The organism is Pseudomonas sp. JV449, assembly GCF_032424295.1.
Taxonomy (GTDB): Bacteria; Pseudomonadota; Gammaproteobacteria; order Pseudomonadales; family Pseudomonadaceae; genus Aquipseudomonas; species Aquipseudomonas marginalis.
Window position 1 is genome coordinate 57,520 of record NZ_VYKD01000034.1, and the last position, 210,845, is coordinate 268,364.

Annotated in this window: 204 protein-coding genes and 1 riboswitch (1 of these 205 running past the window's edge); of the genes, 112 read left to right on the plus strand and 92 right to left on the minus strand. The window is 62.0% G+C overall.

The genetic code is table 11. The annotated features are described in order from the left end of the window. The 10 genes from F6S08_RS29370 to pqqE all read left to right on the plus strand — a co-directional run. Positions 1-14, plus strand: partial view of a LysR family transcriptional regulator gene (locus F6S08_RS29370; protein ID WP_315872682.1) — the 3' portion only. The gene continues 856 nt to the left of window position 1, outside the view; 14 of the gene's 870 nt are visible here — the last part of the coding sequence; the start codon falls outside the window, past its left edge; the stop codon is at positions 12-14. A 36-nt stretch (positions 15-50) separates the two neighbouring features. After that, the gene (locus F6S08_RS29375) at positions 51-497 is read left to right on the plus strand and encodes an Lrp/AsnC family transcriptional regulator (protein ID WP_032883895.1); all 447 of its coding nucleotides are present in this window, start codon (positions 51-53) and stop codon (positions 495-497) included. A gap of 168 nt (positions 498-665) precedes the next feature. Then, positions 666-2,348 (plus strand): flavin monoamine oxidase family protein, encoded by a 1,683-nt coding sequence (locus F6S08_RS29380; RefSeq protein WP_065925505.1) that lies wholly within the window; start codon positions 666-668, stop codon positions 2,346-2,348. A gap of 10 nt (positions 2,349-2,358) precedes the next feature. Continuing rightward, positions 2,359-3,153: a carbon-nitrogen hydrolase family protein gene (locus tag F6S08_RS29385; protein ID WP_065947461.1), complete on the plus strand. Its 795-nt coding sequence runs from the start codon at positions 2,359-2,361 to the stop codon at positions 3,151-3,153. Positions 3,154-3,200: 47 nt separating this feature from the next. Then, positions 3,201-5,570, plus strand: coding sequence for a pyrroloquinoline quinone biosynthesis protein PqqF (gene pqqF, locus F6S08_RS29390; protein ID WP_315872683.1), 2,370 nt, complete (start codon positions 3,201-3,203; stop codon positions 5,568-5,570). 159 nt (positions 5,571-5,729) lie between these two features. Next, on the plus strand, positions 5,730-5,804 hold the full coding sequence (gene pqqA / locus F6S08_RS29395) for a pyrroloquinoline quinone precursor peptide PqqA (protein WP_003194766.1): 75 nt from the start codon (positions 5,730-5,732) through the stop codon (positions 5,802-5,804). A 71-nt stretch (positions 5,805-5,875) separates the two neighbouring features. After that, positions 5,876-6,787: a pyrroloquinoline quinone biosynthesis protein PqqB gene (pqqB, locus tag F6S08_RS29400; protein WP_010207003.1), complete on the plus strand. Its 912-nt coding sequence runs from the start codon at positions 5,876-5,878 to the stop codon at positions 6,785-6,787. 106 nt (positions 6,788-6,893) lie between these two features. Then, entirely contained in the window at positions 6,894-7,646 is a 753-nt protein-coding gene (gene pqqC, locus F6S08_RS29405) for a pyrroloquinoline-quinone synthase PqqC (RefSeq protein ID WP_315872684.1), read from the plus strand. Further along, positions 7,643-7,918 (plus strand): pyrroloquinoline quinone biosynthesis peptide chaperone PqqD, encoded by a 276-nt coding sequence (pqqD, locus tag F6S08_RS29410; protein WP_065925404.1) that lies wholly within the window; start codon positions 7,643-7,645, stop codon positions 7,916-7,918. The genes pqqC and pqqD overlap by 4 nt, the downstream gene beginning before the upstream one ends. Then, positions 7,911-9,041 carry a pyrroloquinoline quinone biosynthesis protein PqqE gene (gene pqqE / locus F6S08_RS29415; protein ID WP_065938222.1) on the plus strand — a complete coding sequence of 377 codons (1,131 nt, stop codon included), beginning with the start codon at positions 7,911-7,913 and terminating at the stop codon, positions 9,039-9,041. The genes pqqD and pqqE overlap by 8 nt, the downstream gene beginning before the upstream one ends. A 5-nt stretch (positions 9,042-9,046) precedes the next feature. On the opposite strand, the gene F6S08_RS29420 is transcribed toward pqqE, so the two are convergent. The 4 genes from F6S08_RS29420 to F6S08_RS29435 form a co-directional block, all read right to left on the minus strand. Next, positions 9,047-9,205, minus strand: a complete 159-nt coding sequence (locus tag F6S08_RS29420) for a YqaE/Pmp3 family membrane protein (RefSeq protein WP_010207008.1) — start codon at positions 9,203-9,205, stop codon at positions 9,047-9,049. A 95-nt stretch (positions 9,206-9,300) separates the two neighbouring features. Beyond that, positions 9,301-9,621 (minus strand): helix-turn-helix domain-containing protein, encoded by a 321-nt coding sequence (locus F6S08_RS29425; RefSeq protein WP_065947463.1) that lies wholly within the window; start codon positions 9,619-9,621, stop codon positions 9,301-9,303. Beyond that, complete coding sequence (locus F6S08_RS29430; protein ID WP_065947464.1) at positions 9,605-9,970, minus strand: type II toxin-antitoxin system RelE/ParE family toxin; 366 nt, start codon at positions 9,968-9,970, stop codon at positions 9,605-9,607. The genes F6S08_RS29425 and F6S08_RS29430 overlap by 17 nt, the downstream gene beginning before the upstream one ends. Before the next feature lie 224 nt (positions 9,971-10,194). Next, complete coding sequence (locus F6S08_RS29435; RefSeq protein WP_315872685.1) at positions 10,195-11,463, minus strand: aspartate aminotransferase family protein; 1,269 nt, start codon at positions 11,461-11,463, stop codon at positions 10,195-10,197. 209 nt (positions 11,464-11,672) lie between these two features. Here F6S08_RS29435 and F6S08_RS29440 point away from each other — a divergent pair, with 209 nt between their 5' ends. Then, on the plus strand, positions 11,673-12,572 hold the full coding sequence (locus F6S08_RS29440; RefSeq protein ID WP_065947466.1) for a LysR family transcriptional regulator: 900 nt from the start codon (positions 11,673-11,675) through the stop codon (positions 12,570-12,572). A gap of 240 nt (positions 12,573-12,812) precedes the next feature. Here the strand turns inward: F6S08_RS29440 and F6S08_RS29445 are convergent, their stop codons facing one another. The 10 genes from F6S08_RS29445 to bioB form a co-directional block, all read right to left on the minus strand. Continuing rightward, positions 12,813-14,591, minus strand: coding sequence for an acyl-CoA dehydrogenase C-terminal domain-containing protein (locus tag F6S08_RS29445; RefSeq protein ID WP_065925409.1), 1,779 nt, complete (start codon positions 14,589-14,591; stop codon positions 12,813-12,815). 122 nt (positions 14,592-14,713) lie between these two features. Next, on the minus strand, positions 14,714-16,483 hold the full coding sequence (locus F6S08_RS29450; protein ID WP_065947467.1) for an acyl-CoA dehydrogenase C-terminal domain-containing protein: 1,770 nt from the start codon (positions 16,481-16,483) through the stop codon (positions 14,714-14,716). A gap of 90 nt (positions 16,484-16,573) precedes the next feature. Beyond that, entirely contained in the window at positions 16,574-17,863 is a 1,290-nt protein-coding gene (locus F6S08_RS29455) for a sensor domain-containing diguanylate cyclase (RefSeq protein ID WP_065925411.1), read from the minus strand. 204 nt (positions 17,864-18,067) lie between these two features. Then, a complete protein-coding gene (locus tag F6S08_RS29460) occupies positions 18,068-19,873 on the minus strand; it encodes a phenylacyl-CoA dehydrogenase (RefSeq protein ID WP_027605944.1) in 1,806 nt (601 codons plus the stop codon). Positions 19,874-20,125: 252 nt separating this feature from the next. Then, complete coding sequence (locus F6S08_RS29465) at positions 20,126-20,407, minus strand: pyrroloquinoline quinone biosynthesis protein PqqE (RefSeq protein WP_065925412.1); 282 nt, start codon at positions 20,405-20,407, stop codon at positions 20,126-20,128. A 106-nt stretch (positions 20,408-20,513) separates the two neighbouring features. Continuing rightward, positions 20,514-21,194, minus strand: a complete 681-nt coding sequence (bioD, locus tag F6S08_RS29470; protein ID WP_065925413.1) for a dethiobiotin synthase — start codon at positions 21,192-21,194, stop codon at positions 20,514-20,516. Next, positions 21,191-22,003, minus strand: a complete 813-nt coding sequence (gene bioC, locus F6S08_RS29475) for a malonyl-ACP O-methyltransferase BioC (RefSeq protein WP_065925414.1) — start codon at positions 22,001-22,003, stop codon at positions 21,191-21,193. The genes bioD and bioC overlap by 4 nt, the downstream gene beginning before the upstream one ends. Continuing rightward, entirely contained in the window at positions 21,996-22,727 is a 732-nt protein-coding gene (locus tag F6S08_RS29480; protein WP_065925415.1) for an alpha/beta fold hydrolase, read from the minus strand. Before F6S08_RS29480 ends, bioC begins: the two co-directional genes overlap by 8 nt. After that, on the minus strand, positions 22,720-23,901 hold the full coding sequence (bioF, locus tag F6S08_RS29485; RefSeq protein ID WP_065925416.1) for an 8-amino-7-oxononanoate synthase: 1,182 nt from the start codon (positions 23,899-23,901) through the stop codon (positions 22,720-22,722). The genes F6S08_RS29480 and bioF overlap by 8 nt, the downstream gene beginning before the upstream one ends. A gap of 46 nt (positions 23,902-23,947) precedes the next feature. After that, positions 23,948-25,003 carry a biotin synthase BioB gene (gene bioB, locus F6S08_RS29490; protein ID WP_065925417.1) on the minus strand — a complete coding sequence of 352 codons (1,056 nt, stop codon included), beginning with the start codon at positions 25,001-25,003 and terminating at the stop codon, positions 23,948-23,950. Positions 25,004-25,096: 93 nt separating this feature from the next. Here bioB and F6S08_RS29495 point away from each other — a divergent pair, with 93 nt between their 5' ends. The 5 genes from F6S08_RS29495 (at position 25,097) to rarD (ending at position 30,842) form a co-directional block, all read left to right on the plus strand. After that, a complete protein-coding gene (locus tag F6S08_RS29495) occupies positions 25,097-25,834 on the plus strand; it encodes a ComF family protein (protein WP_065925418.1) in 738 nt (245 codons plus the stop codon). A gap of 52 nt (positions 25,835-25,886) precedes the next feature. Continuing rightward, positions 25,887-26,651, plus strand: coding sequence for a TOBE domain-containing protein (locus F6S08_RS29500; RefSeq protein WP_065925419.1), 765 nt, complete (start codon positions 25,887-25,889; stop codon positions 26,649-26,651). A 79-nt stretch (positions 26,652-26,730) separates the two neighbouring features. After that, positions 26,731-28,629 carry a PhoX family protein gene (locus F6S08_RS29505; RefSeq protein ID WP_065947470.1) on the plus strand — a complete coding sequence of 633 codons (1,899 nt, stop codon included), beginning with the start codon at positions 26,731-26,733 and terminating at the stop codon, positions 28,627-28,629. Between the two features lie 165 nt (positions 28,630-28,794). After that, positions 28,795-29,769: a serine/threonine protein kinase gene (locus F6S08_RS29510; RefSeq protein WP_065925421.1), complete on the plus strand. Its 975-nt coding sequence runs from the start codon at positions 28,795-28,797 to the stop codon at positions 29,767-29,769. Between the two features lie 188 nt (positions 29,770-29,957). Further along, on the plus strand, positions 29,958-30,842 hold the full coding sequence (gene rarD / locus F6S08_RS29520) for an EamA family transporter RarD (RefSeq protein ID WP_065925422.1): 885 nt from the start codon (positions 29,958-29,960) through the stop codon (positions 30,840-30,842). Between the two features lie 222 nt (positions 30,843-31,064). On the opposite strand, the gene F6S08_RS29525 is transcribed toward rarD, so the two are convergent. Beyond that, positions 31,065-31,577, minus strand: a complete 513-nt coding sequence (locus F6S08_RS29525; RefSeq protein WP_027605957.1) for a glycine cleavage system protein R — start codon at positions 31,575-31,577, stop codon at positions 31,065-31,067. Between the two features lie 266 nt (positions 31,578-31,843). Between F6S08_RS29525 and F6S08_RS29530 the strand changes: the two genes are divergently transcribed. After that, on the plus strand, positions 31,844-34,021 hold the full coding sequence (locus tag F6S08_RS29530) for a malate synthase G (RefSeq protein ID WP_065947472.1): 2,178 nt from the start codon (positions 31,844-31,846) through the stop codon (positions 34,019-34,021). Positions 34,022-34,139: 118 nt separating this feature from the next. Here F6S08_RS29530 and F6S08_RS29535 read toward each other — a convergent pair whose 3' ends face one another. Next, complete coding sequence (locus tag F6S08_RS29535) at positions 34,140-34,586, minus strand: response regulator (RefSeq protein WP_065925425.1); 447 nt, start codon at positions 34,584-34,586, stop codon at positions 34,140-34,142. 246 nt (positions 34,587-34,832) lie between these two features. Here F6S08_RS29535 and F6S08_RS29540 point away from each other — a divergent pair, with 246 nt between their 5' ends. From F6S08_RS29540 to F6S08_RS29575, 8 genes are all read left to right on the plus strand, one after another. Continuing rightward, on the plus strand, positions 34,833-36,755 hold the full coding sequence (locus F6S08_RS29540; RefSeq protein ID WP_174562751.1) for a putative nucleotidyltransferase substrate binding domain-containing protein: 1,923 nt from the start codon (positions 34,833-34,835) through the stop codon (positions 36,753-36,755). After that, positions 36,752-37,459: a PolC-type DNA polymerase III gene (locus F6S08_RS29545; protein ID WP_065925427.1), complete on the plus strand. Its 708-nt coding sequence runs from the start codon at positions 36,752-36,754 to the stop codon at positions 37,457-37,459. Before F6S08_RS29540 ends, F6S08_RS29545 begins: the two co-directional genes overlap by 4 nt. Before the next feature lie 100 nt (positions 37,460-37,559). After that, positions 37,560-38,078: an RNA polymerase sigma factor gene (locus tag F6S08_RS29550; RefSeq protein ID WP_027605963.1), complete on the plus strand. Its 519-nt coding sequence runs from the start codon at positions 37,560-37,562 to the stop codon at positions 38,076-38,078. Continuing rightward, positions 38,075-39,055 (plus strand): FecR domain-containing protein, encoded by a 981-nt coding sequence (locus tag F6S08_RS29555; RefSeq protein ID WP_065947474.1) that lies wholly within the window; start codon positions 38,075-38,077, stop codon positions 39,053-39,055. Before F6S08_RS29550 ends, F6S08_RS29555 begins: the two co-directional genes overlap by 4 nt. Positions 39,056-39,141: 86 nt before the next feature. Beyond that, on the plus strand, positions 39,142-41,574 hold the full coding sequence (locus tag F6S08_RS29560) for a TonB-dependent siderophore receptor (RefSeq protein WP_065947475.1): 2,433 nt from the start codon (positions 39,142-39,144) through the stop codon (positions 41,572-41,574). 171 nt (positions 41,575-41,745) lie between these two features. Next, complete coding sequence (locus tag F6S08_RS29565) at positions 41,746-42,849, plus strand: PepSY-associated TM helix domain-containing protein (RefSeq protein WP_315872686.1); 1,104 nt, start codon at positions 41,746-41,748, stop codon at positions 42,847-42,849. Further along, positions 42,846-43,016, plus strand: a complete 171-nt coding sequence (locus tag F6S08_RS29570) for a DUF4175 domain-containing protein (RefSeq protein ID WP_137212390.1) — start codon at positions 42,846-42,848, stop codon at positions 43,014-43,016. Before F6S08_RS29565 ends, F6S08_RS29570 begins: the two co-directional genes overlap by 4 nt. 106 nt (positions 43,017-43,122) lie before the next feature. Further along, positions 43,123-43,752 carry a glutathione S-transferase gene (locus tag F6S08_RS29575; RefSeq protein WP_065947477.1) on the plus strand — a complete coding sequence of 210 codons (630 nt, stop codon included), beginning with the start codon at positions 43,123-43,125 and terminating at the stop codon, positions 43,750-43,752. Between the two features lie 85 nt (positions 43,753-43,837). Here F6S08_RS29575 and F6S08_RS29580 read toward each other — a convergent pair whose 3' ends face one another. From F6S08_RS29580 to F6S08_RS29600, 5 genes are read right to left on the minus strand one after another with little or no spacing between them, the layout of a single operon-like run. Continuing rightward, positions 43,838-43,981 (minus strand): hypothetical protein, encoded by a 144-nt coding sequence (locus tag F6S08_RS29580; protein ID WP_159440258.1) that lies wholly within the window; start codon positions 43,979-43,981, stop codon positions 43,838-43,840. Next, positions 43,978-45,351 (minus strand): cell envelope integrity protein CreD, encoded by a 1,374-nt coding sequence (gene creD, locus F6S08_RS29585; RefSeq protein WP_065925432.1) that lies wholly within the window; start codon positions 45,349-45,351, stop codon positions 43,978-43,980. Before creD ends, F6S08_RS29580 begins: the two co-directional genes overlap by 4 nt. Positions 45,352-45,402: 51 nt before the next feature. Continuing rightward, on the minus strand, positions 45,403-46,842 hold the full coding sequence (gene creC / locus F6S08_RS29590) for a two-component system sensor histidine kinase CreC (RefSeq protein WP_065925433.1): 1,440 nt from the start codon (positions 46,840-46,842) through the stop codon (positions 45,403-45,405). Continuing rightward, entirely contained in the window at positions 46,842-47,510 is a 669-nt protein-coding gene (gene creB, locus F6S08_RS29595) for a two-component system response regulator CreB (protein ID WP_027605971.1), read from the minus strand. The genes creC and creB overlap by 1 nt, the downstream gene beginning before the upstream one ends. A gap of 9 nt (positions 47,511-47,519) precedes the next feature. Beyond that, complete coding sequence (locus F6S08_RS29600; RefSeq protein ID WP_065925434.1) at positions 47,520-48,020, minus strand: ATP-dependent zinc protease; 501 nt, start codon at positions 48,018-48,020, stop codon at positions 47,520-47,522. A gap of 173 nt (positions 48,021-48,193) precedes the next feature. On the opposite strand from F6S08_RS29600, the gene F6S08_RS29605 reads away from it, so the two are divergent. Next, entirely contained in the window at positions 48,194-49,081 is an 888-nt protein-coding gene (locus F6S08_RS29605) for an acyltransferase (protein WP_065947479.1), read from the plus strand. Here the strand turns inward: F6S08_RS29605 and F6S08_RS29610 are convergent. Next, the gene (locus tag F6S08_RS29610) at positions 49,078-49,650 is read right to left on the minus strand and encodes a DUF2780 domain-containing protein (RefSeq protein ID WP_315872687.1); all 573 of its coding nucleotides are present in this window, start codon (positions 49,648-49,650) and stop codon (positions 49,078-49,080) included. The two genes, F6S08_RS29605 and F6S08_RS29610, sit on opposite strands and share 4 nt — an antisense overlap. Positions 49,651-49,788: 138 nt before the next feature. Here F6S08_RS29610 and F6S08_RS29615 point away from each other — a divergent pair, with 138 nt between their 5' ends. Continuing rightward, positions 49,789-50,247 (plus strand): anti-sigma factor domain-containing protein, encoded by a 459-nt coding sequence (locus tag F6S08_RS29615; RefSeq protein ID WP_065925437.1) that lies wholly within the window; start codon positions 49,789-49,791, stop codon positions 50,245-50,247. 135 nt (positions 50,248-50,382) lie between these two features. On the opposite strand, the gene fdhA is transcribed toward F6S08_RS29615, so the two are convergent. The 8 genes from fdhA to F6S08_RS29655 all read right to left on the minus strand — a co-directional run bounded on the left by fdhA (position 50,383) and on the right by F6S08_RS29655 (position 60,237). Further along, a complete protein-coding gene (fdhA, locus tag F6S08_RS29620) occupies positions 50,383-51,582 on the minus strand; it encodes a formaldehyde dehydrogenase, glutathione-independent (RefSeq protein WP_053130983.1) in 1,200 nt (399 codons plus the stop codon). Between the two features lie 119 nt (positions 51,583-51,701). Further along, positions 51,702-52,559 carry a formyltetrahydrofolate deformylase gene (gene purU, locus F6S08_RS29625; RefSeq protein WP_065925438.1) on the minus strand — a complete coding sequence of 286 codons (858 nt, stop codon included), beginning with the start codon at positions 52,557-52,559 and terminating at the stop codon, positions 51,702-51,704. A gap of 142 nt (positions 52,560-52,701) precedes the next feature. Beyond that, positions 52,702-53,334 (minus strand): sarcosine oxidase subunit gamma, encoded by a 633-nt coding sequence (locus F6S08_RS29630; protein ID WP_223015441.1) that lies wholly within the window; start codon positions 53,332-53,334, stop codon positions 52,702-52,704. 145 nt (positions 53,335-53,479) lie between these two features. Then, a complete protein-coding gene (locus F6S08_RS29635) occupies positions 53,480-56,497 on the minus strand; it encodes a sarcosine oxidase subunit alpha (protein WP_065925439.1) in 3,018 nt (1,005 codons plus the stop codon). Further along, on the minus strand, positions 56,494-56,796 hold the full coding sequence (locus tag F6S08_RS29640; protein ID WP_003194855.1) for a sarcosine oxidase subunit delta: 303 nt from the start codon (positions 56,794-56,796) through the stop codon (positions 56,494-56,496). Before F6S08_RS29640 ends, F6S08_RS29635 begins: the two co-directional genes overlap by 4 nt. Before the next feature lie 15 nt (positions 56,797-56,811). Next, entirely contained in the window at positions 56,812-58,062 is a 1,251-nt protein-coding gene (locus F6S08_RS29645) for a sarcosine oxidase subunit beta (protein WP_010207084.1), read from the minus strand. A 22-nt stretch (positions 58,063-58,084) separates the two neighbouring features. Then, complete coding sequence (gene glyA / locus F6S08_RS29650; protein WP_065947481.1) at positions 58,085-59,338, minus strand: serine hydroxymethyltransferase; 1,254 nt, start codon at positions 59,336-59,338, stop codon at positions 58,085-58,087. 170 nt (positions 59,339-59,508) lie between these two features. Continuing rightward, complete coding sequence (locus tag F6S08_RS29655; protein ID WP_065925441.1) at positions 59,509-60,237, minus strand: TraX family protein; 729 nt, start codon at positions 60,235-60,237, stop codon at positions 59,509-59,511. A gap of 90 nt (positions 60,238-60,327) precedes the next feature. On the opposite strand from F6S08_RS29655, the gene F6S08_RS29660 reads away from it, so the two are divergent. After that, positions 60,328-61,368 (plus strand): threonine aldolase family protein, encoded by a 1,041-nt coding sequence (locus tag F6S08_RS29660; protein ID WP_027605982.1) that lies wholly within the window; start codon positions 60,328-60,330, stop codon positions 61,366-61,368. 86 nt (positions 61,369-61,454) lie between these two features. Here F6S08_RS29660 and gbcB read toward each other — a convergent pair whose 3' ends face one another. After that, positions 61,455-62,555, minus strand: a complete 1,101-nt coding sequence (gene gbcB, locus F6S08_RS29665; protein ID WP_065925442.1) for a glycine-betaine demethylase subunit GbcB — start codon at positions 62,553-62,555, stop codon at positions 61,455-61,457. Between the two features lie 281 nt (positions 62,556-62,836). Here gbcB and gbcA point away from each other — a divergent pair, with 281 nt between their 5' ends. The 14 genes from gbcA to F6S08_RS29735 all read left to right on the plus strand — a co-directional run bounded on the left by gbcA (position 62,837) and on the right by F6S08_RS29735 (position 76,153). Continuing rightward, on the plus strand, positions 62,837-64,132 hold the full coding sequence (gbcA, locus tag F6S08_RS29670) for a glycine-betaine demethylase subunit GbcA (RefSeq protein ID WP_065925443.1): 1,296 nt from the start codon (positions 62,837-62,839) through the stop codon (positions 64,130-64,132). A gap of 927 nt (positions 64,133-65,059) precedes the next feature. After that, positions 65,060-65,554, plus strand: a complete 495-nt coding sequence (locus F6S08_RS29675) for a type II secretion system protein (RefSeq protein ID WP_074847786.1) — start codon at positions 65,060-65,062, stop codon at positions 65,552-65,554. After that, positions 65,529-65,909, plus strand: coding sequence for a type II secretion system protein (locus tag F6S08_RS29680; protein ID WP_065925445.1), 381 nt, complete (start codon positions 65,529-65,531; stop codon positions 65,907-65,909). Before F6S08_RS29675 ends, F6S08_RS29680 begins: the two co-directional genes overlap by 26 nt. Next, positions 65,896-66,411, plus strand: coding sequence for a type II secretion system protein (locus tag F6S08_RS29685; RefSeq protein WP_256097731.1), 516 nt, complete (start codon positions 65,896-65,898; stop codon positions 66,409-66,411). The genes F6S08_RS29680 and F6S08_RS29685 overlap by 14 nt, the downstream gene beginning before the upstream one ends. 62 nt (positions 66,412-66,473) lie before the next feature. Further along, positions 66,474-67,985 (plus strand): lytic polysaccharide monooxygenase, encoded by a 1,512-nt coding sequence (locus F6S08_RS29690; RefSeq protein WP_065925446.1) that lies wholly within the window; start codon positions 66,474-66,476, stop codon positions 67,983-67,985. A gap of 212 nt (positions 67,986-68,197) precedes the next feature. Next, positions 68,198-68,629, plus strand: coding sequence for a type II secretion system major pseudopilin GspG (gene gspG / locus F6S08_RS29695; RefSeq protein ID WP_065925447.1), 432 nt, complete (start codon positions 68,198-68,200; stop codon positions 68,627-68,629). A 1-nt stretch (position 68,630) separates the two neighbouring features. Beyond that, complete coding sequence (locus F6S08_RS29700) at positions 68,631-69,095, plus strand: transglycosylase SLT domain-containing protein (RefSeq protein ID WP_315872688.1); 465 nt, start codon at positions 68,631-68,633, stop codon at positions 69,093-69,095. Then, positions 69,092-70,276 carry a type II secretion system F family protein gene (locus F6S08_RS29705; protein ID WP_315872689.1) on the plus strand — a complete coding sequence of 395 codons (1,185 nt, stop codon included), beginning with the start codon at positions 69,092-69,094 and terminating at the stop codon, positions 70,274-70,276. The genes F6S08_RS29700 and F6S08_RS29705 overlap by 4 nt, the downstream gene beginning before the upstream one ends. Before the next feature lie 4 nt (positions 70,277-70,280). Then, positions 70,281-71,918 (plus strand): GspE/PulE family protein, encoded by a 1,638-nt coding sequence (locus F6S08_RS29710; protein WP_315872690.1) that lies wholly within the window; start codon positions 70,281-70,283, stop codon positions 71,916-71,918. Beyond that, positions 71,899-72,624: a hypothetical protein gene (locus tag F6S08_RS29715; RefSeq protein ID WP_315872691.1), complete on the plus strand. Its 726-nt coding sequence runs from the start codon at positions 71,899-71,901 to the stop codon at positions 72,622-72,624. Before F6S08_RS29710 ends, F6S08_RS29715 begins: the two co-directional genes overlap by 20 nt. Continuing rightward, positions 72,621-73,178: a hypothetical protein gene (locus tag F6S08_RS29720; protein WP_065925452.1), complete on the plus strand. Its 558-nt coding sequence runs from the start codon at positions 72,621-72,623 to the stop codon at positions 73,176-73,178. The genes F6S08_RS29715 and F6S08_RS29720 overlap by 4 nt, the downstream gene beginning before the upstream one ends. A 6-nt stretch (positions 73,179-73,184) precedes the next feature. After that, positions 73,185-73,721: a hypothetical protein gene (locus tag F6S08_RS29725; protein WP_027605995.1), complete on the plus strand. Its 537-nt coding sequence runs from the start codon at positions 73,185-73,187 to the stop codon at positions 73,719-73,721. Then, positions 73,718-74,209: a hypothetical protein gene (locus tag F6S08_RS29730; protein WP_315872692.1), complete on the plus strand. Its 492-nt coding sequence runs from the start codon at positions 73,718-73,720 to the stop codon at positions 74,207-74,209. Before F6S08_RS29725 ends, F6S08_RS29730 begins: the two co-directional genes overlap by 4 nt. An 18-nt stretch (positions 74,210-74,227) precedes the next feature. Then, the gene (locus tag F6S08_RS29735; RefSeq protein WP_315872693.1) at positions 74,228-76,153 is read left to right on the plus strand and encodes a secretin N-terminal domain-containing protein; all 1,926 of its coding nucleotides are present in this window, start codon (positions 74,228-74,230) and stop codon (positions 76,151-76,153) included. A 117-nt stretch (positions 76,154-76,270) separates the two neighbouring features. Here F6S08_RS29735 and F6S08_RS29740 read toward each other — a convergent pair whose 3' ends face one another. The 6 genes from F6S08_RS29740 to F6S08_RS29765 form a co-directional block, all read right to left on the minus strand. Next, positions 76,271-77,041, minus strand: coding sequence for an electron transfer flavoprotein subunit beta (locus tag F6S08_RS29740; RefSeq protein ID WP_065925455.1), 771 nt, complete (start codon positions 77,039-77,041; stop codon positions 76,271-76,273). Positions 77,042-77,051: 10 nt separating this feature from the next. Continuing rightward, complete coding sequence (locus tag F6S08_RS29745) at positions 77,052-78,272, minus strand: electron transfer flavoprotein subunit alpha/FixB family protein (RefSeq protein ID WP_065947491.1); 1,221 nt, start codon at positions 78,270-78,272, stop codon at positions 77,052-77,054. Beyond that, positions 78,272-80,215 carry a dimethylglycine demethylation protein DgcB gene (gene dgcB / locus F6S08_RS29750; RefSeq protein WP_315872694.1) on the minus strand — a complete coding sequence of 648 codons (1,944 nt, stop codon included), beginning with the start codon at positions 80,213-80,215 and terminating at the stop codon, positions 78,272-78,274. The genes F6S08_RS29745 and dgcB overlap by 1 nt, the downstream gene beginning before the upstream one ends. Before the next feature lie 156 nt (positions 80,216-80,371). After that, positions 80,372-82,432, minus strand: coding sequence for a dimethylglycine demethylation protein DgcA (gene dgcA, locus F6S08_RS29755; protein WP_065925458.1), 2,061 nt, complete (start codon positions 82,430-82,432; stop codon positions 80,372-80,374). A gap of 15 nt (positions 82,433-82,447) precedes the next feature. Then, entirely contained in the window at positions 82,448-82,978 is a 531-nt protein-coding gene (locus F6S08_RS29760; RefSeq protein WP_065925459.1) for a DUF5943 domain-containing protein, read from the minus strand. A 52-nt stretch (positions 82,979-83,030) separates the two neighbouring features. Continuing rightward, positions 83,031-84,008: a dipeptidase gene (locus tag F6S08_RS29765; protein WP_010207105.1), complete on the minus strand. Its 978-nt coding sequence runs from the start codon at positions 84,006-84,008 to the stop codon at positions 83,031-83,033. Between the two features lie 221 nt (positions 84,009-84,229). On the opposite strand from F6S08_RS29765, the gene F6S08_RS29770 reads away from it, so the two are divergent. Beyond that, complete coding sequence (locus tag F6S08_RS29770; protein WP_027606004.1) at positions 84,230-84,631, plus strand: lysozyme inhibitor LprI family protein; 402 nt, start codon at positions 84,230-84,232, stop codon at positions 84,629-84,631. Between the two features lie 41 nt (positions 84,632-84,672). Continuing rightward, positions 84,673-85,089, plus strand: a complete 417-nt coding sequence (locus F6S08_RS29775; protein WP_065947493.1) for a DUF3010 family protein — start codon at positions 84,673-84,675, stop codon at positions 85,087-85,089. 6 nt (positions 85,090-85,095) lie between these two features. Here the strand turns inward: F6S08_RS29775 and F6S08_RS29780 are convergent, their stop codons facing one another. The 3 genes from F6S08_RS29780 to F6S08_RS29790 form a co-directional block, all read right to left on the minus strand. Then, positions 85,096-85,524 (minus strand): hypothetical protein, encoded by a 429-nt coding sequence (locus tag F6S08_RS29780; protein WP_065925461.1) that lies wholly within the window; start codon positions 85,522-85,524, stop codon positions 85,096-85,098. Positions 85,525-85,754: 230 nt separating this feature from the next. Next, entirely contained in the window at positions 85,755-86,930 is a 1,176-nt protein-coding gene (locus tag F6S08_RS29785; RefSeq protein ID WP_065925462.1) for an AAA family ATPase, read from the minus strand. 68 nt (positions 86,931-86,998) lie between these two features. Further along, complete coding sequence (locus F6S08_RS29790) at positions 86,999-87,943, minus strand: GlxA family transcriptional regulator (RefSeq protein ID WP_027606007.1); 945 nt, start codon at positions 87,941-87,943, stop codon at positions 86,999-87,001. 193 nt (positions 87,944-88,136) lie between these two features. Here F6S08_RS29790 and F6S08_RS29795 point away from each other — a divergent pair, with 193 nt between their 5' ends. From F6S08_RS29795 to F6S08_RS29820, 6 genes are all read left to right on the plus strand, one after another. Continuing rightward, the gene (locus tag F6S08_RS29795; protein WP_027606008.1) at positions 88,137-89,081 is read left to right on the plus strand and encodes a choline ABC transporter substrate-binding protein; all 945 of its coding nucleotides are present in this window, start codon (positions 88,137-88,139) and stop codon (positions 89,079-89,081) included. Positions 89,082-89,168: 87 nt separating this feature from the next. Continuing rightward, positions 89,169-90,056 (plus strand): 3-keto-5-aminohexanoate cleavage protein, encoded by an 888-nt coding sequence (locus F6S08_RS29800; protein WP_065925463.1) that lies wholly within the window; start codon positions 89,169-89,171, stop codon positions 90,054-90,056. An 83-nt stretch (positions 90,057-90,139) separates the two neighbouring features. Then, the gene (locus F6S08_RS29805; protein WP_065947496.1) at positions 90,140-91,105 is read left to right on the plus strand and encodes an L-carnitine dehydrogenase; all 966 of its coding nucleotides are present in this window, start codon (positions 90,140-90,142) and stop codon (positions 91,103-91,105) included. A gap of 13 nt (positions 91,106-91,118) precedes the next feature. Next, positions 91,119-91,595, plus strand: a complete 477-nt coding sequence (locus F6S08_RS29810; RefSeq protein ID WP_137212377.1) for a thioesterase family protein — start codon at positions 91,119-91,121, stop codon at positions 91,593-91,595. Between the two features lie 9 nt (positions 91,596-91,604). Continuing rightward, positions 91,605-92,765: a gamma-butyrobetaine dioxygenase gene (locus tag F6S08_RS29815; protein WP_315872695.1), complete on the plus strand. Its 1,161-nt coding sequence runs from the start codon at positions 91,605-91,607 to the stop codon at positions 92,763-92,765. A gap of 468 nt (positions 92,766-93,233) precedes the next feature. Then, on the plus strand, positions 93,234-93,497 hold the full coding sequence (locus F6S08_RS29820; RefSeq protein WP_065925467.1) for a hypothetical protein: 264 nt from the start codon (positions 93,234-93,236) through the stop codon (positions 93,495-93,497). Positions 93,498-93,540: 43 nt separating this feature from the next. Here the strand turns inward: F6S08_RS29820 and F6S08_RS29825 are convergent, their stop codons facing one another. Together F6S08_RS29825 and F6S08_RS29830 are read right to left on the minus strand one after the other, a co-directional pair. Then, a complete protein-coding gene (locus tag F6S08_RS29825) occupies positions 93,541-94,644 on the minus strand; it encodes a GlxA family transcriptional regulator (protein WP_065925468.1) in 1,104 nt (367 codons plus the stop codon). A 451-nt stretch (positions 94,645-95,095) separates the two neighbouring features. Next, positions 95,096-96,472 (minus strand): L-serine ammonia-lyase, encoded by a 1,377-nt coding sequence (locus tag F6S08_RS29830; protein WP_065925469.1) that lies wholly within the window; start codon positions 96,470-96,472, stop codon positions 95,096-95,098. Between the two features lie 415 nt (positions 96,473-96,887). On the opposite strand from F6S08_RS29830, the gene F6S08_RS29835 reads away from it, so the two are divergent. From F6S08_RS29835 to choV, 3 genes are all read left to right on the plus strand, one after another. Continuing rightward, entirely contained in the window at positions 96,888-97,835 is a 948-nt protein-coding gene (locus tag F6S08_RS29835; protein ID WP_027606017.1) for a choline ABC transporter substrate-binding protein, read from the plus strand. A 69-nt stretch (positions 97,836-97,904) separates the two neighbouring features. Next, complete coding sequence (gene choW, locus F6S08_RS29840) at positions 97,905-98,750, plus strand: choline ABC transporter permease subunit (protein ID WP_065925470.1); 846 nt, start codon at positions 97,905-97,907, stop codon at positions 98,748-98,750. Beyond that, the gene (gene choV, locus F6S08_RS29845) at positions 98,747-99,925 is read left to right on the plus strand and encodes a choline ABC transporter ATP-binding protein (protein ID WP_065925471.1); all 1,179 of its coding nucleotides are present in this window, start codon (positions 98,747-98,749) and stop codon (positions 99,923-99,925) included. The genes choW and choV overlap by 4 nt, the downstream gene beginning before the upstream one ends. A 110-nt stretch (positions 99,926-100,035) precedes the next feature. Here choV and F6S08_RS29850 read toward each other — a convergent pair whose 3' ends face one another. Then, positions 100,036-101,970 (minus strand): BCCT family transporter, encoded by a 1,935-nt coding sequence (locus tag F6S08_RS29850; protein ID WP_242001078.1) that lies wholly within the window; start codon positions 101,968-101,970, stop codon positions 100,036-100,038. A gap of 390 nt (positions 101,971-102,360) precedes the next feature. On the opposite strand from F6S08_RS29850, the gene betI reads away from it, so the two are divergent. The 10 genes from betI to yccS all read left to right on the plus strand — a co-directional run bounded on the left by betI (position 102,361) and on the right by yccS (position 117,216). After that, positions 102,361-102,954, plus strand: coding sequence for a transcriptional regulator BetI (betI, locus tag F6S08_RS29855; RefSeq protein ID WP_053128113.1), 594 nt, complete (start codon positions 102,361-102,363; stop codon positions 102,952-102,954). 110 nt (positions 102,955-103,064) lie between these two features. After that, positions 103,065-104,537 (plus strand): betaine-aldehyde dehydrogenase, encoded by a 1,473-nt coding sequence (gene betB / locus F6S08_RS29860; protein ID WP_065925473.1) that lies wholly within the window; start codon positions 103,065-103,067, stop codon positions 104,535-104,537. Positions 104,538-104,700: 163 nt separating this feature from the next. Continuing rightward, positions 104,701-106,404 (plus strand): choline dehydrogenase, encoded by a 1,704-nt coding sequence (gene betA / locus F6S08_RS29865; RefSeq protein ID WP_065925474.1) that lies wholly within the window; start codon positions 104,701-104,703, stop codon positions 106,402-106,404. A 206-nt stretch (positions 106,405-106,610) separates the two neighbouring features. After that, positions 106,611-108,053, plus strand: a complete 1,443-nt coding sequence (locus tag F6S08_RS29870) for a TldD/PmbA family protein (protein ID WP_315872696.1) — start codon at positions 106,611-106,613, stop codon at positions 108,051-108,053. Continuing rightward, positions 108,053-109,369 carry a TldD/PmbA family protein gene (locus tag F6S08_RS29875; protein WP_315872697.1) on the plus strand — a complete coding sequence of 439 codons (1,317 nt, stop codon included), beginning with the start codon at positions 108,053-108,055 and terminating at the stop codon, positions 109,367-109,369. The genes F6S08_RS29870 and F6S08_RS29875 overlap by 1 nt, the downstream gene beginning before the upstream one ends. Positions 109,370-109,592: 223 nt before the next feature. Further along, positions 109,593-110,483, plus strand: coding sequence for an alpha/beta fold hydrolase (locus tag F6S08_RS29880; RefSeq protein WP_065925477.1), 891 nt, complete (start codon positions 109,593-109,595; stop codon positions 110,481-110,483). A gap of 36 nt (positions 110,484-110,519) precedes the next feature. Then, positions 110,520-111,947: a multidrug transporter subunit MdtD gene (mdtD, locus tag F6S08_RS29885; RefSeq protein ID WP_065938168.1), complete on the plus strand. Its 1,428-nt coding sequence runs from the start codon at positions 110,520-110,522 to the stop codon at positions 111,945-111,947. Between the two features lie 130 nt (positions 111,948-112,077). Then, positions 112,078-113,415, plus strand: a complete 1,338-nt coding sequence (dbpA, locus tag F6S08_RS29890) for an ATP-dependent RNA helicase DbpA (RefSeq protein ID WP_235865629.1) — start codon at positions 112,078-112,080, stop codon at positions 113,413-113,415. A 219-nt stretch (positions 113,416-113,634) separates the two neighbouring features. Beyond that, positions 113,635-114,813, plus strand: a complete 1,179-nt coding sequence (locus F6S08_RS29895; protein WP_065938167.1) for an NAD(P)/FAD-dependent oxidoreductase — start codon at positions 113,635-113,637, stop codon at positions 114,811-114,813. Positions 114,814-115,032: 219 nt separating this feature from the next. Next, positions 115,033-117,216 (plus strand): YccS family putative transporter, encoded by a 2,184-nt coding sequence (gene yccS, locus F6S08_RS29900; protein ID WP_065947504.1) that lies wholly within the window; start codon positions 115,033-115,035, stop codon positions 117,214-117,216. A 26-nt stretch (positions 117,217-117,242) separates the two neighbouring features. Here the strand turns inward: yccS and F6S08_RS29905 are convergent, their stop codons facing one another. Next, on the minus strand, positions 117,243-117,980 hold the full coding sequence (locus F6S08_RS29905; protein ID WP_065947505.1) for a substrate-binding periplasmic protein: 738 nt from the start codon (positions 117,978-117,980) through the stop codon (positions 117,243-117,245). Positions 117,981-118,180: 200 nt separating this feature from the next. On the opposite strand from F6S08_RS29905, the gene F6S08_RS29910 reads away from it, so the two are divergent. Next, complete coding sequence (locus tag F6S08_RS29910) at positions 118,181-118,633, plus strand: GNAT family N-acetyltransferase (protein WP_065925482.1); 453 nt, start codon at positions 118,181-118,183, stop codon at positions 118,631-118,633. Positions 118,634-118,655: 22 nt separating this feature from the next. On the opposite strand, the gene F6S08_RS29915 is transcribed toward F6S08_RS29910, so the two are convergent. Genes F6S08_RS29915 through F6S08_RS29925 form a run of 3 tightly spaced genes read right to left on the minus strand, consistent with a single transcriptional unit; the run spans position 118,656 to position 121,621 of the window. After that, positions 118,656-118,952 carry a helix-turn-helix domain-containing protein gene (locus F6S08_RS29915; RefSeq protein ID WP_065925483.1) on the minus strand — a complete coding sequence of 99 codons (297 nt, stop codon included), beginning with the start codon at positions 118,950-118,952 and terminating at the stop codon, positions 118,656-118,658. Positions 118,953-118,971: 19 nt separating this feature from the next. After that, positions 118,972-119,472, minus strand: a complete 501-nt coding sequence (locus tag F6S08_RS29920) for a M48 family metallopeptidase (RefSeq protein ID WP_065925484.1) — start codon at positions 119,470-119,472, stop codon at positions 118,972-118,974. Positions 119,473-119,515: 43 nt separating this feature from the next. Next, entirely contained in the window at positions 119,516-121,621 is a 2,106-nt protein-coding gene (locus F6S08_RS29925; protein ID WP_065925485.1) for a putative bifunctional diguanylate cyclase/phosphodiesterase, read from the minus strand. 308 nt (positions 121,622-121,929) lie between these two features. On the opposite strand from F6S08_RS29925, the gene F6S08_RS29930 reads away from it, so the two are divergent. Next, complete coding sequence (locus tag F6S08_RS29930; protein ID WP_065925486.1) at positions 121,930-122,595, plus strand: polysaccharide lyase family 7 protein; 666 nt, start codon at positions 121,930-121,932, stop codon at positions 122,593-122,595. Positions 122,596-122,700: 105 nt separating this feature from the next. On the opposite strand, the gene fba is transcribed toward F6S08_RS29930, so the two are convergent. The 6 genes from fba to tkt all read right to left on the minus strand — a co-directional run bounded on the left by fba (position 122,701) and on the right by tkt (position 129,077). Beyond that, positions 122,701-123,765 (minus strand): class II fructose-bisphosphate aldolase, encoded by a 1,065-nt coding sequence (gene fba, locus F6S08_RS29935; protein ID WP_003177554.1) that lies wholly within the window; start codon positions 123,763-123,765, stop codon positions 122,701-122,703. A 258-nt stretch (positions 123,766-124,023) separates the two neighbouring features. Further along, entirely contained in the window at positions 124,024-124,356 is a 333-nt protein-coding gene (locus F6S08_RS29940; protein WP_027606036.1) for an MliC family protein, read from the minus strand. 60 nt (positions 124,357-124,416) lie between these two features. Continuing rightward, positions 124,417-124,644 carry a hypothetical protein gene (locus F6S08_RS29945; RefSeq protein WP_027606037.1) on the minus strand — a complete coding sequence of 76 codons (228 nt, stop codon included), beginning with the start codon at positions 124,642-124,644 and terminating at the stop codon, positions 124,417-124,419. Between the two features lie 29 nt (positions 124,645-124,673). After that, positions 124,674-125,837: a phosphoglycerate kinase gene (locus tag F6S08_RS29950; protein WP_027606038.1), complete on the minus strand. Its 1,164-nt coding sequence runs from the start codon at positions 125,835-125,837 to the stop codon at positions 124,674-124,676. A gap of 17 nt (positions 125,838-125,854) precedes the next feature. Next, positions 125,855-126,910: an erythrose-4-phosphate dehydrogenase gene (epd, locus tag F6S08_RS29955; RefSeq protein ID WP_315872698.1), complete on the minus strand. Its 1,056-nt coding sequence runs from the start codon at positions 126,908-126,910 to the stop codon at positions 125,855-125,857. Positions 126,911-127,079: 169 nt separating this feature from the next. Beyond that, on the minus strand, positions 127,080-129,077 hold the full coding sequence (tkt, locus tag F6S08_RS29960) for a transketolase (protein WP_315872699.1): 1,998 nt from the start codon (positions 129,075-129,077) through the stop codon (positions 127,080-127,082). Positions 129,078-129,349: 272 nt separating this feature from the next. On the opposite strand from tkt, the gene F6S08_RS29965 reads away from it, so the two are divergent. From F6S08_RS29965 to F6S08_RS29985, 5 genes are all read left to right on the plus strand, one after another. Then, a complete protein-coding gene (locus F6S08_RS29965; RefSeq protein ID WP_027606041.1) occupies positions 129,350-130,345 on the plus strand; it encodes an ArsR/SmtB family transcription factor in 996 nt (331 codons plus the stop codon). A gap of 19 nt (positions 130,346-130,364) precedes the next feature. Next, positions 130,365-131,555 carry a methionine adenosyltransferase gene (gene metK, locus F6S08_RS29970; RefSeq protein ID WP_065925490.1) on the plus strand — a complete coding sequence of 397 codons (1,191 nt, stop codon included), beginning with the start codon at positions 130,365-130,367 and terminating at the stop codon, positions 131,553-131,555. Between the two features lie 213 nt (positions 131,556-131,768). Beyond that, positions 131,769-132,119 carry a hypothetical protein gene (locus F6S08_RS29975; RefSeq protein ID WP_065925491.1) on the plus strand — a complete coding sequence of 117 codons (351 nt, stop codon included), beginning with the start codon at positions 131,769-131,771 and terminating at the stop codon, positions 132,117-132,119. Between the two features lie 95 nt (positions 132,120-132,214). Further along, complete coding sequence (ligB, locus tag F6S08_RS29980; RefSeq protein WP_315872700.1) at positions 132,215-133,876, plus strand: NAD-dependent DNA ligase LigB; 1,662 nt, start codon at positions 132,215-132,217, stop codon at positions 133,874-133,876. A 66-nt stretch (positions 133,877-133,942) separates the two neighbouring features. Beyond that, positions 133,943-134,338 carry a DUF1090 domain-containing protein gene (locus F6S08_RS29985; protein WP_065925493.1) on the plus strand — a complete coding sequence of 132 codons (396 nt, stop codon included), beginning with the start codon at positions 133,943-133,945 and terminating at the stop codon, positions 134,336-134,338. A gap of 6 nt (positions 134,339-134,344) precedes the next feature. Here F6S08_RS29985 and F6S08_RS29990 read toward each other — a convergent pair whose 3' ends face one another. Next, complete coding sequence (locus F6S08_RS29990; RefSeq protein WP_315872701.1) at positions 134,345-134,794, minus strand: cytochrome c; 450 nt, start codon at positions 134,792-134,794, stop codon at positions 134,345-134,347. Positions 134,795-134,921: 127 nt separating this feature from the next. Here F6S08_RS29990 and F6S08_RS29995 point away from each other — a divergent pair, with 127 nt between their 5' ends. Beyond that, positions 134,922-136,118, plus strand: coding sequence for a murein transglycosylase A (locus F6S08_RS29995; protein ID WP_065925495.1), 1,197 nt, complete (start codon positions 134,922-134,924; stop codon positions 136,116-136,118). 128 nt (positions 136,119-136,246) lie between these two features. Here the strand turns inward: F6S08_RS29995 and F6S08_RS30000 are convergent, their stop codons facing one another. Beyond that, the gene (locus F6S08_RS30000; protein WP_065925496.1) at positions 136,247-136,633 is read right to left on the minus strand and encodes an MAPEG family protein; all 387 of its coding nucleotides are present in this window, start codon (positions 136,631-136,633) and stop codon (positions 136,247-136,249) included. A gap of 189 nt (positions 136,634-136,822) precedes the next feature. Between F6S08_RS30000 and F6S08_RS30005 the strand changes: the two genes are divergently transcribed. Then, on the plus strand, positions 136,823-138,058 hold the full coding sequence (locus tag F6S08_RS30005) for a cation:proton antiporter (RefSeq protein WP_065925497.1): 1,236 nt from the start codon (positions 136,823-136,825) through the stop codon (positions 138,056-138,058). Positions 138,059-138,078: 20 nt separating this feature from the next. Here the strand turns inward: F6S08_RS30005 and F6S08_RS30010 are convergent, their stop codons facing one another. Further along, positions 138,079-138,966 (minus strand): LysR family transcriptional regulator, encoded by an 888-nt coding sequence (locus tag F6S08_RS30010; protein WP_137212373.1) that lies wholly within the window; start codon positions 138,964-138,966, stop codon positions 138,079-138,081. A 93-nt stretch (positions 138,967-139,059) separates the two neighbouring features. On the opposite strand from F6S08_RS30010, the gene F6S08_RS30015 reads away from it, so the two are divergent. Next, positions 139,060-139,473 (plus strand): VOC family protein, encoded by a 414-nt coding sequence (locus F6S08_RS30015; RefSeq protein WP_065925499.1) that lies wholly within the window; start codon positions 139,060-139,062, stop codon positions 139,471-139,473. A gap of 34 nt (positions 139,474-139,507) precedes the next feature. Continuing rightward, a complete protein-coding gene (locus F6S08_RS30020) occupies positions 139,508-140,797 on the plus strand; it encodes a cation:dicarboxylate symporter family transporter (RefSeq protein WP_235865614.1) in 1,290 nt (429 codons plus the stop codon). A 55-nt stretch (positions 140,798-140,852) separates the two neighbouring features. On the opposite strand, the gene F6S08_RS30025 is transcribed toward F6S08_RS30020, so the two are convergent. Then, positions 140,853-141,743: a formate/nitrite transporter family protein gene (locus tag F6S08_RS30025; protein ID WP_065925500.1), complete on the minus strand. Its 891-nt coding sequence runs from the start codon at positions 141,741-141,743 to the stop codon at positions 140,853-140,855. Positions 141,744-141,819: 76 nt separating this feature from the next. Then, positions 141,820-142,224: an acyl-CoA thioesterase gene (locus tag F6S08_RS30030; protein WP_065925501.1), complete on the minus strand. Its 405-nt coding sequence runs from the start codon at positions 142,222-142,224 to the stop codon at positions 141,820-141,822. Positions 142,225-142,422: 198 nt separating this feature from the next. Then, positions 142,423-142,529: riboswitch (S-adenosyl-L-homocysteine riboswitch) on the plus strand. A gap of 21 nt (positions 142,530-142,550) precedes the next feature. Here F6S08_RS30030 and ahcY point away from each other — a divergent pair. The 5 genes from ahcY to F6S08_RS30055 all read left to right on the plus strand — a co-directional run bounded on the left by ahcY (position 142,551) and on the right by F6S08_RS30055 (position 149,114). Then, a complete protein-coding gene (ahcY, locus tag F6S08_RS30035; RefSeq protein WP_053128057.1) occupies positions 142,551-143,960 on the plus strand; it encodes an adenosylhomocysteinase in 1,410 nt (469 codons plus the stop codon). Between the two features lie 172 nt (positions 143,961-144,132). Beyond that, on the plus strand, positions 144,133-144,978 hold the full coding sequence (gene metF / locus F6S08_RS30040; RefSeq protein WP_315872702.1) for a methylenetetrahydrofolate reductase [NAD(P)H]: 846 nt from the start codon (positions 144,133-144,135) through the stop codon (positions 144,976-144,978). Between the two features lie 84 nt (positions 144,979-145,062). Then, on the plus strand, positions 145,063-146,145 hold the full coding sequence (locus F6S08_RS30045; RefSeq protein ID WP_065925502.1) for a hypothetical protein: 1,083 nt from the start codon (positions 145,063-145,065) through the stop codon (positions 146,143-146,145). Between the two features lie 63 nt (positions 146,146-146,208). Continuing rightward, positions 146,209-147,000, plus strand: coding sequence for a substrate-binding periplasmic protein (locus F6S08_RS30050; protein WP_315872703.1), 792 nt, complete (start codon positions 146,209-146,211; stop codon positions 146,998-147,000). Positions 147,001-147,221: 221 nt separating this feature from the next. Then, positions 147,222-149,114: a DEAD/DEAH box helicase gene (locus tag F6S08_RS30055; RefSeq protein ID WP_137212369.1), complete on the plus strand. Its 1,893-nt coding sequence runs from the start codon at positions 147,222-147,224 to the stop codon at positions 149,112-149,114. Positions 149,115-149,403: 289 nt separating this feature from the next. On the opposite strand, the gene F6S08_RS30060 is transcribed toward F6S08_RS30055, so the two are convergent. Both F6S08_RS30060 and F6S08_RS30065 read right to left on the minus strand, forming a co-directional pair. Continuing rightward, complete coding sequence (locus F6S08_RS30060; protein ID WP_027606057.1) at positions 149,404-149,982, minus strand: YceI family protein; 579 nt, start codon at positions 149,980-149,982, stop codon at positions 149,404-149,406. Between the two features lie 32 nt (positions 149,983-150,014). After that, the gene (locus F6S08_RS30065; RefSeq protein WP_065923822.1) at positions 150,015-150,566 is read right to left on the minus strand and encodes a cytochrome b; all 552 of its coding nucleotides are present in this window, start codon (positions 150,564-150,566) and stop codon (positions 150,015-150,017) included. Between the two features lie 272 nt (positions 150,567-150,838). Here F6S08_RS30065 and F6S08_RS30070 point away from each other — a divergent pair, with 272 nt between their 5' ends. Then, a complete protein-coding gene (locus F6S08_RS30070; RefSeq protein WP_315872704.1) occupies positions 150,839-152,245 on the plus strand; it encodes an adenosylmethionine--8-amino-7-oxononanoate transaminase in 1,407 nt (468 codons plus the stop codon). A gap of 37 nt (positions 152,246-152,282) precedes the next feature. Beyond that, on the plus strand, positions 152,283-153,002 hold the full coding sequence (locus tag F6S08_RS30075; RefSeq protein ID WP_315872705.1) for a 16S rRNA (uracil(1498)-N(3))-methyltransferase: 720 nt from the start codon (positions 152,283-152,285) through the stop codon (positions 153,000-153,002). 44 nt (positions 153,003-153,046) lie between these two features. Here F6S08_RS30075 and F6S08_RS30080 read toward each other — a convergent pair whose 3' ends face one another. The 3 genes from F6S08_RS30080 to F6S08_RS30090 are packed head-to-tail and all read right to left on the minus strand — an operon-like array spanning position 153,047 to position 155,583. Then, complete coding sequence (locus F6S08_RS30080) at positions 153,047-153,949, minus strand: transporter substrate-binding domain-containing protein (RefSeq protein ID WP_315872706.1); 903 nt, start codon at positions 153,947-153,949, stop codon at positions 153,047-153,049. Positions 153,950-153,974: 25 nt separating this feature from the next. After that, a complete protein-coding gene (locus F6S08_RS30085; RefSeq protein WP_065947838.1) occupies positions 153,975-154,325 on the minus strand; it encodes a RidA family protein in 351 nt (116 codons plus the stop codon). Positions 154,326-154,335: 10 nt separating this feature from the next. Beyond that, positions 154,336-155,583 (minus strand): D-amino acid dehydrogenase, encoded by a 1,248-nt coding sequence (locus F6S08_RS30090; protein WP_065947839.1) that lies wholly within the window; start codon positions 155,581-155,583, stop codon positions 154,336-154,338. Between the two features lie 109 nt (positions 155,584-155,692). On the opposite strand from F6S08_RS30090, the gene F6S08_RS30095 reads away from it, so the two are divergent. Then, on the plus strand, positions 155,693-156,595 hold the full coding sequence (locus F6S08_RS30095; protein WP_315872707.1) for a LysR family transcriptional regulator: 903 nt from the start codon (positions 155,693-155,695) through the stop codon (positions 156,593-156,595). On the opposite strand, the gene trhA is transcribed toward F6S08_RS30095, so the two are convergent. Next, the gene (gene trhA, locus F6S08_RS30100; protein WP_027606065.1) at positions 156,590-157,207 is read right to left on the minus strand and encodes a PAQR family membrane homeostasis protein TrhA; all 618 of its coding nucleotides are present in this window, start codon (positions 157,205-157,207) and stop codon (positions 156,590-156,592) included. The two genes, F6S08_RS30095 and trhA, sit on opposite strands and share 6 nt — an antisense overlap. 144 nt (positions 157,208-157,351) lie before the next feature. Here trhA and F6S08_RS30105 point away from each other — a divergent pair, with 144 nt between their 5' ends. Beyond that, entirely contained in the window at positions 157,352-158,272 is a 921-nt protein-coding gene (locus tag F6S08_RS30105; RefSeq protein ID WP_065923829.1) for a LysR substrate-binding domain-containing protein, read from the plus strand. A gap of 19 nt (positions 158,273-158,291) precedes the next feature. On the opposite strand, the gene madM is transcribed toward F6S08_RS30105, so the two are convergent. The 10 genes from madM to F6S08_RS30155 all read right to left on the minus strand — a co-directional run bounded on the left by madM (position 158,292) and on the right by F6S08_RS30155 (position 165,853). Beyond that, entirely contained in the window at positions 158,292-159,056 is a 765-nt protein-coding gene (madM, locus tag F6S08_RS30110; RefSeq protein ID WP_027606067.1) for a malonate transporter subunit MadM, read from the minus strand. 1 nt (position 159,057) lies between these two features. Next, a complete protein-coding gene (gene madL, locus F6S08_RS30115) occupies positions 159,058-159,462 on the minus strand; it encodes a malonate transporter subunit MadL (RefSeq protein ID WP_027606068.1) in 405 nt (134 codons plus the stop codon). Positions 159,463-159,529: 67 nt separating this feature from the next. After that, complete coding sequence (mdcH, locus tag F6S08_RS30120) at positions 159,530-160,429, minus strand: malonate decarboxylase subunit epsilon (RefSeq protein WP_065923831.1); 900 nt, start codon at positions 160,427-160,429, stop codon at positions 159,530-159,532. Next, positions 160,426-161,022, minus strand: a complete 597-nt coding sequence (locus F6S08_RS30125; protein WP_074847814.1) for a malonate decarboxylase holo-ACP synthase — start codon at positions 161,020-161,022, stop codon at positions 160,426-160,428. The genes mdcH and F6S08_RS30125 overlap by 4 nt, the downstream gene beginning before the upstream one ends. Further along, positions 161,016-161,786: a biotin-independent malonate decarboxylase subunit gamma gene (gene mdcE, locus F6S08_RS30130; RefSeq protein ID WP_065923833.1), complete on the minus strand. Its 771-nt coding sequence runs from the start codon at positions 161,784-161,786 to the stop codon at positions 161,016-161,018. Before mdcE ends, F6S08_RS30125 begins: the two co-directional genes overlap by 7 nt. Then, a complete protein-coding gene (locus F6S08_RS30135; protein WP_065923834.1) occupies positions 161,783-162,625 on the minus strand; it encodes a biotin-independent malonate decarboxylase subunit beta in 843 nt (280 codons plus the stop codon). The genes mdcE and F6S08_RS30135 overlap by 4 nt, the downstream gene beginning before the upstream one ends. Then, positions 162,618-162,917, minus strand: a complete 300-nt coding sequence (locus F6S08_RS30140; RefSeq protein ID WP_065923835.1) for a malonate decarboxylase subunit delta — start codon at positions 162,915-162,917, stop codon at positions 162,618-162,620. The genes F6S08_RS30135 and F6S08_RS30140 overlap by 8 nt, the downstream gene beginning before the upstream one ends. Continuing rightward, positions 162,917-163,750: a triphosphoribosyl-dephospho-CoA synthase gene (locus tag F6S08_RS30145; protein ID WP_065923836.1), complete on the minus strand. Its 834-nt coding sequence runs from the start codon at positions 163,748-163,750 to the stop codon at positions 162,917-162,919. Before F6S08_RS30145 ends, F6S08_RS30140 begins: the two co-directional genes overlap by 1 nt. Next, positions 163,751-165,421: a malonate decarboxylase subunit alpha gene (gene mdcA, locus F6S08_RS30150; RefSeq protein WP_065946510.1), complete on the minus strand. Its 1,671-nt coding sequence runs from the start codon at positions 165,419-165,421 to the stop codon at positions 163,751-163,753. It abuts the gene before it with no gap. 171 nt (positions 165,422-165,592) lie between these two features. Beyond that, positions 165,593-165,853, minus strand: coding sequence for a DUF6124 family protein (locus F6S08_RS30155; RefSeq protein ID WP_065923838.1), 261 nt, complete (start codon positions 165,851-165,853; stop codon positions 165,593-165,595). Between the two features lie 560 nt (positions 165,854-166,413). Between F6S08_RS30155 and F6S08_RS30160 the strand changes: the two genes are divergently transcribed. Together F6S08_RS30160 and F6S08_RS30165 are read left to right on the plus strand one after the other, a co-directional pair. Next, positions 166,414-166,692 carry a type II toxin-antitoxin system RelE/ParE family toxin gene (locus F6S08_RS30160; RefSeq protein WP_065923839.1) on the plus strand — a complete coding sequence of 93 codons (279 nt, stop codon included), beginning with the start codon at positions 166,414-166,416 and terminating at the stop codon, positions 166,690-166,692. A 14-nt stretch (positions 166,693-166,706) separates the two neighbouring features. Continuing rightward, positions 166,707-166,994, plus strand: a complete 288-nt coding sequence (locus F6S08_RS30165; RefSeq protein WP_065923840.1) for a HigA family addiction module antitoxin — start codon at positions 166,707-166,709, stop codon at positions 166,992-166,994. A gap of 164 nt (positions 166,995-167,158) precedes the next feature. On the opposite strand, the gene F6S08_RS30170 is transcribed toward F6S08_RS30165, so the two are convergent. From F6S08_RS30170 to pilG, 6 genes are all read right to left on the minus strand, one after another. Next, positions 167,159-167,614, minus strand: coding sequence for a chemotaxis protein CheW (locus tag F6S08_RS30170; RefSeq protein ID WP_027606077.1), 456 nt, complete (start codon positions 167,612-167,614; stop codon positions 167,159-167,161). Then, positions 167,607-173,426 carry an Hpt domain-containing protein gene (locus F6S08_RS30175; RefSeq protein ID WP_315872708.1) on the minus strand — a complete coding sequence of 1,940 codons (5,820 nt, stop codon included), beginning with the start codon at positions 173,424-173,426 and terminating at the stop codon, positions 167,607-167,609. Before F6S08_RS30175 ends, F6S08_RS30170 begins: the two co-directional genes overlap by 8 nt. 97 nt (positions 173,427-173,523) lie before the next feature. Further along, positions 173,524-175,575 (minus strand): methyl-accepting chemotaxis protein, encoded by a 2,052-nt coding sequence (locus tag F6S08_RS30180; RefSeq protein WP_065923843.1) that lies wholly within the window; start codon positions 175,573-175,575, stop codon positions 173,524-173,526. After that, positions 175,572-176,096: a chemotaxis protein CheW gene (locus tag F6S08_RS30185; RefSeq protein ID WP_315872709.1), complete on the minus strand. Its 525-nt coding sequence runs from the start codon at positions 176,094-176,096 to the stop codon at positions 175,572-175,574. Before F6S08_RS30185 ends, F6S08_RS30180 begins: the two co-directional genes overlap by 4 nt. Positions 176,097-176,108: 12 nt before the next feature. Then, positions 176,109-176,474, minus strand: a complete 366-nt coding sequence (pilH, locus tag F6S08_RS30190; RefSeq protein ID WP_014720320.1) for a twitching motility response regulator PilH — start codon at positions 176,472-176,474, stop codon at positions 176,109-176,111. Between the two features lie 46 nt (positions 176,475-176,520). After that, positions 176,521-176,928 (minus strand): twitching motility response regulator PilG, encoded by a 408-nt coding sequence (gene pilG / locus F6S08_RS30195; RefSeq protein ID WP_027606081.1) that lies wholly within the window; start codon positions 176,926-176,928, stop codon positions 176,521-176,523. Positions 176,929-177,168: 240 nt separating this feature from the next. Here pilG and gshB point away from each other — a divergent pair, with 240 nt between their 5' ends. The 7 genes from gshB to F6S08_RS30230 all read left to right on the plus strand — a co-directional run bounded on the left by gshB (position 177,169) and on the right by F6S08_RS30230 (position 183,157). Then, positions 177,169-178,122: a glutathione synthase gene (gene gshB, locus F6S08_RS30200; RefSeq protein ID WP_315872710.1), complete on the plus strand. Its 954-nt coding sequence runs from the start codon at positions 177,169-177,171 to the stop codon at positions 178,120-178,122. Between the two features lie 77 nt (positions 178,123-178,199). Next, positions 178,200-179,105 (plus strand): energy transducer TonB, encoded by a 906-nt coding sequence (locus F6S08_RS30205; RefSeq protein WP_065923846.1) that lies wholly within the window; start codon positions 178,200-178,202, stop codon positions 179,103-179,105. Between the two features lie 88 nt (positions 179,106-179,193). Next, complete coding sequence (locus tag F6S08_RS30210; RefSeq protein ID WP_027606084.1) at positions 179,194-179,763, plus strand: YqgE/AlgH family protein; 570 nt, start codon at positions 179,194-179,196, stop codon at positions 179,761-179,763. Further along, entirely contained in the window at positions 179,763-180,200 is a 438-nt protein-coding gene (ruvX, locus tag F6S08_RS30215; RefSeq protein WP_005792259.1) for a Holliday junction resolvase RuvX, read from the plus strand. The genes F6S08_RS30210 and ruvX overlap by 1 nt, the downstream gene beginning before the upstream one ends. Before the next feature lie 153 nt (positions 180,201-180,353). Continuing rightward, a complete protein-coding gene (gene pyrR / locus F6S08_RS30220) occupies positions 180,354-180,860 on the plus strand; it encodes a bifunctional pyr operon transcriptional regulator/uracil phosphoribosyltransferase PyrR (protein ID WP_065923847.1) in 507 nt (168 codons plus the stop codon). A gap of 24 nt (positions 180,861-180,884) precedes the next feature. Further along, the gene (locus tag F6S08_RS30225) at positions 180,885-181,889 is read left to right on the plus strand and encodes an aspartate carbamoyltransferase catalytic subunit (protein ID WP_027606086.1); all 1,005 of its coding nucleotides are present in this window, start codon (positions 180,885-180,887) and stop codon (positions 181,887-181,889) included. Next, positions 181,886-183,157, plus strand: coding sequence for a dihydroorotase (locus F6S08_RS30230; protein ID WP_065923848.1), 1,272 nt, complete (start codon positions 181,886-181,888; stop codon positions 183,155-183,157). The genes F6S08_RS30225 and F6S08_RS30230 overlap by 4 nt, the downstream gene beginning before the upstream one ends. A gap of 126 nt (positions 183,158-183,283) precedes the next feature. Here F6S08_RS30230 and F6S08_RS30235 read toward each other — a convergent pair whose 3' ends face one another. Next, a complete protein-coding gene (locus F6S08_RS30235; RefSeq protein WP_027606088.1) occupies positions 183,284-183,712 on the minus strand; it encodes an NINE protein in 429 nt (142 codons plus the stop codon). Between the two features lie 250 nt (positions 183,713-183,962). Between F6S08_RS30235 and F6S08_RS30240 the strand changes: the two genes are divergently transcribed. Then, a complete protein-coding gene (locus F6S08_RS30240; RefSeq protein ID WP_027606089.1) occupies positions 183,963-184,598 on the plus strand; it encodes a C40 family peptidase in 636 nt (211 codons plus the stop codon). A 78-nt stretch (positions 184,599-184,676) separates the two neighbouring features. Here F6S08_RS30240 and F6S08_RS30245 read toward each other — a convergent pair whose 3' ends face one another. Continuing rightward, on the minus strand, positions 184,677-185,711 hold the full coding sequence (locus tag F6S08_RS30245) for a type IV pilus twitching motility protein PilT (protein WP_065923849.1): 1,035 nt from the start codon (positions 185,709-185,711) through the stop codon (positions 184,677-184,679). A 57-nt stretch (positions 185,712-185,768) separates the two neighbouring features. Between F6S08_RS30245 and F6S08_RS30250 the strand changes: the two genes are divergently transcribed. From F6S08_RS30250 to F6S08_RS30290, 9 genes are all read left to right on the plus strand, one after another. After that, positions 185,769-186,455, plus strand: a complete 687-nt coding sequence (locus F6S08_RS30250; protein WP_065923850.1) for a YggS family pyridoxal phosphate-dependent enzyme — start codon at positions 185,769-185,771, stop codon at positions 186,453-186,455. 33 nt (positions 186,456-186,488) lie between these two features. Next, positions 186,489-187,307 (plus strand): pyrroline-5-carboxylate reductase, encoded by an 819-nt coding sequence (proC, locus tag F6S08_RS30255; protein WP_027606092.1) that lies wholly within the window; start codon positions 186,489-186,491, stop codon positions 187,305-187,307. Between the two features lie 25 nt (positions 187,308-187,332). Beyond that, a complete protein-coding gene (locus F6S08_RS30260; protein WP_065923851.1) occupies positions 187,333-187,920 on the plus strand; it encodes a YggT family protein in 588 nt (195 codons plus the stop codon). 126 nt (positions 187,921-188,046) lie between these two features. Beyond that, positions 188,047-189,186, plus strand: a complete 1,140-nt coding sequence (locus F6S08_RS30265; RefSeq protein WP_027606094.1) for a homoserine O-acetyltransferase — start codon at positions 188,047-188,049, stop codon at positions 189,184-189,186. Between the two features lie 7 nt (positions 189,187-189,193). Continuing rightward, positions 189,194-189,814, plus strand: coding sequence for a methionine biosynthesis protein MetW (metW, locus tag F6S08_RS30270; protein WP_017735309.1), 621 nt, complete (start codon positions 189,194-189,196; stop codon positions 189,812-189,814). Between the two features lie 21 nt (positions 189,815-189,835). Continuing rightward, entirely contained in the window at positions 189,836-190,270 is a 435-nt protein-coding gene (locus F6S08_RS30275; RefSeq protein ID WP_027606095.1) for a DUF4426 domain-containing protein, read from the plus strand. Next, the gene (gene rdgB, locus F6S08_RS30280; RefSeq protein WP_027606096.1) at positions 190,267-190,863 is read left to right on the plus strand and encodes an RdgB/HAM1 family non-canonical purine NTP pyrophosphatase; all 597 of its coding nucleotides are present in this window, start codon (positions 190,267-190,269) and stop codon (positions 190,861-190,863) included. Before F6S08_RS30275 ends, rdgB begins: the two co-directional genes overlap by 4 nt. Beyond that, positions 190,860-192,062, plus strand: a complete 1,203-nt coding sequence (gene hemW, locus F6S08_RS30285; RefSeq protein ID WP_074847824.1) for a radical SAM family heme chaperone HemW — start codon at positions 190,860-190,862, stop codon at positions 192,060-192,062. Before rdgB ends, hemW begins: the two co-directional genes overlap by 4 nt. A gap of 18 nt (positions 192,063-192,080) precedes the next feature. After that, on the plus strand, positions 192,081-192,404 hold the full coding sequence (locus F6S08_RS30290; protein ID WP_010207241.1) for a DUF3392 domain-containing protein: 324 nt from the start codon (positions 192,081-192,083) through the stop codon (positions 192,402-192,404). Between the two features lie 81 nt (positions 192,405-192,485). Here the strand turns inward: F6S08_RS30290 and trmB are convergent, their stop codons facing one another. The 4 genes from trmB to F6S08_RS30310 form a co-directional block, all read right to left on the minus strand. Beyond that, positions 192,486-193,211, minus strand: coding sequence for a tRNA (guanosine(46)-N7)-methyltransferase TrmB (gene trmB, locus F6S08_RS30295; RefSeq protein WP_065946517.1), 726 nt, complete (start codon positions 193,209-193,211; stop codon positions 192,486-192,488). Between the two features lie 9 nt (positions 193,212-193,220). Beyond that, positions 193,221-194,015: a thiazole synthase gene (locus tag F6S08_RS30300; RefSeq protein ID WP_065946518.1), complete on the minus strand. Its 795-nt coding sequence runs from the start codon at positions 194,013-194,015 to the stop codon at positions 193,221-193,223. Between the two features lie 60 nt (positions 194,016-194,075). Beyond that, complete coding sequence (gene thiS / locus F6S08_RS30305) at positions 194,076-194,276, minus strand: sulfur carrier protein ThiS (RefSeq protein WP_049711100.1); 201 nt, start codon at positions 194,274-194,276, stop codon at positions 194,076-194,078. A 79-nt stretch (positions 194,277-194,355) separates the two neighbouring features. Then, the gene (locus tag F6S08_RS30310) at positions 194,356-194,730 is read right to left on the minus strand and encodes a DUF423 domain-containing protein (protein WP_065923855.1); all 375 of its coding nucleotides are present in this window, start codon (positions 194,728-194,730) and stop codon (positions 194,356-194,358) included. Between the two features lie 74 nt (positions 194,731-194,804). Between F6S08_RS30310 and mtgA the strand changes: the two genes are divergently transcribed. Beyond that, a complete protein-coding gene (gene mtgA / locus F6S08_RS30315; protein ID WP_065923856.1) occupies positions 194,805-195,527 on the plus strand; it encodes a monofunctional biosynthetic peptidoglycan transglycosylase in 723 nt (240 codons plus the stop codon). A 46-nt stretch (positions 195,528-195,573) separates the two neighbouring features. On the opposite strand, the gene rpoH is transcribed toward mtgA, so the two are convergent. The 4 genes from rpoH to ftsY all read right to left on the minus strand — a co-directional run bounded on the left by rpoH (position 195,574) and on the right by ftsY (position 199,624). After that, positions 195,574-196,428, minus strand: coding sequence for an RNA polymerase sigma factor RpoH (gene rpoH, locus F6S08_RS30320; protein WP_003176698.1), 855 nt, complete (start codon positions 196,426-196,428; stop codon positions 195,574-195,576). A gap of 129 nt (positions 196,429-196,557) precedes the next feature. Further along, positions 196,558-197,580 (minus strand): permease-like cell division protein FtsX, encoded by a 1,023-nt coding sequence (gene ftsX, locus F6S08_RS30325; RefSeq protein WP_065923857.1) that lies wholly within the window; start codon positions 197,578-197,580, stop codon positions 196,558-196,560. Next, on the minus strand, positions 197,577-198,248 hold the full coding sequence (gene ftsE / locus F6S08_RS30330) for a cell division ATP-binding protein FtsE (RefSeq protein ID WP_003213784.1): 672 nt from the start codon (positions 198,246-198,248) through the stop codon (positions 197,577-197,579). Before ftsE ends, ftsX begins: the two co-directional genes overlap by 4 nt. Next, on the minus strand, positions 198,245-199,624 hold the full coding sequence (ftsY, locus tag F6S08_RS30335; RefSeq protein WP_315872711.1) for a signal recognition particle-docking protein FtsY: 1,380 nt from the start codon (positions 199,622-199,624) through the stop codon (positions 198,245-198,247). The genes ftsE and ftsY overlap by 4 nt, the downstream gene beginning before the upstream one ends. A gap of 232 nt (positions 199,625-199,856) precedes the next feature. On the opposite strand from ftsY, the gene F6S08_RS30340 reads away from it, so the two are divergent. The 4 genes from F6S08_RS30340 (at position 199,857) to F6S08_RS30355 (ending at position 204,369) form a co-directional block, all read left to right on the plus strand. Continuing rightward, positions 199,857-201,212 (plus strand): M16 family metallopeptidase, encoded by a 1,356-nt coding sequence (locus F6S08_RS30340; protein WP_065923859.1) that lies wholly within the window; start codon positions 199,857-199,859, stop codon positions 201,210-201,212. Continuing rightward, positions 201,205-202,695 (plus strand): M16 family metallopeptidase, encoded by a 1,491-nt coding sequence (locus F6S08_RS30345; protein ID WP_092489427.1) that lies wholly within the window; start codon positions 201,205-201,207, stop codon positions 202,693-202,695. The genes F6S08_RS30340 and F6S08_RS30345 overlap by 8 nt, the downstream gene beginning before the upstream one ends. Next, positions 202,695-203,312: a 16S rRNA (guanine(966)-N(2))-methyltransferase RsmD gene (gene rsmD, locus F6S08_RS30350; protein WP_027606107.1), complete on the plus strand. Its 618-nt coding sequence runs from the start codon at positions 202,695-202,697 to the stop codon at positions 203,310-203,312. Before F6S08_RS30345 ends, rsmD begins: the two co-directional genes overlap by 1 nt. 61 nt (positions 203,313-203,373) lie before the next feature. Then, entirely contained in the window at positions 203,374-204,369 is a 996-nt protein-coding gene (locus tag F6S08_RS30355; RefSeq protein ID WP_065923861.1) for a hydrolase, read from the plus strand. Positions 204,370-204,426: 57 nt separating this feature from the next. Here F6S08_RS30355 and F6S08_RS30360 read toward each other — a convergent pair whose 3' ends face one another. Together F6S08_RS30360 and F6S08_RS30365 are read right to left on the minus strand one after the other, a co-directional pair. Then, entirely contained in the window at positions 204,427-205,281 is an 855-nt protein-coding gene (locus tag F6S08_RS30360) for a sulfurtransferase (RefSeq protein WP_074847832.1), read from the minus strand. Positions 205,282-205,314: 33 nt separating this feature from the next. Beyond that, positions 205,315-205,986, minus strand: a complete 672-nt coding sequence (locus tag F6S08_RS30365) for a TetR/AcrR family transcriptional regulator (protein WP_115485567.1) — start codon at positions 205,984-205,986, stop codon at positions 205,315-205,317. 146 nt (positions 205,987-206,132) lie between these two features. On the opposite strand from F6S08_RS30365, the gene F6S08_RS30370 reads away from it, so the two are divergent. The 5 genes from F6S08_RS30370 to F6S08_RS30390 all read left to right on the plus strand — a co-directional run bounded on the left by F6S08_RS30370 (position 206,133) and on the right by F6S08_RS30390 (position 210,727). Then, positions 206,133-207,560 (plus strand): coniferyl aldehyde dehydrogenase, encoded by a 1,428-nt coding sequence (locus F6S08_RS30370; RefSeq protein ID WP_065923863.1) that lies wholly within the window; start codon positions 206,133-206,135, stop codon positions 207,558-207,560. A gap of 28 nt (positions 207,561-207,588) precedes the next feature. Next, the gene (locus F6S08_RS30375; RefSeq protein ID WP_315872712.1) at positions 207,589-208,134 is read left to right on the plus strand and encodes a twin-arginine translocation pathway signal protein; all 546 of its coding nucleotides are present in this window, start codon (positions 207,589-207,591) and stop codon (positions 208,132-208,134) included. A gap of 37 nt (positions 208,135-208,171) precedes the next feature. Beyond that, positions 208,172-209,767 (plus strand): GMC family oxidoreductase, encoded by a 1,596-nt coding sequence (locus F6S08_RS30380; RefSeq protein ID WP_065923865.1) that lies wholly within the window; start codon positions 208,172-208,174, stop codon positions 209,765-209,767. 114 nt (positions 209,768-209,881) lie between these two features. Continuing rightward, a complete protein-coding gene (gene coaD / locus F6S08_RS30385) occupies positions 209,882-210,361 on the plus strand; it encodes a pantetheine-phosphate adenylyltransferase (RefSeq protein WP_003176711.1) in 480 nt (159 codons plus the stop codon). Positions 210,362-210,475: 114 nt separating this feature from the next. Continuing rightward, complete coding sequence (locus tag F6S08_RS30390) at positions 210,476-210,727, plus strand: YfhL family 4Fe-4S dicluster ferredoxin (protein WP_003195146.1); 252 nt, start codon at positions 210,476-210,478, stop codon at positions 210,725-210,727. Positions 210,728-210,845: the final 118 nt, after the last annotated feature.

The window sequence follows — 210,845 nt, forward strand, 5'->3', positions numbered from 1 at the left end:
ATCCAAGCCTGTAACATGCGTTCCCATTGCCGCCCGTCACGGAGCCCCACGTGCCTGTTCTAGATGAAATCGATCGCCAGTTGATCGCCGCCTTGCAGATCAACGCCCGCGAAAGCGTGGCCATGCTTGCCCGGCAGTTGGGCATTGCGCGCACCACGGTGACGTCGCGCCTTGCGCGCCTGGAGAAAACCCAGGTGATCACCGGTTATGGTGTGCGCCTGGGTCAACGCGTGGCAGATGGCGGCTTGCAGGCCTATGTGGGGATCACCGTGCAACCGCGCTCGGGCAAAGAAGTGCTGCGCAGGCTGAGCGCCATGGCCCAGGTTCAACAATTGTGCGCGGTCAGCGGCGAGTTCGATTACGTGGCCTGGTTGCGCACCGATTCGCCGGAACAGCTCGATCAATTACTGGACCAGATCGGCAGTGTCGATGGCGTGGAGAAAACCACCACATCGATCATCCTCAGTAACAAATTGGATCGCGGCCAACCAATCTGACCACCTAATTCGTCACTATGACTAAAAACAATTCATTCCGACGACACTTTGCGTCTTATTAACGAACGCAACGCTCCCTAAACTGGCTGCCATCTTTTCCTATACTCAGCGGGTCACTTCCCGCCGAGTCGTCAGCAAGGGCCCGCCATGAGCATTCCGTCCAGCACTATCAGCAAGACCCATCGCCACCCTGCCGACGGTAAAAAACCCATCACCATCTTTGGCCCGGATTTCCCGTTCGCCTTCGATGACTGGATCGAACACCCCGCCGGACTCGGCAGTATCCCCGCCGCCAATCATGGCGCCGAAGTGGCCATCGTCGGCGCCGGTATCGCCGGGCTGGTCGCCGCCTACGAGCTGATGAAGCTGGGCCTCAAGCCCGTGGTGTATGAGGCCTCGAAGATGGGCGGCCGTTTGCGTTCCCAGGCCTTCGAAGGCGCCGAAGGCATCATCGCCGAGTTGGGCGGCATGCGTTTTCCGGTGTCCTCTACCGCGTTCTATCACTACGTCGACAAGCTGGGTCTGGAAACCAAACCCTTCCCCAACCCGCTGACGCCGGCTTCCGGCAGTACGGTGATCGATCTCGAAGGCCAGACCCACTACGCACAAAAGCTGTCCGATCTGCCTGCGCTGTTCCAGGAAGTGGCTGACGCCTGGGCCGACGCCCTGGAAGCCGGCTCGCAGTTCGGCGATATCCAGCAAGCCATCCGCGACCGTGATGTGCCGCGCCTCAAAGCGCTGTGGAACAAGTTGGTGCCCTTGTGGGACGACCGCACCTTCTACGACTTCGTAGCCACCTCCAAGGCCTTCGCCAAGTTGTCGTTCCACCACCGCGAGGTGTTTGGCCAGGTAGGTTTCGGCACCGGTGGCTGGGACTCGGATTTCCCCAACTCCATGCTGGAAATATTCCGCGTGGTCATGACCAACTGTGACGATCACCAGCACCTGGTGGTCGGCGGCGTAGCCCAGGTGCCGATGGGCATCTGGCGCCATGTGCCGGAGCGTTGCGCCCATTGGCCCGCCGGTACCAGCCTGAGCTCGCTGCACCGCGGTGCACCACGGGCCGGGGTAAAACGCATCGCCCATGCTGCCGATGGCCGTTTCGCGGTGACCGACAACTACGGCGATACCCGCGAATACGCGGCCGTGCTCACCACCTGCCAAAGCTGGCTGCTGACCACCCAGATCGAGTGCGATGAAACACTGTTCTCGCAAAAGATGTGGATGGCCCTCGACCGCACGCGCTACATGCAATCGTCAAAGACCTTCGTGATGGTCGACCGCCCGTTCTGGAAAGACAAAGACCCGGAGACCGGCCGCGACCTGATGAGCATGACCCTCACCGATCGCCTCACGCGCGGCACTTACCTTTTCGACAACGGCGACGACAAGCCAGGGGTGATCTGCCTGTCGTACTCGTGGATGAGCGACGCGCTGAAAATGCTCCCGCAGCCCATCGACAAACGGGTGAAACTGGCGCTGGACGCCTTGAACAAGATCTACCCGAAAGTCGACATCAAGGCGCGCATCATCGGCGACCCGATCACCGTGTCCTGGGAAGCCGACCCGCATTTCCTCGGGGCCTTCAAAGGCGCGCTGCCGGGTCACTACCGCTACAACCAACGTATGTATGCGCACTTCATGCAGAAGGACATGCCCGCTGAACAGCGTGGGATTTTTATCGCCGGTGACGACGTGTCCTGGACTCCAGCATGGGTGGAGGGCGCGGTACAAACCTCATTGAACGCGGTGTGGGGCATCATGACCCACTTTGGTGGCAGCACTCACCCCGAGAACCCGGGGCCGGGTGATGTGTTCGATGAGATCGGGCCGATTGCCCTGGCTGACTAAGGAGTTGAACATGCGCGTCGCCCTGTACCAATGCCCACCGCTGCCGCTGGATGTCGCAGGCAACCTCAAGCGTCTGCACCAACTGGCGCATGAAGCGTCCGGTGCCGATGTGCTGGTGCTGCCGGAGATGTTCCTCACCGGTTACAACATCGGTGCCGAAGCCGTGGGTGCCTTGGCCGAAGCCCAGGACGGGGAGTCTGCCCAAGCCGTTGCCGAAATCGCGCAGAGCGCCGGGCTGGCGATTCTGTACGGCTATCCGGAGCGGGCCGAAGACGGGCAGATCTACAACGCCGTGCAGTTGATCGACGCCCACGGCCAGCGCCTGTGCAACTACCGCAAGACCCATCTGTTCGGCGATCTGGATCACTCGATGTTCAGTGCCGGCGACGATGATTTCCCGCTGGTGGAACTCAACGGATGGAAGTTGGGGTTCCTGATCTGCTATGACCTGGAGTTCCCGGAAAACACCCGACGCCTGGCCCTGGCCGGTGCCGAGCTGATCCTGGTGCCCACCGCCAATATGGTGCCGTTCGACTTCGTCGCCGATGTCACCGTGCGGGCGCGGGCCTTCGAGAACCAGTGCTACGTGGCCTACGCCAATTACTGCGGGCACGAAGGCGATATCCAGTACTGCGGGCAAAGCAGCATTGCCGCACCAGATGGCCAGCGAATCGCCCAGGCCGGCCTGGATGAAGCCTTGATTGTCGGGACAGTGGACCGGCAATCGATCCTCGACGCCCGCGCCGCCAACCATTACCTGCAAGACCGGCGTCCCGAGCTTTACGGCCCGCTGTACAAGCCCTGACTGAATGGGTTTGTTAGCATAGGCACTTGCCCGTTCTGGAAGTGCCCATGCCCGCCCCGGCCCACCTTTATCCCGTTCACCTGACCCTGGCCAATGGCCTGCGGGTTTCCCTGCGCCATGCACCGCGCTTAAAACGTTGCGCGGCGGCGCTGCGGGTGGCTGCCGGTAGCCACGACGTGCCGTTGGCCTGGCCGGGGCTGGCGCATTTTCTTGAGCATTTGTTGTTTCTGGGAACCGAGCGATTTCCTGCAGGCGAAGGGCTGATGGCCTACGTACAGCGCCACGGCGGCCAAGTGAATGCAAGCACCCGCGAACGCACCACGGACTTCTTCTTTGAACTACCGGTTTCAGTCTATGCGCACGGGCTGGAGCGACTGGCGGACATGCTGACCCATCCGCGCCTGACCCTGGAAGATCAACGGCGCGAGCGCGAAGTGCTGCACGCCGAGTACGTCGCCTGGTCCCAGGATGCCAAGGCACAGCAGCAGGTGGCGCTGCTAGAAGGCTTGGCAGCGGATCATCCACTGCGCGGCTTTCACGCGGGCAACCGCGACAGCCTGCCGGTGGAGCGCGAGGCGTTTCAGCAAGCACTGCGGGAATTCCACACGCATTTCTATCAAAGCGGACAGATGACGCTGAGCCTCGCCGGCCCGGAGCCGCTGCAAGAACTGGAAGCCCTGGCGCAGCGTTTCAGCGCGCAACTGATCGCTGGCCCCTTGCATCCGCAGGCCTCACCACCGGCCTTGATGCAAGGCCAGGCTCGGCGCTATCAACACATCGACAACAACCACTTGCACCACGTCATCACCTGTGACGCGCCCCGTGAAGCCCTGGATTTCCTCTGCACCTGGCTCAATGCCTCTGCGCCGGGCGGGCTGCTCGCCGAGTTGAAAACCCGACACTTGGCCAGCGTCCTGCAGGCATCGGTGCTGTACCACTTCGCCGGTCAAGCCGTGCTGGACATCGACTTTACACTCGACAGCAAGGACGAACCGCCCACACACATTGAGACGCTGCTGCACGACTGGCTGAGCTTTTTCGCCCACAGCGATTGGACGCCACTGCGCGAAGAGTTCGCCCTGCTGAACGCTCGCCAACAACAGGTCCAGGGCGCCCTGGCATTGGCTCGAAACGACAGCGAAGACCTCAGTGAACAGGGCGTCGCCGCGCTCAAGGCCCTGCTTGATTCACTGCACTTGCCGCCCGCCGAACACCGTTGGCAACTGCCGCCGAACAACCCGTTCCTGCGCCCACCGGCCAAAGAAGAACGCGCCGGCCTGATCCGTGGCCAAACCAGCGCTCACCGAGGCTTGCGCACGTTTGCCCAGGATCGTTCACGGGGGCGAAGGGACGTATCGCCGCTGACCTTCAGCCAGGCCTTGGCGGATGACGGCGATGAAGGCGCGCTGTACGTGCAGTGGCGCTTCGACGCGCCAGCGCCTGCCGGGCTGGAAAACACCTTGCAGCCGTTGCGTGAACATGCGCGCCAGGCGGGCGTCGAATTATCTCTCGAAGCCACCGGCCATGATTGGCTGGTGAAGATGACCGGGCTGCACGAGCCGATGCCGGCCGTGCTGGAGGCGTTGGCGCAACACCTCAACCTGCCGCAGGAAACTGCCCCGGCACCTGCGCCCATGATCGCTATCCGGGAACTGCTCCAGGCCCTGCCCACGTGCTGCGCCACCGGCCATGCCGACGCCAGCGAACAGCCTGGATCCTGGGCCACTGCCCGCTGGCACGGCCTGGGGCTGAGTCTGCCCGCCGCATGTGAAACGTTGATAAAGGCCGCCGCCGCCCGTCTGCCTGGGCAACCTGCACACTTCGAACCGTCTCTTCAACACCTCGGTGGTCAACGTGTGTGGCATACGGTTAAAACCCACTCAACCGAAGCCGCCGTGCTGCTGTTTTGCCCGGCACCCAGCCAATCCCTGGCCGATGAAGCCTCATGGCGGCTGCTTGGGCACCTGCTCCAAGGGCCGTTCTACCAACGCCTGAGGGTCGAGTTGCAATTGGGCTACGCCGTATTCAGCGGTGTCCGACAGATCAACGGGCAAACCGGCCTGCTGTTAGGTGTGCAATCACCCAGCGTTTCACTGGCAGGTATCGTCGATCACCTGAAAGCCTTCCTGAAACACCTACCGGTGTTGATCGACGGCACCAGTGACGTGGGCAATCACGCCTTGGCACAGCAGTTCTGCGCCGCGACGTTACCGATCACCCAAAGCGCCGAACTGCTTTGGCACGCGCGCCTGGCGGGCCATCCGTCGGATTATCTGTACCGGCTTCAACAGCTGATCCAGGCCCGCACACGGGAGGACCTGCAACACGCGGCCCAACAGCTGCACGACGCGACCGGCGGCTGGCGCTGCATCGCCAACGGCCCACCTGTCGACGAGAGCTGGCAACCGGCGAGCTGATCATTGCCAACCCTGCAACAGGCTTTTTCCACCAAGACAGCGCTAACTTGAGAAGAATTGCGTAACATTCCCACGCACACATCTGAACATCTCCGACTGGAGGTGGACTATATGTATTACTTGGTAGTAAACGTCCCATCCCTTCGTAGGAGTAAGAATATGACCTGGTCCAAACCTGCTTACACTGATCTGCGTATCGGCTTCGAAGTCACCATGTACTTCGCCAGCCGCTAAGCCGCTGGGTAATACAACGCCTCGGTTCGCCCGGGGCGTTTTTGTTTTGAGCTTTGCTTGATGGAGCGGCCATGTTTGTCCAGATTCTAGGTTCCGCCGCTGGCGGCGGCTTCCCGCAGTGGAACTGCAACTGCGTGAACTGCGCAGGTTTTCGTGACGGCAGCCTGCGGGCGCAGGCGCGGACCCAGTCGTCCATCGCCATTTCCGACGATGGCGTGAACTGGGTACTGTGCAATGCCTCACCGGATATCCGCGCGCAACTCCAGGGTTTTGCGCCGATGCAGCCCGGCCGCGCACTGCGCGACACCGGCATCAGTGCCATCATCCTGATGGACAGCCAGATCGACCACACCACCGGCCTGTTGAGCCTGCGCGAAGGTTGCCCGCACCAGGTGTGGTGCACCGACATGGTCCATGAAGACCTGAGCACCGGCTTCCCGCTGTTCACCATGCTCACCCACTGGAACGGCGGCCTGGCCTGGAACCGCATCGAGCTGGATGCCAGCTTCACCATCCCGGCCTGCCCCAACCTGCGCTTCACCCCGTTGCCCCTGCGTAGCGCCGCCCCACCGTACTCGCCGCACCGCTTCGACCCGCACCCAGGCGATAACATCGGCCTGATCGTCGAAGACCTGCGCACCGGCGGCAAACTGTTCTACGCCCCGGGCCTGGGCAAGGTCGACGCGCCGTTGCTGGAGATCATGGCCGGCAGCGATTGCCTGCTGGTGGACGGTACGATGTGGGACGACGATGAAATGCAGCGCCGTGGCGTCGGCACCCGCACCGGCCGCGAGATGGGCCACCTGGCGCAAAATGGCCCCGGCGGCATGCTCGAAGTGCTGGAGCAGTTGCCCAAGCAGCGCAAGGTGCTTATCCACATCAACAACACCAACCCGATCCTCGATGAAGATTCTCCCGAGCGCGCGGAACTGGTGCGGCGCAATGTCGAAGTCGCTTACGACGGCATGAGCATCGAACTGTAGGAGCGGGCTTGCCCGCGAAAAACCCAAGGGCACCGTGCTCATTCAGAACGCCCACGTCATCGTTAACGACCTTCGCGAGCAAGCTCGCTCCTACAGGAGACCTCTTATGACTGATAGACCGATGAACACCGCCGAATTCGAAGCCGCCTTGCGGGCCAAAGGCGCCTTCTACCATATCCATCACCCGTACCACGTGGCGATGTATGAAGGCCGTGCCACCCGCGAGCAGATCCAGAGCTGGGTCGCCAACCGTTTCTATTACCAGGTGAACATCCCGCTGAAAGACGCGGCGATCCTGGCCAACTGCCCGGACCGCGAGATCCGTCGCGAGTGGATTCAGCGCCTGCTCGACCACGATGGCGCACCGGGTGAGGACGGCGGTATCGAAGCCTGGCTGCGTTTGGGCCAAGCGGTCGGCCTCGACCCCGACCAGTTGCGCTCCCAGGAACTGGTATTGCCCGGCGTACGCTTTGCGGTAGACGCCTACGTCAACTTTGCGCGCCGCGCCAGCTGGCAGGAAGCCGCCAGCAGCTCGCTCACCGAGCTGTTCGCGCCGCAGATCCACCAGTCGCGCCTCGACAGCTGGCCGCAGCACTACCCGTGGATCGACCCCACCGGCTACGAATATTTCCGCACCCGCCTGGGCCAGGCGCGGCGCGACGTGGAGCATGGGCTGGCAATCACCTTGCAGCACTACACCACCCGTGAAGGCCAGGAGCGCATGCTGGAAATCCTCCAGTTCAAACTCGACATCCTGTGGAGCATGCTGGATGCCATGAGCATGGCCTACGAACTGAAACGCCCGCCGTATCACAGCGTGACCGAGCAGCGGGTCTGGCATAAAGGGATCACCCTATGAGCTTTGATCGCAGCAGAAAACCGACCTGGCGCCAGGGCTACCGCTACCAGTACGAACCCGCGCAAAAAGGCCATGTGTTGCTCTACCCCGAAGGCATGATCAAGCTCAACGACAGCGCCGCGCTGATTGGTGGCCTGATTGACGGTGAGCGCGACGTGGCGGCGATCATTACCGCCCTCGAAGAACAGTTCCCCGGCGTACCTGAGCTGGGTGACGACATCGAGCAATTCATGGAGGTCGCCCGTGCTGAGCACTGGATCACCCTTGCCTGAAAAACCCGCCATCGGCCTGCCGCTGTGGTTGCTCGCCGAGCTGACCTATCGCTGCCCGCTGCAATGCCCGTATTGCTCCAACCCGCTGGACTTTGCCGAGCAGGGCAAGGAGCTGAGCACCGAGCAGTGGATCAAGGTATTTCGTGAGGCCCGTGAGATGGGCGCGGCGCAGTTGGGGTTTTCCGGCGGTGAGCCGCTGGTGCGCCAGGACCTCGCCGAGTTGATCGCCGAGGCGCGCAAGCTGGGGTTCTACACCAACCTGATCACCTCGGGCATCGGCCTGACCGAGCAGAAGATCAGCGACTTCAAGAAAGCCGGCCTGGACCATATCCAGATCAGCTTCCAGGCCAGCGACGAACAGGTGAACAACCTGCTGGCCGGTTCGAAAAAAGCCTTCGCGCAAAAGCTGGAAATGGCCCGCGCAGTCAAGGCGCATGGCTACCCGATGGTGCTGAACTTCGTCACCCATCGGCACAATATCGACAAGATCGACCGCATCATCGAGCTGTGTATTGCGCTGGAAGCGGATTTTGTCGAGCTTGCCACCTGCCAGTTCTATGGCTGGGCGCAACTCAATCGCGTGGGTTTATTGCCGACGAAGGAACAACTGGTGCGCGCCGAACGCATCACCAACGAATACCGCGCCAAGCTCGAAGCCGAAGGCCATCCGTGCAAGCTGATCTTCGTGACACCGGACTACTACGAGGAGCGCCCGAAGGCCTGTATGAACGGCTGGGGCAGTATCTTTCTGACCGTGACGCCGGACGGCACCGCCCTGCCCTGCCACGGCGCCCGACAGATGCCGGTGCAGTTTCCCAATGTGCGCGACCACAGCATGCAGCACATCTGGTACGACTCTTTCGGGTTCAACCGCTTTCGCGGCTACGACTGGATGCCCGAGCCGTGTCGTTCGTGCGATGAAAAGGAAAAGGATTTCGGTGGCTGCCGTTGCCAGGCCTTCATGCTCACGGGGGATGCGAGCAATGCCGACCCGGTGTGCAGCAAGTCCGAGCAGCACGGCATCATCCTCAAGGCTCGGGAAGAAGCCGAGCACGCTACCCAGACCATCGAGCAACTGGCCTTTCGCAATGAGCGCAATTCACGGCTCATCGCAAAAGGCTGACGGGCTCAGCGCTTGGCGATGATGTATACGGCGTGAATGATGCCTGGGAAGTAACCGCACAAGGTCAGCAGAATATTCAGCCAGAACGCGCCAGCGAAACCCACTTGCAGGAACACCCCCAGTGGCGGCAGCAGAATGGCGATGATGATACGAATGATGTCCATGGGTCAGCTCCAGAAAATCGGCTCGTGTGAGCCGTGTAGCTAATCGACCTTGGGCGTTCGTGAGGGTTCAGTGGGATCTGGCACCGGGCCATCCTTCAGGCCAGAATTTCTAACCCATGCTTTTGCACGATGCTAAGAAGTTTGAGCGCCATGCCGCTGGGTTGCTTCTCGCCAGATTCCCATTTCTTCACCGTGGAGGCGCTGGTATTCAGGTAACGAGCAAACACCGGTTGGCTGACATGGCTACTTTCACGTAGCTGCTTGATCTGTTCGGCAGGGATTTGCGCCGGGATCTTTGCAAGGCATGCCTCGTCGAACTCACGAAGAGTAGTTTTGTTGATGGCGCCAATTGCATAAAGCGCTTTGGCAGATTGGTGAACAGACTCAAGAATTTCGCTTTCATATTTTTTGGGCATGGTGCATCTCCACAAATTCCCCACTATCCAGAAGGTGTTGAACCTGTACCTCGTTTAACCCTTCATAAACCTTAGCCAGTGCTCGCAACGCGCTGAGTTCCTTATGGCTGATATTGCTTCGCCTCTGCTTGTCAAAAAGAGAGTTATAAACCCAGTAATGCCTGGCCTTGGCCAAGACAATAGATCGATGTCGGTTCTCTTTGAGGCGTTTCTTCCAGACACCACCTCCCAAATTGTCAGCTTGCCCCCTGAGCAATTGGCCGAACGCCTCCCTCAACTCCGAATCACAGATCCACGCCTTTCTGGCCGCCTCAGCAAAATTCCTGGTTTTAAACAACCTAAGCCTCATGGATATCCCTTCCCATAAACATACCACTCAGTGGCATAGATTAGAAGTGGAGCAACCAATGCTCCGTCGACAGTCCTTATCGACGCACGCTAAAAAGCCATTGTTTTCACAGACGATCAATCAACGCTTTCAATCCAAAAATTTCACACGCAAAAAAACGCCCCCAGCCGAAAAAATCAGGCTGGAGGCGCCGCGTATACCGCGAGACGGTTCAGGAATGTGGGTTAAACAGCGATGCCCTTGCGGCATTGCAACTGGGCGGTGCGCACCCGGGAAAAAGCGCGGGCCAGGCGCAGGAGCATTTCGTCGATGTTGCTTTTGCTCACCGTAAGCGCCGGGGTGAAGCGCAGGCAGTCAGGTTGCGGGGCGTTGAGGATCAGGCCTTCGTGCAGGGCGGCTTTTACCACTGCATCTGCAGAATCATCCGCCAACGTCAGGCCCCACATCAGGCCGTGGCCGCGCAATGGGCCCTGGTCGTAGCGGTAGGCCAGTCGGGCAAGGCCTTCGCCCAGGTAAAGGCCGGATTCACGTACGTGTTCCAGGAAGCCGTGCTCCAGCACCGTATCGAGTACCGCCTGCCCGGCCGATGCCATCAATGCGTTGCCATGATGGGTACCTTCCAGCTCACCCACGCCGAAGCAACAGGCGTTGCCGCGCGCCAGCAGCGCAGCCAATGGCACGCCGCCGCCCAGGCCTTTGCCGAGGGTGATGATGTCGGCTCGCACGCCGTATTGCTGTTCGGCAAGCAAGGTGCCGCAACGGCCAAGGCCGGTTTGTACTTCGTCGAGGATCAGCAGGATCCCCAGTTCGCGGCACAGCCGTTCAACCCCCTTGAGGTAATGCTCCGTCGCGGGGATCACACCGGCCTCGCTCTGGACCGGCTCCAGCAGGATGGCGACTGTCTGTGCATCGACCGCTGCATGCAGGGCCGGCAGATCGTTGAACGGCACATGGCTGAAGCCGGGCAATTGCGGTTCAAAGCGGTTTTCCAGCGCTCCCCCCGACGCCGCCAGTGCCGCGAAACTGCGACCATGGCAACCATTGCTCGCACTGATAATGCGATAGGCCCCGCCGCGATGCAGTTGGCCCCACTTGCGCGCCAGCTTGATCGCCGCTTCGCAGGCCTCGGCGCCACTGTTGAGCAGGTAGGCCTGGTCGCTGCCGGTACGATGGCACAGGCGGTCGACAAGATTGAGTTGAGCGCGGTTATGCAGACCCAGGCCTGGATTGATCAGGGCCTGGGTCTGGTCGGCAAGGGCTTTGATCAAGACCTGCGGGCTGTGGCCGAGGCTGTTGGCAGCGTTGCCCTGGCTGAAATCCAGGTAGGCACGCTCGTCGCTGTCCCACAGCCACGAGCCCTGGCCACGAACGAAAACCTGAGGCGGCCTCGCCACGGTGGGCATCAGCGCCTCACTGGACAGCGTATCGGGTGAAGCCTCCAGCACCAGGTCGTCCAGGCTGGGCACGGGGCGACGCATATTGAAGAGATTCACAGCTTGCCCCCAGTGGCAACCGGACCTTGGTCGATTTTCCCTGCAATCACTGTCTGAGGGTGTGTTGCCTTGCCTATGTAAACGCCATCAACATAAACGCTGTTCATTGCCCGATCCGGCCCTGTAAGCCCTGCGAATAGGCGCTAGACTAGGCGCCTCGGGGGCCACCGGCCATTTCGTTTTTCCAGCTTTTTCGATAAGCAAACCTTATGGATTTTAAGCAACTGCGTTATTTCGTCGCGGTGTATGAAGAAGGCCATGTGGGCCGTGCCGCTGAACGCCTGTCGATCTCCCAGCCAGCGCTCTCACAACAGATCCGCCAGTTGGAGCGCAACCTCGATGTGAGCCTGTTCGAACGCAGCAGCAAACGCCTGCTGCCCACCCTGGCCGCCCATACGCTGTACAACCATGCCTTGCCGCTGATCGATGGCATGCAGCAAGCCGTCGAAGCCTTGCGTAACTTCAAGGGCCAGGCCATGCGCACCCTGGCCATCGGCGTGCTGCAAACCGTGCACACCAGCCTGGTCCCGCAAATGCTCGAGCGCGTGCGCAAGGCCCAGCCGCACCTGGTGGTGCAGATCTACGAATTGACCGGGATCGAGATTGAACGGCGGTTGCTTAACGGCTCGCTGGACATCGGCATCAGCTATCTGCCACCACGCCAGCCGGGGCTGCACGGTGTGTTGTTGTACGAAGATGAATTGAAGATAGTCATCCCCGAGGGCCATCCCCTGCGCGAATTCAAGAAAGTCTCGCTGAAACAGGCCGCCGAACTGCCGATGTTGTTGCTGGGGGAAGAGTTCCAGGTTCGACAGATCTGGCAGGGTCAGTTATCCAACCTCGGACGCCGGCCGCAGGTACAGGCGGAGTTGAATACCATGGTGGGGATTCTCGACAGCTTGCCTAACACCAAATTGGCCACGGTGCTGCCGGGACGCTCCCAGGACGAACACAACAGCCAGTCGCTGCTCTGGAAACCCTTGAGTGAACCCAGGGTGCCGTTAAAGGTAGGTTTGGTGTGTCGCGATGTACAGCGCCAGCAGGCAACCATGGCGCTGCTGCGCACCTTGCTGGAAGACGTGATGAATGCGCCGCAGGCCCTGCCCTGAAATTCGGCGCCTGACTTTTTCGCGGGCAAAAGAAAACCCCGCCGAAGCGGGGCTTTGCAGACTGTTTCCCTGACATCCATTTCACTCCGCCATCCTGGCAGAATCCTACGTGTCCGTGTTGTTGCTTTGCGCTTCCTGCGCGACGTCCATGTGAAGTAGATTATCCGTGGATCCAATTTGGCGATAGAGGACGATTAGCAGTACGTCATGTAAGAGAATGCTTACACGCCCTCCAAGCCGTTAGAACAGTGCCTCATCCAGCAAAAACAGTGATTCGCTACCGGCTTTTACCGACGCACTCAGCGAGTGAATACGTGGCAACAGACGCGCAAAGTAGAAGCGCGCGGTGCCCAGCTTGCTGGCGTAGAAGTCTTCCTCAGTCTCTTTGCCCAACGCGGCCTTGGCCATGCGCGCCCACATATAGGCGTAGGCCATGTAACCAAATGCATGCAAATACTCCACCGAGGCTGCGCCGATCTCGTTCGGATTGGTCCTGGCACGATCCAGCACCCAGGCGGTCAATTCGTCCAGGTTATCCACCGCTGCGCCCAGTGGCTGGGTGAACTCCGCCAATTCGGGCCCCGCCGAGGCGATGAACTGGCGAATCTCGTCGGCGAACAAGGTGTAGAACGCACCGCCGCTGCCGACGATCTTGCGTCCCATCAAATCCAGTGCCTGGATGCCGTTGGTGCCTTCGTAGATCTGGGTGATACGTACATCACGCACCAGTTGCTCCTGGCCCCACTCACGAATGTAACCGTGGCCACCAAACACTTGCTGGCCGAGCACGGTGGTTTCCAGGCCCAGGTCGCTGAGGAACGCCTTGGCGACCGGCGTCAACAAGGCCACCAGGTTATCGGCCCGCTCGCGGGCAGCGGCATCTTCACTGAACTTGGCGATGTCCAGCTGCGTCGCCACATAGGTGGAAAACGCGCGTCCGCCTTCGTTGGAGGCTTTCATGGTCAACAGCATACGGCGCACGTCGGGGTGGACGATGATCGGGTCGGCCACTTTGTCTTTGGCCTGGGCACCGGTCGGCGCACGGCTTTGCAGGCGGTCCCGCGCATATTCAATCGCGTTCTGGTAGGAGCGCTCGCCGGACGCCAGGCCCTGGATACCCACGCCAAGGCGCTCATAGTTCATCATGGTGAACATCGCCGCCAACCCACGGTTGGGTTCGCCCACCAGGTAGCCAACGGCTTCGTCGAAGTTCATCACGCAGGTGGCGGATGCCTGGATACCCATCTTGTGTTCGATGGAGCCGCAGCTCACCGGGTTGCGCGCGCCCAGGCTGCCGTCGGCGTTGACCATGAACTTCGGCACCAGGAACAGCGAAATCCCCTTGGGACCGGCCGGTGCGTCCGGCAGTTTGGCCAGCACCAGGTGAATGATGTTCTCGGTGAGGTCGTGTTCACCGCCAGTGATAAAGATCTTGGTTCCGCTGATTCTGTAGGAACCGTCTGCCTGCGGCTCGGCCTTGGTGCGGATAATCCCCAGGTCGGTACCCGCGTGTGCTTCCGTCAGGCACATGGAGCCTGCCCACTCGCCGGAATACATCTTCGGCAGGTAGATGGCCTTGAGTTCCTCGCTGGCATGGGTGTTGATCGACACGCAGGCGCCGGAGGTCAGCATCGGGTACAGGCCGAACGCCAGGCTTGACGAGTTGATCATCTCCTCGACCTGGGCCGATACCGCCTTGGGCATGCCCATGCCGCCAAACACGGGGTCGCCGCCTACGCCGACCCAGCCACCTTCAGCGTAGGTCTTGTAGGCCTGTGGATAACCATCCGGAGTAAACACCGCCGTGTTATCCCAGCGGCAGCCCTGTTCGTCGCCGCCACGGCTGAGCGGGGCGATGGATTTGGCGGTGACCTTGCCGGCTTCTTCGAGGATGGCCTCTACGGTTTCGGCGTCAACGCTGTCTGCCAATGCCGGCAATTGGGCCCAAGTGGTGGCGACCTCAAAGACTTCGTTGAGGACGAAGCGCATATCACGCAGCGGCGCTTTGTAATCAGCCATGGCAAACCTCGTGAGAACGTGAAAAGTGATTCGATAGGATCGGTTTTACAGGCTCCGAGTGTACCCGAACAACTTTTCAGACACATAGGGTCCACTTGTGACTGACTGGTATTTTTAAGTCATCACAGCGCAAACGACTCCGCAGGCAGACTCATCAGGCATTCGCTGCCCGCTTCCACGGCGGCGCGGTGGGTTGCGGTACGTGGCAACAGGCGCTTGAAGTAAAAGTCGCAGGTCGCCAGCTTGGCCTTGGCGAAGTCAGTGTCATCGTGCGCCAGCGCTGCAATGGCCATCCGAAGCCACAGGTAGGCGAGGATGATGTAACCGCTGTACATCAAGTAATCCACCGCCGCTGCGCCCACCTCATCCGGGTTTTTCATCGCGGCCATACCGACCTGGGTAGTCAGCTCGCCCCATTCCTGATTCAGTTGATTAAGCTGCACCACATAGCCCTTGAGCTGCGCATGTTCGGCATTCGCCGCGCAAAACTTATGCACGATTTTGGTAAAGCCGCGCAGCAGCTTGCCCTGGCTGCCCAACACCTTGCGCCCCAGCAGGTCGAGGGCCTGGATGCCGTTGGTGCCTTCGTAGATCGGCGCAATCCGCGCATCGCGCGCCAGTTGTTCCATGCCCCACTCACGAATGTAGCCATGGCCGCCGAATATCTGCATGCCGTGGTTGGTCACCTCCAGCCCGGTGTCGGTCATAAAGGCTTTGCAGATGGGAGTGAGGAACGCCAACAGGTCTTCGGCCTCCTGGCGCTGGCCGGCGTCGCTGCAAAGGTGCGCGGTGTCGAGCAACTGCGCGGTGAAATAGGTCAGTGCGCGGTTGCCTTCGTTGAAGGCTTTCATGGTCAGCAGCATACGGCGCACATCGGGATGCACGATGATCGGGTCGGCGGCTTTCTCCGGGGCCTTGGCGCCGGTCAGCGCGCGCATTTGCAGGCGGTCGTTGGCGTACTTGATCGCGCCCTGGAAGCTCGCCTCGCCATTGCATAGGCCCTGCATGCCGGTGCCCAGGCGGGCGTGGTTCATCATGGTGAACATGCAGTTGAGGCCCTTGTTCGCCTCGCCAATCAAAAAGCCCTTGGCGCCGTCGAAGTTGAGCACGCACGTGGCCGAGGCCTTGATGCCCATCTTGTGCTCGATAGAGCCGCAGTGCACCGCATTGCGCTCAGCCGAATCCACATGGAACTTGGGCACGATAAACAACGAGATACCCTTGGTGCCCGCCGGCGCATCCGGCAGCTTGGCCAGCACCAGATGGATGATATTGGCGCTCATGTCGTGCTCACCGGCCGAGATGAAGATCTTGCTCCCGGTGATCGCGTAGCTGCCATCCGCCTGGGGCACGGCACGGGTCTTGATCAGGCCCAGGTCGGTGCCGCAATGGGCTTCGGTCAGGCACATGGTGCCGGTCCATTCGCCTGCGGTGAGTTTGCTCAGGAACGTGGCCTTCTGCTCTTCGGTGCCGTGGGCGTGGATCGCCGACATCGCGCCGTGGGTCAGGCCCGGATACATGCCCCACGAGGTGTTGCTGGAGCCGATCATCTCGCTGAGCACCAGGCCCAACGATTGCGGCAGGCCCTGGCCGCCGTAGGCCGGGTCTGCCGCCACACCGTGCCAGCCGCCCTCGACGTACTGGGCGAAGGCTTCCTTGAAGCCCTTGGGCGTCGTCACCACGCCGTTGTCGAAATGGCAGCCCTCCTCATCACCACTGCGGTTGAGTGGCGAAAGCACGTTCTCGCAGAATTTGGCACCTTCTTCCAGGATTGCACTGACCATGTCCGGACTGGCGTCCGTGGCGCCCAGGGCAGCGTAGTGGCCGTGGAAATCAAACACGTTGTCGATCAGAAAGCGCATGTCGCGCAGGGGAGCTTTGTACTCAGGCATGGCGATGTCTCCGGCAGCAGATCCTTTCAACCTACTGCCGGCCAGCGCCTCGGACAATCATTGTAGAACCGCTGAATACAGCGCCATCACTCAACCGGCAGCGCTCTGCATGCGCACCGCGCCACGGCGGGTCTGCCCGGCCGCAACCACACAGTTACGCCCCGCGCCCTTGGCGGCGTACAGCGCCTGGTCGGCGGACTTGAGCACTTCTTCCGCCGTGCGCTGGTCGATCTGGCGTTCGGCCACGCCGATGCTGACCGTCACAGACACACTCGACGCGCCGCTGCCCGCCCGGCGTTGACGGCCTTGTTGATCATCCTGGGGCCGGTCCGAATTACGCAGCTTGATGTCATAGTTGGCGACAATCTCGCGGATTTCCTCCAGGTGCGGCATGCACTCATCCAGGGTCTTGCCGGCGAACACCACGGCGAACTCTTCACCGCCGTAGCGGTAGGCACGCCCACCCCCATTGACCTTGGACAACTTGCTCGCGACCAGGCGCAGCACCTGGTCGCCCACATCGTGACCATGGGTGTCATTGAAGCGCTTGAAGTGATCGACGTCGGTCATCGCCAGCACATAGTTGCGCCCCAGCCGCTGCATGCGTTCGTTCAGGGCACGGCGCCCCGGCAGGCCGGTCAGTTCGTCGCGGAACGCCATTTGATAAGCCTCGTGGGCCACGCCGGCGGCGATCATCAGCATGACCTGGCTGCACATGATATTCAGCGTGAACGGCAGGATGAAGGTCTGCGGCAACATCCAGAACATCCCCAGCAAGCCCACCAGTTGCGCTGCATGCAGCGGGCGCGGCTGGTACCAGTATTGCGCCGCCAGGGCGAGGAAGCCGACCAGGAACATCGGGTAAGACAACTGGATCAGGCTCATCCAGGTCCCATGCAGAGCGGGCCAGCGGATCTCCGCCAGCCAGTTCAGCAGTGCCTGGGGATAACTTTGCTCCAGGGCCAGGGCCACGCTGCCGATTGCCAGCAGCACCGCACAACGGGCAACGAAGTCGCGAAACAGGTGGGTCTTCTCCTGCCACAGCGCGTAGATGCTGAACAGCAACGGCAATAACAGGCAACACAGGTGAAACACCACGGCCGCGTCTTCGCGCACGCGGCCATTGTCGCGATAGAAATCGGTCTGGGTATCGAGCAGGAAGTAGGCGATGTACACCGTGATCATCAGGAACAATTCACGCTGACGGCGATAAACCGCGCAGTACGAACCGCCCAGCAACAGCACCAGGGTCGGCAACACATTGAACAGCGAGGTGAAGAAGACGCTGAGGTCCTTGACGTACGCAGCCGAGAGCCCGGCCAGCAACAGCAGCAACGAAGGAAGAAAGTGACTGAAACGTAAAGCAGACACGCGTGACAAGGGTAAAACTCCGACCCGCAAAAAGTAGTGGCACTGTGCCTTGATGCGAACAGTTAAGCACACCCTGCCCGTCATGTATCACATTGCCATCACTGTAACGGCAGCCGGAGAAAATCCCTGAGCGCTGCACTGTGTTTTTTATCCCCCAATGAAAAAACCGCCGCTCCCAAGGGAAGCGACGGTTTCAAATGAACCCGGTAAGGCTTAGTAAGCCAGGCCGAAGTCTTCTTCTTTCATGTCCATCAGGTTACTGGCGCCCGACAGCATGGTGGCCACGTGGGTACGGGTCCGCGGCAGGATGCGCTGGAAGTAGAAGCGCGCGGTTTGCAGCTTGGCGGTGTAGAACGCTTCTTCGCTGGTACCGGCGGCGAGTTTTTCGGCAGCCAGGCGCGCCATGTCGGCCCAGAAGTAAGCCAGGCATGCGTAACCGGAGTACATCAGGTAATCCACCGAAGCGGCCCCCACCTCTTCGCGGTCTTTCATCGCGGCCATGCCGACCTTCATGGTCAACTCGCCCCACTCTTTGTTCAGCGCAGCCAGCGGTGCCACGAATTCCTTGACCGCGTCGTTGCCTTCGTTGGCCTGGCAGAACTTGTGCACGATCTTGGTGAAGCCCTTGAGCGCTTCGCCCTGGGTCATCAGCACTTTACGGCCGAGCAGGTCCAGTGCCTGGATGCCGGTGGTGCCTTCGTACAGCATGGAGATACGGCTGTCGCGAACGTTCTGCTCCATGCCCCACTCGGCGATAAAGCCGTGGCCGCCATAGATCTGCACGCCGTGGTTGGCGGATTCAAAACCGACTTCGGTCATGAACGCCTTGGCAATCGGAGTCATGAATGCCAGCAGGCCGTCGGCCTGTTTCTTGGCCTCGTCGTCGGTGCCGTACTTGACGATGTCCACTTGCTTGGCGGTGAAGTACACCATCGCACGGTTACCTTCGGCGAAGGCTTTCATGGTCAGCAGCATGCGGCGCACGTCAGGGTGCACGATGATCGGGTCAGCGGCCTTTTCCGGCGCTTTCGGGCCAGTCAGGGAACGCATCTGCAAGCGATCGCGGGCGTATTTCAGGCCGCCCTGGAAGCCGATCTCGGCGTGGGCCAGGCCTTGCAGCGCGGTGCCCAGGCGAGCGGTGTTCATAAAGGTGAACATGCAGTTCAGGCCTTTGTTCGCCGGGCCGATCAGGAAACCGGTGGCCGCATCGAAGTTCATCACACAGGTGGCGTTACCGTGGATACCCATCTTGTGTTCCAGGGAACCACAGCTCACGGCGTTGCGCGCACCGATCGAGCCGTCGGCGTTGGGCAGGAACTTGGGCACGATGAACAGCGAGATGCCTTTGGTACCCGCCGGTGCGTCCGGCAGGCGGGCCAGCACGATGTGGACGATGTTGTCGGCCATGTCGTGTTCACCGGCCGAGATGAAGATCTTGGTACCGGAGACTTTGTAGGAACCATCGGCCTGAGGCTCGGCCTTGGTGCGCAGCATGCCCAGGTCGGTACCGCAGTGTGGCTCGGTCAGGCACATGGTGCCGGTCCACTCGCCCGACACCAGCTTGGTCAGGTAAGCCTCTTGCTGCTCGGGGGTGCCATGCTCGGAAATGGTGTTCATCGCACCATGGGACAGGCCCGGGTACATGCCCCACGACCAGTTGGCTTCGCCGACCATTTCGCTCACGGCCAGGCCCAGGGATTCCGGCAGGCCTTGGCCACCGTGCTCCACGTCGTGGGCCAGGCTTGGCCAGCCGCCTTCGACGAATTGTTTGTAGGCTTCTTTGAACCCAGCAGGGGTTTTAACGCCAGACTCACTCCAGGTGCACCCTTCGATGTCTCCCACGCGGTTCAACGGTGCCAGCACTTGCTCACAAAACTTGGCGCCTTCTTCGAGAATGGCGTCAACCATGTCCGGGGTAGCGTCCTGGCAAGCCGGCAGGCTTTGATAGTGCGCTTCATAGCCGAGCAGTTCGTCACGAACGAAGCGAATATCACGCAAGGGGGCCTTGTAGTCAGGCATAGCGATAAACCTCTGCTGATGTATCTGGAATGAACAACCGCGTGGATTTGTTATGGCGGTCAAACAGGTGTTTGAAACATACGTTTACGACCTGGGGATGTCAAGCGTCGTCCAGACACCGTTTGTCATGACGCGGGTCAATGGCAGGCATGGCGAGGCCTGCGGCGGGTTGCCACAAGGTGTTCAGAAGAAAATGGAGGATTGCGCAAAGGCGACCAGCCCCAGGAAGAAGCCGGTCGTACGAAAGAGGGGTTAAGCGAAGGTGTCGATCAGGGTACCGAGCATTTCGTCTGAAGCCTTGGCGACCTTGGCGCCCAACTCCACTTGAAACTTGCCTTGGGCCATTTCAACCATATTGCTCGCCGAGTTCGTCGGCTGGGCGCGGTCATTGGCTTGCAACCGGTCGCGCTGTGCGTCCGACGGCTGGGTGGTCGCGGCGCTGGCAATCCTGCCGGCGGCCTGGTCGACACGGCTCTGCCCGGCCTGAATGGTGCTCAGCCCCGAGTAAAACGCGCTGCTGCCAGAGATGTCCATGGCTTCAACCTGCCTTTAGAGAATCGTGAAGTTGAATTGAAGCAGACATACTGGCAAAAAGCCCGTTAAAAACACTAATGGCATAATGCCTTGCCGATAGCCAGAATCAGTCAAGCAGGTCCAGTTGCAGGTACTCAGCTACCGCCTCGGCGCCGGCGTGCTTGAGCTTGGGCACTCGTCCAAGGCATGGCGCGGGCAAACGCTCGGCCAGGGTGGCGAGGTTTTCTTCCAGACGAGAGGTCTTGGGGTCGATGATATTCGCCACCCAACCGGCCAAGGGCAAACCGTCCCGGGCGATGGCTTCGGCGGTGAGCAAGGCATGGCTGATGCATCCCAGGCGCACGCCCACCACCAGGATCACCGGCAGTTGCAGCGCCATGGCCAGGTCCGACAGGTTGTCCTGGTCAGCCAACGGCACACGCCAACCGCCTGCGCCTTCGATGAGGGTGAAATCCGCCTGACGCGCCAGAATCTGCTGCATGGGTTTCAACAACGACTGCACCGTCAGCGCGACGCCGGCCTCCCGCGCGGCCAGATGGGGCGCGATGGCGGGTTCGAACGCCACCGGGTTGACCTCGGCATAACTCAACGGCAATGAACATTCGGCCAGCAGCGCCAGGGCATCGGCGTTGCGCAAGCCCTTGGCCGTGACCTGGCAGCCGGAAGCCACGGGTTTTCCCGCGGCAGTACTTTTGCCGGCTAGCCGAGCGGCGTGCAACAGGCCGGCGGCGATAGTGGTCTTGCCGACATCCGTATCGGTGCCGGTGATGAAATAGGCGGCGCTCATAGGGGCTTCTCCAGGACGGCGTACACCACTTGATAAGTGGCCGGCAGTCCCTCGGCCTGACGGAACTGCTCGTAGGCGTCTACCAGTGCAACAATCCGCGCACGGCCCGTCAACCCTCCCGGGCGGCCCGGATTGAGATTGTGCGCACCGAGCGCCTTGAGCTCATGGGTCAGGCTGCGCACATCCGGATAATGCAGCACATGGGCACGTCGCTCCAGGCTGACCACGCGCAAACCGCTGGCCGCGCACAACTGCTGGTACGCCTCGAAAGTGCGGAAGCGATTGACGTGCACCAGGCCATCCGCCGCCCGCCAGCTTTCGCGCAACTCATCCAGCGTCCCGACGCACAAACTGGCGAACGCCAGCACGCCACCCGGCTGCAGCACGCGATAGGCCTCGCTGAGCACCGCCTCGAAGTTCGCACACCACTGCACCGCCAGGCTGGAGAAGAGCAGCTCGAAGCTCTCGGCTTTCAGCGGCAAGCGTTCTGCATCACCCGCGACAAAATGATGTGCGCCACCCAAAGGCCGGGCATGGTTAAGCATGCCCTCGGCAATATCCAGCGCCACACCTTGGCTGGCGGGCAACAACTCGCCCAGCACACGGCTGAAATAACCCGTGCCGCAGCCCATATCCAGCCAGTGCCGTGGCGCACACGCTGATGGCAGCCGGGCCAGCAGCCCATGCCCTACGGCGCGCTGCAACTCGGCGACGCTGTCGTAACTGGCCGCCGCACGGGAAAACGACGCCGCCACCTGACGTTTGTCCGGCAAGGCGCCCGGCAGGGAGGGATGGGATAAATCAGTCATCGACGCACTCATGCAAAAAAGCCTGGATGGCCCCCGCCACACCGTGGGGGTCTTCCAGAAGAAAAGCGTGACCAGCCTGTTCAATCAGGCCGATTTCCACATCCGGCAGCAGCCTCAGCAGGTCGCTGGCGGCTTCGGCGGGCACCAATCCGTCCATGCCGGCGAACAGGTGCAACTGTGGGCCGCGATAAGCCAGCAAGGCTTCGCGGGTATCCAGTTGGGCCAGCAGTTCCAGACCGGGCATCAACACGCTGGACGCTGAATGCGGCGCGCCACTGACCAGCAGGCGCGACAGCCCCCGCGGGTCCTCGGCGCCCTTGGCGCACAACAGGCCGAAGCGCTTGAGGGTGACTTGGGAGTCGGCATGGCAGCCGGCCAGGAACGCATCGAAGGTCGCGGCGGGCATCCCATGGGGCCAGCCGTCGTGTGCGACGAAGCACGGGTTGCTCGCCAGGGTCAGCAAGCCGCAGCAACGCTCGCCGCGCCGCGCCGCCAGTTCGGCAGCGAGCATGCCGCCCAGGGACCAGCCGCCCAGCCAGGCGTTGTCGGGCAGGGTAGCGTCGAGTTCGTCGAGCCATTCATCGAGGTCGCTGGAAGCAAGCGCCGGCAATGGCTCGACCTGCACCTGCAGGTGTGCGTCCAGGCCACGCAAGGCGGCGGCCAAAGGCTCCAGCGGCGATACGCCGAGACCCCAGCCGGGCAGCAGGATCAGTCGATCACGCATGGTCGGGCTCCGTGGCACCAGACAAGCGGAAACACTCTTCCAATGCGTTTAACAATAGCTGTACCTGCGCCTCGCTGTGGGCTGCGGTCAAGGTCACGCGCAAACGCGCGCTGCCGGCGGGTACGGTGGGCGGGCGGATCGCCGTGACCATCAGGCCCCGCTCACGCAGCATCTGCGACAGGCGCACGGCCTTGGCACTGTCGCCGATCAGGATCGGCTGGATCGGTGTAAAGCTGTCCATCAAGTCCAGGCCAAGCTGCTCGGCGCCCTGGCGAAACTGACGAATCAGGCGGTCGAGGTGCTCGCGCCGCCAATGTTCGGTGCGTAGCAGCTCCAGGCTTTTCAGGGTGGCGCAGGCCAGCGCCGGCGGTTGGCTGGTGGTGTAGATATACGGCCGGGCAAACTGGATCAGGCTTTCGATCAGGTCCTCACTGCCCGCGACAAACGCGCCCGCCGTGCCGAACGCTTTGCCCAGGGTGCCGACCAATACCGGCACGTCGTCCTGGCTCAAGCCGAAATGCTCGACGATCCCGCCGCCATTAGCGCCGAGCGGACCAAAGCCATGGGCATCATCCACCATCAACCAGGCGCCTTTGGCCCTGGCTGCACGGGCCAGTGCCGGCAGGTCGGCCAGGTCGCCGTCCATGCTGAACACACCATCGGTGACCACCAGCGTATTACCGGTGGCTTTCTCCAGGCGCTTGGCCAGGCTGATCGCGTCGTTGTGCAGGTAGCGATTGAAGCGCGCACCGGACAGCAAGCCGGCATCCAGCAGCGAGGCATGGTTGAGACGGTCTTCCAGCACCGTATCGCCCTGCCCCACCAACGCCGTGACCGCACCGAGGTTGGCCATGTAGCCGGTGGTAAACAGCAGCGCACGCGGGCGGCCAGTGAGATCGGCCAGCGCCTCCTCCAGTTCATGGTGCGGCGTGGAATGGCCCACCACCAAGTGCGAGGCACCGCCGCCCACGCCCCAATGGGACGCCCCGGCGCGCCAGGCCTCGATCACTTGCGGGTGATTGGCCAGGCCCAGGTAATCGTTATTGCAGAATGCCAGGAGGGGTTGACCGTCAACCACCACCGCCGGGCCTTGGGGGCTCTGGAGCAGCGGGCGTTGACGGTAAAGGTGTTCGGCACGGCGGGCAGCGAGGCGCGCGGAGAGATCAAAAGACATGCAGGCCTCGGGGTGGCAGGTGCAACTCGGTCAAAACATATGGGAATCAAACAACGGCGTTATAGAACTGCTCGCTGCTCTTCTGCTCCACCAACGCCTGTTCGATGGCCGCCTGGTGCACTTCATCCGCATGCTCTTCACGGGCTTCCGGCAGGATGCCCAGGCGCGAGAACAGTTGCATGTCCTTGTCGGCCTGAGGGTTGGCGGTGGTCAGCAGTTTGTCGCCGTAGAAGATCGAGTTGGCACCGGCAAAGAACGCCAGGGCCTGCATCTGCTCGTTCATCGCTTCGCGCCCCGCCGACAGGCGCACATGGGATTGCGGCATCAGGATGCGCGCCACGGCCAGCATGCGGATGAAATCGAACGGGTCGATGTCCTCGGCATTTTCCAACGGTGTGCCGGCGACTTTCACCAGCATGTTGATCGGCACCGACTCCGGATGCTCCGGCAGGTTGGCCAACTGGATCAGCAGGTTGGCGCGGTCATCAAGGGACTCGCCCATGCCAAGGATGCCGCCGGAGCAGATCTTCATCCCCGACTCACGCACATAGGCCAGGGTTTGCAGGCGCTCGCTGTAGGTACGGGTGGTGATGATACTGCCGTAGAACTCCGGCGACGTATCCAGGTTGTGGTTGTAGTAATCCAGGCCGGCCTGGGCCAGGGCTGCCGTCTGGTCCTGGTCGAGACGGCCGAGGGTCATGCAGGTTTCCAGGCCCATGGCCTTCACGCCTTTGACCATCTGCAGCACATAAGGCATGTCTTTGGCCGACGGGTGTTTCCAGGCGGCGCCCATGCAGAAACGGGTCGAACCGATGGCCTTGGCGCGAGCGGCCTCTTCGAGGACCTTCTGCACCTCCATCAGCTTTTCTTTTTCCAGGCCCGTGTTGTAGTGGCCCGACTGCGGACAATATTTGCAATCTTCCGGGCAGGCACCGGTCTTGATCGACAGCAGGGTCGACACCTGTACACGGTTGGCATCGAAATGCGCGCGGTGCACGGTCTGCGCCTGGAACAACAGGTCATTGAACGGCTGCACGAACAACGCTTTGACTTCGGCTAAGGACCAATCGTGACGCAAGGTGGCGGTGGTGCTGGCGCTCATGGGCGATTCCTTGATTATGCTTTGGCAAGCGCTGCGGGAAGGGGCAATACCCACAGACACGACACGGATGCTCGGCATATTTAAGGAAGATTCATGCACTGTCAACCAAGCTACAAACACGAAGTTTACATCTGGTCAAAAAACATACAGACATGTTTAATCTGCGACGAGACGACTGAAACCGCCGACTGTGTCTGCAACGTCTGCGAAACCGAGCTGCCCTGGCTGATGGAGCATTGCGAAATCTGCGCCCTGCCTTTGGCGATGGACGGCCTGGTCTGCGGCCAGTGCCTGAGACAACCGCCCGCCTTTAAACACGTGATCGCCCCCTGGACCTACAGCTTTCCGGTGGACACCCTGATCAGTCGCTTCAAGCACCAGGCACGCTGGCCCCTCGGGCATATGCTGGGGCGCTTGCTGGGGCACTACTTGCAACATCGCTTCGACAACCACTCACTCACCCGCCCGGACATGCTGCTGCCAGTGCCCATGGCCCGCAGGCGCCTGCGTGAACGGGGCTATAACCAGGCGCTGATGCTGGCGCGCTGGCTCAGCGTCGACCTCGACCTCCCCCACGATGAACATCTATTGCTACGCCCTTATGAAACCGTCGCGCAGCAAGCCCTCGACGCCAAGACGCGCAAGCGCAACCTGCTCAACGCCTTCGCCCTGGCCCCGGGTGCCGAGGTGCGCGGCCGCCACCTGGCACTGGTGGACGACGTGCTCACCACCGGCGCCACCGCCCACAGCCTGGCGCGGTTATTGATCAACGCCGGCGCGCGACAGGTAGACGTGTACTGCCTGGCCCGCACGCCAAAGCCTGGCACTTGACTCTCATGCCTCGCGGCCGCAACGTCCGCTCATCCCACCACAGCGAATGCCCATGTCCCTACCGACGCTGCTCAGCCAACATATTGTCCGCCGCCCCCAGCGTATCGCCCTGCTGGGGCATATCGCCGAGCAGGGCTCCATCACCCGCGCCGCCAAAAGTGCGGGCTTGAGCTACAAGGCCGCCTGGGACGCCATCGACGAGCTGAACAACCTGGCGCAAAAACCCTTGGTCGAACGCAGTGTCGGCGGCAAGGGCGGCGGCGGCGCCAAACTCACGGCCGAGGGTGAACGGGTGTTGCGCCTCTACCAGCGCCTGCAAGTGTTGCAGGCCGAAGTGCTCGGCTCGGACGAGGCCGCCAGCGACTTCAACCTGCTCGGCCGCTTGATGCTGCGCACCAGCGCCCGTAACCAGTTGCATGGTCAGGTCATTGCGATTGAACAGCGTGGCCGCAACGACCTGATTCACTTGCAGCTCGCCGGAGGGCTGACCCTGGCGGCGCAAATCACCCATGACAGTACGCAACGGCTGGAGCTGGAAGTCGGCGTGGAAGTCGTTGCGCTGATCAAGGCCGGCTGGCTGGAATTGCTGGCGCCCGACAAACCTGCAACACCTGGACACAATTGCATGAGCGGGACCGTAGACGCGATTCTCGCCGCCGAGGACGGCCCCAGCGAAGTGCGCATCGCCCTGCCCAATGGCCAGGTTTTATGCGCCTTGGCGCAGCCCGCCGCGCTCGAGGCCCTGGGCGCCGCCGCTGGCAGGACGCTCCAAGTGCAATTTGCCGCCAGCAATGTGCTGCTCGGCACGCCGGTCTGAGCCGAGTAGCTCTTCAAACTGCAACAATTTCGTCACGCCCGCTCCTTATGGTGTCTGCAAAAACCGCAGGGAGCCTGACATGAACCTATTAGAAGAAAACCAAGCCACCGACCTCGAACAGATGGTCGGCCTCACCCGCCGCCGCTTCATCGGTGCCGGCGCCCTGTGCGGTGCCGCGATGTTCCTCGGTGGCAACCTGCTGAGCCGCAGCGCCCTGGCCGTCAACGCCGCCTCCGCCAGCCCGCTGCTGGGCTTTACCAGCATCGCTGCGGCCACCAGCGACACCATCACCCTGCCGCCGGGCTACAGCGCTTCGGTGCTGATCAGCTGGGGCCAGCCGCTGCACAAGAGCGCGCCGGCCTTCGACCCGTCCGGCAACGGCACCGCCAAAGCCCAGGAACAACAGTTCGGCGACAACAACGACGGCATGAGCCTGTTCGCCTTCCCCGGCGACGACAACCGCGCGCTGATGGCAATCAACAACGAATACACCAACTACCGCTACCTCTTCGCCCACGGCGGCGCGCCGCAATCGGCCGAAGACGTGCACAAGGCCCAGGCCAGTGAAGGTGTGTCGGTGATCGAAGTGCGGCGCAAGGGCGATACCTGGCAGTTCGTCCAGGACTCGCGCTACAACCGGCGCATCCACGGCAACTCGCCGATCCGCCTGAGCGGCCCCGCCGCCGGCCACGAATGGTTGAAAACCAGCGCCGACAAGTCCGGCAAAAAAGCCCTCGGCACCTTCCAGAACTGCGCCAACGGCCAGACCCCATGGGGCACTTACCTGACCTGCGAAGAGAACTTCACCGACTGCTTTGGCAGCAGCAACCCCCAGCAAGCGTTCGATGCCGGGCAGAAACGCTACGGCGTGGTGGCCGCCAGCAAAGAGATCAACTGGCACCTGCACGACCCGCGCTTCGACCTGGCCAAGAACCCCAATGAACTCAACCGCCACGGCTGGGTCGTGGAAATCGACCCGTTCGACCCGCAATCCACCCCGGCAAAACGCACCGCCCTGGGCCGCTTCAAGCACGAGAACGCCGCCCTGGCGCAAACCCGTGACGGCCGCGCCGTGGTGTACATGGGCGACGACGAGCGCGGCGAGTTCATCTACAAGTTCGTCAGCCGCGACAAGATCAACCACAAGAGCCCCAAGGCCAACAAAGACCTGCTCGACCACGGCACCTTGTACGTGGCTATCTTCGATGCGGGCGATGGCAACGCCGATCATCCGAAGGGCAAAGGGCAATGGGTCGAGCTGACCCATGGCAAAAACGGCATCGACGCCAGCACCGGCTTCGCCAGCCAGGCCGAAGTGCTGATCCACGCGCGCCTGGCCGCCAGTGTGGTCAAAGCCACGCGCATGGACCGCCCGGAATGGATCGTGGTCAGCCCCACCGACGGCCAGGTCTACTGCACCCTGACCAACAACGCCAAGCGCGGCGAAGACGGCCAACCGGTGGGCGGGCCCAACCCGCGTGAGAAAAACGTCTACGGCCAGATCCTGCGCTGGAAGGCCAACGCCGATGACCATGGCGCCGCGGACTTCAGCTGGGACCTGTTTGTGGTGGCCGGCAACCCTGGCGTGCACGCCGGCAAGCCCAAGGGCGGATCGTCCAACATCAACCCGCAGAACATGTTCAACAGCCCCGATGGCCTGGGTTTCGACAAGGCCGGGCGCCTGTGGATCCTCACCGACGGCGACTACAGCAACGCGGGCGACTTCGCCGGCATGGGCAATAACCAGATGCTCTGCGCCGACCCGGCGACCGGCGAAATCCGCCGCTTCATGGTTGGGCCGGTGGCCTGTGAAGTGACGGGGATCAGCTTTTCGCCGGATCAGAAAACCCTGTTTGTGGGGATCCAGCACCCGGGTGAAACCGGGGGTTCGACCTGGCCGGAGCATCTGCCGAATGGCAAGCCGCGCTCCTCGGTGATGGCGATTCGGCGGGATGATGGCGGGATTGTCGGTGCCTGATAGACCGCCCCACTGTAGGAGCGGGCTTGCCCGCGAAGATCGTCAGCGATAACGCAGCGGAACCTGACACTCCACTGCGCGCTCAGGTTTTTCGCGAGCAAGCTCGCTCCTACAGCGGTACCATACTCGGCCGGAAGCGGCGCCCTGCTGCCCGCAGGAGTTCCCATGGCCCATCCGTTTGAAACCCTCACCCCTGATCTGGTGCTCGATGCCGTCGAAAGCATCGGTTTCCTCAGCGATGCTCGCGTCCTGGCGCTCAACAGCTACGAAAACCGCGTGTATCAGGTGGGCATCGAAGACTCAGAGCCGCTGATCGCCAAGTTCTATCGCCCCCAGCGCTGGACCAACGACGCGATCCTTGAAGAACACCGCTTCACCTTCGAACTGGCCGAATGCGAAGTGCCGGTCGTCGCGCCGATGATTCATAACGGCAAAAGCCTGTTCGAACACGAAGGTTTCCGCTTCACCCTGTTCCCCCGCCGTGGCGGCCGTGCGCCGGAGCCGGGCAACCTTGACCAGCTGTATCGTCTGGGTCAGCTACTCGGCCGTTTGCACGCCGTGGGGTCTACCCGCCCGTTCGAACACCGCGAAGCCTTGGGTGTGAAGAACTTCGGCCACGACTCCCTCACTACCCTGCTCGAAGGCAATTTCATTCCCAAGAGCCTGCTGCCAGCCTACGAGTCCGTGGCCCGCGACCTGCTCAAGCGCGTGGAAGAGGTGTACAAAGCCACGCCGCACAAGAACATCCGCATGCACGGCGATTGCCACCCCGGCAACATGATGTGCCGCGATGAGATGTTCCACATCGTCGACCTCGACGACTGCCGCATGGGCCCGGCGGTGCAGGACTTATGGATGATGCTCGCCGGTGATCGCCAGGAATGCCTGGGCCAGCTGTCGGAACTGATGGACGGCTACCAGGAATTCCACGACTTCGACCCGCGTGAACTGGCGCTGATCGAGCCGCTGCGCGCGTTGCGCCTGATGCACTACAGCGCGTGGCTGGCACGGCGCTGGGATGACCCGGCGTTCCCCCACAGCTTCCCGTGGTTCGGCAGCGAGCGGTATTGGGGCGACCAGGTGCTGGCGCTGCGCGAGCAACTCTCAGCGCTCAACGAAGAACCCCTCAAACTCTTCTGAAATCGCCGCTCGCTCCTGTAGGAGCGAGCTTGCTCGCGAAAACCCTGAGGGCGCCGCGTGCAGTCAGGATGCCCGCGTTATCGTTAACGATCTTCGCGAGCAAGCTCGCTCCTACAGAAGGGTAATCCCATTGGTTGACAAATATCCTTACAATCGCGCTTTGTTAGCTGCCTAAGCAAGGATTACGCATGCAAGCCGCCAACCCCCGCAAGGGGTACATCCTGGGCCTGAGCGCCTATGTCATCTGGGGTCTGTTCCCGCTCTACTTCAAAGCCATCGCCAGTGTGCCCGCCGCCGAAATCATCGTGCACCGGGTGCTGTGGTCGGCGCTGTTCGGTGGTTTGCTGCTGATGGTGTGGAAGCACCCCGGCTGGTTTCGCGAACTGCGCGACAACCCCCAGCGCCTGGCAATCCTGGCCCTCAGCGGTTCGTTGATCGCCGGTAACTGGCTGACCTATGTGTGGTCGGTGAACAGCGGGCGAATGCTTGAAGCCAGCCTGGGTTACTACATCAACCCACTGGTGAATGTGCTGCTGGGCATGCTGCTCCTCGGCGAACGCCTGCGTCGCCTGCAATGGGTGGCCGTGGGGCTGGCCGCGGTGGGTGTGGCGCAACAGGTCTGGCAGGTGGGCAGCTTGCCGTGGGTATCGTTGGTACTGGCGCTGACCTTCGGTTTCTACGGCCTGATCCGCAAGCAGGCGCCGGTCAAGGCGCTGCCGGGGCTGGTGGTGGAGACCTGGATGCTGGTGCCGATTGCGGTGGCCTGGTTGTTGTTCAACCCGTCGGCCCACAGTGCGCAACTGGCGTTCTGGAGCACATCCGAAGCCTGGTGGCTGGTGGCGGCCGGTCCGGTGACGTTGATCCCGTTGGTGTGCTTCAACGCCGCCGCACGGCATTTGCCTTACACCGCCTTGGGCTTTTTACAGTATGTGGCACCGACCCTGGTGTTGCTGGAAGCGGTGCTGCTGTTCGGTGAGCACCTGGCATCGAGCACGCTGATCGCCTTTGCCTTTATCTGGGCCGGGCTGGTGGTCTACAGCGTCGACGCCTGGTTGAGCGTGCGCAAACGCTGATCAAATAACGTACAAACCTCTGCAAGCCCCAGCCGGCCTGGCTTGCAGAGATCCACCCCAAGGTTACCCACAACCTGGTCCCCGTCATTTGTGCACAAGCCCTTGAAACTGCTCGTTTTTTGCTCAGCTGGCGGAGAAGCCCGGTGGACGTGGCCTGGCGCCGGGTCTCTACAGGTTATCCACAGGTCCATGCAAGATTTCCATGCATAACCTTGAGGGTGGTTATTCCTCGCTGTGCAGTTCCACCATCAGATCATCCGCCAGGGTTTCCAGGGACTCCTGCAACGCCTCCAAGGACAAGCTCGATGGCACCTGCAACAACGCCTCGGCGCTGAACAGCGGATCACCGCTCATCGGTGCCGGGCGTACATCGGTGCTCAAGCGCTCCAGGTTGACACCCTGTTTGCTCAACAGCGCCGTGATCTCGCGCACGATGCCCGAACGGTCGTTGCCCAGCAGCGTCATCACAATCGACTTGGACGCCGATGCCTGGCCACTGCTGCCCTCGCCCACCAGCACGCGAATACCGTGTGTGGATAAATCCTCCAAAGCCCCCACCAAGGCCTGACGACTCTCGGCAGGCACGCTGACCCGCAGGATCCCGGCGAACTGCCCGGCCATATGCGCCATTCGGCTTTCCAGCCAATTGCCGCCGTGGGCCGCAATGTTCTGCGCGATGCGTTCCACCAGGCCGGGTTTGTCGGCGGCGATAATAGTGAGTACAAGATGGTCCATGGCGAAGCCCTCTGAATTCAATCTACAAGGTGGACCCGGGGGCCCGCGAAAACAAATCGTGTACCATTTTTATTTTTATCTGGAACAATCCAATAGTTTTTTGAGAACATCCGGTTCTCCGCTGTGACCGTACGACCAAAGTGGGTCGCTAAACGACGTATTTAGTCTAATTTTCACAACCGCAAGTCATCATGTAGTATGCCCTCCCGCGCACTACATAATGAAAATCCGAAACAGCGCATTAGCTCCGCAGAGTGAGGCAAGCAATGACTGAACACGTTCAAGTCGGTGGCCTGCAGGTCGCCAAAGTCCTGTTCGACTTCGTGAACAACGAAGCCATTCCCGGTACCGGCATCACTGCCGACCAGTTCTGGGCCGGTGCCGACAAGGTCATCCACGACCTGGCACCGAAGAACAAAGCCCTGCTCGCCAAACGCGACGATTTCCAGGCGCGGATCGATACCTGGCACCAGACTCACGCCGGCCAGGCCCACGACCCGGTGGCCTACAAAGCCTTCCTGCAAGACATCGGATACCTGCTGCCAGAAGCCGCAGACTTCCAGGCCTCGACCCAAAACGTCGATGACGAGATCGCCCGCATGGCCGGCCCGCAACTGGTGGTGCCGGTGATGAACGCCCGCTTCGCCCTCAACGCGTCCAACGCCCGTTGGGGCTCGCTGTACGACGCCCTGTATGGCACCGACGCCATCAGCGAAGCCGACGGCGCCGAAAAGGGCAAGGGCTACAACAAAGTGCGTGGCGACAAGGTGATTGCCTTCGCCCGCGCCTTCCTCGACGAAGCCGCGCCGCTGAGCGCCGGCAGCCACGTCGATTCCACCGGCTACAAGATCGTCGACGGCAAGCTGATCGTCAGCCTCAAGGGCGGCAGCAACAGCGGCCTGCGTGACGACGCCCAGTTGATTGGTTTCCAGGGCCCTGCGGCCGAGCCGATCGCGATCCTGCTGAAACACAACGGCCTGCACTTCGAAATCCAGATCGACGCCAGCACCCCGGTTGGCCAGACCGATGCCGCCGGTGTCAAAGACGTGCTGATGGAAGCCGCACTCACCACCATCATGGACTGCGAAGACTCCGTCGCCGCCGTCGATGCCGATGACAAGGTGGTGATCTACCGCAACTGGCTCGGCCTGATGAAGGGCGACCTGGCCGAAGAAGTGGCCAAGGGCGGCAAGACCTTCACCCGCACCATGAATGCCGACCGCGTCTACACCGGCGTCGACGGCCAGGACGTGACGCTGCACGGCCGTTCGCTGCTGTTCGTGCGCAACGTTGGCCACCTGATGACCATCGACGCGATCCTCGACAAACACGGCAACGAAGTACCGGAAGGCATCCTCGACGGCCTGCTCACCAGCCTGGCGGCGGTCCACAGCCTCAACGGCAACAACACGCGCAAGAACAGCCGCACCGGTTCGGTCTACATCGTGAAGCCGAAGATGCACGGCCCTGAAGAAGCCGCGTTCACCAACGAGCTGTTCGGCCGCATCGAAGACGTGCTGAACCTGCCGCGCAACACCCTCAAGGTCGGGATCATGGACGAGGAGCGCCGCACCACGGTCAACCTCAAGGCCTGCATCAAGGCCGCCAGCGAGCGCGTGGTGTTTATCAACACCGGCTTCCTCGACCGCACCGGCGACGAGATCCACACCTCCATGGAAGCCGGCGCGATGGTGCGTAAGGCGGCGATGAAGGCGGAAAAATGGATCGGCGCCTACGAGAACTGGAACGTCGATATCGGCTTGAGCACCGGCCTGCAAGGCCGTGCGCAGATCGGTAAAGGCATGTGGGCGATGCCCGACCTGATGGCGGCGATGCTCGAACAGAAAATCGCCCACCCACTGGCCGGCGCCAACACCGCCTGGGTGCCATCGCCGACGGCCGCCGCACTGCACGCGCTGCACTACCACAAGGTCGACGTGTTCGCACGCCAGGCCGAACTGGCCAAGCGCGAACGCGCGTCGGTGGACGACATCCTCACCATTCCCCTGGCCAGCAATACCGATTGGTCCGACGAAGAAATCCGCAACGAACTGGACAACAACGCCCAGGGCATCCTCGGCTATGTGGTCCGCTGGATCGACCAGGGCGTGGGCTGCTCGAAAGTGCCGGACATCAACGACGTCGGCCTGATGGAAGACCGCGCCACCCTGCGCATCTCCAGCCAGCACATTGCCAACTGGCTGCGCCACGGCATCGTCAACGAAGCCCAGGTGATGGAAAGCCTCAAGCGCATGGCGCCGGTGGTGGACCGCCAGAATGCCGGGGATGCGCTGTACCGTCCGCTGGCGCCGGATTTCGACAGCAATATCGCGTTCCAGGCAGCGGTGGAGTTGGTGATTGAAGGGACCAAACAGCCCAATGGCTATACCGAGCCGGTGTTGCACCGCAGGCGTCGGGAGTTCAAGGCTAAAAACGGCCTGTAAATGAAAAAGCCCTGATCGTGAGATCAGGGCTTTTTCTTTGGGGCTGTGGTGTGGATGTACGCGGTCAACTGTGGGAGGGGGCTTGCTCCCGATGAGGCCCGTACAGACACTGCAAAAATCAGGAAGCCATCCCCAACTCCCGCTTGACCAACTTCGCCAACTTCACGCTGTCGATCGGCTTGAGCAAAAAATCCACCACGCTCAAATGCATCGCATCAATCACATCCGGCGCTTCGGCATCCCCCGACATGATGATGATCGGCAACGCCGCGCGGGTGGATTCGCGCACTTGCTTGATCAACTCCAGACCATTGCTGGGTTTCATGCGCAGATCGGTGATCAGCAAGCCGATGGAACTGCTGGACTTCAATAAATCCCACGCGGCCTCGCCACTGTCGGCCGTCATGCAGCGAATACCGTCCAAGCCCAGGATCTCCGCCAACAGTTCACGCGCGTCCTTGTCGTCATCAACAATCAACACGCGTTGTGGCGGTAAATCAGGCTCCAGCATCACGGCGCTCAGCGCCTCGCGCTCGGCATCACTCAAAATATCGTGGTCGGACATACGTTTCTCAGCGGTTTTCGACAATCTTCCAGCACACTCGTCAGACATCTGCGGAAGGGCGTTCAATGTGCACTTCGTCGGAAAGTTTGCCTAGTGGGTGTTCTACGGGGTTTGGACGATAGTCGTGTAAGGTTTTTCCCTAGTTCTGCGGCGTTTTCATCGACCTAGACTTACGTCCAATGGGCACCCGCCGCTCAGGAGTCGACCATGCAGGACGATAACGACAAAAAAATTGCGGTCATGGTTATGAGTAAAGCTGATGCCTTCGCCCAGGCGGGAAAAACTGCTGTATTGCAGAACATCCACGGCACCCTGCAGTTCCTGCAACGCTTCCCACCGTTCAACCAGATGGAAAACGCGCACCTGGCGTTTCTGGTGGAACAGTGCCAACTGCGCTTCTTCGGCCCCGGCGAGAGCATCCTCAAGCCGTCGGGCGGGCCGGTGGAACACTTCTACATCGTCAAGCAGGGCCGCGTCGTGGGTGAACGGCCGGACGCCACGCAAGCCACCTTCGAAATCACCACCGGCGAGTGTTTCCCCCTCGCGGCGCTGTTAGGTGAGCGCGCCACCCGCACCGAACACAAGGCCGCTGAAGACACCTTCTGCCTGCAACTGAACAAACCGGCCTTTATCAAGCTGTTCGCGCTGTCCAGCCCGTTCCGCGACTTCGCCCTGCGCGGTGTCAGCAGCCTGCTCGACCAGGTCAACCAGCAAGTGCAGCAAAAAGCCGTGGAAACCCTCGGTACCCAATATTCCCTGAATACCCGCCTGGGCGAATTGGCCATGCGCCATCCGGTCACCTGCAGCCCGCAGACACCGTTGCGCGAAGCGGTAACGCTGATGCATGAGCAGCAGGTGGGCAGCATTGTGATTGTCGATGAACACAAGGCGCCCCTGGGCATTTTCACCCTGCGCGACCTGCGCCAGGTGGTGGCCGACGGCACCGGTGACTTCAGCCAGGGCATTGAAGGCCATATGACCCAGGCGCCGTTCTTTTTAACGCCGGACCACAGCGCCTTCGACGCGGCCATCGCCATGACCGAGCGGCATATCGCCCACGTCTGCCTGGTCAAGGACCAGCGCCTGTGCGGGGTGGTGTCCGAGCGCGACCTGTTTTCCCTGCAACGGGTCGACCTGGTGCACCTGGCCCGCACCATCCGCAATGCGCCACGGGTGGAGAACCTGGTAGCGCTGCGCGGCGAGATCGGCCAACTGGTGGAGCGCATGCTCGCCCATGGGGCGTCGTCTACCCAGATCACCCACATCATTACCCTGCTCAACGATCACACCGTGTGCCGGGTGATCGAGTTGACCCTGGCCGAAAAAGGCGATCCCGGCGTACCGTTCAGTTGGCTGTGTTTCGGCAGCGAAGGCCGGCGCGAGCAGACGCTGTACACCGACCAGGACAACGGCATCCTGTTCGAGGCCAGGGACGCCGTGGAGGCCGCCGAGATTCGCGGGCGGCTGCTGCCCGTGGCGCAGCAGATCAACCAGAGCCTGGCACTGTGCGGGTTCAGCCTGTGCAAGGGCAACATCATGGCCGGTAATCCCGAGCTGTGCCTCTCGCGGGCGGAATGGGCGCGGCGGTTTGCGGCGTTTATTCGCGAGGCGACGCCGGAAAACCTGCTGGGCTCGAGTATCTATTTTGACCTGCGCGTGGTGTGGGGCGATGAGCGCGGCTGCGAGCAACTGCGCCAGGGCATTCTCGACCAGGTCGGGGATAACCGGCTGTTCCAGCGCATGCTGGCCGAGAACGCCTTGCGCCAGCGCCCGCCCGTAGGACGCTTTCGCGATTTTGTGCTGACGCGTAAAGGCGGGGAAAAGGCCACCCTCGACCTCAAGGTGCAGGGGCTTACCCCCTTTGTCGACGGCGCACGCCTGCTGGCCCTGGCCAACGGCATCCACGCCAATAACACCCTGGAGCGCCTGCGCCAACTGGTGGTCAAGGAAGTGATCGAGCCCCTGGACGGCGCCGCCTATGAAGAGGCCTATCACTTTATCCAGCAAACCCGCATGCAACAGCATCAGTTGCAGACCCGCGAGAACCAGCCGTACTCCAACCGCGTCGACCCCGACAGCCTCAACCACCTGGACCGCCGCATCCTGCGCGAATCCCTGCGCCAGGCCCAGCGCCTGCAAAGCAGCCTGACCTTGCGGTATCAGCTGTGAGCTTGTTTGACTGGCTGCGCACAGCCAAGCCCAGACTGGATACCGCGCAACAACAGCGCCTGGAACAACTCTCCAAGCCCGCGGTGTTGGGCGACAGCACGTTGCGCAGCCAACGCTGGGTAGTGGTGGACCTGGAGACCAGCGGCCTGAATCTCAACCGTGACCAGGTGCTGTCCATCGGCGCGGTGGTGATCGAGGACGGCGCGGTGGATTTTTCCCAACTGTTCGAGCGCACCCTGCACCGCGCCGACACCAAACTCAGCCCCAGTGTGCTGATCCACGGCCTCGGCCCCAGCGCCATCGCGGCGGGCAGCGACCCGGCCGAGGCCCTGCTGGACTTCATGGAGTTCGTCGGCGACAGCCCGCTGCTCGCCTTCCACGCCCCATTCGATCAACACATGCTGGGCCGCGCGCTCAAGGACAGCCTGGGGTATCGACTGGCCCACACTTTCCTCGATGTGGCCGACATCGCCCCGCTGTTGTGCCCCGAGGCACATATCCGCGAAGCCGGGTTGGACGACTGGGTCAACCACTTCAACCTGCACGTGGGCGAACGCCATCACGCCAGCGCCGACGCCCTGGCCACGGCGGAGCTGATGCTGATCCTGTTCAGCCGCGCGCGTCAGCAGCAGATCGATACGCCTCAGGCGCTGCAAGAGCGCTTGAGCCAATGGAAACGGCGTAAACACGCGCCATCGTTTTAATGTGATCTCCCGACAGACGCCAATTGCGCCCGCCCCACGCCTCTGACACAATCGCGAATAATTCTCGTTAGTTTAAACCTCTTGTTTATTCGGTGATGCCTTGTCGTCGGTCCAGAACCCACACAGTGAGCTTGTTGGCGCGTTGTACCGCGACCATCGTGGCTGGCTGCTGGCCTGGCTGCGGCGCAATGTGGCCTGCCCGAGCCGTGCCGAAGACCTGAGCCAGGACACCTTCATGCGCCTGCTCGGCCGTGACGAGTTGCGCGAGCCCCGCGAGCCACGGGCGTTTCTGGTGGCTATCGCCAAGGGCTTGCTGTTCGACTACTTCCGCCGCGCGGCCCTCGAACAGGCCTACCTCAGCGAACTGATGCTGATCCCGGAAAGCGAACACCCGTCGCCGGAAGAACAGCAACTGATCCTCGAAGACCTCAAGGCCATCGACCGCCTGCTCGGCAAGCTGTCGAGCAAGGCCCGCGCCGCCTTCCTCTATAACCGCCTCGACGGCCTGGGCCACGCCGAAATCGCCCAGCGCCTGGGGGTGTCGGTGCCGCGTGTGCGCCAGTACCTGGCCCAGGGCATTCGCCAGTGCTACATCGCCCTGTATGGCGAGCCGCTGTGAACGTGATCAGCTCCAAGCCCGTGTCGGCCCGTGTCCTGGATGCCGCGATTGCCTGGCAGTTGTCCCTCGATTCGGGTGATGGCAGCGCGGTGGAGCGCGAAGAATTCAGCAAATGGCTGGCCAGCGATGAAGAGCACGCCCGTGCCTGGCGCCAACTGGGCATGCTCGACCAGCGTTTCAGCGTGGCCTCGGGCCCGGCGCGGGCGGCGTTGTTACAGTCGCGCGAGGGCATTCGCCAGCGCGTGCGCAAGCTCGGCAGCGGCCTGGCGAGCATTGCGCTGGTGTGCGGCCTGGCGTTGTTTGCCGGCGAGCGCTACGTGCCGATCCACTATTGGCTCGCCGACCAGCGCACCGCCACCGGCGAGCAGCGCACGCTGAAACTGGCGGACGGTACGTTGATCAACCTCAACACCCACAGCGCCATCGACGTGCGCTTCGATGAGAAGCGCCGGCTGATCGTGTTGCAGGAAGGCGAAATCCTCGTCGAAACCGGCCACAACGATGCGCGCCCGTTTTATGTGCAAACCCGCGACGGCAGCCTGCGCGCGCTGGGCACGCGGTTTATCGTCAAGCGCGAAGACGACGCCACGCGCCTGAGCGTGCTGCAATCGGCGGTGGGCGCCCAGCCCGAAGCGCTGGCGCAGGAACAGGTGTTCAAGGCAGGCCAGCAAGTGCTGATGCGCAGCGATGGCCTCGGCCCTGCCCTGGCCGTCACGCCCGCCACCGATGCCTGGACGCGCGGCATGCTGGTGGTCGACAACGTCCGCCTGGGCGATGTGGTGCAGGAACTCAGCCGCTACCGTACAGGCCATCTCGGGGTGGATAAAGACGTGGCCGACCTGCGCATCACCGGCAGCTTCCCGCTGCACGACACCACCCTGGCGCTCAACGCGCTGCTGCCCACCCTGCCGGTGCAGATCGAACAGCACACGCCGTGGTGGGTGACAGTGGTCGCCAAGACACCTGAGGCCAAATAAAAAATATTTTCCACCGGCCCTATCACTTTTGAAATCTCGCTCGGCACATAGGCAATTGCGAATTACTTCCATTCAGGAGCCGCCCTATGTCCCGCACGCTAGACACCTTGTTGCGCCCCAGCCTGTTAGCCGTGGCCATTGCCCTCAGCGCCCCGCTGGCCAGCACTGCGCTGATTGCCGCCGAACAAGCCTCCAGCGTGCGCGCCTACAACCTGCCGGCCGCGCCCTTGACCAGCACCCTGAACCAGATCGCCAGCCAGGCCGGCCTGGCACTGACCCTCAACCCAGCATTGGCCTCGGGCAAGACCTCGGCCCCGGTCCAGGGCCAGTTCGATGCACCGGGTGCACTGCGTGAAGCCTTGCGTGGCACCGGCTTGCAGCTGGAGCAGAGCAGCGCCGGGACGTATACGCTGGTGGCGGTTCCGGAGGGGGTGATGGCGCTGCCGGTGACTAACATCACAGGGCAAGATGGCAACCAGGAAAGTGCCTGGGGCCCGGTCCAAGGCTACCTGGCCACACGGACCGCCGCCGGCACGAAGACCGACACCGCCCTGGTGGAGGCCCCGCGTTCGATCTCCGTGGCCACCCGCGAGCAGATGCAGGATCGCAACGTGCAGAACCTGGACGACGCGGTCAAATACATGCCCGGCATCGTGTCCGCCAGTTATGGCAGCGACACCCGCTACGACTGGATGCGCGTGCGCGGCTTCGAGCCCACCCAATTCCTCGATGGTCTGCCACTGCCGCGCGGTGTGTACGCCAACCCCAAAGCGGAAACCTGGAACCTCGACCGCCTCGCGCTGCTGCGTGGCCCGGCCTCGTCGGTGTACGGCCAGACCCCACCGGGCGGCCTGCTGGACATGGTCAGCCGACGCCCCAGCGCAGAGTCGAGCAACGCCATCCAAGTGCAATACGGCAGCGACAACTACCGCCAGATCAACTTCGCCAGCACCGGCAAGATCGATGATGAAGGCCAATTCCTCTATGGCCTCAGCGGCGTGGTACGCGATGCCGGCACCCAGGTCGATCACATCGACAACAAGCGCTACAACATTGCGCCGAGCCTGACCTGGAACATCGATACCGACACCAAGCTGACCCTGCTCTCGCAGTTCACCCGTGACGATACCGGGACCACCAGCCAGTTCATGCCGATCCAGGGCACCAAGATCAAATCGCCGCTGGGCGAGGTCTCCCACCACAAGAACCTGGGCGACCCGGACTACGAGTTCTACGATCGCACCTACTACGCGCTGGGCTATGCCTTCGAGCATCGTTTCAACGACACCTGGCAGTTCAAGCAAAACCTGCGCTACACCAAGTCGGATCTGTCGTTCCAGCAACTGACCGTGGGTTCCTACGCGTTCTCCCCCGCGGATGCAGCGGGCAATATCAGCCGCTCGACCACCAACGTCGACGAGGACATCGGCCAGTTCGCAGTGGATAACAACTTCCAGGCAGACTTTGTCACTGGCGATGTCATCCACACCCTGCTGCTCGGCCTGGACCACCAGCGCACCGATACCTCCTATCGCGCGATATTCGGGACGGCCTCGGGCACCAATATTTTCAACCCGATCAATACCCAGCCAACCCTGCGCCCGACCGATGTCCGACCTTTTTACGACTACAACCAGAAAACCGTGCAGACCGGTCTCTACGTGCAGGACCAGATGGCCCTGGACAAGTGGCGCCTGACCCTGGGCGGGCGTGAAGATTGGGTGCATCAGGGCACCACCTACTTCAACGACAGCGATGCGACCAACACTGACCGCATCAAACACTTCAGCGGCAACGCGGCGCTGAGCTATGTATTCGACTCGGGCTTCGTACCCTACTTGTCCTACGCCGAGTCGTTTCAACCGGCGAGCAACGCCGATACAAACGCGCTCAAGACGTTCAAGCCCACCGAAGGCAAGCAGTGGGAAATGGGGGTCAAGTATCAGCCGCCCGGCTCCAATACGTTGCTCAGTGCAGCGGTCTACGACCTGACCCAGAAGAATGTGCAGGTGACCACCCTCGGCGCTGGGGGCCAGCAGATCAACAGCCAGACCGGCGAAGTGAAGGTCAAGGGCCTGGAGTTGGAAGCCGTGTCCGATGTGACCGAGAACCTTAAGGTCATCGCCGCCTATACCTTGGCAAAATCCGAAGTGCAGAAAGGCATCTACAAAGGCAACCGCCTGACACTGATGCCCAACCAGCAAGCCTCGCTGTGGACCGACTACACCTGGCACACCGGTGTGCTTGACGGTTTCGGCATCGGCTTTGGCGCCCGTTACACCGGCAACACCTATGGCGACCAGGCCAACACCTGGCTGGGAAAGGCCAACGCCTATACCGTGTTTGACGGTGCGGTGCATTACGACCTGGGCCGCCTGGACAACAGCCTCAAGGGTGCATCGGTCAAGTTGAACGCCACCAACCTGTTCAACAAGGACTACCTGTCGACCTGTGATGGCAACTACTGCTACTTCGGCGACCAGCGCAGCGTCGTCGCCAGCGCCACCTACCAGTGGTAATCGACCGCTTATGTGGGCGGCTTTGGCGTGTTTGAAGCATGAGTCTCTACACAACTTCAATAGGCTAATGCGTAGCAGCTGTCGAGCCTTGGCGAGGCTGCGTTTGCGGTGTGTCAGGCATAACGCAAACGCAGCCTCGCTTGCGCTCGTCAGCTGCTACAAGGCTAGAAAATGAAAAGCAAAACCATCCGCCGCTGGTCCTTCATCCACACCTGGACCAGCCTGATCTGCACGGTGTTCCTGCTGCTGCTCGCCCTCACCGGCCTGCCGCTGGTGTTTCACCATGAGATCGACCACCTGCTGGGCAACGAGCCCGATCTGGCGCAGATGCCTGCCGATACGCCACAGCTCGACCTTGAGCAACTGGTGAGCAAGGCCCAGGCCCATCGCCCGGGCGAGGCCATGCAATACCTGGCGTGGGATGAAGACGACAAGAACGGCGTGATCGCGATCATGGCCGCCACAGCGGGCACCGAACCCAACTCATCCCACACCTTCATGCTCGATGCGCGCACTGGCGACGCGGTCGAGATGCCGGCGGCCAATGGCGGCTTCACCCTATTCCTGCTGCGCCTGCATGTGGATATGTTCGCCGGCCTGCCGGGCAAGTTGCTGCTGGCGTTCATGGGCATTCTGTTTGTGCTCGCGATTGTCTCGGGCACGGTGCTGTACCTGCCATTCATGCGCCGCTTGAAGTTCGCCACGGTGCGCCAGGACAAGTCCAGGCGCCTGCGCTGGCTCGACCTGCATAACCTGATCGGCGTGGTCACCCTGACCTGGGCGCTGGTGGTGGGCGTGACCGGCGTGATCAGCGCCTGTGCCGACTTGATCATCGCCGCCTGGCGCACCGACAGCCTCAGCGCAATGATCGAACCCTACAAAAACGCCCCGCCCCTGACCCAACGCGCCCCCGCGAGCGAGCTGCTGAGCATCGCCGCCAAGGCCGCGCCCGGCATGCAGCCGGACTTTATCGCCTTCCCCGGCACGCGCTTTTCCAGCGAGCACCATTACGCAGTGTTCATGAAGGGCAGCACACACCTGACCTCGCACCTGCTCACGCCGGTCCTGATCGACGCCGGCACCCTGGCCGTCACCGCCATCGCCGAACGGCCGTGGTACATGGACGCCATGGGCATGTCGCAACCACTGCACTTCGGCGACTACGGCGGCATGCCGATGAAGATCCTCTGGGCGGCGCTGGATGTGCTGACCATCATCGTGCTGGTGAGCGGGATTTACTTGTGGATCGTGCGGCGCAAGGCGGGCAAGGCATGAAGCCAAGGCAGTCGAGTTTCTGGAGGGTATTTGGCATTCCCCTGGGGATTGGCCTGCTCAGCGCCGCCGGGTTGTTTGCGGCGTTGCTGGGGGATGGGCTGTGGGATTCGTTGAGTTGGGTGGGGTTGGGCATCCCCGCGTTGATCGGCGCATGGGCCCTCCTGTAGGAGCCGGCTTGCCGGCGAAAAACCAGAGAGCACCGCGTCAAAGCAGACGCGCTGCGTTATCGTTAACGTTCTTCGCGAGCAAGCTCGCTCCTACAGAGGAAAGCCCATGTCTGCGCCCAGCATGACCTTGTTCCACAACCCCGCGTCACCGTTCGTGCGTAAAGTCCGCGTGCTGCTGGCCGAGACCGGCCAGCAGGACCGCGTCGCCCTGCATGGCTGCATGCCGACCCCGGTCAACCCCGATGCGCAGCTGGTGCAAGACAACCCCGTGGGCAAGATCCCGGCCCTGCGCCTGGCCGACGGCAGCGTGCTGCACGACAGCCGGGTGATCCTCGATTACTTCGACCACCAGCACGTCGGCAACCCGCTGATCCCCCGCGATGGCTCGGCCCGCTGGCGCCGCCTGACCCTGGCTTCGATGGCCGACGGCATCATGGATGCCGCCGTGCTGGTGCGCTACGAGACCGCCCTGCGCCCGGTGGAAAAACACTGGGCGCAGTGGCTCGACGAACAGCGCAACAAGATCCGCCGCGCCCTCGCCGAGCTGGAACAGGACGCCATTGCCGAACTGACCAGCCACTTCGATATCGCTTCGATCAGCGTGGCCTGCGCCCTGGGTTACCTCGACTTTCGTCATCCCGACATGCAATGGCGCTTGGATAACCCCAAGCTTGCCGCCTGGTACCTCGAGGTCAGCCAGCGGCCTTCGATGCAGCAGACCCAGCCGCCGGCCTAGCGGGCCTGTTGTAGTGAGCGGGCTTGCCCCGCGCTGGGTGGCGAAGCCGCCCCAAAACCTGCAATGGCGGTCCATCTGGAGAAACTCATTGCCTGGAATGGGGCCGCTTCGCGCCCCAGCGCGGGGCAAGCCCGCTCACCACAACAGCACTTCGCCACACTGGAAATAGCGCATTGATTTTGCCCACCAACAGCACCCGCGCCTGCTGATCCTCGCGCAACCCGATCATTGCACTGCCTCCAGGTCGAACTGCAGCGGCTCGGCCGCCTTGCGCTTGCCCACGCCGTACCAATCCAGCTTACGCGTCAGCACCATCACCGTCCCCAGCAGCCCGAACAGCAGCAGCGAGCCCATCAGCAGCGCGTAGTCCTCGGCACTCAACAGCCCGTACAGCAAGCCATACAGCGCCGCCAGCCCCGCCGAAAACCCCAGGCCATGGGCAACGCTGCGCAGCACGTGGCACACGTAGAACCCGATCAACAGCACGCAGGCACTCGCCGAAATCAGGTAGGCCAAGGCAAAGCCCAGGTGCTCGGACAACGACAACAACAGCAGGTAGAAGAACGCCAAGGCAACGCCCACCAATGCGTACTGGACGGGGTGCACCGCCAGGCTCTTGAGCACTTCGAACAGGAAGAAACCGGCAAAGGTCAGGGCGATAAACAGCAGCGCGTATTTGATCGCGCGGTCGCTCTTGAGGTACTGGTCCACCGGGTCGATGAAGTTCACGCCGAAGCTGCGGTTGTTGAAGTCGTTGCAGCCCTGGCCGTCCAGGCACGTTTGCAGGGCCTGTTCGAGGTTGGTGGAAAAGAATGAGGTCTGCCAGTTGGCCGTGAAGCCGTTGTCAGTCACTTCGCGCTGGGCCGGCAGGAAGTTGCCGATAAAACTGGGGTGCGGCCAGTTGGAGGCCAGGGACACCTGACTGGTCTTGCCCACCGGCACCACTTGCAGTTGCTCGGTGCCTTGCAGGCGCAGGTCGAAGGCGAAGTCCACTACAGCCGGTTTCTTGCTGTCCTGCTCCGGCAATGCCACATGCACACCCTCCCCCAGCCAGTCCACTTGGGAGCCCGGCTCGAACTCCAGGCGCTGGCTGCCCAGCTCCAGCTTCAGCGCATTTTCGATGCCGCGAATATCGCTTATCCCCACCGCCAGAAACGCCGGTTCGAAGCGGTAATCGGCAAAGTCTTCGGTGATGCCCAACTGTGCCGGCAGCTCGAAACGCCCACTGATACGGTTGTCGGCATGGAACAGCCGCGCCTGGTAAATCCCCCGTGCGCGCAGTTCGGTCTGCACCTTGCCGTCGAGCTCAAAACGGTCCGGCAGGAAATACAGGCGCCCCCGCTCTTCACGGGTGACCTCGTAGCGCTTGTTGAGCTTTTCATTGAGCTTCCACTCGCGCACGGTCTTGCGATACGGCACCACCATCACCGGGCCGGTGAGGCGCTGGGCGTAGCTGGAACTTCGGGCGATGTCCATCAGGACGCCGTCGCGCAGTTGCTGGCGGTCACTGATGATGCCGTTGATCATCAGCAATGGAATCAGCAACAGCAGGATCAGCAGCGCAATCGCGCCAAGTTTGAAAAGCAGGCTGCGGTTCATGGGTCTCTCCCTGTTTTGATGGGGAGAGTCTGGACAGCCTGTGTGGGGGATTTATGAGGGCAATGTGGAGACTGTGTGGAGATGCAGCACCACGTGCACACCGCCCGGCACATTGCCGATCTGCAAGGTGCCGCCGTGCAGCTTCATGACTTCCTCGACAAAGTTGAGGCCCAGGCCGGTGCTCTTGCGTCCGCTTACGGGACGCGGCAAGGAATAGAAGCGCTCGCTGAGGCGCGGCAGGGCATAGTCGGGGATAGGCGCGGCCTGATTGAACAGGCTCACCTGCACGTCGTTGTGCAGCGTCTGTGCGCTGAATCTCAACACGCCACCGGGCGGTGTGAAGTCCAGCGCGTTGTCCAGCAAGTTGCCCAGTGCCTGGCGCAACAGGAAGGGCTCGCCAAACACCTTCACATCCGCCGCAATCCCTTGCTCGACGTGCAGCCCGGCGCCTTCGATTCGCGCACATTGGGCGTTGAGTACGTCGTCGACCAAGGCCGCCAGCGGGATACTCGCCTGCGCCTCCAACCCCTGGCGTTGCTCCACCTGCGCCAGGTTCAGCAGGCGCTCGATCAACTGCTGCAGGCGCGCGCTTTCGCTGTCGATATTGCCGACGAAGCGCTGCTGCTGTTCGCGGCTCATCTCGCCCTGCAACAGCTCGGCCGCGCCGCGAATCGCTGCCAGCGGGCTTTTCAATTCATGGGTCAGGGTGTGCACGTAATGTTCGACGTAGGCCTTGCCCTCCAGTTGCGTGCGCATGTGCTCGACGGCGGTGGACAGCTGCTTCAGCTCGCCGCCGCGATAATGCGGCAGCTCTGCCCTTCGACCTTCACTGACGGCTTCGGCGTAGGCGGTCAGGCGACGCAGTGCAACGCTCAGCCACCACGACAGCAACGCACCGAGCAACAGGCCGAGGATGACCAGGCCCGCGCCGTACCACAGCAGGCGGCGCTCAGTGCGGTCGACATACGGCTGCAACGAGCTGTTGGGCTTGGCCACGGTGACCACGCCGATGATCTGCCCGTTATCGCGGATCGGTGCGCCGACGTGCATCACCGATGAGGTGGGGTCATCCGCTGCGCTACGGGTGGAGCGCGCGCCGTATTCGCCGCGCAGGGTCAGGTAGACGTCGTTCCACTTCGAGTAGTCCTGGCCCACGGCTTCGCCCGTGGAGTCGAGCAGCACGGTGCCTTTGGCGTCGGTCACGTAGATACGGTGGTTGACCTGGTTTTTCGCCAGCCCCCAGATGGTCGCGCCGGGCTGGCGGTTGCCATAGGCCTTGAGTAATTCGGGCCAGTGGCTCTGGCCGAGGGTGCCGTGCTTCACGTCATCGCGCAGGATTTCGGCCAGCAGGTTGGCGGTGTCCACCAGGGTTTCTTCAGTGGACTGGCGCACGCCGGGGCGGATTTCCTTCATCACGGTGCTGAGCACGAAGTAACCGGTGAGGCCGATAAACAGCGCATACACCAGGAAAATCCGCAGCCCCAGGCGCATCAGCTGTTGCTCGGGCTGTAGCTGTAGCCGAGGCCGCGATGGGTCTGGATCGGCTCGGCATCGGCGGCCACGCTGCGTAACTTGCTGCGCAGGCTCTTGATGTGGCTGTCGATATTGCGCTCGTAACCGGCGTCGGCCGCCACGCCCACCGCGTCCAGCAACTGCTCGCGGCTGAACACCCGCTCGGGTTGCTCCAGCAGGCTTTGCAGCAGGCGGAATTCATGCCGGGTCAGGCTCAGGGGTTGGCCGCGATAGCTGATTTGCATGCGCTCCAGATCGACCTGGAACAGCGCCGGCGCCACACCAGGGCCGACGCGCTTGAGGATCGCCCGCACCCGCGCCGCCACTTCCCGTGGGCTGAACGGCTTGACCACATAATCGTCGGCGCCGATCTCCAGCCCCACCACGCGGTCGATCTCGCCATCCCGCGCGCTGAGGAACATCACCGGCACTTCACTGAAACGGCGCAATTGCTTGCAGGTTTCAAAACCGCTGATGTCCGGCAGGCCGATGTCGAGGATGATCAGGTCGGCCGGGGTCTGGCGCTGATGGGCCAACGCCTCCTGGCCGAGGCTCAGCCAAGTGGTGGTAAAGCCCTCGCCTTGCAGGGCGAATATCAGCGTGTCGGCTATCGCCGCTTCGTCTTCGACAATCAGGATGTGGGGCATGGGTTCAAATCAGCAGTCCGGTTTGTCGGCAGTGTAGCGACGGGCCGGGTTTACTGCTGCGCCAAATTCACGCAAGGCCTTGGCGCCGATCAGCAACGGGTAATTGAAGCTGCTGCGGTCGGTGAGGTTGACCTCGACGGTACGCTTGACGTTGCCCAGGCACATTTCCAGGTCGATCACCGGGCGCTTGGTCACAGAGGCTTCGTCTTTTTCGTCGTCTTCGTCGGCGCGGCTCTTGATCTTGCTGATGCGCGAGACCTTGTGCTCGTAGACCTTGTTGGTAGCGTCCTTGCCGCCGAGGCGGAAGCGCACCCAGTCGTCACCGTCACGGGTGAAGGTCTCGATGTCACGGGCCGACAGCGAGGCGGTCAGCGCGCCGGTGTCCATTTTGGCCTTGAAGGTTTCGCCGATCTCCGGCAACTGGATGTATTCGTAGCGACCGTAAAGGGTCGGCTCGGCGGCCATGACAGGCAGGGCAACCAGGGCGAGGGAGGCAAGAAGCAGTTTCACGAAGTGATTTCCTCGGAAAGAAGTAGGCGGATTCTAGACCGCAAAGACAGCACTTAGTTAGTCACGCCCACCATAACTGGCACATTGTGAAACATTCGTACGGCCATTTGCGATTTGGCCTCTAGACTCAGCTTGCTTATGATGGCCCGCCCACAAGATTCCAAGAGTTACTTATGCGCCGCCTGCTCACCGGCTGTTTGGTTTCACTGCTGCTGTTGCTCAACACCCTGGTCTTGATCGGGCCGCTGCTGGTGTTTGCCCTGCTCAAACTGGTGGCGCCCGGGCGCTATCGGGACTACGCCTCATGGGCGGTGATGTGGATTGCCGAGACCTGGGCCGAGATCGACAAGCTTATTTTCGCCTTGTGCATCCCCACCCAATGGGACATTCGCGGCGGCGACGAGCTGCGCGGCGACACCAGCTACCTGGTGATCAGCAACCACCAATCCTGGGTGGACATCCCGGCGCTGATCCAGGCCCTCAACCGCCGCACACCGTTCTTCAAATTCTTCCTGAAAAAAGAACTGATCTGGGTGCCCTTCCTGGGCCTGGCCTGGTGGGCACTGGATTACCCATTCATGAAACGCTACACCAAGGCGTTCCTGGCCAAACACCCGGAGCTGGCAGGGCAGGATTTAAAGATCACCAAGGAGGCGTGCGAGCTGTTCAAGCGCCAGCCGGTGACCGTGGTCAATTACCTCGAAGGCACGCGGTTCAGCGAGGCCAAGCGCAAGCAGCAGGCTTCGCCATTCACTCACTTGCTCAAGCCCAAGGCGGGCGGCGTGGCGTTTGTGCTGGCGGCAATGGGCGAACAGCTGGACGCCGTGCTCGACGTGACCGTGGTCTATCCGCAGCAAAAGATTCCGGGGTTCTGGGATTTGATCAGCGGCGCGGTGCCCAAGGTGATCATCGACATCCAGACCCGTGAGCTGGACCCGGCGTTGTGGCAGGGGGATTACGAGAATGATCCGGCGTTTCGCCAGACCGTCCAGAACTGGGTCAACCAGCTCTGGACGCAGAAGGATGCGCGCATCGAACAACTGCGCGCGGAGCGTATTTAGCTACCGGTGCCCCAGGCCTGGGCCAGTTTACCCAGCAGCGAGCTGTTGGCGCCCTGCCCGCCCAGGTATTGCAGGATCACCGGAGCAAACTGGCTGACCATCCCGCTGTCCATGCCCAGTGCGCTGAAAGCGGTGTTCAGGTCGCTGGTGTTCTTCACGTTACCCAGCAGGCCGTCCAGGCCGCTGGTCTTGCTGCCGCCGGCCTGGCCGAGCATCCCGCTCAAGGCCCCGAGGCTGCCCAATGCATTGTTACCCGACAGTTGGTCGAGGCCCGGCACGCTGTTGCCCAGCTGCGAATAGTCGTTGCCGCTGAGTTTGTTCTTGGCCAGGCCCAGCATCGCGCCGGTACCGCCGACGGCCTGCTCGGGAGTGATGTTCAGTTGCGAGGTCAGGGCGCTGAGCAGGCCGGCCGTCTCGGACGACGGTGCAGCAGCTGCGGCCTTGTTGTTGCCCCCTTGCATGCCGGAAATGGCATTGGCCGCGTCGCCAAGGCTGAACCCTGCGGCAAACACCGGGGTGGCGGCCAGGCTCATCAGGCAGGAAAGGGCGAAACCGCGTGAAATCTTCATCGAGACAACCTCTGGGTGTAGGGGGTGAAAGCAGGCGTTTGACTGGGTATCCGGCGCATTGTTCCGGGCGCCCCAGGAACCCAATGGCCAGGTCAGAGTCCATGAAACAACGTCAAAAACTTGCCAGGAAACAGCCCTATGAGCGCGACCCGTCCCCAAGTGATTGAGCCCAAGCCCCCCTTCTGGAGCCGCCCCCGTCTGTTTATCGGTGTGTGCGTGGCCATAGTCGCCGGCCTCGGCGGCGCGTTTTACACCCAGGACAACGTCAAGTCCGCCGCCACCCTGATCACCACCACCCAACAGCCGGCGGCGCAGATCATGGCGCACAAGGATTACCTGGAAGTGCAACCCATCGCCATCACCGCACCCGCGCCGGACCAGAGCCTGGAACTGTGGGCGATACCCGACGGCGGCAAGCCCGTGTCACTTGGACTGATACCAAAGGATGGCGAGGGCATCATCGGCTTGAACCCGAGGCAGCAGGCCTCGATCAGCAAACCGGTGGAATTGATGGTGAGTGCGGAGAGCAAAGGCGGCTCAGTGAGCAAGCAACCGACGGGACCGACCGTCTATCAGGGGGCTTTGGCCAACCGCTGATGTTCCAAACACCACAACCCACTGTGGGAGGGGGCTTGCTCCCGATGGCGTTGAGTCAGCCAGCAAATAGGTAACTGACTGAACGCTATCGGGAGCAAGCCCCCTCCCACATTTGGGTTTTCGTATGCCTGGGATTTACGCCGCACTAAACAACTTATGCGGATCAATCACAAACTTCTTCGGCACGCCCGCATCGAACTCGCCGTACCCACGCGGTGCGTCATCCAGGCTGATCACCTGCACGCCGACGATCTCGGCAATGTTGATACGGTCCCACATGATCGCCTGCATCAGTTGGCGGTTGTACTTCATCACCGGCGTCTGGCCGGTGTGGAAGCTGTGGGATTTGGCCCAGCCCAGGCCGAAGCGGATGCTCAGGCTGCCCATTTTCGCGGCGGCATCGACGGCACCTGGATCTTCAGTGACGTACAGGCCGGGGATACCGATCTTGCCCGCCACGCGCACTACACCCATCAGTGAGTTGAGCACCGTGGCCGGGGCTTCGGCCTTGACGCCGTCGTGGCCGTGGCCGCGGGCTTCAAAGCCTACGCAGTCGACGGCGCTGTCCACTTCGGGCTCGCCGAGCAGCGCGGCGATTTGTTCGTGCAGGGGGGTGTCGGTGGACAGGTCGGCAATTTCAAAACCCTGGGCCTTGGCGTGGGCCAGGCGGATCGGGTTGACGTCGCCGATGATCACCACCGCGGCACCCAGCAGGCGTGCAGACGCGGCAGCCGCCAGGCCGACCGGACCGGCACCGGCGATGTACACGGTGCTGCCAGGGCCAACGCCGGCAGTGACGGCGCCGTGGTAGCCGGTGGGGAGAATGTCGGAGAGGCAGGTCAGGTCACGGATTTTCTCCATGGCCTTGTCACGGTCCGGCAGTTTCAGCAGGTTGAAGTCGGCGTACGGCACCAGCACGTACTCGGCCTGGCCGCCGGTCCAGTCGCCCATGTCGACGTAGCCGTAGGCACCACCGGCACGGGCCGGGTTAACGGTGAGGCAGACGCCGGTGTGTTGTTCTTTGCAGGAGCGGCAGCGCCCGCAGGCGACGTTGAAGGGCACGGAAACCAGGTCGCCGATTTTCAGGTTTTCGACGTCGCTGCCCTTCTCGATCACTTCACCGGTGATCTCGTGACCGAGCACCAGGCCGGTCTGGGCAGTGGTGCGGCCGCGCACCATGTGTTGGTCGGAGCCGCAGATGTTGGTGGAGACCACGCGCAGGATGACGCCGTGCTCAATCTTCCTGCCACGGGGATCCTGCATTTTGGGATAGTCGATTTTCTGTACTTCGACCTGGCCGTTGCCGAGATACACGACACCACGATTACCAGACATGCTTTCACCTCGCTGTTGTTTTTATGGAACTGCGTTGCCCTCTTGGGTGGGCAGCGCGTTGAGTGCTCGGGTACAGATGCTGTTGCTTGTGTTGTTTGTCAGGGCCTCATCGGGGGCAGTCAGAGCACCACAGTCCTATTGGCGTTCAAAAACACCCGTCGCTCAATGTGATACCCAACGGCCCGGGCCAAGGTCAACCCTTCGATGTCCCGCCCCTTCGCAATCAAATCCTCAGGATAGTGACTGTGATCCACCACCTCCACACCTTGGGCGATGATCGGGCCTTCGTCCAGGTCGTTGTTGATGTAATGCGCCGTGGCACCGACCAGTTTCACCCCCTTGTTGTACGCCTGGTGATACGGCTTGGCGCCCTTGAACCCCGGCAGCAACGAGTGGTGGATATTGATGGCCTTGCCGTCCAGCTTGCGGCACAGCTCCGGCGACAGCACTTGCATGTAACGCGCAAGGATCACCAGTTCGGCGCCGGTCTCTTCCACCACTTGCCACACCTGACGCTCCTGGGACGGTTTGTCGTTAGGGTCGAGGGGGAAATGGTAGTAGGGAATTTGATGCCAGTCGGCCAAAGGTTTGAGATCGGGATGGTTGGACACCACCGCGACCACGTCCATCGACAGTTGCCCGATACGCTGGCGGTACAGCAGGTCGTTGAGGCAGTGATCGGCCTTGGAGACCATGATCACCACTTTTGGCCGGTAGTTCGGCGCCGTCAGCTCGAAGATCATGCCAAAGGCTTCACCCCGCGAGGCCAGGCCATCGCGGAACGCCTGCTCATCGAAGCCATCCGGCTGACGGAATTCCACGCGAATAAAAAACCGGCCCGAGAGGCGGTCATCGAACGAATGGTGCTCGGTGACGTAACAGCCCTGCTCGAACAGGTAGCGGGTAACCGCGTCCACCGTGCCGAGCACGCTGGGGCAGTCGGCGGTCAAAATCCATGTATCGGGTGCGCGGCTCATTACAGTTAACTCCTCATACAGCGATGCTGCTTACTGTAGGAGCGAGCTTGCTCGCGAAAAATCCAAGGGCGCCGCGTTCATTCAGGATGCGCGCGTTATCGTTGACGTTTTTCGCGGGCAAGCTCGCTCCTACAGGGTCATATCAGGCTTGAACGCTCAGGCCAAATTCGGCCGAGGCGTCCTGCAACCACAACCACCAGTAATCCGAGAAGCTGCGACGAATCAGCAGCTCCCAGGTGTCTTCAGCGGTATGGCGAATCACCAGCTGCGACTTGGCGAACACCGTGCCCACCGCCTTGCCCACCGGGAAGTTGTTGGGGTGCACGTCATAGCTGGTGGACTTCATCAGCACATCGCGCACGTTCGGGCCGCTGAGTTCGAGGATCTGCTGGCCGCCGCTGACGTTGACGACTTGGATATGCAGGTCACCCAGGGCGGCGCGCAGGTTTTGTTCGGCGGCGAATTCCTCACCGCCTGGCACGATCAGCAACCACTCATCCGGGCCGAGCCATTGCAGGCTGGTTTCACCTTTGACGATGACCTGCAGGGCGCCAGGCAGTTCGATGCCCAGGGCCTTGTGCACACCGGCGGCGAAGGCCGCGTCATGGCCGTCGCCACGGATCGTGAGATGACCAAGCAATTTCTTTTCGCGCACGGTCACGCCGGCGTTCTTGCGGCCCTTGCCGACCAGGCTGGCGAGGTCGGCATGGTGCAGCGACGACTCGGCCTTGGCACCGGAGGTGGGGCGTTGCTGGTAAACATTGGCTGCTGTCATGGAGCACCTTTCCTGAATTCTGTTGTGAGGCTGATGGCCTCATCGGGAGCAAGCCCCCTCCCACATTTGAAAGTATTCACACATCAAAATGTGGGAGGGGCGGTGCGACGATTCGACTTGCTCCCGATGGCCGCGCCGCGGTCTATCAGATGTTCTGCCGATCACCCTTAGGATCAAAGAACACCGAAGACACAATCTCCGCCTCGATCACGCTGCCATCCGCCTGGGGCGAGAACACCCGCTCACCGATGCGCTTCAAGCCACCCTTGACCACGCCCATGGCAAACGAATAACCCAGGGAGTTGTGCGCGTAGCTGGAGGTGACGTGACCGACCATCTTCATCGGGATCGTCTGCTTCGGATCGAACACCAGTTGCGCGCCTTCCGGCAGCCACACGTTCGGGTCGATCGGCTTCAAGCCCACCAGTTGCTTGCGCTCTTCACGCACACAGTCTTCCCGGTTCATGCCGCGCCAGCCGATCCACGAGAACGGCTTGGTGCGACCGACACACCAGCCCATGTTCAGGTCGTCCGGGGTCATCGAGCCGTCAGTGTCCTGGCCGACGATGATGAAGCCCTTCTCGGCCCGCAGTACGTGCATGGTTTCAGTGCCGTACGGGGTCAGGTTGTACTTCTTGCCGGCCGCGACGATCTGTTCCAGCACGCCCATGGCGTAGTCGGCCTGCACGTTGACTTCGTACGACAGCTCACCGGTAAACGAGATACGGAACACCCGCGCCGGTACGCCACCCACCAGGCCTTCTTTCCAGGTCATGAACGGGAAGCCGTCCTTGTCCAGGTCGATGTCGGTGACTTCCGCCAGCAGCTTGCGGCTGTTGGGGCCGGACAGGGTCATGGTCGCCCAATGGTCGGTGACCGAGGTGAAGTACACCTTGAGGTCCGGCCATTCGGTCTGTTGGTAGATTTCCAGCCACTGCAGCACACGGGCGGCGCCGCCGGTGGTGGTGGTCATCAGGAAGTGGTTGTCGGCGAGGCAGGCGGTAACGCCGTCGTCGAAGACCATGCCGTCTTCCTTGCACATCAGGCCGTAGCGCGCCTTGCCCACGTCGAGCTTGGTCCAGGCGTTGGTGTAGATGCGGTTGAGGAACTCACGGGCATCCGGGCCCTGGATATCGATCTTGCCGAGGGTGGACGCATCCAGCAGGCCGACGCTGTCGCGCACGGCCAGGCATTCGCGTTTTACCGCAGCGTGCAGGTCTTCACCGTTGCGTGGGAAGTACCATGGGCGTTTCCATTGGCCGACGTCTTCGAACTCGGCGCCGTTTTGCACGTGCCAGGCTTGCAGGGCGGTGTAGCGCACCGGCTCGAAGATGTGCCCACAGTGCCGGCCCGCCACCGCGCCGAAGGTCACCGGCGTGTAGTTGGGGCGGAACATGGTGGTGCCCATCTGCGGGATGGTCACGTTCAGCGAGCGCGCGGCAATCGCCAGGCCGTTGACGTTACCGAGCTTGCCCTGGTCGGTGCCGAAGCCCAGCGCGGTGTAGCGCTTGACGTGTTCCACCGACTCGAAACCTTCGCGGGTGGCCAGTTCGATGGCAGCGGCGGTGACGTCGTTTTGCAGGTCGACAAATTGCTTCGGCGCCCGTGCGGTCGCTTTCTCGTGAGGCACCTGGAACAGCGCCAGGGTCGGCTCTTCCAGACGGCTCAAGGCTTTTGGCAGCGTACCTTCCACCGGGGCAAAACCGGCGTCGCTGGCGGCGCGCACGCCGCCTTCAAAACCATCGGCCAGGGAATCGCCAAGGCCGTAGACGCCGTTGATGCCACCGACGCACACACGTTTCTGCGGGGCTTCGCCCGGTACAAAGCCGAGGATGTCTTCGCGCCAGGTCGGCTTGCCGCCCAGGTGCGAGGCCAGGTGGACCACCGGGCTGTAGCCGCCGGAGCTGGCCACCAGGTCGCAGTCCAGCCATTCGCCGGGGCTGGTGACTTTATGCGCCTTGACGTCGATCGCGGCGATACGCGCAGCGGTCACGCGCTTGGTGCCACGGGCCTCGATCACGGCGCTGCCGGTGAGGATCCGAATACCTTTGGCGCGGGCTTCTTCAACCAATGCACCGCGTGGGTTGTGGCGCACATCGGCCACTGCCACCACTTGCAGGCCCGCATCCAGCCAGTCCAATGCAACGCGGTAGGCGTGGTCGTTGTTGGTCGACAGCACCAGTTTCTTGCCCGGTGCCACGCCGTAGCGGCGCACGTAAGTGGAGACCGCACCGGCCAGCATGTTGCCCGGCACATCGTTGTTGCCGTACACCAGCGGACGCTCGCACGCACCGGTGGCCAGCACCACGCGCTTGGCACGTACACGGTGGATACGCTGGCGCACCACGCCAATCGGCGCACGGTCACCGAGGTGGTCGGTAAGGCGCTCGTGGATGGTCAGGAAGTTATGGTCGTGGTAGCCGTTGACGGTGGCGCGGGGCAGCAGCACCACGTCCGGCAGGGCTTTCAGTTCGGCGATGACACTGGCGACCCACTCGGTGGCCGGCTTGCCGTCGAGGCTTTCGCGGGAGTCGAGCAGCGAACCACCGAACTCTTCCTGCTCATCGGCAATGATCACCCGCGCACCACTGCGTGCTGCAGCCAGTGCAGCGGCGAGGCCGGCAGGGCCGGCGCCGACCACCAGCACGTCGCAATGACGGTTGAAGTTGTCGTAGGTGTCCGGATCGTTCTCGGTCGGCGAGCGCCCCAGGCCGGCGGCCTTGCGGATGTACTTCTCGTAGGTCATCCAGAACGATTGCGGGTACATGAAGGTTTTGTAGTAGAAGCCCGGCGGCATCAGCTTGCCGCCGACCTTGCCGAGGATGCCCATCATGTCGTTGTTGACGCTCGGCCAGCCGTTGGTGCTGGTGGCGACCAGGCCCTGGTACAGCGCCTGTTGCGTGGCGCGCACGTTAGGGATTTGCGTGGCTTCGGTAGCGCCGATCTGCAGCACGGCGTTCGGCTCTTCGGCACCGGCGGCAAAGATGCCCCGCGGGCGCGAGTACTTGAAGCTGCGGCCGATGATATCGACGCCGTTGGCCAGCAAAGCAGCGGCCAGGGTGTCGCCCTCGAAGCCTTTGTAGCTCTGGCCATTGAAACTGAAGGTCAGGACTTTGTTACGGTCGATCCGGCCACCGTTGGACAGGCGATTGATCTGGCTCATACCTTCTCTCCAGAGGCCTTGGCGGTGAACTGAGGCTTCTCACCGATCTTGTAGGTTTCAAGAATTTCGTAGGTCACGGTGTCGCGGGTCGCGTTGAAGTACTGGCGGCAACCGGCGGCGTGAATCCACAGTTCGTGGTGCAGGCCACGGGGGTTATCGCGGAAGAACATGTAGTCGCCCCACTGCTCGTCGGTGCAGGCATTCGGGTCCAGCGGGCGCGGGATGTGCGCTTGGCCGGACGCGTGGAATTCCTCTTCGGAGCGCAGTTCGCCACAGTGAGGACAGAAGATATGCAACATAGGGAATTTCTCCTGTTAGTGGGCGACGGCCGCAGCGCCGTGTTCGTCGATCAACGCACCGTTGTGGAAACGGTCGATGGAGAAAGGCGCCGCCAATGGGTGCATTTCACCCTTCGCGAGGCTGGCGGCAAATACGTTGCCTGAGCCCGGCGTGGCCTTGAAGCCACCGGTGCCCCAACCGCAGTTGAAGAACATGTTCGGTACCGGGGTCTTGGAGATGATCGGGCACGCATCCGGCGTGGTGTCGACGATGCCGCCCCACTGACGGTTCATGCGCACCCGCGACAGCACCGGGAACATCTCGACGATGGCCTGGATGGTGTGTTCGATCACCGGGTACGAGCCGCGCTGGCCGTAGCCGTTGTAGCCGTCGATACCGGCGCCGATCACCAGGTCGCCCTTGTCGGACTGGCTGATGTAGCCGTGCACGGCGTTGGACATGATCACGCTGTCGATAATTGGTTTGATCGGCTCCGACACCAACGCTTGCAGCGGGTGGGATTCGATCGGCAGGCGGAAGCCCGCCAGCGAGGCCATGTGCCCGGAGTTACCGGCAGTCACCACGCCGACGCGCTTGGCGCCGATAAAGCCCTTGTTGGTTTCCACACCGATGCACACGCCGTTTTCCTTGCGGAAGCCGATCACTTCGGTCTGCTGGATCAGGTCCACGCCGAGTGCGTCGGCGGCGCGGGCAAAGCCCCAGGCCACGGCATCGTGACGAGCCACGCCGCCGCGACGTTGCACGGTGGCACCGAGTACCGGGTAACGGGTGTTTTTCGAGCAATCCAGATACGGAATCTCGTCGGCCACTTGCTTGGCATTCAGCAGCTCGCCATCCACGCCATTCAGGCGGTTGGCGCTGACGCGACGCTCGGAATCACGGATGTCCTGCAGGGTGTGGCACAGGTTGTAGACGCCACGTTGGGAGAACATCACGTTGTAGTTCAGGTCCTGGGACAGGCCTTCCCACAATTTCATTGCGTGTTCGTACAGGTGCGCCGACTCGTCCCACAGGTAGTTGGAACGCACGATGGTGGTGTTGCGCGCTGTGTTACCGCCGCCCAACCAGCCTTTCTCGACCACGGCCACGTTGGTGATGCCGTGCTCTTTCGCCAGGTAGTAAGCCGTCGCCAGACCATGCCCGCCGCCGCCGACGATGACCACGTCGTAGACCTTTTTCGGGGTCGGCGTGCGCCACATCTTCTGCCAGTTTTCGTGGTGGCTGAGGGAGTGCTTGAAGAGGCCGAAGCCCGAGTAGCGTTGCATAGTCATTACTCCAAAACCGCGCTCAGCGATAAACCGGGAAATCAGCGCACAGGGCAGACACGTGCTTGGCCACGTTGGCCTCGACGTCGGCGTCGCCGAGGTTGTCGAGGATGTCGCAGATCCAGCCAGCCAGCTCGATGCACTGCGGCACCTTGAAACCGCGCGTGGTCACCGCCGGGGTGCCGATGCGCAGGCCCGAGGTCACGAACGGCGACTGCGGGTCATTCGGCACGGCGTTCTTGTTGACGGTGATGTGGGCGCGACCGAGGGCGGCATCCGCCTCTTTGCCGGTGAGGCCCTGACGGATCAGGCTGACCAGGAACAGGTGGTTATCGGTGCCGCCGGACACTACATCGTAGCCGCGTTTGATAAACACGCTGGCCATGGCCTGGGCGTTATCGATCACTTGCTGCTGGTAGGCCTTGAAACCGGGCTCCAGCGCTTCCTTGAAGCACACCGCTTTGCCGGCGATGACGTGCATCAGCGGGCCGCCCTGGGCGCCAGGGAAGACGGCGGCGTTGAGTTTCTTTTCAATCTCTTCGTTGGCCTTGGCCAGGATCAGACCGCCACGGGGACCGCGCAGGGTCTTGTGGGTGGTGGTGGTGACCACATCGGCGTACGGCAGCGGGTTCGGGTACAGGCCGGCGGCGACCAGGCCGGCGACGTGGGCCATGTCGACAAACAGCAGCGCGCCTACTTTGTCAGCGATAGCGCGGAAGCGTGGGAAATCCAGGGTCTTGGAGTAGGCGGAGAAACCGGCCACGACCATTTTCGGCTTGTGCTCCACCGCCAGGCGCTCGACTTCGTCGTAGTCGATCAGGCCGGTGTCGGTGTTGATGCCGTACTGCACCGCGTTGTACAGCTTGCCCGAGGACGACACTTTGGCGCCGTGGGTCAAGTGACCGCCGTGGGCCAGGCTCATGCCCAGGATGGTGTCGCCCGCGTTGATCAGCGCCAGGTACACGGCGCTGTTGGCGGACGAACCGGAGTGCGGTTGCACGTTGGCGTAATCGGCGCCGAACAACTGCTTGGCGCGCTCGATGGCCAGGGCCTCGACCTTGTCCACGTGCTCGCAGCCACCGTAGTAGCGCTTGCCCGGGTAGCCTTCGGCGTATTTGTTGGTGAGGCCGCTGCCCTGGGCCTGCATCACACGCTTGCTGGTGTAGTTCTCCGACGCGATCAGCTCGATATGATCTTCCTGACGCTGCTCCTCGGCGTTCATGGCCGCCAGCAGTGCGTCGTCATATCCCTGGATCTGGTCTTGTTTGCTGAACATCGCGTCTCTCCCAGCCTTTCGTATTGTTGAGGCCCGTGCAGGGCCCTTTGATGCGATGGTAGGGCTGGCGCAGACAGGCCAAATGCCTGCGCACGCCACGCAAAGGTGCGTTTACGACATTAGAGGAGCGCCACGAAATAAATGTGGAATAGGGCTTGTGTGGGAGGGGGTCAGGCGATGATCTGACGGACCAGTAGCAGCAGGAGGAAATGCACTGGATATAAGGCATACGCCCAGCGGCGCATAGGCGGTGGCGAGACATTTTTGGCATGTCGCAATAAGACCAAGCCCGCCAACGGCGCGATCAGACACGCGACCAATCCCAGGAGCGCCACTGGCGTGGCGCTATTGAGCAGGATCTGCCATTGGTTGGCGGCCACGCAGACCCATCCTGGCAACACACTGAAGTACCAAGGCCGACGAAACACCAGCAACATCGCCAGTGGCAGCAACACACCAAAGAAACCGAACATTAAGTGCGACGAAAATACCGCCGCTATCGTGACGGCGATCAACGCCAATCCTCGATCAAAAAACGCCTTCTGCTGCCATCCTCGGGCAACCAGCAGCCCCAACGCCAAGGTGGGCAGCACGTTCAACGTATCGGCGTCCTCGATAAACAGCCGATACGGCACTTCGCTGATCACGCTGAACAGCAGCAGCCAGCCCAGGTAGCGCCACTGGCCGGTCACCGGCGCATTTCGGGCCCGGTGCAGGTTCGCCGCAATCGCCAGGCAAAACCACGGAAACGCCAGGCGCCCCGGCACATACAGGCCATCGAGGCTCAGACCGACATAACGCAGGTGGTCCAGCACCATGCTCAGCAGCGCCAGCCACTTGAGCAAATCCAAAGCGCCATCACGGACGCGTCCGACAGGCATCGTTTCAGAACCGTGCATAATTCCCCAGTGACTTTGCATTTACAGTGCGTGCGCAGCGCCAACCATCTTGGTTACAGTGCGCACCAACATCGACCACAGGAATGGGCCATGACCGACAAGAGCCAACAATTCGCCAGTGACAACTATTCGGGCATTTGCCCCGAAGCCTGGGCCGCCATGGAACAAGCCAACCAGGGTCATCAACGTGCCTACGGTGATGATGAATGGACCCACCGCGCCGCCGACGGTTTCCGCAACCTGTTCGAAACCGACTGCGAAGTGTTCTTCGCCTTCAACGGTACGGCCGCCAACTCCCTGGCGCTGTCCTCCTTGTGCCAGAGCTACCATAGCGTGATTTGCTCGGAAACCGCCCACGTCGAAACCGACGAATGCGGCGCGCCGGAGTTTTTCTCAAACGGCTCCAAGCTGCTCACAGCCCGCACCGAAAACGGCAAGCTGACCCCGGAATCGATCCGCGAGATCGCCCTCAAGCGCCAGGACATCCACTACCCCAAACCCCGCGTAGTGACCCTGACCCAGGCCACCGAAGTCGGCAGCGTCTACACCCCGGAAGAAATCCGCGCCATCAGTGCTACCTGCAAGGAACTGGGGCTGAACCTGCACATGGACGGCGCACGCTTTTCCAACGCCTGTGCTTTCCTCGGCTGCTCACCCGCCGACCTGACCTGGAAAGCCGGAGTGGACGTATTGTGCTTTGGCGGCACCAAGAACGGCATGGCCGTGGGTGAGGCCATCCTGTTCTTCAACCACAAGCTGGCCGAAGATTTCGACTACCGCTGCAAACAGGCCGGCCAACTGGCCTCGAAAATGCGCTTCCTGTCCGCCCCTTGGGTGGGACTGCTGGAAAACGACGCCTGGCTCAAACATGCGCGCCACGCCAACCACTGCGCGCAATTGCTCAGTAGCCTGGTGGCGGATATTCCCGGTGTGGAGTTGATGTTCCCGGTGCAGGCCAACGGTGTGTTCCTGCAACTGTCGGAACCGGCGATTGCCGCGCTGACGGCCAAGGGCTGGCGCTTCTATACCTTCATCGGCAAAGGCGGTGCGCGGTTCATGTGCGCGTGGGATACCGACGAAGAGCGAGTAAGAGAATTGGCCGCAGACATCCGCGAAGTCATGGGCGCCTGACAATGACTCACTGATGTGCATAAAACAAATGTGGGAGGGAGCAAGCCCCCTCCCACATTTGGATTGTGTTGTGCCTGCTCGAGCAATCAGAACTCGATGCGCACATCGCCCTTCGGTACGCTGCAGCACGACAGGATGTAGCCTTCGGCTTCGTCTTCCTCGGTAATCCCGCCGTTGTGGTCCATCTCCACCTCACCACCCAGCTTCATCACCTTGCACGTTCCGCAAATCCCCATGCCGCAGGCTTTCGGAATCAACAGCCCAAGCTTGGCCGCCGCTGCGTGGACGGTCTCGCCAGGGGCGACGCGAATGCTCTTGCCCGAGGCGATGAACTCCACCTGATGCAGATCCGCCAGGTCGATTTCCGGGGCATCCGCCGCTTGCTCGGCCTGCTCCACCGCGTCGGCGCGGGCTTCCGGCGGCGTGGCGCCGAAGGATTCCTCGTGGTAGCGCGCCATGTCGAAACCGGCGACTTCCAACAGGCGTTTCACCGCATTCATGTAGGGCGTCGGGCCGCAGCAGAACACTTCGCGCTCAAGGAAGTCGGGCACCATCAGTTCGAGCATCTTGTGATTCAAGTAGCCGCGATAACCGGCCCAGGGCTCGCCCAGGCCATGCTTTTCGCAGATCAGGTGCAGGCTGAAGTTGTCGATCCGCGACGCCATATGCTCCAGCTCGCGGTGGTAGATGATGTCCTTGGGCGAGCGGGCACTGTGGATAAACGTCATGTCGACGTTGGCGTTGGTGTCGTAGAACCAGCGCGCCATGGACATCACCGGCGTGATCCCCACGCCGCCACTGAGGTACAGCACTTTCGGGCTGGGGAAGTCGATGGCATTGAACAACCCGACCGGCCCGTGCACCGCCAATTCCTGGCCTTCATGCAGGGTGTCGTGCAGCCAGTTGGACACCTTGCCGCCCGGCACACGCTTGATGGTCACCGAGAAGCTGTAGGGCACCGACGGCGAACTGGAAATGGTGTACGAGCGCATGATCGGCTGACCCTCGATCTCCAGCTCCAGGGTGACGAACTGCCCCGGCTTGAAAAAGAACAGGATCGGCTGGTCGGCCATAAAGCAGAAGGTGCGCACATCCCAGGTTTCCTGGATGACTTTGACGCAACGGACGATGTGCCGACCATTGGCCCAGGTCTGGGTGGTTACCGGATTCAGGAAATTATTGGACATGTTGTTCTCCACCGCCGACGTCGGCCTTATGGTGGCGATTCTGCGTAACGCGGGAACCGCCCATTTACCTATCTGCGACATTCACATACTTATCGCGACCAGCCCCCATGCCACGGGGGTTGCGCGTCGGGAACAGAGTGGGCCATGTCGCTCATGGATAAGGTTCGGCGCATCAGCAGCCCCACACTCGCTCCCAACAACGACGTTTTCTTTACGCCTTGCTGCAAACCTGATCAGCCACTATTCGTCGGCCACACAGAATGGCCTTGAGGACACACACGATGGACGTCACCGCAACCTTAAGCTTGGGCGATCCGCTGGAACCCGCACGCAAGGCCACCGCGCAAATGCTGCAAGAGCGCGAGCGCACGTTTTCGCTGCCGCAGCCGTTCTACTCTGATGAGCGGCTGTTTGATATCGATATGCAGGAGATCTTCCAGAAAGAGTGGTTGATCGCCGGCATGACCTGCGAAATTCCCGCCAAGGGCAACTACCTGACCCTGCAAATCGGCAAGAACCCGATCATCGTGATCCGTGGCGCCGAAGGCGTGGTGCATGCGTTCCACAACGTCTGCCGCCACCGGGGTTCGCGCCTGTGCACCAGTGACAAGGGCAAGGTCGCCAAACTCGTGTGCCACTACCACCAGTGGACCTACGAACTGGACGGGCGCCTGCTGTTCGCGGGCACCGAGATGGGTGCCGACTTCGACATGAAGCAGTACGGCCTCAAGCCTGTGAACGTGAAGACCGCCGGTGGCTACATCTTCATCAGCCTGGCCGAAAACCCGCCGGCCATCGATGACTTCCTGTCGACGCTGAACCATTACATGGAACCGTACGACATGGAAAACACCAAGGTGGCGATCCAGACCACCTTGTTCGAGAAGGCCAACTGGAAACTGGTGCTGGAAAACAACCGCGAGTGCTACCACTGCAACGCGTCGCACCCCGAACTGTTGAAAACCCTGCTGGAATGGGACGACGTCACCGACCCACGCGCCGACCAGGCGTTCAAGGACCACGTAGCCGCCTCTGCAGCCGCCTGGGACGCCGAGAAGATCCCTTACGCCCACGCCAGCTTCGGCCTGCGTAACCGCATCGTGCGCATGCCGCTGCTCAAGGGCACCGTGTCGATGACCCTGGACGGCAAGCAGGGCTGCGCCAAGCTGATGGGCCGCATCAAGAACCCCGACCTGGGCTCGATGCGCATCCTGCACCTGCCGCACTCGTGGAACCACTGCATGGGCGACCACATCATCGTGTTCACCGTGTGGCCGATCAGTGCCCAGGAAACCATGGTCACCACCAAATGGATCGTGCACAAGGACGCCGTTGAAGGCGTGGACTACGACGTGGAGCGCATGCGCCAGGTGTGGGACGCCACCAACGACCAGGACCGTCGCCTGGCCGAAGAGAACCAGCGCGGGATCAACTCCACCGCCTACCAGCCTGGCCCGTACTCCAAGACCTATGAGTTCGGCGTGGTGAACTTCGTGGACTGGTACAGCGAGCGCATGTTGAACAACCTCGGCGCAGCCCCGGCGCCTTACCTCAAGGGTGTGGCTGCACACGAATAACCGATACCCACAACTCAAAACTGTGGGAGGGGGCTTAAGGCTTTTTGTAGGAGCGAGCTTGCTCGCGAAAAACTCACAAGCGCCGCGTTCATTCAGGAAGCACGCGTTATCGTTGACGTTTTTCGCGAGCAAGCTCGCTCCTACAAGAAGCGATGTACGCGACCGGCATTAGGGCCCCTCCCACATTTGAACCTCACACTGCTTAATATTTGATCAACTCTCTCGCAGACCACTGGCAGCCTGCCCTCCAGCCTTTACCCAACAACTCATCCACAAAGCCACCCACAGCAATTGTGGGCAACTGCGCTATCCAACCAAAATTAATTGAAGAAAATCCGTGACTTATTCAAGTTGACGGTTCCAACGGCACATTGATCATTTATTGATCAAAACCATACAAGCTACGTAGAACGTGACCTGTAGCGGTACGCAAACACCTTATCCACAGAACCGCCAACAGACTTTGGGGGCAACTTCGGCAGCGCTGTGGAAAACCGCGTCAAACCTTCATATACCAAGGGTTTCAGCTATATTCCTGGGGTTTAGCGGCAATTTGATCAATAAACAACCAGACGACGGAAAGCCTCTATTCATAAGGCCTGTAGCGGATAGCAAACATCTTATCCACAGAAGCGCCAACAGACTTTGGGGGCAACTCAAACCGCTGCTTCCTCCTTATCCACACAAAAAAGCACCAGAAAACCGTAACTTAGCTTGGTCGTTTTTCGTACAGGAGCTTGCAGGCCTTGATTTACGGGGCGTGTGGATAACCACCAACACCTTATCCACAGCCAGGCTCACAGCGTTTGTGGGTAACCGCGCACCTGTACAAAAAACACCCAGCATCTACACTCACCCTTGCAGTCAATTCCATGGCCTGGGTTAACGCGGAAGTCCTTGGCAGCCTGATCGGGAGGAAGAACGGTGATGTGGCAGGGCAAGCCCAGCCATCACTGCGCCAAAGGTTTTACGCTGATTGAATTACTACTGACGCTGGCCCTGCTGGCCACGCTTGCGACAGTGGCTTATCCGCTGACAGCATTGATGGGTAAACGTGATCGAGAACTGGACCTGCAACGTTCGTTGCGGGAAATCCGGCGTGCGATCGATGCCTACAAAGACGCCAGTGACGATGGCCGCATTGAAAAGAGCATCACCGACAGCGGTTATCCACCTTCCCTGCAGGTATTGGTCGAAGGCGTAACGGACAACACCCATCTGCAAGGCAACAAACTCTATTTCCTGCGACGTATTCCCCGGGACCCATTCTGCGAGTGTCCCGAGCTGGCGGCCGACAAAACCTGGCAATTGCGCAGTTACAAGAGCAGCGCCGACAACCCACAAGAGGGAGAAGATGTATTCGACGTTTCATCCCGAAGCACCCGGGAGAGCTTGAATGGAACGTCATACAGCCAATGGTGATCGGGGTTTTACCCTGATTGAGTTGCTGGTGGTCATGGCGATCATCGCCACCCTCATGACCCTGGTCACCCCGCAGTACTTCCGCCAGCACACCAAGGCCCAGGAAACCGTGCTGCGCCACAACCTGTCTTCCATTCGCCAGGCCCTGGACCAATACCGCGAGGACCACAGCGCCAATCCCGAGTCCCTGCAAGCCCTGGTGGACCGTCGCTACCTGCGCGAGATCCCCATGGACCCGCTGACCGGCAGGCGTGACACCTGGCAACTGCAACCTTCGGACGAACAAGGCCTGGGCGATGTACGCAGCGGTGCCACAGGTGCCGACACGAACGGGAGCGCCTATGCAGATTGGTAGGCACAACCAGCAGGGCTCGGTGTTCATGGGCATGTTGGTGACAGTGGCCGTGGTGGCCGTGATGCTGATGGAAGTCGGCACCCTGTGGTCCAGCGTGCTGCAGCGCGAACGCGAGCTGGAACTGCTGGCGCGGGGCAATGAAATCCGCCGGGCGATCGGCCTGTACTACGCCGCCGGCAACACCTACCCCAAGTCCCTCGACGACCTGGTGCTCGACCGTCGCCAACCCACCACCCAGCGCTATCTGCGCCGTGCCTACACCGATCCGCTGACTGGCAGCGCCGAATGGGGCGTAGTCGCGGGCCCAGGCGAAACGTTCATGGGCGTGTTCAGCACCGCCCAGGGCACGCCGTTCAAACAAGGCAATTTTTCAGCCATCAATCAGAGTTTTACAGGACAAGGCAGTTATCAAGGGTGGGTGTTTCTGTTTGGTCCTGGGCAGAACAATCCTGCAACCCGCATCGCTCCCATGGGAGTTCAGCCAACCAATGATGCCAATTGAATAAGCACACTGATCGTTCCAGCAGTTCGGAACTTGTTTATCTGGATTGAGGTGGATTAAGCATGAATAACTTACAGCGGTGCATCACACACTTAGCGAAATGGTTGTTGGCGGCGGTCTTGTTGGCACCGGCGCTGGTCATGGCCCACGGTGCGGTGGACAAGCCCATTGCACGGCAGGTCTATTGCAAGACGCTCCCGGATTTCTGGTCAGGAAGCCCGAGCGATAATGGATGTGCGGCCTTGGCCGCAAAAAGTGGACAGTATCCAGGCCAGCAATGGAATGAAGTGGCCCATTTGATCAGGCAACCGGGTTACGACGACCCTGAAATCGTCAAACGAGAAGTGCCCGATGGCAAACTTTGTTCGGCGGCTGACAGCAAGAAAGATGGCCTGAACATTGTGTCGGACCAGTGGCATCGCACCGACGTTACGCCCACCAATGGCATGATGGATGTGCGCATCATCGGCACTGCGCCACACGTGCCCAGTTTCGCGAAGGTCTTTCTCACAAAACCGGGCTTTGACCCGACCAGGTCGCCGCTGACCTGGAATGACCTGACGCTCATCCACACCCAGCAGTTCGAGCGCGCGCAAACCGACTGGGGCAATAATCCACCCATCATGTCGGGAGCCTCGGGGTACTTCAAGTTCGCTGTACCTATCCCATCGGGGCAAACGGGCAACGCCACGCTGTTCGTGCAGTGGCAGCGTATCGATCCAGCGGGTGAAGGGTTCTATAACTGCAGTGACATCAACATCGTCGGTGCCGGAATCCCGGAGCAGTGGGTCGATATCGGCCAATTCATCGATCAGGTCATGGAGACCCTCAAACCGGGTGACTCAGTCCACTTCCGCATCCTCGACAACACACCGGCGGCCAGGGAAGTGGTGGACATTACCCTGCCCATTACCGCGAGCAACCTCGACCCGAACATATGGGGCCAGCAATTGGCGAATCAGATCAACCCAAGCATTGCCAAGGTAGGAGAAAAAAAAACCGGCAATATTGTATTCAATACCAGCGATGCCAGCGCCAACTCGGTTTACACATTGGCGAAGGGTTACAGCCGTGCAATGGCGATCATCCCTGGCAGCGAAACCCCGACAAACCCTACGGCGCCTGTCGCGAAAATAACCGGGCCCACCACCATGCAATCCGGCCGGCCGTTTACCTTCAGCGCCAGTCAGTCCGTGGGGCACAACGGTCCATTGCTCTACAGCTGGACTGTTATCGGAATGAACCGGCCCTACAACCAGATGACTGTAAGCGGTGTGGCGGTTAACGTTCCTCAGCCGACGCAGCACGAGGTGCGATTGCTGGTACGGGACGAGCAGAATGGCAAGACCGGCCTGGCGCGGCAGACCTTTACCGTGACCCCTTCCAGTGGCGGCGGGGACTATCCGGCCTACAAAGAAGGCACTGCGTACAACGCCGGCGACATCGTGAGCAATAACGGCAAAAACTATAAGTGCAAACCTCACCCCTACACCGCGTGGTGCGCAGGCGCCGCCTGGGCGTATGCCCCCGGCACGGGCACAGCGTGGGACCAGGCCTGGGACGAAGTTCGATGACCCGCTCGAACGCATATTCAGTTACTGGATAAGCATAAGAGCCAAACGTTATAGGGCGCCTCACGGCGCCTTATATCGAGCAACGCTACAGTTGAAGATGTACTTGAATTGAAAAGGTTCTAACGCAGTCCTACCGGCGGTGCCCGCTTCACAGCGGGCCGGGAGAGTTATACACAACCGCCGTACCTTGGCACTCCCAACAGGGTATTTCCATGCGTATTCACTCATTTATCCACAGCCCCCAGCGTGCCTTCACCTTGCTGGAGCTGCTGGTCGTCCTGCTGATCATCGCCCTGCTCGCCGGCTACGTCGGCCCGAAGATGTTCGACCGCCTGGAACTGGCCAAGGTACAAACCGCCCAGGGCCAGATGAAAGCCCTTGCCGATGCCTTGAACCAGTACCGCCTGGACAACGGCAACTACCCCGACGAAACCCTGGGCCTCGACACCCTCACCGCCCGGCCCGCCACCGCCAGCCATTGGCAGGGCCCCTATGTGAAGACGCTGCCGCCAGACCCTTGGGGCAACCCGTATCTCTACAAGAATCCCGGCACACCGCCCAACGATGCGGAGATCATCTGCCTGGGCCGTGACGGCAAGGCCGGCGGGGTGAATACCTACGCCGACATTGTGTACGGCCTCTGACATGTACACGCTGCGGCGGGTCCTGATACTGCTGTGCCTCACGGGTACCGCACAGGCCAACTGCTGGCAACTGGCAGCCAGCCGCTACCACGTCGACCCGCTGTTGCTGTACGCCATCGCCAAGGTCGAATCCGGCCTCAACCCCAGCGCACGCAACCTCAACAGCGATGGCAGCCAGGATATCGGCTTGATGCAAATCAACAGCCGCCACTTGCCCGCACTGGCCCGGTTCGGTATCACCGAGCAGCACCTGATCACCCAGCCCTGCACCAGCGTCATGGTGGGCGCGTGGATTCTTGCCGGGTTTATCCGCGAGCAGGGTTATGGCTGGCAGGCCGTGGGCGCCTATAACGCCGGGGCCAAGCCGGACCGGGAAGCACGGCGCTCACGCTACGCCCTGGCGGTGTGGCGTTACTACGCGTTGTTGTTGCAACAGCGCCAACAACGGGCGGGGCAAATGCCATGACCGACTTTGACGTGCGCATCATCCGTGACGGCCATGTGCAGACCCTGCGCCTGCAAGCCGTTGACGTCGCCCAGGCGCGCCAGCAACTGCAGGCCGACGGCGCCCAGGTCATCTCGCTGAAAGCCCGCCGCCCTCTCAAATTGCCCAGCCGTCGCAGTACGTTCGCCCTGGGCCTGTTTATCCAGGAGCTGGTAGTCCTGCTCGATGCCGGCCTGGTGCTGGTGGAAGCGGTGGAAACCCTGCGCGACAAGGCGCCCGCCGGCATCAACCGGCAGATCATGAGCGATCTGCTCGCCTCGATGTATGAGGGCAACTCGCTGTCCAGGGCAATGCAGCTCAAGCCGCAGACCTTTCCGCCGCTGTTGATTGCCACGGTGGCGTCCTCGGAACACAGCGGCCAATTGGCCGTGGCCCTGCGCCGCTACCATCATTTTGAAGCCCACCTGGCAACCGTGAAGAAGCGCGTCAGCGGCGCCCTGATGTACCCCTTGGTGGTACTCAGCGTCGGCGCGTTGATCCTGCTGTTCCTGCTGTTCTTCGTGATCCCGCGCTTTGCCTCGGTGTTCGACGCCGTGGCCGATCTGCCGGCCACCGCACGCTTTATGGTGTGGTGGGGCGCACTGGTAGACACGCGTGGCATGGAGTTGCTGCTTGGCCTGGTGCTGGCGATTGCCGCGCTGGTGCTGTTGTTGCGCAGCGCCGGGTTCAAGCGCCGCATCGCCCAGCTGTTCTGGAAGATCCCCAGCCTGGGCGCCCAACGCACGCTGTTTATCCTCGCGCGCTTTTATCGCACCGCCGGCATGTTGCTGATGGGCGGCATGCCGGTGGTCACTGCGGTGGAGCTGTCCGGTGCGCTGCTGCCCGTGGAACGCCAGGCGGACCTGCGCCAGGCCATGACCGACATCCAGGCCGGCCAGCCACTGTCCACTGCCCTCGCCCGCCATCGATTGACCACCGCCGTCGCCGAACGCCTGCTACGCGTGGGTGAACAAAGCGGTGAGCTGGCGGCGATGTGCGAGCGCATCGCGCAGTTCCACGATGAAGCGCTGGAGCGTGCCATCGAGCTGTTCAGCAAAGTCTTCGAGCCGTTGTTGATGCTGGTGGTGGGCGGGCTGATCGGCCTGATCGTATTCATGTTGTACATGCCGATTTTCGAACTGGCAGGCTCCATCCAGGGGTAGTGCGATGAGCGAACAGACACGGCAATGGCAGGCCCTTGCAGAGCAACGCGGGCTGAGCTTGTCCAATTACCTGCTGGAGGTGCTGGAGAAAGCGCCCGACCAATTAAGCACCATCGCCCAGCCCCTGGGCCTGCTTGCCATCGCCCCGGAAAACCTCAGTGAACACTGGCGCTTCGATCTGCTGGCACTGCCCCAGGCGCTGATCCATAACGTGCTGCCGGTGGATAACCACGGCCAGCCGTGCCTGGTACTGGGAGACCCTTTCACCCTGGCCAGCCGGCACTGGCTGCAATCCTCGAAAACCTTGCGTCAACTGCCCCTGGCCATGAGCCTGCCCGGCGCGGTCAAGGCCCAGTTGAGCCTGGCCGAAGCCAGCCAACGGGTGATGCAACCTTTCGGTGAGGACGACGAGAATGCCCGCGTCAGCCAGGCCGCCCAGGAAATTTCCCTGAGCAGCATCGCCCGCGACGACAACCCGGTGGTGCGCCTGGTCAACTCCATGCTGTTCGATGCCCTGCAAAGCCGTGCCAGCGATGTGCATGTGGAAACCACGCCCCAGGGCCTGGTGATCAAGTACCGCATCGACGGTGTGTTGCAGCAGATGGGCCAGGCCAGCGGCCTGGACATGGCCGAGCAGGCACTGTCGCGGATCAAGGTGTTGTCGGAGCTGGATATCGGCGAGCGGCGGGTGCCCCAGGACGGGCGTTTCAAGATGAAAATCCAGGGTCGCGAAGTGGACTTTCGCGTGTCGATCATGCCCAGCATCCACGGTGAAGATGCGGTGCTGCGGATTCTCGACAAGTCCCAGCGCGGTGAGTCCCTGAGCCTGGAAACCCTGGGGTTGAACGCCGAGACCATCGCGCGCATCCGTGTATTGGCCGGCGAACCCTATGGCATGTTGCTGGTGACCGGCCCCACCGGCAGCGGCAAATCCACCACGCTATATGCCGCCCTGTCGGAGACCAATACCGGCGAGAAAAAGATCATCACCATCGAAGACCCGGTGGAATACGAACTGCCCGGGGTCCTGCAAATCCCGGTGAACGACAAGAAGGGCCTGACCTTCGCCCGCGGCCTGCGCTCGATCCTGCGCCACGACCCGGACACCATCCTGGTGGGGGAAATACGCGACGGTGAAACGGCCGGCATTGCGGTGCAAGCGGCGTTGACCGGGCACCTGGTGTTGTCGTCGGTGCACGCCAACAGCGCGTTCAGTGTGCTGGAGCGCTTTACCTACATGGACGTGGACCCGGCCAGCTTTGTCGAAGCCCTTAACGGCGTGGTCGCCCAGCGCCTGGTGCGGCGCATCTGCCCGGACTGCGGCACGGATGCCGCCCCCGACCCCGAGATCACCCACCTCGCCCAACTCGCCGAGGCTCAACTCCAACAGGGTCACTATCGCGTGGGCAAAGGCTGCGAGGCCTGCCGTCACACCGGCTATCGCGGCCGGCTCGCCCTGGCCGAAGTGCTGACACTGACCGACAGCATCAAGGAGGGCCTGCTCAACCGCAGTTCGGCCGCCACCCTGCGCGAACTGGCCCTTGAAGCCGGCCACGTGTTTATCCGCGACATCGCCCTGGCCCACGCCGCCCAGGGCGACACCACGCTCAAGGAGATCCACCGTGTCATTTCCCTTTATTGAGCATGTGGTGTGGCTGCACAGCGACGGCGCCGAATGGGCCGCACGACCGCGCTGGAGCGGTGCGGCAGTATGGCGTGCGCAACAGGCTGGCGAGCCATTGGGCGCCTGTGCCGAACTGCTGGAACAGGCGCCGCGCGGCCGCGTCGGGTTTCTGGACCGGGCCACGGTGCTGCTGGGCTTCCCCCATGTGCACTACCTGATGCTGGCGTGGCAAACCGGCGTGTACAGCCAGGCCGACTGGCAAGGCTTGGCCGAAGTGACCTTCAACCAACAGGCAGGCATCGACCCCGGACAGTGGCAAGTGCAAGTCGCCAACAGCACCTTTGGAGATGAACGCCTGGCGGTCGCGACGTCACGGAATTTGCTGCAAGACCTGCGGGAGTTGTTCAAGCGACAGCACCTGCCGCTGGTGAGATGCACGCCATTGTTGACGGCCGTGGCCCAACGGTACTGGCAGCAATTGCCTGACGATTGCGTGCTGGCGGTACCTGAGGCGCGAGGTCTCAGTTGCCTTTACCGGCAACAGGGTGTGGCTCAACAAGTCTGCGTGCTGCAAACCCCACCCGGCAGCCACTTGAGCGACAACCTGTTCACCGCCGACCTGCTGGCGCAACGGCACGCGGCGGCCACATGGGTCGTCGCCAATCACCCCACTGAACATTGGCTGGGGCCACTGCATCCCTGGCTCGGAGAGCCGCTGGCATGATCGCTCAGCTGAAATCACAACTCGCCGGTGCCTGGCGACAGCGGCAGGCGCCGGGCATCGACTTCCTGCACCCCAATGCCGTCTATCGGCCGCTGGTGAGTGTGTTGTGGCTGGTCGCCGCCGGGCTTGTCTTCGTGACCTGGCAACACTGGCAGCGCATGGAGCATCAGCAACAACAGACCGACGCACTGGAGCAGCGCTTTATCGAATTGACACGTCGCCAGGAGCAATTGATCCAGGCCGCCATTCGCTTGTCACCCCAGCAGAAACAACAACTGGCCGCCTTTTCCCGACAGCAGGACACGCCCTTCGCACTGATGGACGCCGTGGCCCGGGCCTGGTCCGCGGAAGTCGCGCTGACGCGCGTGGAGGTCGACACCCAGGCCCGACTGATTCACTTGGAGTTGGAAGCCAAGGTGCTGGGCGATGCCTTTCGCTTTGTCGAACGGCTCAAGGCCCAGCCAGGTGTACACGTGAACCTGCAACAAAGCGCACGCAAGGCCAATGACCCGCAACACCCGGTGCAGGTCAAACTTGCGGTTGGTGCAGGGTAGTCGCCCATGGACGCACTGACCCGCCACCTCCCGCGCGTGCGCTGGCACCTGATGCAATGGCAGCAGCGCCTGGGCTTTTGGGGGCTGCTGGCGTTGGGGCTGATGGCGGCAACGTTGCTGATCGAAGTCACAGTGATACATCCGGCAGGCATTGCCGACAGCCTGCGGCGCCAGGAACTGGAGGCCGGTATCGCCGAGCAGCCCCAGGATGTGCAGGTGACCGAACCGGCCGTGGTCGAACGCCTGCCCAGTGCACAGGACTTCGCCCCACGCCTGGAAAAGCTGCTGGACGTCCTCACCCGGCGCGGCTTTATCATCGAACAGACCACCCTGGCCTACTCCGCGCCCGGCGACACCGGGCTGCAACGGCTGGACGTGGACATTCCCCTCGTCGGCCCCTACGCCTTGCTGCGCGATGCCCTGGTCGACGTCGCCAATGAGCCGGCCGTGCGCATCGAACGCCTGGCCCTGGAGCGCAAGGAAATCACCAGCGGCATGTTGAACATCAGCCTCAAGGTGAGTGTGCTGGGGGTGGTGGAATGACGCTGCCGCTGTATCTGCGCATGCTGTTGCTGCTGACCTTGATCGGCTGCGGCTGGCTGTTCTGGCAGGACACTGCGGACAACCCCGCACCCTCGCCGGTGCCAGTGATCGCCCGCCCTGTACAGGTGCCCTCGGCACCGGTTGCCGCACCTGCACCGGCGGTGGCCGAAGCCATCGACCTGTTCCCTGCCCAGACCTGGACACCTGCACCGCCGCCCATACCGGTCGACACCTCAGCGCCCAAGCCACCGCCCCTGCCCTTCACCGTGAGCGCGCAATGGCGCTACGAGAACCAGGCGAAAATCGTCGTACTCAGCGGCAATGGCAGCCAGTACACCCTGTGCAACCGTTGCTCGGTACCCGGGCGCATCGTGCCCGGCAAGATGCTCGACGCCCATTACCGGCTGGACAAACTTACCGACACCGCCGTGGTGCTGACCTACATGCCCCTCAAGCATGTCAGCACCTTGCGGCTGGACACTCACTGACCGGCGCAGGACACGATCATGGCCATACGCACGTGGATACCCTTGAGCCTGGCCGTGGCCCTGCTCAGCGCCTGCCAGACCCAGCGGGCGATCAAGGAGAGCGACGAGTTGCGCCAGAAGGGCGACATCATCCGTTCGGTCGAAGTGCTGCAAGCCGAAGCCAGACAGGCCCCCGACGATGTGCAACTGCGCACCGCCAACTTCAGCAAGCTGGAATTGCTGGTGGCCCAATACAGCCGCGAAGCCAGCACCGCGCTGATGCGTGGCGACGATGCCGCTGCCATCCGCGCCCTGGAAACCATCCTCAAATACGATCCCAGCAACCTCGGCGCGCGCCAGGAAGTCCAGAGCATCCAGGCGATGAAACAACTGCGCCCGCAACTGGCCCAGGCCTACGAAATGAAGCGCTCCAACCCGGTGGAAGCCCTCAACCTGGTGCGCCGGATCATCGCGCAAAAGCCCAACTACCGAGAGGCCCTGGACTTTCGCAATGCCCTGACCCGTGAACTGGTGAGCGCCGATTACCTCAGCGCCGACCTCTCCGAGGCCATGCGCAAACCCTTGAGCCTGGAGTTCAGCGCCCAAAGCCTGACCACGATTTTCGAGACCATTGCGCGCCTGTCGGGGGTCAACTTCGTCATCGACAAGGACGTCAATCCCAGTGCCTCGGCGAGCATGACCGCGAGCCGAACCACCGCCGAAGACGCGCTGAACCTGCTGCTGACCACCCAGGGACTGGACAAGAAGGTCCTCAACGCCAACACCCTCCTGGTTTACCCCCGCCGCCCGGACAAGGAACGGGAATATCGCGAGTTGGCCGTGCGTACCTTCTACCTCAGCCATGGCGACCCCAAGGTCATCGCCGCCGAGATCAAACAGGTGCTCAAGCCCAAAGAGGTGCTGGTGGACGAACGCCTGAACGCGGTGATCGTGCGCGATGGCCTGGATACCCTGAGCGCCGTGGAAAAACTGGTGGAAGCCATTGATATCGCACAATCGGAAGTGACCATCGACATCCAGGTGCTGGAGGTCAGCCTGACCGACGAGTTGAACCTGGGCATCCAGTACCCGGAGAGCATCGGCCTGTCCGTGGGCAACCTGGCCAACGTGCCTGCCGGGCTGGCGGGTATCCCACTCAGCGCATTGCGCGGGATCAACGGCGACAACATCCTGCTCGACGCGGGCAGTACCTCGGCGCGCATCAATATGCTGCAACGCAGCGGCAACACCGTGACCCTGGCCAACCCCAGGGTGCGGGTGCGCAACCGCGAAGAAGCCCAGGTGAACATCGGCGACAAGATCCCCGTGGTGACCACCACCACCGCCAACCAGATCACCACCTCGTCGGTGTCCTACCAGGACGTGGGACTGCAGATCACGGTCAAGCCGAACATCAGCCTGAGCGATGAGGTGAACCTGGAGTTGAACGTGGAAATGAGCCATATCACCAAGCGTATTCCCGGCTCGGAAAACGTACCGGCCACCTTCGAACTCGGCTCACGGGCCACCAAGACCCTGCTGACCGCGCGCAACAATGAAACCCAGATCGTCTCGGGGCTGATCCGCACGGCGGACGTCGACGAGGGCTCGGGGCTGCCATGGTTGAGCCAGATCCCGTGGATCGGCAAGAAGCTGTTCGGCACCAACCAGAATACCCAGCAGAAAACCGAGATCATCCTGCTGCTGACCCCGAGGATCGAACGCAACCTGGACCTGCCGATTGCCCAGATCAGCACCTTCCACAGCGGCACCGAGGCGCGCAGTTCGACCCAGGGCATGATCCTGCGCGACACCACCGACAAAATGATCCTCAAGCCGATTGGCGGCGACCCCACGCCGGCGCTGCCACCGCCGATGCAACAGCCGGATGCCACCTGGCAACCCCTGCCGCCACTGCTGCCGGATCTGGTGCCCAAGCCTGCGCCCGAACCTGCGCCCCAATGAAGATCCAATGTGGGAGGGGGCTTGCCCGATTGCAATGTGTCAGTCTCAGTATCCTTGACTGGTCCACCGCTATCGGGGGCAAGCCCCCTCCCACATTTGTTTTGCAGTGTTGGTGGGTTAGCGCACGACGCCTTCTTCTATGAGCAACTTGAGGATTGCCTGGGCACCTTCCTCGGCGCTCACACCCTTGAGCACCTGCCCACCGCCACCACTGGCCTTGGCGGTGGCGGCTTTCATGCGGTCGGCGCCGCTCTTGGCCTTGATCACCTTGAGGCGCTTGGGCCGGGGCTTGGCCGGTTGCAGCACGGCGCCTGTGAATAACGCGTCCTGCTCGACTTCCACTTCGTGGGCCGCCAATTCACCGCGTTGTGCCGGACCGTAGGCGCTTTGCCGAGGTTTTGGCGCGGCGTTATCCACCGTCGCCAGAAACGGCAGGCGCACCTTCAAGCGCCTGCGCTGCCCACGGGGCAAGGCTTGCAGCACATGGGCCACACCGCCGTCGATGGACTCCACCTCGGCCAGCCCGACAATCAGCGGCCAGCCCAATTGCTCGGCCAACAGGAACGGCAACATGCCCGAGCCTTCACCGGTTTCGGCCTGGCTGCCGGCAAGCACCACCTGGGCACCGGCGTCGCGCAGGTACTCGCTGAGCACCGGCAACGCATCGCTGCCCTCCGGTTGTTCCAGCACGTGCAACTGTGGCAGGCCCATGCCCAGGTAGCTGCGCAGGGTCGGTTCGGCGATGTTGCCGGCGTGCAGCACCTGCAGCTTATCCCCAGCCATCTGCAGACCCAGTTCGACGGCGCGCGCATCCTGTTCGGCGCGGCGTGGCCGGCCGGAGGTGGGGTGGGCGCCGATGGACACCAGGCTGATTACATTCGTGGTCATGGTCATGTCCTCAAGCCGCATCGCGCTTGGCGCCGTTGCGGTAGGCCTCGACCGCAGCGATCAAGGCTTGCAGAATCGCGGCGCTTTCGCCGATCACCGACAGGTCGGCACGCTTGATCATGTCGCAGCCCGGGTCGAGGTTGATCGCCACCACCTTGTCGCAGGCGCCAATGCCTTGCAGGTGCTGGATCGCCCCGGAAATCCCCACGGCCACATACACCCGCGCCGTCACCCAGGTACCGCTGGCGCCGACCTGGCGATCACGGGCCATGAATCCATCGTCCACCGCCACCCGCGAGGCGCCTTCGGTGGCCCCCAAAGCCGCGGCGGTCTGGTGGAACAGCGCCCAGTCCTTCACGCCGTTGCCGCCGGAGAAAATAAACTCGGCCTCGGCCATGGGAATCGCCGCCGGGTCCACCGCCACCGCGCCAAGATCCTCGATACGCGGCAGGCTGCGCGCCAGGCTTGTGGATAACTCCACGGGCAGCACTTCATGGCGTGTGTCGCTGACCGGATCGGCGCATTCGGCGGCGGCCAGAATCAGGCGTGGCAGCGGCCGCGCCAAGTCTTCCCGGCCAGCACCGGCGCGGCCGATGCACTCATCGCCCTTGATCTGCCAGACGCGAGTGGCCGGGCGCTCCTTGAGACTGGCGGCAAAGCGCCGACCCAACTCGCCACCACCACTGCGGCTGTCGGGCAGCAACCAGTGGCGCGGGTTGAACTGGTTATCCACAGCGCGCAAACCCTGCACGCGTTGCTCCGGTGAATAACCGTCGAATTCGTGGCCGTCGAGCACCAGCAGGCGATCGACACCGGCCGTGGCAAACGCGCTTTCCTTGTGTTCGCCAAACACCACTGCCAGCACCGCGCCGTCGTTGCCGGCGAGTTGCCGCGCCAGGCCGAGCAGGTCGCGGTCGTGGCTGCTCAAGCGGCCACCAACCATGTCCGGCACTACGTTGATGTAGAACGCAGGCGCAGGCACCTGATGCAGCGGCAACTGCACTTCAATCGCCGCCGTACGCTTGGCCGCACCGCCCTGCTGGGCACCGCTGCGGTCGATGCGCTTGATGCCGTTGGGGCCGATAAAACCGACGCCATGCACGTTCTTGCGGATGATGCCGTTAGGCCCCATCCAGCTGTGTTGCACTGGCTGCATCGCCGCATGCAGCGGGTGCAGACGGTTACGGGCGATCCATTCGGCCCGTGGGTCGCGGCGGATAATGTCGCTCATCAGTGCACCTCCGCAGGTTCACGCTTGTTGGGAGCTTTGGCCGGTGCGACGTCTTCCAGCAAAGCATCGGCCACCAGCTCGGCGATGTCCTTGATCAACGGTCGCGGTTCAACCACACCTTCGAGCATCGCCGTGCACTGCGGGCACCCCACCGCCACCAGTTCGGCACCGGTCTCGCGGATGTCTTCCATGCGCATATCGGGGATACGTTGCTTGCCGGGAATATCGGTGATCGGCGCGCCGCCGCCACCGCCGCAGCAGCGCGAGCGGAAACCCGAGCGTTGCATCTCCTTGACCTCGATGCCCAGCGCCCGCAGCACTTGGCGCGGCGCCTCGTATTCGCCGTTGTAGCGGCCCAGGTAGCACGGGTCGTGGTAGGTCACGCTGTTGCCTTTGTGCTGGCCCAGGTTCAGCGCGCCCTCGCCGATCAGCTCGGCCATAAAGGTGCTGTGGTGCTGCACGCGGTAGTTGCCGTTGAAGGCGCCGTACTCGTTTTTCAGCACATGGAAGCTGTGGGGGTCGCAGGTGACGATGCGCTTGAAGCTGTACTTGGCCAACGTCTGGATATTGCGCGTGGCGAGCATCTGGAAGGTCGCTTCATCGCCCAGGCGCCGCGCCACGTCACCGCTGTCGCGCTCTTCCAGGCCGAGCACCGCGAAGTCGACCTTGGCCGCTTTCAGTACTTTGACGAATGCGCGCAGGGTGCGCTGGTTGCGCATGTCGAAGGCGCCGTCGCCGACCCAGAACAGCACGTCAACGCTGCCTTTGTCGCTGAGCAACGGCAGGTTCAAATCCGCCGCCCAGTTGAGGCGACCGCCCGGTGCGAAACCGCCGGGGTTGTCGGTGGCGATCAGGTTTTCCAGGACTTCGGCGCCCTTGTTCGGCGTGGCGCCTTTTTCCAGGGTGAGGTGGCGGCGCATGTCGACGATGGCGTCCACGTGCTCGATCATCATCGGGCACTCTTCCACACAGGCACGGCAGGTGGTGCACGACCACAGGGTCTCGGCGTCCACCAGGCCGTTGACGATCGGCTGGTGCGGGTTGCCGCTGTGTTCGCCAATGGCTTTACCCGGATAAGGGCTGCCGGCGAACTTGGCATCGGTGCCGCCGGCCAGGCCGACCACCATATCCTGGATGAGTTTTTTCGGGTTCAGCGGCTGGCCGGCAGCGAAAGCCGGGCACGCTGCTTCGCACTTGCCGCACTGCACGCAGGCGTCGAAGCCGAGCAGTTGGTTCCAGGTGAAATCCTTGGGTTTTTCCACGCCCAGGGGCGCGCTTTTGTCGCTCAGGTCCAGGGGTTTCAAACCCGTGGAACGACCACCGCCAAAGCGTTCGGCGCGACGGTGCCAGGCCAGGTGCAGGGCACCGGCGAAGGCGTGCTTCATCGGGCCGCCCCAGGTCATGCCGAAGAACATTTCGGACACGCCCCACAGCACCCCCACGCTCAACAGCGCGGCCAGCAGCCAGCCGCCGAAGTCGGCGGGCAGGATCCCCGCCACTGGCAGCGTCACCAGGAAGAAACTCACCGAGAACGCCATCAGGCTTTTCGGCAGGCGCATCCACGGGCCTTTCGACAGGCGCGACGGCGGATTGCGCCGCCGCAGGTAAACGAAGGTGGCGCCGAAAAACATCAACACCGACGCCAGCAGCAAGGCGTAGCCGAGGATACGGTTATGCAGGCCGAAGCCGTGCACCAGGATCGCCAGCAGCGCCGACAGCACAAAGCCCAGGGCAGTGGCGACGTGGGTGTTGGCGATGTATTTGTCGCGGGCGACCACGTGGTGCAGGTCGACCATGTAGCGCTTGGGCATGGCCAGCAGGCCGCCCAGCAGGTCGACCTTGGAGGCTCGCCCGCGGCGCCACATGTTCACCCGGCGCAGGGCGCCGAGGACGGCAAGGCCCAGGGCGGTAAATAAGAGAATAGGCAGCAAGGTGTTCAACATGGTGAAGCTCCCACAGACCGCACAGGTCTACTGTGAAACTGGCCCGAATGTGGGAGGGGGCTTGCTCCCGATGGCGGACTGTCAGTTGGTACAGTTGTCGCTGAACCACCGCTATCGGGAGCAAGCCCCCTCCCACATTTGACCGCGTTCACCTCATCAAAAGTCTTTGCACAGGCGCAGGGCGTCATAGATGGCGGCATGGGTATTTCGCTGCGCCACACAGTCACCGATACGGAACAGCAAGTACCCCTCGCCCGCCTCGCTCAAGCACGGCTGCGGCTTGATCGCGAACAGGGCTTCGACGTCGATCTGGCCCTTGTTGCGCGAACCTTCCTTGAGCCCGTAGTAGATCGCTTCGTCCGGACGCACGCCGTTCTCGACCACCACCTGGTCCACTACCCGCTCTTCTTTGGCGCCGGTGTATTCGTTCTCCAGCACCGCCACCAGCTTGTCGCCTTCGCGGTAGACCTTTTCCAGCATCATGTCGCCGGTCATGATCACTTCTTTGGGGTACATGCTGCGGTAGTAGGTGGGGAACGACGTACCGCCAATCGCCACGCCCGGCTTGATGTCGTCGGTGACGATTTCCACCTGGCAGCCTTTGTCGGCCAGGAAGTCCGCCACCGACATGCCGGTGAATTCGCAAATGGTGTCGTACACCAGCACGTTCTTGCCCGGTGCGACCTTGCCGTCGAGCACGTCCCAGCTGCTCACCACCAGGCCTTCGGCAGCGCCCCAGTGTTCGTTCTGTTCGATAAACGGATGCCCGCCGACCGCCAGCACCACCACGTCCGGACGCAGGTCCAGGATGGTCTCGGCATCGGCGGCCACGCCCAGGCGCAGGTCGACTTTCAAGCGTGCCAGCTCCAGCTGGAACCAGCGGGTGATACCGGCGATCTGGTCGCGTTGCGGCGCCTTGGAGGCGGTGGTGATTTGCCCGCCGATAAATTCTTTCTTCTCGAACAGGGTCACGTCGTGGCCACGTTCGGCGGCCACCCGCGCGGCTTCCATCCCGGCAGGGCCGGCACCGACCACCACCACCTTGCGTTTCGGCCCGGTGGACTTCTCGATGATATGCGGCACGCCCATGTACTCACGGGACGTCGCGGCGTTCTGGATGCACAGCACATCCAGGCCCTGGTACTGGCGGTCGATGCAATAGTTGGCGCCGACGCACTGTTTGATCTGGTCGATCTGGCCCATCTTGATCTTGGCAATCAAGTGCGGGTCGGCGATGTGCGCACGGGTCATGCCGACCATGTCCACATAGCCGCCTTCGAGGATGCGCGTGGCCTGGTTCGGGTCCTTGATGTTCTGTGCGTGCAGCACCGGAACCTTGACCACTTCCTTGATACCGGCCGCCAGGTGCAGGAACGGCTCCGGCGGATAGCTCATGTTGGGGATCACGTTGGCCAGGGTGTTGTGGGTGTCGCAACCCGAGCCAACGACGCCGATGAAATCGAGCATGCCGGTGTCGTCGTAGTACTTGGCGATCTGCTTCATGTCTTCGTGGGATAGGCCGTCCGGGTGGAACTCGTCACCGCACAGGCGCATGCCCACGCAGAAGTCGTCACCGACTTCGGCACGCACGGCTTTCAACACTTCCAGGCCGAATTTCATGCGGCCTTCGAAGGTGCCGCCCCACTCGTCGGTACGCTTGTTGACCCGCGGGCTCCAGAACTGGTCGATCATGTGCTGGTGCACGGCGGACAGTTCCACACCGTCCAGGCCACCAGCCTTGGCGCGCTTGGCGGCGCTGGCATAGTTGCCGATCACGCGCCAGATTTCTTCCGGCTCGATGGTCTTGCAGGTGGCACGGTGCACCGGCTCACGCACGCCGGACGGCGACATCAGGGTCGGCCAGTTAAAGCCATCCCAACGGGAGCGACGACCCATGTGGGTAATCTGGATCATGATCTTGGCGCCATGCTTGTGCATGGCATCCGCCAGGTTCTGGAAGTGCGGGATGATGCGGTCGGTGGACAGGTTCACCGAACTCCACCATTCCTGGGGGCTGTCGATGGCGACCACCGAGGAACCGCCGCAGATCGCCAGGCCGATACCGCCCTTGGCTTTTTCTTCGTAGTACTTCACATAGCGGTCGGTGGTCATGCCGCCGTCGGTGGCATACACCTCGGCGTGGGCGGTACTGAGCACGCGGTTGCGGATGGTCAGTTTGCCGATCTGGATCGGCTGGAACATTGCTTCGAAAGCCATGGCACGGTCCTCGGCTTACAACGGCTTGACGGTGAACAAACCATCATCGTGGCCCTCTTCGGAGCCTCCGTAGATTTGTTCGGCCACAGTGCGAATCTTGCTGCCACGCGCCTGAAGAATCTGGTCCATGGCACCGGCAAACCAGCCGGTGAACATGTAGTCGACTTTGCGCCCGACCTTGCCGTACACATAGACGAATGCCGAGTGTTCGAGCTTGACGCTGGCGGTGCCTTTATCCAGATCGATGTCCTGGATCTTGAACAGGCCCCAGCCGCGTTGCGACAAGCGCTTCATGTAGTGCTCGAACACCGCGACGCCTTCCAGGCCGTGGCATTCGGCTTCTTTTTCACACCAGTGCCAGGCGGACTTGTAGCCGGCCTTGTAGAGGATTTCGGCATAGGCGTCGGCGCCCAGCACCTCTTCGATGCCCATGTGGTTGTTGACGAAGAAATGGCGCGGCACGTACAGCATCGGCAGGGCGTCGGACGTCCAGACACCGGTTTCGCTGTCGACTTCAATAGGCAATTGCGGGGCGATCTTGGCCATGGAAACTTAACTCCAGAAAAATTCGTTGTGATGTTGCCCGTGGGTGCTTGGCTTATTCGCCCCAAACGTCCTTCAAGACGTTGACCCAGTTCTCGCCCATGATCTTGCGCACCACACGCTCGGGATGGCCGCGCTTGAGCAGGGTCTCTGTCAGGTTGGGAAACTCGCCGACGGTGCGGATGCCCAGCGGGTTGATGATCTTGCCGAAGCTGGTCAGGCGGCGGGCGTAGCCCTTGTCATGGGTCAGCATTTCAAAGAAATCCTGGCCATGGCCCTGGGTGAAGTCGGTGCCGATGCCGATGGCGTCTTCGCCGACGATATTCATGGTGTATTCGATGGCTTCGGCGTAGTCGTCGATGGTCGAATCGATGCCCTTGGCCAGGAACGGCGCGAACATGGTCACGCCGACAAAGCCGCCGTGGTCAGCGATGAACTTCAGTTCTTCATCGGACTTGTTGCGCGGGTGCTCTTTAAGGCCGGACGGCAGGCAGTGGGAGTAGCACACCGGCTTTTTCGATTCGAGGATGACTTCTTCGCTGGTCTTGGAGCCGACGTGGGACAGGTCGCACATGATGCCGACGCGGTTCATCTCGGCGACGATCTCGCGCCCGAAGCCCGACAGGCCGCCGTCGCGCTCGTAGCAACCGGTGCCGACCAGGTTCTGGGTGTTGTAGCACATCTGCACCACACCGACGCCGAGCTGCTTGAAGATCTCTACATAACCGAGCTGGTCTTCAAACGCGTGGGCGTTCTGGAAGCCGAAGATGATGCCGGTCTTGCCCTGTTCCTTGGCCTTGCGGATGTCGGCGGTGGTTTTCACCGGGATCACCAGGTCGCTGTTCTCGCGGATCAGGGTCTGGCTGGCGACGATGTTGTTGATCGTGGCCTGGAACCCTTCCCACACCGACACGGTGCAATTCGCGGCGGTGAGGCCACCTTTGCGCATGTCCTCGAACAGGTCGCGGTTCCACTTGGCAATGATCAGCCCGTCGATAACGATGCTGTCGGCGTGCAATTCGGCTGGGCTCATCAGGCGTCCCCTTATTTTGGCGATTCATGCGCCGAATCGTCTGCCGGCGCTTTGGGGCCAGCATATGCCCAGGGGCCGACCGAGCCGGGTGCAAAAACGACAGGGGAATTGCCGAAAGCGTCAATCCACGACAAAGGCTGTTATGAGTGGTCTGACTGGCGGCTGTTATTTGTCTTACGCTTGAGCCAGAATTCCCGCATCACCTGATATGAGACGGCGCAATGAAATCGATTTTCCTGGCTTTGGCACTCATCGCAACCGGCGTCCACGCGGCCGAAGACACCGACAGCACGCCGTGCGATGGCATCGAAAACGACAAGCAAACCCTGGAATGCGCCACCTACAACAAAACCACTGCCGAGCAATTGCTCAAGGATAATTATCAAGGCCTGCTGGAACGCATGCATTCCACCTATGGCAGCGACAAGACCAAACTTGCCGACATTACCGCTCGTCTGAAGGATGCCCAGCAGAAGTGGGAAAAACTGCGTGACGCCGATTGTGCGGTGGACACCTTTCCAGCGGTGACTGGCACCAAGGCCTATGCGATTGCACAGAATGACTGCCTGGCGCGGATGAGTGATGAGCGGTCGGAGTTTTTGGAGTCGATTGGGCAGGAATAAGCGACAATCGCCGCCACTTTCTCTTTGAACCAAGGCCATTCATGACTATCTGCGGCATCGAAATCAAAGGCAGCGAAGCCATCATCGCCCTCGCCTCCCTGGACAACCAGACGCTGAGCCATGTCGCCCTGGCCATCAAGAAAATCGCCCTTGATGACGACGATGAAGCCGTTAACGTCAAAGCCTTCGCCGCCCAGGTGAGGGCGTTCGTGCAGGAAAACGCCATCCAGCGCATCGCCATCAAGAAACGCAGCAAGAAAGGTGAATTCGCCGGGGGCCCGACAACCTTCAAGATCGAAGGGGTGTTTCAGTTGCTGGAGGGGGTTGAGGTGACGCTGCTGTCGCCGCAGACCATCAATGCGCAGAACAAGAAGCACAACTTTGATCTGCCGGCGACGCTGAACAAGTATCAGCATGAAGCTTATAAGGCTGCCTGTTCGAGCCTGATGAAGAAGTAACGCACGTTAACTTCTGACGCAGTGTTCGACCCCGTGGCCGCCGCCTTCGTATTCAGGCCCGTAATAATATTTGACGAAGGACACTTTGCCTTCCGGCGTTGGAACAAGTTGCGCAATACCGACGCCGTAGTCTTTCAAGGCGGGATCGGTATGGGCGAAATAAACCGCCAGCGTATCTGCGGTGGCAGCGGCAAACCCGTCATAACGGGATTTATCTTCCAGGGTCAGGGTGAACGTGTAGGCACCGTACTTGCCGGTACTTTGGCTGGTGTTGATTTTCATATCGACAACACCGGTGAAGTCACCAATATGACGGTCCTTGCCAGTACACTCATAACGCCCGCTGTAATCGGTCCCGGTGAAAGGCGCCGGGGTTTTGGCTGCCCAGGCGGGAGCGGACGCGAACGCGATGACGGCAACAATTCTTTTGAGCATACGGGACCTCTTATCGATCAAGTAATGGGGATACAAGTGCGGATGCCGAGCTGATCAAGTACAAGCGCTCTTATTTATATACGGCCCAACTAGCAGCTTAATCAGCGGCCACTGGACGGTAACAGCGCACTTGCGCAAGACATAGCCAGCAACATAGAAAAAGATATTTCCCACATCGACTACCCCACACATTTCCCTGCCACGCGCCATCTGCAGTACGGCTGAGGAAATCACTGGCGTGCCTTGCGCACCTTGAGCCAATCCCCGAACGACTTGTCTTCCAGGGCATAACCACCGCGGCCCGACTTCCACACCAACTCCTTGTCGCGCAAGGCATCGATGCAGGCCTGGACGGTCTGGGTGCCCGGCACCACGTCACTGCCCATGGCTTCCAGCGCCTTGCTGACAGCCGTGAGGGTGCTGTCGGTGAAGGGCGCGAAGGGTTCGTTGTTCTGGGAACGCTCCACCATCACCTCCAGCACGGCGCGCTGCGGGATGGTCAGGGCGTTCCAGGCGCTTTCGAACTCGGTCCATACACCCGCGCGCAGCAGTTCGGCGCGACTGTGCAGCAATTGGCCCAGATTGCTCGCCTCGCCCAGCTCCAACGCGACTTCACCGATGATCGTGCGCAACATCTCGGGACGCCGACCTACCAGCTCAAACGCCTCATCAATATCAGCCGCGCTGAACTGGTTGGTCTCGGCCAGGTGCGCGTTGAGGTGCACGGTGTAGGCTTGGGTGAACTCTTTACCCAGCAGCGGAAACGGCGTGATGCTGGAACCGAAGAACGGCTGGCTTTTACCCAATACCAAATGGGCGAGTTTGTCGCGATTGGAGCCGGTAAACACCAGGCGCAAGCCGCTGCCCTCTTCGTCACGGCCCTGGTTGAGCTGATCCCGGGCAGCCTTTAGCGCGAACATCGCATTGATACCCGACTCGGTGGTCAAGGCGTGCTGCGCTTCGTCAATCACCAGCACAACGGGTTTTTCTGCAGCACTGTGGAGCAATTCCAGGGCTTGGGTCAGCGTCGCACCGACAGGCAATTGTGGCTTGGTAAAGTCCCAGGAGAGCGTCCGCAGAAAGCTCAGTTTCTCGATGCCAATATTCTTGGCCAGTTTGCGGATGCCCTTTTCATAGGGAACCAGGGCAGCCGCAATAGCACTGGCAATCAACTCCGCAGGATCTTTCTCCTTGTCAGCCCAGAGATCCACATACACCGCCAGCCAGCCCCGGAGCTGACATTCCGGAATCAGGTCTTCGCGCAGGAAAGTGCTTTTGCCGGTGCGACGGGGCGCCGCGAGAAACAGGCCAGAGGTGAAATCCTGAATACCGGCGCCCACCAGGCCATCGGCAATACTGCTTGCCAGGGCGGGGCGACGGAACACGAAGCCGCTGTGTTTGGACATGGATTTATACTCAATTATGAAAACAACTATAAATTATAGTGATGAGTATAATTCACTATAATTGCCCGTCAAACCACCTCCCGTCGCCGATCCTCCCTCGGACACTTGGCAAACCTCGCCCGATAACTCCGGGTGAAATACGACGGCGACTCGAACCCGCAGGCAATGCTCACCTCCAGCACGCTCATATCGCTCTGGCGCAGCAGCTGCCGGGCTTTTTCCAGGCGCAGGCCAAGGTAGAAGTTGCTCGGGGTATCGTTCAAATGCAGGCGAAACAGACGCTCCAACTGGCGCCGGGTAACTTTGATCGCGTCGGCCAACGCCAAGGTGCTCAGGGGCGGTTCGGTGTGCTGCTCCATCTCGCCGATCACTTGCACCAGCTTTTTGTTGTTGATGCCGTAGCGCGTGGCGATCTGCATGCGCTGGTGGTCCTTGCGCGGGCGGATGCGGCCGAGTACGAACTGTTCGGAGACCTGGATCGCCAGGTCGGCGCCGTGGGCCTGGGCGATCAGGTCGAGCATCAGGTCGATGGAGGCGGTGCCGCCGGCGCAGGTGATGCGGCGACGGTCGATTTCGAACAGTTCCTGGGTCACGCTCAGGTGCGGGTACGACTCCTTGAAGGCATCGATGGCTTCCCAGTGCAGGGTCAGGCGGTGGCCGTCGAGCAGGCCGGCTTCGGCGAGCACGCAGGCGCCGGTGTCGATGGCGCCGAGGGTCACGCCGTCATGGTCCAGGCGACGCAGCCAGTGCTCCAGCGCCGGCGTGGCGAACTGCAGCGGTTCGAAGCCGGCCACCACCAACAGCGTCGCGCCCTTTTTCAGCGGTTCCAGCGCGGCGTCGGCATTGACCGACATGCCATTGCTCGCCAGCACCGCGCCGCCATCGGCGCTCAGCACATGCCAGCGGTACAACTCGCCACGAAAGCGGTTGGCCACGCGCAAAGGTTCCAGTGCAGAAATAAAACCGATGGCCGAGAACCCCGGCATCAGCAGAAAGTAGAAATCCTGGGACATGGTGGCGCTCTCGTAGGACGGCCAGCGTGGCACTGTGATACTCCCGTTCTCGGGTGGATTCAAGGGGGCAGGTCGCTGCAGTGCAAGAGCTGGTCGCCGCCGTGCGTTTTGTCGCCTCCAAAGCTACGTAACTTGGCCTCACGGCGCACAAAGACGCCGGCCCCCACAATAACGACCTGCCGAGGGATCCACCATGAACCGACTGATTCGCCGCTGCGTGCTTGCACTCAGCGCCAGCGCCATCTTGAGCACGAACGTATGGGCTGCCGACGCGGCATCCTGCCAGAACGTGCGCATGGGCGTGGTGAACTGGACCGACGTCATCGCCACCAGTGCCATGACCCAAGTGTTGCTCGACGGCCTCGGCTACAAGACCAAACAAACCAGCGCCTCCCAGCAAATCATCTTCGCCGGCATCCGTGACCAACGCCTGGATCTGTTCCTCGGCTACTGGAACCCGCTGATGACCCAGACCATCACGCCGTTCGTCGACGCCAAGCAAATCAAAGTCCTCGACAAACCCAGCCTGGAAGACGCCCGCGCGACCCTCGCGGTGCCGACTTACCTGGCGGACAAAGGCCTGAAGACCTTTGCCGACATCGCCAAATTCGAGAAGGAGCTGGGCGGCAAGATCTACGGCATCGAGCCGGGTTCGGGGGCCAACACCCAGATCAAGGCGATGATCGCCAAGAACCAGTTCGGCCTGGGCAAATTCCAACTGGTGGAATCCAGCGAGGCCGGCATGCTTGCCGCCGTGGACCGTGCGGTACGCCGCAAGGAAGCCGTGGTGTTCTTCGGCTGGGCGCCGCACCCGATGAACGTCAATATCGCGATGACCTACCTCACCGGCAGCGATGACGCCCTGGGCCCGAACGAAGGCATGGCCAGCGTGTGGACGGTCACCGCGCCGACCTACGCCGAACAGTGCCCCAACGTGCACAAGCTGCTGACCAACCTGACCTTCACCGCCGCCGACGAGAGCCGGATGATGCAGCCGTTGCTGGATCACAAGGACGCCCTCGAGTCCGCCAGGCAGTGGCTCAAGGATCACCCCCAGGACCAGGCGCGCTGGCTGGAAGGCGTGACCACCTTCGATGGCAAACCGGCTGCAGCCAACCTGCAACTCACCAGCAAATAACCTGACTTGAACCACCGTGTCGCAGCCGCTCCTGGCTGCGAACGGCACCGTACGCCTTGAAATCACACGCCCGTAAGGAACCGCCCCATGAACCACGACGTCATCATCACCTGCGCACTCACCGGTGCTGGCGACACGACCGCCAGAAGCCCACACGTGCCGGTCACCCCCAAGCAAATCGCCGCCGCTGCGGTGGAAGCCGCCAAGGCGGGCGCCACCGTGGTGCACTGCCATGTGCGCGACCCCGAGACCGGCAAGTTCAGCCGCGACGTTGCCCTGTATCGCGAAGTGATGGAGCGCATCCGTGAGGCCGACATCGACATCATCGTCAACCTCACCGCCGGCATGGGCGGCGACCTCGAGATCGGCGGCGGCGAGCACCCGATGGAATTCGGTCCCAATACCGACCTGGTCGGCCCGCTGACCCGCCTGGCCCATGTGGAAGAGCTGCTGCCGGAAATCTGCACCCTGGACTGCGGCACCCTTAACTTCGGTGACGGCGACACGATTTACGTCTCCACCCCGGCGCAGTTGCGTGCGGGCGCCAAGCGCATCCAGGAACTGGGCGTGAAGGCCGAGCTGGAAATCTTCGACACCGGCCACCTGTGGTTCGCCAAGCAGATGATCAAGGAAGGCCTGCTCGACAACCCGCTGTTCCAACTGTGCCTGGGCATTCCATGGGGCGCGCCGGCCGACACCACCACCATGAAGGCCATGGTCGACAACCTCCCCGCCGACGCGGTGTGGGCCGGGTTCGGGATCGGCCGCATGCAAATGCCCATGGCCGCGCAAGCGGTGCTGCTGGGCGGCAACGTACGGGTCGGCCTGGAAGACAACCTGTGGCTGGACAAGGGCGTACTCGCCACCAATGGCCAACTGGTGGAACGCGCCAGTGAAATTCTCAGCCGCCTGGGCGCACGGGTCATGACCCCGGCGGAAGGCCGCATCAAGATGGGCCTGACCAAGCGCGGCTAAAAAATGTGGGAGGGGGCTTGCTCCCTCCCACAGTTTGAGCCGGTTCCCAAAACAGAATGTGTGAATACTTCAGGATCGTCGCCATGCGCTTTATCACTGAGATCAAAACCTTCGCCGCCCTCGGCAGCGGTGTCATCGGCAGCGGCTGGGTGTCCCGTGCCCTGGCCCACGGCCTCGACGTGGTCGCCTGGGACCCCGCACCGGGTGCCGAAGCGGCGTTGCGCAAACGCGTCGCCAATGCCTGGGGCGCCCTGGAAAAACAGGGCCTGGCACCCGGCGCCGCGCAAGACCGCCTGCGCTTTGTGGCCACCATCGAAGAATGCGTGAAAGACGCCGACTTCATCCAGGAAAGCGCCCCGGAACGCCTGGAACTGAAGTTGGAATTGCACAGCAGGATCAGCGCCGCGGCCAAGCCCAATGCACTGATCGGTTCGAGTACCTCAGGGTTGTTGCCGAGTGAGTTCTACGAGGGCTCGACCCACCCGGAACGCTGTGTGGTCGGCCATCCGTTCAACCCGGTCTATCTGCTGCCGCTGGTGGAAGTGGTCGGCGGCAAGCACACCGCGCCGGAAGCGATCCAGGCCGCGATCAAGGTGTATGAATCCCTCGGCATGCGCCCGCTGCATGTGCGCAAGGAGGTCCCCGGGTTTATCGCCGACCGCTTGCTCGAAGCGCTGTGGCGCGAGGCGTTGCACCTGGTGAATGACGGCGTGGCCACCACCGGCGAGATCGACGATGCCATCCGCTTTGGCGCCGGCCTGCGCTGGTCGTTCATGGGCACATTCCTCACCTACACCCTGGCGGGTGGCGATGCGGGCATGCGCCACTTCATGGCGCAGTTCGGCCCGGCGTTGCAATTGCCGTGGACCTACCTGCCGGCTCCGGAGCTGACCGACAAGTTGATCGACGATGTGGTCGATGGCACCAGCGAGCAACTGGGCAAACACAGCATTTCGGCGCTGGAACGCTATCGTGATGATTGCCTGCTGGCGGTGCTGGAAGCGGTGAAAACCACCAAAGCCAAGCACGGCATGACCTTCGCCGAATAACGGAACCCTCACCATGCCTGCACTGACCACCTACACCACCCCAGTCCTTGCCGACTGGGTGGACTACAACGGCCACCTGCGCGACGCGTTCTACCTGCTGATCTTCAGCTACGCCACCGACGCGCTGATGGACACCCTCGGCCTGGACAGTGAAAACCGCGAAGCCAGCGGCCATTCGCTGTTCACCCTGGAACTGCACCTGAACTACCTGCACGAAGTGAAACTCGGTGCCGAAGTGGAGGTGCACACGCAACTGATCGCCCACGACGCCAAGCGCCTGCACCTTTATCACAGCCTGCATTTAGTGGGCGATGAGAAAGCATTGGCCGGCAACGAACAGATGCTGCTGCACGTCGACCTGGCGGGTCCGCATTCGGCCCCGTTTGCCGAGGCGACATTGGAGAAACTCATTGCGATCAGCGCTGGGCAAGCCGACCTGCCAAGGCCCGCCCTCCTCGGCCGGGTGATTGGACTGCCCCCAAAAAAATAAGGAGCCATCATGCAAACCGCCGCCGCTGTTGCCGATTTCCGTATTTACCCGAAACGCTTCGACCTCGCCGATGCACAGGTGCTGGACGATCAGGTTCGCGTGACATGGGCCGATGGCCGGGTCAGCCCGTTTCACCATCAGTGGCTGCGGGACAACTGCCCGTGCACGCAATGCGTGTACAGCGTGACCCGCGAGCAAGTGCTGGAAATTGTCGATGTGGATGAAAACCTCAGCGCCATCAGCGTGCGTATCGACCAGGGCTTCCTCAGCGTGGAATGGCACGGCGGTCATCGCAGCCGGTACGATCCCGGCTGGCTGCGGGCCCATGCCTACGACGATGAATCCCGCGCCGAACGCCGGGCGGCGAAACCAAAATCGCGGCTCTGGGACAACACCTTCGAACTGCCTATATTCGACTACGCGGCGGTCATGCAAGACCCTGCGGCGCTGCTGCAATGGCTGCTGGCCTTGCGTGACGCGGGCCTGACGCAAATGCGCGGCGTACCCACCGAACCCGGCTCCCTGGCGGGTGTTGCCCAGCGTATTTCATTTATCCGCGAGAGCAATTTCGGCGTGCTGTTCAACGTGCAATCCAAGGCCGATGCCGACAGCAATGCCTACACCGCTTTCAACCTGCCCTTGCACAGTGATTTGCCGACCCGGGAGCTGCAACCGGGGCTGCAATTCCTGCATTGCCTGGTCAACGATGCCGACGGGGGCGAAAGTATTTTTGTCGATGGGTTTGCCATCGCCAATGCCCTGCGCGAGGAGGATCCCGAAGCGTTTCGCGCGTTGTGTGAAATACCCGTGGAGTTTCGCAACAAAGACCGCCACAGCGACTATCGTCGCCTCGCGCCGATCATCGCATTGGACGCATTGGGGGATGTGGCAGAGATTCGCATGGCCAACTTTTTGCGTGGGCCGTTCGAGACGTCGGTGGCGCAGATGCCGTTGCTGTATCGGGCTTATCGACGCTTTATCGCGATGACGCGCGAGGCGCGCTTTCGGCTGGTCAAGCGCCTGAACCCGGGCGAGCTGTGGTGCTTCGATAACCGCCGCACGTTGCATGCGCGCAATGCGTTTGATCCCACTTCGGGGGCGCGGCATTTCCAGGGATGCTATATCGATCGCGACGAGTTGCTCTCAAGGATATTGGTGTTACAGCGGTAAACCGTGGTGCCCCCGATGAGCATAGGTATCTACACATCTTGAGCCGAGCCCCCTGCGTAGCAGCTGTCGAGCCTTGGCGAGGCTGCGTCGGCGGTGTGTCAGACGCGCCGCAAACGCAGCCTCGCCAAGGCTCGACAGCTGCTACGCGTTATCCTACTGAAGTTGTGTAGATACTTGTGCCCCGATGAGGCCGGCACAGGCACCGAAAAAACCCAGGCAAAAAAAGCCCCGATCCAGCCGTGACTGGATCGGGGCAGAGGTGCCTTGTGAGAGCGTTACATCCCGAGGGTGACCAAACCATCAAGCTGTGTGCCTGGGTTCAGTGTGCCGGTAAGTGCCTTCGGCAAATGGCCCGAAAACGACATGCCCATAGCCATCTGAGGCATTCGCGCATTCTGCCCTTGCCGACCGCTTGGGTGGCTACCAGAATCGAGGTCGAACCCCGCTCCCCTCACCAGGATAAACGTCATGATGCATGCGGATTTGATTGACCAGGATGACCTGCTGAGCCAACTGCGCTCGCTGGGTTTCGAAGTCTCCAGCGGCTCTACTGCCGAGCAGGCCTGCGAATGTGCCGTACGCGGTTTGAGCGAAGCACGGGCCAAGGCGCTCAAGGGTATGGTTGAGCAGATGTACACCGGCAGTGCGACGATTTTGCCGGCGGTGCGCCAGGCGATCGATAAGCAACTGTTGCCGGCGCTGATGCAGTTCAAGCAGAACTCCGGCGCCTGACAGACCGCTATCGGGGGCAAGCCCCCGATGCAGTCAACTCGGTTTAGAGCCGTACACTCGCGAAAGTCGACTCATTGCGCGCCTGGCTCAACGCCGCCATCGGTCCCGACAGCGGTGACAACACCAGCGCCTGCGGAATCGGCATCATCGCCACCTGCTGGGTGGTGTTGGAGCCTACGCGCTCATCCCGTGGCGGAATGCCGAAGTATTCGCGGTAGCACTTGGAGAAGTGCGGCGTGGAGACAAACCCGCACACCGAGGCCACTTCGATGATCGACATCGGCGTTTGCTTGAGCAACTGCCGCGCGCGAATCAGGCGCAGCTTGAGGTAATAGCGCGACGGCGAGCAGTGCAGGTATTTCTGGAACAGCCGCTCCAGCTGGCGACGCGACACGGCGACGTACACCGCCAGTTCGTCGAGGTCGATCGGCTCTTCGAGGTTGGCTTCCATCAGCGCGACGATTTCCTGCAGCTTCGGCTGGTTGGTGCCAAGCATGTGCTTGAGCGGCACACGCTGGTGATCCTGTTCGTTGCGGATGCGCTCGTACACGAACATCTCGGAGATCGCCGCCGACAGTTCACGGCCATGGTCGCGGCTGATCAGGTGCAGCATCATGTCCAACGGCGCGGTGCCGCCCGAACTGGTGAAGCGGTTGCGGTCGAGGGTGAACAAACGGGTGCTCATCGACACACGCGGGAAGGCTTCCTGCATCGACGCCAGGCATTCCCAGTGCACGCTGCAATCAAAACCGTCGAGCAGACCGGCACAGGCCAGGGCCCAGCTGCCGGTGCACACTGCGCCAAGGCGACGGGACTGGCGCGCCTGGCTTTGCAGCCACGACACATGCTCACGGGTCACGGTACGCTGGATACCCACGCCGCCGCACACAATCACAGTGTCCAGGGCCGGGGCTTTGTGCATGGAGGCATCGGGGGTGATTTGCAGACCGTCGCTGGCCCATACCTGGTTGCCGTCGACACTCAGGGTTGTCCAGCGATACAGCTCGCGGCCGGACAGCTGGTTGGCCATGCGCAGCGGTTCCACGGCCGAGGCCAGGGAAATCAGCGTGAAATTGTCCAGCAGCAAAAAGCCGATGGATTGAGGCGCACGGTTCTGGGGTTGGGCCCCGGAGTTGAACGACGTCATGGCGGTATCTCCTCACACAAAGCAGGTGATGGCCTCAGGCGAGGCTCTTGTTATTGCGCTCTTCATCCGGCAAGGCGAGAGGCTTTGAATTGGTAGAGCAAATGCCATGCCTAAATTTGAATGGCTATTCAACAAATCCTGAAAACGACCTGATGACGCGTCTAAATAAGCCCGCGCGAGGAGTACGGGATATGGCTGAAATAGACGTCGGAGCGGCCCTGCTCAAGGTGTGTGAGCAGTTCGGTATCACTTGTGGGAAGGCGCTTTCAGCGCGTAGGAAAAGTCTGTCACCGCACGCACAGGTGACGGGTGGTCGAGGGGGAAATCGTTTGGAAGCTACTTATCTGTTTGCGACGCGCTAAAAGGTGGCGCTGTGGGGTCTGTATGTTCACTTGTGGTGAGCGGGCTTGCCCCGCTCACCACAAAGGCCCCACTCATCACAACAAGCTCATCAGCACTCCACCGCGCTGACCGCCAACCCGCCCCGGGACGTCTCCTTGTACTTGTCATGCATATCCGCCCCGGTATCGCGCATAGTGCGGATCACGCGGTCCAGGGAGATAAAGTGCTGGCCATCACCGCGCAGGGCCATCTGCGCCGCGTTGATCGCCTTCACCGCGGCAATCGCATTGCGCTCGATGCACGGCACTTGCACCAGCCCGCCCACCGGGTCGCAGGTCAGGCCGAGGTTGTGCTCCAGGCCGATTTCGGCGGCGTTGCACAGTTGCTCCGGGGTTGCGCCGAGGATCTCTGCCAGCCCGGCAGCGGCCATGGCGCAGGCCGAACCCACTTCACCCTGGCAACCGACTTCGGCCCCGGAGATCGAGGCGTTCTTCTTGCACAGGATCCCCACCGCCGCTGCACTGAGCAGGTAGTCGACCACGTTGGCTTCGGTGACTTCGTCGCTGAACTTCATGAAGTAGTGCAGCACCGCCGGAATGATCCCCGCCGCACCGTTGGTGGGCGCCGTGACCATGCGCCCACCGGCGGCGTTTTCTTCATTCACCGCCAGGGCGAACAGGTTGACCCACTCCATCGCACTCAAGGTCGAGCCGATCACATTCGGCTTGTTCAACTCCTGCAGACTGCGGTGCAACTTGGCGGCACGACGGCGCACATTGAGGCCGCCGGGCAGGATGCCTTCGTGCTTGAGGCCCTCCTCCACGCACGCCTGCATGGCGCGCCAGAGCTTCATCAGGCCACTGCGGATTTCGTCTTCGGAGCGCCAGACTTTTTCATTGGCCAGCATCAACTCGGCAACGCGCAGGTTGTGGGTCTTGCACAGCTGCAGCAACTCCACCGCGCTGGAGAAATCATAGGGCAACTCGGTGCGGTCCATGTCCGCCACACCGCTCTGCGCCTGGGCTTCATCCACCACAAAACCACCGCCCACTGAGTAGTAGGTGTCGCGGTGCAGCTCGCCTTCATCGCCGTACACCACCAGGGTCATGGCGTTGGGGTGGAACGGCAGGTTTTCGTCGAGCAGGCGCATGTCCCGGGCCCACACGAACGGCACGGGCAAACGCCCGTCGAGCAGGAGTGTGTCGGTCTCACGCAGGGTGTGGATGCGCAGGCCGATCTGCGACGGATCGATCGCGTCCGGCCACTCGCCCATCAGGCCCATGATGGTGGCGGTGTCGCTGCCGTGGCCGATGCCGGTGGCGGACAGCGAACCGTACAGCTGAACTTCGACACGCCTGACTTGTTCCAACAGTTCACGTTCACGTAACCCCTGGACGAACAACGCCGCGGCGCGCATGGGGCCGACGGTGTGAGAACTGGAAGGCCCGATGCCGATCTTGAACAGGTCGAAAACACTGATAGCCATTACGGTAGAACTCCTCGATAAGCACGGCCAGGCTTGAACGAGGTGCTACGCTCAGATCGCCCAGATGGCGGCATCATCAAGCTTTTGCTGTCGCTCACGGCGTCTCACACCGACGCACCCATGCTCACCAGCGTCGCTCCCGTGCGATCGCCTGTTTCAGCCGTTTTTAGCGGTGCAGATGGGCAAAAACAGCGGTTTTACCTTGGGAAAAACCTGTAAGCGACGTCACCGACACTGGATACGACCCTCCCTGTACTGGATACGACGCCCCCTGTAGGCGTCAGATTTTCACTGGTACATGATCAGTCTCGACTCGTTTGCAAGGCACCGTGGCAGAGCTGTTGCCGCACGCTCCAACCGCAACACTTATAAAGCGCGGCGAATGCCGCCAGAAAAAACACAGGAGTCTACCCAGATGAAAGGTTCACCCTCGTTGTTGTTGGCCGCCATGCTGAGTCTGCCAGTCATGGCGCACGCCGCAGAACCGGAACAGTGCAAGACCGTCAACTTCTCCGATGTCGGCTGGACCGACATCACCGTCACGACCGCGACCACCAGCGAAATCCTCAAGGGCCTGGGCTACAAGACCAAGACCACGATGATTTCCGTTCCTGTGACCTACAAGTCCCTGGCCGACGGCAAGAACATGGACGTGTTCCTCGGCAACTGGATGCCGACCATGGAAAACGACATCAAGCAGTACCGTGATGCCGGCACCGTGGAAACCGTGCGCGCCAACCTGGAAAACGCCAAGTACACCCTGGCGGTACCCGAGGCGCTGTACAACAAGGGCCTGAAAGACTTCGCCGATATCGCCAAATTCAAGGATGAGCTGGGCGGCAAGATCTACGGCATCGAGCCGGGTAACGACGGCAACCGCACCATCCAGACGCTGATCGACAAAGACGCCTTCGGCCTCAAGACCGCCGGTTTCAAAGTGGTCGAATCCAGCGAAGCCGGGATGCTTTCCCAGGTTGAGCGCGCCACCAAGCGTGACCAGGCCATCGTGTTCCTCGGCTGGGAACCGCACCCGATGAACACCCGCTTCAAGATGAAGTACCTGACCGGGGGTGACGATTCGTTCGGCCCCAACTACGGCCAGGCCACCATCTATACCAACACCCGCAAGGGCTACACCGAGGAATGCAGCAACGTCGGTCAGTTGCTGAAGAACCTGGTGTTCACCTTGAACATGGAAAGCACCCTGATGGGTAACGTCCTGGACGACAAGATGAAGCCCGATGCCGCCGCCAAGGCCTGGCTGAAAAAGAACCCGCAAGTCCTCGACACCTGGCTCGCCGGAGTCAATACCGTCGATGGCAAACCAGGCCTGGAGGCCGTCAAAGCGTATCTCGCCAAGTAATCCCGCTGACCCCGGGGCGGTGCGCTGCCCCGGGATGTTTTCCCTCTTCGCATGTGGACATTCACTACCATGCTGACTGAACAGAAAATCCCACTAGGCCAGTACATCGCTGCCTTCGTCGAATGGTTGACCCAACACGGCGCCAACTACTTCGACGCAATCGCATCGACACTGGAAACGATGATCCACGGCGTGACGTTCGCGCTGACCTGGTTCAATCCGCTGGCATTGATCGGTCTGATTGCGCTGCTGGCTCACTTTATTCAACGTAAATGGGGACTGACTGTTTTTGTCATCGTCTCTTTCCTGCTGATCCTCAACCTGGGGTACTGGCAGGAAACCATGGAGACCCTCGCGCAGGTGCTGTTCGCCACCCTGGTCTGCGTGGTCATCGGTGTGCCGCTGGGCATTGTTGCCGCGCACAAACCGCTGTTCTACACCATGATGCGGCCGGTGCTCGATCTGATGCAGACCGTGCCGACCTTCGTCTACCTCATCCCTACCCTGACCCTCTTCGGGCTGGGTGTGGTGCCCGGACTGATTTCCACGGTGGTGTTCGCGATTGCCGCGCCGATCCGCCTGACCTACCTGGGTATCCGTGATGTACCGCAAGAGTTGATGGACGCCGGCAAGGCCTTTGGCTGCTCGCGCCGTCAGTTGCTCTCGCGCATTGAACTGCCCCACGCCATGCCGAGCATCGCTGCCGGTATTACCCAATGCATCATGCTGTCGTTGTCGATGGTGGTGATCGCGGCCCTGGTGGGCGCCGACGGCCTCGGCAAGCCGGTGGTCAACGCGCTGAACACCGCCGATATCGCCCTGGGCTTTGAAGCCGGCCTGGCGATTGTGCTGCTGGCCATCATGCTCGACCGCATCTGCAAACAACCCGACGCCAAAGTAGGGGGTGATGCATGAGCATTATCCGATTCGACAATGTCGACGTGATCTTCTCCAAAGACCCACGCGAAGCGCTCAAGCTGCTGGACCAGGGCATGAGCCGTAACGAGATCCTGAAAAAAACCGGGCAGATTGTCGGCGTTGAAAAAGCCAGCCTGGATGTGGAAAAAGGCGAGATCTGCGTGCTGATGGGCCTGTCGGGCTCCGGCAAGTCGAGCCTGCTGCGCTGCATCAACGGCCTCAACACCGTCAGCCGTGGCCAACTGTTCGTCGAGCATGAAGGTCGCCAGATCGACATCGCCTCCTGCAGCCCCGCCGAGCTGAAAATGATGCGCACCAAGCGCATCGCCATGGTGTTCCAGAAGTTCGCCCTGATGCCCTGGCTGACGGTGCGCGAGAACATCAGCTTTGGTCTGGAAATGCAGGGCCGCCCGGAAAAAGAACGGCGCAAGCTGGTGGACGAGAAACTCGAGCTGGTGGGCCTGACCCAGTGGCGCAACAAGAAGCCCGATGAGCTGTCCGGCGGCATGCAACAACGCGTCGGCCTGGCCCGCGCGTTAGCGATGGACGCCGACATCCTGCTGATGGACGAGCCCTTCTCCGCCCTCGACCCGCTGATCCGTCAGGGCCTGCAGGACGAGTTGCTGGAACTGCAAAGCAAGCTGAGCAAGACCATCGTGTTCGTCAGCCACGACCTCGACGAGGCGCTCAAGCTGGGCAGCCGCATCGCGATCATGAAAGACGGCAAGATCATCCAGTACAGCGTGCCGGAAGAGATCGTGCTGAACCCGGCGGACGACTACGTACGCACCTTCGTCGCCCATACCAACCCGCTGAACGTACTGTGCGGCCGCAGCCTGATGCGCACACTGGACAACTGCAAACGCGTCAACGGTTCGGTGTGCCTCGACCCGGGCGGCGATTCGTGGCTGGACCTGTCCGAAGGCAACACCATCCAGGGCGCCCGCCAGAATGGCATGGTGATGAACCTGCAGAACTGGGCGCCGGGGCAACCGGTGGAAGGTTTGGGCCGGGTACCGACACTGGTGGATTCGAATATCGGCATGCGTGATGCGCTGCAGATTCGTTACCAGACGGGGAACAAGCTGGTGTTGCATGACAACAACCAGGTGGTGGGGATCCTTGGCGACAGTGAGCTCTACCACGCCCTGCTGGGCAAAAACCTGGGCTAGCAAACACCGCAAACGCCAGTGCAGAAACCGGGTCAAACATGTGGGAGGGGGCTTGCCCCCCACATTTTTTGCCCCAGTGATGTCAGTGACACCACCGGGCTTTCAACGCATCAGCTATAGACACGGCCAAGGAGCTGCCGATGGCTTTCAAACTGATCGAGCACGTCCCGGGTGATCTGTTCCTGGGCGAAGCCCATCAGGTCGTATTCCTGAGGCCCGTTGTGCAGGTACACCTCGGCCCGGTAATAGCGGGTGCGTTCTTCTTCGGGCAGGTCGCTCGGTGCCGACGAGTAAGCATCCAGGCTCACTTCATAAACGAAGGGGTTGCCCTCTTCCATCTCGATGCGCACACCGATGCAGCGCTTGGACTTGCCCAACAGCGTCTGCACTTCCAACCCTTGCTCACGCAACGCGACCGCCGCCTCTTCCAGCGCCGGCGTGACGTGCTTGTCCATAAAGCGCTGCACAGTGCCCTGGCTCGGTTGCAGGTCGAGTGCCGTCAAGCGCTCGCTGAAGCCACGACGCCCGCGTTCAGCCAGTTGCGCCTGCTCCTGTTCGATCGCCACGTCCTGGCGCATCGCCTTGTGCAAACCGAACATAAAGAAAATCAGCACCACCGAGAACGGCAGCCCCGCCAGCACCACCATGGTTTGCATGGCTTCGAAGTTGCCGGCAAACAGCAGGCCGATGGTCACCAGGGTGATCACCGCCGACCAGAAGATGCGCAGCCAGTGCGGCGCATCTTCATCCACATTGCCGCCTTTGCAGGAAAGGTTGGCCATCATCACCGCACCGGAATCCGCCGGGGTCAGGAACAGCACAAAGCCCACGAAGATCGACACGCCGATGACGATTTTCGACGCCGGGTAATGCTCCAGCAGTTGGTAGATGGCCATGGACGGTTGTTCCAGCGCCGTCTTGCCCAACTCCACCGCACCATGGTTCAACACCAGGTCCAGCGCCGAGTTACCGAAGATCGACAGCCACGCCAGGGTAAAGCCCAGGGGAATCAGCAACACGCCGGCCACCAGTTCACGCACCGTGCGGCCACGGGAAATCCGCGCGATGAACATGCCCACGAACGGTGCCCAGGAAATCCACCAGGCCCAGTAGAACAGGGTCCACAGGCCCATCCAGCGTTCGGTCTTGTCACCGTCGCCTTCGTACACATAGAGGTCGAAGGTTTTCAGCACGATGCCGTTGAGGTAGTCGCCGGTGTTCTGCACCAGGCCGTTGAGCAGGTGCAGGGTCGGGCCGAACAGCAGCACGAAGATCAGCAAGCCGCTGAACAGCACGATATTGAGGTTGGACAGGCGGCGGATGCCGTTCTCCACGCCCGACACGGCGGCGATGGTCGCCACGGTGCTCATCACGATGATCACGATCAGCAGGTTGGTGTTGCTGTGCGCCATGCCGAACAGGTTTTCCAGGCCGGACGACACCTGCATCGAACCGATGCCCAGGTTGGTCACCAGGCCCAACAGGGTTACGAACATGCCGAAACCATCCACCGCGTGACCGGCCGCGCCCTTCACCCAACGCTCACCCACCAGCGGGTACAGCGCCGAACGCAAGGCCAGCGGCTGGTTATGCCGGTAGGCGAAGTACGCCACCGCCAGGCCGACCAGCGCATAGATCGCCCAGCCATGCAGGCCCCAGTGCAGGAAGGTCAACTGCAACGCCTGGCGTGCCGCGCCATTGCTGGCAGCGGCGCCTTCGGGCGGGTTGAAGTAGTGATCCAGCGGCTCGGAGGCACCGAAGTACAGCAGCGAGATGCCGATACCCGACGAGAACAACATGCCGGCCCAGGCGCCGTAGCTGAAGTCCGGGGTGTCGTCCTTGCTGCCCAGTTTCAACTTGCCGTAGGACGAAAACGCCAGGCCGACCACAAACACCAGGTAAGCGGCGATGACCACCATGTAGTACCAGCCGAAGCTTTTGGAAAGCCAGGCCTGGGCTACGCCGAGCATGCGCCCGGCCTCCTGCGGGGCGATGATCAGAATGGCGGTCAACAACAGAATCAGCGCGGTGGAGGTGTAGAACACCCAACCGTTGACCCGGACCTTTTCCGGCGGGGTCTTTATAAGAGAGGCAGAACTCATGGCGCAGATGCTCCAGGCAGTGCGAGAGAGAAACACAAGGCAACGGTTATCCCGGCCTATCGATTTTTCGGCAGTCGACGGACGGGTGTTATAAAGACACCCCGAAAATCCTTGAGCCCCACCAGGCAGTGGGCAGGCCTTGATACCGCCTGTTTCAAAGGTTTTTGCAGGTGCCGGATGTCGCGGCCTTCACGTAGGAAATACCTGTAGGCAGCGACCATTTGTCGCAGAGCTTATTCTTTGTTGATTGAACGTTCAATCAAAACAAAATAGACTGGCCTTCAAGTCGACGAACGTTCATCGCCCGTCGGCAGGCCTAAGGAGAGGTGCTACATGCCCAAGGTCGGTATGCAACCCATACGCCGCCAACAGTTGATCGAAGCCACATTGACGGCCATCGACCAGGTCGGAATGGGAGATGCCAGCATCGCGCTGATCGCCCGTTTGGCCGGGGTCTCGAACGGCATCATCAGTCACTACTTTCAGGACAAGAACGGCCTGATCGCCGCGACGATGCGCTACCTGATGAACGTGCTGATCGAGAACGTCCACGAACGCAGGCTTGCGCTGAAGGACGACAGCCCACGGGCGCACCTTCGGGTGATCATCGAGGGCAACTTCGACGCCAGCCAGGTCAATGGCCCGGCAATGAAAACCTGGCTGGCCTTCTGGGCCACCAGCATGCATCACCCGTCATTGCACAGGTTGCAGCGGATCAACGATCAACGTCTGTATTCCAACCTGTGCTGCCAGTTCCGCCGAGTGCTGCCGCTGCCGCACGCACGCAAAGCAGCCAGAGGCCTGGCGGCCCTGATCGACGGTTTGTGGTTGCGCGGTGCCCTGTCGGGAGACGCTTTCGACACGGCGCAGGCGCAACGGATCGCTTACGAATACATGGATTTCCAATTGGCCAAGCAGGTGAGTTAGAGCCCTTATAAACGCTCAACCCCTGAACGTCCGCCGCCCAGTGTTGCCACACCCTCATGGCCCACTTTGCGGCGGGTAACGCCAACCACTTATGCACTTGCGAGGACTTTATGGCCCGTTTCGACCTGCAAAAACTCTACATTGACGGCGGCTACAGCGACGCTGGCAGCGATGCCACCTTCGACGCCATCAACCCGGCTAACGGTGAAGTTCTCGCCCAAGTGCAACGCGCAACGTTCGACGACGTTGAACGTGCCGTGGTCAGCGCGGAAAAAGGCCAGAAAATCTGGGCCGCCATGACCGCCATGGAGCGTTCGCGCATCCTGCGTCGTGCCGTCGACATCCTGCGCGAGCGCAACGACGAACTGGCCGCCCTGGAAACCCTGGACACCGGTAAAGCCTTCTCCGAAACCCAGTACGTCGACATCGTCACCGGCGCCGACGTGCTGGAATACTACGCAGGCCTGGTACCGGCCATCGAAGGCGAGCAGATCCCTCTGCGCGACACCTCGTTCGTCTACACCCGCCGCGAGCCCCTGGGCGTGGTCGCCGGTATCGGCGCCTGGAACTACCCGATCCAGATCGCCCTGTGGAAATCCGCACCGGCCCTGGCCGCCGGTAACGCGATGATCTTCAAGCCAAGCGAAGTCACCTCGCTGACCACCCTGAAACTGGCCGAGATCTACACCGAAGCCGGCGTTCCAGCAGGCGTGTTCAACGTCTTGACCGGCAGCGGCCGTGAAGTCGGCACCTGGCTGACCGAGCACCCGCGCATCGAGAAAGTCTCGTTCACCGGCGGCACCGACACCGGCAAGAAAGTCATGGCCAGCGCTTCGAGCTCGTCGCTCAAGGAAGTGACCATGGAACTGGGCGGCAAGTCGCCGCTGATCGTGTTCGAAGACGCCGACCTGGATCGTGCGGCCGACATCGCGATGATGGCCAACTTCTACAGCTCCGGCCAGGTCTGCACCAACGGCACCCGCGTGTTCGTGCCCAAGCACCTGCAAGAGGCATTCGAAGCCAAGATCGTTGAGCGTGTTGCGCGCATCCGCGTTGGCGACCCCCAGGACGCCAACACCAATTTCGGTCCGCTGGTCAGCTTCGCCCACATGGAAAGCGTGCTGGGCTACATCGCCAAAGGCAAGGAAGAAGGCGCCCGCGTGCTGTGCGGCGGCGACCGCCTGACCGACGGCGACCTGGCCAAAGGCGCTTTTGTGGCCCCGACCGTGTTCACCGACTGCACCGACGAGATGACCATCGTCCGTGAAGAAATCTTCGGCCCGGTGATGAGCATCCTCACCTACGAAACCGAAGAAGAAGTGATCCGCCGCGCCAACGACACCGACTTCGGCCTGGCTGCGGGCCTTGTGACCAAGGACCTGAACCGCGCCCACCGCGTGATTCACCAGCTGGAAGCGGGCATCTGCTGGATCAACGCCTGGGGCGAATCCGACGCGAAAATGCCGGTGGGTGGCTACAAGCAATCCGGTGTGGGCCGTGAAAACGGCATCAGCTCGCTGAACAACTTCACCCGCATCAAATCGGTACAGGTTGAGCTGGGCGACTACGCCTCGGTGTTCTAAGCAACCCCACTCAACTCAGCGCGTATCGATCCCAAGGTCCGCCGTAGCAGCTGACGAGCGCAAGCGAGGCTGCGTAGCGATCTTGGGGTCTGCTACGCAGCCCAACGCAGCCTCGTTCCTCGGCAGCTGCTACGGGCGGCCAAACTTTTAAGAGGGTGCATTTATGTCCCAAGAATACGACTACATCATTGTGGGTGCCGGCTCCGCCGGTAACACCCTGGCGACCCGCCTGACCGAAGACGAAGGCGTCACCGTCCTGCTGCTGGAAGCCGGCGGCCCCGACTACCGCCTCGATTTCCGCACCCAGATGCCCGCCGCCCTGGCCTTCCCGCTGCAAGGCCGCCGCTACAACTGGGCGTACGAGACCGATCCGGAGCCACACATGGACGGCCGCCGGATGGAATGCGGACGCGGCAAGGGCCTGGGTGGCTCTTCGCTGATCAACGGCATGTGCTACATCCGTGGCAACGCCATGGACTACGACAACTGGTCGAAGCTGCCGGGCCTGGAAGACTGGAGCTACCTCGACTGCCTGCCGTATTTCCGCAAGGCCGAAACCCGCGACATCGGCCCCAACGACTGGCACGGCGGCGATGGCCCGGTCAGCGTGACCACACCTAAAGCCGGCAACAACCCGCTGTTCCACGCCATGGTTGAAGCAGGCGTGCAGGCCGGTTACCCGCGCACCGAGGACTTGAACGGCTACCAGCAGGAAGGCTTCGGCCCGATGGACCGCACCGTCACGCCTAACGGCCGTCGCGCCAGCACCGCGCGCGGTTACCTGGACACGGCCAAGAAGCGTTCGACTCTGACCATCGTCACCCACGCCCTCACCGACAAGGTGTTGTTCGAAGGCAAGCGTGCCGTTGGCGTGCGTTACCTGATCGGTGCCGCCGAAGAGCGCGTTGAAGCCCGTGCGCGTAAAGAAGTGCTGGTGTGCAGCGGCGCAATCGCTTCGCCGCAACTGCTGCAACGCTCCGGCGTCGGCCCGGCCAAGCTGCTGGAAAGCCTCGACATCCCGGTGGTCCACGACCTGCCTGGCGTCGGCGAAAACCTGCAGGACCACCTTGAGCTGTACCTGCAATATGCGTGCACCCAGCCGGTGTCGCTGTACCCGTCGCTGCTCTGGTACAACCAGCCGGCCATCGGTGCCGAGTGGCTGTTCAACGGCACCGGCATCGGCGCCAGCAACCAGTTCGAAGCGGGCGGTTTCATCCGTACCCGTGAAGAATTCGAATGGCCGAACATCCAGTACCACTTCCTGCCGGTCGCGATTAACTACAACGGCAGCAACGGTGTGAAAGAGCACGGTTTCCAGGCGCACATGGGCTCCATGCGCTCGCCGAGCCGTGGTCGCGTGCAACTGAAGTCGAAGAACCCACGGGACTACCCGAGCATCCTCTTCAACTACATGGCCACCGAGCAGGACTGGCAGGAATTCCGCGACGGCATCCGCCTGACCCGCGAAATCATGCAGCAGCCGGCACTGGACCCGTACCGTGGCCGCGAAATCAGCCCGGGTATCGAGGTGCAAACCGATGAGCAGTTGGACAAGTTCATCCGCGAGCACGCCGAAACCGCGTTCCACCCGTCCTGCTCATGCAAGATGGGCGACGACGAGATGGCCGTGGTCGATGGCGAAGGCCGCGTGCATGGCATGCAGGGCCTGCGCGTAGTCGATGCGTCGATCATGCCGATCATCACCACCGGCAACCTGAACGCGCCGACGATCATGATCGCCGAAAAAATCGCCGACAAGATCCGTGGCCGCCAGCCGCTGCCGCGCAGCACTGCCGACTACTACGTGGCCGGCGACGCGCCGGTGCGTGGCAAGCCGTTGCGTGAAGTGGGGCCATTGGCGCAATAACGCTAAACCCGGTGGTGAGCGGGCTTACACCCGCGCTGGAGTGCGCAGCGCTCCCAATATTTTTGGGGCCGCTGCGCAGCCAATGCGGGGCAAGCCCGCTCGCCACAGGGGCACTTGCCACAAAGAATCACCTCTCCTTGATCGCTCCCCAGCCCAGGCCTACTCTGTGTGCCTGCCCGCGCTGAGCCGCCCACAAGGAAGGCCCCATGTTCGACCACCACGCCACACTCAAGCAGCACTTCAGTGCCCTGCGCACCACCGCCGAATTTTTCTCCCTGCGTTACGTGCGCGAGTCCGGCCAGTACCTGTCGGTGCGCAAGAACGTCGCCGAACCGCCGCACCTGAACCACGACGAAGGCGCCATGCTCACCGTGCGTTTGAACGGTGTGGAAACCTACGCCGCGACCCACGATATTTCCCTGCCTGGCCTGCAAGCCGCCCTCGAGCGCGCCGAACAGCAAGCCCGCCTGATAAAACCTCACGCCCTGCTCGACCTGCGCGACCAACCGGTGTCCAGCGACATCGCCGACTACCTGTCGCCGCACCTCGAGCACGCCTTCCCGTCCTTGAGCGACTGCTACCAACTGCTCGGCGATGAGTCCTCTGCAGTGCCCCAGGACGAGCGCCTGGTGAACTGGGAAGTCAGCCTCGGCCTGACCCACGTCGAGCAGATCTACCTCAACAGTGCCGGCGCCGAACTGCGCCAGGCCCAGCGGTTTGTGTTCCCCGGCGTCAACGTCACCGCCTACGACGGCAACGACAGCCAGTCGCGCACCCTCGGCGGCAGCAACTTCGGCCAGCAAGGCGGGTTTGACGTGATCAGCCGCTTCGGCCTGGTGGGCGCCGCGCCGCGCATTGCCGACGAAGCCCTGCAACTGCTGCTGGCGCCAAACACGCCCCAGGGCCCGCGCGACCTGCTGCTGATGCCCGACCAGATGATCCTGCAGATCCACGAGTCCATCGGCCACCCACTGGAACTCGACCGCATCCTCGGCGACGAGCGCAATTACGCTGGCACCAGTTTTGTGAAGGCCAGCGACTTCGGCCAGCTGCAATACGGTTCCAAGCTGTTGAACGTGACGTTCGACCCGGACATTCCCGAGCAACTGGCCAGCTACGGCCATGACGACGACGGCACCGCCGCCAGCAAGCAATTCCTGATCCGCGAAGGGCTGCTGCTCAAGCCCCTGGGTGGGGCGTTGTCGCAGTTCCGCTCGGGCATGGGCGGCGTGGCCAACAGCCGCGCCAGCAGCTGGAACCGCCCGCCGATCGACCGCATGGCCAACCTGAATATCGAAGCCGGCGATAAGAACCTGGCGCAACTGATTGGCGGCATCGAAAGCGGCATCCTGATGTCGACCAACCGTTCGTGGTCCATCGACGATGCACGCAACAAGTTCCAGTTCGGCTGCGAGTGGGGCCAGTTGATTGAAAACGGCGAGCTCAAGGGCGTGGTAAAGAACCCCAACTACCGGGCGATTTCCGCGCAGTTCTGGCGCAACCTCAGCGCCGTGGGCGACGCCAGCACCTTCAAGGTGCTGGGCACGCCGAACTGCGGCAAGGGCGAGCCCAACCAGGTGATCCGCGTCGGCCATGCGTCGCCGGCCTGTGTGTTCAGCAACGTTGACGTATTTGGAGGAGATGCCTGATGAACACCTTCAAGGCATTGGTGCAGTGGCTCAAGCAGGCCATCACCGACAAGGAACAATTCCACCTGGGCTACGCGGCAGAATCGTCCGAGTTCGTGCGCTTCAACCACGCCAAGGTGCGTCAGGCCGGGCACGTGCAGCAGGCCAGCCTCAACCTCAAGCTGATCAGCGATGGCCGCCATGCCGACCTCGGCATCACCCTGGCCGGCGAGCCCGAGCTGGATCGCCAGCGCCTCGCCGACGGCCTGCGCCAATTGCGCGAAACCCTGCCGCTGCTGCCCCATGACCCGTACCTGCTGCTCAACCACAACGCCTGGCAAAGCCACAACGAACAGGCCCGCCCCCTGCCCGACCTGGCCCAGGTACTGGAAGAAATCAGCCAGGCCGCCGATGGCCTCGACCTGGTCGGCTTCTATGCCGCCGGCCCGATCAGCCGGGGCTTCGCCAGTTCGGACGGTGCGTTTGGCTGGCATCAGGCCAATAGCTTCAACTTCGATTTCAGCCTGTTCCACGCCAATGGCGAGGCGGTAAAAGCCAGCTACGCCGGCGACGCCTGGGACAGCGCCGAGTTCGCCCGGCGCTTCCAACTGGCGCGTAAACAGCTGGAATTCCTCGGCCGCCCGCTGCACCCGTTGGCGCCCGGACAATACCGCGCCTACCTCGCGCCGGCGGCGCTGGAAGAAATCATCAGCATCATCACCTGGGGTGGTTTTTCCGCCCAGGCCATCGCCAGCAAAGGCAGCTCGTTGCAACGGCTGTATGCCGGCGAGCAGTCCTTGAGCCCGCTGGTGACGGTGAAAGAACACATCACCGACTCCCTGAGCCAGGCGTTCTCCAGCGAAGGCTACCCGCGCAGTGACGTCACGCTGATCAATGCCGGCCAGGCCGACGGCCAACTGGTGAACTCGCGCAGCGCCGCCGAATATGGCCTCAGCGCCAACGGCGCCAGCGGCGACGAATCCCCCAGCGCCTTGCAGATCGCGGCAGGCAACCTGGCCCAGGCCGAGATCCTCAAGCAACTGGGCACCGGGCTCTACATCAGCAACCTGTGGTACCTGAACTACTCCGACCTGCCCGCCGCACGCCTGACCGGCATGACGCGCTTCGCCACGTTCTGGGTGGAAGACGGCGAGATCAAGGCGCCGGTCAGCACCATGCGTTTTGATGACAGCGTCTACCAGTTGCTCGGTTCGCAACTGGAAGCGCTGACCGCCGAGCGGGAACTGCTGCTGTCGGCCAGCACTTATAGCCAGCGCAATACCGCGTCCAACCTGTTGCCGGGTGCCCTGGTTAAACGCCTGACCCTGACCCTGTAGATACCCCCCCCTGTGGGAGCGGGCTTGCCCTCTCCCACCTTGTCCTGTGCTGATTTCAGACATCCCGGTTTCAGCCCTTCCTACCGTAAATTTTCTTCCTCCCAGTCTGCACGGGCAGCCTGTTGTCGCCTGCGAAAAACCTCGTTATAACGGTTAGTGGCACCCCGCCACCCCACCCACGAGAGCACGACCTTGCCCGGGAAGGGCAAGCTGGAGCGTTGACATGAACCATGGAAGTTTTGTCATAGAAAAGCTGTTCAAGCACTACAACGTTCATGTTGAGCAACTGGGAAACGATTCGGAAAAGAACACCATTCTGATGGTCAATGGCGCACTGTCCACCACACGCTCATTCGCCCGTACCAGCAAATGCCTGGCCGAGCATTTCAATGTGTTGTTGTTTGACCTGCCCTTCTCGGGCTATTCCCGCGAACACAACACCGACCTCGACCTGGTGACCAAGGATGACGAGGTGCAAATCCTGCGCGCCCTGGTCGAACGCTTCCAGGTCAACCATCTGGTCTCGGCCTCCTGGGGCGGCATCTCCACGCTGCTGACCCTGGCGCACAACCCGCCGTCGATCGAAAGCTCGGTGGTGATGGCCCTGGCGCCCAACCTCAACCAGGCCATGCTCGACTATGTGGAGCGCGTGCGGGTGCTGATCGAGGCCGATGACAAATCCGCCGTCGGCCACCTGCTGAACGAGACCGTCGGCAAATACCTGTCGCCACGCCTCAAGCGCAACAACCATCGGCACCTGTCGAACATGGCCACCACCGAGTACCGCCAGGCGCGCTTTCATATCCACCAGGTGCTGGCATTGGGTGATGGCAACTACCTGCCGGCGCTGCGGCAGATCGAAACCCCGGTGCACTTTCTCAATGGTGCGCTGGACGAATACACCCCCGCCGCCGAGGCCCGACTGTTCAAACAGTACGTGGGCCACAGCAGCTTTGCGGTGGCCGAACACACTGGGCATTTACTCGACCTGGAGTCCCGCGAGGCCGCTTTGGCGGTGCACCGGGCGTTGTTGGATTTCCTGGTGGGAGAGCACGCGAACTTGTCGGACTTAGACGAACCGCCAGTGGGAAAAGGAGCGACGAATGGCGCATAATCGCCGACACATAGCCGGCTAACAAAAAGGTACCCCATGCCAGATCGTGCCCCTCTCGATGCCAAGACCGCCCGCTGGCTCCCCTGGGTGGTCGCGATTGCCTTCTTCATGCAATCGCTGGATGGGACGATTCTCAACACGGCGCTGCCGGCCATGGCCCGGGACCTGGCGGAAAACCCGCTGCGCATGCAAGGGGTGGTGATCGCCTACATGCTCACCGTCGCCTTGCTGATCCCGGCCTCGGGCTGGATCGCCGACCGCTTCGGCACCAAGAAGATTTTCTTCGGTGCGATCATGCTGTTCAGCATCGGCTCCTTGCTGTGCGCCCTGTCCAGCAGCCTGACCATGCTGGTGGGCGCGCGGGTCATCCAGGGCCTCGGCGGTGCGCTGATGCTGCCGGTCGGGCGGCTCGTGGTGCTACGCGCCTACCCCCGCTCCGAGCTGGTGCGGATCATGGGTTTCATTACTATCCCCGGCCTGCTCGGGCCCTTGCTCGGCCCGACCATGGGCGGCTGGATGGTGCAATACCTGACCTGGCACTGGATCTTCCTGATCAACCTGCCGGTGGGCATGATCGGTTGCTACGCCGTGTGGAAATTCATCCCCGACCTGCGCGGCAGCGAGCGCACGCGCTTCGATGGCCTCGGTTTCCTGCTGTTCGGCGCGGCGATGGTGCTGATCACCATTGCCATGGAAGGTCTGGGCGAGCTGCATCTGCCCCACCTGCGGGTGATGCTGCTGCTGTTCGGCGGGTTGGCGTGCCTGGCGGCGTACTGGCTGCGCGCCGGGCATATCGATAACCCGTTGTTTTCACCGGCGCTGTTCAAGACCCGCACGTTTGCGGTGGGCATCCTCGGCAACCTGTTCGCGCGCCTGGGCAGCGGTGCCTTGCCGTTCCTGGTGCCGTTGCTGCTGCAAGTGGCCCTGGGGTATTCGCCGTCCCAGGCCGGCATGAGCATGCTGCCCCTGGCGGCGGCGGCGATGTTCGCCAAGTCGGTGGCGCGCCCGTTGATCGAGCGCCTGGGTTATCGCGTGGTGCTGACCGGCAACACCCTGGCCCTGGGCATCATGCTGGCGAGCATGGGCCTGGTCAGCGAACAGACGCCCTACCCGCTGCTGCTGGCCATGCTGGCGGTGCTGGGGGCGATCAACTCGCTGCAATTTACCGCGATGAACACCGTCACCCTCATCGACCTTGACGACGCCCAGGCCAGCAGCGGCAACAGTCTGTTGTCGGTGGTGGCGCAACTGTCCCTGAGCCTGGGGGTGGCCTGTGCCGGTGCATTGCTCGGCGGGTTTACCGCCGAATCGGGCAACGACGGCGTGAGCACGGTGCTCGGCGCGTTCCAGCTGACCTTCCTCACCGTGGGCATCATGGCAATGCTGGCGGCGGCGATCTTCCTGCAATTGTCGCCCAAAGACGGTAAACGGGCGGCCAGCCCGGAACAGCATATCGAGCATTAACCAGCGTCTCGTCTAGAACTTGCGGGGAAATTCCCACAGGGCTGGTACACTGCGCGACATTTTGTTTTGCAGAGCCAGTCCCGTGACTACCATCGCCACCGCTTTTAATACTTTGCCCCTGTCCGCCGCCATGCTGGCTAACCTCGACTCGCTGGGTTATGTCGAGATGACGCAGATCCAGGCGCAAAGCTTGCCGGTGATCCTCAAGGGGCTGGACCTGATTGCCCAGGCCAAGACCGGCAGCGGCAAGACCGCGGCGTTCGGCATTGGCCTGCTGAACCCGATCAACCCGCGCTACTTCGGCTGCCAGGCCCTGGTGATGTGCCCGACCCGTGAGCTGGCCGACCAGGTCGCCAAGGAAATCCGCCGCCTGGCCCGCGCCGAAGACAACATCAAGGTCCTGACCCTGTGCGGCGGCGTGTCCCTCGGCCCGCAGATCGCCTCCCTGGAGCACGGCGCCCACGTGATCGTCGGCACCCCGGGCCGTATCCAGCAACACCTGCGCAAGGGTTCGCTGGTGCTGGACGGCTTGAACACCCTGATCCTCGACGAAGCCGACCGCATGCTCGACATGGGCTTCTACGACGCCATCGAAGACATCATCAGCAAGACCCCGCCGCGCCGTCAGACCCTGCTGTTCTCGGCCACCTACCCGGTGAGCATCAAGCAACTGGCGTCGAAATTCATGCGCGCGCCGCAGCAAGTGAAAGCCGAAGCGTTCCACTCCGACGACCAGATCGAGCAGCGTTTCTACGAGATCTCCCCGGAAGAACGCATGGACGCCGTGACCAAGGTACTGGCGCATTTCCGCCCGGCCTCCTGCGTGGCGTTCTGCTTCACCAAGCAGCAAGTGCAGGAAACCGTCGATCACCTGACGGCCAAGGGCATTTCCGCCGTCGGCCTGCATGGCGACCTGGAACAGCGCGACCGTGACCAGGTATTGGCGATGTTCGCCAACCGCAGTACTTCGGTCCTGGTGGCCACCGACGTCGCCGCCCGCGGCCTGGACATCGACGCGCTGGACATGGTCATCAACGTCGAACTGGCCCGCGACTCGGAAATCCACATCCACCGCGTGGGCCGTACCGGTCGTGCCGGTGAGACCGGCATCGCCATCAGCCTGGTGGCGCCGTCCGAAGCGCATCGCGCCCAGGCCATCGAGCAACTGCAGAAGTCGCCGCTGAACTGGGACCAACTCGACAACCTCAAGCCGCAAAGCGGTGGTCCGCTGCTGCCGGTGATGAGCACCCTGTGCATCGCCGCCGGGCGCAAAGACAAGGTGCGCCCGGGCGACATCCTCGGCGCATTGACCGGCGAAGCCGGCATCCCGGGTGCCCAGGTCGGCAAGATCGCGATCTTCGACTTCCAGGCCTTCGTGGCCGTGGAACGCGGCATCGCCAAGCAGGCGTTGCAGCGCTTGAACGACGGCAAGATCAAAGGCCGTTCGTTGCGCGTTCGGATCCTGTAACACGGTCTCCGACCTATATGGAGATCCAATGTGGGAGGGCGCTTGCTGTGGTGAGCGGGCTTGCTGTGGTGAGCGGGCTTGCTGTGGTGAGCGGGCTTGCCCCGCGCTGGGCTGCGAAGCAGCCCCACTGAATCGGGGAGCAAGCCCCCCTCACCACAGCAAGCCCCCTCCCCCAGTTTTGATTGCATTTCAGCCCCCTATTTTTGTGAGGACATTGCTGTGCGCTCGACCGAAGTTGTGATCATTGGCGCCGGCGCCGCAGGCTTGATGTGCGCACTGACCGCCGCCGGGCGTGGGCGCAAGGTGATGTTGCTCGACCATGCGAACAAGGCCGGCAAGAAGATCCTGATGTCAGGCGGCGGCCGCTGCAATTTCACCAATATGTACACCGAGCCGGCCAACTTCCTCTCGCACAACGCGCACTTCTGCAAGTCCGCCCTGGCCCGCTATACCCAGTGGGACTTTATCGGGCTGGTGGCCAAGCACGGTGTGCCGTACCACGAGAAGAAACTCGGCCAGCTGTTCTGCGATAACAAATCCAGTGACATCCTCGGCATGCTGCTGGACGAGTGCATCCAGACCGGCGTGAGCCTGCACCTGGACACCTCGATTGAAGAAATCGCCAAGGTCGACAGCGGCTACCAGTTGCAGACCACCCTGGGTGAACTGCGCTGCGAATCCCTGGTGATCGCCACCGGCGGCCTGTCGATCCCGACCCTGGGCGCCAGCGGTTTTGGCTATCAAGTCGCCAGGCAGTTCGGCCACGAACTGCTGCCGACCCGCGCCGGGCTGGTGCCGTTCACCATCACCGACCAGCTCAAGGACTTGTGTGGCGAGCTGTCCGGGACCTCGGTGGATTGCCTGGTCAGCTGCAACGGCCAGAGCTTTCGCGAGAACCTCCTGTTTACCCATCGCGGCCTCAGCGGCCCGGCGATTCTGCAGATTTCCTCCTACTGGGAGTCCGGCGACACGCTGGAGATCAACCTGCTGCCCGACCACGACGCCCACACCTGGCTGCAACAGCAGCAGGTGGAGCGCCCCAACAGCGAGCTGAAAACCCTGCTGGGTGAAATCTTCACCAAGAAGATGGCCAACCTGCTGGCGGACACCTGGTTCGCGTCCAAGCCGATGAAGCAGTACACCCACGCTGAAGTGGCCGATATCGCGCAAAAACTCTCGAGCTGGCAACTGGTGCCGGCGGGCACCGAGGGCTACCGCACGGCCGAGGTGACCTTGGGCGGGGTGGATACGCGGGAAGTCTCGTCCAAGACCATGGAATCGCTGAAAAGCCCGGGCCTGTACTTTATTGGGGAAGTGCTGGATGTGACCGGGCATCTGGGCGGGTTTAACTTCCAGTGGGCCTGGGCTTCCGGTTACGCTGCCGCGCAGTTTGTTTGACACGACGCAGTAAAAAATGTGGGAGGGGGCTTGCTCCCGATAGCGGTGTATCAGTGATAGATGTTCTGACTGACACACTGCAATCGGGAGCAAGCCCCCTCCCACATTTGATTTACGGTATGCCTGGGAATAATTTGCTGCCAGATGTGATCACCACCCTTGCCGTGGCGTCACTGATGGCTCAATTTAGCGGCATCGTCCCGGAAGACTCCAGACTTCATGTCATCGACCTCGTTCAAGCAGTCCATGCGGCGCCTGTGGGCGCTGGATAAATTCAGCTACAGCATCCGGGTGTTTATCGCCCTCACCGGCAGCATGGCGCTGTGCTGGTATCAGGATGAAATGGCCCTGCTGATCCCGCTGTTCCTGGGGATTATCGCCAGCGCCCTGGCCGAGACCGACGACAGTTGGCAAGGCCGCCTCAACGCCCTGGCGGTGACGCTGGTGTGTTTCAGCATTGCCGCGCTGTCGGTGGAGCTGCTGTTCCCCTACCCCTGGATTTTCGCCATCTCCCTGGCCCTGGCCACGTTCTGCCTGACCATGCTCGGCGCCTTGGGCGAACGCTATGGCGCGATTGCTTCGGCCACCTTGATCCTGTCGGTCTACACCATGATCGGCGTGGACCAGCGCGGCGGCGCCGTCAGTGATTTCTGGCACGAGCCGTTGCTGCTGGTGGCCGGCGCCGCCTGGTACGGCGCGTTATCGGTGCTGTGGCAGGCGCTGTTCTCCAACCAGCCGGTGCAGCAGAGCCTGGCGCGGTTGTTCCGCGAGCTGGGGCGTTACCTGAAGCTCAAATCATCGTTGTTCGAACCGATTCGCCAACTGGACGTGGAAGCCCGCCGCCTGGAACTGGCCCAGCAAAACGGCCGGGTGGTGGCGGCGCTGAATGCGGCGAAGGAAATCATCCTGCACCGTGTCGGCAATGGCCGGCCGGGGTCGAAGGTCAGTCGCTACCTCAAGCTGTACTTCCTGGCCCAGGACATCCACGAACGCGCCAGCTCGTCCCACTATCCTTACAACGCCCTGGCCGATGCGTTTTTCCACAGCGATGTACTGTTCCGCTGCCAACGCCTGCTGCGTCAGCAAGGCAAGGCCTGCCAGGCCCTGGCCGAGTCGATCCAGCTGCGCCAGCCGTTCATCTATGACGACAGCTTCGCCGAAGCCCTCAGCGACCTGAATGCCTCCCTGGAACACCTGCGCATCCAGAGCAACCCGGCCTGGCGCGGCCTGCTGCGTTCCTTGCGCGCCCTGGCGGCCAACCTGTCCACCCTCGACCGCCTGCTCGGCGACGCCAGCAACCCCGACGCCCTGGCCGACGCCACCGACAGCAACCTGCTGGACCGCGCCCCGCGTAACCTGAAGGAAATGTGGACGCGCCTGCGCACCCAACTCACGCCGACATCGCTGCTGTTCCGCCATGCACTGCGCCTGTCCCTGGCGCTGACCGTCGGCTACGGCATGCTGCATGCGATCCACGCCTCCCAGGGTTACTGGATCATCCTCACCACGCTGTTTGTTTGCCAACCGAACTATGGTGCCACGCGGCGCAAGCTCGGCCAGCGGATCATCGGCACAGCCATCGGCCTCACCGTGGCGTGGGCGCTGTTCGACCTGTTCCCAAGCCCGCTGGTGCAATCGATGTTCGCCATCGCCGCCGGCCTGGTGTTCTTTATCAACCGCACCACCCGCTACACCCTGGCCACGGCGGCGATCACCCTGATGGTGCTGTTCTGCTTCAACCAGGTGGGCGATGGCTACGGACTGTTCCTGCCACGCCTGTTCGATACCCTGCTTGGCAGCCTGATCGCGGGCCTGGCGGTGTTCCTGTTCCTCCCGGACTGGCAAGGCCGGCGCCTGAACAAAGTGCTGGCCAACACCCTGACCTGCAACAGCATCTACCTGCGCCAGATCATGCAGCAATACGCCGCTGGCAAGAGCGACGACCTGGCCTACCGCCTGGCCCGGCGCAATGCCCACAACGCCGATGCGGCGCTGTCCACCACCCTGGCCAATATGCTGATGGAGCCTGGGCATTTCCGTAAGGAAGCGGATGTGGGCTTCCGCTTCCTGGTGCTGTCGCACACCTTGCTCAGCTACCTGTCGGGGCTCGGGGCACACCGCGAAACCCAACTGCCGGCCGAGGTGCGCGCGCACTTGATCGATGGCGCCGGCAATAGCCTGGCGGCGAGCATTGACGAAATCGCCACCGGGCTGGCTAACAAGCAGCCGATTGCGATTCAGAGCGATGCCGAGGAGGCCTTGGCGGCGGACCTGGAGCAGATGCCGGATGAGATTGATGAAGGGCAGCGGTTGGTGCAGACGCAGTTGGCGTTGATATGCCGGCAATTGGGGCCGTTGCGCACCTTGGCGGCGCATTTGATCAAGGACACCAGCGCGGCTTAGGTCGCTATCGGGGGCCCGCACAGGCACTACATGCCATGGGCCTTCATCAACCGCTCATAACTGCCATCCGCCTTCATCCTGGCAATCTCGCGGTCAAAGCTCGCCACAATCTGCGCATGCTCGGGGTTCTTCAGGCTGACCAGAATATGCAGGCTGTTTTCGCTCAGCGGCGTGGGCAGAAACTCCACCGCATTGCGCACCCGCGCCGACTCGCGCGACAGGTAATAGCGCGCCACATACTCATCCTCCACGGTCAACCGCACCCGCTGCGCCGCCAGCATGCGCACCGCCATGGCGAAGTTATGCACCGGCACTTTCTGCAACTGCCCATCCCCATCGAACGCCGCCGAATAGGCATAACCGCGCACCACGGCAATGGGATAGTCGTGCAACTGCTCCAGGTTCTGAAACTCGATGGGATCGTCACGGCGCTTGATGAAACGCACGCGATTGAGCAGGTATTCGCCGGAAAACTGCCCCAATTGTGTACGGGCCTCGTCGTACCAGGCGTTGACCAGCACGTCATAGCGCCCATCGCCCACCCCCATCAGCGCTCGCGCCCAGGGCACCTGTTGGAAGTCGCTGGCATAGCCCGCACGGGCCAGGGCCGTGGTGACTATATCGGTGGCCAGGCCACCGTTGATCAAGGTGGCATCGGTAAACGGTGGCCAGGCATCCGCGACCAGGCGCAGACGCTGTGCGAACACAGGTGTCGCCAGCAACAACACTCCAATCAAAGCAACGGCACGAGACAATCGCGGCATGCTCAAAATCCTTGGCGGCGGGCGGTGGCCTTGGCTCAGGCAGGGCCTGAGGTTCTAACATTAGCTCAGATTACACAAAGAAACGGATGTCGAGAGCACTCAATGATGGCAAATTGATTTCATTCACAAAAATACTCGATTTAGACAGAGTCGTCCGTCGCGCTTACTATCCAGAACAGACATTCAAGTGAGAACACACCATGACAGTCGATTGGGTCTGTAAACATCACACCGACCTGGGCAAGGAGCAGCTGTACGCCATTTTGCGTTTGCGCGGCGAGGTCTTCGTTGTCGAGCAGAAGTGCGTCTACCAGGATATCGACGGGCAAGACCTGGCGGGCGATACCCACCACCTGATGGCGTGGAAAGACGACGAGCTGGTGGCCTACCTGCGCCTGCTGGACCCGGAGTCCCAGGGCGGCGACGTGGTGATCGGCCGTGTAATCGTGGCGCCGGTTGCACGGGGCACCGGGCTGGGGCACCAGATGATGGAAGAAACCCTCAGGCAGATTGACGAGATCTGGCCTGAGATGCCGATCTTCCTGTCAGCCCAGGCCCATCTGCAGGGGTATTACGGGCGGTATGGGTTTGTGGTGGCGGGTGAGGAATACCTGGAGGATGACATTCCGCATATCGGGATGCGGCGCGCTTGAGGCCGCCCAGCCACCGCTGAACTCAGGGGTAACCCAGAACCCGCTTGATCTGGCTGAGATTCACCTCGATCCACCCCCGATCAATCGCGCCCCAATCGCGAATCCGATAATGCCCGGCATGGTTGCGGGCCCCATCCTCCTGCTCGAACTCACACACAATATCCAGGTCCGCCAGCGCCGCAATCGTGTCCTGCGCGGTGCGCCGGGGCATGCCGGTGACATCGGTCAGCGCCGGGACGCTGCTGGCCAGCCCACTGTCGATCAGGTACGCCACGTACAGCCGGCGGTAGAAGCTGCTTTTGGTCTTGCTCACATCCATGGTTGGTCGCCTTGTGCGGTCAGGGCTTGCCCTGCAGGTCGCGATACGTGAGGTATACCCGCAGGTCGAATTCCACCTGGTGGTAGCCGGGCATCATGTAGTCGCAGAGTTTGTAGAACGCTTTGTTGTGGTCCGATTCCTTGAAGTGCGCCAGCTCATGAACCACGATCATGCGCAGGAATTGCGGCGCGGCCTCTTTGAACAGCGAGGCAATGCGGATCTCTTTCTTGGCTTTGAGATTACCGCCCTGCACCCGCGAAATCGTGGTGTGCAGGCCCAGGGCGCGGTGGGTCAGGTCCAGGCGGTTATCGAACAGCACTTTGTCGATGGCCGGCGCGTTGCGCAGGTGTTCCTGCTTCAAGGCCTGGGCATAGGCGTACAGGGCTTTGTCGCTCTGCACCCCATGGCGATCGGGGTAACGCTGCTCCAGGTAGGCGCCCAACTGGTCCTTGGCGATCAGTTGGCGCACTTGCTCCTGGAGGGCAGCGGGGTAGGCCTGGAGGTATTTCAGCGCGGTCATTGGGGTCTGCAACAGGATTCGGATGGGCGCCAGTGTAGCGAATTCAGCGCACGCGGGCGCGTGACCAGTCGACCACTTCTTCAGCCATCAGGGGCTGCGCCGCCCACGGCCCCTGGATAAACGGGCAACCCTGGGCCTTGAGCCACTGGGCCTGCTCCTGGGTTTCCACGCCCTCGGCCACCACGACCACCTCAAAATGCCTGCACAGCTCGATAATGCTGCGCGCCATCGCCGCGTCCCGCACCGAGCCCGGCAGCCGCGCAACCAATTGCGGATCAAGCTTGAGTGTATCGAAGGCCAGGTCGCGCAAATGCGCCAGGGAACACTGTCCCGAACCGAAGTCATCCAGGGCGATACGCACCCCGATACGGCGCAGCAACTTGAGCTGCTTGGCGGCCTCTTCCAGGTTACTCATCAGGCAGTCCTCGCTGATTTCCACCTCCAACTGGTACCCCTCCAGCCCATAGCGCTCGAGCATCTGCTGCAGTTGGTTCACCAGGTTAGGCATATTGAACTGGCTGCTGCTCAGGCTCACGCTCAACACCAATTCATCGTCGAACGCGGCTTGCCACGCCTGGCGCTGGGCGGCGATCTGCTGATAGATCCACGTGCTCAGTTGACTGATCAGCCGCGCCTCTTCCAGCAACGGTAAAAACAGCCCCGGCGGCACATCGCCGACGCTGGGGTGCCGCCAGCGCAACAACACCTCAACGCCGCGCAAACGCCCATCCACCAGCGAAACCTGGGGCTGATAGACCAGGGTGAAATCCTTGTTTTGAATCGCCGTACGCACGCTGTCTTCAAGCATCAGCCGCGAGCGGGCGCGACCGTTCATTTCCTGGTCGTAATAGCGATATTGCTGGCGGCCGGCGCGCTTGGCTTCGTACATGGCGATGTCGGCCGCGCGCAGCAAACCACTCAAATCCGCGCCGCAATCCGGGAAGGTGGCAATGCCGATGCTGACGCCGAGCATGACATCCAAACCGTCGACCTGCTGGCACACCGACACTCGCTCGATCAGCTTTTCCGAGATCTTTGCCGCCTGCTCCGGGAACTCCAGCTCCAGCAGCGCCGTGAATTCATCGCCGCCCATGCGGCCAATAATGTCGTAGGAGCGCAGACAGCCCTGCAATTGCTCCGAGACCCAGCGCAATACACGGTCGCCGGCATCATGGCCCAGGGAGTCGTTGACCCGCTTGAAACCGTCGAGGTCCAGGTACAGCAACACCAGGGACTGCTCTGTCCGCTCACTGCGGGATAAGGTGTTTTCCACCGCCTGGTAGAAACCACGCCGGTTCAACAGCCCGGTCAGCGGATCCGTCACGGCCTGGAATTCCAGCTGCTGGTGCAGGTGGCGCACTTCGGACATATCCAGCACCGTCACCACCATGGCCTTCTGCTCTGCGGGCAGCGGCGCGCAGGACAACGCCACCGGCACTTGCTGGCCACGGCTGGTGCGCAGGAGCGCATCGTGCAGGCGCCAGGTTTCACCGCGGCGGTAGTCGGCGTACATTTGCGAATCCGGCCAAGTGGGCACATGGGGCTTTTGCAGGAAACTCAGGAAGTCCTGGCCTTGCAGTTCCTGGATCGTGGCATTGAGCAGGCGCGAAATCGCCGGGTTGGCGTATTCGATCACGCCCTCTTCACTCACCACCAGGATGCCCTCGGCGGCGTTATCCAATACCGAGGCATTGAACGCCCGGGCGGACTCCAGGTCATGGCTCAGGCGCTGCAAGGCCCGGCGGTTGCGCTGATGCTCCAGCAACGCCTGGACCTTGGGCTTGAGGATGTGCGGGTCGAAGGGCTTGAACAGGTAGTCGATGGCGCCGCTGGCGTAGCCTTCCAGCACGGCGGCGGGGGATTGGGCGTTGGCACTCAGAAAAATGATCGGGGTCATGCGCGTGCGCTGGCTGCCGCGCATCAAGCGGGCGACTTCGAAACCGTCCATGCCGGGCATCATCACATCCAGCAGCACCAGATCGACCTCATGCTGCAGCAGCAACTCGAGGGCTTCCACCCCGGACGCGGCGGTGATCACCACCCAATCATCACGCTGCAGAAGCGCACGCATGCTGATCAGATTTTCCGGGTAGTCATCGACCACCAGAAGAACCGAACTGCCATCGCCATGAGGTGGAGCGCATTCCATGCTAGGTCTCTTCCTTGGGTCTACTCCGGTCACTTCTGAGAGAAAACCCGGACAAACATTGAGGCCTCACTCTAGCCCCGGATCCTGAAAATCAGAAGTGACGTGGACGCCATCATTGCGCCAAAGTTCAGTCAGCCGACTAACGGTCAACCTCTACAGCCCACGGTTCATGGGAAACATGGCTTTTTGGCATTCCCTTGGCGCCAATAAATTGCCAGCAAACGTTTAACAACTGGCCGGCCACCGCCTATAAAGAACCTGTCAGGCCCCCGGGCCAAAGCCTTCACCCCCTGTAAAAGGCCAATGCCATGATCGACCTCTCCACTTGGAACCTGAGCATTCCGGTCGGCTCGCCCCCCGCGACGATCGACACGCCCAGGCTGCTCAGCGGCTTCAACGACCAATACTTCCAGGCCGAAGGCAGCAACGTGCAATTCTGGACCCCCGTCACCGGCACCCGCACCGAAAACGCCGTGTACCCGCGCAGCGAACTGCGCGAAACCTACGCCGACGGCCGCCTGCGCAATTGGACCTACCCCGAAGCCGACAACTTCCTGCGGGCCACATTGGCGGTGAACCAGGTGCCCTCCAGCGGCAAGATCGTCATCGGCCAGATCCACGCCTATGACAGCCAGAAACCGCTGATCAAGCTCGAATACCAGTTCAAGGAAAAGACCCAGACCGGCAACATCGTCGCCAAGGTGCGCATGCGCCCGGACGAAGATGAAAGCCGCGTGATCATCGTCGCGTCCAATGTGCCGCTGGAGAAAAGCTTCACCTACGTGATCAACCTCAACAAGGCCGGCCTGCTCAGCGTGTACGCCGCCGACAGTGAGTGGAACGAGCGTATCGGTGCCGCGTGGGCCGCCAAGCCGCTGTACTTCAAGGCAGGCGCTTATGTGCAGGACAACAGCGGGGACAGCAAGGAAGGCGCCAAGGTGACGTTTGCGAAGTTGGATATTGATCACGAGTGAACGGATCGGCCTCGATTCGAGCAGGCAATGCCCGATGGGCGCAAGACTGATTTCCGGCCAAAAAAAAGCCCGCATCGCTGCGGGCTTCTTTTTAACGCCTCAGGCTTAGTTCACCTTAGCGTTCAACTCACCTTTCAAATACCGCTGGTACATCGCTTCCAACGAGATCGGCTTGATCTTCGAAGCATTACCGGCAGTACCGAACGCTTCATAACGAGCGATACACACATCACGCATCGCGGTCACAGTCGCACCGAAGAACTTGCGCGGGTCGAACTCACTCGGGTTGGTGGCCATCAGGCGACGCATCGCGCCGGTGGACGCCAGGCGCAGGTCGGTGTCGATGTTGACCTTGCGCACGCCGTACTTGATGCCTTCGACGATTTCTTCAACCGGTACGCCGTAGGTTTCTTTGATGTCGCCGCCGTACTGGTTGATGATCGCCAGCCATTCTTGCGGTACCGAGGAAGAACCGTGCATCACCAGGTGGGTGTTAGGGATGCGCTTGTGGATTTCCTTGATGCGGTCGATGGCCAGTACGTCGCCAGTCGGTGGCTTGGTGAACTTGTAGGCGCCGTGGCTGGTGCCGATAGCGATCGCCAGGGCGTCCACTTGGGTCTTCTTGACGAAGTCGGCAGCTTCTTCCGGGTCGGTCAGCATCTGGCTGTGATCCAGCACGCCTTCGGCGCCGATGCCGTCTTCTTCACCGGCCATGCCGGTTTCCAGGGAACCCAGGCAACCCAGTTCGCCTTCAACCGAAACGCCGCAGGCGTGGGCCATGGCCACGGTTTGTTGGGTTACGCGTACGTTGTACTCGTAGTCGGTCGGGGTCTTGCCGTCTTCGCCGAGGGAGCCGTCCATCATCACCGAGCTGAAGCCCAGCTGGATGGAGCGCTGGCACACGTCAGGGCTGGTGCCGTGATCCTGGTGCATGCACACCGGGATGTGTGGGAATTCCTCGATCGCGGCGAGGATCAGGTGACGCAGGAACGGGGCACCGGCGTATTTGCGCGCACCGGCCGAAGCCTGGACGATCACTGGGGAGTCGGTCTTGTCAGCGGCTTCCATGATGGCGCGCATCTGCTCAAGGTTGTTGACGTTAAAGGCTGGGACGCCGTAGCCGAACTCGGCTGCGTGGTCCAGCATTTGACGCATGCTGATAAGTGCCATTGTGTTGTCTCTCCCGGTCGAGGGTCGTTAATCGTGCAAGCCTGCCGTAGCGGCGGCTGCTATTCAAGTTATTGCAGGTCAGGCTTTGCATGCCTGGCGTGCTGAATCGTTATTGCTGATGTGGGAGGGGGGCTTGCCCCCGATGACAGCCTGTCAGTGATGACTCTGTTGGCTGATCCACCGCTATCGGGGGCAAGTCGAATCGTCGCACCGCCTCTCCCACATTTTGGTCTCATCGATGTTGAGACCGCGTTCTATTTACTGGGCCTTGCAGCCGCGCCCGATCAAATCGTCGGTGGCAACCCAGTAAACCAGGCCTTCCTCACCTTTTGTGTGAAACGCCAACTGGTCGTTGCTGTACAGCACGCCCGAAGCCGCCACATCCTGTTTGAGGCGATAAACCTGGTCGGAACCGCCGAGGCGTACATCCACCTCACTGCGGGCCTGGTTGGCGAAGCGCCAGTTGACCTCGGCCTTGCTGTCGCAGGTCCAGGTGGTCCACTTACCTTCCGGCTCTGCCTTGTTGAACATGTTCATGCTGCTGCAACCGGCCAATAGGGCCAGGGCTGCCAGGGCGAAAACGCCTTTCATTGCCAATCCTCGCAGCGGGGCCAAAGGCCGCCGATGCCGTCGGTTAGTTGATCAGACCCGTCAAGGGCAACCCTGTTCCTGACCGTTGGGCGCGGAGTCGTATTTCTCCAGCCGTTCGTTGCCGATGCGCTTGTTGATTACCGGCATGGTCTCGGCTTGCCAGTCAGCCTGATAGCAGCTTTTTTTCTGCTCCGTGGCAGGTTTGCCTGCCGCCGGCGCTGCGCTTGGCGTGCTGCCGCAGCCGGCCAACAGGCCCGCTGCGATCACCATTGCCAACGACTTGATCATGGGAATACTCCTTTTCCGGATCACGAGCCTTAGCCTTTGGCTCGGGTTTCCAGCACTTCCACGGCGGGCAGGACTTTGCCTTCGACGAATTCGAGGAATGCACCGCCACCGGTAGAAATGTAGGAGATCTGGTCGGCAACGCCATATTTATCGATGGCCGCCAGGGTGTCGCCGCCGCCGGCGATGGAGAATGCCGAGCTGTCTGCGATGGCCTTGGCCAGCACTTTGGTGCCGTTGCCGAACTGGTCGAACTCGAACACGCCGACCGGACCGTTCCACAGGATGGTCTGGGAGGCTTTCAGCAGTTCTGCAAAGTTGGCTGCAGTTTGCGGGCCGATGTCCAGGATCATGTCGTCGGCGGCCACGTCGGCGATGAGCTTGACGGTGGCTTCGGCGGTTTCAGCGAACTCCTTGGCAACCACCACGTCCACCGGCAACGGCACGCTGACCTTGGCGGCGATGGCGCGGGCGGTGTCGAGCAGGTCCGGCTCATACAGGGACTTGCCCACCGGGTGGCCTGCTGCCGCCAGGAAGGTATTGGCAATGCCGCCACCAACGATCAACTGGTTGCAGATCTGGCTCAGGCTGTTGAGCACGTCCAACTTGGTGGACACCTTGGAGCCGGCAACGATGGCAGCCATCGGTTGGGCCGGAGCGCCCAGGGCCTTGCCCAGTGCCTCCAGTTCAGCCGCCAGCAATGGGCCGGCAGCCGCCACCTTGGCGAACTTGGCCACGCCGTGGGTCGAACCCTCGGCACGGTGGGCGGTACCAAAAGCGTCCATCACGAACACGTCGCACAGGGCGGCGTATTGCTGGGCCAGTTCGTCGCTGTTCTTTTTCTCGCCTTTGTTGAAGCGCACGTTTTCGAACAGCACGATGTCGCCAGGCTTAACGTCGACGCCGCCCAGGTAGTCAGCCACCAACGGCACGTCACGGCCCAGGGCCTTGCTCAGGTAGTCGGCTACCGGCTTGAGGCTGTTTTCGGCGGAGAACTCACCTTCGGTCGGGCGACCCAGGTGGGAGCAGACCATCACGGCCGCGCCTTTTTCCAGGGCCAGCTTGATGGTCGGCAGCGAGGCCAGGATTCGCGCATCGCTGGTGACAACACCGTCCTTGACGGGGACGTTGAGGTCTTCGCGAATCAGTACGCGCTTACCTTGCAGATCGAGGTCGGTCATCTTCAACACGGTCATGGGTGGCAGTTCCTGAATTACTGTTGAGGTTGTTTAGAGGCGATATGCAGATAATGTTCCGCAACGTCGAGCATTCGGTTGGCAAAGCCCCATTCGTTGTCGAACCAGGCCAGGATGTTCACCAGCCTCGGACCGGAAACGCGGGTCTGGCTGGCATCGACAATCGCCGAATGCGGGTCATGGTTGAAATCACAACTGGCGTGGGGCAACTCGGTGTAGGCCAGCAAGCCTTTGAGCGGGCCGCTGGTGGCGGCGTCGCGCAGGATCCGGTTGACCTCCGTCGCATCCGTGTCGCTGACGGTTTGCATGGTGATGTCCAGGCAGGACACGTTCACCGTCGGCACCCGTACGGCTTTGGCCTGGATTCGCCCGGCAAGTTCCGGCAGCAGGCGTTCAATGCCGCGGGCAAGGCCTGTGGACACCGGAATCACCGACTGGAACGCCGAGCGCGTGCGGCGCAAGTCTTCATGGTGATAGGCGTCGATCACCGGCTGGTCGTTCATCGCCGAGTGGATGGTGGTGATCGACACGTAGTCCAGGCCGATCGCCTGATCCAGCAGGCGCAACAGCGGCACGCTGCAGTTGGTGGTGCAGGAGGCATTGGACACCAGCAGCTCATTGCCGGTCAGGCAATCCTGGTTGATGCCGAAGACGATGGTGGCGTCGACATCCGCCTCGCTGGCCATCGGCTGGGAAAACAGCACACGCGGAGCACCGGCGTCGAGGAAACGCTGGCCATCGGCACGGGTGTGATAGGCACCGGAGCATTCCAACACCAGGTCGACGCCCAGCGCCGCCCAGTCGATGCCCTCGGGGGTGGCGCTGCGCAACACTTTCACGCAGTCGCCGTTGATATACAGACAATCGCCTTCGACCCGCACTTCGCCGGGAAAGCGGCCGTGGGTGGAGTCAAAGCGCGTCAGGTATTCGATGCTGGCCATGTCGGCCAGGTCGTTGATCGCGACAATTTCAAACCCGGCTGCCGCCCCTCGCTCGAACAGAGCACGCAAGACGCAACGACCAATGCGGCCGTAGCCGTTGAGTGCAACTTTGTAGGGACGCGTTTGGGGCATGGGGTTCTCGCATTGTGGGCGACACAAACCACTGTAGGAGCGAGCTTGCTCGCGAAGAACCTGAGAGCGCCGCGTTAAACCAGAAACGCTGCGTTATCGTTAACGATCTTCGCGAGCAAGCTCGCTCCTACAGTAGAGGCGGTGACCAGTAGGCCACCGCGTTAGCGCTTTAGTCTTCCAGCAGCTCTTCAGCCTGACCCAGGATATTTTCCAGGGTGAAACCGAACTCTTCGAACAACGCTGGCGCCGGCGCCGACTCACCGTAGGTGGTCATGCCGATCACGCGGCCTTCCAGGCCCACGTACTTGTACCAGTAGTCGGCGTGAGCCGCTTCGATGGCGATACGCGCGCTGACCTGCAACGGCAGGACCGATTGCTTGTAGCCGGCGTCCTGGGCTTCGAACACGCTGGTGCACGGCATGGACACAACGCGCACGTTACGGCCTTGGGCAGTCAGCTTGTCGTACGCCTGAACGGTCAGGCCCACTTCGGAACCGGTGGAGATCAGGATCAGCTCGGGCTCGCCGATGCAGTCCTTGAGCACGTAGCCGCCACGGCTGATGTCGGCGATCTGCGCGTCGGTACGCACCTGGTGTTGCAGGTTCTGACGGGAGAAGATCAGCGCCGAAGGGCCGTCCTTGCGCTCGATCGCGTGCTTCCAGGCCACCGCGGATTCCACCGCGTCGGCTGGGCGCCAGCAATCCAGGTTCGGCGTGGTGCGCAGGCTGGTCAGTTGCTCGACCGGCTGGTGCGTCGGGCCGTCTTCGCCGAGGCCGATGGAGTCGTGGGTGTACACATGGATCACGCGCTTCTTCATCAGCGCGGCCATACGTACGGCATTGCGCGCGTACTCCATGAACATCAGGAAGGTCGCGCCGTAAGGCACCAGGCCGCCGTGCAGGGACACGCCGTTCATGATGGCGCTCATGCCGAATTCGCGCACGCCGTAGTACATGTAGTTGCCGCTGGCGTCTTCGGCCGAGACACCTTTGCAGCCTTTCCACAGGGTCAGGTTGGAACCGGCCAGGTCGGCCGAACCGCCGAGGAACTCAGGCAGCAGCGGGCCAAAGGCGTTCAGGGTGTTCTGGCTGGCTTTACGGCTGGCGATGGTCTCGCCCTTGGCCGCGACTTCAGCAATGTAGGCCGAGGCTTTTTCCGAGAAATCGGCAGGCAGGTCACCGGCCAGGCGACGCACCAGCTCGTTGGCCAATTCCGGGAATTCGGCGGAGTAGGCGGCGAAACGCTGGTCCCACTCGGCTTCGGTGGCCAGGCCTTTTTCCTTGGCATCCCATTCGGCGTAGATGTCGGCCGGGATTTCGAACGGGCCGTGGTTCCACTTCAGCGCGGCGCGAGTCAGGGCGATTTCCGCGTCACCCAATGGGGCGCCGTGGCAATCTTCCTTGCCTTGCTTGTTCGGCGAGCCGAAGCCGATGGTGGTCTTGCAGCAGATCAGGGTCGGCTGCGCGCTCTTGTGGGCGGTGTCGATGGCGGTCTTGATCTCTTCCGGATCGTGGCCGTCGACATTGCGGATTACCTGCCAGTTGTAGGCTTCGAAACGCTTGGGGGTGTCATCGGTGAACCAGCCTTCGACTTCGCCGTCGATGGAGATACCGTTGTCATCGTAGAAGGCGATCAGCTTGCCCAGGCCCAGGGTGCCGGCCAGGGACGCGACTTCGTGGGAAATGCCTTCCATCATGCAGCCATCACCCAGGAACACATAGGTGTGGTGATCGACGATGTCGTGGCCAGGGCGGTTGAACTGCGCGCCCAGGACTTTTTCGGCCAGCGCGAAGCCCACGGCGTTGGCCAGGCCTTGGCCCAGGGGACCGGTGGTGGTCTCGACGCCCGGGGTGTAGCCGAATTCCGGGTGACCCGGGGTGCGGCTGTGCAGCTGGCGGAAGCTCTTGAGGTCATCGATGGTGACGTCGTAGCCGGTCAGGTGCAGCAGCGAGTAGATCAGCATCGAGCCGTGGCCGTTGGACAGTACGAAGCGGTCACGGTCGGCGAACGACGGGTTGCTCGGGTTGTGCTTCAGGTAATCACGCCAAAGTACCTCGGCGATATCCGCCATGCCCATCGGGGCACCGGGATGGCCGCTGTTGGCTTTTTGCACGGCATCCATGCTGAGGGCACGAATGGCGTTGGCACGCTCACGACGGCTGGGCATCGCTGTTCTCCTGAGGATTTTGAAGAGTGAATGATTAAAAGAAACGGAAAAAAGGATCGGCATTTTCCCTCAGCCACCGCCTGCGGGCAATGACAGATAGTCACTTGCAGGTGTTTTTCCTGTGCTTTGGGCAGCAATCGCTTGCAGAAACCTTTAACCGCTTCGTCTAAAGGTTATAGCGGCTGCTTATAACCGCCACTTATCGATCAATATCAAAACTTTTTGATATTGACCTTGCGGGGATACTCACCCGTCACTAGACTGCTGGCCTTATGAACCTACCCGTGCCCACCCTGCGTCCTGACGACGGCGAAGAGCTGGCAGCCTTGTGCAAGGCCGCTGGCGACCCATTGCGTCTGAACGTATTGCGCGCACTGACCAACGACTCATTCGGCGTACTGGAACTGGCACAGATCTTCGCCATCGGCCAGTCGGGCATGAGCCACCACCTGAAGGTGCTGGCCCAGGCCGACCTGGTCGCCACCCGCCGCGAAGGCAATGCGATTTTCTACCGCCGCGCCCTGCCCCACGCCGACCTGCTCGGCGGCAAGTTGCACGCGGCCCTGCTTGAGGAAGTGGACAGCCTGAGCCTGCCCCATGACGTGCAGTCACGCATCGGCCAGGTCCACGGGCAACGTGCCGCCGCGAGCCAGGACTTTTTCGCACGGGTTGCCGAGAAATTTCGCGCCCAGCAGGACTTGATCGCAGGCCTGGCCCAATACCGCGACAGCGTACTGGCGCTGCTGGACAAGCTGAGCTTCAGTGAAGAAGCGACGGCGCTGGAAGTCGGGCCTGGAGATGGCGGCTTCCTGCCGGAACTGGCACGCCGCTTTCGGCAGGTCACGGCGCTGGACAACAGCCCGGCGATGCTCGAACTGGCACGCCAGCTCTGTGAGCGCGAGGCGTTGGGCAATGTCAGCCTGCAGTTGGCTGATGCCCTGAGCAGCACAACGATCAAGGCCGATTGCGTGGTGCTGAACATGGTCTTGCACCATTTCGCCGCCCCCGCCGACGCTTTAAAGCAAATGGCCGGGTTGCTGCACCCCGGCGGTAGCCTGTTGGTTACGGATTTATGCAGCCACAACCAGAATTGGGCCAGGGAGGCCTGCGGTGATCTCTGGTTGGGTTTTGAACAGGACGATCTGGCCCGTTGGGCCACCGCTGCGGGACTCGTTCCCGGGGAAAGCCTCTATGTAGGTTTACGTAATGGTTTCCAGATCCAGGTCCGCCACTTTCAGCGACCGACTGGCGACACTCACCATCGGTAAATATCAGGAAAACATCGAGATGAGCGAATACTCCCTTTTCACCTCCGAGTCCGTGTCTGAAGGGCATCCGGACAAAATCGCCGACCAGATTTCTGATGCGGTGCTGGATGCCATCATCGCTGAAGACAAGTTCGCCCGTGTGGCGTGCGAGACCCTGGTGAAAACCGGTGTAGCGATCATCGCCGGCGAAGTGACCACTACCGCCTGGGTTGACCTGGAGCAGATCGTTCGTGACGTGATCACCGACATCGGCTACAACAGCTCCGACGTCGGTTTCGACGGTGCGACCTGCGGCGTGATGAACATCATCGGCAAGCAGTCGCCCGACATCAACCAGGGCGTCGACCGTGCCAAGCCGGAAGACCAGGGCGCCGGCGACCAGGGCCTGATGTTCGGCTACGCCAGCAACGAAACCGAGGTGCTGATGCCAGCCCCGATCACCTTCTCGCACCAGCTCGTGCAACGCCAGGCCGAAGCGCGTAAATCCGGCGTGCTGCCTTGGCTGCGCCCGGACGCCAAGTCCCAGGTGACCTGCCGCTACGAAGGCGGCAAGGTGGTCGGCATTGACGCCGTCGTACTGTCGACCCAGCACAACCCGGACGTTTCCTACGCTGACCTGCGCGAAGGCGTGATGGAGCTGATCGTCAAGCACGTGCTGCCGGCCGAACTGCTGAGCAAGGACACCCAGTTCCACATCAACCCGACCGGCCAGTTCATCATTGGCGGCCCGGTAGGTGACTGCGGCCTGACCGGTCGCAAGATCATCGTCGACAGCTACGGCGGCATGGCTCGTCACGGCGGTGGCGCTTTCTCCGGTAAAGACCCATCCAAGGTTGACCGTTCGGCCGCCTACGCCGGTCGCTACGTGGCCAAGAACATCGTTGCTGCCGGCCTCGCCGAGCGTTGCGAGATTCAGGTGTCCTACGCCATCGGCGTGGCCCAGCCTACGTCGATCTCGCTGAATACCTTCGGCACCGGCAAGATCAGCGATGACAAGATCATCAAGCTGGTGCGCGAGATCTTCGACCTGCGCCCTTACGCGATCACCACCATGCTCGACCTGCTGCACCCGATGTACCAGGAAACCGCAGCCTACGGCCACTTCGGTCGTACCCCAGCGCAGAAGACCGTCGGGGACGACACCTTCACCACCTTTACCTGGGAAAAAACCGACCGCGCCAACGACCTGCGCACTGCCGCCGGCCTGTAATCGCCCACGGTACATAAAGCCTCGCCGGGTTTGCCCGGCGGGGCTTTTTCTTGCCTGCGGGACCGCCTTCACATTTTTTGGATCCAAAGCTTGCAGGCACAATAATGGCCCTCTAGAATCCGCGCCCTCTCGGGCCTTCACCTTATTTTGGATATTGCCCTGCACCCGCCCGGGACTCATAAGTGCGCAGGCAATCGAACATTGAGGTTTTTCATGCGCATCTCCACGCTCGCCCCTGCCGCCCTTCTGATCAGCCTGTTCGCCCTGCCGGCCCACGCCGCCGACCTGAGCGCATTGAGTGGCGCCCTGGGCTCCCAGCTGGGTGTCGGCAATTCCGGCGACTGCCAAAAGCAATCCGCAGACCTGCAAACCAAGATCGATGCGGCCGAAGCCAGCAAAGACAGCTTGAAAGTGAAGGCCTTCAAAGCAGCGCAAGACCAGATCAACAAAGGTTGTGACAAACTCTCCGAAGCCCAGGCCAAAGCCGACGCCAAGCAGCAAACCCAGGAAGCCAAGGCTGATAAGCCTGATGCCGTGAAAGCGCTGGGCGGCCTGTTCAAGTAAGCCGAAACACCCGGTAAAAAGCCCCGCAGCGTCGGGGCTTTTTTGTGGGTGAACGGATCATTTAGGCTGGGCGCCCCTTTCGAGCAAGGATGCTCATGATGCGTTTACTGATTGCTCTGCTACTCAGCGCTCTACCCTTTTCGGCCTGGGCTGAAAACTGCCCTGATGAGGCCCGGGCCCAGGTCGACACCCTGGCCGAACAAATCCGCCTGTGGGACGACAGTTACCACCGCCTCGGCCAATCCCCCGTCAGTGATGAACTCTACGACCAGGCCCGCCAGCGTCTGGCCCACTGGCGCCAGTGCGTGCCCACCCCCACGGCGCCTGATGATCCGCTGGCCAGTTCACGGGGTACCTTGCCGCACCCGGTCGCCCATACCGGCCTCGAAAAGCGCCTGGATGAGCAAGCCGTGGGCGCCTGGCTGGGCACGCGCCAGGATGTATGGATCCAACCCAAGGTGGACGGCGTTGCAGTGACCCTGGTGTACCGCCAGGGGCGGTTGAAACAGGTGATCAGCCGTGGCGATGGCAAGCTGGGCCAGGACTGGTCGGCCTCCGCGCGCAAGATCCCCGGCATTGTCCAGCAACTGCCGGAACCCATCGACCTGGTGCTGCAAGGCGAACTTTATTGGCGCCTCGACGAGCATGTGCAATCGGCACGCGGCGGGCTCAACGCGCGCAGCAAGGTGGCTGGGCTGATGAACCGTCGGCAGTTGAGCGATACCGACGCCGCCGGCATCGGCCTGTTTGTCTGGGCCTGGCCGAATGGCCCCGCAGCCTTTACCGAACGCCTGGCCACCCTGGCTCGCTGGGGTTTCACCGACAGCCAGCGCTACAGCCAGCCCGTCCAGGACATCATCGAAGCAGCACATTGGCGCACCTATTGGTACAACCACCCCCTGTCCTTTGCCAGTGACGGCGTGGTGCTGCACCAGGCGCAGCGCGCACCCGCTGAACGCTGGCAGGCCAGTGCGCCTTATTGGGCGGTCGCCTGGAAGTACCCCGCCTCCAAAGCCCTGGCCCTGGTACGCCAGGTGCAATTCAAGATCGGCCGCACCGGACGCATCACCCCCATTCTGGAACTGGAGCCGGTGCGCCTGGACGACCGCCGGATCAGCCGGGTCAGCGCCGGCTCCTTGAAGCGCTGGCAGGCCCTGGATATTCGCCCGGGCGACCACGTGTCCATCAGCCTGGCGGGCCAAGTGATCCCTCGGCTGGACCAGGTGATCCTGCGCAATACCACCAGGGTCGACCTGCCAGTGCCCGACCCTCGGGACTTTCACGCCTTGAGTTGCTGGCAACTGGACCCCGGCTGCGAAGAACAGCTGCTCGCACGCCTTACCTGGCTGAGCGGCAACCATGGCCTGGCATTGCCACACATAGGCCACGAGACGTGGAACATATTGATCCAGGCCGGTCTAATCGCAGGCTTTCTCGATTGGTTAACCCTGGATGCGGCAGAGCTTGCTAACATTGATGGCTTCGGTGAGCGCAGCCGCACGCGGCTGCTCGACAGCCTTCACAGCGCTCGGCAACGCCCCTTCGCACAATGGCTCAAGGCCTTGGGTGTACCGCCTGCGGCACGCGGCAACCTGGAGGGCAACTGGCAGACGCTGGTCGCCAGAGACACACAGGCCTGGCTGGCCATCGATGGCATCGGCCCGGGTCGCGCAGCGCAACTGAGCGCTTTTTTTCGCGACCCACACGTACAGACATTGGCTGAAACATTACGTGTGGCCGGAATAGACGGGTTTTGAACCCGACCCAGCCACCTTTAAATCACAGCAGAATTCACCCTGCTATTTGCGACCCCGGAGCTCCACATGAAATTCCTCGCCCCTTTTGCCCTGCTGACCGTCGCAAGCTTCATGGCCACGCCACTGCTGGCCGCCGAAGAAGCCACCCCACTCACCGGCTGCGCCGCCAAGCGCCAGGCCATCAGCACCCAGATCGAACAAGCCAAGGCCCACGGCAACAGCGACCAGCAAGCCGGCCTGGAAAAAGCCCTGAGCGAAGTCACCGCCAACTGCACGGATGCCGCCTTGAGGAAGGAGCGCGAAAACAAGGTACTCGACGCCAAGCACGACGTCAGCCGCCGTCAGGCCGACCTCGACAAGGCGATGAAAAAAGGCGACGCGGACAAGATCAACAAGCGCAAGGACAAGCTCGCCGAGTCACGCAAGGAACTACAGGACGCCGTGGAAGAACTCGACCAGTAAAACCGGTCAGTGGTCGCGAAATTGTTTATGGCAGGCACTGCAGGCATCTTCGACTTTCTGTACGGCAGGCGTAAGGTTGCTGGCCTTGTAGGGCTGCACCTGGCTGGAGCTCACCAACTCACCGGTGGCCGCTTCCAGATCGCGGGCCAGTTGCTGGAACTGCGCCTGTTTTTGCCACACGTCGTCCTTGGCGCTGGTGTGATCCTCTTCGCGTACGCTCGGAAAATGTTTCCACGGTTCATGGGACAGCGCATCGAGCTTGACCGCGCCTTCGGCGAATTTCGCGCCATCGAAGGCAATGCGCCCGCGCAACATGCCGCCCAGGTCTTCAGCGGTCTTGAGCATTTGCTTGAAGATCGCCTTGCGCTGGCCCAGGGGCGAATTCGGATCGACGCCGCCGCAGGCGGACAGTGCCAGGCAGGCCAACAGCACAAGCGTAATTTTTTTAAAAGTCATGGTGGCTCAGGTCACGGGAAACGGCGGCCAGTATCCTCGCCCTGCCCGTAAAGACCAATAGCCCTATTAATAATAAGGGTTGCCCACAGGCGCTACGGCGCGGGCAATCGCTTCAGGAACCGTTTGTATGAATCTCACATTGAAACACTGGAGCCGCCGCCTGGCATGGGCTCTGCCGATGATTGCACTGCTGGCAGGCTGTGACGCGGGCAAGGACAGCGGTAAAGACACGGCTAAAGAAGAAGCTGCCAAGCCCCACGCCGTCGCCACCTATGTAAGCGCTCCCTGGGAGGCGTTGCCCGCCGTGTCCGACAGCGACCTGCTGGCCGGCTTCGAATCCTGGCGCAGCGCCTGCCAACGCCTCAAGGCCGACCCTATATGGGGGGCCACCTGCGCAGCAGCGGGTCCCGTGCCAGCCGATGCCGTGGCGGTGCGCGGTTTTCTCAAGGAGCGCCTGGATGTGTTCGGCCTGCGTTCGGCTGACAACACCCCCAACGGCTTGATCACCGGCTACTACGAACCGGTCTACCCCGGCAGCCTGACCAAGACCGCCGCCGCTCACGTACCCGTGTATGGCGTGCCGGATGACCTGATCATCGTCAATCTGGAAAGCATCTACCCGGAGCTCAAGGGCAAGCGCCTGCGCGGCCGCCTCGAAGGCCGCGTGCTCAAACCCTATGACGATGCCAGCGCCATCAACGGCCAAGGCTCCACCGCCAAGCCGATTGCCTGGCTGACCAACCCGATGGACCTGCAATTCCTGCAGATCCAGGGCTCGGGGCGCATTCAACTCAAGGACGGGCGCCAGCTGCGCGTCGGTTACGGCGACCAGAACGGCTACCCCTATCGCCCTATCGGCCGTTGGCTGGTGGAGCAAGGCGAGTTGAAGAAAGAAGACGTGACCATGGGCGCCATCAGCGCTTGGGCCAAGGCGCACCCGGAGCGCATCCCGGAACTGCTGGCGAGCAACCCCAGCTACGTCTTCTTCAGCGCTCGCCCCGACAGTAATGAAGGCCCGCGCGGTTCGCTGAATGTGCCGTTGACCGCTGGCTACAGCGTAGCGGTGGATCGCAAGGTGATTCCGTTGGGCAGCCTGTTGTGGCTGTCGACTACCAAGCCCGACGGCTCGCCATTGGCACGCCCCGTCGCCGCGCAGGACACCGGCGGTGCAATCACCGGAGAAGTGCGCGCGGATTTGTTCTGGGGCACGGGTGACGCTGCCGGAGAGCTGGCGGGAAATATGAAGCAGCAAGGGCAGATCTGGATGCTATGGCCCAAGGGCGCGGCGTTGCCGCAGGTGCCGGATGTACCCACCGGAACCTGACACTCGCCGAAAACACACCGTAGGAGCGAGCTTGCTCGCGAAAAACGTCAACGATAACGCAGCGCTTTCTGGCAGCCCGCGTCGTCTGTTCGTTCTTCGCGAGCAAGCTCGCTCCTACAGAAACCGGTTCAGATCGACACGAAGAAGAAGCTCGCAATCAACACCATGCCCACCGCCCACACCAGCGAGCGCAGTATCGCCCAGTCGGCGAGGTAGCAAATGATGTAGAGCAGGCGGCTGGTGATAAACAGCACGGCCAGCACATTGATGGTCACCAGTTCGGCCGTGCCGGCCAGGTGGGCGATAATCACCGCGGCGGCAAACGCGGGCGTCACTTCAAAGCTGTTGAGCTGCGCACTATGGGCGCGCTTGGCAAACCCTTCAAGGGTATCCAGGAAAGCACGCGGGTCGTGGTTCTGCCGCGGCCCGAACTTGCCGCCACTGAACTTGGCCACGCCCGTGCACAGGTAAGGCAGAAAAATCGCGATCAACACACACCAGAAAGCAGCCGTCATCACTCAGTCCTTTTGTCGTTTTATGCAGCGATTAGAGTTCTAGCACTAAAAACTCAATATCGCACCTAACCGCTATGAGCCGCGCGCTACCGAAAGGTTCTACCGCACTTTCACCCAAGACCTTGCAACCTCACGCCGCCACTGCGGTCCATCCCCCACTAACAACCCCCCACCTTCCAAGGACCCCGGATGCTTGAACTTGTCGCCGCCTTCATTTGCCTCACTACCCTGCTCACCTATGTGAACTTCCGCTTTATCGGCCTGCCGCCCACCATCGGCGTGATGGTCACGGCCCTGCTGTTCTCCCTGATCCTGCAAGGCCTGAGCCTGCTCGGCTACCCAGGCCTTGAGGAGCGCATCCAGCAATTGATCGGCCAGATCGACTTCGGCGACCTGCTGATGAACTGGATGCTGTCGTTCCTGCTGTTCGCCGGCGCCTTGCACGTCAACTTGAACGACCTGCGCAGCTACCGCTGGCCCATCGGCCTGCTGGCAACCTTCGGTGTGTTGATCGCCACCGTGGTGATCGGCAGCCTGGCGTATTACATCTTCGCCCTGTTTGGCTGGCACGTGAGCTTCCTGTACTGCCTGTTGTTCGGCGCACTGATCTCGCCCACCGACCCCATTGCGGTACTGGGCGTGCTGCGAACCGCCAATGCGTCGAAACCGCTGAAGACCACGATTGTGGGCGAGAGCCTGTTCAACGACGGCACGGCGGTGGTGGTGTTTACCGTATTGCTGGGCATCGCGCAGTTGGGCGAGACGCCTACCGTGGGCGCCACGGCCTTGCTGTTCGCCCATGAGGCAATTGGCGGCGTGGTCTTCGGCGGGCTGATCGGCTATCTGGTGTACCTGATGATCAAGAGCATCGAACAGCACCAGATCGAAGTGATGCTGACCCTCGCCCTGGTCATCGGCGGCTCGGCGATGGCCACCGAACTGCACGTCTCCGCACCGATCGCGATGGTGGTGGCCGGGCTGATCATCGGCAACCTGGGACGCAAGCTGGCGATGAACGACATGACCCGGCGCTACCTGGACGGCTTCTGGGAATTGCTGGACGACATGCTCAACGCGCTGCTGTTTGCGCTGATCGGCATGGAGCTGCTGCTGTTGCCGTTCAACTGGCTGCACGTGTTCGCGGCCGGTTTGCTGGCGGTGGCGATCCTGCTGTCGCGCCTGCTGACCGTGGCCCCGGCGATCCTGTTGCTGCGCCGCTGGCGTACGGTGCCGCGCGGCACCATCCGTATCCTGACCTGGGGCGGCCTGCGCGGCGGGGTCTCGGTGGCTCTAGCGCTGGCCCTGCCGCTGGGCCCGGAGCGCGATCTGCTGCTGAGCATCACCTACATCGTGGTGCTGTCGTCGATCCTGGTGCAGGGCTTGACCATTGGCCGAGTCGTAAAGCGCGTAGCCGAGCCTCAGTGAAGCGGTGAGGATTTACCTCGCTACACCACACGTTTGCCTACGGGTGCACTGCAATTGCACAGGTGTTCAAGCAAGTGCCGCATCGCCAGTGGGCGGCGCGGCGTCGAGCTATGCATGACGACCAGATCCCGCGCATAGCGCGGCGCGTCGTCGACCGGCAAGACACACAGGCCATTGCGAGACATCCCTGCCCACTGCGGTACCAGTGATACACCCATGCCTTGGGCGACCAACATGACGATGGTTTCCAAGGCATCCAGCTCACACAACACCTGCGGATCAAAGGACTGTTCATCGAGGAAACGCTGGGCAATCTGCCCACCCCACGAGCGAGCGTCGTAGCGAATGAATGATCGCTCGCGCAGCAATGCTTCTAACGTTTGCGTGCCCCACTCAGCGGGGGCAATCAGAATCAGAGGTTCAGCCCGCAACAAGGTCGTCGCCAAAGCCTTGGGTGGCTGAAAGGGTGGCCTGACAAGAATCGCCGCGTCCAGCTCCTGGGCCAGCAATCTCTCATAGAGGCTTCTGGAGTCTCCCGGTGTGATCTTCAGCCTCAGCCCAGGTGCCGACAACGCCAGTCGCTCTATCGCCCCCGGCAAGACGCCGGTCAATGCCGTCGAAATGGCACCGATCTTGATCTCTCCCGACAAGCCATCCTGGCTCAGGTCCTCCTGCAACTCGCGCGCCTGCTCAATGACTGCTTGAATTTTTGGTAACAGCAATAGGCATTGGTCCGAGGGCCACGCGGCATGCGCAGTGCGCATAAGCAGCGTGCACCCCAGCGTCCGCTCAAGCGTCTTGACCCGCTGGCTGATCGCCGCTGCGGTACGGTTTTCACGTCGCGCGGCCGCTGCAATGGAGCCGGCTTCAATGACGGCGACCAGACTTCTCAGGAATCGAACATCCATAAGTTTTCCTTTCGCTCAGACCAAGGCGAACCCGTTTTACCCGGGTACACGGCCTGTTTAATTTGAGGGCTCTCCCACACAGAGATCCCTCCCATGAACAGACCTTTCCACGCTGCATATCATGTTTACGACCTAAATCAGGCGCGCATTTTTTATCGAGATGTTTTGGGCTGCACGGAAGGCCGTAGCAGCGAGACCTGGATCGACTTCGATTTTTTCGGGAACCAGCTTTCACTGCACCTGGGGACGCCGTTTCCCACCACGCGTACCGGGCTGGTCGGTGAGCATCATGTCCTGATGCCGCATCTCGGCGTGGTGTTACCGCTTGAGGAATGGTTGACGCTTGCCGAACGGCTTGCCCACCTGGGCACATGTTTCGAGATTCCGCCCGTGATCCGCTTCGCTGGCGAGCCAGGCGAGCAACGCACGATGTTTTTCCTTGACCCCAGCGGCAACCCCATCGAGGTGAAAGGGTTCAAGGACTTCGCCGGGCTGTTCGCTCAATAAATCCCTGATATCTACAACAATAAGGGGCACCCACATGACCACCAAAAAACCATCCAGCCTTGTCACCCGTATCATGATCGGTCTGGCCGCCGGGATAATCGTCGGCATCCTTCTCAACCAGTTTCCCGAACACAAGATCTGGTTCATCGACAATCTGCTGCAACCGGCAGGCGACTTGTTTATCAAGCTGATGAAGATGATCGTCGTGCCTCTGGTCTTCGCTTGCATGACAGTCGGCATTGCCGGCATGGGAAATCCTGCCGCCTTGGGACGCGTCGGCGTGAAGACCTTCGTTTACTTCTTCACGATCACCAGTGTTGCAATCGTCTTTGGTCTGATCGTTGGAAACGTCGTCGAGCCCGGCTCAGGTGCCGAATTTGGCAGTACGTTGCAGACGCCAGTAACAGAACTGGCCGCCTACGGCAAAACGCAGAATCTGGGGCAAACGCTATTGGCGATTGTGCCGGATAACATCGTCTTGGCCATGTCGCAGGGCAAGCTGCTCTCCGTGCTGTTTTTCGCCATCCTGTTCGGCTGCGCCTTGTCTATGCTGCCCGAGCAGCGCAAGGCCCCCCTGATCGGTGTGATGCAGGCCATCTCCGACACCATGTTCAAAGTCACCCATCTGGTCATGCATTACTCACCAATCGGCATTTTCGGGCTGATCGCAGTCACCGTCGCCAGCTTTGGCCTCAGTGCCTTGCTGCCGCTGGCCAAACTGATCGGCACGACTTATGTCGCAGTGCTGTTATTTGCATTGTGCGTATTGGGAGCAGTTGCACGATTGGCGGGGGTCGGCTTTTTCCACTTGGTGCGGGAGATACGCAGTGAATTATTGCTGGCCTATAGCAGCGCTGCGTCAGCAACAGTCATGCCTCAATTGATCGAAAAAATGGAGCGCTACGGCGCCCCGCGCCCTATTACCAGCATGGTTATCCCGCTGGGCTACTCGTTCAACCTGGATGGCGCTTCGCTTTTTGCTGCGTTGGGCACGTTGTTCATCGCCCAGGCGTATGGCATTGACTTGAGCCTGGCTGATCAGGGAATGCTGGTATTGATCATGGTGTTGACATCAAAGGGCGCGGCGGGCGTACCGGGCTTCATGTTTATCATCCTTACCGCGACCTTGACCGCCGCGGGTCTGCCCGTGGAAGGAGTGGCGATCATTGCAGGCGTGTATCGCCTGATGGATATGCCGGTCACAGCATTGAATGTGCTGGGCAACGCGCTGGCGCCATTGGTTATTGCCCGGTGGGAGGGGCGGCTGAATGCACCTGACCGCACAATTGCCACCGAGTCTGCCAGCGCGTCGCTCAAAGTCTGAAAGTCCTGGTCCAGGTGCCTCGCAAAGAACCCGTTTGAGTCTTTGCGGGGCGAGATCAGGCCTTTTTCTTACTCTGGGAAAGCTGCTCCCGTGCGCCGGAGTGAGTAGCAGAAGGTGCCTTGCTTTCGCTGCGAATCTGCGCATGACTGATCAACGCAAAGATAAAGCTGCCACCGATGATATTGCCGGCCAGTGTGGGGCCGGCAAACACCAGCCAGAAATCCTTCCACGGCAACTCGCCGGCAAACACCAGGTACGACACTTCCGCCGAACCCACCACGATATGGGTGAAATCCCCCAGGGCCATCAGGTAGGTGATCAGAATGATGATCCACATCTTGGCGCTTTCCATCGACGGGATCATCCACACCATGGTGGCGATCATCCAGCCGGAGACGATGCCCTTGGCGAACATCTGGCTGGCGTCGTTTTCCATGATCTTGCGCCCGATTTCGAGGAAGGCCAGGTCGGTCTTGGTGTCGAAGATCGGCAGATGCAGCATCACATACGCCACCAACAGCGTGCCGCAGAGGTTGCCCACCAGCACCACCGACCACAGCCGCAACAGGCGCCCGGCATTGGCCAGGGTTGGCTTGCTCATCACCGGCAGCACGGCGGTCAGGGTGTTTTCGGTGAACAGTTGCTGGCGCGCCAGGATCACCGCGAGAAAGCCTGCGCAGTAGCCGAAGCTGGCGATCACCTTGAAGGCCTCTCCGTCCGGAAGGCGTGAATTGAGCAGCCCCATGGCCATCAATGACAGGCCCATGGTCAGGCCGGCTGCCAATGCCGACCACCACAAGGCGGCGACGCTGCGCTCCAACTCCTGATCGCCCTGGGTGCGGATAATTTCATGCAGCACCGCCGCGCGGGGCGGCTGGTTCTTGTCGACGTCCTGCTGCTCTTCCTGGGACAGGTTCGGGGTCTTGCCGTCTTCTTGCGTGGCCATGGTGGTACCTGAACGGGGGGCGATGTTCAGGTACGACCTATGGTTGATCAAGAGCGTTCACTGGCCCGGCGCAGGTTTACTCGCGGATGCCATCTTCCTGGAACTGGTCCTTGACGTACTTGATCTCGGTGCGCCCATGAGGTGCGGGCAAACCGTCCTCGCCAAGGTTGACGAAGACCATTTTTTCCACGGTGAGGATGCTTTTGCGGGTGATCTTGTTGCGCACTTCACAGGTCAGGGTGATGGAGGTGCGGCCAAACTCGGTAGCAGTGATCCCGAGTTCGATGATGTCGCCCTGGCGCGAGGCGCTGACAAAGTTGATTTCGGAGATGTACTTGGTCACCACGCGCTGGTTGCCCAGTTGGACGATGGCATAGATGGCCGCTTCTTCGTCGATCCAGCGCAGCAGGCTGCCACCGAACAGGGTGCCGTTGGGGTTGAGGTCTTCAGGTTTTACCCATTTGCGGGTGTGGAAGTTCATGGTCACTCCAAAGCGTCTTGCCGAATGATGGGCAACATCATGGCAGAGCCCGCCCCCAAGCTCTATGCGCCATTGCCTATCAACCCCATGTGCGATCTTCATATGGCCGACAGAAAGGCTTGGGAAGTGCCGCGTACACGGCTATAATCGCCCCGCTTCAAAACGGTCATCTTCAGTTGATACCGTTTCTCCCGCCACCTGTCCGAGGGGCGCTGCAGCAGGTTCAACCTGTCAGGCTCGGATGGGGCGTTGTCCGGCCTGGTTGCCCTGGCCTGATACTAAACGCACAACGGCGCCCATTCGCACACTACGAATGGAGGCTCTTCATGAGCGCTGTAATTACGCCTGCAGATTTCAACGACTACAAAGTCGCCGACATGTCCCTCGCCGCCTGGGGCCGTCGCGAAACCTTTATCGCCGAATCCGAAATGCCAGCCTTGATGGGCCTGCGTCGCAAGTACGCCGCCGAGCAACCGCTCAAAGGCGCGAAGATCCTCGGCTGCATCCACATGACCATCCAGACTGCCGTGCTGATCGAAACCCTGGTTGCCCTGGGTGCCGAAGTGCGTTGGTCGTCCTGCAACATCTTCTCGACGCAAGACCAGGCCGCTGCCGCCATCGCCGCTGCCGGTATCCCGGTATTCGCCTGGAAAGGCGAGACCGAAGAAGAGTACGAGTGGTGCCTGGAGCAAACCATCCTTAAAGATGGCGCGCCTTGGGATGCCAACATGATCCTCGACGACGGCGGCGACCTGACCGAGCTGCTGCACAAGAAGTACCCACAGATCCTCGACCGCGTCCACGGCGTGACCGAAGAAACCACCACCGGCGTGCACCGCCTGCTGGACATGCTGGCCAAGGGCGAGCTGAAAATCCCGGCCATCAACGTCAACGACTCGGTGACCAAGAGCAAGAACGACAACAAGTACGGCTGCCGTCACAGCCTGAACGATGCCATCAAGCGCGGCACCGACCACCTGCTGTCGGGCAAGCAAGCCCTGGTGATCGGCTACGGCGACGTGGGCAAGGGTTCGTCCCAGTCCCTGCGCCAGGAAGGCATGATCGTCAAAGTCTCCGAAGTCGACCCGATCTGCGCCATGCAAGCCTGCATGGACGGTTTCGAAGTGGTTTCGCCGTTCATCGATGGCGTCAATGACGGCACCGAAGCAAGCATCGACAAGGCCCTGCTGGGCAAGATCGACCTGATCGTGACCACCACCGGTAACGTCAACGTCTGCGATGCCAACATGCTCAAGGCCCTGAAGAAGCGCGCCGTGGTGTGCAACATCGGTCACTTCGACAACGAGATCGACACCGCTTTCATGCGCAAGAACTGGGCGTGGGAAGAAGTGAAGCCGCAGGTACACAAGGTTCACCGTACCGGCGCTGGCGCTTTCGACCCACAGAACGACGACTACCTGATCCTGCTGGCCGAAGGCCGCCTGGTTAACCTGGGCAACGCCACCGGCCACCCAAGCCGCATCATGGACGGCTCGTTCGCCAACCAGGTACTGGCCCAGATCTTCCTGTTCGGCCAGAAATACGCCGACCTGTCGCCAGCCCAGAAAGCCGAGCGCCTGACCGTGGAAGTACTGCCGAAGAAACTCGACGAAGAAGTGGCCCTGGAAATGGTCCGCGGCTTCGGTGGCGTGGTAACTCAGCTGACCAAGACCCAGGCCGACTACATCGGCGTGACCGTCGAAGGTCCGTTCAAGCCGCACGCTTACCGCTACTAAGTAATCAGCCCAACCTGCTCTACCTGTGGGAGCGAGCTTGCTCGCGAAAAACTCAAGGACACCGCGTACATCCTGTTTCTACGCGTTATCGTTGACGTTCTTCGCGAGCAAGCTCGCTCCTACAGTGCAGATGGGTTGCACAGTCGGCTTCTGAGTTTCAAAGGGTATGACCATGTCCCAAGACCGTCGCTACAGCTTCGAGTTCTTCCCCACCAAGACCGATGCTGGGCATGAAAAACTGATGGCGACTGCCAAGCAGTTGGCCAGCTACAACCCCGACTTCTTCTCCTGCACCTACGGCGCCGGCGGTTCGACGCGTGATCGTACGATCAACACCGTGTTGCAGCTTGAAAGCGAAGTCAAAATTCCCGCCGCTCCGCATTTGTCCTGCGTGGGCGACAGCAAGGCCGACCTGCGCGGCCTGCTGACCCAATACAAAGCCGCCGGCATCAAGCGCATCGTTGCCCTGCGTGGCGACTTGCCGTCCGGCATGGGCATGGCCAGTGGTGAGCTGCGCTACGCCAATGACCTGGTGAGCTTTATCCGTGAAGAAAGCGGCGACCACTTCCATATCGAAGTGGCGGCTTACCCGGAGATGCACCCCCAGGCACGCAATTTCGAAGACGATGTGCAGAATTTCGTGCGCAAGGCCAATGCCGGCGCCAACAGCGCGATCACCCAATACTTCTTCAACGCCGACAGCTATTTCTACTTCGTCGAGCGTGTACGCGCCATGGGTGTGAACATCCCGATCGTGCCGGGCATCATGCCGATCACCAACTACAGCAAGCTGGCGCGCTTCTCCGACGCCTGCGGTGCCGAGATCCCACGTTGGGTGCGCAAGCAACTGGAAGCCTATGGCGACGACGTCAAGAGCATCCAGGCGTTCGGCGAACAGGTGATCAGCAATATGTGTGAAGAATTGTTGCAAGGTGGCGCGCCAGGCCTGCACTTCTATACCCTGAACCAGGCTGAACCAAGCCTCGCGATCTGGAACAACCTTAAACTGCCACGCTAGGCCGGTTTAATCGCTGTACCCAGCCCTCGTTATCACGGGGGCTTTTTTCGTCTACATACCCCCTGGAAAGGAAGCCTGCAGTACATGAATACAGCGTCCCCGACTCCCCGCCCGCAACTGGTGTACCTGGTATTCGGCGCCGAGACCTATCATCAGGAAGCCGTATTCAGCATCGCCAGTGCCCTGGCCCACCTGGGCGGCCCCCAGGACATGCCATTGGACATCCAGGTGTTCAGCGACAATCCGGCCCCTTATCGCGGCTTGCCGGTACAGGTTCACACCCTGGACGACGCCACGCGCAAACGCTGGAGCGAGCCCCACGGCTACCATTTCCGCACCAAGCACGTGCTGTTGCGCCAGGTGCTGGAAACAGCGGAACGGGCGCTGTTGATCGACACCGACACCTTTTTTCACGACTCGCCCATGGCGCTGTTCGAACGTGTCGCGCCCGACACCGTGCTGTGCAATGCCTTCCACGCCAAGTACGGCGACAACCGCGAAAGCGTGCTGTATGAAGCCCTGGCCAGGCACCTTGCAGACAAAGGCCTGGCCGACGACGACATGTGGCTGCTCAACTCCGGCGTCATGGGCCTGACCCGGCAAGATGCGCACATCCTTGATCGCTCGATCGAGTTGATGGACGAGCTGTTCCCGATGGCCCACGGTGCCTACACCCTGGAAGAGTTCTGCCTGTCGGTGGCCGCTTACCGTACGCTCAATGTGCGCCAGTGCCCCGACCTGATCCACCACTACTGGAGCCGCAAGCAGTTGTTCCGGGCCAAGGTCAAGGCGTGGGTCACCAAGCACGCCGCAGACCCTATCTGCGCCAAAGCCCTGGCCGACACCCGCAATGTGTCTGCCCACCTGCCCCGCCCGCCACGACTGCAACGCTTGATGTACAAGCTGATCACCCTGGCCTTGCCCAAACGCAAGCAGCAGTTCATCCGCGAAATCCTCTACGGCTGCTACGAGCACGAAAATGAATTCGACCAGGCCTGTGGCCCGATTTGGTGGGAAAAGGCCCTGCAGAATCAGGAAGAGCGGCAAAAAAGCCCGGTCGATGCGCACCAGCTCGAACATTGGTTCGCCAACCCAGTGGTGCGCCTGATTCTGGGCGAGCGACGTGCAGCCATCTATGAACACCTGATGACCTCACCGACAAAATAGCGTCGCCCGCAGATGGGTGTGCCAGCGCTTCTCTTTAGCGCACGGGCGTCGTAACCTCGGGGCATGCCCGTCATTCTGAAGCTGTTGACCGTTGCGCTTTTTACTTGCTTGAGCCTGGCCGCTTATGGCGAGAAATTGCGCATTGTCACCGAGCCCTGGGCGCCTTACGTGTATGAGGAACACGGCGCCATGCGCGGGCTGGACTACGAAACCACGGTGATCGTGTTCCAGCGCCTGGGGGTCGATGTTCAATGGCAGTTCCTGCCCTGGAAGCGCTGCCTGGCCATGCTCGATCAGGGCCATGCCGATGGCGCACTGGATATTTTCCACAGCCACGAACGCGACGCACTGCTGCTGTACCCCAGCGAACCGTTGTCGGAAGTGGAATTCGTGATGTTCTACGCCAACGCACGCCCTCACCCGGTCCAAGGCCTCGACGAGCTGGACGGCCTCACTGTCGGCACGTCGCCAGGCTATCTGTACGGCGCGCCATTCAGCGACTCCACCCGGTTCAGCCGCGAGCCGGCCCCCAGCCACGAGGCCAACTTCGGTAAATTGCTGTTGGGACGCATCGACCTGCTGATCACCGACCGCCGGGTCGGCCAGCATGTGATCAAGGCCCTGGGCCTGGAAAGCAAGGTCAGCCAGGCCCCCGTCGTGGTCAGCCGCCAGCAGCAGTACCTCGCCGTACGCCGTGGCGCGGGGATGGACCTGCTGGTGCAACGCTTTGCCGCCGAACTCAAGCGTTTCAAACAGGAGCCGGCCTACGCCGTCTTAAGCGCCAAATATGGTGGAACCCAAGCCAAAACAGCGTCCGGACACACCGTTGAGCAGCAGGAAAGCGGCGCACAGTGATTGCTCTGTTATACTCCGGCCTTTCCGCCAGGCTTACGCCCGGCCGCTGAGGTCCTGAAAAAGGCACCCAACCCCGCTACTGCGCAGCTTTCAGCCCGCGCGAGCCGGTGGAGTGCCCGCCAGACGCAGCAGGACCGGACGGGATTGCGCTCCCCTAAGCGCCATTCGCGCCCGGCAAGATTATCCCTCTGGGCCAAGCCCTAACTAAAACAGGATTACTCATGTCCTTTGCTTCCCTCGGTCTCTCCGAGGCTTTAGTCCGCGCCATCGAGGCAGCGGGCTATACCGAGCCTACTCCGGTGCAACAGCGGGCTATTCCCGCCGTGTTGCAAGGTCGCGACCTGATGGTTGCGGCTCAGACAGGTACGGGTAAAACCGGCGGCTTCGCCCTCCCGATTCTGGAGCGGTTGTTCCCCAACGGTCATCCGGACAAATCCCAGCGTCACGGCCCGCGCCAACCGCGCGTACTGGTCCTGACCCCTACCCGCGAACTCGCCGCCCAGGTGCACGACAGCTTCAAGCTGTATGCCCGCGACCTGAAGTTCGTCAGCGCCTGCATCTTCGGCGGCGTCGGCATGAACCCACAGGTTCAGGCCATGTCCCGTGGTGTTGACGTGCTGGTGGCGTGCCCCGGTCGTTTGCTCGACCTGTGCGGCCAAGGCAGCGTTGATTTGTCCCACGTGGAAATCCTCGTGCTGGACGAAGCCGACCGCATGCTCGACATGGGCTTTGTCCATGACGTGAAGAAGGTCCTCGCCCGCCTGCCGGCCAAACGTCAGAACCTGCTGTTCTCGGCAACGTTCTCCAACGACATCACCGCCCTGGCCGGCAAGCTGCTGCACAACCCGGAACGCATCGAAGTCACGCCGCCGAACACCACGGTCGAGCGTATCGAGCAACGCGTATTCCGCCTGGCCGCCAGCCACAAGCGTTCATTGCTGGCGCACCTGATCACCGCCGGCGCCTGGGAACAGGTGCTGGTGTTCACCCGCACCAAACACGGCGCCAACCGCCTGGCCGAGTACCTGGACAAGCACGGCCTCACCGCCGTCGCCATCCACGGCAACAAGAGCCAGAACGCCCGCACCAAGGCCCTGGCCGACTTCAAGGCCGGTGAAGTGCGCATCCTGGTCGCCACCGATATCGCCGCCCGCGGCCTGGACATCGACCAGTTGCCACACGTGGTCAACTTCGAGCTGCCAAACGTCGACGAGGACTACGTGCACCGTATCGGCCGTACCGGCCGTGCCGGGCGTTCGGGTGAAGCCATTTCCCTGGTTGCCCCGGACGAAGAGAAACTGCTGAAAAGCATCGAACGCATGACCAAGCAGAAAATCGCCGATGGCGACCTGATGGGCTTCGATGCCAGCGCCGTTGAGGCCGAAAAGCCTGAAGTGCGCGAACGTCCGGACGTGCGTAACCCACGCAACCCACGCGGTCCGAAGGGCGATGGCCCGAACGGCGGCGGTGGTGGCGGTGGTCGTCGCGACAAGGGCAAGGACAAGGGCGGCAAGGAAAAAGCGCCAACCAACGGCCGTGGCGAACGCCCGGCCCGTGAGCAGAAGCCCCGTGAAGGCACCCCGGCCCGCGAACAGCGCCAGCCGAGCCAGCCCCCACGTGCCGCAGCCGACCGCGCCCCGGACGAATTCCTCGACGACGACGTGGATAACTTCGGTAACCGCGTTGACTACGTGCCCCAGGCCAAACCGGCCCAAGGCCGTGGCCGTCGTCCAGGTGCTCCGGCGCCGGGCGCAGCTGCCGGCACTGGTGCTCCACGTGGTGGCCAGCCCCAGGGCGGACGTCAGAACGGCCCGCGCAACAGCAGCGGCGGCACGACCGGCACCCCGCCGGCCAAGCGCAGCGGCCCGCGTAACGGTGCACCGCGTGACGGCCAGGCGCGTCGCGAAGATTCGCGCAGCAACAACCGCCGCCCGGCCCGTGACGACCAGCCACGTTTGTCCGAGCCCGCCGTGCAGAACCCGCGCGGTGGCCCGGCGCCGAAGATCATCCACAAGGAGTCGAAAGCCGACCGCTTCCCGACACCCGAGCAGTTGGATCAACTGCCAGGCCGTCCTCGTGGTGAAAAACCGGCATTGCTGACCCGCAACCGCTGAGTTTCAAAGCGCCATGAAAAATGCCCCGCATCGAAAGATGCGGGGCGTTTTTTATCTCCTCCCCACACGTTCCCTGATATGAGCGAGCTTGCTGTGGTGAGCGAGCTTGCTCGCGCTGGGCTGCGGAGCAGTCCCAACACCTGTCACCGTGTTCTGCCAGAAGAATCATGGTGTATCTGATTAGGGCCGCTTCGCGCCCCAGCGCGAGCAAGCTCGCTCACTACAGGAAATAAACGCAGGCACAAAAAAACCGGATGCTGAGATCCGGTTTTTTGTGTGCGGACAGAAATTACTTCTGCTTGACGCCTTCCAGCGAGATGTCCAGGTCGACAGTCTGGGAAGTCGGGCCTGGGCCCTTGATGCCGAAGTCGTTCAGGTTCAGCGTGGTCTTGGCGTTGAAGCCGGCACGTTCGCCGCCCCATGGATCCTTGCCTTCACCGTTGAACGTGGCCTTGAAGGTCACAGGCTTGGTCACGCCGTGGAAGGTCAGGTCGCCGGTCACATCAGCGGTTTTCTCGCCGGTGGATTTAACCGCAGTGGAGACAAACTTGGCATCGGCGAACTTGCCGACATCCAGGAAGTCCTTGCTGGCGATGTGCTTGTCACGTTCGGCGTGGTTGGACCACAGGCTGGCGGTTTTCACGTCGACCGCGATTTTGCTGGCTTCAGGCTTGGCGGCATCCCAGCTGAACGTACCATCCCAGTCCTTGAAGGTACCGTGGATGTAGCTGTAGCCCAGGTGGCTGATTTTCCAGTCGATGAAGGCGTGCTGGCCTTCCTTGTCGATCTTGTAGTCGGCAGCCATCACCTGACCTGCAGACAGCAGCGCTGTACCGATTGCCAGAGCGGCGAGGGTCTTTTTCAACATGCTTTCTATTCCTTGTGAGTCGAGGTTGAACATCAGGCTTTGCGCCCCAGCATTCGCGAGAGGGTCGCATCACGATCGATAAAGTGGTGTTTCAACGCAGCCACGCCGTGCAAGCCGGCGAAGACTACCAACACCCAGGCGAGGTACAGGTGCACCACGCCAGCGGTGTCTGCCTGGTCCGGTAGACCGGAAACCACGGCAGGAATTTCAAACAGGCCAAACACCGGGATACCGACACCGTCTGCGGTGGAAATCAGGTAACCGGCGATCATCACGGCAAACAGCCCGAGATAAAGGAACGCGTGGCCGAACGCGGCACCGATACGGGTCAAGCGACTGTAACTGGCCAGCGGCGGAGGCGGTGGGCTGATCAGGCGCCAGACAATACGCACCAGCATGATGGCGAACAGCGTGATGCCGATGCTCTTGTGCAGGTCCGGTGCTTCCTTGCGCCAGGCGCTGTAGTAGTCCAGGCCCACCATCCACAAGCCCAGGGCGAACAGGCCGAACACCACCAGGGCCACGCCCCAGTGCAAAACCATACTGACCCAGCCATAACGGGCCGGTGAGTTACGTAGCTGCATGTACTTAATCCCGTAAGAGCTGCGCCCAAGACTAGCGATTTACCTATCGAATTAAAGCGGAAAATTTTGCTTTGAAATATCGAGAAATACGATCTAGAGCGTATGCACAATAAGTTAACCAAGGATTAAGGACTATTCCTAAGAAACGTGACAGTCCGTCCTACGTTTACTCCGAATTCCCCACAATGGCTTGTGACCGGGGCCACCATTGCATAGGCTTGCGCGATTGTTTCACCTGCGCCGCTCGCAGGACCGCTTCGAGGAGATCACCGATGGGCTTGAACAACCAGTGGATGCAACGCGACCTCGCGGTGCTGTGGCATCCCTGCACCCAGATGAAAGACCACCAGCAACTGCCGCTGATCCCGATCAAACGCGGTGAAGGCGTCTGGCTGGAAGACTTCGAAGGCAAGCGCTACCTCGACGCCGTCAGCTCCTGGTGGGTCAACGTGTTCGGCCACGCCAACCCGCGCATCAACCAGCGCATCAAGGACCAGGTCGACCAGCTGGAACACGTGATCCTCGCCGGTTTCAGCCACCAGCCGGTGATCGAGCTGTCCGAGCGCCTGGTCAAGATGACCCCCGAGGGCCTGACCCGCTGCTTCTATGCCGATAACGGTTCGTCGTGCATTGAAGTCGCGCTGAAGATGAGCTTTCACTATTGGCTCAACCGTGGCCTGCCAAACAAAAAACGCTTTGTCACACTGACCAACAGCTACCACGGCGAAACCATCGCCGCGATGTCGGTGGGCGACGTGCCGCTGTTTACCGAGACCTACAAGGCGCTGCTGCTGGACACCCTCAAGGTGCCGAGCCCGGATTGCTACCTGCGCCCCGAGGGCATGAGCTGGGAAGAACACTCGCGCACGATGTTCCTGGCCATGGAACAGACCCTGGCCGAGCACCACGACAGCGTCGCCGCCGTGATCGTCGAACCGCTGATCCAGGGCGCCGGCGGCATGCGCATGTACCACCCGGTGTACCTCAAGCTGCTGCGCGAGGCCTGCGACCGCTATGGCGTGCACCTGATCCACGATGAAATCGCCGTGGGCTTCGGCCGCACCGGGACCCTGTTCGCCTGTGAACAGGCCGGCATCCGCCCGGACTTCCTGTGCTTGTCCAAGGCCCTGACGGGCGGCTACCTGCCGTTGGCCGCCGTGGTCACCACCGATGACGTCTATGACGCGTTCTACGACGACTACCCGACCCTGCGCGCCTTCCTGCACTCCCACAGCTACACCGGCAACCCGCTGGCGTGCGCGGCGGCCCTGGCGACCCTGGATATTTTCGAAGAAGACAACGTCATCGAAAACAACAAGGCCCTGGCCCAGCGCATGGCCACCGCAACGGCGCACCTGGTCGACCATCCGCATGTCTCGGAAGTACGCCAGACCGGCATGGTGCTGGCCATCGAGATGGTCCAGGACAAGGCCACCAAGACCGCTTACCCGTGGCAGGAGCGCCGTGGTCTCAAGGTGTTCGAACACGCCCTGGAACGCGGCGCGTTGTTGCGGCCGTTGGGCAGCGTGGTGTATTTCCTGCCGCCCTATGTGATTACACCGGAGCAGATCGACTTCCTCGCCGAAGTCGCCAGCGAAGGCATCGACATCGCCACCAACAGCAAAGTCAGCGTGGCGGTGCCGAAGGATTTCCACCCTGGTTTCCGCGATCCGGGTTGATTGCCGGCACACCTACACCTTTTTCCAGAGAACCAAAATGAGACTGTCCCGCTTTTTCACCGACACCCCGCTGAGCCTCGGCGATCACGAACTGCCCGAAGCCCAGGCGCACTACATCAGCCGCGTGCTGCGCATGGGCGAAGGTGACGCCGTGCAATTGTTCGACGGCTCCGGCCAGGAGTTCCTGGGCAGCCTGCTGGAAGTCGGGAAAAAACGCGTCACTGTGCAACTGACCGAAAGCTTCGCCGGCCAGGCCGAATCGCCGCTGCACATCCACCTCGGCCAGGGCCTGTCCCGGGGCGAACGCATGGACTGGGCGATCCAGAAAGCCACCGAGCTGGGCGTCAACGCCATCACGCCGATCTTCAGCGACCGCTGCGAAGTGCGCCTGAAGGACGAACGCGCCGACAAACGCCTGCTGCACTGGCGCCAGGTGGCGATCAGCGCGTGCGAGCAGTGCGGGCGTTCGACGGTACCGGTGATTCACCCGCCGTTGCTGCTGGCGGACTGGTTGAAGCAGGTCGAGGCGGACCTGAAACTGGTGCTGCACCCGGTGGCCGAGCCGCTGGTCAACCATGCCAAACCTGCGAGCCTGGCGTTCCTGATCGGGCCCGAGGGTGGATTGACGGATGGGGAAGTCGAAGTGGCCCAAGGCGCCGGCTTCCACGCCGCCCGCCTCGGCCCGCGTGTGTTGCGCACCGAGACTGCGCCGGTGGTGGCATTGGCGGTAGCCCAGCAGCTGTGGGGTGACTTCTAACCCACTTTGCAAACCCTCCCACATTTGGATGGGGTTACCCCTTCTTACTCCACCGGATCGCTGATCGGCTTGGCAATGATCGCCTTCAACTCACTGGTCATCGGGAATTCCAGGTTCAAGCCCTTGGGCGGAATCGGCTGTTCAAACCAGCGCTGGTAAATCCCGTTGATCTCCCCCGAACGGTACAGGTCGCCGAGGGTCTCGTTGACCACCGCGAGAAACTGCGGATCATCCTTGCGCACCATGCAGCTGTAGATCTCCCGCGACTGCTCCTCGCCCACCACCACCCAGTTGTGTGGGTCCTTGGCCTTGGCACGTTCGCCGTAGAGCAATGCATCGTCCATATAGAACGCAGCCGCGCGGCCCGTCTCGAGCATCTTGAACGCCTCGCCGTGGTCCTTGGCGCTGATCACGAACATAGTGCTCTTGTGCTCGGCGTTGTAGCTCTTTAGAAAACGCTCGTTGGTGGTGCCGGCGGTAGTCACCACGTTCTTGCCCCCCAGGTCGGCGAAGCCCTTGATACCGCTGTCCTTAGCCGTCAGCAACTGGCCTTTCACGTAAATAAACCCGTAGGAAAATGCCACCTGCTTCTGCCGCTCGGCCGTGACTCCAGTGGAGCCGCATTCCAGGTCGACGGTGCCGTTCTGCACCAGCGGAATCCGCGTTTGAGAGGTCACCAGGTTGTACTTCACCTTAAGGTCGGCCACCCCGGTTTTCTGCTGGATACGCTCGACGATCTTACTGGCCAGGTCCACCGAATAGCCCATCGGCTTGCCGCTGTGATCCCCCACGTAGGAAAACGGCACCGACGCATCGCGATAACCCAGGGTGATGGACTTGGTACTGGCGATCTTGCCCAGCGTACCGTCCAGCGGCGCCTGGTTGGCATGGGCGTGTACTCCCAGCAAAAGGCCCAGGGTGCAGCCGGTCAACAGGATTTTTTTCATTGTTATTCTCCGTTGGTCTTTGACGTTATTTTCGTACCGCAATCACGCTGATTTCCACCAGCACGCTCGGCCTCGCCAGCTCCGCCTGCAGGGTGGTGCGCGTCGGCGCCATCCCGGGCGATAGCCAGGCGGCCCATACATCATTCATCGGCGCGAAACCGCTGCCGATGTCTTTCAAGTAAATGGTCGCATTGAGCAAATGATCCTTGTCACTGCCGGCCTGGGCCAGCAGCGCATCGATCCTGGCCAGCACTTCGCGGGTCTGCGTCGCCACATCCAGGCCTTCGCCGGGCACCTGGCCCGAAAGGAATACCAGATCCTTGAACGTGACGGCGCCGGACAGTCGGTCGTTGCTGCTGATTCGGTTGATGGTCATGGGTCAATCCTCACGCGGCGCGGGGCGCCAGGCCCTGCATATCTATGGAAGGTAGGTGGTGGCCGATCAGCTCGGCCAGCAATTGGCCGCTGCCGCACGCCAGGGTAAAGCCGAGGGCGCCGTGGCCCAGGTTCAGCCACAGGTTGCGATACACGCTGGGGCCAATCAGCGGCACACCGGTCGGGGTGGCGGGACGCATACCGGCCCATTCCACAGCATTGGCATAGTCGCCAGCGGTAGGAAATGTCTCGACCGCCTGGCGTTTCATCAGCGCCAGGCGCTTGGGCTCAAGGCTGGCGTCAAAGCCGACGATATCCACCATGGCCGCCACCCGCAGCTGTTCGCCGATACGCGCGTAGACCATCTTGCGGTCGTAGTCGGTGATGCTCACATTCGGCGCCTGGTGCTGTGCGCCAATCGGTACGCTGAGGCTATAGCCCTTGAGTGGATACAGTGGCAGTGACACGCCGGGCAATGCCAACTCGGCGGCGCGATGACCGGCCGCCAGCACCAGGTGTTCCACCGGCATCACTTCGCCGCCCAGCTCGATGGCCTGTACCGCGCCGTCGGCATGGCGAATCCTGGTGACCTTGCGCCCCAGCAGAAAGGTGCAGCGCCCCGACGCTTCAAGGCGTGCCGCCAGCTGTTGGCAGAAGGCATGACAGTCCGCCACTTCTTCATTGGGCGTATAGATACCACCGACAAACTCACCCGCCACCTGCGCCAGCGCTGGCTCCAGCCGCGCACAATCCAGCGCCGACAGCACCTGTTGTTGCAGGATGTCGGTGACCTTGCTGCGCGCACGCTCAAAGGTATCGGCATTGCGAAAGGTCACCAGCTTGCCGTTACGCCGCCAATTGAACGTGTCCAGGCGATCGTCGACGCGCCATTGCTGCAAGGTGTTTTGGCTCAGGCTCGCCAGGCGCAGCAAGTGGGCGGCGTTGCGCTTGTTCACCGAGCCACGGCAAGCGCCGATGAACGCAGCCATCCAGCGCCATTGTCGGGGGTCCAGGCGTGGGCGCAGCTTCAGTGGCGAGTCACCGCGCAGCAACCAGCCAATCGCCTGTAGCGGCACTCCCGCATCCGCCAGCGGTGCGACGTAGCGGTAGGACAATTGCCCGCCATTGGCGAAGCTGGTTTCGCTGCCCACGGTGTCACGCGCGTCGATCACCGTCACTTCATGACCTGCACGTACCAACGCGTAGGCACTCGCCAGGCCGATAACGCCTCCACCAATGATGCAAACCTGCCTGGCCATTCAACACCCCCAGCCCTTGATCCAAGAAAGCCCCAGGGTAGGTGCAGGTGACAGGCCGCCGACAATGAATAAAGATGGGGCACCTATAAACAAAGGTTATGGACCTGCCATGCGCTTGCGTCATATCGAAATCTTCCAGGCCATCCGCCAGACCGGCTCCATCAGCGCCGCCGCGCAGTTGCTGCATGTCTCCCAACCGGCGGTGACCAAGGTGTTGCAACATGCCGAGTTACAATTGGGTTTCCCGCTGTTTTTGCGGGTACGCGGCAAATTGCAGCCCACGCCCGAAGCCCTGGCGCTGGAAAGCGAAGTCGAAAAAGTCACCGCGAGCCTGCAAGGCGTGCGGCGCCTGGCCAAGAGCCTGCGCCGCGCCCCGGGGCAAAGTGTGCGGATTGGTGCAATCCCGGCATTGGCGCTGTCGCTGCTGCCCCCGGCGATTCTGGAATGGAAGCGCGACTACCCGGACATCGCCTGCGAACTGTCCAGCGACCATAGCCGCGAGCTGGTGCAAAAACTGTTGATGCGCGAGATCGACCTGGCACTGACCCTCAGCTTCTCCGGCCATCCCGGGTTGACCACACAAGTGCTTGCCAACGGTGTGTTGGTGGCCCTGGCGTCGAAAAACTACTGGCCGGACGCTGAGCTGCATCAGGCCCTGCCCCTGGCAGACCTCGCGGGGGCACCGTTGATTGGCCTGTCCAGCGCCGACCCACTGGCGGCAAAGCTCGACAACTACCTGGAGAGCGTCGACCCGCCGCCTCGGGTGACGATCTCGGTGCAAACCTATTCCCTGGCACGGGCGATGGTGGAGTCCGGCGCCGGCTTGACGGTCATCGACCCCTTTACCGCCCTCGGCGCATCGACGGCGACCACCTGCATCCGCACACTTACACCGCCTCTGCCGATCACCCTCTACGCCTTGACCCGTGCCAATGAACCACCGCCGCATATGCTGGCCAATCTGCTACAGATCTTCGGCAACCGGGCTCGGGAGCTGCTGGGGCGCCTATAACACGTAGTGCATGATCGCCACGAAATGCAGCAGGCTGCCGCCGATCACAAACAAATGCCAGATCCCATGGGAATGCCGCAGGCGATCCTCCAGGGCAAAGAAGATGATGCCGACGGTGTACAGCACCCCGCCCGCCGCCAGCCAGATAAACCCGGCGGTGCCCAGCGCGGCGATCAGCGGCTTGACCGCCACCAGCACGATCCAGCCCATCACCGCGTAGATCACGATGGACAGGATGCGCGCCTCGGAGCGCGGCTTGATCTCTTGCAGGATGCCGATCACCGCCAGCCCCCACACGATGCCGAACAGCGTCCAGCCCCACGGGCCTCTCAACGTCACCAGGCAAAACGGCGTGTAGCTGCCGGCGATCAGCAAGTAGATCGAAAAGTGATCGACCTTCTGCATGATCTCTTTTCGCCGCCCCTGCACGCTGTGGTACACGGTCGACGCGCTGTACAGCACCATCAGCGTAAAGCCATAAATCGCCACGCTGACGATCTTCCAGGGGCTGCCGTCCAGGCTCGCCACCACCAACATCCACACGGCGCCAATACACGCCGCGACTGCACCGAGCAAATGGCTCCAGGCGTTGAATCGTTCCCCGTGATACATCTGTCACTGACCTCCTGTAGCCGCTGGAACTGGCTGGCAAGCGTCCAGCCTTGCGCATAAGAGTGCAAGCGACTTGTGACGTTCCGAGGACGCCGCCGGGTTTTGCGGGCACAATCGGACGCATTCGAACAAGAGCCCACGGCCATGCTGATCGACGAAGAATTCACCCTCAAGAAGCTGGAAATCTTCCTGGCATTCATGCGCACCGGCAACCTGGCCCGCGCCGCCGCCGAGCTGCAAACCAGCAATGTCAGCGTGCACCGCGCCATCCACTCGCTGGAAAATGCCTTGCGCTGCCCGCTGTTCAAACACGAGGGCCGCAACCTCACCCCGCTGGAAAGCGCCTACGTGCTGGAAGAACGCGCACAAAAACTCATCGCCGATGTGGTCGACAGCGTACGCCTGACCCGCGAAGCCGCCGGCTTCTCCGCCGAACGCTTCAAGCTCGGCTCGCTGTATTCGCTCACGGTCAAGACCGTGCCGCAATTGATCATGGGCCTGAAGATCAGGCGCAGCGAACTCAATATCGACCTGATCCTCGGCTCCAATTTCGACCTGCTGTACAAGCTCAAGAACATGGAAGTCGACGCAATCCTCATCTCCCTCGACGAACACGCCAACGACCCCGACTGCGAACAGATCGAGCTGTTCTGCGACGACATCTTCCTCGCCACCCCCGCCGACTCACCCTTCGACCGCGCCCAGGAAATCGACCTGGCCGACGTACGCGACGCCACCTTCATCACCCTCACCCAAGGCTTCGCCACCCACCAGGATGGCAACCGGGTATTCAAGCAGGCGGGGTTCGAGCCGAAGGTGGCGATGCAGGTCAATGACATCTTCACACTGCTGAGCATGGTCAGTTCGGGGGTGGGTTATGCGTTGCTGCCAGGAAGGATCGCGGCGGTGTACGAGAACCGCGTGAAGCTGATACCGCTGCAACCCAGGTATCGGTTGCAGCAGCATATCGGGGTGGTGTTCCTGAAGGCCAAGGAGCGTGATCCGAATTTACTCGCGTTGTTGGCGGAGTGTCGGATGTATGCCAATCGGCAGGGAACAGCCTGACACTCCGCAACCCTCAAGGTCAGCCCACCAACCCACGCACAATGAAGTACAGCAACGAAGGCCCCAGCAAACACCCAAGCCCGGTATGGAACGTCGCCGTCAACGCGCCATACGGCACCAAGCGCCGATCCGTCGCCGCCAGCCCTGCCGTCACGCCGCTCACGGTGCCGGCCAAGCCACCGAACACCATCGCTGAACGCGGATTGTCCAAGCCCATCCAACGCGCCGCCACCGGGGTGCCGACCATCACCAGGATCGCCTTGATCAACCCGGTCGCAATCGACAGTGCCATCACATCCGAAGTCGCGCCAATCGCCGCACCGGTCACCGGGCCGACGATGTAGGTCACGGCACCCGCGCCGATGGTGGTCATGCTGATCGCGTCGCGATAGCCAAACACCCAGGCCATGCTGGCGCCGACGATAAACGGCAGGATCGTGCCCAGCAGCAGCGCAATCACACCGATCATCCCGGCCTTGCGCGCCTCGGTGGCCTGCACCTCGAACGCCGTGGCAACGATGGCGAAGTCGCGCAGCATCGCACCGCCCATCAGGCCAATACCAGAGAACAGTGCCAGGTCGGCCAAGCCTTTTTGCCCGCCGGTAAGGGTGCCGCCGACCCAGGCCAGGACCAGGCCGATGACGATGGCAATCGCCGAGCCGTGGATGCGCCCGAACGTCAGGCGCTTGGACAGCACCACGGAAATCCACATCACCACGCCAACAAACGCAAACGCGGTGATCAGGCCGTTATGTTCCAGGCCTTTTTCGATGAGATCCCACATATCAGCGACCTCCCGCAGGCACGATCAGCGGCTCTTCGGCGGGCAGAGGCTCGCCCTTGTGAGTACGGCTGATCAACGCAATGGTGCAACCACAGACCACCACCGAACCAATCGCCGCCAGCACCGCGACCGGGCCGCCGTGCAGGGCGGTTACGACGTTCTGCTGCGCGGCCATCGCCACCACCACGGGGATATACATGGCGCCCCAAAAGCCCACGCCCATCTCGCACTCCTTGGTCATGCCGCCGCGTTTTTGCATCCACAGGCGAGCGCAGATCAGCAGGATCATGGCGATACCCACCCCGCCCACGTTGGATTTGACGCCCAGCAACACGCCGAGCATGTCGCCCATGATCACACCTGCAAGCGTGCAGATCGCCAGCAATGCCACACCGTAAATAATCATTGTTGTTGTCCTCGAAGTGCTCGATCGAAATTGTTGTTTTTGTGCTTCGACAGCCTTGGGTGGTGCTTTATCGGTGGCGGCGCTCCTCCTCTTCCAGCAGGGCCTGCAAGGTGTCCAGGCGTGCGCCTTCGCAGGCGATCACGGTGCCTTGTTCGAACACGCGGCGTGACAGGCCGGTGAGCACGGCGCCCGGGGGCAGTTCGATTTGCAGGCGCACACCGCGCTCGTAGGCGCTTTGCACGGTGCCGCGCCAGTCAACGACGCGGCACATGTTGAAGGCCAGGTCGTCGCGCAGATGTTCGGGGTTGTGGATCGGCCGCGCGCGAGTGCTGCTCAGGTAGGTGATGCGCGGCGCCTTGAGCGGGACAAATGCCTGGGCCAGGACCTCGGCCGGCTGCTCCAGCAGCGCGCAATGGGACGGCACACTGACGGCCAGGCGTTTGGCGATGCCGTTGCCCTTGATGCGCGCGGCAACACGCTTCATGGCCTCGTCGCTGCCGGCGATCACGCTTTGGTTATCGGCGTTGATATTGGCCAGGTACACCGGGGTTTCAGGGCTGTGGATGTCGGCGAGGAGTGTTTCGACGGTGGATAACTCCACGCCGATGATCGCGGTCATGCCGTAGCCGTGTGGATAAGCGTTTTGCATCAGTTGGCCGCGCAGGCTCACAAGCTTTACCGCATCGGCAAAATCCAGGGCCCCGGCGATGACCGCAGCCGGGTAGGCGCCGATGGACAGGCCCGCCACGTAATCCGGGGTGCGCTCCAACAGGCGGGCGTGGGCGACGCCGGCGATCAACAGGCACAGTTGCACGGCGCGGGTACTGGCCAGGGCTTGCGCGGAATCGAGCACGCGCACGTCTTCGCCCAGGGCATCGCTGGCTTCTGCCAGCACAGGTTCGGGCAACGACTTCAGCATGCCTGGTCGCTGAGCGCCCTGCCCTGGAAACACCAGCAGGCTGCTCATGCCACGGCCTGCCAAGGGTCGAGCACAAGATGCGCGCCGCTGGTGGTTTTCAGCAGCACACGGCGTGAGCCGCTGGCCCATTCGCGCAAGGCGACGGCGCCAAACGGGGTTTGCAGTTGCAGGTCCACAGGGCACACCGTCGTGTCCAGGCTCGCCAGCAGGTCCTCGGCAGCGGCGCGTTCAAGGCGCTTGGGCGTACGCAGGATCAAATCCAGATCACTCTGGGCATGCAGTGCTTCGATGCCGGTGGCCAATTCAAAGCCTGCGCTACCGCTGACGCCCCATGCCTCGTGCACCAGCACCGAACGCAATTGAGCAAGCGCGTGCAGCGCGGGTAAATCCCGTGACGAAACCACGTCGCGCAGGGCTTCCGGTGCAACACGCCGCTGCACCGCCGCCAGCGGCATCTCGGCGGCGAACCGCTGCTCACGCAAACGCCCGCGCACGCCGACCGCCACATGCCCCGGCGCGGCAATGGCGCGGCGCACCACCACCGGATGGCCGGCGCCGAGCGCTTCGAGCACCCAGGCCGGTGCATCGGCGGGCGCATGCGCTGGGGTCATGCCCCAGAGCAAGTCGTGGGCGTTCACCATTGTTCCCGCAGCAGTTGGCGAACCTGGCTGGAGGCTGCCCGATTAGTCGCGCCGAGGCGTCCGCGCAGATCGGCGCTGCCGATGTCCTTGATCGCATTCAGCAGGCAATCACTGACCCGCGCTACATCGTCCGCCGTGGGCTGTTCAATCTGGCTGACCGACAAGGTCTCCCACAGCAAGCCGAGGCTGGCATAGCTGTCGATGTCATAGGCCATGGGCGGCACACTGGCGGCCAGGGCTTCCAGCTCTTCGACGCTGCGCAGGGTCACCCGCGCGGCCGAGGCCTTGCCCATGGCGTGCACCATTACGCCGGGGTCGCGCAGGGCAATCAGGCGGTTGGCCTGGTAGCCATGGGCCAGGAACGCACCGGACATGGCCTTGCCCACCAGCAGCGCAATCACTGGGTGGCCGGCGAGGCGCGCGCGGGCATAGCTGTCGGCCGCAGCGGCCAGGGCCTGGTGGATGCCGAGGGCTTCTTCGCGACGGCCATAGGCTTGGCTGGGCACATCGACGATGGCGATGATGGGCCGCTTGTCGCCGCGGGCGATGGCCTCATCGACGGCCTTGGCCAGGCCCCAGCCTTCGAGCAGGCCGACTTCGCCATTGCGCGCCCGAGGGAAGCGGTTTTGCGCGTCGGTCACCACGGCGACAAAGCGCACCTGTTGCTCACCCAATACACCGTCGGCCACCCTCAGCGACGCCGGCAAATCGTCTACAACTGGAGCGCCGGCGCTCAATGCGTTGAACCACTGCAAGCCTCTCATGAGCGTTCTCCCTGATACAGCTCGCGCACCGTCGCCGGGTCGATTTGCGCTACGGCGTCCAACTCGGCCAAGCGTGTGAGGTAATAATCAGCCTGGCGACTGCGTTGTTGGGCGGGCACGCCTTGCTGCAACAACGCGCTGACCGTCTGCTGGATCTGCGCCGCATCGTCGGCCACGTAACGGTCGGCCAGGCCGCTGTTGAAACGCTGTTCGCCGCCCGTGAGGCTCCAGATAAAAGGACGGTCGCGGGAGTCGTACTCTTCCAACCCGGCTTCCTGTTCGATCACCTGCGGACCATTCAGGCCCAGGCGCGCTTCGCGGGTGACGACGAGGTAGCTGCACAGCCCGGCGGCGATGGACATGCCACCGAAACAGCCAACGCTGCCCGCCACCACGCCGATCACCGGCTGGTACTGGCGCAGGTCGACAATCGCCGCGTGTATGTCGGCAATCGCGGCCAGGCCGAGGTTGGCTTCCTGCAAGCGCACGCCGCCGGTTTCCAGCAGCAGCACGGCGCGGGTCGGGATGCCCTTGCGGTTGTCTTCGGCGGCCAGTTCCAGGGCGCCGGCGATTTTCGCGCCGCCCACTTCACCGAGGCTGCCGCCCTGGAAGTTACCTTCAATGGCCGCAATCACTACGGGCAAGTCGCCGATGCTGCCCTTGGCGATCACCACGCCGTCATCGGCCTGGGGCACCACCCCTTGGCGGCTGAGCCAGGGCGACATGACGCGCTGGAACGGGTCGATCAGTTCGCGAAAGGTGCCGGCATCCAACAAGGCCTTGGCCCGCTGCCGCGCACCCAGTTCCACGAAGCTGTGTTTAGCCAGCAAGTCAGTCATGGCCGATCTCCTCGAATCCCTGTTCCAGGCGCAAACGCACCACGCCGGGGGTGGCGCCGAAATCGTGGATATCAATGTTCAGGGCGGGTGGCGTCTGCTCTTGGAAAATGCGTTCGAACAGGTGCTGCCAGCGTTGTTCGGCGCCATTCACCGAGGTCTGTACCTGGATGGTCAACGTGCCGGCCGTGCCCGGCTCCAGCAGCACTTCCAGGTCGCCCGAGCCGACGCAACCCACCAGCGCACGGCCTGTTGGCGGCTGCCCGGCGGGGAATTCAAAGGATAAGGTTTCCATCACAACGCTCCGTCGAGGCGGTCGATAAACAGGCAGGCGGCCAACAGGTCGGCGGCGCCACCGGGGGAGGCATTCAGGGCCAGCAGTTGATGGTCCAGCTCATGCAGTTGGCGGCGCCCGGCGAGGCTTGCGCTGCCGCCGGCGTCGAGCACGGCCTGGGCACCGCGCTGCATGGCATGCAGGCCTTCCAGGCCGGCGCGATAGAGCACGCAGGTGTCGGCCAGGTCGGTCATGATCGCGAGCAAGGCGTCAAGACGCGCGTTCTGTTCACCGACGTTCTGGCGGCGGCTCTGGCGCAGTTGCGGCAGACCGCGTTGGGTCACGGCGGGGAAGCCCAGTTGCGCTTCTTCACGGGCACCACGTGCGCCGTAGCGTTGCGCGACCTGGGCGCCGTGGCTCATCGATTGGGGCGCGTAACGGTCGTTGAGCAGGGCCAGTCTGGCGGCGTTCAGCGTTATGGCTCGCGGTTCCAGGGCAGCCGCTGCGGTCAGCAGGCCAAGGGCCCAGATCGCACCGCGATGGGTGTTCACGCCGTGGGTGGTGACGAGCATCGCCTGTTCGCCTTCGCGCCCGATACGGCCGAGGGCTTCGCGCAGGGGCAAGCCGACTTCACCGAGTTCAAGCGCCGCCTCGGCCATTGCCTTGAACATCGGCCACAGCGACAGCGCCGAGGCGTGCATCAGCCCCAGGTGCAAATCACTGTGGGCGCCGTTGCCGCGACGGTCCACCAGGGCGGGCTTGGGCGACAGGTCGGCTTCATCGATCAGCGCATCGACGGCCATATCCGCCAGGCGATCCGCGAGGCTGAGTTCGTGCAGTTTAAGGGCGCGCATTTACCAGCTCCTGAATTTGGCGGGCGGGTTGTACAGGCCACCGGACCACTCCACCAGGTCGGCCACACTCTTGGCGGCCAACAGCTCGCGGGTGGCGTCGGTGCGGCGGATGCCCAAATCTTCGGGCAAGGCGATCAGGCCTTCGCGGCGCATGCGCGCGGTGTCCTTGGGGTTGTGGCGCATGCCGATGGCGGTGACCCCGGCGACGGCGGCGATCATCGCCTGGCGCTCTTCCAGGGACCGCGCCTTGTACAGGTAGGCGATGCCTTCTTCGGTGAGCAGGTGGGTGACGTCGTCACCGTAGATCATGATCGGCGCCAGGGGCATGCCGCTTTTGCGCGCCACTTCGACCGCATCCAGGGTGTTGACGAAGGTGGGCTTGCCGCCTTCCTGGAAGGTCTCGACCATCTGCACCACAAGCTTTTTGCCGCGCTCCAGCAGCGCTTCCGGCGCGTCGCCGTGGCGCATGTCCAGCCATGCCGGCGTACCGTGACGACGGCCACGCGGGTCGTGGCCCATGTTCGGCGCCCCGCCAAAGCCGGCGAGGCGGCCACGGGTCACGGTGCTGGAATGGCCGTCGCCGTCGACTTGCAGGGTAGCGCCGATAAACAGGTCCACCGCGTATTGGCCGGCCAGCTGGCAGAACATTCGGTTGGAGCGCATCGAACCGTCGCGGCCGGTGAAGAACACATCCGGGCGCGCGGCGATGTAGTTCTCCATGCCCAGTTCGGTGCCGAAGCAATGCACGCTTTCCACCCAGCCGCTTTCGATGGCGGGGATCAGCGTGGGGTGCGGGTTGAGGGTCCAGTTGCGGCAGATCTTGCCCTTCAAGCCCAGGGATTCACCGTAGGTGGGCAGGATCAATTCGATGGCGGCGGTGTTGAAGCCGATGCCGTGGTTGAGGGACTGCACATTGTGTTTTTCGTAGATGCCGCGGATCGCCATCATCGCCATCAACACATGCACCGGCTTGATATGGCGCGGGTCGCGGGTGAACAGCGGCTCGATGTAGAACGGCTTGTCGGCCACCACCACAAAATCCACCCAGCTGGCGGGGATGTCGACGCGGGGCAAGTCGCTGACGTCATCCACCAACTGGTTGACCTGCACGATCACGATGCCATCGCTGAACGCGGCGGGTTCGATCAGAGCCGGGGTGTCTTCGGTGCTGGCGCCGGTGTAGATATTGCCGGCACGGTCGGCCATGAAACCGGCGGACAGTACGACGTTGGGGATCAGGTCCACCACCAGCCGTGCATAGAGCTCGATGTAGGTGTGGATCGCGCCGATTTCCAGCAGGCCGTCTTCGAGCAGTTGGCTGATGCGCAGGGATTGGGTGCCGGCGAAGGAAAAGTCCAGCTTGCGCGCAATGCCCTTTTCAAACAGGTCCAGGTGCTCGGACCGCCCGACGCTGGGCATGATCATGTGCAAATCGTGGAGTTTGGCCGGGTCAGTCTGGGCCAGGGAGCGCGAGAGGAAGTCGGCCTGCTTCTGGTTGTTGCCTTCCAGCACCACGCGGTCGCCGGGGAGGATCAGCGCCTCAAGCGCCTCGACAATCCTGTCACTGGGCAACACGGCCCCGTCTGCGATTTTTTTGACCAGCCCCAGCCGCCGCTGCTTCTCGTCGCGCCGCCGCGTCCAGCGCGAGTCGGGGTTTATTGTTGTTGTCATGGTCGCTCCACGGGTTTGCTGTCGTGGGCTGTACCTTAGGAGTGATTCAGGGGGCCATCAATCAAGCTGGGCGGTGGATCGTTACGGTTGGAGTAATGGAGCATCAGCAAACGCTGACCCGAGCCAAAAGATGATCTAAATGTGGGAGGGGCGGTCCCAAAAAGGGAATGATCAGTCCCTGGCTGGGACCTCTTCCGCAGAAGGGCTGACCTGCTCCAGAGCTCTATCCACCAACAACTGCCCCAACTCGGCCATTTGCTGGATCCCAAGCATGATGGCGCGCTGGGAAGTGTCCAGGTCGAAGGCCAGGTTGCAGGTGAGTGCGTTGAGGGAGGACAGGGTTTCGCTGGCGTTGACCAGCAGGGTTTCGGTGTTTTGGTGGGGGTTTACGGTGAAGAGGCTTGCGGGCGGATTGGGGGTAGGTTTAACCATGATTTACAACTCCGATATGTGATGGAGACTGCCCTTTTCCGCTTGCACGCGAATTAAGGTGGCAGCTGTGCGCAGGTGTGCAAGACCGGGCATATCGGACCCCGGCAGACCCCGAAGGATCTCCCACGCACAGCCGCCATAACAAATACAGCAGGCATAAAAAACGCCCGTTGAATGGCTATGGGCGTTGGTGCGCCGACATGTAACCGGACTTGCACGTCCGTGTCACCGTTTTTTGCGATGACGGGACGAAGACTAGGCGCGCTGACTGCACGCGACAAGTTCATGCATAACCCAAAATCTTGCAGGAAAAATCCGAAGCCCCAGCCGCAGCCGCCAGCCAGCGCAAGGCCAAAGCCCTGCAATAGGGTGACGCGGAGCGTGGGAACGATCATCGACACTCAGAAGAGAATTATCTGACAGACTTTTCAGGTTGTTGCTCGGAACCGTTGTCCCTAGGCTTTTCGCTCCGAATAGCTACGGGCAGGCATCATGAACCCGATCGTTAATCCCGATGCAAGGCCATTGCAGAGTGTGATGTATCACATCACAATCGCGCCATGATCGTCAGCTGGAAACATAAAGGACTCAGGGCGTTCTATGAGACCGGTTCAACCAGAGGCATCAACGCAAATCATGCAAAGCGCTTGCGCCGCATGCTGCTCATTCTGGACAAGGCCGAGCACCCAGATGCACTGGATCTGCCCGGCTGGCGCTTCCACCGTTTGAAGGGCGACCTGATCGACTACTGGTCAGTCAGCATAAGTGGTAACTGGCGCATCATTTTTCGGATGTTCGACGATCAGGTCGAACTGGTTGATTATCTTGATTACCACTGAGTAGAGGTATCGATATGGGTATGCACAACCCACCTCACCCAGGTGAAATTCTGCTTGAGGACGTGGTCCCAGCCTTGGGCATCACCATCACCGAAATGGCTAAACGTCTTGGCTTTGCCCGCGAAACTTTTTCAAGGATCTTGCATGGCCACGCTCCCGTCAGCCCGGACCTTGCCGTCCGGTTGGAGCGAGCCGGCGTAAGTACTGCACAACTATGGCTATCGATGCAAAGTGCCTACGACTTGTGGCAGGCCGAGCATCGGGAGCAGCCGTTGATTGAGCGGTTTGCGCGGATTGATTGAGGGCTTGAGCAAGTCTCCCTGCGTAGCAGCTGTCGAGCCCTGGCGAGGCTGCGTCAGCGGTGTGTCAGACGGGCCGCAAGCGCAGCCTCGCCGGGGCTCGACAGCTGCTACGCAATATCACATTCAGATGCCCCTCCCACAGGGGATCCTCACATGACTTAGATTCACGCCAACCCGGACTCCACCAGCAACGCCTCGAGCCCCATCAAATCCGGCACCTTAGCCACATGTTCCCCCACCTGCACCGCCGCCAGTTCCAGCGGGCACAGCGGCACGTCCACGTAGCTCAATTCGCTATCGAGCTTGTACGACCGTGGAATCCCCTGGATCACCAGCGCAATAAACTTCAACGTGGGTCGGCCGCCCAGTGCATTCAACACCACGATCCGCGAGCGTTCGCCGGTCACGCCGGCCTCGCCGCACGCCGCTTCAAAGCTGATCAACGGGATTTGCCGATCCCGCCACGTCACTTGCCGCAAATACCACGGCGGCGCATCGCTGGCCGGTTCGCCGCGTTGGAAGTCGATCAACTCGGCGATGGCGACGTTGGGCAGTATCAGGTGGCGGTCGGCCAGGGGCAGGAGCAGGCCGGTGAGTTGGCTGGTACGGTGGTCAAGCACGGGATTTGCTCCAGTAGGCGATGCTTTCGAGCAGCACCGATTCCTGGTACGGCTTGCCCAGGTAGTCGTTGACGCCGATGGCCATGGCGCGGTCGCGGTGTTTCTGGCCGGTGCGGGAGGTGATCATGATGATCGGCAGGCGCATCAGCCGGGGGTCGTTGCGCACCTGGATGGCGACTTCGAAGCCGTCCATGCGCGGCATTTCGATGTCGAGCAGCATCAGGTCAGGGGTATGTTCCTCGAGCACGGCAAGGGCGTCGATGCCATCCTTGGCGGTGAGTACGTTCATGCCGTTGCGCTCCAACAGGCGGCTGGTGACTTTGCGCACGGTGACCGAGTCGTCCACCACCAGCACCAGCAGCGGGCGCTTTTTCAGCGGGTCGTTGAGGATCAACGGAGCATCCACCGCCTGGGCCGGCAAGGCCGGTTGCCGGGCGCGGATGTGCGCGAGCAGGTCGATGATCAACACCACGCGCCCATCCCCCAGGATGGTCGCGCCGGATAACCCCTGCACCCCGGAAAACTGCGGGCCCAGGCCCTTGACCACAATCTCCCGGGTGCCGGCCATGGCGTCCACATGCACCGCCACACGGCGCTCGTTGCACTGCACCAGCAACACCGGCACGGGTTGATACTGGCCCAGTAATTTCGGGCGACCGACGGTGTGCAGCAGGTCACCCAGGTAAAACAGCTCGTAGCGTTGGCCGGCATATTCATAACACGGCGGATCCTGCTGGTAGTGCCCCGCCAGCTCATGGGGCAGCACCCGCACCAGCCCTTCGATGGTGTTGAGCGGGATCGCGTATTGATCGTCCGCGCAGTGCACCATCAACGCCCGATTGACCGACACGGTAAACGGCAGGCGGATGCGAAAGTGCACGCCCTCCCCCGGTGTCGAGTCAATGAACATCGAGCCGCCGAGCTGGCGCACTTCTTCGTGCACCACGTCCATGCCCACGCCGCGCCCGGAAATCTGCGTGATCTTTTCCGCCGTGGAGAACCCCGGCTGCAGGATGAACTGCAACACATCACGGTCGCTCATCTCTTGATGAGGGGCGAGCAAACCGCGCTTGATCGCCTTGCGCCGCACCGCTTCCAGGGGCACGCCGGCACCGTCGTCGCGCATGTCGAAAACGATATCGCCGCCTTCGTGGGCCAGGTCCAGGGTGATGCGGCCCTTCTCCGGCTTGCCGGCCAACAGCCGCGCATCGCGGGATTCCAGGCCATGGTCGACGGCGTTGCGCAGCATGTGTTCCAGCGGTGCCGCCATGCGCTCCAGCACATTGCGGTCCATCTCGCCCTCGGCATTGCCGACGATGAATTCCACGTCCTTGCCCAACTCGCCCGCCACCTGGCGCACGATGCGTTTGAGGCGCGGCAGCATGCGTTCGAAGGGCACCATGCGCGTGCGCATCAGGCCTTCCTGCAACTCGGTGTTGATGCGCGCCTGTTGCTGCAACAGGTCATGGGCGTCCTCGTTGCGGCGGTCGAGGGTGTCCTTGAGGTCGAGCAGGTCGGAGGCCGATTCCGACAGCGCCCGGGACAGTTGCTGCAACTGCGAATGACGGTCCATTTCCAGCGGGTCGAATTCTTCATAGCCCAGGCGCTCGGCCTCGGCCTGTTGACGACTGAGGATGCGCCCCTGGGTTTCGGTGTCGAGGCGGCGCAGTTGGTCGCGCATGCGTTCGATAGTGGTTTCCACCTCATGCAGGGCAATGCGCGCGTCGTTGACTTGCTGCTCGATACGACCACGGAAGATCGAGGTCTCGCCGGCCAGGTTGACCAGGTCGTCCAGCAGGTCAGCGGAAATCTTCACCATGTCGGCGCCGGGATCAACCACCGCTTCGACCTTGCCTGCGGGCAGCGCCACGGGCGTCACGGGCTCATCGCTGGGGTGCACCAGGCTCTTGATACGTTCGATGAGCTTGTCCACCGAACCCACCGGCAGCCCATCCGCCACGGCGTCGATCATCTGCGCCAGGCGGTCGTGGCAGCCCTGCAGCAACGCGAACAGTTCGGCGGACGGCGCGAGCAAACCGGCGGACAGCCCTTCGTAGAGAAATTCCAGCTCATGGGCCAGGTCACCGATCGGCCCGATCTCGACCATGCGCGCGCCGCCCTTGAGGGTGTGCAGGTCGCGCAGCAGGGTTTCGACTTCCTGGCGATTGTTCGGCTCGGCCTGCCAGCGCAGCAAGGCGCTGCCGGAGCTGTCGAGAATGTCGGCGGCTTCTTCGAGGAAGATGTCCAGCAACTCGGGGTCGGTGCCCGGCGTTTCCGCAGGTGGAGCGGCCTGTGCAGCCGGCATGCCGCCCTGGCGTAGCGCGCGCAACCTGGCGACCAGTTCGGCGCTGTCGCTCAAGGGTTGATGGTGCTGCAGTTCCTCCAGTTGCAAGGCCAGTCGCTCATGGCTGGCCATCAGCACCTGCGACAGCTCGCTGGAGTAGCTGTAGCGCCGATCCACCAGGCCTTCGTACACGCACTCCAATTCATGGGCAAGGTCGGCCACCGGTCCGATGTCGGCCATGCGCGCGCCGCCCTTGAGGGTGTGCAGGTCGCGCTGCAGGGACGACAACGGCGCGGCACTGTCCGGCTCCAGCAGCCAGCGCTTGAGCGACTGCCCCGCACTGTCGAGGATATCCACGGCTTCTTCGAGGAAGATCTCCACGAGTTCATCGTCGATCCACGTTTCATCCTGCAGTTGCGCGGTGGCGGCGCCCAGTTCGGAGATGCTCAGGGTACGGCTGCCGTCGCTTTTGATCAGGCCGGTGGCAGAAGGGTCCAGCGCATCGTCCAGCAGTTCGCGCAGGGCGTGTACACGTGCCGGAGCCGGGATGATTTCCTGGCCGGCGGCCAATTGATCGAGCATGCTGATCAGCGCCTCATGGGCCTGTTCGGCCTCATGGAAAAACCGTTCGCTGACCGCCAGGCTGCTTTCTTCCACGGCGCCGTAGAGGTCGAGCAAGGCTTCGCAGAGTTCATCGATGGCGTGCAGGTCAGCAACATGCGCGCCCTCCCCCAACGTGGTCAATTCATCCAGCAGCGCGGTGAGTTCCTGGCGTTCGCCGGGGTGTTGCTGCCAGCGGCGCAGCAGGTTTTCGGCGTCGAGCAGAATGTCCATGCCCTGGGCCAGGAAGTTGGCAATCAGTTGCGGGTCGCGCTTGATCCGCAACCCCGTGTTGGGGGCGTCGAGCAGCGCGGCCAGTTGATGGTCGAGCAGGGCCTGGGTACGGCGGATCAAGTCATCCGCGCCCTTGATCGGCACCAGGGGATCGCGGTCCAGTTGACGCAACCCGCGCTGGAACAGGCCTTCGGCTTCCAGCAGCAACTCGACTTCGTCCAGGTCCAGCGGCAGGCGATGGGCCTTGTATTCGCGGGTCAGGTGATCCAGTGGGCGCACCAGCTCGGCGATGGGCAACACGCCAGCCATGTAGGCGCTGCCCTTGAGGGTGTGCAGGGCCCGTTGCAGTTCATCGCTGACTTGCAGCGGCACATGCTCGGCGGCCTGTTGCAGGAAGTGGTTGAGGCTGTCCAGATGGCTCTGGGCTTCGTTGCGGAAGATCTCCAGCAACATCGGATCGTGGGGTTCGGCGCCTGACCCTGCGCCGTTGGCCCAGGCGTGGGCGCGGGCGGCCAGGGCGTCGACCTCATCGCGCTGGTGTTGTTCGCCCGTCGCGAAGTCGGCGATCAATGCCGGCAGCAGGGCCACGGCGTCATCCAGCACCTGTTGGATCTCGGGGCCGAGGGCCACACTGCGCTCGAGCACACGGTTCAGCAGGTTTTCCACGGCCCAGGCCAGCTCCGCCAGCACCAGGGCGCGTACCATGCGGCCGCTGCCTTTCAGGGTGTGGAAAGCGCGGCGCATTTCGCCCTGGGCGGTTTTGTCCGCGCTGTTGGGCAGGTGACGGTGCAGCACCTCAAGGACTTCCTCGGTTTCTTCGAGGAAGACATCGCGCAGTTCATCGTCGATGGGCGCTTCATCGGCCGGCGGCGGCAGCAGGCTACCGGGGCGTTGCAAGGCCGGCGGATTGAGGCCCGAAGTGGGGTTGGCCAGTGCGTCGAACTGCGACTGGCTGGGCGCAACCTCGCTCGACAGCGCGCCATCGGGTGCTGCCAGCGCCTGGCGCCAGGGTTTTTCGGCAGGCAGGTAGCCCAGCGCAGCCAGGCTTTGGGTGGCCATTTCCAACACCCGTTCACCGGCGGCGTCCGGGTCCTGGAGCATGCGCTCGAGGTAATACTCCAGGCTGCTGATCACGTCAGCGAAATGCCCCAGTTGTACCTCCGACGGCGGGTTGTCGTTGACCATCAACTGTTCGTCGACATAATCGGTGCAACCGCGCATCAGGCTTGCCGCGCGGGGCAAGGGGATCATCGCCAGCGCGCCGCGCACCTGGCTCAGCAGTTCCGGCAGGGATTCCAGGCGCTGGCGGTCCCAATCGGCTTCGATACAGTCGATCACCAGCTCCTTGGCTTGCTGCAGGCACTGGCAGGATTCGCGGATGACCAACTGGTGGATCTGGGTCAGGTCGGTGGTGGGCAGGCGGCTCTCTTCATGGCCTTCCGGCTCGACGGTGCCGACCATTCCCGCCAGCGTGGCTTCCACATAGAGCAGCGCGCCGGCGACGTCCATCAACACCGCATCGTTGGGCTCGCGATGCCCCTGGGCCAGGCTCAATACCACGGCCAGCTGGTCGATGATGACTTTGCGCGGCTGGCCAAACCCCAGCACCGCGAGGGTATCGGCAATCTGTCGCAGGGGCGCCAGCAGCGCGTCGAGGTCGCTCGTGTGCTGGCGGTCGCTGCGCACGAACAGGTCGAGGCGCTCTTTGACCCGGACCAACTCTTCACACAACGCACCGAGCACCGAGCCCATGGCGTTGCGATCCGGCCCGGCAAGGCGCGCGCGTTCGGCGTCCACCACCGTGCTGTCGGGCAAGGCCTCATCCAGGCTGTAGCGCTCTTTCAGACTCTGCATGCGCGGGGTCGGTCGGGTGACTTTGGCGACGTAAAACAACAGGCTCTTGAGCAGTTCATCCGGTGCGGGTTGGTTGATCCCGCCGATGCCCTGTGCCAGCAGGCGCTTGAGCTGCTTGTCGCTGGCCTTGAGCAGGCTGCGCAGCGCCGGGCTGTTGGCGACTACGCCGGTGAGCATGCCCTCGACCAGCGCCGACGCCACTTGCCACAGCGGCAACAGCGGCGCGCCCTGGCACAGCGCCTCAAGGCGCGCGAACACCCGCGCCATATCTTCCAGGTTGCTCGGCCCGTGGTCTTCACGCAGCAGCCCGGCGAGGGCTTGCTGCAACAGTTGATGCCACTGGCGCAGTTGCGCCTGGAGGTCGGCCGGCGCGCGTTGAGCCAGGGCGTCATCGGGAAGCGGCGCAATCGACAGCAGTTGCGGGCTGAACAAGCTGGTTTCCGACAGCAGGCTTTCGCCGTGGGCACTGCGCAGGTCGTTGAGCAGCGGCAGCACCACCAGCGGTAAATCACGGCGAGCGCTGTGCACCCGGTCAAGGTACAACGGCAGTTGGCCCAGGGCCTGTTGCAGCAGGCGGATACTTTCCTCGCGCTGGCCGACATGCCCGGCCTGGAGCGCCAGGGCCAGTTCTTCGATCTCTTCGGCCAGCAGCGCCGCGCCGTAGAACTCGACCATTTGCAGCGCACCATGCACCTGGTGGATAGCGTCCAGGCACTGGCTGATCACGCCATCGTCGTGGGTCTCGACAAATGCATCCAGCGCCGAACGGGCCTGTTTCAGGGTTTCGGCAATGTCGCCCTTGACCCATTCGAGGGCCACGTAGTCGTGCCGATCAACCATAACTGCTCCGCTTAGAATTCGTGGGTTGCCTGGATCTCAAAGCCAATGGAGATCGAGTGTGGGAGGTGGCAAGCCCCTCCCACATTTTGACTGCATTTCAATCATCAGCCTGTTTGGCCGCTGGCAGGGTGAAACCCGACACCGACCTGCGCAACTGGCTGGCCATCTTCGCCAAGTTGCCGATGCTTTCGGCGGTAGCGGTGGAGCCCGATGACGTCTGCGTGGTGATCTGCTGGATCACGTTCATGGTCAGGGAGATCTGTCCCGCCGATGAGGTCTGTTGCTGCGCCGCGTTGGAGATGCTCTGGATCAGCGCGGCCAGCGTTTTCGATACGCCTTCGATCTCTTCCAGCGCCACCCCGGCGTCCTGGGCCAGCCGTGCACCGCGCACCACTTCGGTGGTGGTCTGTTCCATGGAGATGACGGCTTCGTTGGTGTCGGCCTGGATCGCGCGCACCAGGGTTTCAATCTGCCGGGTGGCCGCCGACGAACGTTCGGCCAGCCGCTGCACTTCATCGGCCACCACCGCAAAGCCGCGTCCGGCATCCCCGGCCATGCTCGCCTGGATCGCGGCGTTGAGGGCGAGGATGTTGGTCTGGTCGGCAATGTCGTCGATCAGGCTGACGATGTCGCCAATCTCCTGGGACGACTCGCCCAGGCGCTTGATGCGCTTGGCGGTGTCCTGGATCTGTTCGCGGATGTTGTCCATGCCGTGGATGGTGTTGTGCACCACCTCGTTGCCTTTGTTGGCGATTTCCACCGAACGTTCCGCCACCGCCGATGATTCGGCGGCGTTGGCCGACACCTGGTCGATGGACTGGGCCATCTGGTTGATCGCGGTGGAGGCTTCGGCGATCTGCTGGGCCTGATGCTCGGAGGCCTGGGCCAGGTGCATGGCGGTGGCCTGGGTCTCTTGCACGGCACCCGCCACTTGCCCGGCGGTGAGGTTGATGGTGGCCACCAGGTCGCGCAGCTGGTCCACGGAATAGTTGATGGAGTCGGCGATGGTGCCGGTGAAGTCTTCAGTCACCGAGGCGGTCACGGTGAGGTCGCCGTCGGCCAGGTCTTCGATTTCATCGAGCAGGCGCATGATCGCGTTCTGGTTGCGCTCGTTCTTCTCGGCGGTCTCGTGCAGTTGGCGGTTGGTTTCGCGCACCATCACCAGGCCGATCAGGATGATCGAGGCCAGCGCCAACAGGCCCAGCACATAGCCGCCGATGGTGTCGAAGCTGCGTCCGCTGGCGAGGTTTTCAAAACCGGTGGCCAGGTGCGAGGCTTCATCGAGCAGGGTTTGCGACAGGTTGAAAATATTGCTCGCCGAGGCGCGGACCTGGAACAACTGCGGCGAGGTTTCGAGGATTTCATCCACGGAGCCGGAGACAAACTCGAACAACTCGGCGATTTCCGCCAGCCGCGCGCGGGCATCGCGGTCTTCTACCTGAGTGATGCGCAGCCCGGGGTTGCCGTTGAGCATGCCATTGAGCACCTGCCCGAAGCGATTGGCGTCGCGGCCAAAGGTGTCGGCGGCCTGGACGGCGGTTTCGTCACCGGCCAGCACCGTGTTGACCGCGCCCAGGATACGCTCGGCCAGCAGCGACTGGCGCTGGGCCAAGGCCACCTGGCTGGCCGGCGCGCCGCGTTGCAGCAGGATGTCGACGACCTTTTCCGACTCCATCTGCAATTGCGGTACGGTTTCGGCGAGGGTCGCGGCCACTTGGTGCAGGGACAGCACGGTCTGTTCGCTGGCGAGGATCGCGTCGGTGTTTTTCAACAGCGCTTCCCAGTCCGTCTGCACCGCGCGCATTTCGGCGCGGACCGCACTGGGCGCAGCGGGCAGGCCGGTTTCCGGGTCGCCTTTTTTCAGGTAACCCCAGCGCTGGGCAAAATCGTTGCGCGCGTCGCCCAACAGCTTGAATGCGGCGGCCTTGCCGGCGGCGGCCTCGGTAGCGTTCTTGGCGATGCGTTGGGACAGCACGCGCAGTTCACCGGCGTGGCCGATGTACTGCTTGTCGTAGGTGGACTGGGTGTTGAGGTAAGCAAAGTTGGCGAACAGCAGCATGATGAATACGATCAGCGCGATAAACAGCACGATGATCTGTGAACGGCTGCGCGAGCCGGCCTGGGGTTTGGGCGTAGTAGCGGTGGTCATGCGGCGACATCCATGAAGCCAGGGGCCTGGGCCAGGGCGAAGGGGCTGAAGACCTGCCACAGCGGCTCGCCGTCGAATTGGCCCTGGATAAATGGCGCGCTGGGGCTGGGGCTCGCCAGCAAGGCGTCTTGTGCAAAATGCTGCATCCCCACCACCTCGTCTACCAACAGCCCGACAAACAGATCGTTGTATTCCACCACCAGCACCCGCCGTTGCTTGCGCGCCTTGGACAGCTCAAGGCCAAGGAAGCCGCCGAGGTCCATCACCGGCAGCAAACGCCCGCGCAGGTTAGCAACACCCCTGACCCAGGCCTTGACCCCGGGCATTAAAGTGCAACGCGGCTCATGCAGGACTTCGGCGACTTCGCCCATGGGCGCGACATACCAATGCTGCCCCAGGCGAAAGCCAATCCCGCTCCAGCGTTGCAGGCGGGTTTCCTGGGATGGCAGGTCGGCGGCCAGCAGGCGGCAGCGGCGGTCGATGTCCAGCAACAACTCGAAGGCGGTTTGCGACTCGGTCATGATGGCGTGCCGTCAGCCGGCCAGCACCTTGTTCAGGGTGGCGATCAGGGTTTCCTCGTCCACAGGCTTGGTCAGGTAATCCTTGGCACCCTGGCGTGCGCCCCAGATCTTGTCGGTCTCCTGATCCTTGGTGGTAATGATGATGATCGGGATGCCGTTGGTTTCCGGCTCCTTGGACAGCTGGCGGGTGGCCTGGAAGCCATTGAGGCCCGGCATCACGATGTCCATCAGCACGGCGTCAGGCTTTTCCTGGCGGGCCAGGGCCACGCCGTCGGCGCCGTTTTCGGCCTTGAGGACCTGGTGGCCGTGCTTTTCCAGCATGCCGGTCAGTTTGTACATTTCGGTCGGCGAATCGTCGACGATCAGAACACGTGCCATGGTTTTCCCCACTACATTGGTCGGCGCCGGCCCTTGTGAGGCGGCGTCAGTGTGCTTGTTCCACTGCGGCGAACCCGGGCACATAGGCCTTGATCGCACTCAGCAGTTCTTCCTTGCTGAAAGGCTTGGTCAAAAACTGATCGACACCCACGATGCGCCCCTTGGCCTTGTCGAACAGACCGTCCTTGGAAGACAGCATGATCACCGGGATCGACTTGAACACCGGGTTGTTCTTCACCAGGGCGCAGGTCTGATAGCCATCCAGGCGCGGCATCATGATGTCGACAAAGATAATGTGCGGGTGATGATCCACAATCCGGGCCAGGGCATCGAAACCGTCGATGGCCGTGATGACATCGCAGCCCACGTTCTTCAACAGCGTCTCGGCGGTGCGGCGGATCGTCTTCGAATCGTCGATCACCATCACTCTCAAGGCGTTGGAATGCTGTTCCATATCTGCTCTACCATCGCCACAGCGAATCGGTTTTCGGTGTGTACTGCCTGATGTTGCACAGGATGAGCGCCGCAGGCCTTGGAATTCAAGGGCTGCTGCGCCGTGGCAGTCTTTTTAGCACAGTCTCGGGGAGCAATCTATCGAGGCACCCACCCGGTGGTTTTTCCTTGACCCACAACAGCCGCAGCGCCACTCTGACGCCACTTTTATGCGCCCCAATTTTGCTAGAGGAAATCCCCCATGAGCGTTCGCGTCGGCATTGTCATGGACCCTATCGCCAGCATTTCCTATAAAAAGGACAGCTCGCTGGCCATGCTCCTGGCCGCCCAGGCCCGCGGCTGGAGCCTGTTCTATATGGAGCAGCGCGACCTTTACCAGGGCGACGGCGAGGCCCGTGCACGCATGCGCCCGCTGCAGGTGTTTGCCAACCCCGAGAAGTGGTTCGAACTGCAGGACGAAATCGACAGCCCCCTGAGCGACCTCGACGTGATCCTGATGCGCAAGGACCCGCCGTTCGACATGGAGTTCGTCTACTCCACCTACCTGCTGGAGCAGGCCGAACGTGCCGGCGTGCTGATCGTCAACAAGCCGCAAAGCCTGCGTGACTGCAATGAAAAGCTGTTCGCCACGTTGTTCCCGCAGTGCACACCGCCCACCGTGGTCAGCCGTCGTGCCGACGTGCTGCGTGAATTTGCCGCCAAGCATGGCGATGTGATCCTCAAGCCGCTGGACGGCATGGGTGGCACCTCGATCTTCCGTCACCGCGCCGGCGACCCCAACCTGTCGGTGATCCTCGAAACCCTGACCGCCCTGGGCACCCAGCAAATCATGGGCCAGGCCTACCTGCCGGCGATCAAGGACGGCGACAAACGCATCCTGATGATCGACGGCGAGCCGGTGGATTACTGCCTGGCGCGTATCCCGGCGGCGGGCGAGACCCGTGGCAACCTGGCGGCAGGCGGTCGAGGCGAAGCGCGGCCGTTGTCCGACAAAGACCGCTGGATCGCCAGCCAAGTTGGCCCGACCCTGCGGGAAAAGGGTTTGCTGTTTGTAGGCCTTGACGTAATTGGGGAAAACCTCACCGAAATCAATGTCACCAGCCCAACCTGCATTCGCGAGATCGACAACGCATTTGGCACGAACATCGGCGAAATATTGATGGCCGCCATCGAACGCAAGCTGCAGGCCAAGTGATATAGAACAGCCGGACACACACCAACATTGCGCTATCATGCCCGACCTGTGAAACGCGCGATGTTGGTTTTCTTGTCATGACACTCCCGTCCGATCTGCCCTCCGAACTCTCCCACAGCGGCGTGCGCCCGGCTGATCGGCTCGGATTTACCCTGTTTCTTGCGGCATTGATTCACCTGGCCTTGATCCTCGGCGTGGGTTTCACCATGGTCGAGCCCAAGCAGATCACCAAGACCCTGGAAATCACTCTCGCCACGTTCAAGAGCGAAAAGAAGCCCGAGAAGGCGGACTTTATCGCCCAGGACAACCAGCAGGGCAGTGGCACCCTGGACAAGAAGGCGATCCCCAAGACCACCGAAGTGGCGCCCTTCCAGGACAACAAGGTCAATAAGGTCACACCGCCGCCGGCGCCCAAGCCTGAAGTCAAACAGGCCACGCCCAAGCCCACGGTGACCACCGTCGCACCCAAGCCGCAAAAAGCCCCGGTCCAGCGCGAGAAAACCAAGACCGAGCCGCAACCCGAGCCCGTGAAGCCGGCACCGACGTTCGACAGCTCGACACTGTCCGACGAAATCTCCAGCCTGGAAGCCGAACTGGCCCATGAACAACAGCTTTACGCCAAGCGCCCACGCATTTACCGCCTGAACGCCGCCTCGACCATGCGCGACAAGGGCGCCTGGTATAAGGACGAGTGGCGTAAGAAGGTCGAGCGCATCGGTAACCTCAACTACCCGGAAGAGGCACGGCGCCAGCAGATCTACGGCAATTTGCGTCTTTTGGTGTCGATCAACCGCGACGGCACCTTATATGAAGTGCAGGTGCTGGAATCGTCCGGTCAGCCGCTGCTGGACCAGGCCGCCCAACGCATCGTGCGCCTGGCCGCGCCCTTTGCCCCGTTTACCGGGGACTTGAACGATGTGGACCGCCTGGAAATCATCCGCACCTGGAAGTTTGCCAAGGGTGATCGCCTTTCCAGCAACTGAACGCGCCGTCCTACAGAAAAGCCGACAGCACTGTATTCGGGTCACGTCCAGCTTGTCAGTTCGCCCCTCCAACGCCACACTAGCGGACATGAAAAATGTCAGCCCGACCTACCTCAAGCACCAATTCCTGATCGCCATGCCCCATATGGCCGACCCGAACTTTGCGCAGACCTTGACCTACATCGTCGAGCACACGGCCAATGGTGCCATGGGGTTGGTGGTGAACCGCCCGCAGGCGCTGAACCTGGCCGATATCCTTGAACAGCTGCGTCCGGAGGTCGACCCGCCGGCCCGTTGCCAGGGCGTGCCGATCTACATCGGCGGGCCGGTGCAGACCGATCGCGGCTTTGTGCTGCACCCCACCGGGCCGAAGTTCCAGGCCACGGTGGACCTGGACGGAGTCTCGCTGTCCACCTCCCAGGACGTGCTGTTCGCCATCGCCGACGGCGTGGGCCCTGAGCAAAGTGTGATCACCCTGGGTTACGCCGGCTGGGAAGCCGGGCAGCTGGAAGCCGAACTGGCCAGCAATGCCTGGCTGACCTGCCCGTTCGATGCCGACATCCTGTTCAACACCGCAAGCGAACTGCGCCTGGAAGCCGCCGCGGCCAAGCTGCGGGTCAACCTCAGCCTGCTGACCAGCCAGGCGGGGCACGCCTGATGGCCTTGCGTTTGATCCTCGGCTTTGACTACGGCACCAAGCAGATCGGCGTAGCGGTCGGCCAGGTCATCACCGGCCAGGCCCGCGAGCTGTGCACCCTCAAGGCCCAGAACGGCATACCGGACTGGAACCAGGTCGAAGCCCTGATCAAAGAGTGGAAGCCCGATGCCGTAGTGGTCGGCCTGCCCCTGAACATGGACGGCACCCCCAGCGACATGTGCCTGCGCGCCGAAAAGTTCGCCCGCCGTCTTAACGGCCGCTACAACCTGCCCTTCTATACCCACGATGAACGCCTGACCACCTTTGAAGCCAAGGGCGAACGCCGCGACCGTGGCGGCCAGAAAGGCAGCTACCGCGATAACCCGGTGGACGCCATCGCCGCCGCCTTGTTGTTACAGGGCTGGCTGGACGAAAACACTGCTTTATTTGAATCCTGACTGACGCGGCCTGCCTGTCGCTTTTTGTAGGAGCGAGCTTGCTCGCGAAAAACGTCAACGATAACGCATGAAACCTGGATGAACACGGTGCCTGTGAGTTCTTCGCGAGCAAGCTCGCTCCTACACACTATCGCCTGCCTTGAAGGAGCCACCATGAGCCTGCCAAACCCCGCCGAACTGATCCGCCAGATGGCGGTTAGCCTCAAGACGCACCTGGAACACCGTGGCATCAGCGAACCGCGCTTTATCGGTATTCGCACCGGCGGTGTGTGGGTCGCCCAAGCGTTGCTGGACGAACTGGGCAGCGACTCACCCTTGGGTACCCTGGACGTGTCCTTCTACCGCGACGACTTCAGCCAGAACGGCCTGCACCCGCAAGTGCGCCCGTCTGCCCTGCCGTTCGAGATTGAAGGCCAGCACCTGGTGCTGATCGACGATGTGCTGATGAGCGGCCGTACCATCCGCGCCGCCATGAATGAATTGTTCGATTACGGGCGCCCGGCCAGCATCACCCTGGTCTGCCTGCTGGACCTGGACGCAGGCGAACTGCCCATCAGCCCGGACGTGGTTGGCGCCACGCTGTCCCTTGAGGCCAGCCAGCGAGTAAAATTGTCCGGTCCCACGCCGCTCGAACTCGAACTGCAAGACCTTGCCCTTTAAACCGCCTTGTAAAGAGTCCCCGCGATGACGCCTCTAGATGCCAAGCGCCCGCTGCAGCTCAATGCTCAGGGCCAGTTGCAACACTTCTTGTCCCTCGACGGTTTGCCCCGCGAACTGCTCACCGAAATCCTCGACACCGCCGACTCGTTCCTCGAGGTTGGCGGCCGGGCGGTGAAGAAAGTCCCGTTGCTGCGCGGCAAGACCATCTGCAACGTGTTCTTCGAGAACTCCACCCGTACACGGACCACCTTTGAACTGGCGGCCCAACGGCTGTCGGCCGACGTGATCACGCTGAACGTGTCCACCTCGTCGGCGAGCAAGGGCGAGACCCTGCTCGACACCCTGCGCAACCTGGAAGCGATGGCCGCCGACATGTTCGTGGTGCGCCACGGCGACTCCGGTGCCGCCCACTTCATTGCCGAGCACGTGTGCCCGCAGGTGGCGATCATCAACGGCGGCGACGGCCGTCACGCCCACCCGACCCAGGGCATGCTCGACATGCTCACCATACGTCGGCACAAGGGCAGCTTCGAAAACCTCTCGGTGGCCATCGTCGGCGACATCCTGCACTCACGGGTGGCACGCTCGAACATGCTGGCCCTGAAAACCCTGGGTTGCCCGGACATCCGCGTGATCGCACCGAAAACCCTCTTGCCCATCGGCATCGAGCAATACGGCGTGAAGGTCTACACCGACATGACCGAAGGCCTCAAGGATGTGGACGTGGTAATCATGCTGCGCCTGCAACGCGAACGCATGTCGGGTGGCCTGCTGCCGAGCGAAGGCGAGTTCTACCGCCTGTTCGGCCTGACCACCGCACGCCTGGCCGGCGCCAAGCCGGACGCCATCGTGATGCACCCGGGGCCGATCAACCGAGGCGTGGAGATTGAGTCGGCGGTGGCCGACGGCAGCCAGTCGGTGATTCTCAACCAGGTCACGTATGGCATCGCCGTGCGCATGGCGGTGTTGTCCATGGCCATGAGCGGGCAAACCGCGCAACGTCAATTCGAGCAGGAGAAGGCCCAGTGAAGCTCAGCATTCTCGGCGCCCGAGTCATCGATCCGGCCAGTGGCCTGGATCAGGTTACCGATCTGCACCTGGAGGCCGGCCGGATCATCGCCATCGGCGCCGCGCCCGGTGCTTTCAGCCCCAGCGAGACCATCGATGCCAAAGGCCTGGTGGCCGCGCCCGGCCTGGTGGACCTGAACGTCGCCCTGCGCGAGCCGGGCTTCAGCCGCAAAGGCAATATCACCAGCGAGACCCGCGCGGCCGCAGCCGGTGGCGTCACCAGCCTGTGCTGCCCACCGCACACCAAGCCGGTGCTCGACACGTCGGCCGTGACCGAGCTGATCCTCGACCGTGCCCGTGAGGCCGGCAATTGCAAAGTGTTCCCCATCGGCGCCCTGAGCAAAGGCCTGGAAGGCGAACAACTCGCCGAACTGATCGCCCTGCGCGATGCCGGTTGCGTGGCGTTCGGCAACGGCCTGGAGAGTTTCCGCAGCACCCGCACCCTGTGCCGCGCCCTGGAATACGCGGCCACCTTCGACTTGACGGTGATCTTCCACTCCCAGGACCGCGACCTGGCCGAAGGCGGCCTGGCCCATGAAGGTGCGGTCGCCAGCTTCCTCGGCTTGCCGGGCATTCCGGAAACCGCTGAAACCGTAGCCCTGGCCCGTGACCTGCTGCTGGTGGAACAAAGCGGCGTGCGTGCGCACTTCAGCCAACTGACCAGCGCCCGGGGCGTGGCCCTGATCGCCCAGGCCCAGGCCCGTGGCCTGCCGGTGACGGCAGACGTGGCGTTGTATCAGTTGCTGCTGACGGATGAGGCGCTGATCGACTTCTCCAGCCTTTACCACGTGCAACCGCCGCTGCGCACACTGGCCGATCGTGACGGTTTGCGTGCGGCAGTGAAATCGGGGGTGATCTCGGCGATTTCCAGCCACCACCAGCCCCATGAGCGCGATGCCAAGCTGGCGCCGTTCGGCGCGACGGAGCCGGGCATCAGCAGCGTGGAGCTGTTGCTGCCGCTGGCGATGACGTTGGTGGAAGACGGTTTGCTGGACCTGCCGACACTGCTGGCGCGCCTGAGCGCAGGCCCGGCCGAGGCCTTGCGCCTGCCGGCGGGCAAGCTGGCGGTGGGGGCGGCGGCAGATCTGGTGCTGTTTGATCCGGCCGGCTCCACGGTTGCGGGCGAGCACTGGCTGTCCAAGGGTGAAAACTGCCCGTTCATCGGCCATAGCCTGCCGGCGAGCGTGCGCTACACCTTGGTGGACGGGCGCATCAGCTATCAGGCTTGAGCCACTAAAACCTGTAGGAGCGAGCTTGCTCGCGAAGAACGAATAGACAATGCGGGCTACCTGATAGCGCTGCGTTATCGTTAACGTTCTTCGCGAGCAAGCTCGCTCCTACAGGTTATTTATGATCTACCGGCCGCCGTTGCGCTCGGCATTGCGGATCGAAACCTGGGTATTCAAGGTCCAGAAGTCATACAGCACTCCCACCAGGAACAAGCCGCCGGTCAGCAGGTAGATCAGGCCGGTGATCCATTTGCCCTGGTACATGCGGTGCACGCCGAACACCCCCAGAAACGCCAACAGAATCCACGCCACGTTGTATTCGATAGGCCCAGCGGTAAAACGCAGGTCCGCTTCACGGTCCATGGCCGGAATCAGGAACAGGTCGATCAGCCAGCCGATCCCCAGCAAGCCGAGGGTGAAAAACCAGATCGTTCCAGTGACCGGTTTGCCGTAATAGAAACGATGGGCCCCGGTAAACCCGAAAATCCAGAGCAGGTAACCGATCACCTTGCTGTGGGTGTCTTGCTGCGGACCAACCTGTTGATAGGTGTTCATGGAGTACCTCTTTTGCTTCGATAGATAAATTTTTTCACTTTCTTTGTGACTTTTTTACAGGCGCCCGACGTACGGCAAATGGTATCTTCCCTCCCCTGAAAGCCTTATGCCACCTGACTTGTGTAGGACAATCGCGGCGAATCGTCGCGTTTTTCCTGAGTTTGACCCCAAGGTTCAGTCGACAAACGGCCTGAGAACGACACAAAAAGCTGTTATAAAGTTGCGCGCAAACCCATAAGAGCCACGCCTAATGCGACCATTTTTAAAGACATGGCTAACCATTTGCCTATTAATGCCACTGGCCGCCCACGCCACCAATCGTGAGCAACGACTTCCGAACGTCAACGGTTTCACCCCTAAAGTCCACAGCGCGCCCAGCACTGCCAAATCGGCAAAGCCGACCGTCAGCCGCCCGACTCAACTGAGCAAGGCCCACGGTAAAGCAGTTCCAGGCCTGATGGCAGTCAACACCAGGCAAAGCAGCACCGTCCTCAGCCGCGCCGTAAACGTGCTCGGTACTCCTTATCGTTGGGGCGGCAGCAGCCCAAGTAAAGGGTTCGACTGCAGCGGCCTGGTGAAATATGCGTTTAACGACGTAGCGGCCGTGGATCTGCCGCGCACCTCCAACGCCATGGCCGCCGGTCATGGGCAGAAGGTTGAGCGCAAGGACCTGAAACCGGGTGACCTGTTGTTCTTCAAACTGAAGAGCCGCCAGGTGAACCACGTAGCCATCTACCTGGGCAACGACCGCTTCATCCACGCACCGCGCCGTGGCAAGTCGGTCAGCATCGACACGCTGAAAAAGCCGTTCTGGGACAAGAACTACGTGATTGCCAAGCGGGTTCTGCCGAAAGAGCAGAATACCTTGCGGGTAGTACAACGCTGATCTGAAGCTGGAATGCAGTAGTACATGTGGGAGGGGAGCAAGCCCCCTCCCACATTTGATGTGTGTCGTCCACACCCCTCAGATATCCCCAGGCACCCTCGCCTTCTCCCGCGCCTCTTCCCGGCTGATCACGCCTTCCGTGACCAACGCCTTCAAGCTCATATCCAACGTCTTCATGCCCAACGCGCCGCCGGTCTGAATCGCCGAGACCATCTGCGCCACCTTGTCTTCGCGGATCAAGTTACGAATAGCCGGCGTGCCCAGCATGATTTCATGGGCCGCCACCCGCCCGCCGCCAACCTTCTTGACCAGCACCTGGGACACCACCGCCTGCAACGACTCCGACAGCATCGAGCGGACCATGGCCTTTTCCCCCGCCGGGAACACGTCCACCAGCCTGTCCACGGTCTTTGCCGCCGAGGTGGTGTGCAGGGTGCCAAATACCAGATGCCCGGTCTCAGCCGCCGTCAGGGCCAGGCGGATGGTTTCCAGGTCGCGCAGTTCGCCCACCAGGATCACGTCGGGGTCTTCGCGCAGCGCCGAACGCAAGGCCAGCGAGAAACTATGGGTATCTCGATGCACCTGGCGCTGGTTGATCAGGGCGGTTTTCGGCGTGTGGATAAACTCGATGGGGTCTTCCAGCGTGAGGATGTGCTGGCGCCGATGCTGGTTGAGGTAATCGATCATCGCCGCCAGGGTAGTGGACTTGCCGGAGCCGGTGGGGCCCGTCACCAGCACCAGGCCGCGCGCAAGCTGGGCGATACGCTGGAACACTTCCCCCAGGCCGAGGTTTTCCAGGCTCTGGACCTCGGCCGGGATGGTGCGAAACACCGCGCCCATGCCGCGATCCTGCTGGAATACGTTCGCCCGGAACCGCGCCACGCCCGGCAACTCGAAGGCAAAATCCGTTTCAAGAGATGTTTCGAAATCCTTTTGTTGGTAGCGGTTGAGCAACGGGCTCAATAAATCCGCTACTTGCGGGGGTGAAAGCACCGGCCAATCCAACGGCCAGACCTCACCATCAATACGCAGCATAGGCGCCATACCGGCCGACAGATGCAGGTCGGAAGCGCCGCGACGCACGCCGGCCTGCAGTAATTCAGTGATATCCATAGGGCTTTCCATTTCCAGTAGAATGCCGCGGACTCCATATCCACGGGCGCATCTTGAATGTCGACGATAGCAGACAACATCGGCCAGGTTAGCCAGCGCATCCGCGCCGCAGCCGACGCCGTGCAACGTGACGCAAACAGCATCCACCTGCTGGCCGTGAGCAAGACCAAACCCGCCCAAGCCGTGCGTGAAGCCTATGCCGCCGGGATGCGTGATTTTGGCGAAAACTATCTGCAGGAGGCCCTGGGCAAGCAGGCCGAATTAACCGACCTGCCCTTGAGTTGGCACTTCATCGGCCCCATTCAATCGAACAAGACTCGCGCCATCGCCGAGAATTTCGCTTGGGTGCATTCCGTGGACCGTCTCAAAATTGCACAACGCCTGTCCGAGCAACGCCCGGTGGACCTGCCTGCGCTGAATATCTGCATCCAGGTCAATGTCAGTGGCGAGGCCAGCAAGTCCGGCTGCACCCCCGCCGACCTGCCGGCCCTGGCCAACGCCATCAGCGCCCTGCCGCGCTTGAAGCTGCGGGGCTTGATGGCGATTCCCGAGCCGACGGACGATCGGGCCGAACAAGACGCCGCGTTTTCCAGCGTGCGCGACCTGCAAAACAACCTGAACCTGCCGCTCGACACACTTTCCATGGGCATGAGCCACGACCTTGAGTCGGCCATCGCCCAAGGCGCCACCTGGGTGCGGATCGGTACCGCCCTGTTTGGCGCCCGCGACTACGGCCAGCCATGAAATGGCTGACATCCATCTAAGTAAGGACCTGTCATGAGCAACACGCGTATTGCCTTTATCGGCGCCGGCAACATGGCGGCCAGCCTGATCGGCGGCCTGCGGGCCAAGGGCCTGGAAGCGGCGCAGATCCGCGCCAGCGATCCGGGCGCCGAGACCCGTGCCCGCGTCAGCGCCGAGCACGGTATCGAAACCTTCGCCGATAACGCCGAAGCCATCCAAGGTGTCGATGTGATCGTGCTGGCGGTCAAGCCACAGGCCATGAAGGCCGTGTGCGAAAGCCTGCGCCCAAGCCTTCAGCCACACCAACTGGTGGTGTCGATCGCCGCCGGTATCACCTGCGCCAGCATGAACAACTGGCTCGGCGCGCAACCGATCGTGCGTTGCATGCCCAACACCCCGGCGCTGCTGCGCCAGGGTGTGAGCGGTTTGTACGCCACCCACGAGGTGACCGCCGAGCAACGTGACCAGGCCCAGGAACTGCTGTCCGCCGTGGGCATCGCCCTGTGGCTGGAACAGGAGCAGCAACTGGACGCGGTCACCGCCGTGTCGGGCAGCGGCCCGGCTTACTTCTTCCTGCTGATCGAGGCCATGACCGCCGCCGGCGTGAAACTGGGCCTGCCACAGCAAGTCGCCGAGCAACTGGCCGAGCAAACCGCCCTGGGCGCCGCGAAAATGGCTGTCTCCAGTGAAGTGGACGCTGCCGAGTTGCGCCGTCGCGTCACCTCCCCCGGCGGCACCACGCAGGCTGCCATCGAATCGTTCCAGGCCGGGGGCTTTGAAGCCCTGGTGGAAAAAGCACTGGGTGCCGCAGCACATCGTTCGGCTGAAATGGCCGAGCAGCTGGGCAAATAGTCGTCCCCCTACAAAGGAATAAATGATGCTTGGACTCAATGACGCCGTCATCTTCATCATCCAGACCTTGGGCAGCCTGTACCTGCTGATCGTGCTGATGCGTTTTATCCTGCAACTGGTGCGGGCGAACTTCTACAACCCGCTGTGCCAATTCGTGGTGAAGGCCACCCAACCGCTGCTCAAGCCCCTGCGTCGAGTGGTCCCGAGCATGTTCGGCCTGGACATGTCGTCGCTGGTACTGGCGCTGCTGCTGCAGATCCTGCTGTTCGTGCTGGTCTTGATGCTCAAGGGCTACCTGCCTTACACCGTGCTGCTGTTGCCATGGGCACTGATCGGGATCTTCTCGTTGTTTTTGAAGATCATCTTCTGGTCGATGATCATCAGCGTGATCCTGTCCTGGGTCGCGCCGGGTAGCCGCAGCCCAGGTGCCGAGCTGGTGTCTCAGATCACCGAGCCGGTGCTCGCGCCGTTCCGCCGCTGGGTGCCCAACCTGGGCGGCCTGGATATTTCGCCGATCTTCGCGTTTATCGCGATCCAGCTGATACAAGGCTGGGGCATCCCGTACCTGGCTGACTTCGCGAACATGCCCAAGGAACTGTTCGGACTGATCTGACAGGCGGAGCAAATGCAGGAGGGGCGGGGCGACGATTCGACTTGCTCCCTCCCACATTTGGCCTTTGCTTGCCGCTGGGTGCATCGGTCTTTAGACTTACGCCTCATTTAAACGAGAGCAGGGTCGATGCCAACTGCCTTCCCCCCCGATTCTGTTGGACTGGTCGTACCCCAAGTGGCGCACTTCAGCGAACCACTGGCCCTGGCCTGTGGTCGTTCGCTGCCTGCCTATGACCTGATTTATGAAACCTACGGCCAACTGAACGCCACGGCGAGCAATGCCGTGCTGATCTGCCACGCCCTCTCCGGTCATCATCACGCCGCTGGTTTCCACAGCGTTGACGAGCGCAAGCCTGGCTGGTGGGACAGTTGCATCGGCCCCGGCAAGCCCATCGACACCAACAAGTTCTTTGTCGTCAGCCTGAACAACCTCGGCGGCTGCAATGGCTCCACCGGCCCCAGCAGCCTCAACCCGGAAACTGGCAGGCCGTTCGGCGCCGACTTCCCCGTACTCACCGTGGAAGACTGGGTGCACAGCCAGGCGCGCCTCGCCGACCTGCTGGGTATCCGGCAATGGGCCGCGGTGATCGGCGGCAGCCTGGGCGGCATGCAGGCCCTGCAATGGACCATCACGTATCCGGATCGCGTGCGCCATTGCCTGGCCATCGCCTCGGCGCCCAAATTGTCGGCGCAGAACATCGCCTTCAACGAAGTGGCGCGCCAGGCCATCCTCACCGATCCCGAGTTCCACGGCGGTTCGTTCCAGGAAGCCGGTGTAATCCCCAAGCGCGGCTTGATGCTGGCGCGAATGGTCGGGCACATCACCTACCTGTCCGATGACTCCATGGGCGAGAAATTCGGCCGTGGCCTCAAGAGCGAGAAGCTCAACTACGACTTCCACAGCGTCGAGTTCCAGGTGGAAAGCTACCTGCGTTATCAGGGCGAGGAGTTCTCCGGGCGTTTCGACGCCAACACCTACCTGCTGATGACCAAGGCCCTGGACTACTTCGACCCGGCAGCCAACCACGACGATGACCTGGCGAAAACCTTCGAGGGCGCCACGGCCAAGTTCTGCGTCATGTCGTTTACCACCGACTGGCGCTTCTCGCCGGCCCGCTCCCGAGAGCTGGTGGATGCGCTGATGGCGGCCAAGAAAGACGTCTGCTACCTGGAGATCGATGCACCGCAAGGCCATGACGCCTTCCTGATTCCGATCCCGCGCTACCTCCAGGCTTTCAGCAACTACATGAACCGCATTACTTTGTGAGAACGCCATGAGAGCCGACCTGGACATCATCCAAGACTGGATCCCCGCCGGCAGCCGCGTGCTCGACCTGGGCTGCGGCGATGGCGAACTGCTGAGCTGGCTGCGCGACAACAAGCAAGTCACCGGCTACGGCCTGGAAAACGACCCGGACAACATCGCCCAGTGCGTGGCCAAGGGCATCAACGTGATCGAGCAGGACCTGGACAAGGGCCTGGGCAACTTCGCCAGCAACAGCTTCGATATCGTGGTGATGACCCAGGCCCTGCAAGCGGTGCACTACCCGGACCGCATCCTCGACGAAATGCTGCGCGTGGGTCGCCAGTGCATCATCACCTTCCCCAACTTCGGGCACTGGCGCTGCCGCTGGTACCTGGCGACCAAGGGCCGCATGCCAGTCTCGGATTTCCTGCCGTACACCTGGTACAACACGCCGAACATCCACTTCTGCACCTTCGAAGACTTCGAAGCCCTGTGTGGCGAGCGTGAAGCCAAGGTGATCAACCGCCTGGCCGTCGATCAACAGCATCGTCACGGCTGGGCAAGCAAGCTATGGCCCAATCTGTTGGGCGAAATTGGTATCTATCGGGTCAGCAGCCCTGGCCTGACGGATCACAAGATTGCCGTCTAATCATTTTCAAGAGGGACGATCATGAGTCGCTTGGCTATTTTTCTACTGACTGCATGCCTGGGCGCCAGCGCCATGGCGGCGGACACTATCGACGCTAATCGCAAGAAAGACTTCGGTGATATCACCGTTCATTACAACACCTTCACCTCCAGCTTCCTGCAGCCGGAAACCGCCCAGAAAGTCGGCGTGGTGCGCAGCAAGGAGAAGGGCTTGATCAATGTGACCGTGATCAAGGGCGTAACCCCGGTGGCAGCGCAAGTGACAGGCACCATCAAGGACCTGGGCGGCAAGAGCGAGATCCTGACGTTCAAGCAAATCGACGAGAAAGGCGGGATCAATTACCTCGCGCCGTACTCCGTGACGCAGCGGGAATACAAGACGTTTACCATCAATGTGGAAACCGGCGGCAAAGCCCATAGCTTCCAATTCAACCAGGAACTGTTTCCGGCGGAATGATGAACCTTACTCAACTCGTATTGGCCAGCCATAACGCCGGCAAGCTCAAAGAACTCCAGGCCATGCTCGGCGAATCCGTGCAGCTGCGCTCCATCGGCGAGTTCAGCCAGGTGGAGCCGGAAGAGACCGGCCTGTCGTTCGTCGAGAACGCCATCCTCAAGGCGCGCAATGCCGCACGCATCTCGGGCCTTCCGGCGCTGGCGGACGACTCTGGCCTGGCGGTGGACTTCCTCGGCGGCGCGCCGGGTATCTACTCGGCGCGTTATGCCGATGGCAAGGGCGATGCGGCCAACAACGCCAAGCTGCTGGACGCGCTCAAGGACGTGCCGGACGCGATGCGCGGCGCGCAGTTCGTCTGTGTGCTGGCCTTGGTACGGCATGCCGATGACCCGCTGCCGATCCTCTGCGAAGGCCTGTGGCACGGGCGCATCCTGCACGCGGCCAGCGGTGAGCACGGTTTTGGCTATGACCCGCTGTTCTGGGTGCCGGAGCGCAATGTCTCCAGTGCCGAATTGAGCCCGGCCGACAAGAACCAGATCAGCCACCGTGCCCGCGCAATGGATTTGCTGCGCCAGCGCCTGGGCTTGAAATGACCCGGAACACCTCCGCGCAGCCGCTGATCCACGGTGGCGCGCAAACACCTCGGGCGGCGCTGCCGGTGCTGCCGCCCCTGGCGCTGTACATCCACATCCCGTGGTGCGTGCGCAAATGCCCTTACTGCGACTTCAACTCCCACACCGCCAGCAAGGTGCTGCCTGAAGAAGAGTATGTGGACGCCTTGCTGGCCGACCTCGATCAGGACCTGCACGCGGTGTATGGGCGCGAACTGAGTTCGATCTTCTTCGGCGGCGGCACGCCAAGCCTGTTCAGCGCTGCGGCGCTGGGCCGATTGCTCAAAGGCGTGGAAGCACGCATCCCGTTTGCCGGCGACATCGAGATCACCCTGGAAGCCAACCCCGGCACGTTCGAGCAAGAGAAGTTCGTCGCCTACCGCGCGCTGGGGATCAACCGGCTGTCCATCGGCATCCAGAGCTTCCAGCAGGAAAAGCTTGAGGCCCTGGGCCGCATCCACAACGGCGACGAAGCCGTACGCGCCGCCGGGATGGCGCGCCAGGCCGGGTTCGACAACTTCAACCTGGACCTGATGCACGGCTTGCCCGACCAGTCCCTGGACGATGCGTTGAGCGACCTGCGCCAGGCCATCGCGCTCAAACCCACACACCTGTCCTGGTACCAGTTGACCCTGGAACCCAACACCGTGTTCTGGAACCAGCCGCCCGCGCTGCCGGAAGACGACACCCTGTGGGACATCCAGGAAGCCGGCCAGGCGCTGCTGGCCGAACACGGTTACGCACAATACGAAGTGTCGGCCTACGCCCAGCCCGGGCGCCCGGCGCGACATAACCTCAACTACTGGAGCTTCGGCGACTTTATCGGCATCGGCGCCGGCGCCCACGGCAAGCTCAGCCATCCGGACGGGCGCATTGTGCGCACCTGGAAGACCCGCGCGCCGAAGGACTACCTCAACCCGGCCAAAAGCTTCCAGGCCGGGGCGAAGGAGCTGACCAACGAAGAGTTGCCGTTCGAGTTCCTGATGAACGCCCTGCGCCTCACCGAGGGCGTCGACGCCACGCTCTACGCCGAACGCACCGGCCTCGACCTGGCGAGCCTCGACGAGGCGCGGCGCGAGGCAGAACAAAGTGGCTTAATGCAGGTCGAACCGTCACGCCTGGCGGCCACCGATCGCGGGCAACTCTTTCTCAATGACCTGTTGCAGAAGTTTTTGAGCTGATCGCTCTAAGGAAATCGAATGGATCTGGTACTCGACCTGCTCGCCACGGTATCCCGCTGGAGCCGCAGCAACCTGTCGGAAATCTCCCTGGCCCTTGTGGGCTGTTTGCTGGTGCTGTTTGGCGCCGACATCAAGGGCTGGGTCGAAGCACGCCTGGGCAGCGTTGCCGGCGCGTTGCGCGTACCGTTGATGGCCCTGCTGTGCATGATCGGCAGCGGTGCGGCGCTGATCTATGCGACGCCGTGGATTGTGCGGGGATTGAGCCAGTTCAATAACTACAGCCTGGCGCCGGTGCTGGTGGTGGTGCTGGTGTTGATTGGCGTCGTCGCCGATCGCCGCTGATCTCAAATCCAACACAAAACAACTGTGGGAGGGGGCAAGCCCGCTCCCACATTTTTTACTGCATTCCAAGCCAGGGACTTGTCAGTCGACTTTCTCGAACTTCAAATCCCAAACCCCATGCCCCAGCCGCTCACCACGCCGCTCGAACTTGGTGATCGGGCGTTCGGCCGGGCGTGGTACGCATTTGCCGTCTTGCGCCAGGTTGCGGTAGCCAGGGGCAACGTCCATCACTTCCAGCATGTATTCGGCATAGGGTTCCCAGTCGGTAGCCATATGCAGGACACCGCCGACTTTCAGCTTGCTGCGCACCAGCTCCGCGAAGGAGGCCTGGACGATGCGGCGCTTGTGGTGACGGCTCTTGTGCCATGGGTCGGGGAAGAACAGCATCAGGCGGTCGAGGCTGTTGTCGGCGATGCAGCGGTTGAGCACTTCGATCGCGTCGCAGTCATAGACCCGCAGGTTGGTCAGGCCTTGAGTCAGCACGCCATTAAGCAGCGCACCGACACCTGGGCGGTGGACTTCCACGCCGATGAAATCCTGTTCCGGCGAGGCCGCGGCCATTTCCAGCAGGGAGTGGCCCATGCCGAAACCGATTTCCAGGGAACGCGGGGCCGAACGGCCGAACACCTGGTCATAGTCCACCGGCGCATCGGCCAGGGGCAGGACGAACAGCGGCGTACCTTGCTCCAGGCCCTTTTGCTGGCCCTCGGTCATGCGGCCGGCGCGCATCACAAAACTCTTGATGCGGCGGTGCTTGGACTCGTCGCCTTCTTCCACGGTGTTCGGCGTTTCGTTTGATTCAGTCATCAATGGCTCTTACTTGATCAGACCATCCAGCGGCGAAGAGGCGCTGGCGTAGAGTTTTTTTGGCATGCGCCCGGCAAGGTAGGCCAGGCGGCCGGCGACGATGGCGTGTTTCATGGCTTCGGCCATCAGCACCGGGTGCTGGGCGTGAGCGATGGCCGAGTTCATCAGCACCGCGTCACAGCCCAGTTCCATGGCGATGGTGGCGTCGGAGGCGGTACCGACACCGGCGTCCACCAAGACCGGGATCTTGGCTTCTTCGAGGATTATCTGCAGGTTGTACGGATTGCAGATACCCAGCCCGGAACCGATCAGGCCGGCCAGCGGCATCACGGCGATACAGCCGATTTCGGCCAGTTGGCGGGCGATGATCGGGTCATCGCTGGTGTAGACCATCACGTCAAAACCTTCCTTGACCAGGGTTTCTGCGGCCTTGAGGGTTTCGATCACGTTGGGGAACAGGGTTTTCTGGTCAGCCAGCACTTCCAGCTTGACCAGGTTGTGGCCGTCGAGCAGTTCACGGGCCAGGCGGCAGGTACGCACGGCTTCGATAGCGTCGTAGCAACCGGCGGTGTTCGGCAGGAAGGTGTAGCGATCCGGCGACAGCACGTCGAGCAGGTTCGGCTCGCCCTCGATCTGGCCGAGGTTGGTGCGGCGCACGGCGAAGGTCACGATCTCGGCGCCCGAGGCTTCGATGGCCTGGCGGGTTTCTTCCATGTCGCGGTACTTGCCGGTGCCGACCAGCAGACGGGACTGGTAGGTACGACCGGCCAGGACGAAGGGCTTGTCGTTGCGAACGATGCTCATGGGAAATCCTCGAAATGGGGTGAGGTTCTGCAGAATCCGGGGCTACATAAACGCGCGGGACTAGCCGCCGCCGATGGCGTGGACCACCTCGACCTGGTCACCCTCGGTGAGCGTGGTCTCGGCGTGCTGGCTACGCGGGACGATATCCAGGTTGAGTTCCACTGCGACGCGACGCCCGGTCAGGTCCAGGCGGGTCAGCAGGGCCGCAACGGTTTCACCGTCGGGCAGTTCAAGGGATTCGCCGTTCAACTGAATGCGCATGCCAGGGGCCGCCATCGTTTTTAGGGGCCAGCATTCTAGCGCGATTGGGACCTGAAGGTCAGCTTCAAGCGTCAAGCGGTCACAGTTGCAAGCGCCATGCTGCCAGCCCCAACAGGAACCAGCCAGACAGGAAGGCCAGGCCCCCGAACGGCGTGATGATGCCGAGCTTGCTGATGCCGGTCATGGTCAGCACATACAAGCTGCCGGAGAACAACAGGATCCCGACTACGAACGAGATGCCAGCCCACGTTACCAGCCGGCCCGGCAGGTGCGCGGCCAGCAACGCCACGCCGAACAGCGCCAGGGTGTGCACCAACTGATAAGTCACGCCGGTGTGAAAGATCGCCAGGTACTCGGCGCTGAGGCGGCTTTTCAGGCCATGGGCGGCGAACGCACCGAGGGCGACACCGGTGAAGCCGAAAAAGGCAGCCAGCATCAGAAAGCTACGCAGCATGAGGAACTCCAGTCAGACTCATTGGACAGGGTCTGTATAATGGCCCGCTCAACGGGTTCGGCCAAGCCATCTCTATGCTGCGTGTCCTCTTCAAACGCCTTCTTAACGTCGTGAAATGGTTTGCCATCGGCAGTGTTCTGCTGGTGCTGCTGTTCCGTGTCGTCCCGCCGCCCTTCACCGCGCTGATGGTGGAGCGAAAGGTCGAATCCTGGTTCGACGGCGAACCCATTGACCTGCAACGCACCTGGGTGCCGTGGGACGAGCTCTCCGACGACCTGAAAGTGGCGGTGATGGCCGGTGAAGACCAACGCTTCCCGCAGCATTGGGGCTTTGATTTCGGCGCGATCCAGGCAGCGCTCCTGCACAACGAGCGCGGCGGTTCGATCCGGGGCGCGAGCACGCTGAGCCAGCAGGTGTCGAAAAACCTGTTCCTGTGGGCGGGTCGCAGTTATTTGCGCAAAGGCCTGGAAGCCTGGTTTACCGGGCTGATCGAGGTGTTGTGGCCCAAGCAGCGGATTCTTGAGGTGTACCTCAACAGCGTGGAATGGGATGAAGGCGTGTTTGGCGCGCAAGCGGCGGCGCGACATCACTTTGGCGTAAGTGCCAAGGGGTTATCACGGCAGCAGGCCAGCTACCTGGCGGCGGTGTTGCCTAATCCACGGGTGTGGAGTGCCAGCCATCCGACCGCGTATGTGGCGCGACGGGCAGCCTGGATTCGCCAGCAGATGAGCCAGCTGGGCGGAGAGGGTTACTTGGTGGAACTGAACAATTCCCGCAAAGCGCCTTGGTCCGACTGATACAACACAAAACAAATGTGGGAGGGGCTTACCCCCTCCCACATGTTCAGGCGGCGATCGACAACTTCAGCTTGTTCATCGCGCTTTTCTCAAGCTGGCGAATGCGCTCGGCCGACACGTTGTACTTCTGCGCCAGGTCGTGCAGCGTGGCTTTTTCTTCCGCCAGCCAGCGCTGGTAGAGGATGTCACGGCTGCGGTCGTCCAGCACTTCCAGCGCTTCGTGCAGGTTGTGGTTGGAGTTGTCGCTCCAGTCGGCGTCTTCCAGTTGACGCGCCGGGTCGTACCGGTGGTCTTCCAGGTAATTGGCCGGCGATTGGAAAGCGCTGTCGTCGTCCGCTTCGGCGGCCGGGTCGAAGGCCATGTCATGGCCGGTCAGGCGGCTTTCCATCTCGCGCACTTCACGGGGCTCCACGCCGAGGCTTTCGGCCACGCGGTGGACTTCCTCGTTGTTCAGCCACGCCAGGCGTTTTTTCTGGCTGCGCAGGTTGAAGAACAGCTTGCGCTGGGCCTTGGTGGTCGCGACTTTCACGATGCGCCAGTTGCGCAGGATGAACTCGTGGATTTCCGCCTTGATCCAGTGCACGGCAAACGACACCAGGCGCACGCCCATCTCAGGGTTGAAGCGCTTTACAGCCTTCATCAGGCCGACGTTGCCTTCCTGGATCAGGTCAGCCTGGGCCAGGCCGTAGCCGCTATAGCTACGGGCGATATGTACGACAAAACGCAGGTGGGCGAGCACCATCTGCCGAGCCGCCCCCAAATCCTGCTCATAGTAGAGACTCTCGGCCAGTTCACGCTCCTGCTCGGGCGTCAGCAATGGAATGCTGTTGACCGTGTGCACATAGGCTTCCAGGTTCGCACCCGGGACCAAGGCATAAGCAGGTTGCAAAGAAGTGGTCATACGAAAAAACCTCCGACTCACATAACTCGTGCAGTTCAGCACTGCGAAAATTGACCGGGAACCGTAGGACAAGTTCCCTAAACCACTGATACGGTCAATACAAACGAAACCACATTACCCTGACATTAACTACTTCGGTGCCAGCTCGCGTAAATGCCGTGCGACCGCAATCCAGGCACCGATATAACCCAACAATACCGCGCCAAGCAAGAGCGACAGACCATCGGCAACCGGCACCCCGGCCAGGGCAAAATCGCTGCCGTACAAGCCGGCAAGCCCGACAACCGCGTCGTTCAGCCAGTTCAGGCCGAATGCCAGCACGCCCCAGGACAAAATCCCCGCACCCAGGCCATAAAGCGCGCCCATGTACAGAAAAGGCCGACGCACATAGCTGTCCGTGCCGCCGACCAGTTTAATCACTTCTATCTCGGTGCGACGGTTTTCAATATGAAGACGAATGGTATTACCTATCACCAAAAGTAATGCAGACACCAACAGCACCGTCAGGCCGAATACAAAGCGGTCGCCCAGCTTGAGGATCGCCGCCAGGCGCTCCACCCAGACTAGATCAAGTTGCGCCTGTTGCACCTTCGGCATCTCTGCGAGTTTTTGTCGCAGGGCTTCAAGGCCCGCCTTGTCGACTTCATTCGGCGTCACCAGCACCACGCCCGGCAGCGGGTTCTGCGGCAGCTCTTTCAGCGCCTCGCCCAGGCCGGACTGTTGCTGGAACTCCTCAAGGGCCTGGTCGCGGCTGACGTACTCGGCGTCCGCGACGCCCGGCATGTTCTTGATATCGTCCCGTAGTGCTTCGCCTTCCTTGGTGCTGGCATCCAGGTTCAGGTACAGGGAAATCTGTGCCGCACGCTGCCAGGAACCGCCCAGGCGCTCGACATTATTAAGCAGCAGCGACAAGCCCATCGGCAGGCTCAGGGCCACGGCCATCACCAGGCAGGTAAAAAAGCTGCCGATCGGCTGCTTGCCCAGGCGACGCAGGCTGTCCAGCAGGCTGGCGCGATGGCTTTCGATCCAGGCGCGCAGCAGGGTACTGAAGTCCGGGCCGTCATCGTCGTCGTGTTTTTTCTTTTTCGGCTGCGGATCGGCCGGTTTCGGCGCCACGCGCTCGGAAACCTTGGGGCTACGTGTTGCACTCATACGCCAGCCTCCCCGTCACCGATCAGGCGACCGCGTTGCAGGGTCAGCATGCGATGGCGCATGCGGGCGATCAGCGCCAGGTCATGGCTGGCGATCAGTACGCTGGTGCCCAGACGGTTGATGTCTTCGAATACGCCCATGATCTCGGCCGCCAGGCGCGGGTCGAGGTTACCGGTGGGTTCGTCCGCCAGCAGCAAGGCCGGGCGATGGACGATGGCGCGGGCAATGCCGACGCGCTGTTGCTGGCCGGTGGACAGGTCGCCGGGGTAGAGGTCGGTCTTGTCCGACAGCGCCACGCGCTCCAGAGCCGAATCCACGCGCTTGACGATTTCGGCCTTGGACAACCCAAGAATCTGCAACGGCAGGGCAATGTTGTTGAACACCGTGCGATCGAACAGCAACTGGTGGTTCTGGAACACCACGCCGATCTGGCGGCGCAGGAACGGGATCTGCGCATTGCTGATGGTGGCCAGGTCCTGGCCCGCCAGCAGCAACTTGCCCGTGGTCGGGCGTTCCATGGCCAGCAGCAGGCGCAACAGCGTACTCTTGCCGGCCCCCGAGTGACCGGTGACAAACAAGAACTCGCCGCGACGCACTCGAAAGCTCAGCTCATGCAAGCCCACATGCCCGTTGGCATAGCGTTTACCGACCTGTTCGAATCGAATCATGAACGCTCCCGCTCGGCAAACAGTGCCTGGACAAAGGGTTCGGCTTCAAAGGTGCGCAGGTCGTCGATGCCTTCACCGACGCCGATATAACGAATCGGCAACCCGAACTGCTTGGCCAGGGCGAAGATCACGCCACCTTTGGCCGTGCCGTCGAGCTTAGTCAAGGCCAGGCCGGTCAGTTGGACCGTCTGGTTGAATTGCTTGGCCTGGCTGATAGCGTTCTGGCCGGTACCGGCGTCCAGCACCAGCAACACCTCGTGCGGGGCGTCTGCGTCGAGCTTGCCGATCACGCGGCGGACTTTCTTCAGCTCTTCCATCAGGTTGTCTTTGGTGTGCAGGCGACCGGCGGTATCCGCGATCAGCACGTCGATGTTACGAGCCTTGGCGGCTTGCACGGCGTCGAAGATCACCGAGGCGGAATCGGCACCGGTGTGCTGGGCGATGACCGGGATCTTGTTGCGCTCCCCCCAGACCTGCAATTGCTCGACGGCAGCGGCGCGGAAGGTGTCACCGGCGGCGAGCATGACTTTCTTGCCTTCCGACTGCAGCTTCTTGGCCAGTTTGCCGATGGTGGTGGTCTTGCCGGCCCCGTTGACACCCACGACCAGGATCACGAACGGCTTGTTCGGGGTGATCACCAACGGTGCTTCCACGGGTTTGAGCATCGCAGCCAGCTCGGCCTGCAAGGATTTATAGAGGGCGTCGGCATCGGTCAGCTGCTTGCGTGCGACTTTCTGAGTCAGGCTCTGGATGATCACAGCGGTGGCTTCGACGCCCACGTCAGCGGTCAGCAGGCGGGTTTCGATGTCTTCCAGCAGCTCATCGTCGATGACTTTCTTGCCGAGGAACAGGCTGGCCATGCCTTCGCCGATGCTGGCGCTGGTCTTGCTCAGGCCTTGCTTGAGGCGGGCGAAGAAGCCGGTCTTGCTGGTTTCGGTGGAGGCGACGGGCGGTTCGATGACGGCGGGAGCGGCAACCACCGGCTCCACTAGCGCAGGCACGGGGGCGGGCGCTTCGACAACGACCGGCTGCGGCTCAACGGTCACCGGAATCGGCGGCACCACATGCTCGGCCTGCACATCTTCAACCAGCGCCACAGGCTCTTCGGGCACCGGCAGCTCAGGCCACGGCTTGTGTTCGGGCTCAGGCTCCACCTCGGCCACCGGCTGCAACACCGGCTCAGCCATCGGCAACACCACCGGCGCCGGCGCTTCGGCAACGGGCTCGGCTTCTACTATAGGCTCGGGGATCGGCTCAGCTTGAACCTGTGGCTGTTCAGCGACGGTTTCCTGCGGCTTTTTGCGCAGCCATCCGAACAGGCCTTTCTTCTCGCCAGCCGCAGCTGGGGTCTTCTTGTCGTCGTTGGAACCAAACATGGAGACGGCTATCTCAAGGTAGCGACGCGCCGAGGGGCACATCGGTAAATAAAATTCGATGCGTAACAGACTGTTTTTTAGCCAGCTCGTTCATGCGCAACATTTTGTAAGGCCTAAATAGGGCCTCAACAAGACAGCCGCAGTGGCCGTCCCTTAGTCGGATCAGTATCCTAGCACCTCCTCGCCCGCCGACGCTAAGACCAAGCGGGCAGCCCAACAGGTTTAAAAACGAATGAATGCTCTAGCCCGCCACGCCGCAGGCCTGCTGTTCAGCACAGTTTGTCTGCCCCTTTCAGCCTTGGCTGCCGACCCACAACCCACCCATGAATTCACCCTGGATAACGGCCTCAAGGTGGTCGTGCGCGAAGACCATCGCGCGCCGGTGGTGGTTTCCCAGGTCTGGTACAAGGTCGGTTCGAGCTACGAAACCCCGGGCCAGACCGGTTTGTCCCACGCCCTGGAGCACATGATGTTCAAGGGCAGCGCCAAGGTCGGCCCCGGCGAAGCCTCGCTGATCCTGCGTGACCTGGGCGCCGAAGAAAACGCCTTCACCAGCGATGACTACACCGCCTACTACCAGGTGCTGGCCCGTGACCGCCTGGGCGTTGCCTTTGAGCTGGAAGCCGACCGCATGGCCAGCCTGCGCCTGCCGGCCGACGAGTTCAGCCGCGAAATCGAGGTGATCAAGGAAGAACGCCGCCTGCGCACCGACGACAATCCCATGTCCAAGGCCTTCGAGCGCTTCAAGGCGATGGCCTTCCCGGCCAGCGGCTATCACACCCCGACCATCGGCTGGATGGCCGACCTCGACCGCATGAAGGTCGAGGAGCTGCGCCACTGGTACCAGTCCTGGTATGTACCGAACAACGCCACGTTGGTGGTGGTCGGCGACGTCACCCCGGACGAGGTAAAAAACCTCGCCCAGCGCTACTTCGGCCCGATCCCCAAGCGTGACGTACCGCCCGCCAAGATTCCGATGGAGCTGGCCGAGCCCGGCGAGCGCCTGCTGACGATGCATGTGCAGACCCAATTGCCGAGCGTGATCCTGGGCTTCAACGTACCTGGCCTGGCCACCGCCGAAGACAAGCGTTCGGTCCAGGCCCTGCGCCTGATCTCGGCCCTGCTGGACGGTGGCTACAGCGCACGGATCTCCGAGCAACTGGAGCGTGGCGAAGAGCTGGTATCCGCCGCGTCCACCAACTACGACGCCTACACCCGGGGCGACAGCCTGTTCACCCTTTCGGCCACCCCGAACCAGCAGAAGAAAAAGACCGTTGCCCAAGCCGAAGCCGGCCTGTGGCGCCTGCTGGAAGAGCTGAAGGCCAAGCCACCGACCGCCGAAGAACTGGAACGCATCCGTGCCCAGGTCATCGCCGGCCTGGTGTACCAACGCGATTCCATCACCAGCCAGGCCACGGCCATTGGCTCCCTGGAAACCGTGGGCCTGTCCTGGAAACTCATGGACACCGAACTGGCCGACCTGCAAAGCGTGACCCCGGAAGATATCCAGAAGGCCGCGCGCACCTATTTCACCCGCGAACGTCTGAGCGTCGCCCATGTTTTGCCTGAGGAGACCGCTCATGAGTGATCGCAAAAGCAGCCGCCTGATCCTGCCGGGCCTGATCGCCGTGACCCTGGTCGCGGCGAGCGCCGTGTATTTCCTGCGCCCGAGTGAGTCCGTTGCCAGCCAGGCGCTGGATAAGGCTCAATCGGCCAACAAACTGCAATCCCTGGCGGAGCTGGACGGCAAGGCGCCGACCAACCGCAAGCTCGACGTGCAAACCTGGACCACCGCCGAAGGCGCCAAGGTGCTGTTCGTCGAGGCCCATGAGTTGCCGATGTTCGACATGCGCATCCTGTTCGCCGCCGGCAGCAGCCAGGACGGCAACGTGCCGGGCCTGGCGCTGATGACCAACGCCATGCTCAACGAAGGTGTACCGGGCAAGGATGTGAGCCAGATTGCCAGTGGTTTTGAAGGCCTGGGCGCCGACTTTGGCAATGGCGCTTATCGCGATATGGCGCTGGTGTCCCTGCGCAGCCTCAGCGACAGCGCTAAACGCGAGGCCGCCCTGGCGCTGTTTGACGAGGTGATCGGCAAACCGACCTTCCCCGCCGACTCCCTGGCGCGGATCAAGAACCAGATCCTCGCCGGCTTTGAATACCAGAAGCAGAACCCCGGCAAGCTGGCGAGCCTGGAGCTGTTCAAGCGCCTGTACGGCGATCACCCCTACGCTCACCCGAGCGAAGGCACGCCGCAAAGCGTTCCGAAGATTACCCTCGCGCAGTTGCAGGCGTTCCACGCCAAGGCTTATGCGGCGGGTAATGCGGTGATTGCCGTGGTCGGTGACTTGACCCGCGCCGAAGCCGAAGCGATGACGGCCAAAGTGTCGGCTTCGCTGCCCAAGGGCCCGGCCATGGCGAAAATCGCCCAGCCAACCGAGCCCAAGGCCGGCCTGAGCCATATCGAGTTCCCGTCCAAACAGACTCACCTGCTGTTCGCCCAATTGGGTATCGACCGCGCCGACCCGGACTACGCAGCCCTGTCCCTGGGCAACCAGATCCTCGGCGGCGGCGGCTTCGGCACCCGTTTGATGAGCGAAGTGCGCGAAAAACGCGGCCTGACCTACGGTGTTTACTCCGGTTTCTCGCCGATGCAAGTGCGTGGCCCGTTCATGATCAACCTGCAGACCCGCGCCGAAATGAGCGGCGGCACCCTGCGCCTGGTCGAAGACGTGCTCGCCGACTACCTCAAGACCGGCCCGACGCAAAAGGAACTGGATGACGCCAAGCGCGAGCTGGCCGGCAGCTTCCCGCTGTCCACCGCCAGCAACGCCGATATCGTCGGGCAGCTGGGCGCCATGGGTTTCTACAACCTGCCGCTGAGCTATCTGGAAGATTTCATGAAACAATCCCAGGCCCTGACCGTAGAGCAGGTCAAGGCGGCCTTGAACAAACACTTGAGCGCCGACAAGATGGTCATCGTGACCGCCGGCCCAACGACTGCGCAAAAGCCACTACCGCCCCCCACTGATAAACCTGCCGAGCAGCCGCTCGGGGTTCCGGAGCATTAATGGCCAGTTCATCTCGCCCGAAAAAACCTGTCCACAACGTGCATAACGGTGTGGGCCAGCTGCGCATCATTGGCGGCGAATGGGGCAGCCGCAAGCTGAGCTTCCCCGACGTCGTGGGCCTGCGCCCGACGCCGGACCGCGTACGTGAAACCCTGTTCAACTGGCTGGCGCCGTACATTGCCGGCGCCAAGGTGCTGGACCCGTTCGCCGGCAGTGGCGCGCTGTTCCTGGAGGCGCTGTCCCGTGGCGCGGCCCAGGCCCAGGCGCTGGATGCCAGCAATGTCGCGGTGTCCAGCCTCAAGGAACACCTGGGCACCCTGCGCTGCACCAATGGCCAGGTGCAGACCGCCGACGCCCTGCGCTACCTGGAAACCCAGGCGCCCAGTGCCTACGACGTGGTGTTCCTCGACCCACCGTTCAACCAGAACCTGTTGCCGACCGTGTGCGCCTTGCTCGAAGAGCGCCAATGGCTGGCACCGGACGCGTGGATCTACACTGAAAGCGAGACCGCGCCGTCTACCCTGGGTTTGCCGGGCGCCTGGCGCCTGCACCGGGAGCAGAAATCCGGTCGTGTGTATTACGCGCTGTGGCATCGATTGGTCGAAAGCGTCGCTTAAAATCTGTGGTGAGCAAGCCCGCTCACCACAGACAGTGAGTCAGCTCAAAACTGAGAGCGTCATGACACCGTCCTCCGACCAGTTCACCCCCGCCTTCGGCCTCGGCAACCCTCACCTGCAAACCCTGTGGGGGCCGCTGTGGCGGCCGACTACCCATATCGAACGCCAACGCGAACGCCTGTGGCTGGAAGACGGCGACTTTCTCGACCTCGACTGGCATGGCCCGCATGACGCGCAGGCGCCGTTGGTGCTGGTACTGCATGGGCTGACCGGCTCATCCAATTCCCCCTATGTGGCCGGCCTGCAAAAAGTCCTCGGCGCCCAAGGCTGGGCCAGTGCGGCCTTGAACTGGCGCGGCTGTTCGGGCGAGCCCAACCTGCTGGCGCGCAGCTATCACTCCGGCGCCAGCGAAGACCTCGCCGCCGCGATTGCGCACCTGCGCGCCAAGCGGCCGTTGGCGCCGCTGTATGCGGTGGGTTATTCGCTGGGGGGCAATGTGCTGCTCAAGCACCTGGGGGAAACCGGCGAGGCGTCCGGGCTGCAAGGTGCAGCGGCGGTGTCGGTGCCATTTCGCCTGGACCAGTGTGCAGACCGGATCGGGATAGGTTTCTCGCGGATTTATCAAAAGCACTTCATGAGTGAAATGCTCGCGTATATCCGCGTCAAACAAAGCCGTTTTTTACAGGATGGCCGCGCGGACGGGCTGAAAACCCTGGAAGCGCTTGGCTCGCTGGAGAAGATGCGCACCTTCTGGGACTTCGACGGCCGGGTCACCGCGCCGCTGCATGGGTTCTTGAGTGCCGAGGACTATTACCGTCGCGCGTCGAGTCGCTACTACCTGGGCGCGATCCGCACACCGACGCTGATTATCCAGGCGGCCGACGACCCGTTCGTGTTTGCCCACAGCTTGCCCGAGGCCAGTGAGCTATCGGCGTGCACCGAGTTTGAGCTGACGGCCAAGGGCGGGCACGTGGGCTTCGTCGATGGCTCGCTGAAACGCCCAGGCTACTACCTGGAGCGGCGCATACCGCAATGGTTATTGGCACGACACGGTTAAACATGTGAGAGGGGCAGGCCCCTCCCACATTCGGATTGGGTTTACACGACCGGGAACTCAGTCCCCCGTAGCGATTGCCCGCGTCGGATCGGTAATCCACTCGCTCCACGACCCCGCATACAACTTGCCCAACGGGTAACCCGCCAGGCTCAGGGCGAACAGGTTGTGGCAGGCCGTCACGCCCGAGCCGCAATACGCCACCAGTTCCTCCGGCGAGCGCCCCTGCAACTGCGCGGCGAAGCGCTGCTTGAGTTGCTCGGCCGGGAGGAAACGCCCGTCACTGCCCAGGTTTTCGTTGAACGCCGCACATTGCGCACCGGGGATATGCCCGGCAATGGGGTCGATAGGCTCCACCTCGCCGCGAAAACGCGCTTGGGCGCGGGCATCGATCAGGGTCAGGCCGGGTTGGCCCAGGCGTTTTTGCAGATGTTCGGCATCCAGCAGCAAGTGATTGTCCGGCGTGCCATCGAAAGTCCCACGCTCGATTACCGGCGCATCCAGGCTCAACGGGAAACCTGCGGCATGCCAGGCCTTGAGGCCGCCGTCCAGGATAAACACACCGTCACGCTTGCCCAGCCAGGCCAGCAGCCACCAGGCACGAGCCGCATAAGCGCCAGGGCCGTCGTCATACAGCACGATATCGGTGTCAGCATGGATACCCCATGCCCGCAGTTGCTCGGCGAAGGTGCCCGCCGCCGGTAACGGGTGACGACCGGTCACACCTTTGATCACCGGCCCGCTGAGATGGCGCTCCAGGTCGGCATATTGCGCACCGTCGATATGCCCTTCAGCGTAGCTGCAACGCCCGTAATCCGGGTCTTCCAAGGCAAAACGGCAATCCAGGATCACCATCCCCGCCGACGTCTGGCGCTCGGCCAATTGCTGGGGGCTGATCAGTTGGGCAAGCGGCATGATGGACTCCTGTGAACAGATTCGGGAAAGGTCCTACTTCACTTCTTCCAGTGCCTGGTTCAACGGCACGTAAAATTCTTTGAACAATGCATCCACCGCCTCTTTTGCCTGGGGCGTGACAAAGCCCGCCTCCAGCACCAGCACCTGATACACCCCGCGCTTGATGGCTTCGGCGCTCAGGTGGGCGGAATTTTCATTGGTGGTGCACAGGAAACGCACCCAGGAGGTGAGGATGATCCAGGCATTGAGGGTCAGGGCTTCGGTTTGCACCGGGTCCATGTTCAGGATGCCTGCATCGACAAACCCCTGGTAGATGGCGCCGCCCTGGATCAGGCAACGCTGGGAAAAACGCCGATAGCCGGTGGCCAGCTCCGGGTCGCTCTCCAGCAGGTGTTCAAGGTCGCGGTGCAGAAAACGGTAGCGCCACATGCCGGCCAGTACGGCCTGGAGATAAAAGCGCTTGTCTTCCACCACCATGGCCCGCCCCTGGGGCGGACGCAGGAAACTGTCCACCAACGCTTCATATTCGCGAAACAGCACGGAGATGATCGCTTGCTTGTTGGGGAAGTGGTAGTACAGGTTGCCCGGCGAAATTTCCATATGGGCGGCGATATGGTTGGTGCTGATACTGCGCTCGCCCTGCTGGTTAAAAAGCTCCAGGCTGGTTTGCACAATACGCTCGCTGGTCTTTACTCGTGGTGCCATAGGGGAATCAGCTTCTGTACACGTGATAGGGCATCTTACGGCCTATCCTTGCCAGGATAAATCTGCATGTTGCTGCAATGTTATTTGACAATTTAGAGTAATGACTCTAAAAATCCACGCAGACCAATAACAATCGGTGCTGCGCCATGTCTGCCAACGTTGCCTACCTGCAAGATGCCCAGGCGCTGGATCAACTCCAGGACCTGTTCGACGCCCAACGCCGCGCCTACGCCGCCAACCCGATGCCGCCAGCTGCACAGCGCCAGCAGTGGCTGAAGGCCTTGCGGGATGTGCTCAGTGACGAGCGCCAGGCACTGATCCATGCGATCAGCCAGGATTTCAGCCAGCGCAGCGCCGACGAAACCCTGTTCGCCGAACTGATGCCCAGCCTGCATGGCATTCACTACGCCAGCAAACACCTAAAAGGCTGGATGAAACCTTCCCGCCGCGCTGTAGGCCTGGCCTTCCAACCCGCGTCAGCCAAAGTCATTTACCAACCCCTGGGCGTGGTCGGCGTGATCGTGCCGTGGAACTACCCGCTGTACCTGGCCATCGGCCCACTGGTCGGTGCGTTGGCGGCAGGCAACCGGGTGATGCTCAAGCTCAGCGAATCCACGCCCGCTACCGGCGAACTGCTCAAGGCGTTACTGGCGAGGGTTTTCCCCGAGGACCTGGTGTGCGTGGTGCTCGGCGAGGCCGAGGTGGGCATGGCGTTTTCCAAGCTGCGCTTCGATCACCTGCTGTTTACCGGCGCGACCAGTATTGGCAAGCACGTGATGCGCGCCGCTGCCGAACACCTCACGCCAGTCACCCTGGAACTGGGCGGCAAGTCGCCGGCCATTGTCTCCGCCGACGTACCGCTCAAGGACGCCGCCGAACGCATCGCCTTCGGTAAAGCCTTGAACGCCGGGCAAACCTGCGTGGCCCCGGACTACGTGCTGGTGCCGGAGGACCGCGTGGAGGGTTTCGTCGAGGCCTACAGCAAGGCGGTTCGCGGGTTTTATCCGACGCTGGCCGACAACCCGGACTACACCGCCATCATCAATGAGCGTCAATTGGCCCGGCTCAATGCCTACGTCAAGGACGCCACCGACAAGGGCGCCACCCTGATCCGGCTGTACGACCAGGGCCAGGCACGGCGCATGGCCCATAGCCTGCTGCTGAATGTCAGCGATGACATGACCGTGATGCAGGACGAAATCTTCGGCCCGGTGCTGCCGATCGTGCCTTATCGCGGCATCGACCAAGCCTTTGCCTACATCAACCAGCGCCCTCGCCCGCTGGCCCTGTATTACTTCGGCTACAACAAGCGCGAGCAGGACCGGGTCCTTCATGAGACCCATTCCGGCGGTGTCTGCCTGAACGACACCCTCCTGCACGTGGCCCAGGACGACATGCCCTTTGGCGGCATCGGCCCGTCGGGCATGGGCCACTACCACGGCCATGAAGGGTTCCTGACGTTCAGCAAGGCCAAGGGCGTGCTGGTGAAACAGCGCCTGAACGCGGCGAAATTGATCTACCCGCCCTACGGCAAATCGATCCAGAAACTGATCCAGAAGTTGTTTGTCCGCTGACACCGCCACCCACGGGATAACAATAACAATGAACCCTAGCCTCACGGATTCACCCGCGCTATCACGGCGCGGCGTCTTGAAAATCGGTCTGTGTGCCAGCGCCTTCCTGGCCACGGCCGGATTGGGCGCCAGCCTCAGCGGCTGCTCCAGCAGCACCCCGGCCAGCGGCTTTGCCATGTTGCGCAGCAGTGACCTGCCGTTTCTGCGCGCGGTGATCCCGGTGCTGCTCGAAGGCGTGGCCAGCGCCCAGGATGTGGTCGCCGGGATTGAAGACACGCTGAAAAAACTCGACTACAGCCTGCAGCACCTGTCGCCGGAGATGTTCAAGCTCACCCAACAGTTGTTCGATGTGCTCGGCATGGGCATTACGCGTGGCCCGTTGACCGGCATCTGGTGCAGTTGGGAAAACGCCAGCGCGGAACAGATCCGCAACTTCCTGTACCGCTGGGAAAACAGCTACCTGAACCTGCTGCGCATGGGCCAAGGCTCGCTGCTCAAGCTGGTGATCATGGCCTGGTACTTCCGGCCCGCCGCCTGGGCGCATTGCGGCTACCCCGGCCCGCCGAAGATCTGATTTGCATCCCTCACAATAAAAACAAGAGACGACCCTGATGCCCGTACCCGATCTGTTCCGCGACGGCCTGGCCCGCGGCTGGAAAACCCACAATGGCGCCGCCCTCGACAGCGACCTGACCCTGGAGGCCGACGTGGCCATCATCGGCAGCGGCGCCGGTGGCGGCACCACTGCCGAGATCCTCAGCGCCGCCGGCTACAAAGTGCTGTTGATCGAAGAAGGCCCGCTCAAGACCAGCAGCGACTTCAAGCTGCTGGAGGACGAGGCCTACGCCAGCCTGTATCAGGAAGGTATCGGCCGCATGAGCAAGGACGGCGCCATCACCATCCTGCAAGGCCGCGCGGTGGGCGGTACCACGCTGATCAACTGGACCTCCAGCTTCCGCACCCCGGACGCCACCCTCAGCCATTGGGCCAGCGAGTACGCGGTAAAAGGCCACAGCAGTGCAGAGATGGCACCGTGGTTCGAAAAGATGGAGCAGCGCCTGGGCATCGCACCGTGGGCCATCCCCCCGAATGCCAACAATGATGTAATCCGCAAAGGCTGCGAAAAGCTCGGCTACAGCTGGCATGTGATCCCGCGCAACGTCCGTGGCTGCTTCAACCTGGGTTATTGCGGCATGGGCTGCCCGGTCAACGCCAAGCAGTCGATGCTGGTGACCACCATCCCGTCTACCCTGGAAAAAGGCGGCGAGCTGCTGTACCTGGCCCGCGCCGAGCAGCTCAAATACAGCGGCGACACCATCAGCAGCCTGGAATGCGTAGCGATGGACGCGCGCTGTGTGGCGCCTACCGGGCGCAGGATCAGCGTGAAGGCCAAGCATTACGTGCTGTCGGGCGGCGGCATTAACAGCCCGGCGCTGCTGATGCGCTCGGGTGCCCCCGACCCGCATTCGCGGCTGGGCAAGCGGACCTTTTTGCACTTGGTGAACTTCTCCGCCGCATTGTTCGACGAGGTGATCAACCCGTTCTACGGCGCGCCGCAGTCGATCTACTCCGACCATTTCCAGTGGCAGGACGGCACCACCGGCAAAATGTCCTACAAGCTTGAAGCGCCGCCCTTGCATCCAGCATTGGCCAGCACCTTGTTCGGCGGCTATGGCACGCAGAACGCCCTGGACATGGGCCAATTGCCGCATACCCACGCCATGCTCGCGCTGTTGCGTGACGGCTTTCACCCCGACAGCCAGGGCGGCAGCGTGGACTTACGCGGTGACGGTACGCCGGTGCTCGACTATCAGGTCTCGCCCTACGCCTGGGATGGCCTGCGCCGGGCCTTCCATAGCATGGCCGAAATCCAGTTCGCGGCGGGCGCCAAATCGGTCAAGCCCATGCACCATGACGCACGGTTCGTGAACACCTTGGCCGAGGCACGCAGCGTCATTGAGGGTTTGAATCTGGAATTGCACCGGACAACCCTGGGCAGCGCCCATGTGATGGGCGGTTGTGCCATGGGCGAAGATCCCAAAAATGCGGTGGCTGACAGCCTCGGTCGCCATCACCAATTGCGCAACCTGTCGATCCACGACGGTTCGTTATTCCCCACCAGTATTGGGGCCAACCCGCAATTATCGGTGTACGGATTAACCGCTCAACTGGCGACAGCCTTGGCCGAACGTCTGAAAACAGCGTGAAAAAACACGCTATTCACGGTGTCTATACGGCTTTCTTATGCATAAGTTGACTTGGCCGACCGGGATGGCTGCGATACCATCCGGTTCCCCAACGGACTCCGCCAGGACGACGCGATGAACCGAGTGTTGTACCCAGGTACCTTCGACCCGATTACCAAAGGCCATGGCGATCTGGTCGAACGCGCCTCTCGTTTGTTCGACCATGTGATCATCGCAGTCGCGGCCAGCCCCAAGAAAAACCCGCTGTTCCCCCTGGAACAGCGCGTGGAGCTGGCGCGTGAGGTCACCAAGCACCTGCCCAACGTGGAAGTGGTGGGCTTTTCCACGTTGCTCGCGCATTTCGCCAAAGAGCAGAACGCCAATGTGTTCCTGCGTGGCCTGCGCGCGGTGTCGGACTTCGAATACGAATTCCAGCTGGCCAACATGAACCGCCAACTGGCGCCGGACGTGGAAAGCCTGTTCCTCACGCCGTCGGAACGTTATTCGTTCATTTCCTCGACGTTGGTCCGTGAAATTGCCGCTTTGGGCGGGGATATCACCAAGTTCGTGCATCCGGCCGTGGCTGATGCGCTGACGCTGCGCTTCAAGAAGTAATGTGGTGAGCGGGCTTGCCCCGCTCACCACAGCTCGCACTGCGGGCGCCAATGCGGCACAATTGCGCGCATTAGTTTTCAGATGCCTTGGCTGACAGCCCTGGCAGGAGTTTCCATGTCCTTGATCATCACCGACGATTGCATCAATTGCGACGTCTGCGAACCCGAGTGCCCGAACGCCGCCATCTCCCAGGGCGAAGAGATCTACGTGATCGACCCCAACCTGTGCACCCAGTGCGTCGGTCACTACGACGAGCCACAGTGCCAGCAAGTGTGCCCGGTGGATTGCATTCCGCTGGATGAAGCCCATCCGGAGACGGAAGAGCAGTTGATGGAGAAGTACCGGAAGATTACCGGTAAGGCTTGAGGTTCTTCAGCGCCTATCAGGGCCTCATCGGGGCATAAGTATCTACACATCTTGAGCCGAGCCCCCTGCGTAGCAGCTGTCGAGCCTTGGCGAGGCTGCGTTTGCGGCGTGTCTGACA

Coding starts and splice junctions, on each gene's coding strand:
- F6S08_RS29385 (WP_065947461.1), top strand. CDS start 2,359: ATGCGCGTCGCCCTGTACCAATGCCCACCGCTGCCGCTGGATGTCGCA.
- pqqF (WP_315872683.1), top strand. CDS start 3,201: ATGCCCGCCCCGGCCCACCTTTATCCCGTTCACCTGACCCTGGCCAAT.
- pqqB (WP_010207003.1), top strand. CDS start 5,876: ATGTTTGTCCAGATTCTAGGTTCCGCCGCTGGCGGCGGCTTCCCGCAG.
- pqqC (WP_315872684.1), top strand. CDS start 6,894: ATGACTGATAGACCGATGAACACCGCCGAATTCGAAGCCGCCTTGCGG.
- pqqD (WP_065925404.1), top strand. CDS start 7,643: ATGAGCTTTGATCGCAGCAGAAAACCGACCTGGCGCCAGGGCTACCGC.
- F6S08_RS29420 (WP_010207008.1), bottom strand. CDS start 9,205: ATGGACATCATTCGTATCATCATCGCCATTCTGCTGCCGCCACTGGGG.
- F6S08_RS29425 (WP_065947463.1), bottom strand. CDS start 9,621: ATGCCCAAAAAATATGAAAGCGAAATTCTTGAGTCTGTTCACCAATCT.
- F6S08_RS29430 (WP_065947464.1), bottom strand. CDS start 9,970: ATGAGGCTTAGGTTGTTTAAAACCAGGAATTTTGCTGAGGCGGCCAGA.
- F6S08_RS29440 (WP_065947466.1), top strand. CDS start 11,673: ATGGATTTTAAGCAACTGCGTTATTTCGTCGCGGTGTATGAAGAAGGC.
- F6S08_RS29445 (WP_065925409.1), bottom strand. CDS start 14,591: ATGGCTGATTACAAAGCGCCGCTGCGTGATATGCGCTTCGTCCTCAAC.
- F6S08_RS29450 (WP_065947467.1), bottom strand. CDS start 16,483: ATGCCTGAGTACAAAGCTCCCCTGCGCGACATGCGCTTTCTGATCGAC.
- F6S08_RS29460 (WP_027605944.1), bottom strand. CDS start 19,873: ATGCCTGACTACAAGGCCCCCTTGCGTGATATTCGCTTCGTTCGTGAC.
- F6S08_RS29465 (WP_065925412.1), bottom strand. CDS start 20,407: ATGGACATCTCTGGCAGCAGCGCGTTTTACTCGGGGCTGAGCACCATT.
- bioD (WP_065925413.1), bottom strand. CDS start 21,194: ATGAGCGCCGCCTATTTCATCACCGGCACCGATACGGATGTCGGCAAG.
- bioC (WP_065925414.1), bottom strand. CDS start 22,003: ATGACTGATTTATCCCATCCCTCCCTGCCGGGCGCCTTGCCGGACAAA.
- F6S08_RS29480 (WP_065925415.1), bottom strand. CDS start 22,727: ATGCGTGATCGACTGATCCTGCTGCCCGGCTGGGGTCTCGGCGTATCG.
- bioF (WP_065925416.1), bottom strand. CDS start 23,901: ATGTCTTTTGATCTCTCCGCGCGCCTCGCTGCCCGCCGTGCCGAACAC.
- bioB (WP_065925417.1), bottom strand. CDS start 25,003: ATGAGCGCCAGCACCACCGCCACCTTGCGTCACGATTGGTCCTTAGCC.
- F6S08_RS29495 (WP_065925418.1), top strand. CDS start 25,097: ATGCACTGTCAACCAAGCTACAAACACGAAGTTTACATCTGGTCAAAA.
- F6S08_RS29500 (WP_065925419.1), top strand. CDS start 25,887: ATGTCCCTACCGACGCTGCTCAGCCAACATATTGTCCGCCGCCCCCAG.
- F6S08_RS29505 (WP_065947470.1), top strand. CDS start 26,731: ATGAACCTATTAGAAGAAAACCAAGCCACCGACCTCGAACAGATGGTC.
- F6S08_RS29510 (WP_065925421.1), top strand. CDS start 28,795: ATGGCCCATCCGTTTGAAACCCTCACCCCTGATCTGGTGCTCGATGCC.
- rarD (WP_065925422.1), top strand. CDS start 29,958: ATGCAAGCCGCCAACCCCCGCAAGGGGTACATCCTGGGCCTGAGCGCC.
- F6S08_RS29525 (WP_027605957.1), bottom strand. CDS start 31,577: ATGGACCATCTTGTACTCACTATTATCGCCGCCGACAAACCCGGCCTG.
- F6S08_RS29530 (WP_065947472.1), top strand. CDS start 31,844: ATGACTGAACACGTTCAAGTCGGTGGCCTGCAGGTCGCCAAAGTCCTG.
- F6S08_RS29535 (WP_065925425.1), bottom strand. CDS start 34,586: ATGTCCGACCACGATATTTTGAGTGATGCCGAGCGCGAGGCGCTGAGC.
- F6S08_RS29540 (WP_174562751.1), top strand. CDS start 34,833: ATGAGTAAAGCTGATGCCTTCGCCCAGGCGGGAAAAACTGCTGTATTG.
- F6S08_RS29560 (WP_065947475.1), top strand. CDS start 39,142: ATGTCCCGCACGCTAGACACCTTGTTGCGCCCCAGCCTGTTAGCCGTG.
- F6S08_RS29565 (WP_315872686.1), top strand. CDS start 41,746: ATGAAAAGCAAAACCATCCGCCGCTGGTCCTTCATCCACACCTGGACC.
- F6S08_RS29570 (WP_137212390.1), top strand. CDS start 42,846: ATGAAGCCAAGGCAGTCGAGTTTCTGGAGGGTATTTGGCATTCCCCTG.
- F6S08_RS29575 (WP_065947477.1), top strand. CDS start 43,123: ATGTCTGCGCCCAGCATGACCTTGTTCCACAACCCCGCGTCACCGTTC.
- F6S08_RS29580 (WP_159440258.1), bottom strand. CDS start 43,981: ATGATCGGGTTGCGCGAGGATCAGCAGGCGCGGGTGCTGTTGGTGGGC.
- creD (WP_065925432.1), bottom strand. CDS start 45,351: ATGAACCGCAGCCTGCTTTTCAAACTTGGCGCGATTGCGCTGCTGATC.
- creC (WP_065925433.1), bottom strand. CDS start 46,842: ATGCGCCTGGGGCTGCGGATTTTCCTGGTGTATGCGCTGTTTATCGGC.
- creB (WP_027605971.1), bottom strand. CDS start 47,510: ATGCCCCACATCCTGATTGTCGAAGACGAAGCGGCGATAGCCGACACG.
- F6S08_RS29605 (WP_065947479.1), top strand. CDS start 48,194: ATGCGCCGCCTGCTCACCGGCTGTTTGGTTTCACTGCTGCTGTTGCTC.
- F6S08_RS29610 (WP_315872687.1), bottom strand. CDS start 49,650: ATGAAGATTTCACGCGGTTTCGCCCTTTCCTGCCTGATGAGCCTGGCC.
- F6S08_RS29615 (WP_065925437.1), top strand. CDS start 49,789: ATGAGCGCGACCCGTCCCCAAGTGATTGAGCCCAAGCCCCCCTTCTGG.
- fdhA (WP_053130983.1), bottom strand. CDS start 51,582: ATGTCTGGTAATCGTGGTGTCGTGTATCTCGGCAACGGCCAGGTCGAA.
- purU (WP_065925438.1), bottom strand. CDS start 52,559: ATGAGCCGCGCACCCGATACATGGATTTTGACCGCCGACTGCCCCAGC.
- F6S08_RS29630 (WP_223015441.1), bottom strand. CDS start 53,334: ATGACAGCAGCCAATGTTTACCAGCAACGCCCCACCTCCGGTGCCAAG.
- F6S08_RS29635 (WP_065925439.1), bottom strand. CDS start 56,497: ATGAGCCAGATCAATCGCCTGTCCAACGGTGGCCGGATCGACCGTAAC.
- F6S08_RS29640 (WP_003194855.1), bottom strand. CDS start 56,796: ATGTTGCATATCTTCTGTCCTCACTGTGGCGAACTGCGCTCCGAAGAG.
- F6S08_RS29645 (WP_010207084.1), bottom strand. CDS start 58,062: ATGCAACGCTACTCGGGCTTCGGCCTCTTCAAGCACTCCCTCAGCCAC.
- glyA (WP_065947481.1), bottom strand. CDS start 59,338: ATGTTCAGCAAACAAGACCAGATCCAGGGATATGACGACGCACTGCTG.
- F6S08_RS29655 (WP_065925441.1), bottom strand. CDS start 60,237: ATGCACGGTTCTGAAACGATGCCTGTCGGACGCGTCCGTGATGGCGCT.
- F6S08_RS29660 (WP_027605982.1), top strand. CDS start 60,328: ATGACCGACAAGAGCCAACAATTCGCCAGTGACAACTATTCGGGCATT.
- gbcB (WP_065925442.1), bottom strand. CDS start 62,555: ATGTCCAATAATTTCCTGAATCCGGTAACCACCCAGACCTGGGCCAAT.
- gbcA (WP_065925443.1), top strand. CDS start 62,837: ATGGACGTCACCGCAACCTTAAGCTTGGGCGATCCGCTGGAACCCGCA.
- F6S08_RS29675 (WP_074847786.1), top strand. CDS start 65,060: ATGTGGCAGGGCAAGCCCAGCCATCACTGCGCCAAAGGTTTTACGCTG.
- F6S08_RS29680 (WP_065925445.1), top strand. CDS start 65,529: ATGGAACGTCATACAGCCAATGGTGATCGGGGTTTTACCCTGATTGAG.
- F6S08_RS29685 (WP_256097731.1), top strand. CDS start 65,896: ATGCAGATTGGTAGGCACAACCAGCAGGGCTCGGTGTTCATGGGCATG.
- F6S08_RS29690 (WP_065925446.1), top strand. CDS start 66,474: ATGAATAACTTACAGCGGTGCATCACACACTTAGCGAAATGGTTGTTG.
- gspG (WP_065925447.1), top strand. CDS start 68,198: ATGCGTATTCACTCATTTATCCACAGCCCCCAGCGTGCCTTCACCTTG.
- F6S08_RS29700 (WP_315872688.1), top strand. CDS start 68,631: ATGTACACGCTGCGGCGGGTCCTGATACTGCTGTGCCTCACGGGTACC.
- F6S08_RS29705 (WP_315872689.1), top strand. CDS start 69,092: ATGACCGACTTTGACGTGCGCATCATCCGTGACGGCCATGTGCAGACC.
- F6S08_RS29710 (WP_315872690.1), top strand. CDS start 70,281: ATGAGCGAACAGACACGGCAATGGCAGGCCCTTGCAGAGCAACGCGGG.
- F6S08_RS29720 (WP_065925452.1), top strand. CDS start 72,621: ATGATCGCTCAGCTGAAATCACAACTCGCCGGTGCCTGGCGACAGCGG.
- F6S08_RS29725 (WP_027605995.1), top strand. CDS start 73,185: ATGGACGCACTGACCCGCCACCTCCCGCGCGTGCGCTGGCACCTGATG.
- F6S08_RS29730 (WP_315872692.1), top strand. CDS start 73,718: ATGACGCTGCCGCTGTATCTGCGCATGCTGTTGCTGCTGACCTTGATC.
- F6S08_RS29735 (WP_315872693.1), top strand. CDS start 74,228: ATGGCCATACGCACGTGGATACCCTTGAGCCTGGCCGTGGCCCTGCTC.
- F6S08_RS29740 (WP_065925455.1), bottom strand. CDS start 77,041: ATGACCACGAATGTAATCAGCCTGGTGTCCATCGGCGCCCACCCCACC.
- F6S08_RS29745 (WP_065947491.1), bottom strand. CDS start 78,272: ATGAGCGACATTATCCGCCGCGACCCACGGGCCGAATGGATCGCCCGT.
- dgcB (WP_315872694.1), bottom strand. CDS start 80,215: ATGTTGAACACCTTGCTGCCTATTCTCTTATTTACCGCCCTGGGCCTT.
- dgcA (WP_065925458.1), bottom strand. CDS start 82,432: ATGGCTTTCGAAGCAATGTTCCAGCCGATCCAGATCGGCAAACTGACC.
- F6S08_RS29760 (WP_065925459.1), bottom strand. CDS start 82,978: ATGGCCAAGATCGCCCCGCAATTGCCTATTGAAGTCGACAGCGAAACC.
- F6S08_RS29765 (WP_010207105.1), bottom strand. CDS start 84,008: ATGAGCCCAGCCGAATTGCACGCCGACAGCATCGTTATCGACGGGCTG.
- F6S08_RS29770 (WP_027606004.1), top strand. CDS start 84,230: ATGAAATCGATTTTCCTGGCTTTGGCACTCATCGCAACCGGCGTCCAC.
- F6S08_RS29775 (WP_065947493.1), top strand. CDS start 84,673: ATGACTATCTGCGGCATCGAAATCAAAGGCAGCGAAGCCATCATCGCC.
- F6S08_RS29780 (WP_065925461.1), bottom strand. CDS start 85,524: ATGCTCAAAAGAATTGTTGCCGTCATCGCGTTCGCGTCCGCTCCCGCC.
- F6S08_RS29785 (WP_065925462.1), bottom strand. CDS start 86,930: ATGTCCAAACACAGCGGCTTCGTGTTCCGTCGCCCCGCCCTGGCAAGC.
- F6S08_RS29790 (WP_027606007.1), bottom strand. CDS start 87,943: ATGTCCCAGGATTTCTACTTTCTGCTGATGCCGGGGTTCTCGGCCATC.
- F6S08_RS29795 (WP_027606008.1), top strand. CDS start 88,137: ATGAACCGACTGATTCGCCGCTGCGTGCTTGCACTCAGCGCCAGCGCC.
- F6S08_RS29800 (WP_065925463.1), top strand. CDS start 89,169: ATGAACCACGACGTCATCATCACCTGCGCACTCACCGGTGCTGGCGAC.
- F6S08_RS29805 (WP_065947496.1), top strand. CDS start 90,140: ATGCGCTTTATCACTGAGATCAAAACCTTCGCCGCCCTCGGCAGCGGT.
- F6S08_RS29810 (WP_137212377.1), top strand. CDS start 91,119: ATGCCTGCACTGACCACCTACACCACCCCAGTCCTTGCCGACTGGGTG.
- F6S08_RS29815 (WP_315872695.1), top strand. CDS start 91,605: ATGCAAACCGCCGCCGCTGTTGCCGATTTCCGTATTTACCCGAAACGC.
- F6S08_RS29820 (WP_065925467.1), top strand. CDS start 93,234: ATGATGCATGCGGATTTGATTGACCAGGATGACCTGCTGAGCCAACTG.
- F6S08_RS29825 (WP_065925468.1), bottom strand. CDS start 94,644: ATGACGTCGTTCAACTCCGGGGCCCAACCCCAGAACCGTGCGCCTCAA.
- F6S08_RS29830 (WP_065925469.1), bottom strand. CDS start 96,472: ATGGCTATCAGTGTTTTCGACCTGTTCAAGATCGGCATCGGGCCTTCC.
- F6S08_RS29835 (WP_027606017.1), top strand. CDS start 96,888: ATGAAAGGTTCACCCTCGTTGTTGTTGGCCGCCATGCTGAGTCTGCCA.
- choW (WP_065925470.1), top strand. CDS start 97,905: ATGCTGACTGAACAGAAAATCCCACTAGGCCAGTACATCGCTGCCTTC.
- choV (WP_065925471.1), top strand. CDS start 98,747: ATGAGCATTATCCGATTCGACAATGTCGACGTGATCTTCTCCAAAGAC.
- betI (WP_053128113.1), top strand. CDS start 102,361: ATGCCCAAGGTCGGTATGCAACCCATACGCCGCCAACAGTTGATCGAA.
- betB (WP_065925473.1), top strand. CDS start 103,065: ATGGCCCGTTTCGACCTGCAAAAACTCTACATTGACGGCGGCTACAGC.
- betA (WP_065925474.1), top strand. CDS start 104,701: ATGTCCCAAGAATACGACTACATCATTGTGGGTGCCGGCTCCGCCGGT.
- F6S08_RS29870 (WP_315872696.1), top strand. CDS start 106,611: ATGTTCGACCACCACGCCACACTCAAGCAGCACTTCAGTGCCCTGCGC.
- F6S08_RS29875 (WP_315872697.1), top strand. CDS start 108,053: ATGAACACCTTCAAGGCATTGGTGCAGTGGCTCAAGCAGGCCATCACC.
- F6S08_RS29880 (WP_065925477.1), top strand. CDS start 109,593: ATGAACCATGGAAGTTTTGTCATAGAAAAGCTGTTCAAGCACTACAAC.
- mdtD (WP_065938168.1), top strand. CDS start 110,520: ATGCCAGATCGTGCCCCTCTCGATGCCAAGACCGCCCGCTGGCTCCCC.
- dbpA (WP_235865629.1), top strand. CDS start 112,078: ATGCTGGCTAACCTCGACTCGCTGGGTTATGTCGAGATGACGCAGATC.
- yccS (WP_065947504.1), top strand. CDS start 115,033: ATGTCATCGACCTCGTTCAAGCAGTCCATGCGGCGCCTGTGGGCGCTG.
- F6S08_RS29905 (WP_065947505.1), bottom strand. CDS start 117,980: ATGCCGCGATTGTCTCGTGCCGTTGCTTTGATTGGAGTGTTGTTGCTG.
- F6S08_RS29910 (WP_065925482.1), top strand. CDS start 118,181: ATGACAGTCGATTGGGTCTGTAAACATCACACCGACCTGGGCAAGGAG.
- F6S08_RS29915 (WP_065925483.1), bottom strand. CDS start 118,952: ATGGATGTGAGCAAGACCAAAAGCAGCTTCTACCGCCGGCTGTACGTG.
- F6S08_RS29920 (WP_065925484.1), bottom strand. CDS start 119,472: ATGACCGCGCTGAAATACCTCCAGGCCTACCCCGCTGCCCTCCAGGAG.
- F6S08_RS29925 (WP_065925485.1), bottom strand. CDS start 121,621: ATGGAATGCGCTCCACCTCATGGCGATGGCAGTTCGGTTCTTCTGGTG.
- F6S08_RS29930 (WP_065925486.1), top strand. CDS start 121,930: ATGATCGACCTCTCCACTTGGAACCTGAGCATTCCGGTCGGCTCGCCC.
- fba (WP_003177554.1), bottom strand. CDS start 123,765: ATGGCACTTATCAGCATGCGTCAAATGCTGGACCACGCAGCCGAGTTC.
- F6S08_RS29940 (WP_027606036.1), bottom strand. CDS start 124,356: ATGAAAGGCGTTTTCGCCCTGGCAGCCCTGGCCCTATTGGCCGGTTGC.
- F6S08_RS29945 (WP_027606037.1), bottom strand. CDS start 124,644: ATGATCAAGTCGTTGGCAATGGTGATCGCAGCGGGCCTGTTGGCCGGC.
- F6S08_RS29950 (WP_027606038.1), bottom strand. CDS start 125,837: ATGACCGTGTTGAAGATGACCGACCTCGATCTGCAAGGTAAGCGCGTA.
- epd (WP_315872698.1), bottom strand. CDS start 126,910: ATGCCCCAAACGCGTCCCTACAAAGTTGCACTCAACGGCTACGGCCGC.
- tkt (WP_315872699.1), bottom strand. CDS start 129,077: ATGCCCAGCCGTCGTGAGCGTGCCAACGCCATTCGTGCCCTCAGCATG.
- F6S08_RS29965 (WP_027606041.1), top strand. CDS start 129,350: ATGAACCTACCCGTGCCCACCCTGCGTCCTGACGACGGCGAAGAGCTG.
- metK (WP_065925490.1), top strand. CDS start 130,365: ATGAGCGAATACTCCCTTTTCACCTCCGAGTCCGTGTCTGAAGGGCAT.
- F6S08_RS29975 (WP_065925491.1), top strand. CDS start 131,769: ATGCGCATCTCCACGCTCGCCCCTGCCGCCCTTCTGATCAGCCTGTTC.
- ligB (WP_315872700.1), top strand. CDS start 132,215: ATGATGCGTTTACTGATTGCTCTGCTACTCAGCGCTCTACCCTTTTCG.
- F6S08_RS29985 (WP_065925493.1), top strand. CDS start 133,943: ATGAAATTCCTCGCCCCTTTTGCCCTGCTGACCGTCGCAAGCTTCATG.
- F6S08_RS29990 (WP_315872701.1), bottom strand. CDS start 134,794: ATGACTTTTAAAAAAATTACGCTTGTGCTGTTGGCCTGCCTGGCACTG.
- F6S08_RS29995 (WP_065925495.1), top strand. CDS start 134,922: ATGAATCTCACATTGAAACACTGGAGCCGCCGCCTGGCATGGGCTCTG.
- F6S08_RS30000 (WP_065925496.1), bottom strand. CDS start 136,633: ATGACGGCTGCTTTCTGGTGTGTGTTGATCGCGATTTTTCTGCCTTAC.
- F6S08_RS30005 (WP_065925497.1), top strand. CDS start 136,823: ATGCTTGAACTTGTCGCCGCCTTCATTTGCCTCACTACCCTGCTCACC.
- F6S08_RS30010 (WP_137212373.1), bottom strand. CDS start 138,966: ATGGATGTTCGATTCCTGAGAAGTCTGGTCGCCGTCATTGAAGCCGGC.
- F6S08_RS30015 (WP_065925499.1), top strand. CDS start 139,060: ATGAACAGACCTTTCCACGCTGCATATCATGTTTACGACCTAAATCAG.
- F6S08_RS30020 (WP_235865614.1), top strand. CDS start 139,508: ATGACCACCAAAAAACCATCCAGCCTTGTCACCCGTATCATGATCGGT.
- F6S08_RS30025 (WP_065925500.1), bottom strand. CDS start 141,743: ATGGCCACGCAAGAAGACGGCAAGACCCCGAACCTGTCCCAGGAAGAG.
- F6S08_RS30030 (WP_065925501.1), bottom strand. CDS start 142,224: ATGAACTTCCACACCCGCAAATGGGTAAAACCTGAAGACCTCAACCCC.
- ahcY (WP_053128057.1), top strand. CDS start 142,551: ATGAGCGCTGTAATTACGCCTGCAGATTTCAACGACTACAAAGTCGCC.
- metF (WP_315872702.1), top strand. CDS start 144,133: ATGTCCCAAGACCGTCGCTACAGCTTCGAGTTCTTCCCCACCAAGACC.
- F6S08_RS30045 (WP_065925502.1), top strand. CDS start 145,063: ATGAATACAGCGTCCCCGACTCCCCGCCCGCAACTGGTGTACCTGGTA.
- F6S08_RS30050 (WP_315872703.1), top strand. CDS start 146,209: ATGCCCGTCATTCTGAAGCTGTTGACCGTTGCGCTTTTTACTTGCTTG.
- F6S08_RS30055 (WP_137212369.1), top strand. CDS start 147,222: ATGTCCTTTGCTTCCCTCGGTCTCTCCGAGGCTTTAGTCCGCGCCATC.
- F6S08_RS30060 (WP_027606057.1), bottom strand. CDS start 149,982: ATGTTGAAAAAGACCCTCGCCGCTCTGGCAATCGGTACAGCGCTGCTG.
- F6S08_RS30065 (WP_065923822.1), bottom strand. CDS start 150,566: ATGCAGCTACGTAACTCACCGGCCCGTTATGGCTGGGTCAGTATGGTT.
- F6S08_RS30070 (WP_315872704.1), top strand. CDS start 150,839: ATGGGCTTGAACAACCAGTGGATGCAACGCGACCTCGCGGTGCTGTGG.
- F6S08_RS30075 (WP_315872705.1), top strand. CDS start 152,283: ATGAGACTGTCCCGCTTTTTCACCGACACCCCGCTGAGCCTCGGCGAT.
- F6S08_RS30080 (WP_315872706.1), bottom strand. CDS start 153,949: ATGAAAAAAATCCTGTTGACCGGCTGCACCCTGGGCCTTTTGCTGGGA.
- F6S08_RS30085 (WP_065947838.1), bottom strand. CDS start 154,325: ATGACCATCAACCGAATCAGCAGCAACGACCGACTGTCCGGCGCCGTC.
- F6S08_RS30090 (WP_065947839.1), bottom strand. CDS start 155,583: ATGGCCAGGCAGGTTTGCATCATTGGTGGAGGCGTTATCGGCCTGGCG.
- F6S08_RS30095 (WP_315872707.1), top strand. CDS start 155,693: ATGCGCTTGCGTCATATCGAAATCTTCCAGGCCATCCGCCAGACCGGC.
- trhA (WP_027606065.1), bottom strand. CDS start 157,207: ATGTATCACGGGGAACGATTCAACGCCTGGAGCCATTTGCTCGGTGCA.
- F6S08_RS30105 (WP_065923829.1), top strand. CDS start 157,352: ATGCTGATCGACGAAGAATTCACCCTCAAGAAGCTGGAAATCTTCCTG.
- madM (WP_027606067.1), bottom strand. CDS start 159,056: ATGTGGGATCTCATCGAAAAAGGCCTGGAACATAACGGCCTGATCACC.
- madL (WP_027606068.1), bottom strand. CDS start 159,462: ATGATTATTTACGGTGTGGCATTGCTGGCGATCTGCACGCTTGCAGGT.
- mdcH (WP_065923831.1), bottom strand. CDS start 160,429: ATGAGCAGCCTGCTGGTGTTTCCAGGGCAGGGCGCTCAGCGACCAGGC.
- F6S08_RS30125 (WP_074847814.1), bottom strand. CDS start 161,022: ATGGTGAACGCCCACGACTTGCTCTGGGGCATGACCCCAGCGCATGCG.
- mdcE (WP_065923833.1), bottom strand. CDS start 161,786: ATGAGAGGCTTGCAGTGGTTCAACGCATTGAGCGCCGGCGCTCCAGTT.
- F6S08_RS30135 (WP_065923834.1), bottom strand. CDS start 162,625: ATGACTGACTTGCTGGCTAAACACAGCTTCGTGGAACTGGGTGCGCGG.
- F6S08_RS30140 (WP_065923835.1), bottom strand. CDS start 162,917: ATGGAAACCTTATCCTTTGAATTCCCCGCCGGGCAGCCGCCAACAGGC.
- F6S08_RS30145 (WP_065923836.1), bottom strand. CDS start 163,750: ATGCGCGCCCTTAAACTGCACGAACTCAGCCTCGCGGATCGCCTGGCG.
- mdcA (WP_065946510.1), bottom strand. CDS start 165,421: ATGACAACAACAATAAACCCCGACTCGCGCTGGACGCGGCGGCGCGAC.
- F6S08_RS30155 (WP_065923838.1), bottom strand. CDS start 165,853: ATGGTTAAACCTACCCCCAATCCGCCCGCAAGCCTCTTCACCGTAAAC.
- F6S08_RS30160 (WP_065923839.1), top strand. CDS start 166,414: ATGATCGTCAGCTGGAAACATAAAGGACTCAGGGCGTTCTATGAGACC.
- F6S08_RS30165 (WP_065923840.1), top strand. CDS start 166,707: ATGGGTATGCACAACCCACCTCACCCAGGTGAAATTCTGCTTGAGGAC.
- F6S08_RS30175 (WP_315872708.1), bottom strand. CDS start 173,426: ATGGTTGATCGGCACGACTACGTGGCCCTCGAATGGGTCAAGGGCGAC.
- F6S08_RS30180 (WP_065923843.1), bottom strand. CDS start 175,575: ATGACCACCGCTACTACGCCCAAACCCCAGGCCGGCTCGCGCAGCCGT.
- F6S08_RS30185 (WP_315872709.1), bottom strand. CDS start 176,096: ATGACCGAGTCGCAAACCGCCTTCGAGTTGTTGCTGGACATCGACCGC.
- pilH (WP_014720320.1), bottom strand. CDS start 176,474: ATGGCACGTGTTCTGATCGTCGACGATTCGCCGACCGAAATGTACAAA.
- pilG (WP_027606081.1), bottom strand. CDS start 176,928: ATGGAACAGCATTCCAACGCCTTGAGAGTGATGGTGATCGACGATTCG.
- gshB (WP_315872710.1), top strand. CDS start 177,169: ATGAGCGTTCGCGTCGGCATTGTCATGGACCCTATCGCCAGCATTTCC.
- F6S08_RS30205 (WP_065923846.1), top strand. CDS start 178,200: ATGACACTCCCGTCCGATCTGCCCTCCGAACTCTCCCACAGCGGCGTG.
- F6S08_RS30210 (WP_027606084.1), top strand. CDS start 179,194: ATGAAAAATGTCAGCCCGACCTACCTCAAGCACCAATTCCTGATCGCC.
- ruvX (WP_005792259.1), top strand. CDS start 179,763: ATGGCCTTGCGTTTGATCCTCGGCTTTGACTACGGCACCAAGCAGATC.
- pyrR (WP_065923847.1), top strand. CDS start 180,354: ATGAGCCTGCCAAACCCCGCCGAACTGATCCGCCAGATGGCGGTTAGC.
- F6S08_RS30225 (WP_027606086.1), top strand. CDS start 180,885: ATGACGCCTCTAGATGCCAAGCGCCCGCTGCAGCTCAATGCTCAGGGC.
- F6S08_RS30235 (WP_027606088.1), bottom strand. CDS start 183,712: ATGAACACCTATCAACAGGTTGGTCCGCAGCAAGACACCCACAGCAAG.
- F6S08_RS30240 (WP_027606089.1), top strand. CDS start 183,963: ATGCGACCATTTTTAAAGACATGGCTAACCATTTGCCTATTAATGCCA.
- F6S08_RS30245 (WP_065923849.1), bottom strand. CDS start 185,711: ATGGATATCACTGAATTACTGCAGGCCGGCGTGCGTCGCGGCGCTTCC.
- F6S08_RS30250 (WP_065923850.1), top strand. CDS start 185,769: ATGTCGACGATAGCAGACAACATCGGCCAGGTTAGCCAGCGCATCCGC.
- proC (WP_027606092.1), top strand. CDS start 186,489: ATGAGCAACACGCGTATTGCCTTTATCGGCGCCGGCAACATGGCGGCC.
- F6S08_RS30260 (WP_065923851.1), top strand. CDS start 187,333: ATGCTTGGACTCAATGACGCCGTCATCTTCATCATCCAGACCTTGGGC.
- F6S08_RS30265 (WP_027606094.1), top strand. CDS start 188,047: ATGCCAACTGCCTTCCCCCCCGATTCTGTTGGACTGGTCGTACCCCAA.
- metW (WP_017735309.1), top strand. CDS start 189,194: ATGAGAGCCGACCTGGACATCATCCAAGACTGGATCCCCGCCGGCAGC.
- F6S08_RS30275 (WP_027606095.1), top strand. CDS start 189,836: ATGAGTCGCTTGGCTATTTTTCTACTGACTGCATGCCTGGGCGCCAGC.
- rdgB (WP_027606096.1), top strand. CDS start 190,267: ATGATGAACCTTACTCAACTCGTATTGGCCAGCCATAACGCCGGCAAG.
- hemW (WP_074847824.1), top strand. CDS start 190,860: ATGACCCGGAACACCTCCGCGCAGCCGCTGATCCACGGTGGCGCGCAA.
- F6S08_RS30290 (WP_010207241.1), top strand. CDS start 192,081: ATGGATCTGGTACTCGACCTGCTCGCCACGGTATCCCGCTGGAGCCGC.
- trmB (WP_065946517.1), bottom strand. CDS start 193,211: ATGACTGAATCAAACGAAACGCCGAACACCGTGGAAGAAGGCGACGAG.
- F6S08_RS30300 (WP_065946518.1), bottom strand. CDS start 194,015: ATGAGCATCGTTCGCAACGACAAGCCCTTCGTCCTGGCCGGTCGTACC.
- thiS (WP_049711100.1), bottom strand. CDS start 194,276: ATGCGCATTCAGTTGAACGGCGAATCCCTTGAACTGCCCGACGGTGAA.
- F6S08_RS30310 (WP_065923855.1), bottom strand. CDS start 194,730: ATGCTGCGTAGCTTTCTGATGCTGGCTGCCTTTTTCGGCTTCACCGGT.
- mtgA (WP_065923856.1), top strand. CDS start 194,805: ATGCTGCGTGTCCTCTTCAAACGCCTTCTTAACGTCGTGAAATGGTTT.
- rpoH (WP_003176698.1), bottom strand. CDS start 196,428: ATGACCACTTCTTTGCAACCTGCTTATGCCTTGGTCCCGGGTGCGAAC.
- ftsX (WP_065923857.1), bottom strand. CDS start 197,580: ATGAGTGCAACACGTAGCCCCAAGGTTTCCGAGCGCGTGGCGCCGAAA.
- ftsE (WP_003213784.1), bottom strand. CDS start 198,248: ATGATTCGATTCGAACAGGTCGGTAAACGCTATGCCAACGGGCATGTG.
- ftsY (WP_315872711.1), bottom strand. CDS start 199,624: ATGTTTGGTTCCAACGACGACAAGAAGACCCCAGCTGCGGCTGGCGAG.
- F6S08_RS30340 (WP_065923859.1), top strand. CDS start 199,857: ATGAATGCTCTAGCCCGCCACGCCGCAGGCCTGCTGTTCAGCACAGTT.
- F6S08_RS30345 (WP_092489427.1), top strand. CDS start 201,205: ATGAGTGATCGCAAAAGCAGCCGCCTGATCCTGCCGGGCCTGATCGCC.
- rsmD (WP_027606107.1), top strand. CDS start 202,695: ATGGCCAGTTCATCTCGCCCGAAAAAACCTGTCCACAACGTGCATAAC.
- F6S08_RS30355 (WP_065923861.1), top strand. CDS start 203,374: ATGACACCGTCCTCCGACCAGTTCACCCCCGCCTTCGGCCTCGGCAAC.
- F6S08_RS30360 (WP_074847832.1), bottom strand. CDS start 205,281: ATGCCGCTTGCCCAACTGATCAGCCCCCAGCAATTGGCCGAGCGCCAG.
- F6S08_RS30365 (WP_115485567.1), bottom strand. CDS start 205,986: ATGGCACCACGAGTAAAGACCAGCGAGCGTATTGTGCAAACCAGCCTG.
- F6S08_RS30370 (WP_065923863.1), top strand. CDS start 206,133: ATGTCTGCCAACGTTGCCTACCTGCAAGATGCCCAGGCGCTGGATCAA.
- F6S08_RS30375 (WP_315872712.1), top strand. CDS start 207,589: ATGAACCCTAGCCTCACGGATTCACCCGCGCTATCACGGCGCGGCGTC.
- F6S08_RS30380 (WP_065923865.1), top strand. CDS start 208,172: ATGCCCGTACCCGATCTGTTCCGCGACGGCCTGGCCCGCGGCTGGAAA.
- coaD (WP_003176711.1), top strand. CDS start 209,882: ATGAACCGAGTGTTGTACCCAGGTACCTTCGACCCGATTACCAAAGGC.
- F6S08_RS30390 (WP_003195146.1), top strand. CDS start 210,476: ATGTCCTTGATCATCACCGACGATTGCATCAATTGCGACGTCTGCGAA.